Source organism: Rhodococcus sp. AH-ZY2 (genome assembly GCF_030916465.1).
GTDB lineage: Bacteria > Actinomycetota > Actinomycetes > Mycobacteriales > Mycobacteriaceae > Rhodococcus > Rhodococcus ruber.
Genome location: NZ_CP126458.1, coordinates 5134122 through 5364807 on the forward strand (window position 1 = coordinate 5134122; position 230686 = coordinate 5364807).

General features: G+C 69.8%; 205 protein-coding genes and 6 pseudogenes (1 of these 211 running past the window's edge). 105 read left to right on the forward strand and 106 right to left on the reverse strand.

Annotated features, from left to right (window positions below; translation table 11 throughout):
- Positions 1-73: 73 nt before the first annotated feature.
- From QNA09_RS24590 to QNA09_RS24610, 5 genes are all read right to left on the reverse strand, one after another.
- Entirely contained in the window at positions 74-1435 is a 1362-nt protein-coding gene (locus QNA09_RS24590) for an NAD(P)/FAD-dependent oxidoreductase (protein ID WP_006554628.1), read from the reverse strand.
- A gap of 78 nt (positions 1436-1513) precedes the next feature.
- Positions 1514-2506, reverse strand: coding sequence for a cytochrome c biogenesis CcdA family protein (locus QNA09_RS24595; RefSeq protein WP_006554629.1), 993 nt, complete (start codon positions 2504-2506; stop codon positions 1514-1516).
- Complete coding sequence (locus QNA09_RS24600; protein ID WP_006554630.1) at positions 2503-3048, reverse strand: TlpA disulfide reductase family protein; 546 nt, start codon at positions 3046-3048, stop codon at positions 2503-2505. The genes QNA09_RS24595 and QNA09_RS24600 overlap by 4 nt, the downstream gene beginning before the upstream one ends.
- Complete coding sequence (locus QNA09_RS24605; RefSeq protein ID WP_006554631.1) at positions 3045-3371, reverse strand: hypothetical protein; 327 nt, start codon at positions 3369-3371, stop codon at positions 3045-3047. Before QNA09_RS24605 ends, QNA09_RS24600 begins: the two co-directional genes overlap by 4 nt.
- 22 nt (positions 3372-3393) lie before the next feature.
- On the reverse strand, positions 3394-3777 hold the full coding sequence (locus tag QNA09_RS24610; protein WP_039958748.1) for a helix-turn-helix transcriptional regulator: 384 nt from the start codon (positions 3775-3777) through the stop codon (positions 3394-3396).
- A gap of 121 nt (positions 3778-3898) precedes the next feature.
- Here QNA09_RS24610 and merA point away from each other — a divergent pair, with 121 nt between their 5' ends.
- The 4 genes from merA to QNA09_RS24630 all read left to right on the forward strand — a co-directional run bounded on the left by merA (position 3899) and on the right by QNA09_RS24630 (position 7071).
- Positions 3899-5335, forward strand: coding sequence for a mercury(II) reductase (gene merA, locus QNA09_RS24615; RefSeq protein WP_006554633.1), 1437 nt, complete (start codon positions 3899-3901; stop codon positions 5333-5335).
- 21 nt (positions 5336-5356) lie between these two features.
- Positions 5357-5779 (forward strand): MerR family transcriptional regulator, encoded by a 423-nt coding sequence (locus QNA09_RS24620; RefSeq protein WP_006934806.1) that lies wholly within the window; start codon positions 5357-5359, stop codon positions 5777-5779.
- A gap of 70 nt (positions 5780-5849) precedes the next feature.
- On the forward strand, positions 5850-6491 hold the full coding sequence (merB, locus tag QNA09_RS24625; RefSeq protein WP_006554635.1) for an organomercurial lyase MerB: 642 nt from the start codon (positions 5850-5852) through the stop codon (positions 6489-6491).
- A 64-nt stretch (positions 6492-6555) separates the two neighbouring features.
- Positions 6556-7071, forward strand: a complete 516-nt coding sequence (locus tag QNA09_RS24630) for a hypothetical protein (RefSeq protein WP_006554636.1) — start codon at positions 6556-6558, stop codon at positions 7069-7071.
- Positions 7072-7098: 27 nt separating this feature from the next.
- On the opposite strand, the gene QNA09_RS24635 is transcribed toward QNA09_RS24630, so the two are convergent.
- Positions 7099-10239 (reverse strand): Tn3 family transposase, encoded by a 3141-nt coding sequence (locus tag QNA09_RS24635; RefSeq protein ID WP_040273213.1) that lies wholly within the window; start codon positions 10237-10239, stop codon positions 7099-7101.
- Positions 10240-10385: 146 nt separating this feature from the next.
- On the opposite strand from QNA09_RS24635, the gene QNA09_RS24640 reads away from it, so the two are divergent.
- Positions 10386-11324, forward strand: coding sequence for a cation-translocating P-type ATPase (locus QNA09_RS24640; protein WP_228287239.1), 939 nt, complete (start codon positions 10386-10388; stop codon positions 11322-11324).
- Between the two features lie 869 nt (positions 11325-12193).
- Here QNA09_RS24640 and ccsB read toward each other — a convergent pair.
- From ccsB to QNA09_RS24665, 5 genes are read right to left on the reverse strand one after another with little or no spacing between them, the layout of a single operon-like run.
- Positions 12194-13153, reverse strand: coding sequence for a c-type cytochrome biogenesis protein CcsB (gene ccsB, locus QNA09_RS24645; protein WP_119699266.1), 960 nt, complete (start codon positions 13151-13153; stop codon positions 12194-12196).
- 4 nt (positions 13154-13157) lie between these two features.
- The gene (locus QNA09_RS24650; RefSeq protein WP_162919271.1) at positions 13158-14789 is read right to left on the reverse strand and encodes a cytochrome c biogenesis protein ResB; all 1632 of its coding nucleotides are present in this window, start codon (positions 14787-14789) and stop codon (positions 13158-13160) included.
- Positions 14786-15592, reverse strand: a complete 807-nt coding sequence (locus tag QNA09_RS24655; protein WP_006942282.1) for a cytochrome c biogenesis CcdA family protein — start codon at positions 15590-15592, stop codon at positions 14786-14788. The genes QNA09_RS24650 and QNA09_RS24655 overlap by 4 nt, the downstream gene beginning before the upstream one ends.
- Positions 15589-16206 (reverse strand): TlpA disulfide reductase family protein, encoded by a 618-nt coding sequence (locus QNA09_RS24660; RefSeq protein ID WP_237211187.1) that lies wholly within the window; start codon positions 16204-16206, stop codon positions 15589-15591. The genes QNA09_RS24655 and QNA09_RS24660 overlap by 4 nt, the downstream gene beginning before the upstream one ends.
- Complete coding sequence (locus QNA09_RS24665) at positions 16203-16793, reverse strand: TlpA disulfide reductase family protein (RefSeq protein WP_230831871.1); 591 nt, start codon at positions 16791-16793, stop codon at positions 16203-16205. The genes QNA09_RS24660 and QNA09_RS24665 overlap by 4 nt, the downstream gene beginning before the upstream one ends.
- 224 nt (positions 16794-17017) lie before the next feature.
- Here QNA09_RS24665 and QNA09_RS24670 point away from each other — a divergent pair, with 224 nt between their 5' ends.
- The 4 genes from QNA09_RS24670 to QNA09_RS24680 all read left to right on the forward strand — a co-directional run bounded on the left by QNA09_RS24670 (position 17018) and on the right by QNA09_RS24680 (position 21958).
- Entirely contained in the window at positions 17018-17722 is a 705-nt protein-coding gene (locus tag QNA09_RS24670) for a TVP38/TMEM64 family protein (protein ID WP_006942101.1), read from the forward strand.
- A gap of 440 nt (positions 17723-18162) precedes the next feature.
- Positions 18163-19035: a class I SAM-dependent methyltransferase gene (locus QNA09_RS29230; RefSeq protein WP_374121875.1), complete on the forward strand. Its 873-nt coding sequence runs from the start codon at positions 18163-18165 to the stop codon at positions 19033-19035.
- Entirely contained in the window at positions 18927-20528 is a 1602-nt protein-coding gene (locus QNA09_RS24675; protein ID WP_374121876.1) for a cytochrome bc complex cytochrome b subunit, read from the forward strand. Before QNA09_RS29230 ends, QNA09_RS24675 begins: the two co-directional genes overlap by 109 nt.
- 1022 nt (positions 20529-21550) lie before the next feature.
- Entirely contained in the window at positions 21551-21958 is a 408-nt protein-coding gene (locus tag QNA09_RS24680) for a four-helix bundle copper-binding protein (protein WP_040270107.1), read from the forward strand.
- Positions 21959-22158: 200 nt separating this feature from the next.
- Here the strand turns inward: QNA09_RS24680 and QNA09_RS29235 are convergent, their stop codons facing one another.
- Positions 22159-22515: a transposase gene (locus QNA09_RS29235; protein WP_161800552.1), complete on the reverse strand. Its 357-nt coding sequence runs from the start codon at positions 22513-22515 to the stop codon at positions 22159-22161.
- Between the two features lie 1033 nt (positions 22516-23548).
- Here QNA09_RS29235 and lgt point away from each other — a divergent pair.
- A complete protein-coding gene (gene lgt, locus QNA09_RS24685) occupies positions 23549-24454 on the forward strand; it encodes a prolipoprotein diacylglyceryl transferase (protein WP_119699269.1) in 906 nt (301 codons plus the stop codon).
- Positions 24455-25092: 638 nt separating this feature from the next.
- Here lgt and QNA09_RS24690 read toward each other — a convergent pair.
- The 3 genes from QNA09_RS24690 to QNA09_RS24700 all read right to left on the reverse strand — a co-directional run bounded on the left by QNA09_RS24690 (position 25093) and on the right by QNA09_RS24700 (position 31171).
- On the reverse strand, positions 25093-26172 hold the full coding sequence (locus QNA09_RS24690) for a type II glyceraldehyde-3-phosphate dehydrogenase (protein ID WP_006946861.1): 1080 nt from the start codon (positions 26170-26172) through the stop codon (positions 25093-25095).
- A 91-nt stretch (positions 26173-26263) separates the two neighbouring features.
- On the reverse strand, positions 26264-27913 hold the full coding sequence (locus QNA09_RS24695) for an AarF/ABC1/UbiB kinase family protein (RefSeq protein ID WP_006946858.1): 1650 nt from the start codon (positions 27911-27913) through the stop codon (positions 26264-26266).
- 3 nt (positions 27914-27916) lie between these two features.
- A complete protein-coding gene (locus QNA09_RS24700) occupies positions 27917-31171 on the reverse strand; it encodes a beta-phosphoglucomutase family hydrolase (protein WP_006946857.1) in 3255 nt (1084 codons plus the stop codon).
- 714 nt (positions 31172-31885) lie between these two features.
- Between QNA09_RS24700 and QNA09_RS24705 the strand changes: the two genes are divergently transcribed.
- Positions 31886-32746: a DMT family transporter gene (locus QNA09_RS24705; protein WP_044476553.1), complete on the forward strand. Its 861-nt coding sequence runs from the start codon at positions 31886-31888 to the stop codon at positions 32744-32746.
- A gap of 400 nt (positions 32747-33146) precedes the next feature.
- Here the strand turns inward: QNA09_RS24705 and gnd are convergent, their stop codons facing one another.
- The 10 genes from gnd to QNA09_RS24755 all read right to left on the reverse strand — a co-directional run bounded on the left by gnd (position 33147) and on the right by QNA09_RS24755 (position 41213).
- Positions 33147-34154 carry a phosphogluconate dehydrogenase (NAD(+)-dependent, decarboxylating) gene (gene gnd / locus QNA09_RS24710; protein ID WP_006946854.1) on the reverse strand — a complete coding sequence of 336 codons (1008 nt, stop codon included), beginning with the start codon at positions 34152-34154 and terminating at the stop codon, positions 33147-33149.
- 89 nt (positions 34155-34243) lie between these two features.
- A complete protein-coding gene (locus QNA09_RS24715; RefSeq protein WP_102031820.1) occupies positions 34244-34696 on the reverse strand; it encodes a universal stress protein in 453 nt (150 codons plus the stop codon).
- 182 nt (positions 34697-34878) lie between these two features.
- The gene (locus tag QNA09_RS24720) at positions 34879-35142 is read right to left on the reverse strand and encodes an SHOCT domain-containing protein (protein WP_006946852.1); all 264 of its coding nucleotides are present in this window, start codon (positions 35140-35142) and stop codon (positions 34879-34881) included.
- A 147-nt stretch (positions 35143-35289) separates the two neighbouring features.
- A complete protein-coding gene (locus QNA09_RS24725; protein ID WP_006946851.1) occupies positions 35290-35886 on the reverse strand; it encodes a hypothetical protein in 597 nt (198 codons plus the stop codon).
- Positions 35887-35888: 2 nt separating this feature from the next.
- Positions 35889-36800, reverse strand: a complete 912-nt coding sequence (gene htpX / locus QNA09_RS24730) for a zinc metalloprotease HtpX (protein ID WP_006946850.1) — start codon at positions 36798-36800, stop codon at positions 35889-35891.
- A 5-nt stretch (positions 36801-36805) separates the two neighbouring features.
- Positions 36806-37084: a hypothetical protein gene (locus tag QNA09_RS24735; RefSeq protein WP_006946849.1), complete on the reverse strand. Its 279-nt coding sequence runs from the start codon at positions 37082-37084 to the stop codon at positions 36806-36808.
- A gap of 40 nt (positions 37085-37124) precedes the next feature.
- On the reverse strand, positions 37125-37889 hold the full coding sequence (locus QNA09_RS24740) for a PspA/IM30 family protein (RefSeq protein WP_006946844.1): 765 nt from the start codon (positions 37887-37889) through the stop codon (positions 37125-37127).
- 433 nt (positions 37890-38322) lie between these two features.
- Positions 38323-39591, reverse strand: coding sequence for an MFS transporter (locus tag QNA09_RS24745; protein ID WP_119699270.1), 1269 nt, complete (start codon positions 39589-39591; stop codon positions 38323-38325).
- Positions 39588-40703: a PLP-dependent cysteine synthase family protein gene (locus tag QNA09_RS24750; RefSeq protein ID WP_119699271.1), complete on the reverse strand. Its 1116-nt coding sequence runs from the start codon at positions 40701-40703 to the stop codon at positions 39588-39590. Before QNA09_RS24750 ends, QNA09_RS24745 begins: the two co-directional genes overlap by 4 nt.
- 96 nt (positions 40704-40799) lie before the next feature.
- Positions 40800-41213, reverse strand: a complete 414-nt coding sequence (locus tag QNA09_RS24755) for a hypothetical protein (protein ID WP_244213209.1) — start codon at positions 41211-41213, stop codon at positions 40800-40802.
- A gap of 242 nt (positions 41214-41455) precedes the next feature.
- On the opposite strand from QNA09_RS24755, the gene QNA09_RS24760 reads away from it, so the two are divergent.
- The 5 genes from QNA09_RS24760 (at position 41456) to QNA09_RS24780 (ending at position 48421) form a co-directional block, all read left to right on the forward strand.
- A complete protein-coding gene (locus QNA09_RS24760; RefSeq protein ID WP_119699272.1) occupies positions 41456-42514 on the forward strand; it encodes a M23 family metallopeptidase in 1059 nt (352 codons plus the stop codon).
- 1300 nt (positions 42515-43814) lie between these two features.
- Positions 43815-45725 (forward strand): 2-oxoacid:acceptor oxidoreductase subunit alpha, encoded by a 1911-nt coding sequence (locus QNA09_RS24765; RefSeq protein WP_162919273.1) that lies wholly within the window; start codon positions 43815-43817, stop codon positions 45723-45725.
- A gap of 28 nt (positions 45726-45753) precedes the next feature.
- Positions 45754-46587, forward strand: a complete 834-nt coding sequence (locus QNA09_RS24770) for a 2-oxoacid:ferredoxin oxidoreductase subunit beta (RefSeq protein WP_208643862.1) — start codon at positions 45754-45756, stop codon at positions 46585-46587.
- A 14-nt stretch (positions 46588-46601) separates the two neighbouring features.
- Positions 46602-47060 (forward strand): DUF2267 domain-containing protein, encoded by a 459-nt coding sequence (locus QNA09_RS24775; protein ID WP_119699275.1) that lies wholly within the window; start codon positions 46602-46604, stop codon positions 47058-47060.
- On the forward strand, positions 47057-48421 hold the full coding sequence (locus QNA09_RS24780; protein ID WP_119699276.1) for an NADH-ubiquinone oxidoreductase-F iron-sulfur binding region domain-containing protein: 1365 nt from the start codon (positions 47057-47059) through the stop codon (positions 48419-48421). The genes QNA09_RS24775 and QNA09_RS24780 overlap by 4 nt, the downstream gene beginning before the upstream one ends.
- 151 nt (positions 48422-48572) lie before the next feature.
- Here QNA09_RS24780 and QNA09_RS24785 read toward each other — a convergent pair whose 3' ends face one another.
- The 8 genes from QNA09_RS24785 to QNA09_RS24820 form a co-directional block, all read right to left on the reverse strand.
- On the reverse strand, positions 48573-49556 hold the full coding sequence (locus tag QNA09_RS24785) for a prolipoprotein diacylglyceryl transferase family protein (RefSeq protein WP_244213210.1): 984 nt from the start codon (positions 49554-49556) through the stop codon (positions 48573-48575).
- Positions 49557-50254: 698 nt separating this feature from the next.
- On the reverse strand, positions 50255-50467 hold the full coding sequence (locus QNA09_RS24790) for a hypothetical protein (RefSeq protein WP_244213211.1): 213 nt from the start codon (positions 50465-50467) through the stop codon (positions 50255-50257).
- 288 nt (positions 50468-50755) lie between these two features.
- Complete coding sequence (locus tag QNA09_RS24795; RefSeq protein WP_010595921.1) at positions 50756-51244, reverse strand: nuclear transport factor 2 family protein; 489 nt, start codon at positions 51242-51244, stop codon at positions 50756-50758.
- 1 nt (position 51245) lies between these two features.
- Positions 51246-52025 carry an SDR family NAD(P)-dependent oxidoreductase gene (locus QNA09_RS24800; protein WP_010595922.1) on the reverse strand — a complete coding sequence of 260 codons (780 nt, stop codon included), beginning with the start codon at positions 52023-52025 and terminating at the stop codon, positions 51246-51248.
- Positions 52026-52044: 19 nt separating this feature from the next.
- Positions 52045-53379: an MFS transporter gene (locus QNA09_RS24805; protein ID WP_059174684.1), complete on the reverse strand. Its 1335-nt coding sequence runs from the start codon at positions 53377-53379 to the stop codon at positions 52045-52047.
- Positions 53380-53424: 45 nt separating this feature from the next.
- Positions 53425-54885, reverse strand: coding sequence for an FAD-dependent oxidoreductase (locus QNA09_RS24810; protein ID WP_010595924.1), 1461 nt, complete (start codon positions 54883-54885; stop codon positions 53425-53427).
- Between the two features lie 129 nt (positions 54886-55014).
- The gene (locus QNA09_RS24815; RefSeq protein ID WP_040272801.1) at positions 55015-55854 is read right to left on the reverse strand and encodes an SDR family NAD(P)-dependent oxidoreductase; all 840 of its coding nucleotides are present in this window, start codon (positions 55852-55854) and stop codon (positions 55015-55017) included.
- Positions 55855-55911: 57 nt separating this feature from the next.
- Positions 55912-56343, reverse strand: coding sequence for a nuclear transport factor 2 family protein (locus tag QNA09_RS24820; protein ID WP_040272803.1), 432 nt, complete (start codon positions 56341-56343; stop codon positions 55912-55914).
- Between the two features lie 95 nt (positions 56344-56438).
- Between QNA09_RS24820 and QNA09_RS24825 the strand changes: the two genes are divergently transcribed.
- Positions 56439-57182: an IclR family transcriptional regulator gene (locus QNA09_RS24825; RefSeq protein WP_010595927.1), complete on the forward strand. Its 744-nt coding sequence runs from the start codon at positions 56439-56441 to the stop codon at positions 57180-57182.
- 232 nt (positions 57183-57414) lie between these two features.
- Positions 57415-57798, forward strand: coding sequence for a hypothetical protein (locus tag QNA09_RS24830; RefSeq protein WP_225222946.1), 384 nt, complete (start codon positions 57415-57417; stop codon positions 57796-57798).
- On the opposite strand, the gene QNA09_RS24835 is transcribed toward QNA09_RS24830, so the two are convergent.
- On the reverse strand, positions 57752-58042 hold the full coding sequence (locus QNA09_RS24835; protein WP_119699277.1) for a transposase: 291 nt from the start codon (positions 58040-58042) through the stop codon (positions 57752-57754). The genes QNA09_RS24830 and QNA09_RS24835 overlap by 47 nt on opposite strands.
- A gap of 7 nt (positions 58043-58049) precedes the next feature.
- Here QNA09_RS24835 and QNA09_RS24840 point away from each other — a divergent pair, with 7 nt between their 5' ends.
- A complete protein-coding gene (locus QNA09_RS24840; protein WP_225222975.1) occupies positions 58050-58514 on the forward strand; it encodes a transposase in 465 nt (154 codons plus the stop codon).
- Between the two features lie 112 nt (positions 58515-58626).
- Here the strand turns inward: QNA09_RS24840 and QNA09_RS24845 are convergent.
- From QNA09_RS24845 to QNA09_RS24860, 4 genes and pseudogenes are all read right to left on the reverse strand, one after another.
- A pseudogene (locus QNA09_RS24845) lies at positions 58627-58805 on the reverse strand (transposase); the annotation flags it as partial.
- A 69-nt stretch (positions 58806-58874) separates the two neighbouring features.
- Positions 58875-59122: pseudogene (locus tag QNA09_RS24850) on the reverse strand (ISL3 family transposase); the annotation flags it as partial.
- 260 nt (positions 59123-59382) lie between these two features.
- A complete protein-coding gene (locus tag QNA09_RS24855; protein ID WP_119699278.1) occupies positions 59383-60747 on the reverse strand; it encodes an Hsp70 family protein in 1365 nt (454 codons plus the stop codon).
- A 516-nt stretch (positions 60748-61263) separates the two neighbouring features.
- On the reverse strand, positions 61264-61785 hold the full coding sequence (locus tag QNA09_RS24860; RefSeq protein ID WP_059174689.1) for a hypothetical protein: 522 nt from the start codon (positions 61783-61785) through the stop codon (positions 61264-61266).
- Here QNA09_RS24860 and QNA09_RS24865 point away from each other — a divergent pair.
- Positions 61778-62058: pseudogene (locus QNA09_RS24865) on the forward strand (type II toxin-antitoxin system RelE/ParE family toxin). The gene QNA09_RS24860 and the pseudogene QNA09_RS24865 sit on opposite strands and share 8 nt — an antisense overlap.
- 252 nt (positions 62059-62310) lie before the next feature.
- Here QNA09_RS24865 and QNA09_RS24870 read toward each other — a convergent pair.
- Positions 62311-63027 carry an endonuclease/exonuclease/phosphatase family protein gene (locus QNA09_RS24870; protein WP_051009399.1) on the reverse strand — a complete coding sequence of 239 codons (717 nt, stop codon included), beginning with the start codon at positions 63025-63027 and terminating at the stop codon, positions 62311-62313.
- 175 nt (positions 63028-63202) lie between these two features.
- Here QNA09_RS24870 and QNA09_RS24875 point away from each other — a divergent pair, with 175 nt between their 5' ends.
- Positions 63203-63847: a helix-turn-helix domain-containing protein gene (locus QNA09_RS24875; protein WP_228287143.1), complete on the forward strand. Its 645-nt coding sequence runs from the start codon at positions 63203-63205 to the stop codon at positions 63845-63847.
- A gap of 379 nt (positions 63848-64226) precedes the next feature.
- Here the strand turns inward: QNA09_RS24875 and QNA09_RS24880 are convergent, their stop codons facing one another.
- Both QNA09_RS24880 and QNA09_RS24885 read right to left on the reverse strand, forming a co-directional pair.
- Positions 64227-64637, reverse strand: a complete 411-nt coding sequence (locus QNA09_RS24880; RefSeq protein WP_234420151.1) for a hypothetical protein — start codon at positions 64635-64637, stop codon at positions 64227-64229.
- Between the two features lie 50 nt (positions 64638-64687).
- Complete coding sequence (locus tag QNA09_RS24885) at positions 64688-65410, reverse strand: GAF and ANTAR domain-containing protein (RefSeq protein ID WP_119699279.1); 723 nt, start codon at positions 65408-65410, stop codon at positions 64688-64690.
- Between the two features lie 283 nt (positions 65411-65693).
- Between QNA09_RS24885 and QNA09_RS24890 the strand changes: the two genes are divergently transcribed.
- The 4 genes from QNA09_RS24890 (at position 65694) to QNA09_RS24905 (ending at position 70979) form a co-directional block, all read left to right on the forward strand.
- Positions 65694-66143, forward strand: a complete 450-nt coding sequence (locus QNA09_RS24890) for an ATP-binding protein (protein ID WP_119699280.1) — start codon at positions 65694-65696, stop codon at positions 66141-66143.
- 739 nt (positions 66144-66882) lie between these two features.
- The gene (locus tag QNA09_RS24895; protein ID WP_010595939.1) at positions 66883-68436 is read left to right on the forward strand and encodes a succinic semialdehyde dehydrogenase; all 1554 of its coding nucleotides are present in this window, start codon (positions 66883-66885) and stop codon (positions 68434-68436) included.
- Positions 68437-68493: 57 nt separating this feature from the next.
- The gene (locus tag QNA09_RS24900) at positions 68494-69825 is read left to right on the forward strand and encodes a GGDEF domain-containing protein (RefSeq protein WP_010595940.1); all 1332 of its coding nucleotides are present in this window, start codon (positions 68494-68496) and stop codon (positions 69823-69825) included.
- Positions 69826-69875: 50 nt separating this feature from the next.
- Entirely contained in the window at positions 69876-70979 is a 1104-nt protein-coding gene (locus QNA09_RS24905) for a CapA family protein (protein WP_119699281.1), read from the forward strand.
- 10 nt (positions 70980-70989) lie between these two features.
- Here QNA09_RS24905 and QNA09_RS24910 read toward each other — a convergent pair whose 3' ends face one another.
- Both QNA09_RS24910 and QNA09_RS24915 read right to left on the reverse strand, forming a co-directional pair.
- A complete protein-coding gene (locus QNA09_RS24910) occupies positions 70990-71316 on the reverse strand; it encodes a DUF427 domain-containing protein (RefSeq protein ID WP_119699282.1) in 327 nt (108 codons plus the stop codon).
- A 130-nt stretch (positions 71317-71446) separates the two neighbouring features.
- Entirely contained in the window at positions 71447-72922 is a 1476-nt protein-coding gene (locus QNA09_RS24915) for an NAD(P)/FAD-dependent oxidoreductase (protein WP_119699283.1), read from the reverse strand.
- Between the two features lie 92 nt (positions 72923-73014).
- On the opposite strand from QNA09_RS24915, the gene QNA09_RS24920 reads away from it, so the two are divergent.
- A complete protein-coding gene (locus QNA09_RS24920; protein WP_040272819.1) occupies positions 73015-73608 on the forward strand; it encodes a TetR/AcrR family transcriptional regulator in 594 nt (197 codons plus the stop codon).
- A gap of 13 nt (positions 73609-73621) precedes the next feature.
- Here the strand turns inward: QNA09_RS24920 and QNA09_RS24925 are convergent, their stop codons facing one another.
- Positions 73622-73924: a DUF1540 domain-containing protein gene (locus QNA09_RS24925; RefSeq protein ID WP_010595945.1), complete on the reverse strand. Its 303-nt coding sequence runs from the start codon at positions 73922-73924 to the stop codon at positions 73622-73624.
- Between the two features lie 228 nt (positions 73925-74152).
- On the opposite strand from QNA09_RS24925, the gene QNA09_RS24930 reads away from it, so the two are divergent.
- From QNA09_RS24930 to QNA09_RS24940, 3 genes are read left to right on the forward strand one after another with little or no spacing between them, the layout of a single operon-like run.
- Positions 74153-74779, forward strand: coding sequence for a TetR/AcrR family transcriptional regulator (locus QNA09_RS24930; protein ID WP_119699284.1), 627 nt, complete (start codon positions 74153-74155; stop codon positions 74777-74779).
- 31 nt (positions 74780-74810) lie between these two features.
- On the forward strand, positions 74811-77999 hold the full coding sequence (locus QNA09_RS24935; RefSeq protein WP_119699285.1) for a carboxyl transferase domain-containing protein: 3189 nt from the start codon (positions 74811-74813) through the stop codon (positions 77997-77999).
- Between the two features lie 44 nt (positions 78000-78043).
- A complete protein-coding gene (locus QNA09_RS24940) occupies positions 78044-78682 on the forward strand; it encodes a UdgX family uracil-DNA binding protein (protein WP_119700258.1) in 639 nt (212 codons plus the stop codon).
- A gap of 58 nt (positions 78683-78740) precedes the next feature.
- Here the strand turns inward: QNA09_RS24940 and QNA09_RS24945 are convergent, their stop codons facing one another.
- From QNA09_RS24945 to QNA09_RS24955, 3 genes are all read right to left on the reverse strand, one after another.
- Positions 78741-80312, reverse strand: coding sequence for an alpha/beta-hydrolase family protein (locus QNA09_RS24945; protein ID WP_064066473.1), 1572 nt, complete (start codon positions 80310-80312; stop codon positions 78741-78743).
- A 119-nt stretch (positions 80313-80431) separates the two neighbouring features.
- On the reverse strand, positions 80432-80812 hold the full coding sequence (locus QNA09_RS24950) for a PLDc N-terminal domain-containing protein (protein WP_017682033.1): 381 nt from the start codon (positions 80810-80812) through the stop codon (positions 80432-80434).
- Positions 80813-81045: 233 nt separating this feature from the next.
- The gene (locus QNA09_RS24955) at positions 81046-81963 is read right to left on the reverse strand and encodes a helix-turn-helix domain-containing protein (protein ID WP_119699286.1); all 918 of its coding nucleotides are present in this window, start codon (positions 81961-81963) and stop codon (positions 81046-81048) included.
- 206 nt (positions 81964-82169) lie between these two features.
- On the opposite strand from QNA09_RS24955, the gene QNA09_RS24960 reads away from it, so the two are divergent.
- Positions 82170-82907, forward strand: coding sequence for a DUF998 domain-containing protein (locus QNA09_RS24960; RefSeq protein ID WP_244213213.1), 738 nt, complete (start codon positions 82170-82172; stop codon positions 82905-82907).
- Here the strand turns inward: QNA09_RS24960 and QNA09_RS24965 are convergent.
- From QNA09_RS24965 to QNA09_RS24985, 5 genes and pseudogenes are all read right to left on the reverse strand, one after another.
- Positions 82860-83414: pseudogene (locus QNA09_RS24965) on the reverse strand (ABC transporter substrate-binding protein); the annotation flags it as partial. The gene QNA09_RS24960 and the pseudogene QNA09_RS24965 overlap by 48 nt on opposite strands.
- An 11-nt stretch (positions 83415-83425) precedes the next feature.
- The gene (locus tag QNA09_RS24970; protein WP_040272827.1) at positions 83426-84373 is read right to left on the reverse strand and encodes a CopD family protein; all 948 of its coding nucleotides are present in this window, start codon (positions 84371-84373) and stop codon (positions 83426-83428) included.
- Between the two features lie 16 nt (positions 84374-84389).
- A complete protein-coding gene (locus QNA09_RS24975; protein ID WP_048773848.1) occupies positions 84390-84965 on the reverse strand; it encodes a copper resistance CopC family protein in 576 nt (191 codons plus the stop codon).
- Positions 84966-84996: 31 nt separating this feature from the next.
- Entirely contained in the window at positions 84997-85482 is a 486-nt protein-coding gene (locus QNA09_RS24980) for a hypothetical protein (protein WP_119699288.1), read from the reverse strand.
- Positions 85483-85493: 11 nt separating this feature from the next.
- On the reverse strand, positions 85494-86168 hold the full coding sequence (locus QNA09_RS24985; protein WP_010595957.1) for a DUF6474 family protein: 675 nt from the start codon (positions 86166-86168) through the stop codon (positions 85494-85496).
- 106 nt (positions 86169-86274) lie between these two features.
- Between QNA09_RS24985 and QNA09_RS24990 the strand changes: the two genes are divergently transcribed.
- A complete protein-coding gene (locus QNA09_RS24990) occupies positions 86275-87867 on the forward strand; it encodes a TM0106 family RecB-like putative nuclease (RefSeq protein ID WP_010595958.1) in 1593 nt (530 codons plus the stop codon).
- Between the two features lie 73 nt (positions 87868-87940).
- On the opposite strand, the gene QNA09_RS24995 is transcribed toward QNA09_RS24990, so the two are convergent.
- Both QNA09_RS24995 and QNA09_RS25000 read right to left on the reverse strand, forming a co-directional pair.
- Positions 87941-88756, reverse strand: a complete 816-nt coding sequence (locus QNA09_RS24995) for an alpha/beta hydrolase (protein WP_119699289.1) — start codon at positions 88754-88756, stop codon at positions 87941-87943.
- A gap of 65 nt (positions 88757-88821) precedes the next feature.
- Entirely contained in the window at positions 88822-89589 is a 768-nt protein-coding gene (locus QNA09_RS25000) for an SDR family NAD(P)-dependent oxidoreductase (protein ID WP_119699290.1), read from the reverse strand.
- A gap of 113 nt (positions 89590-89702) precedes the next feature.
- On the opposite strand from QNA09_RS25000, the gene QNA09_RS25005 reads away from it, so the two are divergent.
- On the forward strand, positions 89703-90938 hold the full coding sequence (locus tag QNA09_RS25005; RefSeq protein WP_010595962.1) for a UPF0158 family protein: 1236 nt from the start codon (positions 89703-89705) through the stop codon (positions 90936-90938).
- 205 nt (positions 90939-91143) lie between these two features.
- On the opposite strand, the gene QNA09_RS25010 is transcribed toward QNA09_RS25005, so the two are convergent.
- The 5 genes from QNA09_RS25010 to QNA09_RS25030 form a co-directional block, all read right to left on the reverse strand.
- Positions 91144-92364: an MFS transporter gene (locus QNA09_RS25010; protein WP_203011332.1), complete on the reverse strand. Its 1221-nt coding sequence runs from the start codon at positions 92362-92364 to the stop codon at positions 91144-91146.
- The gene (locus QNA09_RS25015) at positions 92361-92780 is read right to left on the reverse strand and encodes a MarR family winged helix-turn-helix transcriptional regulator (protein ID WP_017682045.1); all 420 of its coding nucleotides are present in this window, start codon (positions 92778-92780) and stop codon (positions 92361-92363) included. Before QNA09_RS25015 ends, QNA09_RS25010 begins: the two co-directional genes overlap by 4 nt.
- 126 nt (positions 92781-92906) lie before the next feature.
- Positions 92907-93611, reverse strand: a complete 705-nt coding sequence (locus QNA09_RS25020) for a TMEM165/GDT1 family protein (RefSeq protein ID WP_017682046.1) — start codon at positions 93609-93611, stop codon at positions 92907-92909.
- Between the two features lie 254 nt (positions 93612-93865).
- The gene (locus tag QNA09_RS25025; protein ID WP_010595966.1) at positions 93866-94393 is read right to left on the reverse strand and encodes a hypothetical protein; all 528 of its coding nucleotides are present in this window, start codon (positions 94391-94393) and stop codon (positions 93866-93868) included.
- Positions 94394-94572: 179 nt separating this feature from the next.
- A complete protein-coding gene (locus QNA09_RS25030) occupies positions 94573-95196 on the reverse strand; it encodes a superoxide dismutase (protein WP_003939397.1) in 624 nt (207 codons plus the stop codon).
- A gap of 275 nt (positions 95197-95471) precedes the next feature.
- Between QNA09_RS25030 and QNA09_RS25035 the strand changes: the two genes are divergently transcribed.
- The 3 genes from QNA09_RS25035 (at position 95472) to QNA09_RS25045 (ending at position 97989) form a co-directional block, all read left to right on the forward strand.
- Positions 95472-96575: an acyltransferase gene (locus QNA09_RS25035; RefSeq protein WP_308072487.1), complete on the forward strand. Its 1104-nt coding sequence runs from the start codon at positions 95472-95474 to the stop codon at positions 96573-96575.
- A gap of 9 nt (positions 96576-96584) precedes the next feature.
- Complete coding sequence (gene msrA, locus QNA09_RS25040; protein ID WP_010595968.1) at positions 96585-97253, forward strand: peptide-methionine (S)-S-oxide reductase MsrA; 669 nt, start codon at positions 96585-96587, stop codon at positions 97251-97253.
- A 139-nt stretch (positions 97254-97392) separates the two neighbouring features.
- The gene (locus tag QNA09_RS25045; RefSeq protein ID WP_017682048.1) at positions 97393-97989 is read left to right on the forward strand and encodes a hypothetical protein; all 597 of its coding nucleotides are present in this window, start codon (positions 97393-97395) and stop codon (positions 97987-97989) included.
- A 13-nt stretch (positions 97990-98002) separates the two neighbouring features.
- On the opposite strand, the gene QNA09_RS25050 is transcribed toward QNA09_RS25045, so the two are convergent.
- Complete coding sequence (locus QNA09_RS25050; RefSeq protein WP_040271482.1) at positions 98003-98929, reverse strand: LLM class F420-dependent oxidoreductase; 927 nt, start codon at positions 98927-98929, stop codon at positions 98003-98005.
- Between the two features lie 509 nt (positions 98930-99438).
- Between QNA09_RS25050 and QNA09_RS25055 the strand changes: the two genes are divergently transcribed.
- From QNA09_RS25055 to QNA09_RS25070, 4 genes are read left to right on the forward strand one after another with little or no spacing between them, the layout of a single operon-like run.
- Positions 99439-99780 carry a rhodanese-like domain-containing protein gene (locus QNA09_RS25055; protein WP_017682051.1) on the forward strand — a complete coding sequence of 114 codons (342 nt, stop codon included), beginning with the start codon at positions 99439-99441 and terminating at the stop codon, positions 99778-99780.
- Positions 99780-100766 (forward strand): DUF4328 domain-containing protein, encoded by a 987-nt coding sequence (locus QNA09_RS25060; protein ID WP_308072138.1) that lies wholly within the window; start codon positions 99780-99782, stop codon positions 100764-100766. Before QNA09_RS25055 ends, QNA09_RS25060 begins: the two co-directional genes overlap by 1 nt.
- A complete protein-coding gene (locus QNA09_RS25065) occupies positions 100763-101536 on the forward strand; it encodes a glycerophosphodiester phosphodiesterase (protein WP_040271399.1) in 774 nt (257 codons plus the stop codon). The genes QNA09_RS25060 and QNA09_RS25065 overlap by 4 nt, the downstream gene beginning before the upstream one ends.
- A 9-nt stretch (positions 101537-101545) precedes the next feature.
- On the forward strand, positions 101546-102460 hold the full coding sequence (locus tag QNA09_RS25070; RefSeq protein WP_048773841.1) for a DUF5926 family protein: 915 nt from the start codon (positions 101546-101548) through the stop codon (positions 102458-102460).
- Positions 102461-102499: 39 nt separating this feature from the next.
- Here QNA09_RS25070 and QNA09_RS25075 read toward each other — a convergent pair whose 3' ends face one another.
- Both QNA09_RS25075 and QNA09_RS25080 read right to left on the reverse strand, forming a co-directional pair.
- Complete coding sequence (locus QNA09_RS25075; RefSeq protein ID WP_302070232.1) at positions 102500-103801, reverse strand: LCP family protein; 1302 nt, start codon at positions 103799-103801, stop codon at positions 102500-102502.
- A 79-nt stretch (positions 103802-103880) separates the two neighbouring features.
- The gene (locus QNA09_RS25080; protein WP_026137967.1) at positions 103881-104684 is read right to left on the reverse strand and encodes a CPBP family intramembrane glutamic endopeptidase; all 804 of its coding nucleotides are present in this window, start codon (positions 104682-104684) and stop codon (positions 103881-103883) included.
- 269 nt (positions 104685-104953) lie between these two features.
- Between QNA09_RS25080 and QNA09_RS25085 the strand changes: the two genes are divergently transcribed.
- Positions 104954-105223: a hypothetical protein gene (locus QNA09_RS25085; RefSeq protein ID WP_006944638.1), complete on the forward strand. Its 270-nt coding sequence runs from the start codon at positions 104954-104956 to the stop codon at positions 105221-105223.
- A gap of 91 nt (positions 105224-105314) precedes the next feature.
- On the opposite strand, the gene QNA09_RS25090 is transcribed toward QNA09_RS25085, so the two are convergent.
- Together QNA09_RS25090 and QNA09_RS25095 are read right to left on the reverse strand one after the other, a co-directional pair.
- Complete coding sequence (locus QNA09_RS25090; protein ID WP_203011337.1) at positions 105315-108350, reverse strand: kelch repeat-containing protein; 3036 nt, start codon at positions 108348-108350, stop codon at positions 105315-105317.
- Positions 108351-108415: 65 nt separating this feature from the next.
- Positions 108416-109201, reverse strand: coding sequence for a DUF2470 domain-containing protein (locus tag QNA09_RS25095; RefSeq protein WP_203011338.1), 786 nt, complete (start codon positions 109199-109201; stop codon positions 108416-108418).
- Between the two features lie 106 nt (positions 109202-109307).
- Between QNA09_RS25095 and QNA09_RS25100 the strand changes: the two genes are divergently transcribed.
- The 4 genes from QNA09_RS25100 (at position 109308) to QNA09_RS25115 (ending at position 112406) form a co-directional block, all read left to right on the forward strand.
- The gene (locus QNA09_RS25100; protein ID WP_374121877.1) at positions 109308-109982 is read left to right on the forward strand and encodes a hypothetical protein; all 675 of its coding nucleotides are present in this window, start codon (positions 109308-109310) and stop codon (positions 109980-109982) included.
- 85 nt (positions 109983-110067) lie between these two features.
- A complete protein-coding gene (pheA, locus tag QNA09_RS25105) occupies positions 110068-110982 on the forward strand; it encodes a prephenate dehydratase (RefSeq protein WP_119699296.1) in 915 nt (304 codons plus the stop codon).
- Positions 110979-111641: a histidine phosphatase family protein gene (locus QNA09_RS25110; protein WP_059174809.1), complete on the forward strand. Its 663-nt coding sequence runs from the start codon at positions 110979-110981 to the stop codon at positions 111639-111641. Before pheA ends, QNA09_RS25110 begins: the two co-directional genes overlap by 4 nt.
- Positions 111642-111758: 117 nt before the next feature.
- A complete protein-coding gene (locus tag QNA09_RS25115) occupies positions 111759-112406 on the forward strand; it encodes a TetR/AcrR family transcriptional regulator (protein WP_017681565.1) in 648 nt (215 codons plus the stop codon).
- Positions 112407-112415: 9 nt separating this feature from the next.
- On the opposite strand, the gene QNA09_RS25120 is transcribed toward QNA09_RS25115, so the two are convergent.
- Positions 112416-113198: an enoyl-CoA hydratase gene (locus tag QNA09_RS25120; RefSeq protein ID WP_017681564.1), complete on the reverse strand. Its 783-nt coding sequence runs from the start codon at positions 113196-113198 to the stop codon at positions 112416-112418.
- A 31-nt stretch (positions 113199-113229) separates the two neighbouring features.
- Entirely contained in the window at positions 113230-114198 is a 969-nt protein-coding gene (locus QNA09_RS25125; RefSeq protein ID WP_119699297.1) for an NADPH:quinone oxidoreductase family protein, read from the reverse strand.
- A 188-nt stretch (positions 114199-114386) separates the two neighbouring features.
- Between QNA09_RS25125 and QNA09_RS25130 the strand changes: the two genes are divergently transcribed.
- From QNA09_RS25130 to QNA09_RS25180, 11 genes are all read left to right on the forward strand, one after another.
- A complete protein-coding gene (locus tag QNA09_RS25130) occupies positions 114387-115187 on the forward strand; it encodes a crotonase/enoyl-CoA hydratase family protein (RefSeq protein WP_010595986.1) in 801 nt (266 codons plus the stop codon).
- Positions 115188-115265: 78 nt separating this feature from the next.
- Complete coding sequence (locus tag QNA09_RS25135) at positions 115266-116459, forward strand: thiolase family protein (protein WP_010595987.1); 1194 nt, start codon at positions 115266-115268, stop codon at positions 116457-116459.
- A 26-nt stretch (positions 116460-116485) separates the two neighbouring features.
- A complete protein-coding gene (locus QNA09_RS25140) occupies positions 116486-117247 on the forward strand; it encodes a 3-hydroxyacyl-CoA dehydrogenase (protein ID WP_010595988.1) in 762 nt (253 codons plus the stop codon).
- A 37-nt stretch (positions 117248-117284) separates the two neighbouring features.
- Positions 117285-117923: a TetR/AcrR family transcriptional regulator gene (locus QNA09_RS25145; RefSeq protein WP_124258904.1), complete on the forward strand. Its 639-nt coding sequence runs from the start codon at positions 117285-117287 to the stop codon at positions 117921-117923.
- Between the two features lie 61 nt (positions 117924-117984).
- A complete protein-coding gene (locus QNA09_RS25150) occupies positions 117985-119142 on the forward strand; it encodes an acyl-CoA dehydrogenase family protein (RefSeq protein ID WP_203011340.1) in 1158 nt (385 codons plus the stop codon).
- A 28-nt stretch (positions 119143-119170) separates the two neighbouring features.
- Complete coding sequence (locus QNA09_RS25155; protein ID WP_119699298.1) at positions 119171-119929, forward strand: SDR family NAD(P)-dependent oxidoreductase; 759 nt, start codon at positions 119171-119173, stop codon at positions 119927-119929.
- A 46-nt stretch (positions 119930-119975) separates the two neighbouring features.
- Positions 119976-120263 carry a putative quinol monooxygenase gene (locus QNA09_RS25160; RefSeq protein WP_010595992.1) on the forward strand — a complete coding sequence of 96 codons (288 nt, stop codon included), beginning with the start codon at positions 119976-119978 and terminating at the stop codon, positions 120261-120263.
- A gap of 134 nt (positions 120264-120397) precedes the next feature.
- Positions 120398-120556 (forward strand): hypothetical protein, encoded by a 159-nt coding sequence (locus tag QNA09_RS25165; protein WP_010595993.1) that lies wholly within the window; start codon positions 120398-120400, stop codon positions 120554-120556.
- A 77-nt stretch (positions 120557-120633) separates the two neighbouring features.
- A complete protein-coding gene (locus QNA09_RS25170; RefSeq protein ID WP_010595994.1) occupies positions 120634-121692 on the forward strand; it encodes a RimK family alpha-L-glutamate ligase in 1059 nt (352 codons plus the stop codon).
- Entirely contained in the window at positions 121689-122762 is a 1074-nt protein-coding gene (locus QNA09_RS25175; RefSeq protein WP_040271429.1) for a SagB/ThcOx family dehydrogenase, read from the forward strand. The genes QNA09_RS25170 and QNA09_RS25175 overlap by 4 nt, the downstream gene beginning before the upstream one ends.
- Positions 122763-122768: 6 nt before the next feature.
- Positions 122769-124061 carry an MFS transporter gene (locus QNA09_RS25180; protein WP_203011341.1) on the forward strand — a complete coding sequence of 431 codons (1293 nt, stop codon included), beginning with the start codon at positions 122769-122771 and terminating at the stop codon, positions 124059-124061.
- On the opposite strand, the gene QNA09_RS25185 is transcribed toward QNA09_RS25180, so the two are convergent.
- The 4 genes from QNA09_RS25185 to QNA09_RS25200 all read right to left on the reverse strand — a co-directional run bounded on the left by QNA09_RS25185 (position 123954) and on the right by QNA09_RS25200 (position 126718).
- Positions 123954-124931 carry a nitronate monooxygenase family protein gene (locus QNA09_RS25185; RefSeq protein WP_203011342.1) on the reverse strand — a complete coding sequence of 326 codons (978 nt, stop codon included), beginning with the start codon at positions 124929-124931 and terminating at the stop codon, positions 123954-123956. The genes QNA09_RS25180 and QNA09_RS25185 overlap by 108 nt on opposite strands.
- 100 nt (positions 124932-125031) lie before the next feature.
- On the reverse strand, positions 125032-125430 hold the full coding sequence (locus tag QNA09_RS25190; protein WP_203011343.1) for a nuclear transport factor 2 family protein: 399 nt from the start codon (positions 125428-125430) through the stop codon (positions 125032-125034).
- Positions 125431-125499: 69 nt separating this feature from the next.
- Positions 125500-126357, reverse strand: a complete 858-nt coding sequence (locus tag QNA09_RS25195; RefSeq protein WP_193788770.1) for a crotonase/enoyl-CoA hydratase family protein — start codon at positions 126355-126357, stop codon at positions 125500-125502.
- 112 nt (positions 126358-126469) lie between these two features.
- Entirely contained in the window at positions 126470-126718 is a 249-nt protein-coding gene (locus QNA09_RS25200; RefSeq protein ID WP_017681556.1) for a WhiB family transcriptional regulator, read from the reverse strand.
- Between the two features lie 521 nt (positions 126719-127239).
- On the opposite strand from QNA09_RS25200, the gene QNA09_RS25205 reads away from it, so the two are divergent.
- Positions 127240-128001, forward strand: coding sequence for a crotonase/enoyl-CoA hydratase family protein (locus QNA09_RS25205; protein WP_010596001.1), 762 nt, complete (start codon positions 127240-127242; stop codon positions 127999-128001).
- Between the two features lie 73 nt (positions 128002-128074).
- On the opposite strand, the pseudogene QNA09_RS25210 reads toward QNA09_RS25205, so the two are convergent.
- Positions 128075-128469 (reverse strand): annotated as a pseudogene (locus QNA09_RS25210) (DUF1269 domain-containing protein).
- A gap of 275 nt (positions 128470-128744) precedes the next feature.
- On the opposite strand from QNA09_RS25210, the gene QNA09_RS25215 reads away from it, so the two are divergent.
- Genes QNA09_RS25215 through QNA09_RS25225 form a run of 3 tightly spaced genes read left to right on the forward strand, consistent with a single transcriptional unit; the run spans position 128745 to position 131151 of the window.
- Entirely contained in the window at positions 128745-129149 is a 405-nt protein-coding gene (locus QNA09_RS25215; protein ID WP_003939434.1) for a hypothetical protein, read from the forward strand.
- A 30-nt stretch (positions 129150-129179) separates the two neighbouring features.
- Positions 129180-129719 carry a potassium channel family protein gene (locus tag QNA09_RS25220; protein ID WP_308072140.1) on the forward strand — a complete coding sequence of 180 codons (540 nt, stop codon included), beginning with the start codon at positions 129180-129182 and terminating at the stop codon, positions 129717-129719.
- A 13-nt stretch (positions 129720-129732) separates the two neighbouring features.
- Positions 129733-131151, forward strand: a complete 1419-nt coding sequence (locus QNA09_RS25225; RefSeq protein ID WP_010596002.1) for a DUF2252 domain-containing protein — start codon at positions 129733-129735, stop codon at positions 131149-131151.
- Between the two features lie 75 nt (positions 131152-131226).
- Here QNA09_RS25225 and QNA09_RS25230 read toward each other — a convergent pair whose 3' ends face one another.
- From QNA09_RS25230 to QNA09_RS25240, 3 genes and pseudogenes are all read right to left on the reverse strand, one after another.
- Positions 131227-131499, reverse strand: coding sequence for a hypothetical protein (locus QNA09_RS25230; RefSeq protein WP_308072141.1), 273 nt, complete (start codon positions 131497-131499; stop codon positions 131227-131229).
- Between the two features lie 223 nt (positions 131500-131722).
- Positions 131723-132193 (reverse strand): DUF6325 family protein, encoded by a 471-nt coding sequence (locus QNA09_RS25235; protein WP_003939438.1) that lies wholly within the window; start codon positions 132191-132193, stop codon positions 131723-131725.
- 306 nt (positions 132194-132499) lie between these two features.
- A pseudogene (locus tag QNA09_RS25240) lies at positions 132500-133734 on the reverse strand (cation:proton antiporter).
- A gap of 259 nt (positions 133735-133993) precedes the next feature.
- On the opposite strand from QNA09_RS25240, the gene QNA09_RS25245 reads away from it, so the two are divergent.
- Positions 133994-136348, forward strand: coding sequence for an arylsulfatase (locus QNA09_RS25245; protein ID WP_308072142.1), 2355 nt, complete (start codon positions 133994-133996; stop codon positions 136346-136348).
- A 363-nt stretch (positions 136349-136711) separates the two neighbouring features.
- Here the strand turns inward: QNA09_RS25245 and QNA09_RS25250 are convergent, their stop codons facing one another.
- A complete protein-coding gene (locus QNA09_RS25250) occupies positions 136712-137125 on the reverse strand; it encodes an SHOCT domain-containing protein (protein WP_010596007.1) in 414 nt (137 codons plus the stop codon).
- Positions 137126-137367: 242 nt separating this feature from the next.
- Here QNA09_RS25250 and QNA09_RS25255 point away from each other — a divergent pair, with 242 nt between their 5' ends.
- The 5 genes from QNA09_RS25255 to QNA09_RS25275 all read left to right on the forward strand — a co-directional run bounded on the left by QNA09_RS25255 (position 137368) and on the right by QNA09_RS25275 (position 141745).
- Positions 137368-137985, forward strand: a complete 618-nt coding sequence (locus QNA09_RS25255; protein ID WP_010596008.1) for a hypothetical protein — start codon at positions 137368-137370, stop codon at positions 137983-137985.
- Positions 137986-138061: 76 nt separating this feature from the next.
- Complete coding sequence (locus QNA09_RS25260; RefSeq protein ID WP_010596009.1) at positions 138062-138289, forward strand: hypothetical protein; 228 nt, start codon at positions 138062-138064, stop codon at positions 138287-138289.
- 71 nt (positions 138290-138360) lie between these two features.
- Positions 138361-138822 carry a hypothetical protein gene (locus QNA09_RS25265; protein WP_010596010.1) on the forward strand — a complete coding sequence of 154 codons (462 nt, stop codon included), beginning with the start codon at positions 138361-138363 and terminating at the stop codon, positions 138820-138822.
- Positions 138823-138953: 131 nt separating this feature from the next.
- A complete protein-coding gene (locus QNA09_RS25270) occupies positions 138954-140390 on the forward strand; it encodes a hypothetical protein (RefSeq protein WP_374121865.1) in 1437 nt (478 codons plus the stop codon).
- Positions 140387-141745, forward strand: a complete 1359-nt coding sequence (locus tag QNA09_RS25275) for a diacylglycerol kinase family protein (RefSeq protein WP_248957404.1) — start codon at positions 140387-140389, stop codon at positions 141743-141745. The genes QNA09_RS25270 and QNA09_RS25275 overlap by 4 nt, the downstream gene beginning before the upstream one ends.
- On the opposite strand, the gene QNA09_RS25280 is transcribed toward QNA09_RS25275, so the two are convergent.
- The 4 genes from QNA09_RS25280 to QNA09_RS25295 form a co-directional block, all read right to left on the reverse strand.
- Positions 141709-143367: an MFS transporter gene (locus QNA09_RS25280; RefSeq protein WP_124258907.1), complete on the reverse strand. Its 1659-nt coding sequence runs from the start codon at positions 143365-143367 to the stop codon at positions 141709-141711. The two genes, QNA09_RS25275 and QNA09_RS25280, sit on opposite strands and share 37 nt — an antisense overlap.
- 103 nt (positions 143368-143470) lie before the next feature.
- Positions 143471-144292 (reverse strand): class II glutamine amidotransferase, encoded by an 822-nt coding sequence (locus QNA09_RS25285; RefSeq protein WP_248957405.1) that lies wholly within the window; start codon positions 144290-144292, stop codon positions 143471-143473.
- Positions 144293-144351: 59 nt separating this feature from the next.
- Complete coding sequence (locus tag QNA09_RS25290) at positions 144352-145110, reverse strand: SDR family NAD(P)-dependent oxidoreductase (RefSeq protein WP_248957406.1); 759 nt, start codon at positions 145108-145110, stop codon at positions 144352-144354.
- Positions 145107-145994: a slipin family protein gene (locus QNA09_RS25295; RefSeq protein ID WP_003939451.1), complete on the reverse strand. Its 888-nt coding sequence runs from the start codon at positions 145992-145994 to the stop codon at positions 145107-145109. Before QNA09_RS25295 ends, QNA09_RS25290 begins: the two co-directional genes overlap by 4 nt.
- Positions 145995-146176: 182 nt before the next feature.
- On the opposite strand from QNA09_RS25295, the gene QNA09_RS25300 reads away from it, so the two are divergent.
- A complete protein-coding gene (locus tag QNA09_RS25300) occupies positions 146177-146551 on the forward strand; it encodes a glutaredoxin domain-containing protein (RefSeq protein ID WP_248957408.1) in 375 nt (124 codons plus the stop codon).
- On the forward strand, positions 146551-147183 hold the full coding sequence (locus tag QNA09_RS25305; RefSeq protein ID WP_248957410.1) for a bifunctional 2-polyprenyl-6-hydroxyphenol methylase/3-demethylubiquinol 3-O-methyltransferase UbiG: 633 nt from the start codon (positions 146551-146553) through the stop codon (positions 147181-147183). The genes QNA09_RS25300 and QNA09_RS25305 overlap by 1 nt, the downstream gene beginning before the upstream one ends.
- Positions 147184-147357: 174 nt before the next feature.
- Here the strand turns inward: QNA09_RS25305 and QNA09_RS25310 are convergent, their stop codons facing one another.
- Positions 147358-147660 carry a metal-sensitive transcriptional regulator gene (locus tag QNA09_RS25310; RefSeq protein WP_003939454.1) on the reverse strand — a complete coding sequence of 101 codons (303 nt, stop codon included), beginning with the start codon at positions 147658-147660 and terminating at the stop codon, positions 147358-147360.
- Between the two features lie 129 nt (positions 147661-147789).
- Between QNA09_RS25310 and QNA09_RS25315 the strand changes: the two genes are divergently transcribed.
- Positions 147790-149169, forward strand: coding sequence for a rhodanese-like domain-containing protein (locus QNA09_RS25315; protein WP_248957411.1), 1380 nt, complete (start codon positions 147790-147792; stop codon positions 149167-149169).
- A 178-nt stretch (positions 149170-149347) separates the two neighbouring features.
- A complete protein-coding gene (locus tag QNA09_RS25320) occupies positions 149348-150118 on the forward strand; it encodes a thioesterase family protein (protein ID WP_059174670.1) in 771 nt (256 codons plus the stop codon).
- A gap of 37 nt (positions 150119-150155) precedes the next feature.
- Here the strand turns inward: QNA09_RS25320 and QNA09_RS25325 are convergent, their stop codons facing one another.
- Positions 150156-152549 (reverse strand): ATP-binding cassette domain-containing protein, encoded by a 2394-nt coding sequence (locus QNA09_RS25325; RefSeq protein WP_374121866.1) that lies wholly within the window; start codon positions 152547-152549, stop codon positions 150156-150158.
- A gap of 56 nt (positions 152550-152605) precedes the next feature.
- Positions 152606-153055 carry a helix-turn-helix transcriptional regulator gene (locus tag QNA09_RS25330; protein ID WP_017681142.1) on the reverse strand — a complete coding sequence of 150 codons (450 nt, stop codon included), beginning with the start codon at positions 153053-153055 and terminating at the stop codon, positions 152606-152608.
- A gap of 180 nt (positions 153056-153235) precedes the next feature.
- On the opposite strand from QNA09_RS25330, the gene QNA09_RS25335 reads away from it, so the two are divergent.
- Complete coding sequence (locus tag QNA09_RS25335; protein ID WP_017681143.1) at positions 153236-153646, forward strand: VOC family protein; 411 nt, start codon at positions 153236-153238, stop codon at positions 153644-153646.
- Positions 153647-153905: 259 nt separating this feature from the next.
- On the opposite strand, the gene QNA09_RS25340 is transcribed toward QNA09_RS25335, so the two are convergent.
- Together QNA09_RS25340 and mihF are read right to left on the reverse strand one after the other, a co-directional pair.
- On the reverse strand, positions 153906-154820 hold the full coding sequence (locus tag QNA09_RS25340) for a cation diffusion facilitator family transporter (RefSeq protein WP_119699311.1): 915 nt from the start codon (positions 154818-154820) through the stop codon (positions 153906-153908).
- Between the two features lie 113 nt (positions 154821-154933).
- Positions 154934-155251 (reverse strand): integration host factor, actinobacterial type, encoded by a 318-nt coding sequence (mihF, locus tag QNA09_RS25345; RefSeq protein ID WP_003937196.1) that lies wholly within the window; start codon positions 155249-155251, stop codon positions 154934-154936.
- A gap of 198 nt (positions 155252-155449) precedes the next feature.
- Here mihF and QNA09_RS25350 point away from each other — a divergent pair, with 198 nt between their 5' ends.
- The 3 genes from QNA09_RS25350 to QNA09_RS25360 all read left to right on the forward strand — a co-directional run bounded on the left by QNA09_RS25350 (position 155450) and on the right by QNA09_RS25360 (position 158568).
- Entirely contained in the window at positions 155450-156079 is a 630-nt protein-coding gene (locus tag QNA09_RS25350) for a TetR/AcrR family transcriptional regulator (protein ID WP_248957412.1), read from the forward strand.
- Positions 156080-156252: 173 nt separating this feature from the next.
- Positions 156253-157314 (forward strand): phosphotransferase family protein, encoded by a 1062-nt coding sequence (locus QNA09_RS25355; protein ID WP_010596228.1) that lies wholly within the window; start codon positions 156253-156255, stop codon positions 157312-157314.
- Positions 157315-157338: 24 nt separating this feature from the next.
- Positions 157339-158568: an acyl-CoA dehydrogenase family protein gene (locus tag QNA09_RS25360; RefSeq protein WP_248957413.1), complete on the forward strand. Its 1230-nt coding sequence runs from the start codon at positions 157339-157341 to the stop codon at positions 158566-158568.
- A 386-nt stretch (positions 158569-158954) separates the two neighbouring features.
- Here the strand turns inward: QNA09_RS25360 and QNA09_RS25365 are convergent, their stop codons facing one another.
- From QNA09_RS25365 to QNA09_RS25375, 3 genes are all read right to left on the reverse strand, one after another.
- Entirely contained in the window at positions 158955-160496 is a 1542-nt protein-coding gene (locus QNA09_RS25365; RefSeq protein WP_248957415.1) for an acyl-CoA synthetase, read from the reverse strand.
- A 70-nt stretch (positions 160497-160566) separates the two neighbouring features.
- Complete coding sequence (locus QNA09_RS25370) at positions 160567-161913, reverse strand: MFS transporter (RefSeq protein ID WP_099528119.1); 1347 nt, start codon at positions 161911-161913, stop codon at positions 160567-160569.
- A gap of 455 nt (positions 161914-162368) precedes the next feature.
- A complete protein-coding gene (locus QNA09_RS25375) occupies positions 162369-163292 on the reverse strand; it encodes an AEC family transporter (RefSeq protein ID WP_010596223.1) in 924 nt (307 codons plus the stop codon).
- A 46-nt stretch (positions 163293-163338) separates the two neighbouring features.
- On the opposite strand from QNA09_RS25375, the gene QNA09_RS25380 reads away from it, so the two are divergent.
- Positions 163339-163845 (forward strand): CGNR zinc finger domain-containing protein, encoded by a 507-nt coding sequence (locus tag QNA09_RS25380; protein ID WP_237713785.1) that lies wholly within the window; start codon positions 163339-163341, stop codon positions 163843-163845.
- A gap of 172 nt (positions 163846-164017) precedes the next feature.
- Here the strand turns inward: QNA09_RS25380 and QNA09_RS25385 are convergent, their stop codons facing one another.
- Positions 164018-164143, reverse strand: coding sequence for a hypothetical protein (locus QNA09_RS25385; protein ID WP_272942274.1), 126 nt, complete (start codon positions 164141-164143; stop codon positions 164018-164020).
- 31 nt (positions 164144-164174) lie between these two features.
- Positions 164175-164954 carry an acetoin reductase gene (locus QNA09_RS25390; RefSeq protein WP_248957416.1) on the reverse strand — a complete coding sequence of 260 codons (780 nt, stop codon included), beginning with the start codon at positions 164952-164954 and terminating at the stop codon, positions 164175-164177.
- 135 nt (positions 164955-165089) lie between these two features.
- Between QNA09_RS25390 and QNA09_RS25395 the strand changes: the two genes are divergently transcribed.
- The 4 genes from QNA09_RS25395 to QNA09_RS25410 all read left to right on the forward strand — a co-directional run bounded on the left by QNA09_RS25395 (position 165090) and on the right by QNA09_RS25410 (position 171443).
- Complete coding sequence (locus tag QNA09_RS25395) at positions 165090-165761, forward strand: IclR family transcriptional regulator (protein WP_040271453.1); 672 nt, start codon at positions 165090-165092, stop codon at positions 165759-165761.
- Between the two features lie 327 nt (positions 165762-166088).
- A complete protein-coding gene (gene rox / locus QNA09_RS25400) occupies positions 166089-167516 on the forward strand; it encodes a rifampin monooxygenase (RefSeq protein WP_308072143.1) in 1428 nt (475 codons plus the stop codon).
- A 250-nt stretch (positions 167517-167766) separates the two neighbouring features.
- Positions 167767-170088: a cytochrome P450/oxidoreductase gene (locus tag QNA09_RS25405; protein ID WP_308072144.1), complete on the forward strand. Its 2322-nt coding sequence runs from the start codon at positions 167767-167769 to the stop codon at positions 170086-170088.
- Between the two features lie 26 nt (positions 170089-170114).
- On the forward strand, positions 170115-171443 hold the full coding sequence (locus tag QNA09_RS25410; protein ID WP_308072145.1) for an MFS transporter: 1329 nt from the start codon (positions 170115-170117) through the stop codon (positions 171441-171443).
- A gap of 262 nt (positions 171444-171705) precedes the next feature.
- On the opposite strand, the gene QNA09_RS25415 is transcribed toward QNA09_RS25410, so the two are convergent.
- Entirely contained in the window at positions 171706-172044 is a 339-nt protein-coding gene (locus tag QNA09_RS25415; RefSeq protein ID WP_017681155.1) for a metallopeptidase family protein, read from the reverse strand.
- Positions 172045-172057: 13 nt separating this feature from the next.
- Entirely contained in the window at positions 172058-173134 is a 1077-nt protein-coding gene (locus tag QNA09_RS25420) for a septum formation family protein (protein WP_017681156.1), read from the reverse strand.
- Positions 173135-173182: 48 nt separating this feature from the next.
- Between QNA09_RS25420 and QNA09_RS25425 the strand changes: the two genes are divergently transcribed.
- Both QNA09_RS25425 and serS read left to right on the forward strand, forming a co-directional pair.
- Complete coding sequence (locus QNA09_RS25425) at positions 173183-173572, forward strand: ankyrin repeat domain-containing protein (protein ID WP_017681157.1); 390 nt, start codon at positions 173183-173185, stop codon at positions 173570-173572.
- A gap of 42 nt (positions 173573-173614) precedes the next feature.
- The gene (gene serS / locus QNA09_RS25430; protein ID WP_010596214.1) at positions 173615-174877 is read left to right on the forward strand and encodes a serine--tRNA ligase; all 1263 of its coding nucleotides are present in this window, start codon (positions 173615-173617) and stop codon (positions 174875-174877) included.
- Positions 174878-174980: 103 nt separating this feature from the next.
- Here the strand turns inward: serS and QNA09_RS25435 are convergent, their stop codons facing one another.
- Together QNA09_RS25435 and QNA09_RS25440 are read right to left on the reverse strand one after the other, a co-directional pair.
- Complete coding sequence (locus QNA09_RS25435) at positions 174981-175373, reverse strand: hypothetical protein (RefSeq protein WP_010596213.1); 393 nt, start codon at positions 175371-175373, stop codon at positions 174981-174983.
- A gap of 31 nt (positions 175374-175404) precedes the next feature.
- The gene (locus tag QNA09_RS25440) at positions 175405-175824 is read right to left on the reverse strand and encodes a PaaI family thioesterase (RefSeq protein ID WP_371851047.1); all 420 of its coding nucleotides are present in this window, start codon (positions 175822-175824) and stop codon (positions 175405-175407) included.
- A gap of 162 nt (positions 175825-175986) precedes the next feature.
- On the opposite strand from QNA09_RS25440, the gene QNA09_RS25445 reads away from it, so the two are divergent.
- Together QNA09_RS25445 and QNA09_RS25450 are read left to right on the forward strand one after the other, a co-directional pair.
- Positions 175987-177165, forward strand: coding sequence for an MFS transporter (locus QNA09_RS25445; protein ID WP_048774114.1), 1179 nt, complete (start codon positions 175987-175989; stop codon positions 177163-177165).
- An 11-nt stretch (positions 177166-177176) separates the two neighbouring features.
- Entirely contained in the window at positions 177177-178151 is a 975-nt protein-coding gene (locus QNA09_RS25450) for a membrane protein (protein WP_010596209.1), read from the forward strand.
- A 29-nt stretch (positions 178152-178180) separates the two neighbouring features.
- On the opposite strand, the gene QNA09_RS25455 is transcribed toward QNA09_RS25450, so the two are convergent.
- Positions 178181-179731 carry an MBL fold metallo-hydrolase gene (locus QNA09_RS25455; protein WP_010596208.1) on the reverse strand — a complete coding sequence of 517 codons (1551 nt, stop codon included), beginning with the start codon at positions 179729-179731 and terminating at the stop codon, positions 178181-178183.
- A gap of 174 nt (positions 179732-179905) precedes the next feature.
- Between QNA09_RS25455 and QNA09_RS25460 the strand changes: the two genes are divergently transcribed.
- Positions 179906-180667 carry a 1-acyl-sn-glycerol-3-phosphate acyltransferase gene (locus tag QNA09_RS25460; protein ID WP_010596207.1) on the forward strand — a complete coding sequence of 254 codons (762 nt, stop codon included), beginning with the start codon at positions 179906-179908 and terminating at the stop codon, positions 180665-180667.
- Positions 180668-180729: 62 nt separating this feature from the next.
- Positions 180730-181551, forward strand: a complete 822-nt coding sequence (locus QNA09_RS25465) for a Cof-type HAD-IIB family hydrolase (protein WP_010596206.1) — start codon at positions 180730-180732, stop codon at positions 181549-181551.
- Between the two features lie 12 nt (positions 181552-181563).
- Here QNA09_RS25465 and QNA09_RS25470 read toward each other — a convergent pair whose 3' ends face one another.
- Entirely contained in the window at positions 181564-183657 is a 2094-nt protein-coding gene (locus QNA09_RS25470) for an N-acetylmuramoyl-L-alanine amidase (protein ID WP_308072146.1), read from the reverse strand.
- 326 nt (positions 183658-183983) lie between these two features.
- Between QNA09_RS25470 and QNA09_RS25475 the strand changes: the two genes are divergently transcribed.
- Positions 183984-185531 carry a SpoIID/LytB domain-containing protein gene (locus QNA09_RS25475; protein WP_082170430.1) on the forward strand — a complete coding sequence of 516 codons (1548 nt, stop codon included), beginning with the start codon at positions 183984-183986 and terminating at the stop codon, positions 185529-185531.
- Between the two features lie 87 nt (positions 185532-185618).
- On the opposite strand, the gene QNA09_RS25480 is transcribed toward QNA09_RS25475, so the two are convergent.
- Both QNA09_RS25480 and QNA09_RS25485 read right to left on the reverse strand, forming a co-directional pair.
- Positions 185619-186728 carry a glycosyltransferase gene (locus QNA09_RS25480; RefSeq protein WP_010596202.1) on the reverse strand — a complete coding sequence of 370 codons (1110 nt, stop codon included), beginning with the start codon at positions 186726-186728 and terminating at the stop codon, positions 185619-185621.
- A 142-nt stretch (positions 186729-186870) separates the two neighbouring features.
- On the reverse strand, positions 186871-187461 hold the full coding sequence (locus QNA09_RS25485; RefSeq protein ID WP_010596201.1) for a PadR family transcriptional regulator: 591 nt from the start codon (positions 187459-187461) through the stop codon (positions 186871-186873).
- A 125-nt stretch (positions 187462-187586) separates the two neighbouring features.
- On the opposite strand from QNA09_RS25485, the gene QNA09_RS25490 reads away from it, so the two are divergent.
- Genes QNA09_RS25490 through QNA09_RS25500 form a run of 3 tightly spaced genes read left to right on the forward strand, consistent with a single transcriptional unit; the run spans position 187587 to position 191124 of the window.
- The gene (locus tag QNA09_RS25490; protein ID WP_248957422.1) at positions 187587-188702 is read left to right on the forward strand and encodes an aromatic ring-hydroxylating dioxygenase subunit alpha; all 1116 of its coding nucleotides are present in this window, start codon (positions 187587-187589) and stop codon (positions 188700-188702) included.
- A gap of 1 nt (position 188703) precedes the next feature.
- Entirely contained in the window at positions 188704-189714 is a 1011-nt protein-coding gene (locus QNA09_RS25495) for a PDR/VanB family oxidoreductase (protein WP_248957423.1), read from the forward strand.
- Between the two features lie 42 nt (positions 189715-189756).
- Complete coding sequence (locus tag QNA09_RS25500; protein WP_119699314.1) at positions 189757-191124, forward strand: MFS transporter; 1368 nt, start codon at positions 189757-189759, stop codon at positions 191122-191124.
- A 10-nt stretch (positions 191125-191134) separates the two neighbouring features.
- Here QNA09_RS25500 and QNA09_RS25505 read toward each other — a convergent pair whose 3' ends face one another.
- Complete coding sequence (locus QNA09_RS25505) at positions 191135-191599, reverse strand: DUF2231 domain-containing protein (protein ID WP_010596197.1); 465 nt, start codon at positions 191597-191599, stop codon at positions 191135-191137.
- Between the two features lie 132 nt (positions 191600-191731).
- Between QNA09_RS25505 and QNA09_RS25510 the strand changes: the two genes are divergently transcribed.
- The 14 genes from QNA09_RS25510 (at position 191732) to QNA09_RS25575 (ending at position 214004) form a co-directional block, all read left to right on the forward strand.
- Entirely contained in the window at positions 191732-192484 is a 753-nt protein-coding gene (locus QNA09_RS25510) for a MerR family transcriptional regulator (RefSeq protein WP_064066436.1), read from the forward strand.
- 73 nt (positions 192485-192557) lie between these two features.
- Positions 192558-193778 carry a UDP-galactopyranose mutase gene (gene glf / locus QNA09_RS25515; RefSeq protein ID WP_010596195.1) on the forward strand — a complete coding sequence of 407 codons (1221 nt, stop codon included), beginning with the start codon at positions 192558-192560 and terminating at the stop codon, positions 193776-193778.
- Complete coding sequence (locus QNA09_RS25520) at positions 193775-195691, forward strand: glycosyltransferase (RefSeq protein WP_064066435.1); 1917 nt, start codon at positions 193775-193777, stop codon at positions 195689-195691. Before glf ends, QNA09_RS25520 begins: the two co-directional genes overlap by 4 nt.
- On the forward strand, positions 195675-196211 hold the full coding sequence (locus QNA09_RS25525; RefSeq protein ID WP_017681171.1) for a phosphatase PAP2 family protein: 537 nt from the start codon (positions 195675-195677) through the stop codon (positions 196209-196211). Before QNA09_RS25520 ends, QNA09_RS25525 begins: the two co-directional genes overlap by 17 nt.
- Positions 196208-197113 (forward strand): decaprenyl-phosphate phosphoribosyltransferase, encoded by a 906-nt coding sequence (locus QNA09_RS25530; RefSeq protein ID WP_010596191.1) that lies wholly within the window; start codon positions 196208-196210, stop codon positions 197111-197113. The genes QNA09_RS25525 and QNA09_RS25530 overlap by 4 nt, the downstream gene beginning before the upstream one ends.
- A 58-nt stretch (positions 197114-197171) precedes the next feature.
- Positions 197172-199046 (forward strand): flagellar motor control protein ZomB, encoded by a 1875-nt coding sequence (gene zomB / locus QNA09_RS25535; RefSeq protein ID WP_010596190.1) that lies wholly within the window; start codon positions 197172-197174, stop codon positions 199044-199046.
- 307 nt (positions 199047-199353) lie between these two features.
- On the forward strand, positions 199354-200364 hold the full coding sequence (locus QNA09_RS25540; RefSeq protein ID WP_308072147.1) for an alpha/beta hydrolase family protein: 1011 nt from the start codon (positions 199354-199356) through the stop codon (positions 200362-200364).
- Positions 200365-200657: 293 nt separating this feature from the next.
- On the forward strand, positions 200658-202523 hold the full coding sequence (locus QNA09_RS25545) for an alpha/beta hydrolase-fold protein (RefSeq protein ID WP_043822787.1): 1866 nt from the start codon (positions 200658-200660) through the stop codon (positions 202521-202523).
- 152 nt (positions 202524-202675) lie between these two features.
- Positions 202676-203227 (forward strand): DUF732 domain-containing protein, encoded by a 552-nt coding sequence (locus QNA09_RS25550; protein WP_010596188.1) that lies wholly within the window; start codon positions 202676-202678, stop codon positions 203225-203227.
- An 11-nt stretch (positions 203228-203238) separates the two neighbouring features.
- The gene (locus QNA09_RS25555) at positions 203239-204201 is read left to right on the forward strand and encodes a cutinase family protein (RefSeq protein WP_040270425.1); all 963 of its coding nucleotides are present in this window, start codon (positions 203239-203241) and stop codon (positions 204199-204201) included.
- Between the two features lie 151 nt (positions 204202-204352).
- Complete coding sequence (locus QNA09_RS25560) at positions 204353-205348, forward strand: LLM class F420-dependent oxidoreductase (protein ID WP_017681177.1); 996 nt, start codon at positions 204353-204355, stop codon at positions 205346-205348.
- Between the two features lie 169 nt (positions 205349-205517).
- On the forward strand, positions 205518-207407 hold the full coding sequence (fadD32, locus tag QNA09_RS25565; RefSeq protein WP_040270427.1) for a long-chain-fatty-acid--AMP ligase FadD32: 1890 nt from the start codon (positions 205518-205520) through the stop codon (positions 207405-207407).
- A 50-nt stretch (positions 207408-207457) separates the two neighbouring features.
- A complete protein-coding gene (gene pks13, locus QNA09_RS25570; protein ID WP_119699317.1) occupies positions 207458-212452 on the forward strand; it encodes a polyketide synthase Pks13 in 4995 nt (1664 codons plus the stop codon).
- A gap of 7 nt (positions 212453-212459) precedes the next feature.
- Positions 212460-214004 carry an acyl-CoA carboxylase subunit beta gene (locus tag QNA09_RS25575; RefSeq protein ID WP_010596185.1) on the forward strand — a complete coding sequence of 515 codons (1545 nt, stop codon included), beginning with the start codon at positions 212460-212462 and terminating at the stop codon, positions 214002-214004.
- A 74-nt stretch (positions 214005-214078) separates the two neighbouring features.
- Here QNA09_RS25575 and QNA09_RS25580 read toward each other — a convergent pair whose 3' ends face one another.
- The 5 genes from QNA09_RS25580 to QNA09_RS25600 form a co-directional block, all read right to left on the reverse strand.
- Entirely contained in the window at positions 214079-215029 is a 951-nt protein-coding gene (locus QNA09_RS25580) for a hypothetical protein (RefSeq protein WP_040270441.1), read from the reverse strand.
- 182 nt (positions 215030-215211) lie between these two features.
- Positions 215212-215646 (reverse strand): hypothetical protein, encoded by a 435-nt coding sequence (locus QNA09_RS25585; RefSeq protein ID WP_010596183.1) that lies wholly within the window; start codon positions 215644-215646, stop codon positions 215212-215214.
- 209 nt (positions 215647-215855) lie between these two features.
- Positions 215856-219167 (reverse strand): arabinosyltransferase domain-containing protein, encoded by a 3312-nt coding sequence (locus QNA09_RS25590; protein WP_040270432.1) that lies wholly within the window; start codon positions 219165-219167, stop codon positions 215856-215858.
- Between the two features lie 61 nt (positions 219168-219228).
- Entirely contained in the window at positions 219229-222480 is a 3252-nt protein-coding gene (locus tag QNA09_RS25595) for an arabinosyltransferase domain-containing protein (RefSeq protein WP_119699318.1), read from the reverse strand.
- 108 nt (positions 222481-222588) lie between these two features.
- Complete coding sequence (locus tag QNA09_RS25600) at positions 222589-222858, reverse strand: helix-turn-helix domain-containing protein (protein WP_026137866.1); 270 nt, start codon at positions 222856-222858, stop codon at positions 222589-222591.
- 38 nt (positions 222859-222896) lie between these two features.
- Here QNA09_RS25600 and map point away from each other — a divergent pair, with 38 nt between their 5' ends.
- From map to QNA09_RS25615, 3 genes are all read left to right on the forward strand, one after another.
- Positions 222897-223664 carry a type I methionyl aminopeptidase gene (map, locus tag QNA09_RS25605; RefSeq protein ID WP_059175048.1) on the forward strand — a complete coding sequence of 256 codons (768 nt, stop codon included), beginning with the start codon at positions 222897-222899 and terminating at the stop codon, positions 223662-223664.
- 71 nt (positions 223665-223735) lie between these two features.
- Positions 223736-226510 (forward strand): FAD-binding and (Fe-S)-binding domain-containing protein, encoded by a 2775-nt coding sequence (locus tag QNA09_RS25610; RefSeq protein ID WP_119699319.1) that lies wholly within the window; start codon positions 223736-223738, stop codon positions 226508-226510.
- A 159-nt stretch (positions 226511-226669) separates the two neighbouring features.
- Positions 226670-227089, forward strand: a complete 420-nt coding sequence (locus QNA09_RS25615; RefSeq protein ID WP_059175047.1) for a DoxX family protein — start codon at positions 226670-226672, stop codon at positions 227087-227089.
- A gap of 54 nt (positions 227090-227143) precedes the next feature.
- Here QNA09_RS25615 and QNA09_RS25620 read toward each other — a convergent pair whose 3' ends face one another.
- The 3 genes in view from QNA09_RS25620 to QNA09_RS25630 are tightly spaced (at most 39 nt apart) and all read right to left on the reverse strand, a layout consistent with a single transcriptional unit that may run on beyond the window.
- The gene (locus QNA09_RS25620) at positions 227144-229057 is read right to left on the reverse strand and encodes a galactan 5-O-arabinofuranosyltransferase (protein ID WP_119699320.1); all 1914 of its coding nucleotides are present in this window, start codon (positions 229055-229057) and stop codon (positions 227144-227146) included.
- Between the two features lie 39 nt (positions 229058-229096).
- Positions 229097-229894 carry a decaprenylphospho-beta-D-erythro-pentofuranosid-2-ulose 2-reductase gene (locus QNA09_RS25625; protein WP_010596173.1) on the reverse strand — a complete coding sequence of 266 codons (798 nt, stop codon included), beginning with the start codon at positions 229892-229894 and terminating at the stop codon, positions 229097-229099.
- Positions 229894-230686 carry the 3' portion of an FAD-binding oxidoreductase gene (locus QNA09_RS25630; protein WP_010596172.1) on the reverse strand. The gene runs 632 nt beyond the window's last position, so the window shows 793 of its 1425 coding nt (coding positions 633-1425); its start codon lies beyond the right edge, outside the window; its stop codon occupies positions 229894-229896. The genes QNA09_RS25625 and QNA09_RS25630 overlap by 1 nt, the downstream gene beginning before the upstream one ends.

The following is a 230686-nucleotide window of genomic DNA, read 5'->3' on the forward strand; positions in this document are numbered from 1 at the left end:
GCAACTGTTCATTTATGAGAGACCCCCAGGGTGATCCTGCGCCGGCTGCCCAAGCCGAGCGCGGGCCGTCTCGCTATCGGGTGAGGTCACGGGTGAGGCGTTCGGCGGCTTGGGCGTACGCCTCGTTGTAGGTGGGGAACTGCGCGATGGACTCGGTGAGGGCCTCCAGGGGCAGGCGGTGGCGGATGGCCAGGGCTGCGGTGTGGATCCATTCGCCGGCCTGGGGTGCGATGGCCCAGGCGCCGATGAGGGTGCGGCGGTTGCGGTCGGCGATCAGCCCGAGGGTGCCGGAGGGGTCTTTCTGGTAGGTCCAGGGGCGGGCGATGGCGTCGGCGAGGGCGAGTTCGGTGGTGGCGGTGTCGATTTCTTGGTGGCGGGCCTGTTCGGTGGTGAGGCCGACGGCGGCGATCTCGGGTTCGGTGAAGATGACGCGGGGGACTGCGGTGTAGTCGGCGGGGCGAGGGGTGCCGAGGATGGCGTCGGTGACGATGCGGGCCTGGTACTTGGCGACGTGGGTGAACATCGCTACGCCGGTGACGTCGCCGAGCGCCCACAGTCCATCGGTCAGGCGGCCGTGTGCATCGACGGCGAGTTCACCGCGGGAGCCGGTCTGAACACCGGCATTTTCCAGGCCGAGTCCGCGGGTTCGGGGGGTGCGGCCGGCGCCGAGGACGATGACGTCGGTGCGCACGGTGGTGTTGTCGTCGAGTTCGACGACCGTGTCCGTGCCGTCGCGGCGGGCGGCGCGGGCCTGGGTGTTCAGGCGGATGTCGATGCCGTCCGCAGCCAGGTGCTCGGCGGCGATCTCGCCCAGGCGGGGCTCTTCGCGGCCCAGCAGCAGCGGGCCGCGCTGGACGACGGTGACCTGGGTACCCATGCGGGCGAGGAACTGGCCGAGTTCGGCGGCCACCGCGCTGCCGCCGATGATCAGGGCGCGCTGGGGTATGTCGGTAAGGGTGGTGGCCTCCCGGTTGGTCCACACCGGTACCGTCTCCAGGCCCTCGATGGGGGGCCGGGTGGCTTCGGAGCCGGTGGCAAGGATGATGTGTTCGGCAGTGAGCTGCCGGCCGTCGACGTCGACGTGGCCGGGGCCGGTCAGGCGGGCGGTGCCCTTGATGACCGTGGCGCCCTGCTTGCGGTAGCCGTCGGCCTGGGCGGAATCGTCCAGGTGGCGGATCATGTAGTCGCGGTAGTCGCGTACCTGCGGCCAGTTGAGGGCGGGCCGCTCGAGACCGGCGGTGTGGGTGGCTTCCGCGCGTGCCTCGGTGGGGCGGAGCAGGGTCTTGGAGGGGATGCAGGCCCAGTAGGCGCACTCTCCGCCGATCAGTTCCTGTTCGATGACGGCGACGCGCCGGTCTGCGGCCAGTAGCCGTGAGGCGGCTACCTCCCCGCCCGGCCCCATGCCGATCACAATGGCGTCGAAGTGCTCGCTCATGATCCTCCTCCGATCCGAGCGCCCGGCCCGGGTCTGGGCTGTGGTCCGTACGGTGGCGGCTTCCCGCCGGCGGGTGGGTCAGTGCCGGGTCCGGTGTTCAGCCTGGCCTGCTGTTTGCCGGGCCGCAGCCGGGAGGGTGCAGCAGGGTTCTTCGCCCGGGCGGCCGGCGGGCGCAGCGGCGGGGGCGGTGTCGTCGTTCGCCGTGCAGCAGCCGGAGGCGGGTTGTCGGGGTGCGGGGACGCGCCGGTGGTGGCGCCAGTAGGCGGTGATCACGGCCAGCACCGCGAGGGCGGCCAGGGTGGCCAGGATGGTGGTGTGGGCCTGGATGAAGACGGAGGCGGTGGCGGAGAAACCGGCCAGAGCGCCCGAGGTGGTGCTCATGGAGGTGCTGCCGGCGGTGGCGGGGGTCCACCAGTACCAGGTCAGATACGCGCCGGTCAGGACCAGGACGGCGGCGGTGACGCGAGGGCCGTAGCGGGCCAGCGCGGTGACCTTCCGGGTGAGGGCGGACCCCGCGGCCGCGGTGGTCAGGGAGATGAGCAGCAGGACGGTGGCGGATCCGGCGGCGTACACGGCGAAGAGCAGCAGGAGACCGGCGTAGCTGGCGGTGGCCTGGGCCTGGGCGATGACGGCGAGGAGCACGCCGAAGGTGCAGGACAGGGACGCGGCGGCGTAGCCGATTCCGAAGACGGCCATGCGGCGGGCGGTGGGCGGGCCTTCGGCCGCCCGGCCACCGGAGGCGGGCAGCCGGAGGGTCAGGGTCCGGCCGGTCAGCCCGGCCAGGCCGAGCAGCAGCAGGATGACGCCGGTGGCCAGCCCGAGCCAGGGGGCGGCGGAGATGAGGGCGCGGGCTCCGGCGCTGACGACGAGCCCGGCGGCGGCGAGCGTTCCGGCGAAGCCGAGGGTCAGCGCGACACCGGAGCGCAGCGCGCGGCCGAGGCGCACGGGCAGCGGTGAGGTGTCGGTGTCGCCGAGGGCAGAGGTGATCCAGGCGGGCAGCAGGGCGAACCCGCAGGGGTTGACCGGTGCGATCATCCCGGCGGCGAACGCGAGGGTGAGCAGGCCGTTCACTTGGCGCCCGCCTTCTCCAGGGCGGCCTGGATCGCCTCGGGGCCGGGGTCGGTGGCCCGGTAGGTGACCTTGCCGGCCGGGTCGACGACGATCAGCGTGGACAGCGCGGCGACCTGGTACCGCTGGGAGAGCGTGGCGTTCTTGTCGATGACCGCGGGCAGTTGGGGTGCCTTGATGTAGTCGAGGAACTGCCGGATGAGCTGGGGTGATTCGCCCGGGTCCATGTCCACCGCGAGGACGTTCGCCTTGCCGTTCAGCTCCTTGCCGGCCTTGGCCAGGGACTTGGCTCCTTCGGAGCATTCGCCGCAGCCGACGGAGAAGAAGAACACCGCGGTCGGCTTCTCGCCCGGCACCTGGATCTTCTCGTCGCTGATCGTGGTCACCTCGGTGCCGTCCTTGGACACCGACCCCTTGGCGGTGCCGCCTGCGGCGGTGGTCTTGGCCGGGGTGGTCCCGGTGCCGCAGGCGGTGGCGCCGGCCGCGAGGGCGGCAGTGGTGGCCAGGGCGAGGAGGGTGCGGCGGCGGGGCGGGAACATGGTCATCGGGAGCGGGGGCCTTTCTGGTCGGCCGGGGTGGGCGAGCGGTCCCGGTCGGCGGAGCGCGTGGTGGGCGGGCAGCAGGCACTGCGCCGTGCGCGGTGGCGGATGACGGCGGTCACGGCGGCGGCCAGGGCGAGGACCGCGGCGGCGATCACCCAGGGGTTGCCGAGGATGCCGCCGACCGCGCCGAGGGCGCCGGCGGCGATGAGGGCGGGCCCGGCGCAGCAGGCGATCATCAGCAGGGCGGCGCCGATCCCGGCGCCGGCCAGGCCGGCGCCGGAGGGCTCGGAGTTGTTCCGGCGTGGGGGCCGGTGGGTGGCGGGCATGGCGGTGGTGCTCCTTGCTGGGTCAGTCCTGGCTGTCGGGGATGCGGGTGCAGCAGGACAGGGCGGCGGCGTTGTCCGCGGCCAGCGAGCGGGCCAGGATGATCAGGTCGGCCACGCGCGGGTCGCCGACGGAGTAGCGCAGCTTCTTGCCGTCGCGGCGAGCGGTGACGTAGCCGCAGTCGGTGAGGCAGGACAGGTGCACCGAGACGCGGGGCTGGGAGATGCCGGCGTAGGCGACGCAGTCGGCGGAGGTCCGCTCGCCGCGAAGGATGTACTCCAGCAGCTTCAGCCGGGTGGGGTCCGACAGGGCGCGGAAGAACTTCGCCACCGTGTCCAGATGGGTACACGGCATCTCCTGCGGGCCCTCCTGAGTGGAAGGGGCGGGGGCAGTGACGCGGTCGGACATGCGGGCCTCCACAACTGGAATTATTCGCCTGGCCGCATAGTATGGTCGTGGTGAGCTATTCGGCAAGGCGCATAGAAGCGGTCCCGGTCACACGGGACCCGGGACGCGAGGAGGTGCTGCGGTGAACGCAGCGGACAACGGCTACGACCTGGCGGTCATCGGCTCCGGCGGCGGGGCGTTCGCCGCCGCGATCGCCGCCCGTCGCAAGGGCCGCTCGGTGGTGATGGTCGAGCGCGGCACGACCGGCGGGACGTGCGTGAACACCGGCTGTGTGCCGTCCAAAGCGCTGCTGGCCGCCGCCGAGGCCCGCCGCAGCGCGCTGGAGGGGCAGCGTTTCCCCGGCATCCGGACCGAGGCAGGGCCGGTGGCCTTCGACGCGCTGATCGACGGCAAGGACAAGCTGGTCCAGGAGATGCGGGCGGAGAAGTACACGGACCTGGCCGCCGAGTACGGCTGGGACATCCTTGAGGGCACCGCTCGCTTCACCGGCAGCCCGGACAGCCCCGCCCTGGACGTGGCGCTTGTCGGCGGCGGCAGCCGCCGGATCGAGGCCGCGCACTACTTGATCGCGACCGGATCCGCTCCGTGGGCGCCGCCCGTGGACGGCCTGGAGGAGGCCGGTTACCTGACCTCCACCACCGCCATGGACCTGGACGTACTGCCTAAGAGCCTGTTGGTCCTGGGTGCCGGGTATGTCGGGCTGGAGCAGGCTCAGCTGTTCGCCCGCCTGGGCGCCAAGGTCACCGTGGTGGCCCGCAGTCGTCTGACCTCCGGTGAGGAACCCGAGATCTCCGCCGCCCTGCAGGACGTCTTCGCGGACGAGGGCATCACCGTCCACACCCACACCCGCCTGACCGCGGTGCGCCGTGACTCGGGCGAGGTCGTGGCGACCGCCCGCACCGGCGACGGCCGCGAGGTTCAGCTGCGCGCCGACGAGCTGCTGGTGGCCACCGGCCGCCGTCCGGTCACCGACGGACTCGGCCTGGAGGCGGTTGGAGTGGGGACCGGCGAGCGGGGCGAAGTCGTCGTCGACGGGCATCTGCGTACGGCCAATCCGCGGATCTGGGCGGCCGGGGATGTCACCGGGCACCCCCAGTTCGTCTACGTCGCCTCCGCCCACGGCGCGCTGATCGCCGACAACGCGTTCGACGGTGCCGGGCGCACGGTGGACTACCGCCACCTGCCCAGGGTCACCTTCACCAGCCCGGCCATCGCCTCCGCCGGCCTGACCGACGCCGAGGCCGTCGCCCAGGGCTACACCTGCGACTGCCGCGTCCTGCCGCTCGAGTACGTGCCGCGCGCGCTGGTCAACCGCGACACCCGCGGCCTGATCAAGCTCGTCGCCGACGCCTCCACCGGCCGCCTGCTGGGCGCGCACGTCTTGGCCGACGGCGCCGGTGACGTCGTCGCCACCGCCGTCTACGCGCTGGCCAACCAGATGACGGTGCAGCAGATGGCCGACCTGTGGTGCCCCTACCTGACCATGGCCGAGGGCCTGAAGCTCGCCGCCCAGACCTACACCCGCGACGTCACCAAGCTGTCCTGCTGCGCCAGCTGAAACCGCCGGGAAGGATCGATCATGAGTGGGAGCCGGACGCGGCCGATGACGGTCGGCGAGCTGTCCCGCCGGACGGGGGTGCCGGTCAAGACGCTGCGCGAGTACACCGACCTCGGGCTGATCTACACCCTGGGCCGCAGCCCGGCCAACTACCGGCTCTACACCGCCGACGCGCTGTGGTGCGTGCGGTTCATCGGCGAGCTGCGTGGCCTGGGCCTGACCGTCGCCGAGATCCGGGAACTGACCACGGCGTATCTCGACGGCCCCCCCGGGCCGGTGGGTTCGCACCTGGCCGAGCTGCTGCACCGCTCCCGCGAACGGCTGCGCCAGCGTATCGCCGCCCAGCAGCAGATCCTGGACCGGATCGAGAAGTTCCAGGTCGAACACCGGGCGGACCTGGCGGAGGGCGACCTGTGCTGGGCCGGCGACCCGCAGCGCACTTGACCCTCACCCCGGGGGCAGACCCTACGGTCGGCACGCATCGGACCCATCCACCCAAGGAAGGAACGCGGTCGTGGACACCGACACCCAGGACTTCGCCCCCCGCTTCACCGACTCGCTCACCAGCGCTCCCGGCCTGGAACTGGCTCTGCTGCGGCCCCTGCTGACGCTGCTGGCGGCCGGTGAGCCGGTCACCGTCGACCAGCTCGCCGCCGAAACCGGCCGCACCCGTGAGGAGATCCGCCAGGCGCTCGCGGCCATGCCCGACACCGAGTACGACACTCAGGGCCGCGTCACCGGCTACGGCCTGACGCTCAACCCCACCCCGCACCGCTACGAGACCGACGGCCGCACCCTGTACACCTGGTGCGCGCTCGACACCCTGGTCTTCCCCGCCGTCCTGGGCCACACCGCCCAGGTGACCTCCCCCTGCCGCGCCACCGGGGAGCCGGTGCGGCTGACCGTGCCCCCGGACGGGCCCACCAGCGTGGAGCCAGCCGGTGCGGTCGTCTCCCTCGTCGCCTGCGAGACTCCGGCCTCCATCCGCACCAGCTTCTGCAACGAGATCCACTTCTTCACCAGCGCCGCGGCCGCCGAGGACTGGCTGGCCGGCCACCCCGGCTCCCGAGTGCTGCCCGTCGCCGACGCCTACGCCATCGAACAGCCGCTCATCCACCAGATCCTCACCGGCACCTCCTCGTCCGGCTGCTGCTGAGCACCCCCAGGGGTGGTCGCGGCCCGCGGCCACCCCGAAGGGGGCCGACAGGAAGGAGAGCACCATGAAGACCACTGCTGATCTGCTCACCGACGCCGTCATCGCCCCGGTCGCCGGGTACGCGGCGACGAAGGTGATGGAGCCGGTGAGCATGAAGCTCTACCAGCTCGAATCCGACGAGACCCGCCGGCGTGAGGACGCCGCCCGGCCCGGCTCCCCCTCTCAGATCGCCGCCGACAAGACCCTCGGCCTGCTCGGCATCCACCTCGACGACAAGGCGCGGGAGCGGGCCGGGACGGCGTTCCATTACGGGCTCGCCATCAGCTGGGCTCCGGTGTACGCGCTGCTGCGCCGCACCACCGGCCTCACACCGGTCGCGGCCGGACTCGCCTCCGGAGCCGCGATGTCGCTGATCGTGGACGAGGGCATCACCCCACTGGCCGGCTTCTCCGCCCCCAACCGGGACTACCCGGCCGTAACCCACCTGCGCGGCTTCGCCGCCCACCTTGCCTTCGGCATCGCCGTCGCCGCCGTCACCGAAACCGCCTGGACCATCCTCGGCCGCCGCCCCGTGCACTGACAGCCACCGGCGGCCCGGCCGGCAGGCTCACTGTTCCCCGTCCTCGTCCACCCCGGCTGCGTCCGGGTCACGCAGCGGCCGCAGGCCCCCGCCCACGGGGGTGGAGGCGCGGAAGCTGTAGCGGCCCAGGCAGTTGAGGTTCGCGTGACGCAGCGGGGACAGGCGGGCGACATCCTCGTCCAGGACGTCGTACTCCCGCTCCTCGGCGGGCAGCGCCCGCAGCTCCTCTACGGCGGCGTCCAGGTAGCGGGTCGTCCACAGCACCGCGGCGTTCAGGACCAGGCCGAGCGCACCGAGCTGGTCTTCCTGGCCCTCCCGGTACGCCTGCATGATCTGCCCGCGCTTGCCGTGGCAGATGTCCCGGGCCAGCTTGTGGCGGGACTCCTGCACGGTGAGCTGCCGGTTCATCTGCCTGCGGTAGGTGTCGTCCACCGGGTCGACCACGCGCAGCAGGTGCAGCGTCTTGGCGATCCGCCCGTACTCGGCGAACGCCTGCCCCATCGGGGTCGGGCGGCCCTCGCGGCCGAACATCCGCAGCAGGTCGTACGCGCGGACCTGCCCGGTCACCAGGGAGCCGGCCACCCGCAGCATGTCCGGCCAGTGCGTGACCACCTTGCCCAGGTTGGCCTTGTTGCGGGCCAGCGGCTCCAGCGGGCCGTAGCCGCCGGTTTCGACACCGGGCATCTCCGCCCGCCAGAACCGCTGGTCGGCCAGGTCCCGGAACCGGGGCGAGAAGTTGTAGCCGAGCATCGAGAACAGGCCGAACACCATGTCGGAGTACGAGGCGTTGTCGGTGGCGACCATCTCCGGCTTCACCCCGGCGTCCAGGTTCAGCAGGGTGTCCAGGATGTGCAGGGAGTCGCGCGGGGTGCCCGGCACGACCATCTGCCCGATCCCGGCGACCTGGTCATTGACCGCGTTCAGCCACGTGATCCCGCGTTTGAAGTGGTAGTACTTCGGCGAGGGACCGGCGTTGATGGTCCGCTTGGGCACTACGAACCGCAGCCCGTCCACCGAGGCCAGCAGGCCCTCACCCCAGTGGGAGACGATCGGCACCCGCGCCTGGGCCTCGATCAGCTTCGCGTTCGCCGCGGCGATGGTGTCGGCGCGCAGGTAGTACTGGTCGACGTGCACCAGCCGGCCCCGGGTCAGTGCTTCGTCCTCGGGGTCGATGACGGGGGTCAGGCCGATGTTGCACGCCTCGGCGACCGGCAGCGCCACCAGGGAGGTCTTCAGGTTCTCCATGCGGGTGCGGCCGTCCCCGAGGTGCACGAACGCGTCCAGGAACCCAGTCCAGGAGTCGACCTCGAACAGCAGGTCCGGCAGGTCGATCTTCGGGAGCATCGCCGCGGTGGTCTTGCGCAGCCACCGCAAGGACTTCGGCTCGCCGACCGCGCCGAGCCGGTCCACGTTCAGCTTCAGCCGGCCGCCTGGCTGCACCTCGAAGCTCAGCTTCGCGTCCTGCCCGGCCTCCTCCAGCCGCTCGGCCATCAGCTGCCAGGCCGCGTCCAGCGCCCGCACCCGCCCGGCGAGGTGTTCCTCGACCGGCTCGTCCAGGCTCAGGCCGTGCAGGACGTCGTCGGCGACGGCCTCCCACTGCTTGCCGGCCAGCAGCCGCGCCCGCGGGTCGGCCCACCGGTTCGACGGCGAGGCGAACACATTCCGGGAGTTCAGCGCCCTGTACAGCTGCTCCAGCACGCACACCACGTACGCGTCGCGGTCCACCGCACCCTCGGGCAGCTCCGGGTTGGAGTACACCGCCGACCGCCACGCCGGTGGCACCAGCTTGGCGTCGATCTCACGCGGCAGCAGCGGCTTGACCTTGACCTTCCGCCGTGCGAGCGCGGGCAGCCGCCGTACCGCCTCCAGGATGCGCTTGCCGGCGGAGGCTGCGCCCAGCGCGGGCGACTCCCCGAGCAGCGACAGGAACGGGCGGACGGTGTTGTAGCGGGTGGCCAGCAGGCGCCGCATCTCCGCCTCGGCCTCGTCGTCTCCCGGCCCGATCATCTCCGCCGCCAGCTTGGACGCGGCCTCGATCTCCGCGCGGGGGCCGATCTCCGTCTCCAGTGCCCGCCACATCGCGCCCGGATCGAAGTCCGTGGCGCTCTCGGCGATCAGATCCAGTTGCTCGCTCCACAGCCGGAACACCCCGTCGACCATGCGGAACGCCTTCACCACCCGGGCCCGGCCCGCCACCCACTCCCGGTCTGTCGCCCGCCGCGCGGCGCTGATGAGCTTCACCTGCATCAGCAGCGCGAACAGATCCAGCGCGTCATCGATTGCGGATGCTTCCAGGTGACGGACCACCGAGGTCAGCAGCGCGGTGCGCTTCGGCTCCGGGGTGCGCTCCAGGTTCGGCGCCTTCGACCCCAGCCCCGTACGGGCCAGGGACGCCAGCCGGTTCGGCGGGACCTTGTCGATCCGCACCCGGCCCAGACGGAACGCGGCGATCTCATCGACCCGCTCCAGCGCCTTCGCCATGCTCGTGCCTGTCGTCCGCGTCGGCGGCCGGCGCAGCCGCTCCAGCTCCGACACCCGACGGCCCTCCGGAACATCCAGCAGCGCCACCAGGTCCGCCGGCAGTGCGCCGTCCGCGCGGCGCGCGGCCCCCGCCACCGTGGCGTACAGCCGCTGCTCGGCCGTGCCCCGCACCTCGGCCACCTGCCGGGCCAGCACGCTCACCCCGGGCAGCAGCACACGGTTGCGCCGCAGCCAGCCCACCGCCTGGTTGAACAGCGCCACCGGCCCCTCGGCGGCCGTCCACGCCCGCCCGTGCAGAAACGTACGGAACTTCCGCCCCCACTCGCGATCCTCGAACTGGTGGTAGCCGTAGGCGTCCCGGATCTCCCACGCGTGCTCGTACGCCGTCTTCAACCGCTCGGTGTACCGCTTCACGCACGAGGCGTCCTCCACGCCCAGGTGCTCGGCCAGGTACTCCACCACCGGCCACGGCACATCCAGCGGGTCCTCCAGGAACAGCCCCAGGTAGCGGACCGTGCACATCTGGAGTGCGAACCCCAGACGGTTGTGGTCACCCCGCCGTTTCCCGATCAGCTCGCGATCGACGTCGTCGAGGTAGAAGAACCGCTCCAGCTCCGGACGGGTCGGCTCCTCCACGAACCGTCCGTACGCTGCGGCCTGCTCATCAGTCAGAAATTCCACCGGCACCCGGCGGACGGTAGCCCCACGCCACACCGCTCATACGATCTTTCTCCGAACCCCAGCAGCCAAGTGGATCATTGTGCTAGGCGGACAAGATCATCCCTTAGCGCCAACGGCTGTTCCATTGTTCCCCGAGGCCGAAAACCAAGACACTGACCATGGGTGTGCCCGTGGTCGGGGAGGTGATCGCCCTGCATGGCGCCACTGACTCCGACGTGCTCGCCGACGCGGCTGGTTTGGAGAAGTTCTCCTCTCATCCTCTGGGCACGGCGATTAGGAACGCCGCGGCCGCCAAGGGCGTCGCCGCGCACCGTATGGACAGGTTCGTGAATGTCGCCGGACGCGGTGCCAGCGCCAAGTGCCTGGTGTGCGCCACCAGGGACCACGCCATCGGCAACCTGGAGCACATCGGCGCCAGCGCCGAGACATGCGATGAGGTGCTGGGTGAAGTGCGGCGGCTCGAGATCGCCGGGCAGACCGCGGTGCTGGTCAGCGAAGGACGCGTCGTCATCGGCGTGATCGGTATCAGCGACCGGTTGCGTCCCGAGGCTCCGGACGTGGTCGCCGCGCTGCACCGGTTGGGCGTGACGTCGGTGATGCTCAGCGGTGACAACGAGGCCGCGGCGCGTGCGGTAGCCGAGCAGATCGGCATTGCCGAAGTTCACGGTGGGTTACTGCCCGAGCGGAAAGCCGAACTGATCGACCGGCTGCGCACAATGTATGGGGGAGTGGCGATGATCGGCGATGGTGTCAACGACGCGCCGAGCCTGGCCCGCGCCGATGTCGGTATCGCTATGGGCGGCGGATCCGATGTGGCGATCGAGGCCGCCGATGTCACGCTGATGAACGATGCGATCGTCACGCTCCCCTACCTGCTGGGCTTGAGTCGGAAAACGTTCGGGGTGGTCAGGCAGAACGTGTACGGGTCACTGATCGTCAAGGGATTAATCCTACTCGCCGGCATCACCGGGCTGGCCGGCCTGGGCGTCGCGGTGGCCGTCGACGCGGGCACGGCGATTCTGGTGGTCCTCAACGGACTACGCCTGTTCGGCTACCGCGGCGCGGCGGTGACAGCGGTATCGACTCGATGACGCTTGCCGGTCGTTGCTGCCGCTCACTTCGTCGTCTTCAGAGCGTGCCGGCGTGCCACTGGGCACGCCGTACCCTGAGCGCATTGCTGGCGGACAGAACCCAGCAGAAACTCGCGAACCCCGCCGATTGTTCGGTGGCCGGCCGGGGGTTGTCGAGGACGGTGCGGCATCGGACGTCAGGTGTTGGGTGTTGAGTGTTGGGTGTTGAAGTCTCACCCGTGCACGGCACGGGTGCCCTGTACCGTGGCCAAGGTCGGTGCCGTCGATGCTGGCACATGTGCTTTGGCATCCGGCGGAGCGAGCGCCGCCGCGAGGGCGGCGGTCCCGGTCAGGGGCATAGCGAAGCTCACCCCGGCTCACCGAGAGCGAAACCCACGACAGCAACGGGCCGTTACCTGTCAAGGCGAACCGGCCGCCGAATGGCACTCGGGCCCGCACCGCTTCGGTGACCACCCAGGCCCCCGCAATCGACAGCGGCGCGGCGGAGGTGCGGCTGAGCATCGCAGGTCAGCGCTCCGAAGACACCGACCGCCATCGCCTCGACGGCGCCGAGCGCCAGCCCGGCATCGACGCTCACCGAGGGCAGCAACGGCAGGAAGAACCCGGGCCCCGGGAGATGGCCGAACCCGATCCGCCGGGACCGGTGCGTGACCGCAGCGGTGAGCATCGCGATTGCGATCGGCGCAGGCCCCAGGCCATACGCGGTGGGCAGCGGCATACAATGTCAGCCCGGCCCCGATCGAAGCCGTGCGGAGCCCACACCACCGGCCCCGGTCTTCGGCGCCAATGTGCCGGCGCGGCCGGTGCCCCCAGGTCCACCGGGGACCTCTTCGAGAGTCATTGCCGGCGTACCGCGGGGGTGGGCGGGGTCAGTTCAGCCCGGCGTAGGAGTGCAGGCCGGAGACGACCATGTTGATGACGAACAGGTTGAACAGCATCGCTACGAAACCGGCGATGTTGATCCATGCGGCGCGGGTTTCGCGCCAGCCGGCGGTGGCGCGGGCGTGCAGGTACGCGGCGTAGATCACCCAGGCGATGAACGAGACGGTTTCTTTCGGGTCCCAGCCCCAGAATCGGCCCCAGGCGGCCTCGGCCCAGATCGCCCCGAGGATGACCCCGGCGCCGAACAGTGGGAAGGCGAAGATCGTGGTGCGGTAGGCCAGGCGGTCGAGGGCGCGGGCGTCGGGCAGGCGCGCCGTCATCGTCGCCAGCCGGCTCCCGGGGCGGTGTTCGGCGCGCAGCGCCAGCAGAAACAACATGCTGGCCACCCCCGAGACGAGGAACACCCCGCTCGAGACGGACACCACCGACACGTGGATCGGCAGCCAGAACGACTGCAACGCCGGCACCACCGGGGCGGCGTCGGCGTAGAGCACGGTGCCGGCGACGAACAGCAGCACCAGCACCGGGAGCAACGCGAACATCCACACCACCCGCAGCGCCGGGCGGCGCAGCACGATCAGACCGGCGAGCACCCCGATCGCGGCGGTGACGGTGACGAACTCGTACATGTTGCCCCAGGGGAAACGGGCGGTGGCCAGCCCGCGCAGCACCATCGACCCCACGTGCAGGATCCAGGCGACCACGAGCACGCTGATGCCCATCCGGCCGAGCCGGTCCGACAGCTCGCGCCCGGTCGGCGTGATCACCCGGCCGGGCCCGGGGGCTGCCGGGGGGACAGCTGCGGCGGGGACGAGGGTGGGGTCGGTGCGGCGGGTGCGGACCGCGGCGAATTCGGCGACGAACAGCACAAACGCCAGCAGGTAGACGGCGAAGGCGGCCTCGAAGCTCAGGTCGGAGTAACGGGCGAGGGTGTCGTCGATCGGCATGGCTCTAGCGGTCCTCTTTCGCAGCAGGTGATGCCCCGGTCCCGGGGGCCAGGCGTCGGCAGATATCGGTGAATTCCGGTCCCCAGCCGGCGTGGTCGGTGCGGGCCAGCCCGCCGAGTTCGACGGCGGTGCCGCGGCCGGCGGGGCGCAGCCGCACCCAGATCCGGCGGCGTTTGATCACCAGTGAGGCCACCAGCCCGCCCATCATGGTGATCGCGAAGACCAGCACCCAGTTCTGGGCAGGGTCGTGGGAGACCTGCAGGTAGGCGAATTCCTCGGCGCCGTCGAACCGGACGGTGGTGCCGTCGGTGAGGGTGGTGTGTTCTCCGGGTCGCAGGTTGACCCGGGCCTGTTTGACCAGTCGGCCTTGGTTGATCATCTCGGCGTTGAGCGAGAAGATCGACTGGGGAATGCCGGTGTCGAGGCCGGTGTCGCCCTTGTAGATGTCGACGGCCACTGCGGGATCGCGCATGTCGGGGAACACCGAGGTGAGCAGGGTGCCGTTGAACGCGGCGGTGGGAGCGAACAATCCTTCGATCGCGATCTGGTTGCGGCGACGCTCGTCCGGATCCGGATAGGTGCCGCCGGGCGGGTCGAAGCGCAGCGCTCCGCTGCTGAGGAACGTGGTGGCGTCTTCGGGGGCGAACTGCAGTGTCTCGGTGCGTTGTTGCCCGTCGGGGAAGGTCACGGTGAACCGGGGGGCGTAACCGTGACCGGTGAGATACACCCGTTCGTCGCCCAGCCGCAGCGGCTCGTTGACCCGCACTTGGTACCGCTGCCAGCGGTCGGTGCCGATGTCCGTGCCGGTCTGGTAGGACAGCGTGGAGGTGAACATTTCGGCTTGCCCGTTGTCGAGGTAGTCGGCGGAAAAATCTTCGACCTTGAGGCAGAACGGATCGAGTCCGGTGCCGTCGGTGGCGGCTCCGGCGCGGAACGAGTCGTACACCGCCGGGGAGGTGTTGCACAATCCCGGCCCGCCGTCGGCGATGACGATCACCGACCCCTCGTACCCGAACAGCCGACCGGTGGCCACCGCCACCAGCAGCCCGACCAGCGAGAAGTGGAAGACCAGGTTGCCGGCTTCGCGCAGATACCCTTTTTCCGCGGATACCGCCTGTACCGCGCCGGGCTCGGTGCGGGTGGTCAGACGCCAGCCTCGCAGCAGGTCGTGGACCCGGTCGAGGGACTCCTCGACCGGCGCGTCGAGCAGCCCCTGGTGGTGATGCGGCAATCGCGACAGGTTGCGCGGTGCAGGTACCGGGGCGCTGCGCACAGCGCGCAGATGCTCGCGCAGCCGGGGGATCAGGCAGCCGATGAGCGAAACCATCAGCAGGGCGTAGACGGCGGTGAACCAGAAGCTGGCGAACACGTCGAACGCTTCGAGCCGGTCCAGGACGGGGCCGAGGACCGGACGCGCGGCGATGTACTCGTCGACCTTGCCGGCGTTGAGGCTTCGCTGGGGCAGCAACGCCCCGGGGACGGCAGCGAGGGCGAGCAGGAACAGCAACACTAAAGCGGTGCGCATGGAGGTGAGCTGACGCCATAGGTTGCGTGCCGTGGCGACGGCTCGGCGCAGCGGTGAGGGTTCCGGCGGCGGTGACGGCTTCGAGGCCGGAGCACGGTCGGTGACGGTCATATCGGCAGCACCACGTCAGTGACGAACTCGTCGCGGATCCAGGCGATGAACATCTCCCAGACTCCGGTCATCAAGGCGAATCCGACCACCACGAGCAGCATGCCCCCGGCGATCTGGATATTGCGGGAGTTGCGGCGCAGCCATCCCACCCCACGCAGGGCGGAAGAGGAGCCGAAGGCCAGCGCGACGAACGGCAATCCCAACCCCAGGCAGTAGGCGATGATCAGCACCACGCCACGGGCGGCGGTGGTGCCTTCGGTGCCGGCGGCCACCGAGAGCACCCCGGCCAGCGTCGGGCCCAGGCACGGTGTCCAGCCGAGGGCGAACACTCCACCCAGCAAGGGAGCTCCTGCCAGCGAGGAGATCTGCCGCGGGGCGAAACGCAGATTCTTCTGCAAGGCGGGGACCCACCCGAGGAAGGTCAACCCCATGACCACGGTGACGGCGCCACCGATGCGTTGAAGCAGTTCCTGGTTGACGCGCAACGCCCCGATCACCCCGAAGACCGACGCCGTGGCCAGGACGAACACCACGGTGAACCCGGCGACGAACAACAACGCGGCACCGGTGACCCGCCACCGTCCGGCGGCGCGGACACGCGTATCGCCCGCCGTGACCGTCGGTGCTTCCGCCCCCGAGACCGCGGCCAGGTACGACAAGTACCCGGGCACGAGCGGAATACAGCACGGCGAAGCGAAGGAGACCAGACCGGCCAGCGCCGCCGCCGCCAGGGCGAACACGAGCGGCCCGGTGGCGGCGACCGTCTGGAAGCTGGTGCCCAGTTCTTGCGCCAGGACGATCATGACTCCGCCGCCACTCGCTCGATGACCGGCTGCAGATCCTCGGTCAGCAGCGCCCGCAGGAACACCGCGGCGACCCGATGCTGCCGGTCGAGAACGAGGGTGGAGGGGATGACGCTCGTGGGGAAGTTCCCTCCCAGGGCGATCAGGGTGCGCATCGGCGGATCGTAGATGGACGGGTAGGAGACGTTGTTGTCGATCACGAAGTCCTGTGCCTTGTCACGTTGAGGATCGCGGACGTTGATGCCGAGAAACTGCACCCCCAGAGCCCGGGTGGCGGCGTAGGCGCGTTCGAGATCGTCGGCTTCGCTGCGGCACGGGGCGCACCACTGGCCCCACAGATTGAGCACCACCACCTGGCCGGCATAGTCGGCCAAATCCACGGTGACACCGTCGGCCATCAGATCCGGGCCGGAGAGCGGCCCGAGGGTGCCGCGGGCGGACGGCGGGTCGTAGAAGATATCGGTCTGGCCGCCGGGGGCGACGAAATCGAAGGTGCCGCCCTGGGCGACGGCGTCGGTTCCGGTGCCACAGGCACCGGCCCCCAGCAACGCAACCAGGATCAGTGTCAGCACAGGCCAGGGCCGTCGACGGTGCCTCCGGCTCGTCCCCGTCATCGCAGCATCTCCTCCACCGCGGAGCGAACCTCGGCCGGCGCGGTGAACACCGGGGGGTTCACCACGCGCTCGACGGACCCGTCCCGGTGTACGAGAAAGCTCAACGGCAGCACCGGTGGGACTTGCAGTGCCTCCTGCGCGGCCGCGTCGATGTCGACGAACGAGGGATAACGCAACTCGAGTTCGGCCATCAAGGCCTGCGCGGAAGCTGCGGTGTCCTGCACGTTGAGCCCCACCACCCGGATCGAGCCCGGCTCGGCGGCATAGGTGTCGAGCACCGGCATCTCCTCCCGGCACGGGCCGCACCAGGATGCCCAGAGATTGACCAACGTGGGCTCGCCCTGCAGTGCACTTCCGAGATCAACCGTTTCGGTGGAGCCTAGGCATCGCACCGAGACCCCCCTCAACTGTCCCGAGGCGGAACCGACCGGCGCCGGACAGATTCGTCCTGCCGGTCCGTCGGCGCGGAACAGCCCTTCGGAGGTGTCGACGGTGGAAGGAGCGGTTGAGGTGGCGTGGTCGGTACGCGGCCCGGTCGCGGGTTCATCCCCGCGGGGCCACAGTCCCACAATGAGCAGGGCGATCACCGCTAGGAACCCGATCGTCGACATGGTTCTGACGGACATTGCGACCCTCCTCGGCGTACCCACACCGCAACTACTATTCCAGATAGTATTTGTGGTGTGGTCGGGGGCTCCGTTGTCCCCGTGCAGTCCCTTCCGAGATCGTTGACTGGACATGCGGCGGAATCGGTGTCGGTGTGCGGCACGAAGACATCACGCCATGGGAGACGCTGCTATCCTGGGCGGCTGTGACGAGAATCCAGCTCGGCCGTAAATTTCTCGTCGCACTACCGGTGGCCGCGACGGTGGTTGCGATGGCCACTCTGGTTCCGTATCCGCCGATCGTGCAGATTCGGGAATGGGCGACGGCGGTAGGCCCGACGTTTGTGGTGGTGTTCTTCCTCGCTCAGACCGTGCTGACCGTCACCCCGATTCCCCGCACCGTGTTCACGGTGAGTGCCGGGGTATTGTTCTCCCCTCTGGTCGGCATCGGCGTCGCCATCGCCGCCACGACTGTGAGCGCAGTGGTGGCATTCATGGTGGTTCGAACGCTCGGCAAAGACGCAGTTCAAGCGCGGCTGTCGCACTCGGCGGTACGGGCTGTCGATGCCCGTCTGGCGCACCGGGGATGGCTGGCTGTCGGATCACTGCGCCTCATCGCGGTGGTGCCGTTCGCGGTGGTCAACTACTGCTGCGCCTTGTCGTCCGTGCGGCTGCTTCCGTACACCGTCGCTACGATCATCGGCATCCTGCCCGGCACGATCGGAGCGGTACTTCTCGGTGACACGATTGCCGGCCGAACTGAGCCCGCCCTGACTGCGGTAACGGCTGTGTGCCTACTTTCGGGCATTGCCGGGTTGGTGCTCGAATCCCGTCTCCCTCTGCCGTCGGGTGCCGCCGACACCGCTATCTCCGCTCACCACAGGGACGAATGCACCTGTCCGACGCAGTAACGTCCCCGCCGGGTGCGAGCGAATGCGTGATGCGCATCACCGGCGAGAACAGACAGGGCAGCAGAGTGCGGCTCATCCTCAGGACATGAAGATTCGATGAAGTGTCTCGGGCCTGGAAGGGAACCGCCCTACCATTGGGGGAACGACACTTTCGGCAATCGGCCATCGACCGCCGCTGCAGGTCAGAACTTGCGCCGACTGGGCACACTGCCCAGTGAAGCGCGATCGATGTGCGCTGCCGAGTAGCACTGCTGCCGAAGGCGCTCGCTCGCGGAAGCTCGCGAAAGAAGACCAGGCCTATGATTCAACCGACGATGGAGGCTCAGCTCCAGTTCTGGACCGAGTGGGTGAAAAGGTCCACTGCCGGAGGAGTCCATCGAGGCAATGAACATTGCGGGACGTATGTTCTCGAGGTCGTCCGCGCGACGGCACGACCGGATATGAAGATCCCGGGGAGGGGCTGCGGAACCGTTTGGCTTTCAGCTCAACTCGCCGGATTGGGCGCGGTAACCGCAGTCGATCTTCCAGCTCGGACAATCGAAAACTTGAAGCTCCGTCGTCCGGACATCCCCTGGCTCAGTGGCGACTTCCTGGAACCGGAGCTGAAGCCGAACGAGCGTTTCGATGTGAGCGCATCTGTAGAGGTGATTGTGGACGTTCCTATCCAGCATCGGTTCGTACGCAAGATCGCCGACTTGATCATCCCCCGGGTCACAGCCATGACAGCGACGACCCAGAACCCGCCGATCTGGAATCGAACCCAGGCGTTCACCCCTCCCAAGCCGGGACGAACCCGCAACTGGCTGTCACGTCTGCGCCTGCGCCAACTCTGTGAACCCTGCTTCGCCCTACGCCGACTCCGCACCTGTGCTCCCAACGGCGCCCGCGGGTCATTGCGATTGAGGCACAACAGAATTATTGAATCGGTCGCACCTCGACTGTTCCGGCGGAACTGTGGGATTCCACGCAGGAACGGATCGGATTGGATGCAGCCTAGTCCTTCTCGCTGCTCGAATCCAATGTGCCAAGTCTCTGATGTGCCGAGTCAGGAGTCGTGTCCAGGCCTGCAGAAGTGGCAGATAAAGCGTACTCGGCCGGACGAAGGCCGGGCTAACACCGTCCGACGACGAATATTCGCCGCATTTTGGGAGCGTCGCCCGTGCGTACTGCAACACCGTCCCGCGCCGCCCACGCGGCGGAGAACATCGACTCGCGCTACCATCCGGCGGCCGGGCTGCGGCGTCAGATCAACAAGGTGTTCCCCACCCACTGGTCCTTCCTGCTGGGTGAGATCGCCCTGTACAGCTTCGTGATCCTGCTGATCTCGGGCGTGTACCTGACGCTGTTCTTCGATCCGTCCCTCGCCGAGGTCACCTACGACGGCGCCTACACCCCGCTGCGCGGTGTCACGATGTCGCGCGCGTACGAGACGACCCTGGACATCTCGTTCGAGGTGCGCGGCGGTCTGTTCGTCCGGCAGATCCACCACTGGGCTGCGCTGATGTTTGCCGCGTCGATCATCGTGCACCTGCTGCGCGTGTTCTTCACCGGTGCGTTCCGCCGTCCGCGTGAAGCGAACTGGGTGATCGGCTCGCTGCTGCTGATCCTGGCGATGTTCGAGGGCTTCTTCGGCTACTCGCTGCCCGACGACCTGCTTTCCGGCACCGGCCTGCGCGCCGCGCTGTCCGGCATCACCATCAGCATCCCGGTGATCGGCACCTGGATGCACTGGCTGATCTTCGGCGGCGACTTCCCCGGCATGCTCATCATCCCGCGCCTGTACGTCGCGCACGTGCTGCTGATTCCGGGCATCATCCTCGCCCTGATCGCAGCCCACCTGGCCCTGGTCTGGTACCAGAAGCACACCCAGTTCCCCGGCCCCGGCCGTACCGAGCAGAACGTCGTCGGTGTCCGGATTCTGCCGGTGTTCGCGGTCAAGTCCGGTGCGTTCTTCGCCATCACCTTCGCCGTGCTGGCGCTGATGAGCGGTCTGCTCCAGATCAACCCGATCTGGAACATCGGCCCGTACAACCCGTCGCAGGTGTCGGCCGGCTCGCAGCCCGACATCTACATGCTGTGGACGGACGGCCTGGCCCGCACCTGGCCGGCGTGGGATATCTACCTGTTCGGCCGCTACACCATCCCGGCGGTGTTCTGGGTCGCGGTGATCATGGGCCTGGTGTTCACGCTTCTGATCGCCTACCCGTGGATCGAGAAGAAGTTCACCAAGGACGATGCGCACCACAACCTGCTGCAGCGTCCGCGGGACGTGCCGGTGCGTACCGCGATCGGCGCGATGGCCCTGGCGTTCTACACCGTTCTCACGCTGATGGGGATGAACGACATCGTGGCGATCACCTTCCACATTTCGCTCAATGCCACCACGTGGATGGGCCGCATCGGCATGGTGCTCGGCCCTCCGCTCGCCTACTACCTGACCTACCGGTTCTGCCTGGGCCTGCAGCGCAGCGACCGTCAGGTGCTCGAGCACGGCATCGAGACGGGCATTGTCCGTCGCCTGCCGCACGGCGAGTACATCGAGATCCACCAGCCGCTCGGCCCGGTGGACGAGCACGGCCATCCGGTCCCGCTCGAGTACCAGGGTGCTCCGGTGCCCAAGCGCATGAACAAGCTCGGCACCGCCGGCAAGCCCGGCGCGGGCAGCTGGTGGAGCGCGGACCCGGCCGAGGAGGCGACCGCCCTCGAGACGGCGCACCACGAGGCGGAGGTCGAGCAGCGCACGGTCCTGAGCGAGTACCAGGAGCGAATTCACAGTCCCGGAGGCGGTAACGGGCAAGGACACTGACGTCCATGTCCTGGCGCGAATACGATCCGTCGACCCGGTTCCATCCCGAACGCCTTGGCGGCGCTGGAGTGGACGCACCGCGGCGAAACCACACGGTCTGCGGCCTCTGGCACCGGCAAACCCACCTCGTCGAAGCACCTGCGCATCGCGCATACGATGATCGATGCCGGCATGCGGGTGTCGTGGTCCACCTCGAACCGGTGACCGCGGCGACCGGACGGGCCGCGGTGTGTCGACGGTCGATCGACAAGACCATCATCAGAATTCCTCCCGGGATGGAGTTGATCGTTCGTCGACGGCATCGGTACGTTGCCCGTCCGGGCGGGCTGCCGCGAAGGCGTTCTTCCGCCTTGCCGAGGCCGTCCAGGAACGACGAAGTATGGTGGTGACCAGCAAATTGCCCCCATCCTGGTTCGACACCATCATGATCGAGCCCCTAGGCACCGCCGCGGTCGACGGCCGCTGCACCATGTCCATGTCGTAATCACCGAAGGGCCCCTCGCTGCGGTTGGGCGAGGCGGCTACTGGGCGCGGGGTAGTGCCGTGGGCCTGATCTTCGAGGGAGACGATCTGTCCGCCCCCAGGGATCCTCTGTCCTAGGCGGGTCGAGTGCCTCCGCGACCCCGAAGTGGTACGGATCCGCATGACCGTGCTCAGCGCCTCGATGTCGAGGCAGGAATATCTTCACCAAATCTTCATGTGTCTGGGATTCGGGCTGGGGAAGCAATCTGTGGTCGCCGGCGGGACGCCGTCCATGCCACCTCCGCGGCCATGAATATCCTCTGTACAGGGTTGAGAAGCAGCGGATTTGGTAGCTTTTCGCGTTGCAGATGGTGTGGTCGACCTCGCTGTTGCACTGCAGTGGAGTTCCCTGCGCGGGATGGCAGCCGATCGTTGCGCCGGCACCGAGGAGGGCGCACCTGTTGTTACAAGCCCGCGTTGGTGGGTACGCGGCGATTGATCAGGCCTGTCCTCGCAGAGGACGGCCTCTTCCCCATCCTCGACGACGGGAGAGAACAACGATGAGTACTGCTGCCACCATGCTGGAGAACTACCCGAAGGGTTTGGCCGGGATCGACACGGCGAAGCTGGCTGGCTGCATCGAGGCGTGTATGGACTGTGCCCAGGTATGTACCGCATGCGCCGATGCCTGCCTTAGCGAAGAGTCGGTGGAGGAGCTGACCAAATGCATCCGCACGGACCTCGACTGCGCTGACCTCTGCGAAATCACAAGCAGGGTGCTCTCGCGACATACCGGCTACGACGCGAATCTGACCCGCTCGGTCTTGGAGGCCTGCGCGGCTTCGTGCAAGAAATGCGGCGACCAGTGCGCGCAGCACGCCTCCCATCACGAGCACTGCAGAACCTGCGCCGAGGTCTGCCGCCGCTGTGAGCAGGCCTGCCGAGAGCTGATCGGCTCGCTCGGATAACAGCACGTTCCCCGGCGCGGTCACCCGCACCGGACCGCCATACCGGCCTGTTGCTTCCTGCATGAAGCAACACCTGCACGGTCGACGCACCAGAAAGGGGTAGGCGCAGGCATCGGTGCCGATCCGCCTGCAGAACCGATCCGCACACCACGACAACCAGACGACACCCGGTACGCGAGCGACTCGCAAGGAAAGAACACTCAATGCCCTGTCGAGCCGCAGCCGCGATGACCGGCGCATCCGATTGCCAGGTTACGCGTTTCGCGGGTAAGGACATAGAGGACCGTAGTGCGGCCGCGGCCCAGCCAGATGAGGCCCTTGCTTTCGGAGTCGCAGCGGGCCGCGGGCAGTACCGACATGTACATCACCCGGCCCAGGAATCTGCTGTAGCGCCGGGGTGTGCATTCGCCCGGGGCGTCTGCCGGGAACTTTCGGCATCGGTGCCGGCCCGCCCACGCGGTGAGCCGGTCGTCCGGGCCGACCAGAGTGGGCTCGCCGTGGGCAGCGACGAATATTGCTTCCAGCCGGAATCCAATGCCCGGAAGGCTGGTGATCACTTCTGCCCGAGGATGTCGGCGAAGTCGGACCTCGATCGCAGCGTCGGTGGCGTTGATGCGCTCGTCGGGAATAGCTCAGCCCGTGCGCCGGCTCGGCCACCAGCGCGGCGGTGACGTCCTTACCGGGCAACCGCATCGTCAGGGCTTTCGTCGCGGCGTGGGCGACCAAGTCCGTGTTGCGCACGCCGACGCCGACGCCGGGGAGCGCGGGGACCAGCAGCGCGGTCCCGGTACGGCGGACCGCTTTCGACCGCTGGCAGCAGGCCCGCAGCACTGTCCAGCCGGTGGTCCGAGAAGATCCGCGCGATGCATTCGAGTGCGCGACGGATCGCTATGCGCTGCTGGCGCAGCCGGAGGGAAGACGCGTGTGCGGCCGGCCCCGAGATCGACGCGGCAGCGGGGTATCTACAGTTTCCCAATCAGATCATCGTCGGGATACAGAACGCGCAGGCCGGTGCACATGCGGGATTGAACGGCGATCCCCGGGCGTCCTAGGCATTGGCTTTGGTTTCACCGCCGCGGTAGACCGTGCCGGCCTGTCCCACCGAGCGGCCGACCAGACAGCGGACCGGCCCGCCCCATGAACCAGGCCAGTTCTTTCCAGACACACCCGCGCGCTGGCGAAGCATTTTCCATACCCGGTCAATCCGGTACCCAGCCAACGTAATTCTCACGAAATGGCTGGATCTACGGGCTCAAGGAGCGAAGCATGTACGCCGGTGCGGGGCCGCCCCGCAACTGGTCGATGCGGACCTGGTACCGATCGGAGCTCGATCCCCTTCTTCCTTCTATGGCCCTTCTTCAACGAACCTTCATCAAAGGAACATCTGACAGAAGGCGACACAAGGCAAGATGGCACAGCGTGGCAGTCAACCGTACCGACCCCCGATGTCCGATGTCCTGAGCACCAACGACCCGGCCGCACCATGGCGTTGCCCCACGACGCACCGCCATGAAATTTCCTTTCCTTCTGAAGAACCCACCGCTGCGTCCGCGTACCAGTCGCAGCCGCGACGTGACATAGAAAGAAATCGTGGTTCCCACTGTCGTACCCGCCGCCGCCACCGTCCTGGCGTATCTGCCCAGTCCACCACAGGGGGTGTGGTACCTCGGGCCGATCGCGCTGCGGGCCTATGCCCTGTGCATCATCGTCGGGATCGTCGTCGCGATCTTCTGGGGTGACCGCCGCTGGGTCGCCCGCGGTGGCGAGCCCGGCACCGTGCTCGACGTCGCGGTGTGGGCCGTGCCGTTCGGCCTGATCGGGGGCCGTCTGTACCACGTCGCCACCGACTGGCAGAAGTACTTCGGTGCGGGCGCCGACCCGGTCGACGCGTTGAAGATCTGGCAGGGCGGACTGGGGATCTGGGGGGCGGTCGCCCTCGGTGGGGTCGGCGCCTGGATCGGGTGCCGTCGCCGCGGCATTCCCCTGCCCGCCTTCGGTGACGCGCTGGCCCCGGCGATCCTGCTGGCCCAGGCCATCGGCCGGCTCGGCAACTGGTTCAACCAGGAACTCTACGGCCGAGAGACGACCGTGCCGTGGGGCCTCGAGATCTACGAGCGCCGCAACGACGCGGGACTCACGAGCCCGGACCTCATCGACGGAATCTCCACCGGGCAGGTCGCGGCGGTGGTGCACCCGACGTTCCTGTACGAGCTGGTGTGGAATCTGCTCGTCGTGCTGCTGCTCGTGCTCGTCGACCGGCGATTCCGCATCGGACACGGCCGGCTGTTCGCGCTCTACGTGGCCGGATACAGCGCGGGCCGGTTCTTCGTCGAACTCATGCGGTCCGATCCGGCCACCGAGATCGCCGGGATCCGGATCAACTCGTTCACCTCCGCCATCGTGTTCGTCCTCGCCGTCGTCTACGTCGTCGTCGCCCGCAAGGGCCGCGAGGACCCCGAGGCGCTGAAACCCACACGCGTGCTCACGAAGCGTTGAGACGAAGCCCGACAAACGACGGAAACATCGACACCTTGGAGGGCGGCCCGGCGCCGGGCGAAGACGGACATCGGAACCCGATCCGGCATTCGGGACATCAAGAGATATTCACCGGTCGGGACCCTCCGGCATCGCTCGCACACACCGTACCGGTCGACCCGTGCGCGGGTGTGGACTCGCAAGAACTCGCGGCCAGGGCCACTCGGCTCCGAGCCGAATCTCGGCCTGTCCACTGTGCCGGATCACGCCACACACACCTCTCACCGCTCGAATCTGCCACACCAGGTGGGCGCAATACCAGGACCCTCCGGTTTGAAGCGCAAGTACCGCCGGCAAGACCAGTGCGGGTGCAGCGTGGACCGGCCGAGGAAACCGCGGCAATCGAGAACCCTCACATGAGACCGAATAGCCTACCGCCTTGAAGACGTACCAGGGCCGTATCCACGTCCCCGCGACCGACAGTAACGATCCCACCGATGTCGGCGGCTCTCGTGATCGGTGCCGCTACCGCGACCTAGATCTTCCTGACCTGCCCACGCCCCCAGCGTGGGCTCTTCCCGCGCAACGGCATCTTTGCCGTGCAGTCGATCATGTGTCCGACCCGAGTGCGTTCTCTCGTCGACCGGGGCGGGCGGATGTCACCGGGTGGCGGTGCTGGACTCGGACGGTACCTCTCGGGCCTCCGGGAGGAAGTTGCGCCGAATACCAAGTGTGGCGTCGGTCAGCCGGATCGATTCGGCAGCATCGACGATCGTTCCGGTCACGGCGCGGATGGCATCAATGTTCTCGGGAATGACGATGGCCTGGTTGTCGACGGTGTAGCTGTAGTACAGCTCGGTACCGTCGACGGTGAGGATGTCTTCCCACAGGGCGACCTCGTACATGTCACCGCGAGGTCGCCCGAGATCGCGCATCAATTCGATCGTGCTGTTGGGGGCGACCACGCCGTCCGACTCGCGGACGAAGGCGATTCGCGAACAAGCCCTCAGTGCCTCGAGCACGTCGTCGCGGGCGACCGAACGGGTCAGCTCTACCACCCAATAGTGCAGATGGTTCTGGGTGTGCGCGCCTTTGGCGGCCATGGTGACGACATCGAGGTCCGGATCGACACTTTGTGCGTCGGGCCCTTGGTGGCTGGGAATCTTGCGTTCGGGAACGATCGTATTCATGATCCCGGAGTGATCGGACTCCCACGGGTCGGTAGCCCGACGAATCAGGACGCCCCGCGCCTTGGCGAGCAGTCCCGTATTCTTCAGGGCCGTCAAGGTCCGCACCGTGGACGTGGTGTTGCACGAGACCACCCGGGTGGTGTCCCGGCCCACAGCAGCAGCGAAATTTGCGTGTGCGACGAAGGAGTGGCCGGTGAGGGTATGTTTTTCGCCGCCCTGGAAGATGGCTTTGACACCCCGGCTCCGGTAGTGCTCGAGGTTTTCGGCACCAATTCCGGCCGGGGTACAGTCTACGACGACGTCGATCGCATTCAGCAGGTCGGGCAGTCCGCCCGCCACCGAAATCCCCGCCGCAGACATCTGCGCTGAGGATTCCGGCGTGGATGCGTAGAGGGGTATTCCATTGCCTGCCGCTGTCGCGACCCGGTAGTCGGAGAGCACGTCGCTGACGCCGATCAGGTCCATGTCCGGCTGGAGCCGTACTGCATCGGCGACGCGTTTGCCGATGACTCCGTATCCGTTGATGCCCACGCGCATCTTCTTCGCCATGTCCTGCCCCTTCGCATTTGGAGGTGTTCGGGATGATGTCTTGGACGTTCCGGGCGACGGTGAGGATGACCGATGTTGCCGGATCGTTGCCCTACCGGTGCCGTCGTCGACGGGTACGCCCAGTCCGGAGACCGTCGGCGCCGCGAGAACCGCGCGGATCGGAACCGGGGCTCGGGCCGGAGAACCTATTGCGGATGGCCTCGGCACTCATTACTGCGCCGAGGGTGCGGACCAGCGCGGCTGCCACGAGGGCGACTACGAGCCGACGTCCCGTCGTCTCGAGGCGGGCGACGAAGGGTTCGAGTTCGGCAGCGCGCAGGTGCACTTCAGGTCCGCCGGCATCGAGCGTCTCCCGCAGCCGCCGGAGCTGATCGGGAAGTTCCGCCACGACATCGAGAACGTCGAATCCTGCCTGCCGAAACCTGCTCGCCAGGACCTCAGGCGAATAACGAGCGGATGCCAGGCGCCGTGCGTACGGGTCGAGGAGCTCGGCAAGCTGGAACTGTGGATCGAGTTCGACACCCAGGCCTTCGACCATGATCAGCATCTTCGACAACAGCGCCAGGTCCGACGGAATCTGGACGTGGTGCCGGCGGACCACCGTCAGCACATCTTGGATCAGCGCCCCGAGGGAAATCTGTCCCAGTTCGCGCCCAGCGTAGCGGTCGAGCAATGGAGCCAGATCCGTGGCGAGAGCGGGCACATCTACCCGGCCCCGGCCGGACGAGAGCCCGGTCAGGGCCGCAGCCACCCGGCGGGGTTGCTGACCGGCCAACGCGATGAGCAGCGCGCCGAGCTTCTCACGCAGCTGCGCATCGACTTCCCCCACCATGCCGAAGTCGATCAACCCGATGCGGCCGCCGGGCTCGATGAAAAAGTTGCCCGGATGGGGGTCGGCGTGGAAGAACCCGTCCTCGAAAACCATCTTCGCGGCCACCCAGGCCGCGTGGTGCGCCAGCGTCGACCGATCGATGCCGGCCGCGTCGAGGGCCTGCACGTCATCGATCTTGATTCCCCTGATCCGCTCGATTGTCAGGACACGAGAAGTGGTGGTGTCCCAGTAGATGCGCGGGATGCGGATCGTGGCAGAGGAGGCGAAGTTGGCGGCAAAGCGTTCGGCGTTGCGGCCTTCGTGGAGGTAGTCCAGTTCCGCGCGCAATGTCCGGGCGAACTCTTCGGCGATGCCCACCAGGTCGTAGTCTGCGGCTGCCTCCCAACGCCGTTGGGCCCGGGCGGCGAGGTTGTGGAGGATCTCCAGGTCCTGCTCGATCTGTTCGACCACATTCGGCCGGCGGACCTTGACCACCACCTCGGTGCCGTCGGCCAGGGTCGCAGCATGAGCCTGACCCAGGGAAGCGCTGGCCAAGGGTTGCAGATCGAACGAGGCAAAGACCTCCGACGGAGCGGCTCCGAGGTCGTGGGTGACGAGGCTGGTGATGAGGGGACCGGGAACCGGAGGGGCGGCGTCCTGCAGGACGGCCAACTCTCTCCGGTACGGTTCCGGCAGCAGATCCGGACGGGTGGACAGGACCTGCCCCAGTTTGACGAACGTCGGACCGAGTTGTTCGAGAGCCAACCGTAGGTGCTCGGGATTCGAATAGGGCTGGTCACGGCGCGCATGCCCGAGCAGTCCACGGTGCAGGGGCAGCCACCTCTGCAGACCGGCGACACCGATCAAGAATCCGAATCCGTGACGGGCGAAGGTCTCGGCGATCTGTCGGTACCGCTCGGCATGGGACACGGTCTACCCCTTCGCCTGCGGCGGTGCAGAAGACGGCGCACCCTCCGACGGTGCCGACTGCAGAGGGACATCCCAGAGCTCGCCGGCGGCAAGGGTCTTCTCGATGCCCTCGACGCACAGACGGACCGGCGCCGCCGAGCACGGGTACAGGACAATCCGTGCCCGGTGTTGGGTCAGTTCGATACTCATCGGCTGGCCGCGATAACTGAGCCGGAACGACGCCGCCGTCAATTCGGCAGGAAGCACCGGGTGCAGCCACAGCGCGTCCTGCCGGGTTTCCACACCGCCGTAACAGCGCATCACCATGTCGGCGGTGCCGGCCATGGCCCCGATATGGACACCTTCCCGTGTGGTTCCCCCCTGGGTATCGGCCAGGTCCGCCTCCAATGCCTGGATGAACAGCGTCCACGACGGGGCCCGGTCGGTGCGGGCGAGCACCCAGCCGTGGGCCAGTCGACTCAAGGTCGAACCGTGGCTGGTGCGGGCAAGGTAGTACGCGACCGTACGGGGAATCATCTCCGCGGGAAGCTCATAGCCGAGACGGGCGAACAGGGCGCGCAGTTCTTCGGCGGAGAACAGGTAGAACAACATCAGCACGTCGGCCTGCTTGGACAGCCTGTACCGGTTGGTGCTGTCCCCTTCGGCCTGCAGGATCAAATCCAACCGACCGATGTTGCCGTACCGGCCGCGGTAGGCGTCCCAGTCGAATTCCAGCAGCGCGTCGTAGCCCTCGAACTGGCTGATCACCCCGTCGTGGAACGGGATCCGCAGTCGGCGGCTGAGCCGCTCCCAGCGGGCGGGTTCCTGCGCGCCGAGTCGTAGGCGGCGCCACAGGGGATCGCAGTCGTGACAGGCCAAGCGGGTCACCGCCTCCTCCGCCCGCGCCAGGACCCAGGCGGCGAGTACGTTCGTGTAGGCGTTGTTGCGCAGTCCTGTCCCCGGCGCATCGGGGTAGCCGTCGTGATATTCGTCCGGTCCCATCACCCCGCAGATGTCGAATCGATCGTCCGCCGGGTCGTACACGGCCATGCTGCTGAACAACCGAGCGACCTCGACGAGAATCTCGGCTCCGTAGTCGATGAGGAAACCCAGGTCCGCGGTGGCCTGATAGTACTGCCATACGCTGTAGGCGACGGCCAGACCGACGTGCCGTTGCCGACGAGAATTGTCGGGCATCCACCTTCCGTTGCGGACATTGAACAACTGGGTCGGCGTCTCCTCCCGGCCGTCACTGCCGGATTGCCAAGGGAACATCGCCCCGTCCAGTCCCTCCGCCCGGGCGGCAGCGCGGGCGGAGTCCAGGCGTCGATACCGATACAGCAGGAACGACCGGGTCAATTCGGGGCGGCGCAAACTCAGCATGGGGTAGACGAACATCTCGTCCCAGAAGATGTGGCCACGGTAGCCCTCCCCGTGCAGTCCTCGCGCCGGCAAGCCGGCATCGAGATCCGGCCCCGCTGCGGCGACGGTCTGCAGCACGTGGAAGATGTGCAGATTCAACGCCAGCGACTGCTGCGGCGCGGCCCGCAGTTCGATGCCGAACCGATCCCACAACTGTTGCCATGCCAGAGTGTGGGCATCGAGCAGGTCGGCGAAGAGCGGCGCCCGGGCGATCCTGTCCTCTGCGGCGAGGGCGGCGGTCGAGATCGCCGCATCCCGCGAGGTTGCCACCGCGGCGATTTTTTCCACCGTCACCGGTGTGCCCGGCGCGAGGTGCACGGTGAGAATGTGCCCGGCATAGGCCGAATCCAGCACCGGCCGACGGTGGCTCACCGCCTCGGTAGCACGGACACGGGTCCGTACCGCGGTGGCGATACGGACCAGGGACTGGCTGGTCGATACTTCCGCCAGCACCGTGTCCGAGGCAATCTGCGTTGTTGCGACAGGGACCAGATGGTGGTGATCGAGTGCGTGGTCTGCTGTCACGTTGCGGTTGGCCACCGCCGCGTTCACCGCGGACTCGACGACGAGTGCCCCCGACCAATTGTCGGAGTCGACGGTGACCTCCAGTGCGGCCAGGTGCGGTTCGGTCAGAGACTGGAACTGACGTGAGGTGATCTGCAGAACACGACCGACGCTGTCACGATACCGAGTGATACGGGTCAGAACCCCCGTACGGATGTCGAGTTCCTGACGATGGGAGACCATTTCCCGGCCTCCCGGATGGAGTACGGCACCGTCCGCGCACCGAACGGTCAGGTAGGTCCAGTCGGGCGCGTTGACCAGATGTTCGGTCTCCACGGTGCGTCCCTCGAGTACGGTGCCGAGCCGATTGTAGATTCCGGCCAGGTACGTCCCGGGGTAGTGGACGCCATCGGCGGTGCTGCCGAGAACAGCTCCGCGGGTAGCCCAGTACCCGTTCCCGAGGGTGCACAGTGCTTCCCGGGTCGCCTCCTGAGCAGGATCGAATCGATCGTAGACAAGAGCCCACCCGTCCTGCGGCGCGGGCATCGCTCCGCCGCACCAGCGCTCTACTCGCCCCCGCTCCGACGCCGCGGTGGAATCCGTCAACGGTACCTGGCGGAGATCGGCGACCACCGCGTCCGCCCCGGCCGCGGTCAACTGGGGACCGATTCCGGTTCGGTCGACGCCTACTACCCACCCGAATCCACCCTTGACGGCGGCGCTGACCCCGGCCGGAGCATCTTCGAAGACCACAGCGTCGGCCGGCGAAACTGCGAGTCGGCGAGCAGCCTCGACGAACATGGCCGGATCCGGTTTGCTGGCCAAGGACAGACGCACCGCGTCGATCCCGTCGACACGTACGTCGAACAGATACGCCACCCCGGCCGCATCGAGTACAGTCTGGCTGTTGCGGCTCGAAGTCACCAGGGCGGTAGGCACACCCATCGCCCTAAGCTCAATGAGCAGCTCTCTCGCATCGGGGAAGACCGACACACCCGTGTCGGTGAGCGTGTCGGCGAAGATCTGCTGTTTTCGTGCAGCCAATCCTCGAATGGTCATCCGGCCCGGTGTGTCGTCGAGGGTGCCGGTGGGCACCTCGAGTCCGCGGGCGTCGAGGAACGTCCGGATTCCGTCCTCTCGGGCACGGCCGTCCACGTATGCGCGATAATCGCGGTCCGTATCGAAGGGTTCCTGTCCAGGATCGAGCTCAGTGAGGACTTGGTCGAACAGGGCCTTCCAGGCGGCGGCATGCACCGTGGCGGTGTCGGTGATCACCCCGTCCATGTCGAAGATCACCGCGCCGTAACCGTTGCGCGTACGCCCGGTAGAGACCGGGAGGTGTTCGAGGTGCATCAGTTGCCCCTCCGTGCGCTGCCTAAGGTCCCGACTCGCGGCCGCAAGCCGCTGGCAGCGGCATCGATCCGGTGGTCGGAAAGGCCTTGGTGGCGATGCTCGTGCGGACCACTGCTCCTACAAGCACTCTGCGGGTAGGCCCGATGCGCGCACCGCGACCGGTCGGCGCCGCTTCGCAAGGTCGTCGTCGTGGCGGCACGTACGGCGAATGCCGTCGGATTCATACCGGTCGAGTGTAGCCGTGCAAGGAGTATCGGTGTCCTGAGGAGAAGGGCATGCGGCGGTGTCCGGGACTGCGTCCTTTCGACCGCCGCGACTGTGGCGCCCGGGGCGGTGTCATAGCCGGACCGGCGTAGCATCGTAATGTGGTCCTCTTCTACGAGGTTCTGCTTGTCCTGACTGCCGGGTTGATCATGTGGTTCTCGGTATATGTTCTTTACCGGCTGATCACCGATGAGTCGAACCGCAGGCACCGATAAGTTGCGAGCCCATACGCCGTCGACACCCTTTTGATTCCGACGTCGTTGTCCCGCTTCGGGCGTCCGAGCTGCTGTCCCGGCCAGCCGGTTCGGACGCCCAGGTCGTGTTCTCCGTGGGCGAATGAGAGACTCTGCGGGACGACCCCCTGCCGGGGTATTCAGTCGGGCTGGCACAGGTGCAACGACGGAGGTGAGAGCATCGACGGAAGAGCTCCGCTCACCCAAGCCCCTGCGGATGCTGTGGATCACGACCGCCTGGGGCGCGTGTTTCCTGGGCATCCGGTGGGGGCTCGAGTACGCGCCGATCCTCTGGTTCGCCGCCTTGCGCGCGGTACTGGCCGGGGTCGCACTGCTCGTGTTGTGTGTCCTCCAGCATCGACCGATGCCGCGAGGGAGGCATGCGTGGTTGCTGATCGTTGTGCTGGGCGGGGTGAACGTCACGGTCGCGTTCGCGGCGATGTTCGGGGGAGTGGCCGGCCTGTCCACCGGTACGGCAGCGGTATTGGCCAATGCCCAACCGCTGCTGATCGTGTTGCCGGCTTGGTGGTGGTACGGGGAAGCGGTCTCATGGCGTACGGTCATCGCCTTGATCGTGGGATTCGTCGGTCTGGTTCTGTTGGCAGCTCCCGGCGGCCAAGGCGCGTTGCTCGCCTTGTTCTCGGCGGTAGCGATCACCGCCGGGACGTTGCTGTCCCGCCGCCTGGTCGGGCTCGACGTCGTTGCCGCCAGTGGATGGCATTTCGTCCTCGGCGGCGTGGGGCTGATCGGGTGGGCGGCGGCAGTCGAAGGTGCTCCCACGATCGCGTGGTCCCCCGGTTTCCTTGGGGTACTGATCGCGCTTTCGCTCGTCGGCACTGCAGCGGCCTTTGTGGGATGGTTCGTCGAGAGCCAGCACTGTCGCCTCGACGCCCTCACCGCCTGGACGTTCTTGGTGCCGGTGATCGGAGTTGTGCTGGCGGCCGTCGTCTTGGGCGAGCGACCGACCAGATGGACCGCTTTCGGATTGGCCGTGGTGTTGGTCTCCTTGTGGACCATCCTGCAACCTCGCCGTGGTGTCCAGAAAGTGGGCACAGTGGAAGCGGACGAAAAATCCTGAGGCCCATGCCTCTCAGTCGTTGCATCGTAAGGAATTCCGCCCAGGAGGCATGGGAGGTCGTGGGTCGTCCCAGACAGGTGGAAGACGGCTGCACCCTTGTCGGGTTCGGATCGCAGTGGTGCTGCGGAGTGCCGCCTCTCTCTGTCGTCGACAGTACGCAAACCGTCCACCACCGCTGGAAACGGTCCGACGGATAGTAGATGTTCGACGGGCACGCGTGGTATTGCATGCAGATCGGTGTCGGCAGTATGGCGAGGAGCCTCCCCCGTCGCGGTTACCGGCGCTGGTAGCGCAGGTGCTGCGGTACGAGCACGATTACGGAATACGGTACGACGCCGACTCGCTCGGTATCGGTACTGGTCACGACTCGACGGTTCGCACAGCGCCACACATGACGGGATCATTTCTCGCCGTGGCCCCCGAATGCACGGCGCAGGGCCGACAGTGCTCGGTGGCTGTAGTGGTCGCCGCGCTGCGAACTGAACCGTTCGTACAGCGCAACGGTGATCACGGAGGCGGGAACTCCTTCGTCGACCGCCGTCTGCACAACCCACCGTCCCTCCCCGGAGTCGCCGACCTTTCCGGTGTAGTCCGACAGTGTCGGATCTGCATGCAGTACACCGGCCAAGAGGTCGAGCAACCACGAGGTGAGCACACTCCCACGCCGCCACACCTCGGTGATCTCGGCGATGTCGAACTCGTATCGGTAGCCCGCGGAATCGGCCAGTGGTGCTGTCCCGGCATCACCGTCTCGGAGGCGAGCTCCGACAGCGGCGTGGTGCAAGATGGACAGCCCTTCCGCCAAGGCAGCCATTTGACCGTATTCGATGCCGTTGTGGACCATCTTCACGAAGTGCCCGGCCCCGGCAGAACCGCAATGCAGGTATCCCTGTTCGGCCGGAGAGGCAGTGCCGTTGCGGCCCGCGGTACGCGGGGCGGTGTCGACTCCGGGTGCCAACGCTTGGAATACCGGTTCGAGCCGTTCGACTGCGAAAGTGTCGCCGCCGATCATCAAGCAGTAGCCCCGGTCGAGTCCGTGCACGCCCCCGCTGGTGCCGACGTCGAGATAGTGGATGCCACGTTCGGCGAGTCGGGAGGCTCGGGCGGCGTCGTCACGATGATGGGAGTTTCCTCCGTCGACGAGGGTGTCGTCGAAATCCATGCTGGCGGCAAGCTGCTCGACGACGTCGCCGGTCACCGCGGCGGGGACCATGACCCAGACCGTTCGTGGCGGCTCCAGCCGGGCGATCAGGTCGGCCGGTGAGGTCGCTGCTACTGCGCCCTCCCGCTCGAGAGCCACCGTCGCGGTGGGTTCGCGGTCGTACACCACGCAGTGGTGTCCGGCTCGCAGCAGTCGGCGCACCATGTCCCCACCCATTCGGCCGACACCGACCATCCCGATCTGCATCGTCTCCGTCCTTTCTGTTCGAACACGGGTCGGCCGCCGGGCAGCAGCTCCCGTCACAGTGCACGGTGTGGTCACCCCCGTGACGTTGTCTACGGGGCGGCCGACGGGCCCGGTCGTGGTCGCACAATCAAGACCGGACAGGGGGCATGATGAGCGATCTGATTGGACACGGATCCGAGTAGCAGTGCGCTCACTCCTTCGTACCCGTGGGAGCCCACCACCAGCAGGTCTGCGTCTCGGGAGGCGTTGATCAGTACCGAGGCGGGCGGCCCCTCGTGTACCTCCGTCGTGACGGTCACACCTTCGAGATGTACACCTATCAGCGTTCTGCGCTGGATCTGGTGTGCGGTTCGCTCGACGGATTCGAGTTCCTGGGCCATTCCTTTCAGACCGAGTGCTGTGGCCGGAAACTGCCATGCGGTCACCACCTTGACGTGGCCGTGTCGTAGACGAGCCTCCGTGATGGCCCATTCGAGTGCACGATGGGACTGTGGTGAACCATCTACGCCTACCACGACCTGAAAAGCAGCATTGTTGTTCATGTCGGTTTCTCTCTTGTCGATTCGGTCGATCAAGAAGACATGCAGCGTTTGGATCCCGCGTCGGCGAGCGATTTCCGCGCTCTACCGGGCTGCCACCTCACGTAGCGAGCACGAGGAACGGAGCCACACAAGTCACTGTCGCGCTCGCTACACCGGGGAGGAGGCAACACCGAAGGACTGGATCAAGGCTTCGGCGGTAACGTGCGGTGCAGGGCCTCGAGACGTTGCCGGTACTCGTCCGCATCGATCTCGCCTCGAGCCAGCCGCAGGCCGAGGACCTGTTCCGCCGTGGGCTCTGCGGTGGGTGGGATCGGCCCGGAATTGGAGCCAAGAGATCGCACCAGGGCGACCACGGCGAAGATCACCAATGCCCAGAACCCGACCATGCCGATGATCATGAGGACATATCCCCAACCGCTCACGTTGTGGTCGTACCAGAACATCATGGTCTGCCTCCTCGAATCGTGTGCCCTGCAGCTTCGCTGCGGTACCCAGGGGTGATGCGCCAACGGGATACAGTTGCCGATGCCGGCGTCTGCTCGACGATCCGGATCGGCGGCGAGTGCGCTCGCCCGCCTCGCGTGGCAGTCGAGTCACGGAGCGGGGCCGTTCCAGACGGGAAACCAGCGCTGCAGATCCCGTTCGATCGGGAGGTCACCGGCGAGGACGGCCCGGGTCTGCAGCTCGAGTGCTGTATCGCGCCGTCGGTTCCCGACCGGGGCGAAGGGGTAGACGGTGCCGCGCTTGAACAGGTATACCAGTCCCAATCGCCTTGGGCCGGAGGAACTCTCGGTATCCGCGTCGGCCGCTGCGGTGAAGGCGACGACAGTGCACAGCAGGGAGGGCCCGAATCCGGCGTCGGCGAGGGTGGCGTTGATCGCGTGCAGGGCCGTCACCAGGGTAGGCAGATCGACGACCGACTGGCGGGCGGTGATCCAGGTATAGCCGAATTCGTCAGCGGTGACCGACACGTTCAGACCCGGATCGAGATGCAGTAAGTCCAGAATCTCGTCCTGCGAGTGCTGCGCTGCGGCGCCCTCGGCCGGTTTGAACGCCACCGCCCCGACTCCAGTAGGAGCAAACCCCAGCGACGCCTCGAGAGTGTAGGCGGCACCGGGAAGGGCGAAGAGCACGTCGAGATTCGGCTGCACCGGCTCACTGCGACCGAACAATGCCCGCAGAAACCCCATCGTCAGGCCCCTTCCCCCAACTGCGTGCTCAGCGTCGCCAGTTGATCGAGCCGACGTTCCAGGGACGGGTGGGTGGACAGCACATGCGCCACACTGGTCTGCACCCCCAAGGCCGGGGCGAAGAAGAAGGCACTGAAGGCCTGGGCAGCGCGCAGATCGCGAGTGGGAATCCGAGCGATCTCGCCACTGACCTTGGTCAGGGCCGAGGCCAGCGCAGACGGACGCCCGGTGAGGATCGCCCCGGCGCGGTCGGCGGCGAGTTCGCGGTACCGCGACAACGCCCGGATCAGTAGGTAGCTCAAGGCGTAGACCACGGCGGAGACCGCCATGACGGCCAGGACGATCACGACGAAGTTGGCCCCGTCCCGTCGATCCCGGCCACCACCGAACATGCTGGAATACAACATCGTCCGTGCCAGCAGCCCGGACAACACACCCAGGAACGACGCAACGGTCATGACCACCACGTCGCGGTGCGCCACGTGGGACAGCTCGTGCGAGAGCACGCCTTCGAGTTCGTCGGTATCGAGCCGGCGCGTCAAACCGGTGGTGACGCAGAGCACCGCCCGTTTGCTGCTGCGCCCGGCGGCGAAGGCGTTGGGCAATTCCATGTCCGACACCGCGATCTGGGGTTTGGGCATGTCCGCCAGCGAACACAGGCGATCGACGATCCCGTGCAGTTGTGGTTCCTCCTCGGCAGTGACGATATGCGCGTGCATGCCGTACAGGGCGATGCGATCGGAGAACCAGAACTGGGCCAGCAGCAAGCCTCCCACGATCACCACGATGAGGACCATCGACTTGATCAGTACGACGAGCGCGGCCACGAAAGCCACGTACACCAATCCGAGCAGAAACATGGTCAGCGCCATCCGCGCGGTGAGCTGACGGTCCGGCCGGAACCGCGTGCGCATGACACTCACCCAGGAATCAGACCGTCGTCACCGAGCAGGGCACGGACCTCGGCGGGATCGGAGTCGGCCCTCGGCACGATCAGTTCGGAGACAGTCAAGACGTCGTCGGCGACCGGGCTCCCGGACCGACGCACCGCTGCGAGCAGATCCAGCAGAGCCGAGGAGAAATCGGCGGTGTCGTCGGACTCCAACGCAGCCATCAACCGGTCGTCGAGTGCATTGAGGTCATCGAGATGCGCGTCGGCAACCTCGTACTGTCCTTCCCCGAGAATGCGGATGATCATGAGAAGCTGTCCTTCCTCTGGGCGCGGGGTCTTCAGGCCTCTACGCGCGGGGGTCTTCCGCTGAAGACGTTCGTGAACCTTGCTCCAAGGAGGCCGGGGCGTTCAGATCGGCCTTGAGTTGGGCAAGCTGATTACCGATGTCGCCAGGGGAGCCGGTGCCCGCGTCGAGTGCCGCCTGGATGTCGTCGCGCCGACCCAGCGGGATCGAGGCATCCTCGAGGGCCCCCGACGCCATCAGTTCGTCCAGCGCCTGGGACCGAGCGGCCATCTGTGCGGTTTTGTCCTCGGCGCGTTGGACGGCCAACCCGACATCGCCCATCTCCTCGGAGATCCCGGTGACCGCTTCACCGATGCGACTTTGCGCCTCGGCGGCGGTGTAGCTGGCCTTGATCGTCTCCTTACGGGTGCGGAAGGCCTCGATCTTGGCCTGCAGCCGCTGGGCGGCGGCAGTGAGCTTGTTTTCCTCACCTTCGAGTGCGTCCCGCTGAGGTTGCAGTTGCTGGATCTGTTCCACTGCCGCAGCGCGACGGGTCAGGGCCTCGCGGGCCAAGTCGTCGCGTCCCGCGGTGACAGCCTGAACCGCCTGAGATTGGAGCCGATCGGCGGACTGCTGCAGTTGGTCGATCTGCAGTTCCAGCCGTTTACGGCTGGTCGCCACGTCCGCCAGGCCGCGACGAACTTGAGCGAGCAGTTCGGTCTGGCGCTGGTAGGAGTAGTCGAGAACCTCCCGGGGGTCTTCGGCACGATCGAGAGCTTTGTTCGCCTTGACCCGGAACAGCAAGGCCAAACGCTGCGCGAGGCTCATGAGGCACGCTTCCTTTCTCCGATGCTCAGGTCCGTTGGCTTGCGTAGCTCTGGACGTGGCGACTGTTTCTCCAGCGCCGCCCTGCGAAGAGAGTCAGCGGATGGCTTGGTCACCAGGGTGCGCTGTGGTGGTAAGGATTGGAATGTGTTCTTGTGAAGATCGGCTCAAGAATGGCGAACGGTGGTGGACAGAACCGCACGAGGTGCCCCGGGGCGGCCACCGCGCCCGCTGCACGTGCCCGTTCCGCGGGTACACGCGGTGAGTGATGCGAACGCGGGCCGGCCGGGCCCTGCTCCGTGAACGGCAGGTACGCCGAGAGCAGCCGACCGTCCTGGCCCCTCACCGCCAGGACGAATATGGCATCGACCTACTGGATCGACATGGGATCGATTCCCCTGCAGACGGTGCCATCGGCCCAGTCCGCCGCGGCCGGTTATCCGGAAACCGAGACCGGTTCCCCAACCGGGGCGGTGAGCCGTCCGGTGCGGTCGAGCAAGTGCAACGCGGCCGCGCAGGCGGCGCCGATCGCGGTGAGCAGCACCCAGATCAACCAACTCACGCCGGAATCGGAGAGCAACCCGAACACCGCCCCGGTGCCGAGGTTGCCCAGCAGGATCCCGACCCCGACCACGGTGTTGTAGAAGCCGTAGTGGGTGGCGACGAGCCGGTCCCCCGAAAGTGCGACCACGGTGTCCATCTCGAAGGGAAACACCGCCGCTGTGCCGATGGCCAGGACCGCCGCCGCCACCAACAGCGCCGCGGCACCGGCCCACCGGGCTCCGCTCGGCGGATCGGAGACCGCGACCAGCGGGACGAACGCCGCCGCCATGATCGTCATGCCGACGACGAGGCTGCGCCCGGATCCCCATCGGTTGGAGAACCAGGAGGTGATGCGCAGCTGGCCGGCAATGGCGACCATGCCGGAGACCACGAACAACGCCGACACCAGCACCGTGCTGGACGAGCCGTTCGGGACCAGGTCACCGGCTTGCAGCGGCAGCGCCAGATACACCTGGAAGGACAACACGTACGAGCCGATCATCGCCAGCGCGAACAGGACGAACGGCCGGTTGGCGAGGACGACCTTCCAGTCGTCGAACACCGTAGTGCGCGGCCCGGACTTCGCGGCGGCGTGGGCCGGCAGCGCCCGGATCTGCGCGAGGGTGAGCAGACCGAAGACTGCAGCCGCCACCAGGGCGGTGATGCGGAAATCCACCGCCGTCAGTGCCAATCCCACCAGCGGGCCGAGCAGGATACCGGCTTGGTAGAAGACGTTGAACACCGCGAAGGCCTCCACCCGGCGGGGCCCGGCGTCGGCAGCGAGGTAGGCCCGCACGGCAGGGTTGAACAACGCACCGGCGAATCCGGTGGCCGCCGAGGCGACCAGGACGGCCGGCAGCGAGTCGACGGCGGCCAGCAGGGCGAACCCGGCGGTGCGCAACAGACAGCCGGCGACGATGAGCGGCTTGTAGCCGAGCCGGTCGGCCAGGGTGCCGCCGAGCAGGAACATCCCTTGCTGGGAAAAGTTGCGCACGCCGAGCACCAGCCCGATCGCCCACGCCGCCAGTCCCAGCGGGCCGGCCAGGTAGGTCGCCAGGTACGGCATCAGCATGTAGAAGCCGATGTTGATGGAGAACTGGTTGACCATCAACACCTGGCTGGGCCGATCGAAGCTGCGGAAGCGGGCTACGAGGTTGTTCATGCCTGCTCCTGCGTGGGGGCGACGACGGTGGTGCAGCGGGTCCACGAGCGGACGACGCGGTCGGTGGGGTGCTCGACGGTGGTCGGGTCGGTGGGTGGTGTCGCCTCGAGCAGTCCGTGGTTGTCGCAGAATTCGTCGTTGTAGACGGTGTCGAAATAGCGCTGCGGTCCGTCGGGGAAGATCGCCGCGATTCGGGTGTCGGGTGTGTGGGTGCGGGCGATCCACCCCGCCGCCAGGGCCACTGCGCCGACGCTCCAGCCGCCGCTGGCGTGGTGGGTCGCCGCCAGGGTCCGACACGACCAGACCGCTTCGTGGGGGGCGACCCAGTGCACCTCGTCGAAGGCGCCGTAGTCGATGTTCGCCGGATGGATGCTCGAGCCCAGCCCGCGCATCAGCCGCGGGGCGGCGGGCTGGCCGAAGATGACGGACCCGACGGTGTCGACGCCGACCAGTTTCAGCTCGGGGCAGAACCGGCGCAGTACCCGGGCGATGCCGGCCGAGTGGCCACCGGTGCCGACGGAGCACACGAGGACGTCGATGTGGCCCAGCTGGGCGAGCAGCTCGAGAGCGAGCGACTGGTAGGCATCGACGTTGTCCGGGTTGCTGTACTGGTCCGGGCACCAGGAGCCGGGGTGGGTCCCGAGCAGTTCCCGGACTCGGTCTCGGCGGGCTTGTTGCCAGCCGCCGGTCGGGTGCGGCTCGGTGACCAGCTCGACGTCGGCGCCGTAGGCGGCGAGCATGCGGTGAATGATCGGTTCCAGGCCGGGATCGGTGACCACGGTGACCGGGTGATGATGGACGATGCCGGCCAATGCGAGCCCGAGGCCGAGGGTGCCGCTGCTCGATTCGATGATGCGGGCGCCGGGGGTCAGCTCGCCGCGGGCACGGGCGCGTTCGACCATGTGCAGGGCGGGGCGGTCCTTCATGCCCCCGGGATTGGTTCCTTCGAGCTTGGCCCAGAATCCGGTGTTTCCGTCGGCGAAAGGCTGGCCGATCCACAGCACCGGGGTGTTGCCGACCATGGTGTTCGGTTGGGGGCAGCGCGGGGCGGGGGTCAGCAGGGGGGCGGAAGAGAGCGGACGGGGCGGGGTGATGGAAAGGGCACTGTTCATCAATGGTGCATTTCTGTGGGCCTGAATGTGTACAGGTGTGAATAGGGCAGCAGGGGTCCGGCCATCGAGGGGTCTCGATGGCCGTTGTGCTGCCGATCAGCACCTGTCGATACAGAGCTCGCGCAGGATCGCCCGGCCCCGGTGAGGGGGTGAGGGTGCCGCCGGTGGGGCCCGCAACCCGACGGGGGCCTGTCGTAATGCCACCAGTACCAGCATCATCACGGCGATGCCGGTGACCACTGCTATCGGCCGGAGTGGGCTGTCGGGCCGCGGTACGACGAACAGTTGGTCCTGGTGGTGTCCGAGGGGGGATGCACCGTTGTCGATATGGGCATGACCGGCCGCCGATTCGTCCCCGGATTGCCCGGTGACGGCCACGACATGGGAGAGGTCGAGATGATGGCTTTCGGCTACGGCGATACCGCACGGCACCAGGGTGAAGCCGAGCACGTAGAGGACGACGACGGCGGCGGCTGCCCGCAGACGCGGGAATGTCGCTCGGGCCTTCACAATTTCCCCACTGTAGCAGCGCGCCCGCCTCGGTCTTTCCGGCTGCACGGCCTGCTGTCCTCGATGCCCGATTCGGCAAGTGCGCAGCCGAGACCCGGGACCGCTCCGGAAGGAGCGAGCACCGCGCCATGATGATTACAGAGACTGAAGTGACAAAAGTGAACTAGAGTTCCGGTGTGTCGACTTGACAAAATTTCTCAAATTACATCAAACGGACATTTCCACCGGGTGAGAGGAGTGGAATGCACCACACATGCAGGCGCCGAGTGGCTGCCCTGGTTCTGGGGGTGTCGGCCTCGGGAGCGGTGGCAAGCGCACTGACGGGACCGGCGGGCGCCGCTCCTGCACAGCCCGATCCGATCCGGCCCGGGCCGGTGGTCGAGGCGCTCGCGGATGCGCTGACCGTGACCGATACCGCCGAGCCCGCGGTGCAGGTGGTCGACCCGGCCCGGTGGCAGACGGTAGTCAACATCGCCGCCGACAGCGTGCGTGCCGCCCGAGACCAGGACGCGCTTGCCGGCACGGTGGCGGCACTGCAGTCGCTGGCCGGATGCGCGGGGCAGTGGAGAGCCGCTGCGGCCCCGGGCGCGAGCCTGCTGGCGGCGTGCGGCCCCGAGTTGTCCGGCCTGGGCCGTATCCTCGGCCCACGGCTGCTGGCCGCGTTGGTCGACGACCACGACGTCCCGCCGCCCCCTCGTGCTCCCGCCCCTCGGACCCCGGCTCCCGACAACGAGACGGTGCCGGACCGGGGAAACAACCCCACGGGTACGCCGACGCGGCCGCCCGAGGTGGCGACTGTGGAGCCAGGTGTCCCCGAAGTTCCGGAACAGGACGACGGCACGCACTCCGAGCCGACCGGGGTGCCGGCCCGGCCCGAGGGCGCGGGTGCCGCGGCCACCACCGGACCCGGCCGGTTCGTCGCTCCGACGGCCGGGGTGATCACCTCCACCTTCGGTGATGCGCGCGGTCACGGCGGCATAGACATTGCCAACACCATGGGTGCCCCCATCGTCGCCGTCGCCGACGGGGAAGTCATCAGCGCCGGACCCGCGCAAGGCTACGGACTGTGGGTACGTATCCGCCACGACGACGGCACCGTGACCACCTACGGTCACAACAACACCAATCTGGTGGCCCTGGGGCAACGGGTCAAGGCCGGGCAGAAGATCGCCACCGTCGGCGACCGGGGCAATTCGACCGGTCCCCATCTGCATTTCGAGGTCGAAGACCCGACCGGTGCCAAGGCCGATCCGGTGCAGTGGCTCGCCCAGCGCGGCGCCTCGGTCGTCGGTGCGGATTGACCGCCGGGAAAGAACACCGACCCGGTCGGCGTTCAGGCAACCGATCCGGCGTTTACCCGGGGCAGCAGCGCTCACCGACACCGACGGTGAAGTCGGGTCGTGCTCGACCGTCCGGGTCCGCAAGACGGACGGCGCAGAGCACCGCACAGCGCACAAGGAACCGGGCAGCGGGGTGGAAAACGATACGTGACCACTCGGATCTCGCCACGGTCTTCTCCTTTACCTCCACGCCCCCGCCAGACCGGGATCGTGCCGTCACCGACAGTCGCGTGGGCGGTGGAATCGAGTCGTGCCGACTCGACGTCACCGTTGCCGACACAGGTGCACGGTGCCGGGGTGGTCTCGCCTTTGCCGCCGCCCGCATATGCGGGCACCGCTCCGTCCGGGATGAATCCTGCGCCGCAGTACGAGCACTACACCGAACATGCCGGCTGCTGCAGCAACCGCCATCCAGCCGGCCAGTAGCGACGCGATCACGTTCATGACACTGATACCGATGCTCGGGCCAGGACGGTTACACGCTCACCGATCGGCGATACAGAGGCACCACCACAGTCACTCACCGGGCAACCGGCCGCATCGGCGACGGCAACGGCGATAGCCTGACGGCAAATCGGGGTGAGGCCCCTGCCCGCCGAGGACCATCGCGACGGCGGCCTTCGCCTCGGCGGCGCAGACATGCAGGGTCCGCAGTTCGAATAGCCCGTGGCCGAGTTCGTCATGGTGGTCTCTTTGGCGCGAGCGAAGAAAAATAGGGGCACCGCTGCGGAAGCACATGTCAACAATACCCCGGCAGGTATGGGGGAAGGTCTGGCCTCGCCTGCGGTCGGTGGGCATGTCACCGGGTGGCACCCGTTGCGACAGTACCCACTTCAGGTAGACCGGCCGCCGACGGCCGAGTGATCAGCGGGCATCTACCACGCCGATCGCCGACGCGCAGACCGACGAGGTCAATATGGAGTTCGTCAAGTTGTCGGACACGTGGTCCCTGCTGCAGGCGGGAACGGTCCTCCTCCGACAACCCCGCGGCTGCATTGCGTCAGAATGCGATCCTGGACGGGTCGTCGCGTCCCTGGCTACCATGGCTCGTGTTGGCGAACGCTGGGCAGAATCGTCAACGCGAACGCAGCTCGTGGATTTGTGCGGATCAAACCGTTTTGCATCCTCGAAAGGTGCGATGCCACGTGGGCACGGGGAAGAACGATGCTTGAGCAGCTTCCGACAACACACGGGAGCGCAGGTTCTGACGGCTCGGATTTCCGACGCCTGTCAGGTCTGCGCCGCACCGAGGACGAGCACTGTGAGTGAGGAGATCGCCCTCCTCGTCGGTGGGGATGCCGGACAGGGCGTCGAGTCCATCGCCTTCGGTTTCTGCAAAGCGCTCGCCCGCGCCGGCCATCACGTCTTCACGGCACCGGACTACCGTTCCCGCATCCGGGGTGGCCACAACTTCCACCGCATCCGTGTTGCCAGGCGGCCTGTCTTCGCGCAGCGCGCCCCCTTCGACCTACTGGTGGCGATGACCCCCGAAACGATCGATGTCCACCTGGGTCAGCTGGCGCCGGGTGCAGGAATACTCTACGACGAGTCCTTGCGGCTAGACGATCGGATCCGGTACCGGGCGGACTCCGAGGAGGTCCGCGCACGAGACCTGCGCTTGATGCCTCTGCCGCTGGTGAAGATCGCCGCAGACCACGGCAGTCGCGTGATGATGAGCACCGCCATGCTGGGCGCGCTCGCCGGGATCACGGGACTCAGGCCGGCGTCGATCTCCGAAGTGATTCGTGACATCTTCGCAGGGAAGAGCGCGGCCACCGTGGATGCAAACCTTGCCGTGGTCGCCGCCGCATACCGCCTCGCCCAAGACCGTTATGGTGACTTCCCTGCGACGGTCGTCCATGAGGACGGCCACCGCCGCATGTTGCTCCACGGCAACCACGCCTTCGCCCTCGGTGCCCTTGCCGGGGGGTGCCGCTTCATCGCTGCGTATCCGATGACGCCGGCCACTTCAATCCTCGAGTACCTGATGGACGTCGCCGCTGAGCAGGGCGTAGTCGCCAAGCATGCCGAGGACGAGATCGCGGCGGTCTGCATGGCGATCGGCGCCGCGCACGCCGGTGCTCGGTCGATGACCGCCACCTCGGGCGGTGGTTTCTCGTTGATGACCGAGGCGCTAGGGCTCGCCGGCATCACGGAGACCCCGCTGGTAGTCGTAAACGTGCAACGGGGAGGCCCGTCCACAGGGTTGCCCACACGCACCGAACAAGCCGACCTGCTGTTCGCGCTGCACGCGTCCCAGGGGGAGTTTCCCCGCATCGTCCTCGCGCCGGGCAGCGTCGCCGAGTGTTTCGAGGCCGGCTGGCGCGCGTTCAACCTCGCCGAGCGTTACCAGTGTCCGGTGATCGTGCTGAGCGACCTCTTCCTCGGCAGCTCGCTGCAAACGCTCAAGCCGGAGGCATTTGATTTCGATGCCGTGCCGATCGAGCGAGGGGCGCTGCTGACGTCGGGGCCAGGGCACGGCGACGTGGGTGGGTCTTCACGCGAGGTCACCACGGACCGGGCGCCAAGCGATGCGGTGAACGTCCATGCCTGGGAGGCGGGCACATTTCCGCGGTTTGCCATGACCGACAGCGGCATTTCCCCGCGACCATTACCAGGTGACCCGACGGCGGTCTTCAGCGCGACCAGTGAGGAACATACCGAGGACGGACACATCACCGAAGAGATCCACGGCCGGGCGGCAATGATGCGCAAGCGGATGCGCAAGGAACAGACGGCGCTGCGCGACGACATCCGGCCGCCACGCCGCTTCGGCCCGGAGCGGCCAGACCTGACGCTCGTCTGCTGGGGATCGACCACCGGCGCGGCCCGTGAGGTGGCCGAGGAGCTTACGGCCGTCGGGCGTCCGGCGGCCGTACTCCAGTTCCACGATCTGTGGCCATTTCCGGCGAAGGCGGCTGCTGCCGCTCTCTATACCGCTGGACTGACAATCGGCGTCGAGCAGAACTACACCGGTCAACTCGCCCAGTTGATTCGCATGACGACGGGGCGGGACCTGGACCGCCGCATTCTTGCCTACGATGGTCGGCCCTTCTCCCCGCAGGAGATCCTGGCAGCGGTAGAGCGAGCGGTTGCGGGCGAGCGGGAGGTCCACATCGTCCCCGGCGAGCCGCCATTGCCGCGCGAGACGGACGTGGGTGTCAATGTCTAGGGCCACGGTCAGCGACTTCGATACATGGGTGAAGCCGACCTGGTGCCCGGGCTGCGGCGACTACGGCATCCTCAACGCCATCAGGCACGCACTGGCGGACCTCTCCATCGCGCCCCACGAGATGCTGGTCGTCTCCGGCATCGGATGCGGCAGCAAACTGCCCGACTACATGCACGTGAACGGGATCACGACCATCCACGGCCGGCCTTTGGCCGTGGCCACCGGGGCAAAGCTGGCAAACCATGACCTCAACGTCATTGTCGTAGACGGCGACGGCGATGCCTACGGTATCGGCGGCAACCACTTCATCCACACGGCACGGCGCAACCTCGACCTCACCCATCTCGTCGAAAACAACCAGATATACGCACTTACCAAGGGCCAGTATTCTCCGACGACGCCACAGGGCCGGGTCACCGTCACCTCACCCGACGGAGTGATAGAGCGAGCGGTCAACCCCGTTGCTTTGGCGCTCACCATGGGCGCAACATTCGTGGCGCGAGCTTTCGCAGGGGAACCGACACATCTCGCCGACGTGATCAAGCAAGGAATCCGACACCGCGGCTACGCGCTGATCGATGTGCTGCAACCGTGCGTCATCTTCAACCGGATCAACACCTATCAGTGGTACAGCGAGCGCATCTACAAACTCGACGAGGAAGGCCACGACCCGCAGGATCGCGCCGGGGCGGAACGAGCCGCTGCCGAGTGGGACGATCGCATCCCGATCGGCGTCATCTACCGCGACGAGGGCGTGCCCACCTACGAGGAGCAACTCCCGGCGCTGCTCGACGGACCACTGGTTGGCCGGTCGTTGACGGATCGAACTGTACTCAATCGCCTCAAGCAGGGATTCATGTAGGTGGATGAGCGGCGATGAACGACCAAGATCTGGTGACCGCGATCCAACGCCGGGCAGGGCTCCGCACTGCCAGCGAGACCCGACAGCTGGTGGCGGGCGTCCTCCAAGCCCTGGCCCATGTCCTTCCCCGTGAGCATGCCGACACCATCTGCGGCTGCATACCCCAGGATCTGGTGTGGTGCCTGCGATGCGGCCCAACCACGCCCGACCCGCTCATCGACAGCAACGTGTTTCTGGGCTGGGTGATGTCCTCGATCGAAACGACCGGAGGCACGGACCACACCCTCGGCGGCGGCGACCCGCTCGCCGCTATGGTCGGTAAGGAGGCGCATGCACGAATCCGTGCTGTGCTCGAGGAGCTCTGGCCGTTGCTCGACGTGCCCACGCGCGATGCGGTCCGTGCATACCTTCCCAGCGGCGTGGCAGCCCATGCACCCGGTACCGCCGGACCACAGCACAGGGGTGAACAGTGACCACACAGCCCTCCGCGATCCTGATTCCTGGCGACGCCCCTGTGGAATCCCTCCCTGCCTATCTTGCGCTCCGCGGTGGTGAAGGGCTCCTGCGCGCGCGTGCGAGTGACCCCGGCGAAATCGTTGAGGAGTTGCGCCGCGCCGGCCTACGCGGCCGTGGCGGCGCCGGTTTTCCCACGGCGATCAAGTGGAGTACTGCACGCGCCGATGCGGCACCGACCAAGTTCGTCTGCGCCAACGGCGCCGAGGGCGAGCCCGGCACCTTCAAAGATCGCTATCTGCTGCGGATGAACCCGTATCAGATCATCGAGGGCCTGGCCATCGCCCTACATGTGATCGGCGCCCAGCATGCCTACTTGTGTGTCAAGCGACGCTTCGCGGCGGAGATGGCCGGGCTGCGCCGCGCACTGGACGAATTCCAGGCCCGGTTCGACATGGCGGACGCGATCGAACTCGTGCTCGGGCCCGACGAATACCTCTTCGGCGAGGAGAAAGCCCTGCTGGCCGTGGTGGAAGGCGGCTTACCGCTGCCGCGCGTATTTCCCCCACATATTCACGGGCTGTTCGGGCCGCCGTTCGGCGGACCTGGCGAAGAGCGCCACAACCCGACGGTCGTCAACAACCTGGAGACGCTGGCCCACGTCACCCAGATTGTGAGTCGCGGGGCCGAATGGTTCCGTGCCTTCGGTACGCCAGACACGCCAGGGACCATGCTCTTCACCGTTTCCGGTGACGTACAGCGTCCCATTGTGACGGAGTTGCCGCTGGGGCTGACCCTCCGCGAGCTCGTCGACGACGCGGCCGGCGGTCCAGCACCAGGTCGGCGCGTGAAAGCCGTGTTCCCCGGACTCGCCAACGCAGTGATGACCGAAGACCGTCTTGACACGCCGCTGGGGTTCGATGCGATGCGCCGAGCCGGGTCGGCGCTAGGCTCGGGCGGCTTCATCGTCTATGACGACACTGCCTGCATGGTGCAGGTCGCCTGGCTGTTCTCGCACTTCCTGCACGTCGAGTCGTGCGGCCAGTGCCCCCCATGCAAAGTCGGCTCGCAGCGGATCACCGAACGTCTGGCCCGGGTGCTCGACGGTTCCGCCGGACGTGCCGACGTGGATGAGATCCTTGCGACCGTGCCCTGGGTGCCAAACGGACAGCGGTGCTCACTGGCGACCTCGGAGTCGGACGTGGTCGGCAGCGTACTTGCCGCCTTCCCGGAAGACTTCGAAGATCACCTTCGCGGCAGCTGCGACCGTGTTCATAACCGGGTACTGCCGAAGATGACCGATTACGTGCCAGGAGAGGGCTTCAGCTACGACCACACGTACCTCCGCAAGCAGCCGGACTGGACGTACCAGGACGCATGAAGGTTCATGCCTCACCTGGTGCGGCCCACGATCGGTGGTGCAGCACTGGCCAACGGCGGCCATGATCAGAACGGGTCCGGTTGTGTTCCAGCTGAGGAGTGCTGTGCCGGGAATGTGCACAACAAGGACAACCACGCAATGTCACTGTGCGCTACCGAAACCAGACCGAGCCCACGGTTATCACCAGCAACGTCGCGGCCAGCACCACGGTGACTAGTCGGCCACGACGGGTGTGGGGATCGGATCGATACGGGAACAACAACTGGCGCACCAGGACGTATGCCGCGATCGATCCCATGAACACGGTGCCGTCGAGTGAGGCTGTCCGGGTCCAGACGATCCAGGTTGCGGCGCTGCCGATTGCGAGCGCTGCACCGGCCTCGATCAGCTGTACCGGGACACGTCGTACGGCAACCGTGCGATCGGAGGACCACATTCCCCACCGCGAGCGGGTCGGGCGCCCGGCGCAGCAGCCTGTCAGGAAGCAGCCAGGTCGGCCCAGCGCCATGCCCAAGAACAACCCCGGCGTCGTTGCGTCCAACACGACACCGACCGGCATTCGCAGGACGAGTGCGCCGACGGCTAGGACAGCGAACGCCGTCAACAAGAACCCTTGGATGCATGCACCGGCCTTGAGGAAGAAGCGCGGATGCCTCCGATGTAGCACCAGATACCATACCTTCGCGCCGACAAATCCGAGTACGCAGGCGACAACCGAAACAGCAGTAACGGCAGGATAGTTCATTCCTGCTCTGCGTAGCATGATCGCCTGCAGGAGCAGTGCGAGCACAGCGCCGACGCCGACGAGGACAGGCCAACTCCACACCCGTACGGCGGGCCCATACGCCAACGCGGCCGGACGAGTCGAGATGGCACTCCGTTGCACCGCCCCGTGCGGACGGTCGGTCCTCGGGTCCAGGCGCACCGCGGCGACGTCCCAGCGGCCACCGGCCAGTCCGACGAGACGTCCTGTGACCGTGAACCGATCGATTCCCGGCGGAAGAGCATGGACCGTCACAATCTTCTCCGCACGCTGGGTTCGGCCACCGCCGTCCGAATCCTGGCGTGTGCCCCCGAACGCGATCACCGCATGTTCCTCGGCCCGAGCCTCGGAGAGATCACCTTCGTACGTCACCGCAACCGCCTGAGGCTCGATCCCGGAGAACGCCTCGGCGCACCCGCGGGGTACGGCGGAACCCGATACCTGCTCCGTCGGTGCCGCCTCGACCCTCGCGGGAGGCGACAGCGCTGCAGGGGGAGGCGCGTGGCCCGAGTCGGGTCTGGCCGGCGCAGACTTTACTGTGGAACGGAACGAGTGAGGAAGGTCGGTTCCCGCCACCGTCGCCGCGGTGGGTGTCGTGGCTGTGGGGACCCCGCCCAATGGGTGAGCGGACGCCGAGGTTGCTGTCGTTGCTCGCTGTGCGGGCAGCTTGGCGACCCGCGCGGCCGATCTCGGCAGAGGCGGAGTGGTTGTCTGCGGCGGGGGAGTGCGCCGCCGCTCGGCGGCGCGCCTGCGCGCCCGTGCAGAGTCCGATTTCTTCTTCGCCAAGGCGTGCGCCTTTCGCCTGGCCGGTGTGGTGGTCGAGTCACCCCGGTCTTGATCTGTGGGTTTCGCTGTCGAAGTTCAGCATAGATCCAATTACTATGTTTCATAGTAATTGGATCTATGCGGTCGCCGCGGCCCCTATCGCAGATGCGCGGGCGCGTCACCGGGAGTGATTCCCAGGTGGATGTGATCCTGATGGACATCGTCCGAAAAGAAGCCTTTGCGGGGCCCGTTGAGGTCAACCGGTCCGCCGACCTCCGTTGCCCCCAGTTCGGCGGCTCGTCGCATCAGCTCAAGTCGCCGATCGTTGCCGGGCCGGGCACCGGTCGGCCGGCGATTTCTCGAATGTCCACCGCACGTCCGACAGCGTGATTGGACAGCCGCTCGGTCGGATACACCGTTTGAATGTGCGGCGCCGGCGTTATGACATCGCGCAGCCCGCCGTTCAGTTCAAAAATGCTGCACCGCAACATCTGTGATGGATAATCGTGCTTATCCACTTCTTCTGGATTCGGCCGGGTCTCCACACGTTGTGCACGAGTGTGTCACTGTCCCGCGCTTCATCACGGGCGTGGTGGGCTGGGGCTCCTCGTGCGGTTATTGGATGGTCCATCCGCCGTCGGCTATGTACACCGCGCCGTGGCGGTCGCCGCCGCCCCGCGGGCATCGCGTATCGGGTAGCGAGAAGGAGTATGCGCGCAGTTCAGGGAGCATTTCTCTGCGAACTGAGGGGGAGGTGAGCGTGGCGATTTCTGCCGCCGCGGTCACCTCCCTCGCGCGCGTTCCGGTTACGGCTTCCCGGTGTAGAGGGAATCGTCGGCCGTCCTGCGGGCGCTCACCCAGGTCGGATCGAGGATGTTCTCGATCCGCTCGTGTCGTGATTCGTCGAATACGACGATTCGTTCGGCGATGCGCCACTGGCTGTTTCGTTTCTCGAACCGGTCGATGTATCGGCACTTGATGGTGTTCAGCATCTGAGTCGACTCGCCGTCGGCCGGTGCCTGGCGCAGGTAGCACAGGCAGTAGGATTCGACGTTCGCGGTGTCGCCGTCCAGGTCGATCAGGATGTTGCTGATGTAGTGCATCGAGGAGTCGATCGTGCGGTGCCGGGTTTTCATGTCCTCGATCAGTCCGTCGACCGTCCCGATGTAGCCGCCGTGGGTGTCGATGGCATCCGGGAAGTAGCATTCGGCGACGCGGTCGAAGTCTGCGCGGTCGACGTAGCGGGCGTACCGGTGCAGTACGTCGGTGATGACGGCTTTGTCCTCGAGTGACATGTCAGCCGAGCTCCCGGGTGATGCGGTGGTAGAGGCCGCCGGAGGTCAGGCCGCCGTCGATGACGATCTCGGTGCCTGTGATGTACGTCGATCTGTCCGACAACAGGAATGCGACGGTTTCGGCCACTTCGTCGGGGTCGGCCGACCGGCCGGCGGGAACGGATTTCAGGCTCTCGTCGACGAATTCCGTCGTACCCGAGGTCAGCAGCGGCGTCTCGACGAGCCCGGGGTGGACCGAGTTGACCCGCACGTGGTGTTCGGCGAACTCGAGTGCGCCGACCTTCGACAGGCCGCGGACGCCCCATTTGCTGGCGCCGTAGGCGGCGGCGAAGTAGCCGAGCATACCGGCGATCGAGGAGATGTTGACGATCGAGCCACCACCGTTGCACTTGAGCAACGGCGCGCACGCCCGCATGCCGTAGAACACGCTGTCGAGGTTGATCGCCATGACCCGCCGCCAGTCCTCGACGGAGGTGTCCTCGATCCCGTATCGAAAACTCACCCCAGCGTTGTTCACCAGTCCGTCGAGGTTCCCGTCGGCGGCGTCGATCACCTCGGCGAATCGACTCCACGCGTCGGGGTCGGTGACGTCGAGCCGGTGGAAGTCGGCGGCACCGCCCTTGTCCCGGATCTGGTCGATGACGGCTTCGCCGGCGGTGGAGTCGATGTCGGCGACCCACACATGCGCCCCGAGGGAGGCGAGCAGCTGTGCTTCGGCACGGCCCATCCCGCTGCCGGCACCGGTGACGGCGACGGTCTTGCCGGAGAACTCGGTGTTCATAGCGCTGTCCTTGTCTGGGTCAGTCGGTCTTCAGTTCGCAGCCCTTGGTCTCCGTGACGAAGAAGACCGTGACGAAGGTGAGGACCGCCGTGAGCACGAAATACCCGGCGGGGGCGAGGGGATTACCCGTGAGGGCGATCAGGTAGGTCGCGATGAACGGGGCGGTGCCACCGAGGACCATGTTGGTGACGTTGTTGCCGAACGCGAGTCCGGTGTAGCGCACCGAGGTCTTGAGCATCTCGACGTACGTGACGTACGACGCCCCGTTGACCACGGAGACGCAGATGAACAGGACCGACTGGCCCACCACGGCCTGCCAGATGCTGCCGCCCGCCATCATCATGAACATCGGGACGCCGAGGACGATGGCGGCGAAGCTGCCGGTGAACAGCACCGGCTTGCGGCCCCACCTGTCGGACGCCCAGCCGGCGAGGGGAAGGGTGATGACACCGAGCACCAGGGCCAGGGAGGTGGACAGGAACGCGACCTGCGAGGTGTGGCCGCCGGTGGTCTTGAGGTACGTGGCGGCGTAGACGGAGGCGATGTAGTAGCCGCCGGTGATCAGGGCGCCGAGGAAGATGATCTTCACGACGCTGCTGCGGGAAGTGGCCAGCAGTTCCCGGATCGGGAGCTTCTTCGTCTCGCCGCTTTCTGCGAGTTCTTCGAATTCCGGGGTGTCCTCGAGCTGGGTTCGGATCCACACCCCGATGACACCGATGACGATGCTGAGCAGGAACGGGATCCGCCATGCCCACGCGAGCACGGTCTCGTCGTCGAAGACGGAGGTCAGGGCGAGCGCGACCAGCGAGGCCGCCAACGAGCCGAGGTAGGTGCCGGTGTTCACCATCGAGGTCTGCATCCCGCGCCAGCGGGCGGGTGCGGACTCCGAGACGAAGGCGTTGGCACCGCCCAGCTCCCCACCCGCGGCGAAGCCCTGCAGGCAGCGGGCCAGGACGAGGATCGCCGTGGCCCACAGACCGAGGGTGAAGTACGACGGCAGCAGGCCGATGCCGGCGGTGGCCACCACCATCAGGAGGATCGTCCACGACAGGGCGTTCTTGCGGCCGTACTTGTCTCCGATGTGGCCGAAGAAGATTCCACCGGGCACCCGGAGGAAGAACGCGACGGCGAACGTGGCGAAGGTGCCGAGCAGCCCGGCCGTGGGGTTGTCCGAGACGAAGAACAGTGCGGCGATGGTGGTGGCCATGTAGCCGTAGATGCCGAAGTCGTAGTACTCGACGACGGTGCCGACGACGGCGGCGCGGATGACCGTGGCGGTCGACTGCTTCTTCGGAGGGGACTGGGTGTGCGCAGGTTCGTCCGCGACGGGAATCACGGGGGAATCACCAATCATGGCGCGTCCTTTGGGGTGTGCGGGACCGGGGTGAAGACCCCGAGGTCAGGGGCGGGCAGAGGTGAGGACGGAGGGGTGCGTGGACGAGGGGCGGGAGGCGCGTGCCGCGTTGCGACCGGCGATCCGGCCCATGGTCAGGGCGTTGGCGACGGCGTTGCCGCCGCCGACGTACCGGAGTCCGAGGATTCCGGCGCCGGCCTCCCCGGCTGCGAACAGACCGGGGATCGGGCATCCGGTCCGGTCGACGACGGCGGCGTCGCTGTCGATCTCGAGGCCGGCGTGCGTGCAGACCAGCTCGGCGGGCAGCACTCTCACGGCGTAGAACGGACCGTGCGCGATCGGATCCGGGGCGGCGGTCGAGCCCTTGTTGGCCAGGGTGCGGTGGCGCAGGAAGTCGTCGTCGGTACCGGCCGGGAGCTGCGCGTTCCACCGCTCGACGGTGACGGCCAGCACGTCGGCGGGTACCTCGAGCAGCGCGGCCAGCTCGGCAAGGGTGCCCGCTCGCAGCGTCCGACCGGCGTCGGCCTCCTCGGCGATGCGCTCGGGGATCCAGTCGGTGTACCCGCTGGGCAGGCCGAGCCGGGCCCGCTCGTCGAAGATCGCCCACACGGGGCCGTCCTGGGCCTCGATGATGCCGGTGGAGACCGCGTAGGAGGCGTCCTCGTCCATGAACCGGCGGCCGTGCCGGTTGACGTGGATCCGCGACTTCGGCGGGAAGCCGGACTGCCAGTGGTGGTATCGCTGGAAGTAGGCGGTCGGGAGCATCAGTCCCCAACCGTCGCCGGTGACGGCGGCGTCGACGTCACGACCGAACGCGAGGTGATCGCCTCGGCTGCCCGGGGCGGCGACCACGAACAGCGACTCGCCGGCGTTGTTCGCGACAGGATAGTAGCGGTCGACCAGCTCGGGATCCTGAGCGAAGCCCCCGGAGGCGACGACCACGGCGTGAGCCGGGACGTCGAGGTCGTCCGCGACCACACCGACGACGCGGCCGTCCTCGACGAGCAGTTTCTGGACCCGGGTGCCCAGGACCACCTCGACACCGTGCCTGCGTCGGGCCTTGTCGAGGACCTGGACCAAGCCGTATCCCTGGTCCTTGGGCACGTGCCCGCGCCAGACGTCCTCGACGCCGGCCTGGCACAGTCCGGGCATGTGTGCGTTCGCGGACTCGCGGGCCGGGATCTGCACACCGAGCTCGATCAGCCATTCGAGGGTGGGTCCGGCGTTCTCGCAGAAAGTGCGGATCAGTCCCGGCTGAAGCATCCACTGGTTGAGATCCATGTAGTGCTGGAAGAATTTCTCGGCCGAGTCCTCGATGCCCAGGCCCCGCTGAACGCTGGTGCCGGCGGCGGTGAACAGACCGGCCGAGAGCTGCGTGGAGCCGCCGAGTTCGGTCTCGGACTCGAACAACAGCACCGATGCGCCCTGTTCGGCCGCGGTGACCGCCGCGGCCAGGCCGGCTCCGCCGCCGCCGATGACGATGACGTCCCAGGTGTCGTCGGTCATGACAATGCGTTCCCTGTCTCCGCGCCGGGGCGGTCGTTCGAGCAATGGGAAGGGAGGCCGCCGTCGACGGCGGTCTGCCCGGCGGTCCGGGAGGTGAATCGGTCGGCCGACGGGACGAGGACGGTGGACTCAGACATGACGGGAGCCGCCGTCCACAGCGATGGAGTGACCGGTCACGTAGCGGGCGCTGTCGGAGAGCAGGAACAACAGCGGGCCGAGGACCTCTTCCGGGGAACCGAGGCGGTGCAGCGGCACGACGTCGAGGGCGTGCGCCAGCGCAGCCGGATCGTCCTGCACCCACCGCGTCATCTCGGTGTCGATATAGCCGGGAGCGATCGAGTTGACCCGGATGCCCTTGTCGCCGAACTCGACGGCGAGGGCTTCGGTCAGATGTGCGACCGCGGCCTTCGACGTGCAGTAGGCGCCGCGGCCCTTGCGGACCCGGAGCGCCGACACCGACGACATGTTGACGATCGCCCCACCGGGCTGCAGGTGGCGGGCAGCGGCCTGCGCGCCGAAGAGGACACCTTCGACATTGACGTCGAGTGTCGCGGCGATCTGCTCGGGCGAGATCTCCTCGGCCAGGGCGAAGGGGAAGATGCCCGCGTTGTTGACCCAGAAGTCGATGCGTCCGAACGTCTGCAGCGCCACCTGCGCGAGGCTCTCGTGGTCCTCGGCGTTCGTGACATCGACGCGTGTCCCGAGCACAGTACCGGGCTGGTCCGCCAGGGAATTCGCGGCGAGCGCGGCGTTGATCTCGTCGGCGGTTTCCTTCATCTGCACGTCGTCGATGTCGGCGGCGACGACGTGTACGCCGCGGGTGGCCAGGCCCTGGGTGAATCGAGCGCCCATGCCCCGGGCGGCGCCAGTGACGACGGCGACCTTGCCGACCATTTCCGGGTACACGGTGGTCAGCGCGGTGGTGACGGTGCGGCCCGGGTTCTGGGCGTCGGTGGTGTCGGTATTCATGGTCGAGGTCCTCCAGGAGAGCGGTATCGAAAGGAGTACGAAAGGTCTTGTGGATTTTCAGAAGTCGTCGCGACGGACGGTGCGTCGCGCGATCCGCCAGGCGCCGTCGTGGCGGACCACCCGGTCGGTGAGGGTGGTGAAACGCACCACGCGCGATTGCCCACCGCGGACCGTGGCCACGATCTGCAGATAGGCCCGCACCGCGAGGGTGTCCCTGTCGCCGGGCTCGACGTCGACGTTGGTGATCACATGCCGGTGCACTTCGCCGGCCGCGGTCGCGGCCGCGAGGAACCGCTCGGCGAACGCCGTGAGCTCCTCGGCACCGACGACGGGCGCCGGGTAACTGGGCGAACAGAACTCCCCGTCCGGGGTGAACGTCCGCGCCCACTCCTCGGCCGCGCCACCGTCGATGAGGTGGCTCTGCCGAGCGTAGAGCTGGTGAAGCTGCGCGAGCACCGTCGCGTCGACATCCGTATCGCTGGGCGTCATGACACTTGAACCATTCTCACTGTGTGCTATTATCGCACTATGTGTGCGACTAAAGAATACGCTAGGTGGTACGGTTCACACCTGTCAAGGGAGGCATGGTGATGACACAGGTGGGGTCACGGCCGGAGCGAACGGCCGACTCGGACATCGTCCGCGTACAGCCGGACTCGGGAATGTCGAAGACACTGCACCACGGGCTGGAAATCCTCGAACTGCTTGCTGCCCATCCGCGCGGACTGACGGTCAGCGAGATCGCGGACGGGATCGGCGTACACCGCACGGTCGCGCACCGGCTGATCCGCACGCTCGAGGCGCACCGATTGTGCCGGCGCGACGACCGCAAGCGGATCTCGCTCGGCACCGGGCTCGTGACGCTTGCCGACTCCGTCGAGCAGGACCTGCGTACCCTCGCGCGGCCGATCCTCGAGGAACTCGCGGACACGGTGGAGGCAACCGCCCACCTGGTGGTGCGTGAATCGGAGTCCGACGTGCGCGCGATGATGGTGGTCGAGCCGCGACGATCCAGAATGCACATCGCATTCCGGCCCGGCCAGGTGGATCCGATCGACCGTGGCTCCGCGGGCCTGGCGATCCTGGCCTCGATGCCGCCGACGGACGGTGAACGCCCCGAAGTCGGCGCGGCACGCCACCTCGGTTATGCGCTATCGCAAGGCGAAATCATCCCCGCGGCCATCGGCATCTCCGCCGCCGTCCCGAGTCGTCCCGGCGGCACACAAGCTGCCGTGGGCATCTCCGTGTTCGAGCTCACGGCAGGAGAAGAACAGCTCGCCGCGGCCGTCATGGCCGCCGCGGGTGCCCTGGGAAATCTCTTGCACTGAGGCCAAGATTCCGCTCTCCCTCGAGAAGTATGCGCGAAGTCATCTGCGCAGTGTCTGAGCCCGGCCGACGGCGTGCCTCCAGGTTGGCGGGCAGAACCGTTCCCACCCCGGGGGTCGCCCGAGGAGCGAGTCGACGGGGATGTCGAGGGCTTCCGAGGCGAGGGAGGTAACACTTCGGGGATTTGTCCGATCAATCCGACCGGTAGGTTTATTTCACTGAATCGAGGTCTTCGTGAAGCGTCTTGTTGCCGCTGTGTTCGGCTGCACCGCTCTTACCCTTGCCGTACCGGCCACGGCGAACGCTGCTCCCGGCAGTGTCGACGACATTCCCAGCCTTCTCGGTGCCGCCCTCAACTGCAATTTCCTCGACGGTGGCTCCAGCAAGTGTGGAGTCATCCCCACTCCGCCGCCCGGCGCGTTTCCGGCGGCGAGCGCCACGGACGTCCCGCTCGCCGCCGTCAGCGATCCGGAGCCGGCGGTGGACTGGGAGCACGTGTGGTTCCACGAGCAGTGCCGGTTCGCGCCGCTCACCCCGAAGTGCGTCGTCCACAACGTCGTCGAGACCGTCACTACGGGATCGGCCGGTAATCGGGACACCCCGTTCGCTTCCTCGTAGCCTGACCGAGTCCTTCGGAATGGGAGTCCGCGTGATCGGCTGCTGAGCCTTGACCCGACGCGTTGTCCGTGCGGACCCAGGTCCGCAGGGTCTCGCTGCTGATCCCCAGGTCCGAGGACACTGCCGCGTAGGTACGGGTGCCGTCGGCTGTGCGAGGCAACGCGACCGCGTCCCGGTGGAACTCCTCCGTGTACCGAGACCGACGTCCCATGTGAACATCCCTCCTGGTTCCTCCACGAACCATTGTCAGGGTGTCCACTCCCGAGGGGGCAGGCTCAGTGCGTCGGGCGACGGTGTTCGGCCGGTGCGAGTCCTCCACCGGTATCGAGCCGTTCACCGCTAGGGTCGATCAAGTCATGACACGCGAGCCGCACGCGTCGGCCCGGTGCGTGTTCTGGATTGTCGACAACGGTTCCTCGCACCGCGGTCGATCGGTTGGCGCAGCGGTATCCGAATGCGGTGACGGTCCATACCCGGTGCATGCGTCGTGGCTCGATCAGGTCGAAATCTACTTCTCCATGGTGCAGCGGAAGGTTCTTACTCCCAATGACTTCCCCGATCTCGGGGCAGCCGAAGACCGCTTGTCGCGGTTCGCGGAGTGTTACAACGCCACTGCCACGCCGTTCCGGTGGCTCTATACCCGCACCGACCTGCACGGCATCTGCAGCGGCTCGACGACCACGACCGACTCCTCGATGCCGCATGACCCCCGATGAACTTCCGGCAACAACCACATAGTCGCCACCGCCGCCCGGATGTTGCGCATGAAGGGCACCCGGCACCGCTGCCACGACGAACCCGCAAATTGCTGTGCCACGGCGGCTTTGAGTTGCGGTGCGTGGTGCGGGTGGCGGTGCGCTCGTCGCGGCCGGCGCCGAGCTTCTCGGTGGCCTCGGCTTCGATCAACGCCTGCAGACCGATGCGGATCAGTTCGGCGAACACGTCCGCACTGTCGGCGCCTTGAGCGCGTCGAGTTGGGCGAGCAGGGCAGAATCGTCGTGGGTCATCGCGTAGTCGACGCCCACGTCACGGGCCCGGTCGATGTCTCGTCGGGCATGAACCGGTTGACCCTCGAGGTCGGGGCCGACCTGCGCGTCGCGGGGAGGGGTGGTGACCCGGCCCTTCGACCGCGCCGACTTCTCCCCGCACTGCGGGCACACGCCGACCCACCGAGGATCGGTACCGAGCCGGACGATCCGGCTGCCGTCGTCGACGCACCGCACCGATTCGACGACGACGCCGCCGAGATCGAGCAGCAGTGAACCACCGTGGAGTATGCCCGCGTTCCTTGCTGGTCTGGTTGCCTGAACAACACCCAGCTCACAAGGGCGCGGGCCCTTTTTCGATCACCGACACGGCACGGGTCGGGCAACATCACGCCCCTACCGACTGCGAAGAGCCGCGTTTCCGCCAAGGACTACGTGGTCGGACGAGGAGCCATAGCCAGCTCGGAATCTGTAACTCGTTGCGGTACATCATGAATGAGGATAATCGTGCTTGTCCACCACAGCTGATGGGGGCTCGCAGGCCTGCCGCCGAGCAAGGGCCAAGCGTCAGAACATGTCGATGGTGTGGACTGGGGGTTCAGAGTCTCGGTATTCGGGGCAATTCCGGTAGAGGGAGCGGCGGGGGCGGGGGAAGTGTCGGCAGCTGGTACTGCGGCAGACCGGGAATGAGGGGGGCTGGTTCCGGGGGGGGCGGCGGAGCCGATGTGTCGGCCGGCGCGCTGTTCTGCGTCTGAGGGGTGGTAGGGGTCTGTGTCGGATTCTGTGTCTGCGGCTGGTACGTGGTGGGCGCCTCGGTCGGTGCGGGGATCCTCGACTTGTCGAGCACCGGCGGGGCGGCTTCCGGAGGCGGGGTCAGGTCGGCGGTCGTAGCGGGCTCTGGCGGGGCGGTGGGCTGTGCGTCCCGTTCGGAATCCGGCAGCAGGACGGTGCCGAGGCCGATCGCCGCGACGACGGTGAGGACACTGCCGGCGAGAAGGAGGCGCCGACGTGTGCGCGGTGGTGCGGTCTTCTCGACGGTGTGCCGGGTTTCGACGGTGTTGCTCGTCTCGTGTGGCGCGGATGCCTGCGTCGGGGACATCACCACGCCGGCGGCCGGGCGGGCCAGCAGTGCCGCACCCTCGGCCGCGACGAGTTCGGGCTGTGCGGGCACGATCACCGGGACGTCCAGCCAGGACTCCATCACGGAGGTGACCAGCGGAATATGCGCACCGCCGCCGATGAGCACCGCGGCGTCGGGGGTGCGCCCCGAGCGGCGGATGACGTCACGGGTGAGGCGGGCCGACGTCTTCACGGGGCCGTCGATGAGCGACTCGAAGCTGTCCTGGGAGAGCAGCAGCAGACCGCCCTCACCGGGCATGCACACCGCGCCGGTGGTGGACAGCTGCTCCTTCGCGTCGCGGCACCGGGCGGTGAGGGCGAGCCGTGCTGCCGTGTCGGCCGGCGGGGTGAAGCGGTGCAGTTCCAGGTGGTGGTCGTAGATCAGCCGGTCGACGAGGTCGCCGCTGATCCGCTCCGAGCGTGCGGTGCTCAGCACGATCCCGGTGGTGCGGTCGACGACGGTGACGGTGAGGCCGGAACTGCCGAGGTCGTAGAACACGAGCGTCTCGTAGTCGCCGAGATCTCCGGACGTCTCCAGCATCTCGAGCGCGGCCGTCACTTCGGGGACCAAGTGGAAGTGGCCGATCTCGAGTCGGGTCATCGCGGCCTGGACGGCACCGGCCTGCGCCTGGTTCCGGTACGCGACGCCGATGGCCTGGACCTCGTCGATCTCATCGGTTTCGGTGAGCACCGTGTCGAGAGATGCGGCGGTCAGGTCCCCCGGGCGTTCGAGGGTCGCGGTCACCGACCGTGATCGGAAGATCGGACCATGGGGGCTCTCGGTGTCGCGGCACGCGAAGCGCACAGCGCTGGCCCCGACCGACACACCGAGAACTGACGTCATGGCGCCGACTATAACGGTTCGGTCACGGGTCGCGCGCACGGAGCAGGCCGAGCTCGGCGCTGCGGACGATCGAGGCAGTCGGTGCGCTCGCCGATCGGTGCCGTGCCCCTTCGGCGTGGCCTTCCGCATCTCGTCGCAGCTCAGGGTGTCGCGGGGAGATCTGGCGAACGCCGACACGGGCACGGTTCGGAGGTCGACGGTGGGCTCGACAGTGAACTCGACGTCCCCTCGCGACCGAAAGTCCGGGACCGGGTGTGCGCATCCTCCGAGACTGTCGACCGCGCCTTCGATCGGTGCCCGGGACCGGGATCGGCCTGGTGTGAGGGCACGTCCCGGGCCGAGGCGGCGGGGCGCCCGCGACGTCGGTGCGACGTGCGGTCGCGACGGTGGTTCGGGCCCCGCGGGCGGGCGCACCACCCGGTTCGGTGCCGGTCCAGTACGGTTTTGGGAATTATGTTGTTTTGCAGTGAGTTTCGTGAGCATCACTACCCGGGACGCGTACGCGGCTCAGTCGGATCAGCCCGCGACGTCGTGCAGATGGTGCTCGACGTCGTGCAGCAGATACTGGCTCAACTGCACAATGGTGAACCTCCGGCCGTCACTGCGCAGGCCGTCGCGCCGCCAGTCCTCGACGCCCTCGATGATCTCGACGGTCTCGTCGGTACGTAGAGCGATCTGCCGGGCCACGTCGGCGGGATCTGCCGCCCAGAACCGCCGACGGATCGCCTCGGCCTCGCCGTCGTAATCGGCGAACGTCGGAGTGTTGTCGGTGATCATCGCCTGCACTCGTTGTCCGAGGACGACGATGAGGTCACGCGCGTGGGAGGCGTACTCGAGCGCCGACCACACCTTCGGAGCGGGCCGCTCGGCGACGTTCGGCCGCCGCAGCACGGCCTGCCAGCGTGGCACGCAGGATCGCAAGCGTTCACCGGTCGTGGTCGGATCGTGCAGCGTGTACCCGCACTCGGGGCACCCTCCGTCGAGCACGAAGGTCCAGTCACGAGTGTCGGGATCGGCGGGTTCGGGCGCGATGTCCATAGCCCCATGGTGCCGCTGTACGGGCTCTTCCGGATCTGGAGCGCTGTCCCGGCTACCCGGACGGATCGTGCGTGTGGTCGTCGAGTTCCTCTCCGGCCCGCGGGCAGAGAATCCTCACCGGATGAGCAAGCCGCTGCGTTACGAGCTGGAGGGCCTGCGCAGCGCCCGCCGCGGCGACTACCGCATCCTGCTCCGTGTCGACGACGAGCACCGTGTCCTCCTGATCGTCGGCGTCGACCCCGCGCCCACATCTACCGACCCGGAGACCGCTGAGCTGGTCCTGCGGCTGGGCTACGCACGGCTGCAGCGGTCCGTGCAGATCACCCCGGACGTAGCCGTAGCGGTTGCCCGTGTTCGCCGGCGGCGAGGACATGACGCGGGGTTCGCCGAATCGTCGATCGTCCGAGGCTGCAATTCGGTACGAGGATTCCTCTCCGCGCCGGCTGACGTTCACGGATTGCGGTGATCGGTCACGCGTACGGCGGCGCAAGGAACCGGGAAGCACGGTATCCGCGTCGGGCGGCTCTATATGGTGGCGCGCAGGGTGCAGACCACCCCGGCGTGATCACTCAGCTTTCCGGCCTCGTCACTGCCGGCCCAGGTCCGCAGACCGGTGCAGGGCAGGTCGGAGGCAAGGTGATCGATCAACGGTCCGTGCTCGACCTCGCCGCCGGTGTGCAAGGTCCATCGGTCCGTTACTTCGAGCAGCCGCTCGAACACCCGGATGGGTTGGCGTCGCCGGGGGATCCGCTGGTTGAAGTCGCCGGCGACGATCGTGGGGATCCGCGGGTCGAACTGGGCCGCCAGCTTCTCGATCTGGCCGCAGCATTCGAGGTGCTCGGACCAGTTCGTCGCATCCCGGCGCCCGGTGGTCACATGCGCGCTCGCCCACGGGATGCACACCGCCAGCACCCGGATCGGGCCGAGTGGGGCGTCGGCGATCGCGGTCAACACGCGACCGGCCCCGGCCCCGGTGGGCAAGGTAGTGAGGTCGGTGAGCGGCCACCGGGACCACAGCAGCGTCTTGCGGCGCAGCGGATGCGCGGTGGTGTCGTAGCCCCAGTCGGTACCGGCGTCGGCGACATGACCGCCGTCGGGGAGCAGGTCGCGTTGGCCTTCGGTGACGATCAGCAGGTCCGCATCCGCCTCGCGCAGCAGGTGCCGGATGCGCTGTCCGCGGGGGCTGGAGGCGGTGGCCCACATGGTGTTCCAGGTCGCGACGGTCAGTTCGGTGTTCTCCACACCGGCACTGTACGAACAGGCGGCGACACGACCGACAACCCACACGGGTGACGTGTCCCCACCTTCGGAGTCCGAATAGCGTTCGGTCTCGCAGTTACCTTCCGAAGATCGACAGCACTATGGATCAGGGTGACTCGGTAGAGATCGAGCCGGGCAAGGCCTGGGTGCGGGGAGGGTGCGCGATGGTGGCAGTCGGTGCTGTGATGAGGAGGTGATCGATTCTTCTTGCGGGCCGAGCCTGCCCTCCGCTGTCGGTACCGGCACGCGGGAGGGAGAGGGGTGGGAGCAGGCGCTCGCGTCCCGGGTGGTGGTCGAGCGAGCTACGGGTGTGTTGATGGAACGTCATCGCCTGACCGCCGAGGATGCCGGTGGTGTGTTGGTGTCGGCGTCGCGGGAGGCGGGGATGCCGCTGCTGGAGTTGGCGCAGTCGGTGCTCGGTTCGGGCCGGACCGACGAGCCGCCGGTGATCCGGAAGATGTTGGCACGTCCTGGCGAACCCGCCGCGTTGCAGCGCGCGATCGCCTTCATCGACGCTCACGCCGAGTCCCGGATCCGGCTGGCGGACATCGTCGCGGCTGCCGGGATCGGTGCGCGGGCGCTTCAGTACGATTTTCTGCGCCACCATCAGATCACGCCGCTCGGCTACCTGCGCCGGGTGCGGCTGGAACGAGCCCACCGCGATCTGCTGGCTGCGGATCCGGCCGGCGGTGACACCGTGTCCGCGATCGCGGCCCGTTGGGGCTTCGCCAAGACGGGACGTTTCGCCGAGCAGTACCGTGCCGCCTACGGCCGGCTCCCCAGCCAGACCCTGTCCGCGTGACCGACCGCCCTTCGGCGCCGGGGCGGAGCGGCCCCGGATCGGATCGTTCGGGTGCTGGAACGGACCCCGGTATTCGTCGTCGCCGCCGTCGAAAACGAATACACTGACCCCCGGAACGAACAGATGTGGTGGGTGTGTTCCGCCTGGGTGCACCGCAGGTGCGCTCCGGGCGCCGAGTGTGCCGGTGGGCTCCGAGGGCGGTCCGCCGCCTTCCTGCTCCCTGCGGTGGCCGCGCCCGGTCACAACCGCCGACGGGGCGGGTCGCGCCCTGGCGCAGGGGGCTGGGGACGCCCATGCCCGCCTCCGTCGGCGGTCGGGTCGTTCTCGACCGAACCCGGGTCGCCTCGCCGGAACTGCGAAGTTCGCCGTCCGTTTTCCCCTATCCGGAGGATCCGTCTCGATCGCTCCCGGCGCCGTCGTTGCGGTCGCCGTCGTCGTGATCGGTGGCGTGGCCGGGGTCGGTTCGTGGGGTGGGGCGGTGCCGGTCCGGGTGGGTGCCGTCCGGGCGGGCCGCCGACGGCGCACAGCCGTCGGTGGCGGCCGACGGTGGCAGGTCGGTGGAATACGGAGCGCGCGGTGGGGCGAGTTCGTCGAGCCGTTCGTTGATCGCGTGGGCGAGGAGGTCGTGCTGCAACGGCGGCAGTGGCAGCAATCCGCTGAGATACGCCTCGATCTCCACCTTGCCGGCCTCACCACCGAGACCGAAATACCGCAACCACAACTGCTCGACACTCAACCCACTGGCCCGTAGCGCCGCCAGGAACCGGTGGCGATCGCTGCCGTCGGGCATACTCCGCATCGGGCGGGGGCGGTGCTCGGGATAGTGTTCCATCGCGCGACTCACGACTGCTCGAAGACAGTAGCGAGGATCGCCGCGGCCACCTCCCGCATCGGGGTGTGCTCACGCTCGGCGGACGCGAGCATCCATCGCAGCGCCTCGTCCGCGCCGAGGTGCTCGCGCAGCATCACGATCCCTTTGGCGATGGCGATCAGGTCCCGGGTGCGTAGCGCCTCCTTGAGCTGATCGCCGAGTCGCTCGGAGCCGGCGAGGGTGGACGCGTTTGCCAACAGCAGAGCGACCTGGGCGGCGAACCGCCGCAGTAGATCCTCGCTGGCGCCGGTGTAGGCATGCGGACGCGCCGAATACACCTTGATCGCACCGAGCGTGCGGTCGGCCGAGACCAACGGGGCGCTGAGCACGGCACCCATTCCGGCTCGCGCGGCCAGTGCCGACCACCGCGGCCATCGCGATTCGGTCGCCAGATCGTCGACCCGCACCATGACCCGGTCCCGCAGCGCAGTCAGGCACGGTCCTTCCCCGAGTTCGTACTGCAGCGCATCGAGCCGCTCGACCACCGGATCGGTCGCCGCCGTCGTGGTCTCGGCGCCGTCTCCGGCGAGCAGCGTGATGCCGGCCCCGACCGAACCGGGCAGGGTGTCCTTGGTCAGCGAGGTGGTCAACTCCACCACACTCGAGAGGGTCTGTTCCGACAGCGCCAGCCCCGACATTCCCGCATAGACCGCGGCCAGGGCGTCCGACTCCGGCTTTCGTGGAGGCGTCATCGCGTGCCTCCTTCGGCCGGTTCCCGCGGCCGCCGCTGCGACCCGCTCACCTCGAACCTACCCGTCTCGGTGCGTCGATGCGATGCTTGCCCGCCTCGGTCACCGCCGGCTCGGATCCGGTGCCGACTCGCGCGCCTGTCCGCCTGCGCGCGGACATCCACTCCCAGGGTGTGCCGAAAAACGAATATGCTTACCCGAAAGCGAAGTCGTGCGGTGGTCGACCTGTTCGCCGACGGTTTCACTCAGCCGGGGATCTACTGTGCCAGAGACCGCGAGGACCGCTATGCACCGGCATCCGCTCGATCCGTCGATCACTTCCACCGTCTGCTGGTATCGGCAAGCTCCGGCCACCGCCGCAGAGATCACCTCGCTGCGCCGCGCCCTGGCCGGCTGGCTCGCCCGCATCGGTGTCGACGACCGATGCCGCCAGGACGTCGTCGCCGCGGTGTACGAGGCGTTGGCCAATGTCGTCGAACACGCCTACCCCGGCCGGGACGCCGGCGTCCACGGTGGGGTGGTGGAGGTGGATGCGACCTTCGTCGCCCACGAGCAGGACCTGGAGATCACCGTCGCCGACCACGGCCGGTGGCGAGCCGGGATGCGCGCGTCTCACACCGGGTCTCGGGGCCGGAGGCTGGAGCTGATCGCGGCGCTCACCACCCACACCCGGGTGAGTACCGCCGGAACCGGCACCACGGTCACCATGTCCTGGCAGGCGGACCTGCCGGTCTGACTGCGGCGCAGGCTCGGTACGGACTGCCTCCGAGCGACGGGTCGTCGAAAATACCGCCCAACCGGTTGTTCACGCGCGTATGGTCCCCTTGTGGGGGAGACATTGTGGCCGGTCGACACGGATTCCGTGTCCGTGCCCGGGTATCGGTGCCCGGCGTGTGGGGCCGACGCTGTCGCCGTGGCCGAGGTGATGTCGTTTGCGGACGGCTCCCGCCGCGACATCGGCGTCGTGGGGTTCTGCGCCCGCGGGTGCGGCTGGGGAGGGCGACTCGGATAACGACATCCCCGCGACGCACGAGCCGGGCACGGGAAGGGCGGTCTGCAGGTCCGGGGCGGCGACAGGATCGAGCCTGCGCGCAGCTCGCGCCGTCGAGTCGTGTCAGGCGAATCCCTCACAGTGCTGTCATGCACTCGGTATGATCTCTCACAGCCACCGTCACCCCCCTGCACGGTGGCCCAGACCCCGCCGGAGTTGCCCCAAGCTCTCTCCGGCGGGGTTTGTCGTCCCACGAACTCCGTCCTCTTCACGGCTCTGCTGCCGCATCCGACACGCCGGCCGGTCCGGGGGCCGCGCGTGCACGACTCGACCCCCGCCTCCGCGACGTCGCCGACGGTTCGACACCTCGGTGCGCCGACCGCGCGGCACAGGTGTGCAGAGGACCAGCCCGCCCTGTGACAAGGGCCACGCTGCACGGTAGGTTGGTGTAACCGCCAGAACTACTCACCAGTAGGGGTTCGACATGCCAGCTCCCAGCGCTGCCACCTTCGCCCGGTTGGCCGAGCTCATCGCCATCCCGGACGCGGCGAGCCGTCCCACCCGCTCGGTCGTGGAAGCTTTCACCGGTCGTGAACTCGCGACGGTCCCGGTCGGCACCGCCGACGACGCCAGAGCCGCCCTCGAGCGTGCCCGCGTCGCGCAGGCCGACTGGGCGCGCCGCTCCGTCGAGCAACGCGCCGAGATCTTCCACCGCTACCACGACCTCGTGCTGGCGCACCGCGAAGAGCTGATGGACATGGCCCAGGCCGAGACCGGCAAGGCTCGCGCCTCGGCGCAGGAAGAGGTCCTCGACATCGCCCTGACCGCGCGCTACTACGCGCGGACCGCTCCCAAGCTGCTGCGTCCGCGCCGCGCCACGGGCATGCTGCCCGGCCTGACGAGGACCACCGTGCACTACCACCCGAAGGGGGTCGTGGGGGTCATCGCGCCGTGGAACTACCCGATGACCCTCGCGGTCTCCGACGCGATCGCCGCACTGCTCGCCGGCAACGCCGTCGTCCTCAAGCCCGACAGCCAGACCCCCTACTGCGCGCTGGCCGTCGTCGAACTGCTCTACCGGGCCGGCCTGCCGCGCGACCTGTTCGCCGTCGTGCCCGGACCCGGCTCCGTCGTGGGCACCGCCCTCGTCGAGAACGCCGACTACCTGATGTTCACCGGCTCCTCGCAGACCGGCAGCCTCCTCGCCGAGCAGGCGGGCCGTCGCCTGATCGGGTTCTCCGCCGAGCTCGGTGGCAAGAACCCGATGATCGTCACCGCCGGGGCGAATCTGCGTGAGGTCACCGACGCCGCCGTGCGGGCGTGCTTCTCCAACTCCGGGCAGCTGTGCATCTCCATCGAACGGATCTACGTCGAGAAGTCCGTCGCCCCCGAATTCATCCGCATGCTCGGCGAGCGGGTGCGGAACATGACGCTCGGCCCGGGCTACGAGTACGGCGTCGAAATGGGCAGCATGGTCAACGAGACCCAGGTCAAGGCCGTCTCCGGACATGTCGACGACGCGGTCGCCAAGGGCGCCACCGTCGTGGCCGGCGGCAAGGCCCGGCCCGACCTCGGCCCGCTGTTCTACGAGCCGACGGTGCTCACCGACGTTCCCGAGGACGCCGAGTGCTACCGGGAGGAGACGTTCGGTCCGCTCGTGTCGGTGTACCCGGTGGACAACGTCGAGGAGGCGATCCGCCGCGCCAACGACACCGAGTACGGACTCAACGCCAGCGTGTGGGCGGGCACCAAGGCGCAGGGCGAGGCGATCGCGGCGCGGGTGCGGGCCGGCACCGTCAACGTCGACGAGGGCTACGCGCCCGCATGGGGCAGCACCGACGCACCGATGGGCGGCATGGGCATCTCGGGCATGGGCCGGCGCCACGGCGCGGAGGGCCTGATCAAGTACACCGAGCCGCAGACGATCGCGACGACCCGGGTGATGAATCTCGGTGGACCCCGCGGGGTTCCGCCGAAGCTGTGGTCGAAGGTGATGCCGCCGTTCGTCAAGGCGATGCAGTGGCTGCCGGGTCGGTGACCCGCGGCATTTCGCCGAGCCGGACACGAACGGTGCGACGAACGGGATAATCCTGGTGTGGGCGATCGCCAGGTGCTGCACGGTGCGACGGCGAATCTCCGCGTCCAGCGGCGCCGTCTGCTCGCGTGGTACCTGGCGATCAGCACCGGGCTCGTCGCAGTAGGAATCGTTGCGGCCCTGCTCGATCCAGCGGTCGCGCGATCCGGCAGCTTCGCCGGCATGGCCTCGGCGCTGGCGTTGGGCATCGCCGGGCTGGTGATCCTGCGGTGGACGCCACGGCGTCTGGGGCGCACCCCCATCGTCGCCGCCACCGCGTGCGCGGTCGCCGCGATGCCGGCGGTGATCGCGTTCCACGTCGACCCCTCCCGCATCCTCATCAGCGTCATGGGCTCGATGTTCCTGTCGATGTATCTCGCGGCGTTCTGGCCGCCGCGGCAGGCCGTCCTGTGGATCGGGACGCTCACCGCCGCCACCCTCGGCGCCGCGGCCCTGGCCCCGACGCGCCTGCTGTGGGTCGGTTACGTGGTCGTCGCCGCGGCGCTGCTCGGCTCCGGTGCGATCTTCGGGGCCGTCGGGCGCCTGCTGGTGAACGCGGCGACCCGAGATCCGCTCACCGGGCTGCGCAACCGCGCCGGCCTCGACCTCGAACTGCGATCGCGGCCGCGCGACCGCGGCGCCTGGGTCTGCCTCGGTCTGCTCGACGTCGACGGGTTCAAGGCGTTCAACGACGAGCACGGGCATCCCGCGGGAGACGCCCTGCTCCGCGACGCCGCCGAGGCGTGGGCGCAGCAGGTGCCGCGCGGCGGGATCCTGGCCCGCCTCGGCGGCGACGAATTCCTCGTCGTCCTCCCGGACACGGACGAGGAGGAAGGGCGCGCGGTGCTCGAGGGCCTGGCCCGCGCGAATCCCGTGCCGGTCAGCTTCGGGGTCGCAGCCGGCGTCGTCAGCGACCCCATGGACCTGTACCACGACGCCGACATGGACCTGTATCGGGCGAAGGCCGCGGCTTGGGCTCAACTGCCGGACCGGCTGGCCCCGTTGCCCCTGCCGGATGTCCTCGATCTGCTGCCCGTCCCCATCCTCGCCGTGCGCGACGGCGGGACCGTCGCCTACGTCAATCCGTGCTTCGCCACGCTGTTCGGCGTCGACGCCCGGAACGTGGAGAACCGGCCGCTGCACGAGGTCCTCACCGGCGGCACCTGGCCCGACAGGTCTGTCACCGTCCGCTCGCTGCACGACCGGACCGGGCAGCTGTGCGAGTTCGGCCGGCCGGACGGGACCGTGGTGCAGGCGACGGTCGGCGCCGCCCGGATCCGGTGGGAGAACACCCTCGCGACGCTGGTGGTGCTCGGCGACGTCACCGAACAGCCCAGTTACGTGTCCCGGTGACCGCCGCTCGGTGACCGCGCGGATCCGGTTCGGCGACTACCCTTTCAGGTGTGCCGCGCACGGTGACGCTGTTCCTCGCCGGGGACGTGATGACCGGCCGGGGCGTGGACCAGATCCTCCCGCATCCCGGAGGGCCGAGGTTGCGGGAGTCCTACGCGCAGGACGCCCGGGACTACGTCGAGCTCGCCGAGACCCGCAGCGGGGTGATCCCGCGGCCGGCGGGCTTCGACTGGCCGTGGGGCGTCGCGCTGCCGGTGCTCGACGAATGCGCCCCGGACGTGCGGGTCGTCAACCTGGAGACGTCCGTGACCACGTCGCGGGACTACGCCCCGGACAAGGGCATCCACTACCGGATGAACCCGGCGAACGTCGGGGTGATCACCGTCGCGCGGGTCGACGTGTGCACGCTCGCCAACAATCACGTGCTCGACTTCGGTGTCCGTGGTCTGCGCGAGACCGTCGAGGTCCTCACGGCGGCGGGACTGCGGCTCGCCGGTGCGGGCGACGACGACCGGGCGGCGTGGCGGCCGGCGACGGTCGCCGCCGGATCGCCCCGGGTGCGGGTGTGGTCGGTCGGTGCGGTGTCGAGCGGGATCACCCCGTCGTGGGCCGCCACGCCGACGCGGCCGGGAGTGGCCCTGCTGCCGGTGTCGGAGGCGGGCGCCGACGAGCTGCTCGCCCGGATCGACGCCGACCGCGGGGCCGGCGACGTGGTGGTGGTGTCGGTGCACTGGGGTTCCAACTGGGGCTACGCCGTGCCGGACGCGCACGTGCGGTTCGCGCACCGGCTGATCGACGGCGGCGTCGGCGTGGTGCACGGGCACTCGTCCCATCACCCGCGCCCGCTGGAGATCTACCGCGGCAAGCCCGTGCTGTACGGGTGCGGCGACCTGATCAACGACTACGAGGGCATCGGCGGTTACGAGCGCTTCCACGACGAGCTGCGGCTGCTGTACCTCGTCACCCTCGACGCGGGCACGGGGGAGCTGCAGGAGGTGCGGATGCTGCCGGTGCAGGCGCGGCGGATGCGGCTCGAGCACGTCACGCAGTCGCAGCAGCGGTGGTTGCGCGCGACACTCGCGGAGGCGTCGGCCGGCTTCGGCACCCGCCTGCAGGCCGGGGACGACGATCCGTGGATCCGGATCGCCCGCTGAGGCCGCGTGGTCAGCCGCCGGGACGCGGCACGGGCACACCGTCGACGACCAGGTCCACCTTCTCGTCGTAGAACGCGATGTGGCCGGCGATCGGTGCGACGGCGGGAAGGGGATCCGGGTACGACCACGCGAGGTTCTCGGCCCCCGGTGGTCCGGTGAAACTCCAGTACCGGGCCGTGCCCTTGTAGGGGCACTCGGTGTGCAGGTCCGTCTCTTCGAGCACCGAGAAGTCGACGTCCGCGGACGGGAGGTAGTACCGCACGGGCAGCCGGGTTTCGAACAGCAGCACGGGCTTGCGGGTCTCGGCGACGACCGCGCCGGCGATCGACACCTGCACGTGCCGGCTGCTGGGCAGCGCCTCGACGCGGTGGTACGGGTTGCGGAGACGAACGAAGATTTCCGGGTCCTCCTCGTGTCGGGTGCCTCGACCCGACGGTACCCCGACAGTCCCTGCGCCGGGGCCCGGATCACCCGGCGGACACGCGCTCGTCGTCGCGCGTGACGGCGTAGACGTCCGGGTCGAACGCCGACACCCGGCGCCGGAGCGCGGCCGACGACCACGGCCAGTTGAAGCTGTTGCGGCCGTTGACGTCGAAGAAGTAGCTGCGGCATCCGCCGGAGTTGTAGACGGTGCCCGGAAGGGCGGCCTGAACCTCGTCGTCGAAGGCGTCCTGGGCCTCCCGGCGCACCTCGAAGGTGCGCCAGCCGCGGCGCAGGGCCGTGTCGATGGCCGTCACGACGTGGTCGAGCTGGGCTTCGAGAATGAGGAAGGCCGAGGTGTGGCCGGTGCCCAGGCTCGGTCCGAGCAGGACGAACGCGTTGGGGAAGCCCGCGACGGACGAGCCGAGGTACGCCCGGGGGCTGCCCTGCCAGTGCTCGTCGAGACTGCGGCCCCGCCCGTCGAACACCCGGCCCGCGATGGGCATGTCGAGGATGTGGAAGCCGGTGCCGAAGACGATCGCGTCGACCTCGGCTTCGCTGCCGTCCCCGGCGATCACGGTGGAGCCGCGGACCTCCTGCACCGCCGCGGGGTGGACCTCGACGTTGGGCCGGGTCAGGGCGGGGTAGTAGGTGTTCGACATGAGCAGCCGCTTGCAGCCGAGGGTGTAGTCGGGGGTCAGGGCCCGGCGCAGCCGCGGGTCGCGCACCTGCGCGCGGAGCTGCGCCCGGCCGATCCACTGCAGCCGACGCATGAGCCACGGGTGCCGGAAGCCGAGGCCGAGGGCCTCCATCAGGCCGTATTCGATCGCCTCGACCAGCCGTCGCGCACCCGGGAGACGGGTGAGCAGCCGGCGCTCGGCCGCGGACAGGTGCCGGTCGGGTTTGGGCAGCACCCACTGCGCCGTCCGCTGGTACAGGTGCAGGCGTGCGACGTCGGGAGCGATCTCGGGGACGAACTGGACCGCCGAGGCGCCGGTGCCGACGACGGCGACCCGTTTGCCGCGCAGGTCGTAGTCGTGGTTCCAGCGCGCGGAGTGGAACACCTCGCCGGGGAAGCGGTCGAGACCGGGGATCTCGGGCACGAGCGGTTCGTTCCACGGCCCCGCGGCGGCGACGAGGAAACGCGCCCGGACGGTGCCGGCGGTGGTGGCGAGCGTCCAGCGGGCGTCGACGTCGTCCCAGTCCGCCCTCAGCACCTCGACTCCGAACCGGACGTGGGACGTCACGCCCTGTGCGGCGGCGGTGTGCTCGATGTAGTCGCGGATCTCCGGCTGCCCGGCGAACAGGCGGCTCCAGTCGCGGTTCCGCGCGAACGAGTACGAGTACAGCAGCGACGGCACGTCGCACGCGCAGCCCGGGTAGGTGTTGGCGCGCCACGTCCCGCCGAGGCTGTCGGCCTTCTCGAGGACGACGACGTCGGTGATGCCGCGCCGTCGCAGGGCGATCGCCGCGCCGATGCCGGAGATCCCGGCACCGATCACCACCACCCGGTGTTCGTCCATCGTGTCGCCTCTCGTCTGCGTCCATTCCGAATACCGTCGGTATTCGGATAACCACAGTATCCGAATTCGGGTCGCTCCGGTACCGTCGAGTCGTGGCACGACAGACCCGGCAGCAGACCCAGGCACGCACGCGCGAGGAGCTGCTCGCCACGGCCACCGAGCACTTCCTCGACCGTGGTTACAGCGCGGCGTCGCTCGAGCAGATCGCCGAGGACGCCGGCTATTCCAAGGGCGCGGTGTACTCGAACTTCCGCAACAAGGACGAGTTGTGTTTCGCGGTGCTCGACCGGATCCGGGCCGAGCGCATGGGGGAGATCGCCGCGACGCTCGAGGCCGGTGCGTCGCTCGACGACGTGGTGGCCGCCTTCGGCGCCTGGGCCGAGCGCACCATCGGCGACCGGCGCTGGACCCTGCTCGAGATCGAATTCTCGGTGCGCTCGCGGCACGACGAGGAGATCCGCTCCCGGATCGCGGCCGGGGCCGCCGGGGTGCGGACCCTGATCGCCGAACTGATCCGGTCGCTCGCCGCACGGTTCGGCCTCGAACCGGCGATCGAGCCCGAGCAGGCGGCGACGATGCTGCTCGGGCTCGGCATCGGCCTCGGCCTGCAGCGCGCGATCACCCCCGACCTGCCGGCCGCGGCCCTCACCGGCGCCGTGCGGGCAGTGCTGGGAGTGGGGCGGTGAACGGTTCGATCCGTTACCGGGCCTGGTAGGTCAGGCAGTTGGCGGCGTGCTCGCCGCTGCCGCTGCCGCCGACCCGGATCTCGCTCGCGGTGCACTCGAGATCCTGGTTGTGCATGCAGTCGGCGCGCTGGCAGGCGCCGACCATGCTGGTGACGGTGTCCAGGCCGCCCTTCGTCGACAGCGGGATGAACGTCTCGCAGTCGGCGCTGCCGTTGTGGCCGGCGACGTTGATGGCGTAGGCGTGGCAGCCGTCGTGGTTGTAGGAGCAGGTGCTGACGCTGCACTCGGTGACGTGCGGCATTTCCATCGTGGTCATGATCGAACCTTCCCGAAAGGGGGGTGTCCACTGAGGGCTGCCCACCATGCTAGTGCCGCACCGTGCCTCCGAACAGGGTGCTCGGACAACGGATGTCGTTGATACGCCGCCTATTTCGGGCACGCCGATGTTGCGCAATACCTGCCGGGTCGCGTCGTGCCCCGGCTCGGGTCCCGGTCGCCGGGCGCCCCACGTCCGTTGACATTGACGTCAACGTCGACGCATGCTGTGCGGGTGACCACGAGCGCAGCCCAGGAACGGGCCCGATCCGCGCGACGCGACAGCGACGGACCCCGCCGGCGGGAACTGCTCGACGCCGCCCGCGACTGCTTCGGCGAACTCGGCTACGAGCGCACCACCGTCGCGGTGATCACCGAACGCGCTGCCGTCTCCCGCGCCACCTTCTACGCGTACTTCTCGTCCAAGGAGGAGGTGTTCCGCGCCCTCGCCACCCTCGTGTGCCGGCAGTTCCTCGACGCCCAGCACGTGGAGGGGCCGACGGTGGACGATCTGCGGGAGGTGCTGCGCACGACGACCCGGGCCTCCATCGAGTCCATGTACGTCAACGGCCGCATCCTCGAGCTGATCGAGCACCGTGCCCGCCTCGACGACGAGGTGGGCACGGAATGGGAGAGCGTGCGCGAGCGGCTCGTCGGGCGCTACGTCCGCTTCGTCGAGCGTATCGACGCCACCGGCGACGTCACGCTCAGCGCGCATCCCGAACGGATCGCGCGCACCCTCGTCGACGCCCAGCGCGTCGGCGCGGTGCGCCTGCTCGACGCCCCGAGACAGGAACAGCTCTCCTACATCGACGACATGATCGCGATGTCCGAACGGCTCATCGGCTTCCGCTGACCGGCCCCGACCGACAGGACCCCCGACACCCATGCTGCTCGTAGCCAACCGCGGCGAGATCGCGCTGCGCGTCGTCCGTTCCGCCACCGAACTCGGCATCGACACCGTCGCCGTGTATGCCGAGGACGACGCCGACAGTCCCCACGTCGCCGCCGCCACCCGCGCCGTCGCGCTGACCGGCGCCGGGCCCGCCGCCTACCTCGACGGCGCGGCCCTGCTGCGCGCCGCCACCGAGACCGGCTGCACCCTCGTCCACCCCGGATACGGATTCCTCAGCGAGAACGCCGAATTCGCCGAGTCCTGCGCCGCGGCCGGGGTGACGTTCGTCGGACCCGATCCGCAGGTGCTGCGGGTCTTCGGCGACAAGGCCGCCGCCCGCCGCGCCGCCGTCGCCGCCCGGGTGCCCGTGCTGCCCGCCACCGACGGGGGCGTCACCGTCGGCGCGGCCCGCGACTTCCTCGCCGCCCACCCCGGCGGCATCGTCCTCAAGGCCCTCGCCGGCGGCGGCGGCCGCGGCATGCGGGTGGTGCGCGACGTAGCGACCCTCGACGACGCCTTCCGCGCGTGTACCACGGAGGCGGAACACGGTTTCGGCCACGGCGCGTTGTTCGCCGAGGCCCTGTGCGACCGGGCCCGGCACATCGAGGTGCAGATCGTCGCCGCGGCCGACGACGCGGGCGGGGTGCGGGCCCTCGCGCTCGGCGACCGGGACTGCAGCGTGCAGCGGCGCCACCAGAAACTGGTGGAAGTCGCTCCCGCGCAACGGCTCGACGCGACCGTGCGACGCGCGCTGCACGAGGCCGCGGCCCGGCTCTGCGCGTCGGTAGGGTACCGCGGTCTCGCCACCGTCGAGTTCCTCGTCGCCGGCGATCAGGCGGTGTTCCTCGAGGTGAACCCGCGAATTCAGGTGGAGCACACGGTGACCGAGGAGGTCACCGGAATCGACCTCGTCGCGACGCAGGTGGCGATCGCCCGCGGTGCCCGGTTCGGCGAACTCGGCCTGCCCGGCGGCGTCACCGCCGACGGCGCCGGGGTGCGCGGCGAGCCCGCCGCCGCACAGGGCATTGCCGTCCAGGCCCGCGTCAACACCGAGGCCATGCGCCCGGACGGGCGGGCCGTACCCGCGTCCGGCACGCTCACCGCGTTCACCCCGCCCACCGGCCCGGGCATCCGCGTCGACACCTACGGCCGTCCCGGGCTGACGACCAGCCCGCGCTACGACTCGTTGCTGGCCAAGGTGATCACCCACACCCGCATCGACGACTTCGCCGCGGCGCTGCGCAAGACGGACGCCGCACTCGGGGACCTGCTCGTCGCCGGGGTCGCCACCAACACCGATTTCCTGCAGAACATTCTGCGCGACAAGGACTTCGCCGCCTGCGACGTGCACACGTCGTGGCTGGACGAGCGGATCGCCGACCTCGCCGTCGCCGGCCCCGACGACGCACCCGTCGTCGCACCGGAACTGCACGCCGGGGAGGAGGCGGTGCGTGCCGACATGGTCGGCACCGTCGTCGAGACCGCCGCCGACGGCGACGCGCTCACCGCGGGCGCCCCCGTCGTCGTGCTCGAGGCGATGAAGATGCAGCACGTGGTGTCCGCGTCCGGACCCGCCACCGTGGTGCGGCTGCTGGTGCGGCCCGGACAGACCGTGCAACCGGGGGAGGTGCTCGCTGTGGTGCGCGCCGGGTCCGGCGACGCGGCCACCGGCGACGGGGACGCGCGGGACCTCGACGCCGTACGCGACGACCTCGCCGAGATCCGGGACCGGCACGAGCGCACCCTCGACGCCGCCCGCCCCGACGCCGTGGCCAAACGGCACCGGGTCGGCCGCCGCACCGCGCGGGAGAACATCGCCGACCTCGTCGACGACGGCACCTTCGTCGAGTACGGGCCGCTCGTGCTCGCCGCGCAGCGCAGCCGGCGCAGCGAAGAGGACCTGATCGCCAACACCCCCGCCGACGGCCTCGTCGGCGGTCTCGCCCGCATCGACGGCGCCGAATCGGTGGTGCTCTCCTACGACTACACCGTCCTCGCCGGCACGCAGGGCATGCGCAACCACGCCAAGACCGACCGGCTGCTCGAGCTCGCCGCACGACGCGAGGTGCCGCTCGTGCTGTTCGCCGAGGGCGGCGGCGGGCGCCCCGGCGACGTCGACGCCGGACCCGGCCAGGGCCTGGAACTGTCGACGTTCCGGGCGATGGCCGCCCTGCGCGGGCGCGTGCCGACGATCGCGGTGGTCTCCGGTCGGTGCTTCGCCGGCAACGCCGCCCTCGCCGGCGTGTGCGACGTGCTGATCGCCACCCCCGAGGCCAACATCGGCATGGGCGGGCCCGCGATGATCGAAGGGGGCGGCCTCGGCGTCTTCCGGCCCGAGGACATCGGCCCGGTCGACGTGCAGCGCCGCAACGGCGTCGTACACCTCGCCGCGCGCGACGAGGCGCACGCCGTCGAACTGGCCCGGCACTACCTCGGCTACTTCACCACCGCGGCGGACGACTGGCAGGCCCCCGATCCGCGGCTCGCGCGGCACGCGGTTCCGGAGAACCGGTTGCGCGCCTACGACGTGCGCGCCGCGATCGACGCGATCGCCGACGTCGGCTCCGTGCTCGAACTGCGCGGCGACTACGGCGTCGGCATCGTCACCGCCCTGATCCGCGTCGAGGGCGCGGCGTACGGGGTGCTCGCCAACAGCAGCCACCACCTCGGCGGCGCGATCGACGCCGAGGCCGCCGACAAGGCCGCCGACTTCCTCGAACTGTGCCAGGCGCACCGCCTGCCCGTCGTGAGCCTCTGCGACACACCGGGATTCATGGTCGGGCCCGAGTCGGAGAAGGAGGCCACGGTCCGCCGGTTCGGCCGGCTGTTCGTCGCCGGTGCGCGCCTGACCGTCCCGTTCGGCACGATCATCCTGCGCAAGGGCTACGGTCTCGGCGCCATGGCGATGGCCGGCGGCTCCTTCCACGCCCCCGAGTTCACGGTGGCATGGCCCACCGGCGAGATCGGCGGCATGGGACTCGAGGGCGCGGTGCGGCTCGGCTTCCGCAAGGAACTCGAGGCCGCACCCGATCAGGCCGCGCGCGACGAACTGTTCGCGCAGCTCGTCGCCGCCGCCTACCAGCACGGCAAGGCGTTGCAGGCCGCGACGATCTTCGAGCTCGACGACGTCATCGATCCCGGCGACACTCGGGCCTGGGTGTCGCGGCTGCGCATGTCCTGAGCCGGGCTGGGTACCCGTCCGGCACCGACGTGAGGGAGGTGCCGGTGAGCAGGCAACCGGGAGCCGAGGAGTTCGTGCCGGACAGCACCGACCTGGCCGAGCTCGCCGCCGCGGCGGGCGACTGCCGCGGGTGCGAGCTGTACCGGAACGCCGAACGCACCGTGTTCGGCGCCGGACCGGCGAGCGCCCGGCTCGTGCTCGTCGGCGAGCAGCCCGGCGATCAGGAGGACCGCGCGGGGGAGCCGTTCGTCGGCCCCGCCGGGCGGCTGCTCGACCGGGCGCTCGAGGAGGCGGGCATCGACCGCGGCGAGGTGTACGTGACCAACGCGGTCAAGCACTTCAAGTTCGAGCGGGCCGCGGCCGGCGGGCGCCGCATCCACAAGAAACCGGCGCGCGGCGAGATCGTCGCGTGCCGGCCCTGGCTGGTCGCCGAGCTGCAGGCCGTGCGACCCGACGTGCTCGTGTGCCTCGGCGCCACCGCGGCCCAGTCGCTGCTCGGGCCGTCGTTCCGGGTGACCGCCCACCGCGGGGAGATCCTGCACCCGGACGTGCGGGTCCCGTCGGATCCGGCCGTCGTCGCCACGATCCACCCGTCGGCGATCCTGCGCGGACCGAGCGCGCAGCGGGAGGAGGCGCTCGCCGGGCTGGTCGCCGACCTGAGGGTGGCCGCCGGCGTGCTGTAGGCATCCTGCCGCAGCGCCGGTCCGTGGTTCAGTCGTCCGTGGTTCAGTCGTCCATGGTTCAGTCGTCGGGGTCCGTCCCGGCGAGGGCGTCCTGCACCCGCCGGGTCGCGGCCCCGTCCCAGCCCGCGGGGGCCAGGATGTCCGCCCACAGCTCGGCAGCCTCGGGACCGTAGGCGTGCCCGAACCCGGACGGCACGTCCGCGGAGAACACCATGTCCAGCGTGACCTGCCAGAACGTGACGAACGGCAGCCAGCGCATCCCGGGGTCCACATCCGGGCCGAGCGGTTCGCGCAGCCAGTCCGGCCGCTGCAGCAGCAACCGGAACGACCACCAGGTGATCGGATCGCTCGCGTGCTGCCAGAACACCACGCGGGGGAACTCCCACGGCCCCGGCAGGTCCGCGTCGTCGGGCCGGGACGCGAACCGGATGTTCCGGCCGTCGTCCACCACGGGCAGCCGCTCGAGGGAACCGGGGTCGCGGTCCGCGGTGATCCGGCCCCACGGTTGCGCGAAGTTGGGGGTGCCCACCAGCAGCGCCCCGTCGGTGCGCGCCACGATGTCCTGTCCCGACGCGAACGCCGCCTGCCCGCCGTACGAGCCGAGGCTCTCGCCGAACACCACCAGCTTCGGGCGCTGCCCCTCGGGCCGGGCCGACCACTGCCGGTACACCGCCTCGAACAGCGCCCGCCCGGCCTGCTGCGGGGTGTCGCGGTCGGCGACGAACGACAGCGCGCTGGGCAGGAACGAGTACTGCATGGCGGCGATCGCCGAGTCCCCGCCGTTGACGTACTCGAAGGCCCCCGCGACGTTCGCGTTCACCCAGCCGCGGCCGGTGGTGGTCACCACCGCCAGCACCCGGCGGTCGAACGCGTTCGTGCGTTCGAGTTCGGCGACGACCCGCTCGGCGATCCCCTCGACGGAGTCCGCGGATTCGCGGCCGGCGTACACCCGGATCGGGGTGCGCGCGGGCGCGCCGGTGACGGCTTCGATCTGCTCGGCGGCCGGGCCGCCCGCGACGAAGGTGCGGCCCTCCCGGCCGAGGCTGTCCCACGGCTCGTTCGACGCCGGCGACCCGGACCGTTCCGTCAGCTGGGGCTGGGTGACGCCCTCGGCGGTGCCCGTGTCGGCGACGGCCGCCGACCGCTCCGCGACGCCGAGCAGGACCCGGTCGACGGCGCCGTCGAGCACGAACACCGCCAGCACCACGACGACGAGCACCGCGGCCACGCGGGCGACGGGCCCGGGCACGAACCGGCCGGCGAAGCGGGTCAACCGGTCGGTGCCCCGGCGCACGGCGCGGGCCGCCGCGAGCAGCAGCAACGCGACGGCCAGCGCGATCAGCAGCACCAGCAGGTAGAAGGCGCGCTGCGCTCGCGGCACGCCCACCAGATCGCGGACGATCTGCTGCCACCACGACCCGAGCACCAGGAAGGTCGGCGCCAGGACCAGCGCCGCGCCGGCGAGCACCCACCAGCCGATCCGCCGGGTCCGCTCGGACCAGTGCGGCTCGACGCCGCAGCGCCGGACCACCCAGGCGATCAGGCAGCCCACCCCGTAGCCGATGGCGACGCTGATTCCCGTCGCGACCGCCTGCAGGTACCACACGCGCGGCAGCAGCGACGGCGTCATCGACCCCACGAAGAACAGCAGCGCCAGCCCCAGGCCGACCGGGTGGAACCGGCGCCCGTAGCTGCGCAGCCGAGCGCGCGGCGCGCCCGCCCGCTCGTGCTCGAGTTCGGCCGCGGCGGTCAGCGCAGGGCCTTGGCCTTGAGCCGGTCGAACTCGTCGCCGGTGATCGTCCCGGCCTCGAGCAGGGCCTGGGCCTCGGCGATCTCGGCGGCGGGGGATCGTCCGGCCACCTTGCGGATGTAGTCGTCGGCGGCGTGCTGGGCCGCGTCGTGGGCGGCGGCGGACCGCTCGGCCATGCCGCGGCCCCGCACCAGCAGGTAGACGAAGGCGGTCAGGTACGGCAGGACGATCAGGAAGATGATCCACACGACCTTGACCACGGCGGACGTGGAGCGATCACGGAACAGGTCCGTCAGCACCTGGAACAGGATCAGCAGGTACGCGACGAACGCGAAGACGACCAGCGTGTACCACAACAGGTCCCACAACGAATCCAGCATCACACACGCCCTTCAGGTTCGGAGGTGCCCGGGAAACGGACGGAAAGGACACCCGGACGTAAACAGGTACACCGTCTTCGCCGCACATTGGAACACGGCGACGCGGAATGTGCGGCGGTGGCGCGAAATGCACCACGCCCATTCCGTGGGCGATCGCGCTCAGCGTGGTCGAGCCAGCGTGGTCGAGCTCAGCGTGGTCGAGCTCAGCGTGGTCGAGCTCAGCGTGGTCGAGCTCAGCGTGGTCGCAGCTCCGCCGGACTCACCCCGCGCACCGTGCGCAGGGCGCGACGCAGCTCGGCGCTGGACGCGAAACCGGTGATCGCGGCGATCTCGGCGACCGTTGTGCGGGTATAGCCGGGTTCCTGCAGAAGCGCCGCCGCGCGGTGCGCGCGCAGCCGCCGGATCTGGAACGCCACCGTGGTGTCGTGGGCTGCGAACGCGCGCTGCAGGCTTCGCAACGACAGCTGCAGGCGTTCCGCGATCACGGTGGGGGTCAGCGTCGGGTCGTGGTGATGGGCTCGGATCAGGGTGAGGGCGCGGGCGTAGACGCTGCCACGCAGCTCACCCGAATCGGCGCCGTACCCGAGCGACTCGTGGTGCAGACCCACGACGAGCTCGATCAGGGCGTTCTCCACGCTGCGGGGGGCCGCGGTCGTGTTGTGGCGACCGCGTTCACGAAGCATGGTCATCCCCACCGCATTGAGCGCGTGCACCGACATGGTGGGCTTTGCCGGCCCGAACGTCACGGACGTCTCCTCGAGATCGAGTCCGCGTTCTTCGAGCCGGTGCCGGGGGATGCGCACGAGGAGAAGGTCCGACCCGTCCGCATCCACGGCCTCGTATCGGTTCCACCCGACCTGCAGGACGATCCGGCCGACCTCGATGTGCACGCGGGTCGTCCCGTCGTCGACCACCTGCTTGCCGGACAGCATCAGACACAGGTTGGCGACCTCGCCGTCCTCGACGAGGCCGGGCAGAGCACGATGCGGTGACATCTGCACCCGGCCGACGGTGAGCGCCCCGACGTCGCAGATCTCCATCCGGAACCGGAACTGCGTCACGTCGGGGACGGACAGCTCGGTGCGGTTCCCGGCATCGGGGGCCATCGCCTCGAAGCCCTGCCGGCCCCGCAGTTCGATCTTCCGATACACCGTCGCTCCTTCCGCCTCGGCGCGTCCGTGGCCCGGTGCGTCAGCGTGGCACGCGGCACCGGCCGTGGCATGGCATACGGGCAGACGGACAGCTCACACTCGGCGGACGATCGGGGACGAAGGTCTCTGGCGTCGCCTCCCCGGCCGGATCATGCTGGACCCAGCGGGCGCCCGCACCGCCGAGCCGGCGTCCCGGGAGGCCGACGGTGTCCACTCCTGATCCGTACACACCCCAGCTCCGGCGCGACGGTCCGCGACGTCCGGACACGGCATCGACGGTGCTGCTCGCCTGCGGGATCGTGTCGTCGCTGCTGTACGTGGGGGCGCACGAGGTACTCGCGGCCGCCCTCTACGACGGCTACAACCGCTTCGATCAGGCGATCAGCGAGCTGACGTCGATCGGCGCGCCGACCCGGGCGCCCCTGACCGTCGCGGGATTCGTGTACGACGCGCTGATCGTCGCCTTCGGGATCGGTGTGTGGCGCACGGGCCGCGGCGTCCGCCCCCTGCGCATCGCGGGAGTTCTCCTGGTGGCCTATGCATTCGTGGGACCGCTGTGGTTGCCGTTCCCGATGACGGGACGCGAGGACATCGAGGCCGGGGCAGCGATGCCGCTCGCCGACACCATGCACCTGGCGCTCAGCGTGGTGACGGTGTCGCTGTGGTGCGCGCTCATCGGATTCGCGGCCGCGGCCTTCGGCACCTGGTTCCGGGTGTACTCGGCCGGCACGGTCGCGGTGATCCTCGTGTTCGGCGCGTGGACGGGCCGGTACGTCCCGGCCGTCGCCGCCGCCGAACCCACCCCCGGCATGGGCGCGGTCGAACGGGTGATGTTCGGTGCGTTCGTGCTGTGGATCGCGGTGCTGGCGGTCGTCCTGCTCGCCGGCCACCCGGCGTCATCGCGTGCCGAGAGACGTGCCGTCGCCCGGGGCGAGCCGGCGTGAGACCAGCGCACCGAGCGTGCCGTCCTGCGCGAGCGCACGCTGCGCATCCTCGAGTTCACCGCGCAGCACGTCGTCGCCGAGGCGCACCGCGAGCGCGATCTCCTCGCGGGTGATGTCGTACTCGACGACGTCGACGTGGGGGCGGACGCGCGTGAGCCACCTCAGCACGGGACCGAGTTTCATGAAGGCGTCGCAGCCGCCGGTCGACAGCTCGTCCCGGGCACGGTCGATCTCGTGGTACGCATACACCCGGATCCCGCCGATACGGCCTTCGGCGAGAAGGCGTTTCACCACCGGCTCGCTGGTGTTGCCCTGCTGCACCACGACGGTCAGGCCTGCCAGGTCCGCCACCCCTCTCGCCGCGGGATGACGGGCGGTGTCCACCGCCACGGACTGCCCGGACCCGAAATACGGCGCGCAGAACGCAGCCCGCTCCCGGCGCGATTCGGTGACGGTGGTGCCGGAGGCGATGACGTCGAAGCGCCCGGAGGCCAGCTCGTCGAAGATTCGCGGGCGGTTCAGGCGCTGGTGGCCAGCGCCGCCGCGAGCCCGAACGCGACCGACGTCGCGGCGACCTCGAGCACCGCGTTGCGCAGCGACACCTCCGCGGTGACCCGGTGCGCGGTCGCGGCCGGCACCCACGTCCGTCGCCACCACCACGCCAGCGCCAGCAGCGCCAGCAGGGTCAGGGCCTTGGCCAGCACGATGCGCCCGTAACCGGTGTCGATCAGGGCCGCGACCGAGCCGAGCCGAACGGCCGCGTCGACGACGCCCGTCGCGGCGAGCACGGCGACGCATCGCACCGCGAGCACCGAGTAGCGGGGGAGCAGCCGGGCCCACGCGCCGCGGGACCGGACCGTCAGGGCCAGCGCGACGAGCGTGCCGAACCACAGCGCCGCAGCGAGCGCGTGCGCGGCGTCGAGCAGCGATCCGAGGGTCTGCTGCGACATGTGCCCGGTGACCGGCCGGGCGATGACCGCCAGCGCCGCGGCGACGAGGACCGGCACCGTCGACCACGTCGCCGACCGGCGATACGCGAGCGCCGCGACGACCGTGCACGCCAGCGCGCACACCAGTGCGGCCACCCCGATCCGGCCGGCGCCCGCGCTGCCGAGATACTCCGCGAAGCGCGACAGCCCGAGCCGCGACACGGGGACGTTCGTCGTGTCCGCGGCCTGCAGCACGAGCTGCACGGCCTCCGTCAGGACCCAGAATCCACCGAGCCCGGCGATCGTGCGCCAGAGGTCGGCCGGGGCGACGCCGGGCCGCCGCTCGTCGCGCACCATGACCCCGAGCGCGGCCAGGCCGAGAACCGTCGCACCGAGACACAGCGACAACGCCCGGACCCAGCTCGACGCGGCCGGGTTCGCCAACAACCAGCCGGCGGCGACGCCCGCGGTGGCGCCGGCGCCGGCGGTGAGCAACCACGCGCGGTGCGCGGCGGTGCCGGTACCGCTCGTCGTCAACGCCCGGCCACCGGCGTCAGGCCTTCTTCGGCTTGCGCAGCACGAACCACAGCACGCCGGCGAGGACGACGACGCCCACGACGACGAAGATCCACACGGCCGGGCCGCTGTCCTCGTCGCTGTCGGACGCGGGCGCCGCGGCACCGGCGGCGGCCGCCGCACCGGGAGCGCCCGGACCGTCCTGCGTGAGGGTGAAGACCTGGGTGCCGGTGACGGGATGCCCGTCCGCGGACGTCACCCGGTAGGCGATGGTGTACTCGCCGGCCGGTCCGAGATCACCGACCGCCACGGACACCGTGGCGTCCTCGACGAGGGGATCGCCCTTGGACCACAGGTTGCCGTCCGGGCCCACGACGGTCAGGGCGGCGAAGGATTCCTGCAGGGCCTCGTTGAAGGTCAGGCTCACGCGCTCGGGACCCTGGGCGATCTGCTCGCCCGGCGCGGGTGTGCTGGCGATGACGACCGAGTGCGCGGCCGCCGGCCCGGCAGCGAACAGCAACGCTGCCGCGACCGCGCCGAGGAGCCCAGCGAGCTGGGCGAGGACGAGGGGGGTCTGTCGCCGGCGCGCGGCGACGGTGTTCGGGATGTTCATGGATTTCTCTCTTCGAGGGGGTCGGTCGCGGTCATGCCGCGACGGGCGGCCCCCGCCGGGAGATGCCCGGTGCCGCCCGCGCCGCCGCGACCGGCCGCACCGTCGCGGGCGGCAGCAGCGTCCGAACCGCCTCGACGCGAGGGGGCGCGGTGAGCCACGCGGCCCGCACCGCCCGGGTCAGCGGCCCGCACAGGCGTTGCGCCGCCTCGAGCAGGGCCGCGCACGCGACGACCGCGACGGTGTGCGCGGCGAGCATCGGCACCGACGTGTGCAGGTGACCCGTCGTCACCGCGGCGAGCACCAGGTGCGTCGCGGCCTGCCCGCCCGCGAGCACCACGATGGTGGGCACCGCGCGCAGGTGGGCCGCGATGAGCCCGACCCCGGCCGCGACGGCGACGAGCAGCGTCACCTCGGCGTTGCCGGGCACGCCGCCGCCCGCACTGCCGTGGGCGGCGACCGCCAGGGCGGCGGTCAGCGCTCCCGCGGCGGTGCCGCGCAGGGTCGAGCCGGGTGCCACGGTGGTCGTCGCTAGCGCACGCCGAGCCGGGCCAGCAGGTCGGCCTCGATGCCGTCCAGTTCCCGCGAGATGCCGGCATGTGCGGCCTTGCGGCGCGGCGCCGGCATCTGCTCGGCCGCGTGCACCGCCGCCGTCAGGTCGCTGAGGCGGCCCCGGATGGCGTCGGCGAACTTCTGGGTTTCGGCGTCCTTGGGATGGCGCTCGAGGATCTCGGCGAGCGACTTCTCGGCCCCGGCGATGCGGGCGCTCAGGTGCGCGCCGTGACCGGTGTACTCGCCGAGCTGGTCGACGGCGACGCCCATGCGCTGGGCGCGCGCGGCGTCGAGCTGGCCGCGCAGCGCGGTCACCCCCTGGTACACCAGCGGCACGAGTACCGGTGCGAGCAGTCGCACGACGGCCAGGTAGCGCCGGACCTTCGCCGCGGTGAAGCCCTTCTGCGCGGCCGCCTTCTCCTGGGCCTTGAGCGTGGCGATCTGCTGCTTCTCGACCCGGGACTGCGCGGCGATCAGTGCCTTGTCCGCCTTGACCTGCGCCTTGGCCGCCTTGATCTCGGCCTTCGCCAGGCGGCGGTCGCGCCGGCGCTGGTTCTTCGCGTTGAGTTTGGCCTCGAGCTTCGCCTTGTGCTTGAGAGCCTTCGCCTCCGCCTTGCGGGTGGCGCGGCGCTTCCGCCTGCTGAACAACGCCATCGAACAGGACCCTCCATTCGGTGTACGGCACCCACGGCGCCACGATCAGCCTATCCGTGACGGTCGTTTCCGGTTGACCCTAGGTGGACGAATACTGTTCTTCAGTGTGAACGTATCCAGCGAGAGGCGGACCTCGCCGGCCCTGATCGAGGCGAGCGCGCTGACCCGGTGCCGGCACCGTGTCCATCTGGACGCGGCCTTTCCGGACGAGTTGAGCGCGGCCCCGGAGCATCCGGGAGCCAAGCAGCGGCAGGAGGCGGCGGCCACTCACCGCGAGGCCGTGCGGCAGCGGCTGTTCGACGCCCACCCCGGTGGATGGGTGCGGATCGACCCCGAGGGCCCGGCGTCGCGGCGCGCCGACGCCACCCTCGACGCGTGCCGTCGCGGCGCGGACCGGATCTGGGGGGCGGTCCTGCCGGCGGAGCCCGACACCGGTCGGCGGGGCCGGGCCGAGATCCTGCTGCGCGACGTCGAGCGCGGCGGCTACATCCCGGTGATCGTGGTCAATCACAAGGTCACCGACCCGGGCCGCGGGGCGACGACCTCGGGGCTGTTCGTGTGGGAACCGGCGGTCGACGAGACCCGCAAGGTGCGCGGTCAGGTGCGCGACCAGATGCGGGTGGCCCACCTGTACCGGATGCTCGAGCGTCACGGCCTGGCCAGCCCGGCACAGGTCGGCGGCGCCATCGGGTACGGCGGGGACTGCATCCTCGTGCACGACCTCGGCGCGCTCCTCGAGGACTACGACGCCCGGCTCGCCGACCGGCTCGCGATCGCGCGGGGCGAGACCCCGACGGAGCCGTCGCAGATCGGGGAGTGCAAGACCTGCCCGTGGTGGCCGCGGTGCCGCGAGCAGCTGAGTGCGACGCACGACGTGTCGCTGGTTGCCCCGGGGCAACGCGCGACGGTGCTGCGCGAGCTGGGTGTGCACACGATCGACGAGCTGGCGCGCTGGGAGGGGGACCCGCCCGAGGTCTGGCCGCAGGGTTCGTTCGAGGACACCGTCGTGGTGGCCAAGGCGTGGCTGGCGGGTGCGCCGCTGGTGCGACGGCACGACCACGTGCACGTGCGCCGGGCGGACATCGAGATCGACATCGACATGGAGAGCTACCACGAGCACGGTGCGTACCTGTGGGGCACGCTGCTCAACGTCGACGGGATCTCCGCGTACCGGGCGTTCGTCAGCTGGGATCCGGTACCGACCGACGACGAGGCGCGCTCGTTCGCCGAGTTCTGGACGTGGCTGTCCGCGGAGCGGGCCGCCGCTGCGGCGAGCGGGAAAACCTTTGCAGCCTATTGCTATTCACGTACCGCGGAGGACAAGTGGCTACTCGGTTCGGCCCGGCGGTTCGCCGGGTTCCCGGGGGTGCCGAGCGAGGCCGAGGTGCGCGAGTTCATCGACTCGCCGCAGTGGGTGGACATCTACCAGGTCGTCACCGACCAGTTCGTGTGCCCGAACGGCAAGGGCCTCAAGAAGATCGCACCGATTGCGGGTCACCGCTGGCGCGACGAGGAGGCCGGCGGCGAGGCGTCGATGAGCTGGTACCGCGAGGCCGTCGGCTACGACGGGGACCCGGACCCGCAGCAGCGACGCCGGCTGCTCGAGTACAACGAGGACGACGTGATCGCCACGAAGGTGCTCCGTGAGTGGATGAGCGAGCGTGCGGTGCACGAGATCCCGCACATCTCGGACCTGTAGGTCACTGCTGCGGGGCGGCACCGGGTCACTGCTGCGGGGCGGCACCGGGTCACTGCTGCGGGGCGGCACCGGGTCACTGCTGCGGGGGTGGCACCGCCTCGGCGAGCCGGATCAGGGCGTCGACCACCGGCGGGCCGAACATCACGGGATCGTTGTGCTCGGCGCCCGGCAGGGCCACCTTCTCGACGAGCCGGCGGGCGGCGGCGGCCACGGCCTCGCTCTGGCCGGGCGGGACGATCGTGTCCGCCGTCGCGTAGACGACGGTGATCGGCACGTCGAGCCGCGCGACGGTCTCGGCGATCGGGAAGCGGTCCCACATCAGCCCGGTGGGCAGCAGCGGGTAGTGGTGCCGGCCGACTGTGGGCAGATCGACGAACGGTGAGCGCAGCAGCATGCCGGCGGGCGGATGCTCGGCGGCGAGGCCGGTCACCACGCCGGTGCCCAGGCTCTCCCCGAGGTAGAGCAGCCGGTCCGGAGCGACGTTCTCGCGGTCGAGGAGGTACTGCCGGGCGGCGCGCACGTCGCGGGCGAGGCCGTCCTCGCTCGGGCGGCCGGGGTTGCCGCCGTAGCCGCGGTAGTCGAAGAGCAGGGTGGCGAAACCGGCCTCCGCGAGTGCCGTCGCCAGCGGGGCGCGGTCGACGCGGCTGCCGCCGTTGCCCGAGGCGAGCAGCACCGTGAAGCCGCGTGCGGCGTCGCGGGCCGGGACGAACCAGGCGCCGAGTTCGAGCCCGTCGGAGGTCGTCAGCCGCACGTCGCGGGCACCGGGGAGCAGCGACTGCGCCGGCGGGGGCGGGGCCCGGTCGGGCAGGTAGATCAGCCGGCGCTGCCCGAACCACAGCGCCGACGCGAGCACCGCGACGACCGCGACCACGACCCATAGCAGGCGCATGAGTTGGATGGTGTGCCCTTTGGGCGGCCCTGGCAACCCAAAGGACACACCGGCCGCGGAGCGGCCTATCGCGGCGCCATGCGCAGCGCGCCGTCCATGCGGATGGTCTCGCCGTTGAGGTAGTCGTGCTCGGCGATCATCTGCACGAGCTGGGCGTACTCGGCCGGCTGGGCGAGGCGGGACGGGAAGGGCACGCCCGCCTCGAGGCCCTTGCGGTACTCCTCGGTGACGCCGGCGAGCATCGGGGTGTCGACGATGCCGGGGGCGATGGTGTTGACCCGGATGCCGTACTGGGCCAGGTCGCGGGCCGCGGGGACGGTCATGCCGTGGACGCCGCCCTTGGAGGCGGAGTAGGCGATCTGGCCGATCTGGCCCTCGAACGCGGCGACGGAGGCGGTGTTGACGATGACGCCGCGCTGGCCGTACTCGTCGACGGGCTCGGTCTTGGTCATCGCGTCGGCGGCCAGGCGCAGCACGTTGAACGTGCCGAGCAGGTTGACGGTGATGACGGTGCGGAACAGCTCGAGGTCGTGCGGGCCGTTCTTCGACAGGACCCGGCCGGCCCAGCCGACGCCGGCGCAGTTGACGACGATGCGCAACGGCACGCCCGAGGCGACGATCTGGTCGACGGCGGCCTGCACGTCGTCGGCGCTGGTCACGTCGGTGGCGATGAGGGTGACGCCGGCGGGCGCCTTGTCGCCGACGCGTTCGATGGACTGGGCGAGGTCGAGACCGAAGACGGTCGCGCCGGCGTCGGCGAGACGCTGGGCGGTGGCTGCGCCGAGACCGGACGCCGCGCCGGTGACCAGTGCGGCGGTTCCCTGAATTTCCACTGCCGTGCTCCTTTCGTGGCGCCACCGTTCGGCGTGCGCCTTGTCGACGGTGGCACCTTAGCGCGCGCTAGCTCCGTCCGGTGCGGCGGCGGACCGCATGCCATCCTCGGGGGATGGCACGGACGTGGTTGTCGGTGACGGTGGAGCTGCTCGGTGGGCGCGGCGAGCAGCTGTGGCCGTGGCCCGGCCGCGTCTTCGCGGTCGGACCGTCGCACACCTTCGAGGACCTGGCCAGTGCCATCAACGATGCCTTCGCTCGATGGGACCGCTCCCACCTGTCGATGTTCATCCTGCCCGGCGGACGAGTGGTCACCGACGCGCAGACCGGCGCCGAGATCGCCGGGTCGATCGGTGGGCCCATCACGGAGCCGGTGGACATCGAGTCGTCCGAGGTCGCTCGGCTGCTGGGGCCTGGAGCGGAATTCCAGTTCACCTTCGACCTGGGCGACGACTGGACGCACCGGTGCGTGATCGGGAAGGAGAAAGTCGACCCCGTGGAAGTGCTGGGAACCGCGCCGACAAAGCCCCTGCCGTACTGGGGGTGGGGCGACATCCCGGACCAGTACGGGCGCCGGTGGGCCGACGACGACGGGCAGAGCCGAGCGCCGCGCAGACCGAGTCGTCCGCATCCCATGCTGGTGCACGCCTGGCCCGCACGAGAGCAGGTGGTCGACCCGTCCGAGCTGCGCGCGGCTGTGGCGACTGCAGATGCACCCCGCTTCCTCGCTGCGGTGCGGGGACACGAGGTCGACGATTTGCTGCAGCAGGTGGGGGCCGGCATACCGACGGCCCTGCAGCAGCGGCGTCGGGAAGCCGAGCCGGTGGCACTGTCGGTGATCGACCGGCTGACTCGGCGCGGCGGCCCCGGTGACGAGGTGCTGGCCGAGGACCTGCTCGCGTGTCTGCACGGCGAGTCGCTGACCGGCCGGGTGCTACCTGTCGACCTCGAGATGCTCAGTGCCGCGCTGGAAGGCGATCCGGGCGTATCGACCGGTGGGTACATCGATCTGCGCACCGGGGAGGTGTACGACGAGAGCAGTACCGACCCGATGATGGTCGGGGAAGACGTCGCCGTCGACGTCGAGACCGAGCCCGACCGGTGGCTTCGGTTCGACCGCACCGGCGCGCGGGACGGTTGGCGCGACATGGCGGCCTTCGCCGAGCGGCAGCAGGATGTCGCGCTGCGGGAGCGGCTGCAGCGGGCGATCGAGGGCAAGGGCGCCTTCCGTCGCTTCCGCGACCTCGTCCACCACGAGGGTCTTGCCGACCCTTGGGACGCCTTCGTCGCCGACCGCCGACTGGGTCGTGCCCGCGAGTTCCTCGCCGACGCGGGTATTCGCGTGGGGTGACGGTCCGGGCGGGTGTGCCAGGAGCGTCTGTGCCCCTCGGGGGTCAGCCGACGGAACACGGTGGCCGACGGTGTGCGAGGAGTCCGGTCGTCGCCGCAACCCGTCGCCGCATCCCGGCCGGCTCCGTCCTGAAAGGGGACGTTCACGGTGTCGGTCCGCGCCGGTGGATCCCCGTTCCGCTCTCGCCGGCGCGGAGAGCGGGAACCTACCGCGGGTCGCCGCGTCCGAGTCGCGTCGCGCCGATACCGGCCGCGACGAGGCACGCCGCGGCACCGAGCAGTAGCCCGGCCCGGCCACCCCACTGCTCGCTGACCCACCCCGCGACCGGGCCGCCGACGGCGGTGGAGCCGAGGAAGGCCACGGCGAACAGCGCCATCACCCGCCCGCGCATGCCGGGGGCCGCGGCGAGCTGCAGGGAGCTGTTGGTGGTGGCGGTGAACGCGACGCTCAGGACGCCGACCAGCACCATCGCGGCGAGCATGAGTTCGAGCGTGGGCGCCGCCGCGGCCGCGAGCAGCACCACACCGAACACCGCGGAGGTGGCCACCACGGCGGTGGTGCCGGTGCGGCCCCAGGTCGCCACGGCGAGACCGCCGACGACGGCACCCGCGCCCATCGCGGCGGTGAGGAAGCCGTAGGTCTCGGCGCCGGCGCCGAAGGTCTGTCGGGCGACCACGGGCAGCACCACCTGGAACTCGTAGGCCAGGCAGCCGACCAGTGCCATCGTCAGCAACGGCACCGCGAGGGCCGGGGTCTGCCGCACGTGTGCGAACCCCTCGCGGAGCTGCCCGCGGGCGCGGGCGGCGGGGGGCGACGGGCGCAGCAGGGACAGGTCCAGGCTCGCGAGGGAGGCGACGACGGCGACGAAGCTGAGTGCGTTGAGCAGGAAGCACACCCCGAGACCGCCGACGGCGATGATCAGTCCCGCGACGGCCGGGCCGATCAGGCGCGCGACGGATGCCAGCACCGATTGCAGGCTCACGGCGTTGCGCAGGTCCTCCGGTCCGACGAGCTCGAGCATGAACGACTGGCGGGCGGGATTCTCGAAGCACTGGTTGAGGCCGAGGACGACGGCGAGGACGTAGACGTGCCACAGCTGGACGGCGCCGGTGACGGTGAGCAGGCCCAGGACGAGGGCCTGTACGCCCATCGCGGACTGCAGGCCGATCATGAGCCGGCGCTTGTCGACGCGGTCGGCGACCACGCCGCCGTAGGGGCCGAGCAGCAGCATCGGCACGGTCTGCAGGGCCAGGACGAGGCCGATGGCCGTGCCGGAACCGGTGAGTTCGAGCACCAGCCAGGACTGGGCGACCGTCTGCATCCACGTGCCGATCAGGGAGATCGCCTGTCCGCTGAGGTAGCGCCGGAAGTTGGCGCCGCGGAAGGCGGCGAAGGTCTGTCCGCGCAGGTCGGTGAGGACGGTCATCGGCCCTCCTCCGCGGAGCGACGGCACATCTGCTCGGCGAGCGCTTCGAGCGCCGGGAGGGCGTCGTGCAGGGCGTGCAGCCGATCGGGGGACAGTTCCGCGAGGTGCTCGGTGAACACCGCGGTACGCATGCGACGCAGGTCGGCGAAGGTGCGGGCACCGGCCTCGGTGATGTGGGCGCGGACGACGCGCTTGTCGTCGGGGTCGGGCGAGCGGGTGAGCAGCCCGGCGTCCTCGAGCTTGCCGAGCATCCGCGAGAGCATGGTGGGGTTGAGGCCCTCGATCTCGGCGAGTTCGCGCACGCCGACGGTCTCGCGGCGGGCGACGGTGGCGAGGATCGAGAACTGGGAGCGGGTGAGCCCGCCCGCGCCGGTGGTGCGGCGGTCGACGCGGCGCGCGATGCGGCCGAGAGCCACGCGCAGGCGGTTGACGTCCTCGTCGTCGAAGCGATCGTGTGCGGGCGTGATGCCACCTCCATTTAGTTGCCTATCGGCAAGCATACTCCTGGGCGGGCGGTCGCGCAGGCGTCCGGAGGGCACTCTCTATCGTTCGACGGAGTCCGAGGCGGCGGGGACCGGGCGGGTCTCGGCGCGGCGGCGCAGCAGGGCGCGACCGGTCACGGCGGCGAGCGCGACGGCGAGGGTCGCACCGCCCGCGACGGGGCCGACGGGCGTGCCGGGGGCCAGGCCCTCGCCGAGCATCCAGGCGCCGAACCCGAAGAACAGCGCCGACGCCGCCAGCCGGATCGCGTTCTCCGGCAGGTGCCGGCCGAGGACGGCGCCGAGGACGATGGCCAGGGCGTCGGCGGCCACCATGCCGACCGTCGAGCCGACCCACACGCCGGCCCAGTCGTTGTCCGCGGCCAGGGTGATGGTGGCGAGCATGGTCTTGTCGCCGAGTTCGGCGAGGAAGAAGGCCGACAGGACGGCGAGGAAGGCCGAGCGGGTGACGCGGGCCGCCTTGCCCTGCTCGTCCTCGTCGAGGGAGTCGCCGCGCAGCGTCCACAGGCCGAAGAACAGGAAGGCCAGGCCACCGACGATCGCCATCGCCGAGGTGGGGATCGCCAAACCCAGGTAGTGGCCCACGGCGACGGAGACGAGGTGCACGGCGGTCGTGGCCGCGAGAATGCCGGACAGCACCACCCACCAGCGGTAGCGAAGGGCGAACGTCATCGCCATGAGCTGCGACTTGTCGCCGAGCTCGGCCACGAACACCACGACGAAACTCAGAACCAGGGCGGACCACATGCCGGGGTTGCTCCTCCTCGTGTCGTGTGGAGGAGGCGGGGACCTTCCTCCGGCCGGACGACGCGGATGCGTCGCGGCCGAAGGTCTCGCCCACCGGTACGGATTCCGGTTCGCCGGGCCGGGCTGAACGCCAGTATGTCGACCGGGCGATTGCGGGCTACTCCCCTTCGCTTAGGCAACCATAATCGGAGCGGCGCGAAATCGCAAAGGCGCCAACAAGTTTGGGAACCCGAACTTTTCGGTGCGGGTCCCGGTCAGGCGGCGAGCAGCATGGCCAGAACCGCGGTGTCGGGATCGCTGTTGGGGTCCACCCCGACCCGGCTGACCAGCGACGTCACCGTTCCGTCGGCCTCCGCCTCCACCCACGCGGCCCGGTGCTCGAGACCCAGGTGCGGCAGCCCCGGCAGCAGCACGCAACCCGAGGCCGCCCCCGTGCACTCCGGCAGCGACGGCCGGGTCTCGGACGGCGGGTGCAGCACGATCAGGGCGGGCGGCTGATGCGCCGCGAACCGGCCCGGCTCCACCGCCTCGTCGCCGATCACCGGTCCCTCCGCGAGCACCAGGCCCACCGTGCCCGGCTCGGGGTCGTCCGGCAGTTCCTCACGCACCCCGAACACCGTCGACGTGGTCAGCAGGCCGGGCAGCGACGCCACCCGCACCGTCACCGCGAGCAACTGCGCCCACTCGCGGGTGCTCTCCGGCCACCGCCCCGACACCACGAATCCCCGCAGGGATCCGGCGGTGTGGAAGGCGGCGAGGCCGATCTGTTCGTTCCCGTTCATCCCGCTACCTCCTCGGTGTGACGACAGTCGATGACCGATACACGCCGTTGGGTAGGTGAAGAATGACCGTTTCGTCCGCTGGCACACAAGAGCCCCCGAGTGCCAGCTCCGTCCGAAGCCCCGGGAACGCGCGAAGGGGACGCCGGAATCCGGCGTCCCCTTCACGACGTGCGACGCGACTAGACCAGCAGACCGGAGGTCTGGGTGCGGGCGCGCTCGAAGCGGGCCTGCACGTCGGCCCAGTTGACGATGTTCCAGAAGGCCTTGACGTAGTCGGCCTTGACGTTCTGGTACTGCAGGTAGAAGGCGTGCTCCCACATGTCGAGCATGAGCAGCGGGGTCAGGCCGATCGGGATGTTGCCCTGCTGGTCGTACAGCTGGACGATGATCAGGCGCTGGCCGATGGAGTCCCAGGCCAGGATGGACCAGCCGGAGCCCTGGATCGAGTTGGCGTTCGCCGAGAAGTGGTCCCGGAAGGCGTCGAAGGAACCGAACGCGTCGTCGATCGCGGCACCGAGTTCACCGTCCGGCTTGTCGCCACCCTCCGGCGACAGGTTCTTCCAGAAGACGGAGTGGTTGGTGTGGCCGCCGAGGTGGAAGGCCAGGTCCTTCTCCAGCTTGGTGGCCTGCGCCGCCATCGTGCCGTTCTCCCGTGCCTCCGCCATCTTCTCGAGGGCGGTGTTGGCGCCGGCAACGTAGGTCGCGTGATGCTTGCTGTGGTGCAGCTCCATGATCTTCGCCGAGATGTGCGGCTCGAGCGCGGCGTAGTCGTAGGGCAGGTCCGGAAGTGTGTACTCAGCCACGAAGGGTCCCTTCTGTTCGGGCCCGGTGGGGCCCGTGCGTGATTTTCAAGTACTCCTGGGTTTCCACCCAAACCCATAAGTACACCCTCTGCAAGATCGCCTGCGCAGCCGGTCGGCGCCGGGACATCGGGGGTCACGGCGCCGGCCGGCCACGGGCGGAGCGTCTACCTGCGGAAACGCCGCGCAATTCGGCCGGCACATGAACGGCCGCTTAACATCGGCGGGTGTTTCGGCCCTTCGCGAGCGACGGGACGCGCGATGCCCCGGCGCCGCGCGTGGACCTGCCGGGTGTGAACCTGCTCCGCACCGTCGCCGTCCTGGCGGTGCTGTACTCGCACATCTCCTTCTATCTGATCGACGACCTCGGCACCGGCTGGTGGGTCATCGACGTCGTGTACCGGGTGCTCGTCGAGGGGGCCGGTCTCAACCAGCACCTGTCCTTCCTCGGCGTCACGATGTTCATGACCCTGACCGGGCTGCTCATCACCCGCTCCGCCATCCGCGACGAACCGCGCCGCTTCCTCGTCGCCCGCAGCGCGCGGCTGATCCCGGCGTTCTGGGTGGCGATCCTGGCCGCGATCCTGCTGGTGCGGCTCGGTGTCAACGGCATGTTCAGCGGCCAGACCGGCGTCTCCGACGCCGAGGCCGTACTCAGCTTCTTCCTGGGCGGGTTCTTCCTGAAGCCCGAGGTGGCGGTGCTCGGGGTCACCTGGACCCTCGCCGTCCAGATCACCTTCTATCTGTACTGCGTGGCCGCCCGGCCGCTCCTGCGCACCCGGCCCATCGTCGTCCCCGTCCTCGGGGCGGTGGCGTGCATGCTGGTGCTGCTGTACAACCTGTACCTGCCGGAGCCGTACACCGTGCCGTTCCTGTCCAAGATCGCGGCCACGATGCCGACCGTGTTCCTCGGTCAGATCGTGTACCTCGGCTGGGCGCGGCTGACGTCCCGTCGCTGGCTGATCGTCGCGCTGCTCGCCCAGGTCCAGGTGATCCACCTGGCCACCGACTACCAGGTGTACTGGGCCGGCAGCCGCTACCTGTGGACCATCGTCGTGGTCACCGCGTGCGTGGTGCTGATCTCCCGCATCGACGGCCGGTTCGCCCGCTCGCGGGTGCTGCACTGGACCGCGACCCGCAGCTATGCGATCTACCTGGTGCACACGCTGGTGCTGTACCGGGTGTACGAGAACACGGTCGCCCATCTGGGCCGCACCGGGGCCGTGCTCGCGTTCCTGGTGGTGTGTGCGGCCGTCTCCGAACTGCTCTACCGCGGCGTCGAGGTGCCGGCCGCCCGCTGGATCAGCGCCCGGTGGCTCCCGCCCCGCCCGTCGCCCCAGGTCACGGCCGAGGTGGAACCCGTGGAGAAGCCGCGCGCGTAGCATCGAGGCATGTCCTGGTTCGACGACATCCTTGCCCGTGCGGGTTCGAAATCGGTGATGGTCGCGCAGGAGCAGGCGCTGCCCGGCCGGGCCGAGCCGCTGCCCGTCCCCGACACCCACTACGTCAACGGACACCGCATCGCCCCGCCGTTCCCCGAGGGACTGCAGACCGCCGTCCTCGGGATGGGCTGCTTCTGGGGAGCCGAGAAGGAGTTCTGGCAGCTCGAGGGCGTGTACTCCACGGCCGCGGGATATGCCGGTGGATACACCCCGAACCCCACCTACGAGGAAGTCTGCTCGGGCCGGACCGGGCACACCGAGGTGGTGCTGGTGGTGTTCGATCCGAAGGTGATCTCCTACGGGGGCATCCTCAAGCAGTTCTGGGAGAACCACGATCCCACCCAGGGCATGCGTCAGGGCAACGACCACGGCACCCAGTACCGCTCGGCGATCTACACGTTCGACGAGGGGCAGATCGAGATCGCCGAGGCCACCGCCGAGAGTTACGGCGCCCGCCTCGCCGCCGCCGGCTACGGCGCCGTGACGACCGAGATCGCGCCGCTCACGCAGTTCTACTACGCGGAGGACTACCACCAGCAGTACCTGGCGAAGAATCCGAACGGGTACTGCCCCGTCCACGCCACCGGGGTGAGCTGCCCGGTCGGGCTCGGCGCCTGACGCAGCGCCCCCGCCGAGCGGATCGGCCTCGGCGACGTCCGGCGCTTCTGTGACGTTGGCCGGGACACCTTGCAGTCCTTAGCTGTGCGTATCACCCTGGAGTGAGGGAGTTGTCACGGGGGAGAGGATCGAGGCCGAGATGATGGGGAACACGAGCGGATATCTGCGGGTCCTGCGGCGCGGGCTGCGGGGTCGCCACCCGCTGATCCGGCGCACCGATCGCGTCGAGGCGCGCCTGGTGGTCGCGGTGCTGGTCCTTCTCCTGGCGGCGATCCCCCTCGCCGGCTGGGTCGGCGCCCGTACCTGGGACACCCAGTCCGCTCTGGCCGTGCAGCAGACCGCCGAGCGCACCCTCGTGACGGCGACGACGCAGGCGCCGGCCGAGACCACGGACGTCACCGTCGGCGAACTCGCGATGACGGCCTCCGCGGCCGCCCCCGCCACCTGGATGTGGGGCGACGAGAAGCGCCGCGGCGACGTCACCGTGGACTACGGCACACCCGCCGGCGCCGACGTGCAGATCTGGGTCGATCCGAACGGCGAACAGGCTCTCGCACCGCTGAGCGCGACGAGCGCGAAGATCTCCTCGGTCCTGGTCGCGGTCGCCCTCTGGTGCGCCGCGGCCCTGCTCGCCGCCGCGATGTTCGGCTACGGCCGGTGGCGGCTGGATCGCACCCGCCGCCGGGAGTGGAGCCGCGAGATCGCGGCCTTCCTCGGTTCCACCAGCAGCCACTGACCGCGCCGGCTCGTCACACCTGCGGCATGACCTCCCGCGCCACCAGTTCGAGGTGGTCGAGGTCGGCCAGATCCAGCACCTGCAGGTAGATGCGCTGCGACCCGGCCTCGGCGTAGCGGCCGATCTTGTCGATCACCTCGGCGGGGGTGCCGGCGAGGCCGTTCTCCCGCAGCTCGTCCACCTCGCGTCCGATCCGACCGGCGCGGCGGGCGATCTCCGCCTCGTCGCGACCGCAGCACAGCACGAGCGCGGTGGAGTACGTCAGCTCGGTGGGGTCGCGGTCGGCCGCGCGGCACGCCTCCTGCACCCGCGCGAACTGGGCCGCGGTCGCCTCCACCGACTGGAACGGGATGTTGAATTCGTCCGCGTACCGGGCGGCGAGGGCCGGGGTGCGGCGCTTGCCCCCGCCGCCGATCACGATCGGCGGACCGGAACGCTGGTGCGGCTTGGGCAGCGCCGGCGAATCGACGATGCGGTGGTGCGCCCCCTCGTAGGAGAAGGTCTCGCCCACGGGCGTCTGCCACAGGCCGGTGATCACGGCGAGGGACTCCTCCAGCTTGTCGAAGCGCTCCTTCAGCGACGGGAACGGGATCCCGTAGGCGAGGTGCTCCTCCTCGTACCAGCCGGCGCCCAGACCGAAGTCGACCCGCCCGCCGCTCATCGCGTCGACCTGTGCGACGGAGATCGCGAGGGGGCCGGGGTGGCGGAACGTCGCGGAGGTCACCAGCGTGCCCAACCGGATCGTGGAGGTCTCCCGCGCCAGGCCGGCCAGCGTGATCCACGCGTCGGTCGGACCGGGCAGGCCGGCGGAGTTCATCGCGAGATAGTGGTCGGAACGGAAGAACGCCCCGTAGCCGAGCCGCTCGGCCGTCTGCGCGACGGCGAGCAGGTCCTCGTAGGTGGCACCCTGCTGAGGTTCGGTGAAGATCCGTAGTTCCATGCCGTCGATCATTTCAGCTCGACGAAGACGACGTGGGTCTGCGCCGCACCGACGTTCTCGCCGGAACGGACCTGTGCGGGAGGACGCCCTCCTCGGACGCAACCGATCCTCCTTATCGGGCCGTCGCCGAGGCCCTCTCGCGCAAGCACGGGCGTGCGGGGGAGGTGGACGACGCGGCGCGATCTTCGCGGTGCCGTCGCCGGAGACCTACGAGCTGTGCGTGGTGGTGCAGAAGATGTCTGTGGTGCAGAAGATGTCTGTGGGGCAATGGATGACGTGGGTGCGTCGTCATCTCACCGCCGAAATGTTCCCGGAGTGAGGCGATGTGCGGCTGTGGAAACTGTGCCTTCTGTGGATGAAGCTGTGGAAACTGTGGATAACTCCCGCGCGGAGGCATTTTCACGCGGCGCCGGTGGAGCCGGGAATCGGACGGGTTCCAGTTCTGCGGGGTCGCGGCGGGATGCCGGTGCTCGCTGCATACGCCCCGGCGGCGTGCCAGTATTGACGATGTGAGCTTCTCCGACGTGCCCACCGTCACCGTCTCGGACGTGCCGCCGATCGGCCCCGACGTCGTACTGCTCGACGTACGCGAATCCGACGAATGGGACCTCGGGCACGCTCCCGGGGCTCTGCACATCCCCATGAGCGACGTTCCCGCCCGCCTGGACGAGATCGACATCGACGCCGAGGTGTACGTCGTGTGCCGCCAGGGAGGACGCTCACTCGCCGTCGTCGAATACCTGTCCCACGTCGGCTACGAGGCGATCCAGGTCCACGGCGGAATGGTGTCCTGGCAGCAGAACGGACTGCCCCTCACCGCCGACGGCGACACCCCGGCGAAGATCTATTGATGGCTGCCTACCAGATCTGCGTCCGCTGCGGGCACCGCTGGCCCGTGTCCTGGCAGCCCCGGCAGTGGTGCCCGGGCTGCCGGGGCCTGCTGCTGTCCCCCGACGACACCGCCGCCCCCGTGCCGCCGGGGCGCCGCAACTTCCGCTGGGTCGCACGGCCGCCGCAGACCCGGTCCGCCGCGGACGGCCGCCGGCCCCGGCGCCGGTCCGCGGGACCTACCCCGCACTACCGCGAGGTGCCGCGCTGGGGCCTCGCCGACCCGCGTCCGGTCGACGAACCGACGGAACCGTCGCGGGAGGACACCCTCGCCGACCTCGCCCCGACGCTCCTCGCGGGCGCGGCCGTCGTCTTCGGCCTCGCCGCGGTCGCCGAGGCGATCCGGTACGGGCTGCTGCTGTACAACCGCACGCGCCTCGTGGATCCCCTCGCTCTCGCCGCCTCCGACGCCCTGGTGTGGGCCACCCAGCTGTGCGGACCCGCCGTCGCCCTCGCCGCGGGTGTCGCGGCGACGCTGCGCCTGATCCGGGTGCGGCGACAACTGTTCGCCGCCCGCGGACTCGCCGACCCCCGCGGCCGGCTGTCGCTGCTGCTCGGCTGCCTCGTGCCCGGAGTGAACCTCGCGCTGCCCGGGGTCTTTCTCACCGAGGTCACCGGTCCCGGCGACCCGCGGCTACGACGAGCCGTGCGGACGTGGTGGGTGCTGTGGGTGCTCGGCGGCGTGCTGTTCGTCGTCAACGTGCTGTGGCGGCAGCGGGACGCCCTGCAGGCGCAGGCCGACGGCGTGCTGCTCGCCGCCGTGACCGCGGCCCTCGCCGCGGCCGTCGCCGTCGCGGCCCTGCACGTCGTGCGGCTGTTCGACGACCACGATCTGCGCGGCCGTCCCCGTCGCCTGCCCCGCCGCACCGTGGCGACCGGCCCGAAGCACGAACCCATCGCTCCGATCGAACCGGTCGGCGCCCGCACCGACGAGGTGGTGGCCCCGTGACCGCGGGCTGGGAACCGCGCGTCGTCGCCCACCGGGGGGCCTCCGCCGCCAAGGCCGAGCACACCCTCGCGGCCTACGAACTGGCGCTGCAGGAAGGCGCCGACGGCCTCGAATGCGACGTACGGCTGACCCGCGACGGGCATCTGGTGTGCGTCCACGACCGCACCGTCGACCGCACCTCCAACGGGAGCGGCATGGTGAGCGAGATGACCCTCGCCCAGCTCGAGGAACTCGACTACGGCACCCCCGGCGAGCCGGCGCGGCTGCTGACGCTGCGGCAGCTGATCGAGCTGACGCTCGATTGGACCAGCCGGCCCGTCAAGCTGTTCGTCGAGACGAAGCATCCCGTGCGCTACGGCGGTCTCGTGGAGGCGAAACTCCTCGCCGAACTGGCGCGCTTCCGGCTTGCCACCCCCGCCTCCGCGGACTTCTCCCGCGTCGTCGTGATGTCGTTCTCCGCGGCCGCGGTGTGGCGGGTGCGCAGGTCCGCGCCGCTGCTGCCGACGGTGCTCCTCGGCGACACGTCGCGTTATCTCGGGGGCAGTGCCGCCACCACCGTCGGTGCCACGGCGATCGGCCCGTCGATCTTCACGCTGCGCCAGCATCCCGAACTCGTCGACAAGGCGGCCGCCGCGGGCCGCGCCACCTACTGCTGGACCGTCGACGATCCCGCCGACGTCGACCTGTGTCGCGACCTGGGCGTCGGCTGGGTGGCCACCAACCATCCGGGGCGCACCAAGCTTCGGCTCGGCGCTTCCCGCGGCGTGTAGTTTTGCGCCGTGGCCAAGAAGAGTAAGAGAAACAGCGGACCCAAGCCCGGCGGCAACCGCGCCGCGAAGCTCGAGCAGCGGCGGCTCGCCCGGGAGGCCGAGGCCGCCACGGTCACCCGGCCGTTCGAGGGTCTCGCCCTCGAATGCGACCTGGTGGCCCTGCGCGAATTCGTGCCGTCGGCGGTGTTCCCGTTGCCGACGAGAACCCCCGGCCGGGTCGTCCAGGCGGCCACGGTGCTGCCCGGCGCCGTCGCCGCCCTCGTCCGCGAGGAAGGGGACGAGACCGCCGCGTACATCGGGTTGCAGCTCGCCGCCGCCGGCCCCGACCCGGCCGCCGAACTCGGCGCCGCGCTCGCGTGGGCGCGGGACGCGGAGGCCGGCTCGTCCCTCGCCGTCGCCGAACCCGGGCCGGACCGGCCGCGCCTGCACGACCTGCTCGACGTCGACGTCGTCCCGGCGATCACCGTGCACCGGGACTTCGACTGGTGGATCCCCGAGGGCGTCGAGGTCTCGCCCGACGTCGCGAACACCGTCCGGCACGCCAACGACGCGATCATGCCGTCCGCGCGGCTCGAGGGCGAAGGACTCGTCGCCGCGTGGTGGGTCGACGCCGGGGAGAAGGCGCACCTGCGCTGGGTGCGGCCGGAGGACGAGGACGCGCTGATGGCCGCGCTCTCGCGGGTACACGCCGCGGGCGGGCTGCACCTGGGGGACGGTTCCCGGTTCGCCGGGTCGTTCCGCACCCACGGGCTGCTCGTGCCGGTGTTCGATCTCGATCCGGAGCGGCACCCGGACGAGTGGGTCGCACCCACCGCCGAGTTCGGTGCCCGGCTCGACGAGGCGCTGGCCGTGGACGGGCCGCTCACCGCCGCCGAACGGCGCTCGCGCGACGGCCTGCGCAGCCGTCAGGTCACCCTGCGCTGAACCTGCCCCCGGGGCGAGCGGCACGACAGCCGGAACTGCTTACGACGGCGGCGTGAGCAGTTCCGGCGGGATCTGCTCGTCCCGGGCCAGGGCGTCGAAGAACGGGACGGCCCGCGACCGATCCCACACGAGCACGTTGCCGATCCCGGAGACGTCCTGGAAGCCGCCGACCGGGACGGTGGCGGTCACCGTTTCGCCCCGCATCGCCCATCCGAGCCGGGCCAGGTGCCACATGTGGTCGCCCTCGTCGACCCGCAGCGAACCGGCGACCCCGGAGGCCAGCGACCACATCCGCACCGGATTCAGCAGCGTACTCAGGCCGGTGGCCTTGCTCAGCAGGGCGGACATGAACAACCGCTGGTTGTTCATCCGGTCGAGGTCGGCCAGTGCCGTCGCGCGGGTACGCACGAAGCCGAGGGCCTGCGGACCGGTGAGTTCCTGGCATCCCGCCGGCAGGGAGATTCCCGCCAGCGGATCGTCGATGGCCTGCGGCAGGCACACGTCCACACCGCCGAGGTCGTCGACGATCGAGGCGAAGCCCCCGAACCCGATCTCGGCGTAGTGGTCGATGTGCACCCCGGTGGCGCCCTCGACGGTCTGCACCAGCAGCGACGGGCCGCCCAGCGCGAACGACGCGTTCAGCTTGTCCTGGCCGTGACCGGGGACCGGGACGTACGAATCCCGGGGGAGGGACACCATCGTGGTGGGCCCGCCACCGCTGGGCACGTGGATCAGGATGACGGTGTCGGTGCGGTCCGGACCGGTCTCCCCGCCCGTCGCGAGCTCCTGCTCCTGCTCCGCGCTGAGGCCGGTGCGACTGTCGGAGCCCACCAGCAGCCAGTTGGTCCCCGGGGTGTCGGCGATGCGGTCGGGATAGTCGGCGAGCGCGTCGACGCGGGTGAGCTTGCCGTCGAGGTAGACGGCACCCGCACCGACGAGGGCGATCAGCACGAGCACGACGATCGCGGCGCGGCGCACGACGCGACGGGCGACGCCGGGCCGGCGGCGGGGGGCCGGTTCGGGCGCGGGCGGAGCGGGCCGGCGCCGCGGCGGGGGCGGCGACGGTGGGGGCGGTGACGGCGGGGGAGAGGCCGCGCGGCGCGGCTCGTCGTACCGCTCGGGAGTCTGGGTGGGCGCCCAGTCGCGCGGCTGCCTCGGCGGCTGCCTTGGCGGCTGCTGCCGAGGCGGGGGCGCCGGCGACCGGTACTGCGGGGTGGGCGCCTGCGACCAGGCCTGCTGCGGAGCGGGGGGACGTCCGTCGCGGCGGATGACCTGCGGTCCCTCCGGCGACGGCGGCGGTGCCGGCCGGCCCATCGGTGCCGGTCGGCGCGGCGGCGGCATCTGCGGAGGCTGCCGCGGCGGCCGGGGTCGAGGGTCGGGATGGTCGCCGTTCACGACCTCCCAATGTACGCAGGCCGGGTCAGGGCAGCCAGGACACGTGCCCGCGAAGTGCCTGGTAACCGACAAATGCGACGCTGTCGATCAATGCGTGCGCCACCACCAGCGGCCACAGCTGCGACGTGCGCTGCCAGTACCGGCCGAACACCAGGCCCATCACGACGTTGCCGATCCCGCCTCCGACCCCCTGGTACAGGTGGTAGCTGCCGCGCAGCAGCGCCGACGCGAGCAGCGACGAGTTCTCCGACCAGCCGAGCTGCCGCAGCCGGGTGATCAGATACGCGACGACGAGGACCTCCTCGGCGGCGGAGTTGGCGATCGCCCACAGCACCAGCGCCGGCAGCCGCCACCAGTAGTCCTCGAGGGTGCTCGGGGCGACGGTGAGGTTGAGGCCTGCCGCGCGTGCCACCAGGTACAGGCCGAGACCCGGGATCCCGATGAGGGCCGCCAGCCCCACACCGGGCAGCAGGCCGCGCCGCACCTGGTCCCGGGCGAAACCGATCGCCCTCGGGCCGATGCCGCTGCGCCACAGCAGGTACACCCCGAGCGCCGCCCACGCCAGCAGCCGCACGATGCCGAGCAGCTGCCGGGCCAGGTCGATGAACTGCTGCGACGAGCGGGGAACGTTCAGTGCGACGGTCTGGTCGGACAGCGGCGCCGGCGCCAGCGCCGACTCGAGCAGCGACAGCATCGACGACAGCCCGCTCAGGCCGAACGTGACGAGCAGGACGATGGTGATCTCGATCCACAGCGCGCGCCGGTCCGACGGATCGAGCGGTGCGGCCGGGCGGCGCGGGGGCGGGGTCAGCCAGGTGCGGATCGTCACGGTCGCGATTGTGCCGCGTCGCCGCGGACCGCTCACATCCTGATCCTGATCGCGTGATCGGGCGTGCGAAGGAACTGCTCGGCACAGGCACTATTTCCGAGACCGGGTTCGCGGCTCTCGAGGAGCGCACCCGACGGGCCGCGCGGCCCGACGTGCGCTGTGCGGGGTCCCTCCGGTCGGCCACGGTGGGCACCCATAGCAGCGGGAGTGTCGAAAAACGTTCGCCCCGATAATCATTCGCTGGCGAACTCGGAGTCTATGCTGTCGCCATGCTGCTCATCGGAATCCTTGTATTCGGGATGGTCGTCGGCGCCGCGGCCCAGTTGCTGCTGGGCAGGTCGGCGGGACGGATCGATTGGACCCTCGCCTTCGCTGCCGGGCTCGCCGGGTCGTTCGTAGGCGGGCTGCTCGTCAGTCTCCTGGCCGGCGACGGATTGTCGCTACGACCGAGCGGGATCATCGGCTCGCTCGTGGGGGCGTTGCTCGTCACCGGGGCGGTGGGCTGGTGGCGGGCGCGTTCCGCCACGCCGAAGCCGTGACCCGCGGAGTGCGGGCACGGAGCGGTACAGGCGGTGTGTCTTTCGGGCGGCTGGGGCAGCCCAAAAGGCACACGGGCCGCGGAGCGGCCTGTCACCAGAAGTCGAGTGCCTCCGCGAGCGCGGTGGACTGGGCGTGGGTGGGCCGCTGCGCACCGTCGACGGCGTAGACGGTGGTGCCGACGGTCGCGACGACGAGACCGTGCCGGGCGACGCCCAACGGTGGCAGCTCGGACCAGGTGCCGGTGATCAGGTCGAACGCTTCGACGTCGGCGAGGACGCGGGTGGGTTCCTCGCCCCCGGCGGCGACGATGCGGCCGTCGAGATGGGTGACGCCGAGCCCGCCGCGCGGGGTGGGCATGTCGGGTAGCGCGGTCCAGGTGTCGGTGCCGGGGTCGTACCGTTCGACGGTGGCGACGTTCTTGTCGGCGGCCAGGTCCCGGCCGCCCACCGCGTAGGCGTAGGTGCCGTCGGTGGTGGCCGCGAGGTGCTCGCGTGGGGTGGGCAGGTCGGCGACGGTGCTCCAGCTGCTGCCGTCGTACACGTCGGTGGTGGTGAGGAGGGTGTCGTCGGCCTGGCCGCCGAACACGTAGATCCGGTCCCCGATGGTGACGGCGGCCCCGGCGGCACGGGCCTGCGGCATGGCGGGCAGTTCGGCCCACTCGCCGCCGCGCAGCGCGAACACCCGATCGGACGGCCGCGCGGTGAGATCGGCGCCCTCCGGCACCCATCCACCGAGCACCACCAGTTCGTCCGCATACTCGACGGCCATCGCGTGGTTGAGCGGAAGAGGGAGATCGGGTCCCACCTTCCACGTGTCGATCGCCGGGTCGTAGCCCTCGACCCGGGCCGTGGACCCGTTGTTGTCGAGACCGCCGAGAACCCACACGGTGCCGTCGGCGACGGCGGCCGCGGTCTGCTGGCGGGCGGTCGGGGCGTCACGCAGCTGCCGCCACGCCGGGCCGGGCTGGACGCGGCGCGGCGGGATCTGCAGCGCCTCGGTGACGGAGGTCGACTCGGCGTGGGTGGGTTCGGTGGCGCCGTCGATGGCGTAGACGGTGTCGCCGACCGCGCCGAGGGCCAGCCCGTGCCGCGGCGTCCGCAGGTCCGGTAGCTCGGACCAGGTGCCGGTGGTCAGGTCGAACGCTTCGACGTCGGCGAGGACGCGGGTGGGTTCCTCGCCGCCGGCGGCGACGATGCGGCCGTCGATGTAGGTGGCGCCGAGCCCGCCGCGCGGGGTGGGCATGTCGGGCAGGGCGGTCCACGATCCAGTGGTGGGGTCGAAGCGTTCGACGGTGGCGACGTTCTTGTCGGCGGCCAGGTCCCGGCCGCCGAGCGCGTAGGCGTAGGTGCCGTCGGTCGCGGCCGCGAGGTGCTCGCGTGGCGTGGGGATGTCGGCGACTGTGCTCCAGGCGGTGCCGTCGAACACGTCGGTGGGACGGATCAGGGTGTCGTCGGCCTGGCCGCCGAACACGTAGATCCGGTCCCCGATGGTGACGGCGGCCCCGGCGGCACGGGCGCGGGGCATCGGCGGCATCTCCACCCATTCGCCGTTGCGGACGGCGAAGACCCGGTTCGACGCGGTGGCGGTGAGGTCGGGTCCGTCCGGGATCCAGCCGCCGAGGACGACGGGCACGCCGTCCCACGTGACGGCCATCGCGTGGTTGAGCGGGATCGGCAGGTCCGGTCCGGCCTTCCAGGTGTCGATGGCCGGGTCGTAGCCCTCGTGAGCGGGGGAGGAGCCGGAGTCGTCCAGGCCGCCGAACACCCACACGGTGCCGTCGGCGACGGTGGCGGCGGTCTGCTGGCGGGCGGTGGGCGCGTCCCGCAGCGGTCGCCAACCGGCGGTCGGGGCGACCTCGGTGGTCTCGCCCGCCGCGGCGGTCCCGGCGTCGCCGGCCTGCCGGGTCGCCACGAAGACGGCCGTGGCCGCGACGGCGAGCAGCGCGACGGCGAGCACGGCGAGCAGCACCGGCAGCCGCGCGGTTCGTCGCGCGGGTGACTCGCCCGGACGCGGCGGACCGGACGACGGGGGCCCGGACCGCGGTGGGGGGCCGGACGACGGTGGTGGGCCGTTCGGTCGGGGTGGGGCGGACCCCGGGGAGACCGCGGTGACCGTGGCAGGCGCGGCTGTGCCGGGCCCGGTACCGCCGGGGCCGGTGCTGCCGGGCCCGGCTGTGACAGGTCCGACGAGAGGGTGCCGGCCCGTCGGCTGGTCGTGGAACCGCGACTCGCCCGGCAGGGCCATGTCGTCGACGTGACGGCCGTGCCGGGCCTGGACCTGCTGCAACTCGCGGCCGAAGTCGGCGGCCGTGGCGGGCCGGCGGGCCGGATCCACCGACATGGCGTGCTCGATGGCGGTGCACACGTCGTCGGGGATGCCGTGGGGGCGCAGATCCGGGATGGGCTGGCTGGTGATGCGCAGGAACTGGGCGATGATCTCCTCGCCCGTGCGTCGCTCGAACGCGGCGCGGCCGGTGATGAGGGCGAACATGGCGGCGCCGAGGCCGTAGATGTCCGAGGCGGGGGTGGGGGGTTTGCCCTCGAGCACCTCGGGGGCGGTGAACGCGAGCGATCCGGTGAAGGCGCCGGTGGCGGTTTCGAAACCGCCGGCGATGCGGGCGATACCGAAGTCGGTGAGCTGTGGCTCGCCGTACTCGGTGACGAGGATGTTGGCGGGCTTGACGTCGCGGTGCAGGGTGCCGGCGCGGTGGGCGGTCTCGAGGGCGCCGGCGAGCTTGACCCCGACGCGCACGACGTCCCACCACGGCATCGGACCGTCGCGGCGGACCCGCACCGCGAGCGAGTCGTTGGGGTGGTACGGCATCACGATGTAGGGCCTGCCGGTGGAGGTGACGCCCACCTGGAGGATGTTGACGATGTTCGGGTGGCCGGACAGTCCGCCCATCGCGAAGCCCTCGCGCAGGAACCGTTCGCGGTTCTCGGCGTCGAGGTCGGAGGAGAGCACCTTGATCGCGACGGTGCGTCCGAGGGAGCGTTGCCGGCACCGATAGACCACACCGAAGCCGCCTCGGCCGACGACGAGGGCATCGTCGAATCCCGCCGCGGCGAGTTCGGCCGCGATCCCCTGCCCGGCGGGACGGGTGGCTTCCGGATCGAAATCGGCCATGATTCGCGGCTTTCGACATGCGACGCACTGCTGACTCGAGGATACCGCCGAAGCGGGCGGGAAGATCAGTGCCTGGCGCGCAGCCCGTTGGCGAAGGGGCAGCCGACGAGGCGGCGCAGGGCGCGGCCGAGGGACTCGGCGTCGTCGGCGGGTTCGGGGAACGGAATCCGCACGTCGTGGTCGCCGTGACCGGACTCGAGCCGCAGGCGCAGGCCGTAGCGGTCCAGGCCGAGGGGCCGGATGCGGCCACGCCGCTCGGCGGCGGGAATGTGCCGGGCGATGCGGTGGACGAGGTCGCCGTGGTCCTGCTCGAGGTGCTCGAGCCAGGCGGACTCGACGGCGGCGAACGGGTCCGGGGCGGCGGCGAGGACGTCGGCGACCTCGACGGCCTCGGCGCCGGTGGTGTCGGCGGCGACGACGGATGTGAGCCGCAGACGCAGCAGTTCGGCGCGGTGCCCGACGTCGAGCAGCGCGGGGTGCGGGAGGGTCGCGGCGATGTCGGCGGCGAGCCGCCGGGGCTCGGCGACGGTGTGTGCGGTGCCGCGGAGCCAGATGAGCGAGCGGACGGGGTTGCGCAGGCGCAGCGGCGAATGGTCGGTCAGCTCGAGCACGGCGTGCAGACCCGCGGCGCCCCGTTGCCAGGTCAGCGCGACGGCGGCACAGTCGTCGGGGACGACGACGAGCAGGTCGCCGTCGCTGTGCAGGTGGTGCAGCACCGTGGTCACGGGCGCGGCTCCGTCGGTAGCGAGTACGGCAGAGCCGGTGGCGAGCACGGCGGAGCCGGCACGGACGATGGCGGTGCGGACGGTCTCGGCGGTCGAGGGTGCGGGAAGGGCGGTGGTGGCCGGCATCGGATCCTCCTCGATTAGTAGGTGAGGCAAACCTAAGTCATGGTGACCGGGGTCGCAACCTCCCGGCGACTAACCTGAGGAGGTGCCCATCCCGCTCACGCTCGGAATGCCGCCGTCCCGCGAGGAGCCCCGCGGCCTGCTCACCGCCCTGCTCACCCGCCGGCACCCGACCCTCGCCGACGCACTCGCCGCCCCCGCCCACACCGCGATCGGCGACCCCGTCGTGCCGGTGTCCGCGCTGACCGAGGCCTTCGCCGGGAGCGCCGCCACGCTGCGGATCGTCGGTGAACTCGACGTCGCACCCGAACGCCTGTCCGGCCTGCACCCGGTCCCGGTCCGCTACCAGCTCGACTGCCCCGCGGAAGAGCTCGACGTGGCGCTCGCGATCGCCGTCCCCGCCCCCCTGACCGTCTACGTCGACGCCGGTGACCTGCCCGAGACGGCCCGCGCGCTCGTCGGTGCCGGGCACAGCCCCGGCCTGCCCCCCGGGCGCGAGGCGGGGGAGGTCGCCGACTTCCTGTCCGTCCTCGCCCACGCCGGCACCGGCTTCGCCGCGCGCGCCCGCGACGCCGGCGAGGTGCTCGCCCTGCTCGCCGCCACCGTCGCCGCCCTGCGCGGCGACGATGTGCGCGCCGCGCTCGCCGCACCCGACCCCGCCCGGCTGACCCGGCTGATCCCCGAGGCCGCGGCCGCGGTGCGCGAGATCCTGCTCGCCGTCGAGGTCGACGACCCGCCGGCCGTCGCGCGGGACCTCGCCGGCCTCGGCCTGCCGCCGCGATGATTCCGTTTGCCGGGACGACGTTTGCCGGGACGACGTTTGCCGTGACGACAGGGTCCGGACGAATTCGGTGCGTACCCTTCTAGGCGTGCCACGCATCGCCTACTTCGGTCCCACCGGAACCTTCACGGAGATGGCCCTCGCCCGGTTCGAGGATGCCGGAACCTTCGACGGTCCGGTCGAGCGGGTGTCGGCCGCCAGCCCGCCCGCGGCGCTGCAACTCGTGCGCGACGGCGCGGTCGACGCTGCCGTGGTGCCGATCGAGAGCTCGGTGGAGGGTTCCGTGCCCCCCACGATGGATGCCCTCGCGGTGGGCCCGCGCCTGCAGATCGTGGCCGAGACCGAGCTGGACGTGGCCTTCACCGTCGTGGCCCGGCCCGGCGTCACGCTCGGCGAGGCCCGCACCGTGCACGCCTATCCGGTGGCCGCCGCACAGGTGCGCCAGTGGATCGCCGACCACATGCCGCAGGCCGAGGTGGTGACCGCCTCGTCCAACGCCGGGGCCGCCGAGGACGTCGCGGCCGGCAAGGCCGACGCGGGCGTGTCCACCGCGCTGGCCGGGCAGCGACTCGGCCTGCAGGTCCTCGCCGACAGCGTCGCCGATCACTCCGGCGCCCGCACCCGCTTCGTGCTGGCCACCCGGCCCGCCGCCACCCCGGCCCGCACCGGCGTCGACCGCACCTCGGTGATCCTGCAGCTGCCCAACGAGCCGGGCTCCCTCGTGCGGGCCATGACCGAGTTCGCCACCCGCGGCATCGACCTCACCCGGATCGAGTCCCGTCCCACCCGTCAGGAATACGGGACCTACTTCTTTCACTTGGACTGTGTCGGCCACATCGACGACGCGCTCGTCGCCGAGGCGCTCAAGGCGCTGCACCGCTTCGCGCAGGTGCGGTTCCTCGGCTCCTGGGCGGCGGTGTCCCAGCACGGTGTGGCCCCGGTGTCGGACGAAGAGGATGCGCGGTGGCTGCAACGGCTGCGGCGCGGGGAGGAAGAGCGTTGAGCGGCCGATTGATCCTGGTGCGGCACGGACAGACGGTGGCGAACGTCGCGCGTCGCCTCGACACCAAACTGCCGGGCGCCGAACTGACCGAGCTCGGCGTCGCGCAGGCCCGCACCCTCGGGCGGGGGTTCGCGCAGCAGCCGCCGACGGCATTGTTCGCCTCGCAGGCCCTGCGCGCCCGGCAGACCGCCGAGCACGTCGAACTCGCCGCGCGGGTGCCCACCGTCGTCCGCGAAGGCCTGCACGAGGTGCAGGTCGGGGAGCTCGAGGACCGCAGCGACGAGGAATCCCACACGCTGTTCATGAAGGTGTACGAGTCCTGGCACACCGGCGACCTGCGCGACCGGGTGCCGGGCGGTGAATCGGGCATGGACGTCCTGGACCGCTACCTGCCGGTGGTCGAGTCGGTGCGGGCCGACTATCTCGACAGCGGATCGGGGGACGTCGTGGTGGTCAGCCACGGTGCCGCGATCCGCCTCGTCGCCGCCCACCTCGGCCGGGTGCCGGGCAGCTTCGCGACCAGCAACCACCTCGCCAACACCGAGAGCGTCGAGCTGGTCCCGCTGCCGGGTGGCGGCTGGGAGTGCGTCCGCTGGGGCACCTTCCAGGGGCCGTTCCACGACACCGGGCGCGCCGGCGCCGACGATCCGATGGGCTGAGTTCGCCCCCACCGTCCGCCCTGGAAGCGCCCGGACGCGGAGGCGTCCCGGGTGCTGCCGGCGCACGGGTATCCTCGAGCCGTCCGAACGTAGCGATCGATAGGTTGGGTACGGCACATGGGAACTTCCACCGACGGCACCGTCGCGGACGGTGTCGCTGGGCCGGACTGGCGACGTCTCGAGCCGATGGAGCTGACTCCCATCCTCTCCGCGGCGCTCGATGCGTTCTACGAGACCGGGTTCCACGGCACCTCCGTGCGGGAGATCGCCCGCCGGGTGGGCGTCACCGTGCCCGCCCTGTACTACCACCACGAGAACAAGGAAGGCCTGCTCATCGCGCTGCTCGAGCTCTCGACGAGTGACGTGATGGCGCGCGCCTACGCCGCGGACGCCGACGGCGGCGACGACCCGGTGCAGCGGCTCGCCAATGCCGTCGAGGCGATCGTGCTGCGCATGACGAACCGTCCCCGACTCGCCGCGCTCGAGGGCGAGGTGCGCTACCTCAGTCCCGAGAACCGGCAGCGTTACCGCGCGGTGCGCAAGGAGATCGAGAAGCTCGTCCTCGAGATCGTCGAGGACGGGACCCGGCGCGGGGTGTTCGACGTCGAGGACCCGGCCGAGACCACCCGCGCGCTGCTGGGCATGTGCCAGTCCATCCCGCGGTGGTATCACCGCGAGGGCTCCCTGACTCCGGAAGAGGTGGCGCGCAAGTACGTCGCGATCGCCCTCAAGACGGTCGGCGCCACCCCCGCCTCGACGGCCTGACGGGCCGGCTCAGCTCCGCCCGAACACCGCCGTCCGCTTCTCCTGGAAGGCGCTCACGCCCTCGTGGAAGTCCGCGGACGCCAGCAGCTCGAGCTGGCCGGCTCGTTCGCGGCCGAACGCGTTGTCGAGCTCGCCGAGGGTCGCGTCGTTGATCGCGTCCTTGGTGGAGCGGAAGGCCTCGACGGGGCCGGCGGCGAGCCGGGCGGCGAGCGCGTCGACGGCGGCGGCGAAACCGTCGTCGGGGTACACCTCGGCGATCAGGCCGGCCGCGAGGGCCTCGCTCGCGGGCAGCCGTTCGGCGAGCAGCGCCATCTTCAGCGCTCGGGCCCGACCGATCGACGCGGCGACGAGTGCCGTCGCGCCGCCGTCGGGCATGAGGCCGATGCGGGTGAAGGCGAGCAACAGGTAGGCCGACTCCGCCGCGACGGTGAGATCGCAGCCCAGTGCGAGGGACACACCGACACCGGCAGCGGGACCGTTGACGGCGCCGACGACCGGCCGCGGGAAAGCGCGGATCGCGGCGACGGTGCGGTTGGCAGCGTCGATGGTCTCGGCCGACGGCGGCGCGGACAGGTCCTTGCCGGCGAGGTCGGCACCGGTGCAGAACGCGCGGCCGGTACCGGTGAGGACCGCGACGCGCACGGCGTCGTCGCCGGCGTGCTTCTCGAAGGCGTCGGCGACGGCCTCGAGGGTGGCGGCGGTGACGGCGTTCATCCGGGCGGGCCGGTCGAGGGTGATACGCAGGATGCCGTCGTCGACGGTCACGTCGAGACCGATCGGGTCGATGGTCATGGGTCCTCCGGGGGTCGGGTGCTCGGGACGATCAGGGGCGCAGGTTCAGGGCGACCTTGCCGGTCGCGGTCCGGTCGGCGAGCGACCGCAGCGCCTCGGCGGCATGCGTCATGGGGTGGACGGTGGGCTCGGGGACCTGCAGGGCCCCGGAGCGCAGCAGCGGTTCGAGCTGCGCCCATTGGCGGGCGGTGTAGCCGGGGAAGGTGCGCACGTACTCGCCCCATCCGGCGCCGAGGACCGAGATGTTGTTGAGCAGCAGGCGGTTGACCTTGACGGTGGGGATCTCGCCGCCCGTGAAGCCGAGGACCACCAGGCGTCCGTTCGGTGCCAGGCTACGCAGGCTGTCGGTGAACCGGTCTCCGCCGACGGGGTCGAGGACGATGTCGACCCCGCGGCCGCCGGTGAGCTCGAGGACCCGGTCCTTGAAGCCGTCCGCGAGGACGGTGTGGGTGGCGCGGTTGGCCTTCGCGACCGCCGCCTTCTCCGCGGTGCTCACCACCGCGACGGTCTCGAGGCCGAGGGCGGCCGCGACGTGCAGGGCGGCGACGCCGACACCGCCCGCGGCGCCGTGCACGAGCACCGTGTCGCCGGCGCGGTACCGGGCGCGTTCGTCGAGCGCGAAGTGGACGGTGAGGTAGTTCATGAGGAACCCGGCGCCGGCGGTCAGGGACACCGAATCGGGAAGCGGGAACACCGATTCCGGGGACACCGCGACGGTCTGCTGCCACGCGCCGGCGGCGGCGAGCACGGCGACCCGCTGTCCCGGTGTCAGGCCGCTGTCCGCCGGTGCGGAGCGCACGACGCCGGCCCCTTCGACGCCGAGCACGCATGGCAGGGGGCGCACGACCTGGTAGCCGGCGGTGGTCTGCAACAGGTCCGGGAACGAGACTCCGGCGGCGTGGAGATCGACGAGGACGCTGCCGTGCGGGTCGGGTTCGGGCACGTCCACGAGCCGCACGCCCTCGGGTCCGGTTCTGTCGATCAACTGCACGGCCTGCATGGGCTCTCCTGCCGTCCTTGTGGCCGAGCGGGTTTCGGTGCTCCGCGGCCCGGTGATCGCGTACCGCTCATCCATACCAGAACGTCCTGATCGGACGCTAGCTAGACGAGACCATTGACCGATCGATCGGTCCGTGATAGTGATTTAGCGATCGATAAGTAGACCTGACCGTTTCCGACAGGAGCCCCATGGCCGAGGAGTCCACCGTCACCGAAGCTGCCGCGCTGTACGAGCGCCGCGGCAACGTCGCCGTCATCACGCTCAACCGCCCACGGGCGCTCAACGCCGTGAACGCGGCGCTCTCTACGGCGGTCGGCACGCTGCTCGAGCAGGCCGAGGCCGACGAGGAGGTGCGCGTGGTGGTCCTCACCGGCGCCGGCCGCGCGTTCTGCGCGGGCGCCGACCTCAAGGCCCTCGCCACCGGCGAGAGTCTCGCCGCCGAGGGACATCCCGAATGGGGCTTCGCCGGGTACGCCCAGCACTGGATCAGCAAGCCGACCATCGCCGCGGTCAACGGGTTCGCCCTCGGCGGCGGCACCGAGCTGGTGCTCGCGTCCGACCTCGCGGTCGTCGACGAGGACGCCGAACTCGGCCTGCCCGAGGTCAAGCGGGGCCTGTTCGCCGCCGCGGGCGGGGTCATCCGCCTGCAGCAGCAGATCCCGCGCAAGATCGCCCTCGAGATCGCGCTGACCGGCGAGCCGATCTCCGCCGCCCAGGGCAGGGAACTGGGCCTGGTCAACCGGGTCGCCCCCGCGGGAACCGCGCTCGAGGTGGCGCTGGGCCTCGCCGAGACGATCGCCGCGAACGCGCCGCTGTCGGTGCGCGAATCGAAGGCGATGATCCACCGCACCGCGCACGGCGACGACTGGGAGCCGGGGGTGTGGGAGGCCAACGACGCCGCGCTGCGGACGGTCTTCACCAGCGAGGACGCCAAGGAAGGCCCGACCGCGTTCGCGCAGAAGCGGCAGCCGGTCTGGACGGGTCGCTGACCCTCTGATCTCGGCCCGGGGTCTCGTCGATCCCTCCGGGACACCCGGGCCGCTCCAACCCCTCGAAAGGAATTCCTCATGACCAACGCTGTCATCGTCGACGTGGTCCGCACCGCGGTCGGCAAGGGCAAGCCCGGCGGCGCCCTGTCCGGCACCCACCCCGTCGAACTGCTCGCCCACGTCCTGCGGGAGATCACCGCGCGCAACGACCTCGACCCGGCGCTGGTCGACGACGTCATCGGCGGCTGCGTCAATCAGGCCGGCGAGCAGGCCCTCAACATCTCCCGCACCGCCCTGCTGTCGGCCGGCTTCCCCGAGTCGGTGCCGGCCACCACCATCGACCGCCAGTGCGGCTCGAGCCAGCAGGCCGCGCACTTCGCCGCGCAGGGCGTCATCGCCGGCGCCTACGACATCGTCATCGCGTGCGGTGTCGAGTCGATGAGCCGCGTGCCGATGGGCACCTCGTCGATGGGCCAGGACGCCTCCGGCCCGGGCATCGCCGCCCGCTACCCCGAGGGCCTGGTCAATCAGGGCATCTCCGCCGAACTGATCGCCGCGAAATGGAAGTTCGACCGCGAGGCGCTCGACACGTTCTCGGCGCAGTCGCACCAGCGGGCCGCCGAGGCGATCGCCGCCGGCTTCTTCGACAAGGAGATCGTCCCGATCACGGTCACCGATGCCGCCGGTGCGCAGGTCCGGCACACCGTCGACGAGACGGTGCGCGCCGCGACCACCGTCGAAGGCCTGGCCGGGCTGAAGCCGTCGTTCTACACCGAGGCGTACGCCCAGCGCTTCCCCGAGGCGCAGTGGCACATCACGCCGGGCAACTCGTCGCCGCTGTCCGACGGTGCCTCCGCGGCGCTGATCATGAGCGAGGAGGCCGCGGCCAAGCTGGGCCTGACGCCGCGGGCCCGGTTCCACTCGTTCGCCGTCGCCGGCGACGACCCGCTGTTCATGCTTACCGCGCCCATCCCGGCCACCCGCAAGATCCTCGCCAAGTCCGGGCTCAGCATCGACGACATCGACGCCTACGAGGTCAACGAGGCGTTCGCCCCGGTGCCGCTGATGTGGGCACACGAGTTCGGCGCCGACCCGGCCAAGCTCAACCCGCGCGGCGGCGCCATCGCCCTCGGCCACGCCCTCGGCTCGTCCGGCACCCGCCTGCTGACCACACTGGTGAACCATCTCGAGGCCACCGGCGGCCGCTACGGCCTGCAGACCATGTGCGAGGGTGCCGGCATGGCCAACGCCACCGTCATCGAACGCCTCTGAGACACAACAGAACCGAAGGGAAGAACATGATCGTCAACGACAGCGTCGCCGTCGTCACCGGGGGCGCCTCCGGCCTCGGCCTCGCGACCGTCGAGGCCCTGCTCGCCGACGGCGCCCAGGTCGTCATCATCGACCTGCCGTCCTCCAACGGCGAGACCATCGCCAAGGAACTCGGCGACCGCGTCCGCTTCGCCGCCGCCGACGTCACCGACGAGGCCGCCGTCACCGAGGCCCTCGACCTGGCCGAATCGCTCGGCCCGCTGCGGGTCGCGGTCAACTGCGCCGGCATCGGCAACGCCGTCAAGACCGTGAGCAAGAAGGGCGCTTTCCCGCTCGACGCGTTCAAGAAGGTCGTCGACGTCAACCTCTTCGGCACGTTCAACGTCATCCGCTTGGCCGCCGAGCGCATCGCGAAGACCGAGCCCGTCGACGGCGAGCGCGGCGTCATCATCAACACCGCCTCCGTCGCCGCGTTCGACGGTCAGATCGGGCAGGCCGCCTACTCCGCGTCCAAGGGCGGTGTCGTCGGCATGACCCTGCCGATCGCCCGCGACCTCGCGTCGCTGCTCATCCGCGTCGTCACCATCGCGCCGGGCCTGTTCAAGACCCCGCTGCTCGGGTCGCTGCCGGAGGAGGCACAGAAGTCCCTCGGTCAGCAGGTCCCGCATCCGGCCCGCCTCGGCGACCCGTCCGAGTACGGCGCCCTGGCCGCGCACATCGTCTCCAACCCCATGCTCAACGGCGAGGTCATCCGCCTCGACGGTGCCATCCGCATGGCCCCGCGCTGATCGTCGCACACGAGCAACATGTGAGAGGACGGGGTCGATGACTGCCCAGCCCGAACTCCGCCGGTTGGCGAACTGGCGGGAGTTCGAGGCGCTGCAGCTCGACCCCATCCTCGAGCATGCCCTGGACGCCTTCGGCGAGAACGGTTTCCACGGCACCAGCGTCCGGGATCTGGCCCGCCGGGTCGGGGTGACGGTACCCGCGCTGTACTACCACCACGAGAACAAGGAAGCCGTCCTCGTCGCGCTCCTCCACACCGCCGTACGTGATCTCACCGAGCGCGCCCTCGCGGCCGTCGCCGCGGGCGGCGACGACCCCGTGCGGCGCTTCACCCACTTCGTCGAGGCGATCGTGCTGAACTCGACCTACCGATCCCGGCAGTCCGCCCTCGACTCCGAATTGCGCCACGTGTCGCCGCAGAATCGCCGCCACTACGCCGCAACCCGCAAGCGTGTCGAGTTGATCGCCCTCGATCTCGTCGGCGAGGGCGTCGAACGCGGCGTGTTCGTCGTCGACGACATCGCCGAGGCGGTGCGGGCCCTGCTCGGCATGTGCCAGTCCATCGCCCGCTGGTATCGGATCGGCGGGCCCCTGACCCCTGACCAGGTCGCCGCACGCTACACCGTCATCGCGCTGCGCATCGTGGGGTGCCCGTCCGCGGCGGCGCGCACAGGGTGACTGCCGGGCCGCACCGCCCGCCCTGCACACCGAGACCGTGCACACCGAGACAGGGACATTCATGAAGCGCCACTTCTTCGACGCCGACCACGACGCGTACCGGGAGACGGTACGCGAGTTCCTCGCCCGCGAGGTCGAACCGAACTACGAACGCTGGGAGGACGAGCGGCTGATCGACCGCTCCGCCTGGATCGCCGCGGGCAAGGCGGGCGTCGTCGGCCTCGGCGTCCCCGAGGAGTACGGCGGGTCCGGCGTGACCGACTACCGGTTCCGCTGCGTCGTCGCCGAGGAGATCGCCCGCACCGGCACCACCTCCTTCGGCTCCGGCATGAGCCTGCAGGACGACATCGCCGTCCCCTACATCGCCGACCTCGGCACCGAGGAGCAGAAGCGCCGCTGGCTCCCCGGCATGGCCGCCGGCGAACTCATCGGGGCCATCGCCATGACCGAGCCCGGCACCGGGTCCGACCTGCAGGGGATCAAGACCACCGCGGTGCGCGACGGCGACGACTGGATCCTGACCGGGCAGAAGACGTTCATCACCAACGGAATCCATTCCGACCTGGTGATCGCCGTCGCCCGCACCGACCCGAAGGCCGGCGCCCGCGGCTTCTCCCTGCTCGTCGTCGAACGCGACATGCCGGGCTTTACCCGCGGCCGCAAACTGCACAAGGTGGGCCTGGCCGGCCAGGACACCGCCGAGCTGTCCTTCGACGCCGTACGGGTGCCGGCGGGCAACGTGCTCGGGACCGAGGGTCAGGGATTCGTCCACCTCATGGAACACCTTCCCCTCGAACGTATCTCCATCGCCGTCGGTGCCGTCGCCGCGGCCCGGGCGGCGTACGGGTGGACCAAGGACTACGTGTTCGAACGCACGGCATTCGGCAAGCCGATCGGCGACCTGCAGAACACCCGCTTCGCCCTCGCCGAGATGCTCACCGAGATCGAGGTGACCGGTTCGCACGTCGACCGGTGCGTGCTCGCACTGAACGCCGGGGAGCTGACCGCCGTCGACGCCGCCAAAGCCAAGTGGTGGGCCACCGAGCTGCAGAAGCGCGTCGTGGACCGGTGCGTGCAGTTGCACGGCGGCTACGGGTACATGATGGAGTACCCCATCGGGCGCGCCTACGTCGACACCCGCATCCAGACCATCTACGGTGGCACCACCGAGATCATGAAGGAGATCATCGGCCGGGACATCGCCGCCGAATACGCCTGATCCACGCCACCTTCGAAGGAGCGACACGATGTTCGATCTGTCCGGGAAGCGGGCACTGGTCACCGGCGGCTCGGCCGGCATCGGCCTGGGCATGGCGCGGGGACTCGCCGCCGCGGGCGCCGACGTCGCGCTGTGGGGCCGCGGCACCGACCGGCTCGCGAAGGCGGCGGCCGACCTCGAGGCGACCGGGGTCCGCGTGCTCACCCGATCGGTGGACGTGTCCGACGAAGCGGCCGTCCGCGACGGTGTCGCCGCGACGGTCGAGGAACTCGGCGGGCTGGACGTCGTCGTGGTCAACGCCGGAATCGGGGTGCCGCTCGCGCGGTTCGTCGACTCGAGCACCGAGGACTACCGGAAGGTGATGGCGGCCAACCTCGACGGCGCGTACTTCACCCTGCGGGAGACGGCCGGGGTGCTCGTCGGCCGGGGCACCGGCGGATCGATGATCGTCACGTCGAGCCTGGGTGCGATCCAGGGCGCCGGACGCAATCAGGCGTACGCCGCCACCAAGGCCGGGGTCCTGGCGCTGGCCAACGGCTGCGCGGTGGAACTCGCCCGGCACCGCATCCGCGTCAACAGCGTGCTGCCCGGCTGGATCGCCACCGACATGACCGGGCCGCTGCAGGACTCGGAGACGTTCGAGTCCCACGTGATCTCGCGAGTACCGTTGGGCCGGTGGGGAACTCCCGAGGACTTCGCCGGCATCGCCGTGTACCTTGCGAGTGACGCTTCCGCGTTCCAGACCGGATCGTCCACCCTGATCGACGGCGGATACTCGATCTTCTGAGCCGCCGGAAATGTTGTCCAGCAAGAATCGTCCACGAGGAGGAACTATGGCACTGACCGCATTCCTGGAGCTCGAGTTCAAGCCCGAGACGCTCGGGGAGGGCCGCGCACTGATGGACCGGGTTCTGAAGGAGACCCGCGCGTTCGACGGGTGCCTCGGCATCGAGGTGCTCGCCGACCGGTCGAACGAGGCGCACTGGGTCGTCGTGGAGAAGTGGGAGTCCGAACAGCACGACGCCGCCTACCGCGAGTTCCGGGCCGGGCCCGGCGCCATCACCGAGCTCGGCCCGCTGCTCGCCGGCGCGCCGAAGCTGACCTACTTCGACGAGGTCTGACCGGCAGGGGGTGGGCAGATTCCGCCCTGGGGTGCCTGGGCACGGGTGACGCCGTGGTCGACGATCGGTATGTCGGATCGACGCCCGCCCACCCGGTCCCGGGGACGGCGGAACCCCCAGGAAAGGCGGACGCCATGAACGTCGAAGAGATGGCCCGGACCCTGCTCACCCTCGATGACGAAGCGGCGCTGCGCAGCGTCGCGGCGATCGAGGACGCCACCTTCGCCGCGTATGCGAGCGACTACGTCGAAGCCATGACCCGGCCCGGCTGCAAGGGGTGTCACGGCGGCTGATCGACGGACGTGCAACGGCCGGAGTACCACGGTGCTCCGGCCGTCCCGTCCCCTCGACCGCCACCGGAGGAACCCCCATGACCGCTGCGCTGCCGCTGCTGCTGCGCCCGCACCCCCACGTCACGACGGCCTCGGCCGAATCCCTGGACTTCCAGGCCCGCGTCGGACATCCCACGGCGCCGGATCCCGCGCCGTGCGTCCTCGTCCTCACCCGGGCCGCCGACCGCGAGGTCGACGCTCTGTCACTGTGGCTCGCCGCGCGCGGCACCGCGCTGGTGCGTCTGGACAGCGACCGCTGCGCCGGCACCGACGTGCAGTGGGACCCGCTCGACGGCCTGCTCGTCCGTGACGGCCGGACGTTCCGGCCCCGGGTGTGCTGGTCGCGGTACTTCGACGTGGACGCCCTGCACAGCGGGCACACCGCACCCGACGTGACACTGCACGTGCGGGACCAGTGGCAGGCGTTCGTCACCGCCCTGGCAGCGCACGAAGGGGTGCGCACGCTCAATCCCGCCGCGCGGCCCGGAACCCCCGATCGGCTCACCCAGCTCGCTGCCGCGCGCGCGGCCGGGCTGCGCGTCCCCGCGACCCTCGTGACGACACGGCTCGACGTCGCGGCCCGGGCCCTCCCGGGCGACGGCGACCTGCTGGTCAAGAGCCTCGGCCGGCACTGCGTCGAACCACGGCCCGGCCGTCTGCGCGGCATCTACCCACAGCGCGTCCCCCGCACGGCACTCGACGGTCGACAGGACACGGGTGCACCCGTGCTCGTGCAGGAGTACGTGGCGGCCGACCGGGAGCTGCGCATCCACGCCGTCGGCGGAACCCTGATCGGGTACGCCGTCACGCGGCCCACCCCGGAGTCGTTGTGGACCCGGCCGGAGTCGATCACCGTGCGGCGCTGTGCCATTCCGTCCGGCATCGACGAAGCGGTGCGGGGGCTCCTCGACCGGTTCCGGCTCGACCTCGCCGCCGTCGACCTGCTCGACACGCCCACCGGCCCGGTGTTCCTCGAGGTCAATCCCGAATTCGACTGGCGCTGGGCCGAACACGGCGCCGGTGACTCCGACACCACGAACGCGGTGCGCGCTCTGATCGCCGCCGCCGTCCCCGCACACCGAGGAGAGAACCGATGACCCGTGTCGCCGTCGCCGAGTACGCGGTGCTGTTCTGGCGCAACGGCACGTTGGTGTGGGACGACTACCTGCACCACCGGCAGTTCGCCCTCACCCCCGACAGCGAGCGGGTCCTGCGCTGGTTCGCGTCGTGGCGCGAACTCGACAGCATCTCCGAGCTGGGGGAGTTACCCCTCGGAATCGCTCACCGGCTGCTCGAGGCGCAGGTGCTCGTCGCCGAGGGTTCGGCCGAGCACGCCGAGCAGGAGCAGATGCTCGTCGAATGGGGCACGTGGGGCCCGTCGGCCCGTTACCTGCATTTCGCGGCCCGCACCGGCTCGGACGTCCGGTTCGCGGACGTAGTCGACGACGAACTGCGGTCGGCTGCCAAAGCGAGCGAGCAGCCGGCGCCCGCAGCCGCCAAGTCCTATCCGCAGCACCCGATGATTCCCGTACCCGGCGATCGGCCGGACTCGTCGGGATGGCAGCGTCCGGGCCTCGTCGAGGCCCTGTTCGAGCGCCGTTCGGTCCGGCAGTTCACCGCAGATCCCGTGTCTCTCGACGCCGTGGGCACCGTCGCGCGCGTCGCGGCGGGGCCCGTCACGGTGATCGACCATCCGCAGGTCGGGCAGGTGCTGCTGAAGACCAGCCCGTCCGCCGGTGCCCGCACCCCCCTCGAGCTGTATCTCTACGCGAACCGCGTCGACGGACTCGAGCCGGGGTTCTTCCACTACGCGCCGATGCGCGGTGGGCTGGAACGGATCGGGCAGAGCGTGCCCCGGTCCGTGCTGGACGCGGCGCTCGGCGAGCAGCCGTGGCTGTCGGACTGCCCGGCGCTGCTCATCTACACGGCGGTACCGGCCCGGACCCGGTGGCGGTACGAACATTCGCGCGCCTACCGCGACATCCTCGTCGAGCTCGGCCACGTCAGTCAGACCGTCCTGCTCACCGCCACCGCGCTCGGACTCGGTGCGGTGACGGCGACGGCGATGCGCGACCGCGAGCTCGAAGACCTGCTCGGCTGCGACCCCACCGCCGAACCGGTCCTGGCGGTCACGGCGCTCGGGCACCCTGCCGCCGGACTCGGGTGAAGTCCGGTGTCCGGTGCGCTCCGCAATCCCGACTTCGCGCGGCTGTGCGCCGGGCAGGCGGTCGCGCAGCTCGGCAGCCGCGGCTACGGCGTCGCGATCATGCTGTGGGTGCTCGCGGTCAGCGGGTCGGCCGCGACGGTCGGTCTGGTCTCCACCGTGACGATGGGTGCCTTCACGGCCGCCACGGTGCCCGCCGGCTGGATCGTCGACCGCTTCGATCGCCGCCGCGTCATGCTCACCGTCGACGCCTGCTCGGCCACCGCCGCCGCGGTGCTGGCGTTCTGCGCGTGGCGCGGCGCGTTCGACCCGGTGCCCGTCCTCGCCGCCGTGTCGGTGCTCGGGGCGGGGTGGGCGGTGCGCGGCCTCGCCGAGGACGCGGCGGTGCCGCAGGTGGTCGAACGCGAGCAGATCGGCACGGCGTACGGGCTTTTCGAGGCACGGGGGTATGCGACGGGCGTGGCCGGACCGCCGCTCGCGGCCACCCTCTACGGCCTCGGCGCCGCGCTGCCCTTCGCGGGACATGCCGTGTCGTTCGTGGTGGCGGGGGCCGCCGCGGCCCGGGTCCGCACCCCGCTGCAGGCGCCTCGCGGCCCCGGCCCGGTCGCGGAGCGGCCGTGGGCGTCGATCCGGGAAGGGTTGCGGTGGTTCGCATCCCACCGGTTCGTCCGTACCACCGCGGCGCTGACGGCCGTCGCCGAGTTCGTGGTCAACGGCTGTGGGCTGGTGGTGGTCGTGCTCCTGGCCGGCAGCGGTGCGCCGTCCTCGACGGTGGGGATCGTGCTCGCCGGCGCGTACGGCGGGGGCATGCTCGGAGCCCTGGCGGTGCCGCGGCTCCGGCGCCGGATCCCGGCGCACCGTCTGCTCGTGCTCTCGGCGGCCCTCGGGGTTCTGGCGGTCCTCGCGGCGGCCACGGGGTCGCCGTTCGTCGCCGCCGCCGGTTACGCGGCCCTGCTGGCGGTGACCCCGTCGTGGTCGGTGGTGGTGACCGCTCGCTGTGCCGAACTGGTACCCGACGCGGTGCGGGGCCGGGTCGGCGCGGCCACCGGCCTGGTCACGTCGCTGCCGGCGATGTTCGCGCCGCTGACGGTGGGCGTGCTGACGACGGCCCTCGGCGCGGCGAGCACCGCGTGGATGCTCGCCGCCCTCCTCGGTGGGGTGGCCGTGGCGGCCGCCGTCAGCCGGACGGTGCGCCTACAGGCCGGCGAGCCGCTCGCGCGCCGCGCGGTACTCGGTGGCGAGCCGGTCGACGAGTTCGGCAGCGGGTACGACGGCGTCGACCGCGCCGATGCCCTGTCCTGAACCCCAGATGTCGCGCCAGGCCTTCGCCTTCGCTCCGGTTCCGGAGGTCTCCCCGGTGCCGAAGTCCATGGCCGACGGATCCGACACGGCGAGGTTGTTCGGGTCGAGACCCGCGGCTTCGATGCTGCCCCGCAGGTAGTTGCCGTGCACGCCGGTGAACAGGTTCGAGTAGACGATGTCCGCGGCGGTCGAGTCGACGATCATGTCCTTGTAGCGGTCGTCGGCGTTGGCCTCTTCGGTGGCAATGAACGCCGACCCGACGTAGGCGAGATCGGCGCCGGCGGCCTGCGCGGCGAGGATCGAGCGGCCGTGCGCGATCGAGCCCGACAGCAGCAGCGGGCCGTCGAACCACTCGCGGATCTCCTGGACCAGCGCGAACGGGGACTGGGCGCCGGCGTGCCCGCCGGCGCCGGCGGCGACGGCGATGAGCCCGTCGGCGCCCTTGTCGATCGCCTTGCGCGCGAAGGTGTTGTTGATGACGTCGTGCAGGACGATGCCGCCGTAGGAGTGGATGGCGTCGTTGACGTCGGTGCGGGCGCCGAGGGAGGTGATGACGACCGGGACCTCGAATTCGACGATGGTGGCGAGGTCTTCCTCGAGGCGGTCGTTGGAGCGGTGCACGATGAGGTTGACCGCATAGGGCGCGGACGGCGCCTCGGGGTGGTTGGCGTCGTGCTTGGCCAGGGCCTCGGTGATGCGGGTGAGCCACTCGCGCAGCATCGCCTGGGGACGGGCGTTGAGAGAGGGGAACGAGCCGACGACGCCGGAGGTGCACTGGGCGATCACCAGGTCCGGGCCGGAGACGATGAACATCGGCGACGCCACCACGGGCAGGCGCAGCCGGTCTTGCAGGATCGGGGGCAGGGCCATGCGGAACTCCTTGTGCTGTGCGGTCTTACGGTGCTTTTTCGGAGGCGGTGCTTTTTGAGACGGTGCGGTCTTGCAGGCGGTGCGGTCGTACGGTGCGGCCTTACGATTGCCCGAGCTGGGCGGCCATGAGCGGCATCAGGGCGTGCAGGCCCTTGACCGGCCGGATCATCACCTTGAACGAGGTGATCTGCCCGGCGTCGTTCCAGTGCATCATGTCGATGCCGTCGACGTGGATGCCGTCGAGGTCGGCGGTGAACTCGAGCACCGCCGACCCGGCGGAGTACCACTCGCCGACGTACCGGAAGTCCCGCCCGGTGAACACGGCGAGCGCGGCCCGCAGGTAGGCGAGAGTCAGGGCTTTGCCCTCCTGTTGCGTGAACACCGCGGGGGAGTAGAAGACGGCGTCGTCGGCGATCAGATCGTCCAGGGCTGCCTCGTCACCGTGCTCGACGATGTGGTGCCAGCGTTCGACGACGTCGGGTCGGACGTGGGTCGGCATGCGGATCCCCTCTCGGTTCGTCGCCCCCGAGCGTAGGGGCCTCCGACCTAAACAGTCAATGGTGACCGTTCAGGGATGGAACGGCGGCGTCGGCAGGTCGTCGCCGAACAGGTCGGGCAGATCGCTCGACACCCGGTCCGGGAACGACGCGGGGCGCTTCTCGAGGAAGGACGAGATGCCTTCCCGGGCGTCGGGGCCCGTGCCGCGGATGTTGATGCCGCGAGTCTCGATGCGGTGCGCGATCATCGGGTGCTCCGCGCCGAGCGTGCGCCACATCATCTGCCGTGACAACGCCACCGAGACCGGCGCCGAGTGTTCGGTGAGGCTGCGGGCCAGCGCACGGGCCCGATCGAGCAGATCGGCTGCGGGATGGAGCGCGTAGACGAGCCCGGCCGCGTGGGCCTCGGTCGCGTCGAAGATCCGTCCCGAGTACACCCAGTCCAGGGCGGTCTGCAATGGAACCAGGCGGGGCAGGAACCAGGTGGAGCACGACTCGGGGACGAGGCCGCGGCGGTTGAAGACGAAGCCGATGCGGGCGTCGTCGGCAGCGAGGCGGAAGTCCGCCGCGAGCGTCATGGTGATGCCGACGCCGACGGCCGGGCCGTTGATCGCCGCGATGATCGGCTTGCGGCACTCGAACATGCGCAGGACGACGCGACCACCGCCGTCGCGCCGGACGTCGTCGGCACCCGGTTCGTCGAGCCGCTGCGCGAATGTGTCGGCGCCCGCGGAGAGATCTGCACCGGCGCAGAAGGCGCGTCCGGCGCCGGTGATCACGACGGCGCGTACGGAATCGTCGGCGTCGCAGCGGTCGTAGGCCTCGATCAGCTCGTGCTCCATCGTGGTGGTGAAGGCGTTGAGCTGGTCGGGGCGGTCGAGGGTGATGGTGGCGATGCCGTCGGCGACGGACAGGGCGATGTGTTCCACGTCGGTCAGCATGACAGGTTTACTGAGCGATCGGTAGGTGTCCCGGTCGCGCGCAAAGCGCGGCGCCCCCGTCGCGAGTCGGTGACGGGGGCGCAGGCGTGACGTGCAGGGGCTATCCGCGGGTCACGCGGCCGCGGCGGAACTCCTTGCCGCCCCAGATGCCGGACTGCCGGGTCTCGCCGGCGTAGGCGGCGCATGCGGCGACGAGCGGGCAGCGGGCGCACACCCGGCGGGCGTAGTCGAACGACTCCGACGGGTCCGGGAACCAGGCGTCCGGCGTCGCGTCGCCGCGGCACGCGGCCAGGTCCCAGTCCGGCGTGGTGTCCGACGGGGCGAGCAGGTCGGTGAGCATCGTAGTCACGGGCAGGTCCTCCTTCCGAGGATGGAATGCGGGTTCGGTCGGGGCGGCGCAGTGCCCCGGCATGAAGTCGTGGCAGAACGAAACGCGTTGTGGCGCAGAACGGTGTCGAGGAACGGATGGATGCGGAGGCGGCGGTCAGCAGGTGCCGGGTCGCGTCGTCGGCGAACCCGCCTGCCGGGGTCCCGCTGGGGGAAGGACGCACGCGACGGGATGTCGCATCGGCTGCGGCGCCGGTCGTTCCGGCGGGGCAGCCGGTGGCGCTGTGCGCATCGCGTGTCTCCTTCCATGTCGTGGTCGTCGTCGATCGGTCGAGTCCAACGCCCCCCGCCGCCCGGGTTCTTCCCCTCGGTGCGAGAACAGTGACGGGTACCTCACGGCCCGGGTTCCGCTACATAGGTTTCGGCTATGGGTCGATCTCCCGTTCGGACTTTGTCCCGGGCGCCGGTCCGGTGATCGACTCGACGGGACGCTCCGGCGGCGCCGCGGGTGCGGCCGGAACCCCCGCGACGAGGAGACGCCACGTGAGCGCTGTACTGACCGAGTTCGGCGACGGCATCGCCGTCATGACCATCAACCGGCCCGAGGCGCGCAATGCCGTCGATCTCGAGGTCGCCAAGGCGCTCGCTGCCGCCGTCGACGAGTTCGAGGCGCGGCCGGACCTGGTCGTCGGGATCGTCACCGGCGCCGGCGGCACCTTCTGCGCCGGCATGGACCTCAAGGCGTTCACCCGGGGCGAGCGGCCGTCGCTGCCCGGCCGGGGATTCGCCGGGCTCACCGAGCGTCCGCCGACGAAGCCGCTGATCGCCGCGGTCGAGGGCTGGGCTCTCGCCGGCGGATGCGAACTCGCGCTCTCGGCGGACCTCGTCGTCGCTGCCCGGGGCGCTAAATTCGGGCTGCCCGAGGTCAAGCGCGGACTCGTCGCGGCAGCCGGCGGCCTGCTGCGCCTGCCCAAGGTGCTGCCGTACCAGCTCGCCATGGAGATCGTGCTGACCGGCGACCCGCTCACCGCCGAGGTGGCGCACGCGCACGGTCTGGTCAACACCCTCACCGAGCCGGGTGCGGCGCTGGACGGGGCGCGGGCGCTCGCCGCCCGCATCAGCGGCAACGGGCCGCTCGCCGTCCGGGCGTCCAAGCAGATCATGTCCTCGGCGGTGCAGTACACCGATGCGGAGGCGTTCGCGTCGCAGCGGGCGCTCGTCGAGCCCGTGTTCGCCTCCGCGGACGCGCAGGAAGGCGCCCGCGCGTTCGCCGAGAAGCGCGCGCCGGTATGGCGCGCGGAGTAGAGAACTCCTGGAAACCGCTACGAGCCGAGGACCGAGTTCTCGGCCTCGAGCTCGGTCAGTGCTCCCTGGCACTTCAGGTCTGGTCTTCGAGCACCTCGAGTGAGGCGACGAGTCGGGTGCCGTTGGGGCGCACGGTGGCCGCGAAGGGTGCGGCCCTGGTGTTCTCGTAGACGACGATCGCCGCCGAGCACCCGAGGGCCGCACCGGTCTCACCGAGGTCGGTGTCGTCGAGCATGCAGGTGGCCGCCCCGGCGAAGAGGATCACGTCGATGTCGTCCTCGAGCCGATCTCGGAGACGTCGATCCCGCCCAGGGAGGCGTCGGTGTCCTTGCGGACGAAGGCGAGGTCCGGCACCGCGATGATCCCGCGCGCGACGAGGCCGTCCGGCAGCGGCAGGGCCGAGCCGTCGGTCTGCGGTAACTCGACGACGAGATCGTCGACAGGACCCAGGATGTCGGCATCGCTGATGGGATTCCTCTTTCCGCTGTGCCGGGAACGGGTGGCCGGGCCGTGTCCGGCTGTGTCGAGGCGGTGACTGGAGCGCACGACCGGCAGTGGCGTTGTTCTCCGCTCGGCCGCGGACGACTCGCCCTTCGGTCGATGTGGTGACCGAAGACCTTTCGGATCCCTCCCGCGCAGCCATGCGGTCGGGATCGCACGAAGATCGTCAACTCAATGCGGGGTGGCCGGTGACGCGCGCACAATACCGTACGTCGGGCCGGAGCGAAGGGAAGGCGATTGGCATGTCCCAGGACACGAGTGTCAAACAGGGTGTGGCGGCCGGTACGTCCATCGGCGCCGCGATCATCCTCACCACGATCGGTATCCTCCAGATCTTCCAGGGGATCGCCGCCGTAGCCGAGGACGAGTTGTTCGTCGTCGGGATCGAGTACACGTACAAGTTCGACTTCACCACCTGGGGATGGATCCACATCGTGCTCGGTGCGGTGATCACGCTCGTCGGTCTTGTCCTCTTCACCGGCGCGACCTGGGCGAGGGTTGCGGCCATCGTGCTTGCGGCACTGTCGATTCTTGCGAACTTCATGTGGCTGCCCTACTACCCGTGGTGGTCGATACTGATCATCGCGCTCGATGTGGTCGTCATCTGGGCGGTGTCGACGTGGAACCCGCGTCGGGACTCCTACTGACGGCTTCGCCGGCAGGCCGGGACGTCGCCGATGACCGACGGTGACGCCCCGTCCGGCCTGCCCGACGTAGGAGGCCGACGGCTGCTCTGGCTGGCGGTGCTGCGGCCGCTGCTCACCACGGTGTTGCTGGTGATCGCGTACTTCGTGCTGCCGCTCGAGGACATCGACGATGTCTCCACCCTGGCGTTGCTGATCGGCGGGACCCTCCTGGTGTGCGCAGTGTGCGCCTGGCAGATCCGGCAGGTGCTGCGGTCCCCGTACCCGGCCGTGCAGGCGATCGAGGCGCTGCTGCTGTCGGTCGCCGTCTACCTCGTCGGGTACTCGACGGTGTATCACGTCCTGTCCTACAACTATCCGGAAGCGTTCGACGAGCCGCTCTCGCGGATCGACGCGCTGTACTTCTGCATGACCGTCTTCGCGACGGTGGGCTTCGGCGACATCGTCGCGACCACCGAGGCCGCGCGGGCGCTCGTCACGGCGCAGATGGTCGGCAACCTCGTCCTCCTCGCGCTCGGCATCCGGTTCCTGACCGCGGCCGTGAAGTGGCGCCAGCAGCAGAAGAAGACGTGAGAGGAAGAATCCGATGGCCGAGACCTCGAGAAGCGCAACAGCAGTCGAACACCTCACCAGGGAGGAGCGGGCGGAACGCGGCCGGGCGGCACGCGCCCGGATCCCGCTCTCCGCGCTCGCCGAGTTCGATACGAGCGGTCGTCCCGATCCGCTCGACCTGTTGGAGCAGCAGGCGACGTCCCGGGTGCCGGACCTGGTTCCGGTGCGCTACGGCCGCATGGCAGAAACTCCGTTCTCCTTCTATCGCGGTGCGGCCCTGGTGATGGCCGACGATCTGTCCCGCGGGCCGACCACGACCGTCCTCACTCAGCTGTGCGGGGACGCGCACCTGAGCAACTTCGGTATCTTCGCCACCCCGGAACGCAAGCTGACCTTCGACATCAACGACTTCGACGAGACGTATCCCGGGCCGTTCGAGTGGGACGTCAAGCGGCTCGTCGCCAGTCTCGTGATCGCCGCGCAGGACAACGGATTCACGAGCAAGCAGCAGGCGCGCATCGCCCGCGCCTGTGCCGCCGAATACCGCGAGACGATCGCCCGGCAGGCGGAGCGTGGGAATCTGGCGGTCTGGTATTCGCACATCGAAGCCGGCGCGGAACTCGCGGAGCTGCGCGACGAACTCGACTCGTCCATGAAGAAGCGCCTGCGCAAGACTCTCGAGAAGTCCCGGCACCGGGACAGCGTCCAGGCGCTGGCCAAGTTGACCGAGGTGGTCGACGGCCGGCGCCGGATCATCAGCAACCCGCCGCTCATCGTCCCCATCGAGGAGGTGCTGCCCGACGCGGACGCGGACGAACTCTACGCCGACCTGCACCAGCGCCTGCGCCAGTACCGCTCGACCCTCCAGTGGGATCGGCGGGTATTGCTCGAGCAGTTCGAGTTCGTGCAGGCGGCGCGCAAGGTGGTCGGTGTCGGTAGCGTCGGGACCCGGGCGTGGATCTTCCTGTTGCGCGGCACGGGTGACGACGACCCGCTCTTCCTGCAGGCCAAGGAGGCGCAACGGTCCGTGCTCTCGTACTACGTGGACGGACCGACGTTCGCCAACGAGGGCGAACGGGTGGTCAACGGCCAGCGGCTGATGCAGGCGGCCAGCGACATCTTCCTCGGCTGGCAGCAGGGCCCCGGCCCGGACGGGATCCGGCGCGACTTCTACCTGCGGCAGCTGCGGGACGGCAAGGGCTCTGCGGTCGTCGAGGCGATGACCCCCACCGGCATGACGCTGTACGGGCGGCTGTGCGGACGGGTGCTGGCGTACGGGCACGCCCGATCCGGCGACCGCATCGCGATCGCCGCATACCTCGGATCCGGAACCGAATTCGACGACGCCATAGCGGCTTTCGCGGTCGCCTACGCCGAGCAGAACGTCCGGGACCACGCTGCGCTCGTCGATGCGATCGCCGCGGGGCGGATCACCGCTCAGCGCGGTCTCTGATCCGAGGGAGCGCCGCCCGCCCCGTCCCGGCGTTGCTGTCCGGACGCCTGCCGGACCGCCTCGCCGAGCTGGGGCTCAGGCTTCTTCCAACGCCTCGCCGATTCCCTGGAGCAGGCGGTGGTGATGCGCCTCGGCCAGAAGGTGGCCCGCGGTGATGGCAACCGCCACCGGCCACTCGAGGAGCTCGAGGGCCACCAGGGTGCCGACGCCTGCGAGGTATGCGAGCTGCTCGGGCGGCGGGAGGCTGATGTGGCCCATGACAGGCAGTTCCAGGGCGAGGTGTTCGGCCTCACGCAATCGTTCGAGGGCGGGCCGGCGCGGCGACACCGCTGACGTCGTGGCAGCCATGGCAGTCCCTTCCACTGTCGGGCTTACGGACGAGCCGGCCGTGTTCCGGCCGTCGGGTCAGCGCCGGTCTCTGCGGTCTTCTCGCCGATCTTCCCGGCGGTCGGAACGCCGGCGGACGCCGTGAGCGACCACCGCTGCGGTTGCGACAGTCGTGGCCGTACGAGCCACGGGCGCGGGCCCGATCACTGCGGCGCGGCGCATGCGCCTGGCTGCGAGAGGCATGTCAGTCTCCTTCCGATTCGTCGGCCTCGATTGCGGCCAGCAGGGCCTGTACGGGAATGCGGCCGCTGGCCACCAGCTGTCCCCCGGCGCGGCGGATCGCCGACGCGAACGGCGCGGCCCACAGGTTCTCCCACACCAGCAAGGCCGCGGTGCTGCCGGGCTCTACGGCCGCGGCGACCGCCTCGACGTCCTCCTCGCTGAGCAGCATCGCCAGCTCGGCTTCGTAGGAGCGCAGCGCGCCGATCTCGGCTTCGTCCAGGTCGGCGAGCTCGAACGCTTCGAGCGATCCGTCGGTGTCCTTCTTCAGCAACAGCAGATCCAGGACGCGTACTGTTCCGCGTTCGACGAGTTCTTCGAGGGCGGGTGCGATCTCGCCCCTGAACCTGCTGCCCGGGAACTCCACTACGATCCAGTCCACCGGACCGAGTTCGTCGATGTCACTGTCGATTTGTCGTTCGACCTGTTCGGTCATCGCGTCGTCTCCTTTGCCGAGTTGCCGTCGATGGAGTGGCAAGGCCACATACCCGTGGCGGGTTCCACGTCTGATTCGGCGGCGTCCACGTGCCGCCTCGTCCCGGACGGCCGGCTTGTCGGAGAGTCCGATGACGACCTGGCAAGTCGGTCTGCCGGTGGGTTCTACGCAATCGACGGTAGACCTGATGGCCGCGCCCGGAAAGGAGCTCGGTGAAGACCGCTCGATCCGGTGACCTACGGCGCCTGATATGGACCCGAGCAGGACAGACCGGATATTCCGGACGCATATCCGGTGCCGCGGCGTCTACGCCTCGTGTGCCGGCTTCCGTTCGGGTCGGGGGTGGCGGCGGAACCATGCGGCGTACCGGTCGGCGAGGGGGGCGGCGGTGACTCCGTGGGCGAGCACCGACAGGCCCACGGTGACAACAGCGGTGAGCAGTAGCAGGTCTTCGTGAGGCAGGGTACCGGGTTCTTCGAGAATCAGGATGACGAAGACGATGGTGGCCAGTCCGCGGGGGCCGAACCAGCCGAGGAAGGCGAGGGTGGGGGCGCGGGCATGGGTGCCGAGCAGCGACAGTGTGACGGGGACCATGCGCACGACGGTCAGGCTCAGCGTGGCGTAGGCGAGTATCGGCCACGACAGGTGTTCGAGGGCCGGCCCGAGCAACACCGCCCCGAAGACGATGAACGTCACGGCGTTGAACACATCCCCGCCTCGTCGATCAGTTGGGAGACCTCCCCGTCGGCGCGGCGCCGGATCGTCCCGAAGGTCAGCCCACCCACGAAGGCGGCGATGAATCCCGAGCCGCCGAGGGGCACGGCGACGGTGTAGGCCAGCGTGGCGGCGGCCACCGGCACGATCTGAACCCACAGGGGGTCGATCGTGCGATGCCGGACGGCGAGGATCAGTACCGCCGCCGCGACCGCTCCGGCACCTACCCCGGCGAGGATGCCGTAGCCGATCTGCTCGGTGACCAACCGTACGGCTGCACCGCCGCCGATCGCCCCGGACTCGGCGCGTGCGATCGCCAGCACGATCAGGAACAGCGGTACGCAGATGCCGTCATTGAGGCCGCTTTCGACGTTGAGTCCCTGGCGCACCCGCGTCGGCAGGATCGGCAGGGTGACCACCGCCTGCCCGAGAGCGGCGTCGGTGGGCGCGAGGAGAACGGCGAGCAGCAGCGCCTCGGGCCAGGAGAGGTCGCCCAGCACGAGCACCGCGGCGGCGAAGCCGGCCGCGATGGTCAGCGGCAGTCCTATACCGAGAAGACGTGCAGGAAGCGAGATCTCGGACCGTAGAGCGGTCGGGTCCACACCAGCGGCGTCGGAGAACAGCACGAGGGCAAGGGTGACCTCGGCGAGGAGTTTCACCGTTTCGCTGGTCGCCTCGATGTCGATCAGCCCGGCAGCCTGTGCGCCCAGCACGAGGCCGCCGACGGTGAAGACCATCGGAGCCGTGACGGAGGTGCCCGCGACCCGTCCGGAGATCGCCGCGAAGACGAGCAAGATGCCGGCGATCGCCGGGAGTGCCCAGGTCACGATGCCTCCTCTGGGAGCGGCGGAACTTCCAGGAACGACAATATGATCCACATCATGAGTCGGGTCCTTCTCGCCTCGCCGCACCGGATTTCCGGGACCGGCTCAACCGGAGGGGCGGCGTCGTCATATCTGCCGAATCCGAGACATCATGCGATGAGACATCGCCGGATCGTGCCGTTTGCATGTCTGGTGATTCGGCTGGTCGGTACGCTCGAGATGCCGGAGGACGACAGGTCTGCTCGAGATCGGGAGCGTTGCCATGGCAAGAACCCACCACGGAAAGATCGCGGTCGACATTCGTGATTCCGTCCCTGATTGGGCGCCGTATCTGCCCGCCCAGGCACCCGAGAACGCCCCGAACGTCCTGATCATCGCCTGGGACGACGTCGGGTACGGCAGTATGGACATCTTCGGCGGTCCGATCGAGACCCCGACGATGCGGCGGATCGCGGACCGCGGCGTGAAGTACTCGAACTTCCACACCACCGCGCTGTGTTCCCCGACCCGCGCGTCGCTGCTGACCGGACGCAACGCGACGACCAACGGAATGGCGACCATCGCCGAATTGAGCTCCGGATTCCCCGGCATCAGCACCCACATCCCGTTCGAGAACGGGTTCGTCTCGGAGGTCCTGGCCGAGCGGGGATGGAACACCTACTGCGTCGGCAAGTGGCATCTGACGCCGGGGGAAGAAATGAACATGTCGGCGGTCAAGTCCCGGTGGCCGCTGGGCCGCGGATTCGAGCGCTTCTACGGATTCCTCGGCGGCGAATCCAGCAGTTGGTACCCCGATCTGGTCTACGACAATCACCCGATCGAAGCGCCCGGAACGCCCGAGGACGGCTACCACCTGTCCAAGGACCTTGCGGACAAGGCGATCGGGTTCATCCGCGACGCCAAGACCATCGACCCCGACAAGCCGTTCTTCATGTACCTGGCCCCGCAGGCCGGGCACGCCCCGCACCACGTGTTCACCGAATGGGCCGACCGGTACAAGGGCAGGTTCGACCAGGGCTACGAGGCCATCCGCGTCGAGATCCTGCAGCGGCAGAAGGACCTCGGGTTGTTGCCTGAGAACACCGAGCTGTCACCGATCAATCCGCACGGGGAGCCGGCCACCACCGGGCCCGACGGTCAGCCGTGGCCGCTGCTCGACACCGTCCGGCCCTGGGACTCGCTCACCGCCGACGAGCAACGCCTGTTCGTCCGGATGGCCGAGGTCTTCGCCGGTTACATCTCCTACACGGACGACCAGCTCGGCCGGGTGATCGACATGCTCGACGCGAGCGGCGAGCTCGACAACACCCTCGTCGTCGTGGTTTCCGACAACGGTGCCAGCGGGGAAGGCGGACCCAACGGATCGTTCAACGAATGGCGGTTCTTCAACGGGATCCCCGACACGACCGAGGGGAACCTTCCCCACATCGACGAACTCGGCGGCCCGACGTCGTACAACCACTACAACACCGGCTGGGCATGGGCCTTCGACACGCCGTTTCCGTACTGGAAACGCTGGGCCGGTTACGAGGGCGGCGTCGCCGACATGTGTGTGGTCTCGTGGCCGGCGAAGATCCCGCCGGCGCCCGAGCCGCGGGACCAATACGTCCACGCCGTCGACGTCGTGCCGACGATCTACGAGCTGCTCGGCATCACCCCACCCGAGGTTCTGAAGGGGTACCCCCAGAGTCCGCTCGAGGGAGAAAGTTTCGCGGTCTCACTGACCGATCCCACGGCACCGGGCAAGGCCGTGCAGTTCTATACGATGCTGGGGCAGCGCTCGCTGTATCACGAAGGGTGGCTCGTCTGTTCCGTGCATCCGCCCCTGTCCGGGTGGGGGCACTTCGACAAGGACGTGTGGGAGCTGTACAACCTCGCGGAGGACCGGGCGCAACTGCACAACCTCGCCGACGCCGAACCCGAGCGGCTGGAAGCTCTGAAGAACCTGTGGTTCTACTACGCGGGTCGTCACCACGGCCTGCCGCTGGACGATCGCAGCGCCCTCGAACAGGTGCTCGCCGAACGTCCCCACCCGGGCAAGAAGCGCGACCGCTATGTCTACTATCCGGACTGCGCGGACGTCCCGGAGGCGGCCGGCGTCGCCATCACCGGACGGTCCTACACGATCGTCGCCGGTGTGCACGTGGACTCGGCTGCTGCCGAGGGAGTCCTGTACGCCCACGGCGGCCTGGCCGGCGGCCACAGCCTGTATGTCAAGGACGGACGGCTGCGCTATGCCTTCAACTGGGTCGGCACGCACCTGCAGACCGTGGTCGCCGACCGGGACATCACCCCCGGCGCCCACGTGTGCACCGCCGAATTCGCCGTATCGGGGAAGAACACCGATCCGGCGATGCCGGGTTTCGCCGGCACCCTGACTCTCTATGTCGACGATCAGCAGGTGGCCTCCGGTGAGATCGTCACCCAGCCGGGGGCGTTCTGCCTCGTCGGCGACGGCATCTGCGTCGGGCGCGACAGTGCTTCGCCGGTCACCCCGGACTACGTGTCCCCGTTCCGCTTCACCGGGGGCACGATCGACAAGGTCGTCGTCGACGTCTCCGGCGAACGCTACGTCGACCACGAGGCGCAGGTGCGGGCCTGGTTCTCGATCGATTGACCCCCCGTTTCTCAGCGACCGCGCGCGATGCAGAAAAACGCGATGAGACAGGGGAACCGACGAGGCAGGTGGACCTTTCCGCGCTTTCCCCTTGCCTGGCTGCGGGCCGGTAGCGCCGACAGTCGTCGGTGCGCAGAGGTGTGATCCGCCCTCGAGGATCCACCGGCGGGTGGGTGTCGGTACCGTCGTCCGTACCCGCATCTTGCCGGTGGTGTCCTCGGGGCGGAACTCCTCCGACCCCACCCAACCGGAAGGCCCCACCCGGAACCACCTCGTGTTCTTCGGTGCGTGGCCTGCTGGTTGCCTGCTTCCAGCATCTCGGAACCGGATCGCCCGTTCTCCGGATGCCGTGCAGGACCTCTCCTACCGGACCTGCATGCCCGCCTGTCCAGCGGATGTCCGTCCCAGCGCCGTGGCCTTGAGTTGCTCGAACTCGGCTTCGGTGATCACTCCCGAGTCGTACAGAGCCTTCGCATCGGCGATGTGCTCGGCCGGGGACTTGCCGGCCACCTGCCGGATGTACTCGTCGGTGGCCTGCTTGGTCTCCTGCTGGGCGCGCATCGACCGCTCCGCCATGCCGCGGCCCCGGGCGATCAGATAGACGAAGGCTGTCAGGTACGGCAAGAGGACCAGCCCGATCACCCAGAGGGTCTTGGCGAAGCCGGACACGGTGTGATCGCGGAACAGGTCGACCAAGATCTGGAACAGCACGATCAGGTAGGCCACGAAGGCGAAGACGATGATCGTGTACCACACGTAATCCCAGAACGAATCCATGATGTGCACCTCTCTGTGTGCGGACCCCGGGTGGGGCGGAGCTCCCGACGACCCGGGCGACTCACATCGAGAATGACACCGCGACCGGCCTCTCCCCAGGGGACAAAGACCCTCGATCTCACCGCCGGGCGGAGGCCCCGGCTCCTTCTCGCGACCACCCGAATCGAGCGGTGACCTTGTGCTCTACACCACCGGCCGTCGGCGGCGGAACACTGTAGTCGAGCAACTGCAGGAGTATCGAGATGAACGCAGAGCAGCCCCTGGCCCTCCGGTTGTGGCGCCGCGCTCCGTGGAGCGGCAATCCCCTGATGCGACGATCCGAGCGAGTGGAATCCGCCCTCGTCCTGGCCGTGGCACTGTTCGTGCTCGTCCTGATTCCGTTCGCCGCCGCCTACGGGACGGCGACCTACGCCCGGATCGGCCAACTGGCGATGCAGGAGCATCAGCAACGGCACCAGGTGGCGGCGGTCCTTCTCGAGGAACCGGCACCTGCGCGAGCCGACGCCCTGACAGACACCGCGACACGGGGTCCGGGCGACCCGGACCGAGCGACGGCGCGGTGGACGACCGAGACCGGTGAAACACGCACGGGCAGGGTGGAGGTGCCCTTCGGTGCGAAACCCGGCGAGACGATCGACATCTGGATCGACTCGAACGGTGATCCCGTCGCCGCGCCCAGAACAGGCTCGGACGGCGTCGTAGCCGGTGTCGTTGCCGCGCTCACGGTGTGGGGGATGGGCTCCGGTGTCGCGCTGCTGCTCCTCTACGGAGTGCACCGGGCCGGTGCGAAGCGGAGGATCTCGGCCCTGGATCGGGAGTGGAACGACGTCGGAAGGAGCCCGGGATGGTCGATGGGTTGACCGTCGGGATGCCGGTCGGCGCGAAGCGGCATTCTCGATCTTCTTGCCGGGTAAGATCTTGCGTCGGGAGGCCCGGATGAGCGACTGGGTGTGCCGGCTGATGATGCCGAAGGATTTCGGCGACAGTCCGGCTCAACTGCATCTGGTGCTCCGTGACGATCTCACGGACGCGGAGGTGCTCGCCCGCGTCCTCGGCCTGGTTCACGAGTTCTACGGTCCCCGTGTGCAGGTCGACGATCTGAGGCCCGAGTCCTGGGCGCAGACCCGAGTCGGGTCCCGGCTCCGAAGCTCACCCGCCGGCTGAGGAACGGAGGCGATACGACGGGTCGTTTCACCGCAGATCACCGAGCCGGATCTCAGGAAAGGGGACGGGTCGTGTCCGAGGATGTGCGTGTCGGGCAGGGCAGTGCGAGCCACGGCAGCGTGAGCCGGGGCAGTACCGCCGAAAGGAGCGTCGGACAGAAGATCGCGACGGGCACTTCGGTCGGTGCCGCCGTCGTTCTCGCCACCGTGGGAATTCTGCAACTGCTGCAGGGCGTCGCGGCGGTCGCGGAGGGCGAACTGTTCGTGGTGGGACAGAAATACACCTTCGAGTTCGATCTCACCACATGGGGTTGGATCCACATCGTCACCGGTGCCGTCCTCATCGTGGTAGGTGCTGCCCTCCTCACCGGGGCCACCTGGGGCCGGGTCGCGGCGATCGTCGTCGCGGCCCTGTCGATCCTGCTCAACTTCATGTGGTTGCCGTACTACCCGTGGTGGTCGATTCTGATCATCGCTCTCGACGTGGTGGTCATCTGGGCGGTATCGACCTGGAATCCACGGCTGGACTACTAGGTTCGCGTGAAGGCCGGACCGAGGTGATCGACCCCGGGCCGTCCACCGATCGGCGGAATATCAAAGGGTGCAGAGGTTTCGATCCCCCTGGAGCGCTTCGTCCGCCGCCGTGTCACACCGAGTGGAATGAGATGACGATGGACAGCGAGCCTACGCGCAGCGGCACGGGCACCGCTCCGCTCGACACCGCCGAACGGGCCGAGCTCGAGCGGTTGCGGGCCGAGGTGGCCGCGCTGCGGGCGCGGACGGAGGCCGCGCCCGAGGCGCCCCCGCCGTCGCCCCCGCCCGTGTCGCGTCCGCCGCGGCACGCGTTGCGCTGGACTGCGGTGGCGATCCTGACCGTGCTGGTCGCTCTGCTGGCGATCACGTCGGTGACGGCGCGGTTCGTCCGCAGCGAAATCCTCGACACGGATCGGTACGTCACCACGGTGGCCCCGCTCGGTTCCGATCCCGCGGTGCAGACCGAGATCGCGGGCACGGTCACCGACGAGATCTTCGCGCGGGTCGATGTCGAAGGCCTCACGTCCGACGCGCTGACCGCCCTGACCGATGCCGTTCCGGCGACCGCGGACGCGCCGCGCGTGGACCGGGCGGTGGAGGGCCTCGCGCCGGTGATCGCCGGGCAGGCACGCAACTTCGTGTACGAGACGGTGCTGTCGCTGGTGCAGACCGACCAGTTCGAGGATCTGTGGATCCAGGCCAACCGAGCCGCGCACACCGGTCTGGTGGCAGTCGTCACCGGTGAGGGCGGGCCGTCCTCGGTGACGGTGGACGAGAGCGGCACGGTCAGCATCTCCCTCGGCACGATCATCGACAACGTCAAGGCTCGTCTGTTGGACCGGGGATTCTCCTTCGCCGAGAAGATCCCGGACATCGACAAGCAGTTCGTGCTGTTCCAGTCGCCGGAACTGATCAAGGCGCAACGGGCGGTCAGCGCCCTGAACACGGCGTCGGATGTGCTGCCGTGGCTCACGATCGCCGCCGCGGTGGCCGCGGTGGCCGTTGCTCCGCCCGGCCGTCGCCGTCGTGCCCTGGCGTTCGTCGGGACGGCACTGCTCGTGGGGATGCTGATCCTCGCGATCGCGCTGATCGTCGCCCGGTCCCTCTACCTCGGCGACATTCCCCCGGACGTGCTGTCCCCGGACGCCGCCTCGGCGATCGCCGACACGGTGCTGGTGCCGCTGCGGACCGCGCTGCGGGCGGTGGCGGTCCTCGGCCTGGTGATCGCGGTCGGGGCGTACCTGACCGGGGGATCGGCCTCCGCGGCAGCCGTCCGTCGCGGATTCGGGCGAGGCATGGACGCGGTGCAGCGGTCCCGTAAGCCGCGGCCACCGAACCAGGTGGAAGCCGGGGCCTACCGGGCGCGGACCGCGTTGCGGCTGGCGATCATCGGCGTCGCCGCGCTGATGCTGATGTTCTGGCGGTACCCGACCGGTCTCGTGGTCGTGTGGATCGTTCTCGGTGCCCTGCTGGCGTTGCTCGCGCTCGAGGTGCTGATCCGGCCGGCACGAACCTGGGAGCAACCGACGGAGATCGTGCCCGACGCGGACTCGAAGAGCGGGACGTGAACCCGGTGGACGCCGCTCCCGGCGACCAGGTACCGGCTTCGCGCCGCTGGTGGGCGCGGGCGGCATTCGTCGCCGTCCTCTGCGCTGCCGTCGTGCCGGTGGTCGTCGCGGGCCTGCGCGGCGCTGTTGCACTCCTGGTGGTGAGCGTGGCGGTGGCAGCGGTGACGGTCGCGGCCCTGTACTGGTTCCTCGCGACCCGGGGGCTGGCGCGTGCGCTGTCACTGGGCCTGGCTGTGATCGCACCTCTCGTCCTGCCCGTGCTGTTCGTGCGGGAGGGCGTGCTGTGGGTCGCGCTGGTGTCGGTTGCCCTGGTGCTGCTCGCGCTGCTGTGCGCGCGGGCGGCCCTGCGACGGGGCTCGGAACAGGGGATGCCCGAGTACCCCGCTCCGCCGGTCCACCGCCCGTTCCTGGTGATGAACCCCCGCTCGGGGGGCGGCAAGGTCGTGAAGTTCGATCTGCAACGCAAGGCCGAGGAACTCGGTGCCGAGGTGGCACTGCTCGCCGGGCCGGGTCCCGTCGACGTCGAGGCCCTGGCCCGGCAGGCGGTGGAGCGGGGCGCCGACCTGCTCGGTGTCGCCGGAGGCGACGGCACCCAGGCCCTGGTGGCGGCGATCGCGGCCGAGCACGGACTGCCGTTCCTGGTGATCAGCGCCGGCACGCGGAACCACTTCGCGCTGGATCTGGGCCTGGACCGGGAGGACCCGGCCGCGGGCCTGGACGCGCTGCGGGACGGGGTGGAACTGCGCGTCGATCTCGGCAGGATCGGCGGACGGGTGTTCGTCAACAACGCCTCGTTCGGCGTCTACGCCGACGTGGTGCAGAGCCCGGAATACCGGGACGACAAGACCGGGACGGCGCTGCGGATGATGCCCGACCTGCTCGCCCGGGACAGCGCGACCCGGCTGCGGGCCCGCATCGACGGTGACACGACGGTGGAGGGCGCGCAGGCCGTCCTGGTGAGCAACGACCCGTACGCGACCGACGACCTCGCGGGGCTGGGACGCCGGCCCCGGCTGGATCGCGGGGTGCTCGGGGTGGTGACGATCTCGGTAGCCGGCGCGGGGCAGGCGGTCGACCTGCTGCGCCGCACCCACAGCCGGGGGTTGGTTCAGCGCGTGGCCACCGAGGTGATCGTCGACGCGGAAGCCCCGGAGATACCGGTCGGGGTGGACGGGGAAGCGTTGACGCTGCCCACACCGGTGCGCTGCACCGTCGAACCACAGGCGCTGCGGGTGCGGGTGCCCCGACGGCGTCCGGGAACCCTGGTCTCGGCACCGACCTGGGACTGGGCGCGGCTCCGGGACCTGGCCTTCCGGCCTCAGCGTTCGTCGTCGGTCTCGTCGGGCCTGCGCTGACCTTCCCCGGGCCGCGAGCCTACCGGCACGCGCGGCAGCGATCCGGTGCCGAACAGGGCGGCGACGGCGAGCAGCGCCGTGACGGCGAAGGCCACCTGGAGCGCCTCGAGCCGCGCGTCCGAGTTGACCTCGACGATCGCGTCCGCAGTGGACTCGTCCACCCCGGCATCGGCCAACGCCCCCTCGAGCTGGGTGTCGGACAGGAACGGCACCCCGGCAGCCATGTCCGTGGCGGCCTGCTGCTGCACCGAGTCCGGTACCGCCGGGTTGTTCTCGATACCGGCGATGACGGAGGTGGTCAGGGTGGCGATGAGGATGGACCCGATCAGGGCGGTTCCCAGTGACGCCCCGAGATTGGTCGCCGTGTTCTGCAGACCGCCGACCTCGGCGCTCTGCGAGTCCGGCACCGCGGACACAGTGACCGCACCGAGCTGGGAGGCCAACGCCCCCAGGCCGAGACCCATCAGCAGCATCGGGATCGACACGACCGCCGCGCTGGCGCCGGGATCCATTCCGCCCACAAGGATGAGGATGCCGACGGCCATGGTCCCGAGACCGAGCCGGACGACGAGCCGGGGATTCGCGTGAGGTCGCAGCTTCGGGATTCCGATGGCCGCCAGGACCAGAGCGATCGACAGCGGAAGGATCCGCACGCCCGTCTCGAGCGCACTGAGTTCGAGAACCACCGACAGGAACAGAGGGACGGAGAAGAACACTCCGGCCTGGATGAGGAACTGGGCGAAGAACATACTCAGCCCCCCGGTGAGCTGGCTGTTCTTCAACAGCGCGGGATCGACCAGCGGTTCGCCGCCCGTCTTCGCCAGGTACGTCTCCCGGCGCAGGAACAGGTAGAGCACGAACAGGCCGCCGAGCAGCAGCCAGATGACGGGGGACAGACCCAGAATCTGCGGTCCGCCGGGTTTGGTCTGGATCCAGCCCCACTCGCTCGAGCGCAGCACGCCGTAGACGAACATTCCCAGGCCGACCACCGACAGGAGCGAGCCGACGAGGTCGAGCCGGATCCGCTGGGGTGGAATGTCTTCCACGCGGCGCAGCGTGAGCAGGATCAAGAAGACGACGACGACCTCACCGAAGAAGACGTAGCGCCAGGACGCGAACGTAGTCACCGCCCCGCCGAGCAGCGGCCCCACCGCGACTGCCGCAGCGCCCGCGGCGGCCACCAGTCCGTAGGCGGCGGGACGGCGTTCGGCGGGGAAGTTCGCCGCGACCAGGGAGACGATCGCGGGCATGATCAGGGCCGCACCGATGCCCTCGAGCAGGGACCAGCCGATGAGCAGGACGGTGAGATTCGGTGCGATGCCGGTGACGAACGAGCCGGCACCGTAGATGATCAGGCCGAGCCCGAACGCCCGGCGCCGGCCGAGAATGGTGCCGACCTTGCCGCCGGTGATCATCAGGGTGGCCATCACCAGCGTGTAGAGGGTGATAGCGGTCTGGATGCCGGTGATGGTGGTGTTCACGTCCGCGGCCACGGTCGCCATCGACACGTTCATCACGGAGCTGTCGAGCGTCATCAGGAACTGGCCCGCAGCCAGCACCGCGAGCACCAGGGCGGAACCCGAGGCCGTCGCCGGCCCCTTCTGTGAACTCTCGAGACTCATGGCATCGACCTCTCGGGGGCCCTCGACACTGCTGCGTTCACGCAGGTTAGACCATCGCATGCTGCCGACGCACAGCTACAGGGCACAACGTCCCGGATCTCGGCTACACCGGCTCGAGCGGCCGGAACCGCCGGATGTCGTTGCCCGCGGGGCCGACCACGGCGGCCGAGGACTCGGGCATCTCGTTCCATGCGCCCGGCAGATCGCGGAGCGGTTCGGACACGACGAACCGGGTGTCGATGCCCAGACGATGGAACATCTCCACCTCGGGGTGCAGCTCGCGGAGTTTGGCGACCTCGGTGGAGTAGAACAGCGACCGGGTCCGGCCTTCAGTGGAGTAGCGGAACACCCAGATCGTGTCGCCGGCCGTGGTGGCCACGGTCATCTGTACGGGGTCGTCGATTCCGTGGTCGCGGGCGACCTTCTCGACCATCCCGACCGCACGGCCGACCGCGGTGAACGGATCGTCCCGGAGACCGAACGTGAGAGCGAGGAAGAACAGCACCTCGGAGTCCGTGGTACCCGCGACGTCCGGGTACAGCGACGGATCCACGGCCATCATCAGTTCTCGTTTGATCTCCCGGAAGCCGAGGATCTCGCCGTTGTGCATCCACAGCCATTCCCCGTGCCGGAACGGGTGGCAGTTGCTGCGCTGCACCTGCGTGCCGGTCGAGGCGCGCACATGCGCGAACAGTAGCGGGGCGCGGATCTGCCCGGCGATCTCCCGCAGGTTGTGGTTGTTCCATGCCGGGTCGATGCTCTCGAACAGGGCTGGTTCGGAACCTATTCTGTACCAGCCGATTCCGAATCCGTCACCATTGGTGGTGGTGGCTCCGAGATGGGAGTGCAGGCTCTGGTCGATGAGCGAATGCTCGGGCTTGAACAGCAGGTCCTCCACGAGGATCGGCTCGCCCGAGTAGGCCATCCATCTGCACACCCGGTCATCGAATCACCCCACCGGCGCCGGTGCTCTGGTTTCCCGAGCTATTGTGTCGCTGGGGAATCCGTTGTCTCCAGGTTCAGCACCGAGCCGGTGGTGGCGCCCCCGTCGACGAGGAATTCGGAGCCGGTCGAGTAGGTGGCCTCGGTGACGACGAACCGCACCATCCGGGCCACCTCCTCGGGACTGCCGAAGCGGGGGATCGGCTGCGTGGCGGCGATGCCGCGGTCCATTCCCGCCGTCATCGGTGTGTCGATGGGGCCGGGGTGCACCGAGCACACCCGGACCCCGTCGGGGGCGAACTCGAGCGCGGCGGTCTTCGTGAGGCCGCGCAGCGCCCATTTGCTCGCCACGTAGGCGCCGAGGCCGGCGTAGCCGATGAGGCCGGCCGTCGAGGAGACGTTGACGACGACCCCGCGCCCGCGACGCAGCGCCGGGCCGGCGACGTGCATTCCCAGCCACTGGCCGACGAGATTGACCTGCAGCACGCGTTCGAACTCGACTCGGGTCTGCTCCTCGATGGTGCCGACGGCCAGGATGCCGGCGTTGTTGATCAACGCCCGCAACGGACCGATGGATTCGGCCACGGCGACCGCCTCCGACCATTGCGCTTCGTCGGTCACGTCGAGGTGCACGAACTTCGAGCCGTTGCCGAGCGTCGCGGCGTGGCGGGTGCCTTCATCGTCGAGCACGTCGGCGACGACGACACCGGCGCCTTCACCGGCGAGGATCGTGGCGACGGCGGCGCCGATGCCGCTGCTGCCCCCGGTGACGAGGACCGAACCCCCGTCGAGTTCCGTCATGACCCCAACCCCTCGTGTGCCGATACCGTTGGTGCCGGGGTGCCGTTTCGGGCGATCTCGGATTCCGGTGGTCGTGCGCTGTCCGCGGCGCTACGCGGCGGACCCGCCGTGGCGGCGGTGATCTCGCGGTCGAGGAACGTCTTCAGTTCGGAGATGGCGCTCATCATGGGGGCCGGGAACACCACGGTCGTGTTCTTCTCGACGCCCAGTTCCACCAGTGTCTGCAGGTTGCGCAACTGAAGGGCGAGCGGGTGGGCCAGCATCGTGTCGGATGCCTGCCCGAGGGCGGTCGCGGCGATCGACTCGCCCTCGGCGGCAATGATCTTGGCCCGCTTCTCCCGCTCCGCCTCGGCCTGCCGCGCCATGGCCCGCTTCATGCTGTCGGGCAGCTGGATGTCCTTCAGTTCCACCAGCGTCACCTCGACGCCCCATTCCAGAGTGGACACGTCCAGAAACTCGCGGATGTTCGCGTTGATCACGTTCGTCTCGGACAGTGCCTCGTCGAGCGTGTGCCGGCCGACGACCCTGCGCAGCGTGGTCTGGGCGATCTGATCGATCGCCGCTGCCACATTCTCGATCGCGACGACCGACTTCACGGCATCGATGACCCGGAAGTACGCCACGGCAGAGATGTCGACACTGACGTTGTCGCGGGTGATGATGCCCTGGGACTGGATCGGCATCGTCACGATCCGCAGGGACACCTTCGTCAACCGGTCGACGAGAGGGATGATCAGATGCAGTCCGGGCTCCTTGACACCGATGAGCCGGCCGAACCGGAACAGCACGCCCTTCTCGTACTGGGTCACCACATGCACGGCCTGCGACAGGACGAACAGCGCGACCACCAGGAGCACGCCGGCCAGGACGATCCACGCGGCCACGGCTTCTCCTTCCGCATCGCTTCGCGGCTGTGGTTCCACGGTCCACCCCTGGGGCATCGCCGGAAAGGGTCGAAGGTCACCGTGCCGGGAACGGTGTCGGACGCGCAGCGCGGACCGGGCCGGTACAGTGAAGCCTGTATACCCCCTTGGGTATGCCGAGCCTACGTGGAGGGAGTGTCGGGATGACATCGGCCGACTTCGTCGACGGAGTCGAGGTGCTGTGGCGACCGGGCTGCCCGTTCTGCTCGAGGCTGCGCCGGGGCCTGCGCAGGCGCGGTATCGAGACCGCCGAGACCGACATCTGGCAGGACCGGACCGCCGCCGAACGGATCCGCGCGGTGACCGGCGGTGACGAGATCGTGCCGACCGTCTTCATCGGACCGGTCGCACTCGTCAATCCCTCTGTGCGAGAAGTCGAATCGGCGATCGAGCGGTATCTCCCCGGCCGGGTCGGCGAGCTGGTCGGGCCCCGGCCGACGACGCTGTGGTCCCGACTGTCCGAGACGTTCCGCAATCGGCCGCTCGAATCCCCGTCCCGACGATCGAAGGAGTCGTGATGTCCGAACATCCTCAGGACGAAGAACTCTGGGACGAGCGCTACCGCTCCCGCCCCACGCTGTGGAGCGGTGAGCCCAACCGTCACCTCGTGGGGGAGGCGGCCGATCTCGCACCCGGACTCGCCCTCGACGTAGGCTGCGGCGAGGGCGCGGACGCCATCTGGCTCGCGCAGCGCGGCTGGCGCGTCGACGGTGTGGACGTCTCCGGCGTCGCCCTGCAACGCGCCGCCGAGCACGCGGACCGGGCCGGCGCCGAGGTCGCCGGCCGCATCTCGTGGCTGCACGAGAACCTGACCGCCTGGGACCCGGGCCGAGGGCGATACGACCTGGTCTCCGCGCAGTACATGCACCTGCCCTCGCCGGAACGTGACGTCCTCTTCCGTCGGCTGGGGGAGGCGGTCGCCCCCGGCGGCACCCTCCTGATCGTCGGGCATCACCCCTCCGACCTGCAGACCACCGTGCCGCGTCCGCCGCGACCCGAGTTGTTCTTCACGGGGGCGGACGTCGTGGCGCTGCTCGATCCCGACGGCTGGGACGTCGTCACCGATGCCGCCGTCGCGCGGGAGGTCACCGACCCGGACGGACGCGTCGTCACCGTGCACGACACCGTGGTCGGGGCCCGACGGCGCTGATCGCGGCGCGAACGTCGTCACCCGGGGGGAGCTCCCAGAGTCGCTGGGCGGGTAGCCCTCAGAGTCGCTGGGCGGTAGCCCTCAGGGTCACTGGGCGGTAGCCCTCAGGGTCACTGGGCGGTAGCCCTCAGGGTCGCCGGGCGGGTAGCCCTCAGGGTCGCCGGGCGGTAGCCCTCAGGCCAGTGCGAGGAAGAGGCGCTCGAGCTGTTCCTCGGTGAGCCGGTCGGGGCACGTGTCGTCCTCCTCGTCGAGCATGCACCGACGAAGCTGTGCGGCAACGATCTTGAAGCCGGCGCGGTCGAGCGCCCGGGAGACGGCGGCGAGCTGGGTCACCACGTCCCGGCACTCGCGGCCGGACTCGAGCATGGCGATGACGCCCGCGAGCTGCCCCTGGGCGCGGCGCAGCCGATGCAGCACCTGGGTATCGGCTTCGGGGGTGACGGCGGTCCGGGCGACGGGGGCGGCAGGAGTGTTCATGGTTGTGCTTCCGGTCGGGGGGGAGCGGGGTTCGCTTGGATACCCCATGGGGTACTTGACATACCCTAGGGGGTATGTGGCAGGGTTGTCCACATCGAGGACGAAATCGACTCATACGGAGGAACCACGATGATTCTCGAGCAGTACTACATCGAGTGCCTGTCGCACGCGTCGTACCTGATCGGTGACGAGAGCACCGGCCGGGCGATCGTGGTCGATCCGCGCCGGGACGTCACCGAGTACCTCGACGACGCGCGCAGGCACGGGCTGAGCATCGAGGGTGTGATCAACACCCATTTCCACGCCGACTTCGTCTCCGGGCACCTCGAGCTGCTCGAGGCGACCGGGGCGTGGATCGGGTTCGGCGAGGCCGCCGAGGCGGACTACCCGATCCGCCGGCTGCGCGACGGCGAGCACCTCTCGCTCGGGGAGGTGGACCTCGAGATCCTGTCCACCCCGGGGCACACCTGGGAGTCGATCTCGGTGCTGGTGCGCGAGCATCCGGGGGCGACGCCGACGGCGGTGCTGACCGGGGATTCGCTGTTCATCGGGGACGTGGGCCGGCCGGACCTGGTGAACCTGGGGGATTCGTCGACCGAGGACCTGGCCCGGGCGATGTACCACACGGTGCACGAGAAGCTGCTGACCCTGCCCGATCAGGTCACCGTGATGCCCGCGCACGGCGCCGGCTCGTCGTGCGGGAAGAACCTGTCGGCGGAGCTGACCTCGACGATCGGGGAGCAGCGGGTGAGCAACCCGTCGGTGCAGCCGATGAGCGAGGAGGCGTTCGTCGCGCTGGTCACCGAGGGCCAGCCCGCGGCGCCGTCGTACTTCTCGGTCGATGCCGGGTTGAACAAGAGCCTGCATCCGCTGCTCGATCAGGGCCGGGCCATCCCGGCGCTGAGCCCGGAGCGGGTGCGCGCGGAGCTGGCCGCCGGGACCCGGGTGCTCGATGCGCGCAGCGTGGACGAGTTCGCGGCGGGGCATCTGCGCGGGTCGGTCAACGTCGGGTTCGACGGGCGGTTCGCCGAGACCGGCGGCATGGTCGCCGAGGTGGGGGAGCCGATCGTGTTGATCACCTATCCGGGCGAGGAGCAGGACGCGGCGGTGCGGCTGGCCCGGATCGGGTCGGACAACGCGCTGGGGTATCTGACGGTCGATCACGACGGGGTGTTCCCGGCGGAGCTGGCGGAGCTGGTGCAGAGCGCGCCGCGCACCACCGTCGCCGAGCTCGACGAGATGCTCGCCGCGGAGGCGGTGGCGTTGGTCGACATCCGCAATCCGGGGGAGCGGGAGTTCGGGACGATTCCGGGGGCGGTGCCGATTCCGTTGGCGCAGCTGCGGGCGCGGCTCGAGCAGGTGCCCACCGGCAAGCCGATCGTGGTGCACTGTGCCGGCGGGTGGCGGTCGAGTGTGGCCGCGTCGCTGCTGCGGGCGCAGGGCTTCGAGAACGTGTCGGACCTGCTCGGCGGGTACAACGCCTGGGCCGAGGCCCACGTCCCCGCCTGACCGCGGTACCTCCGCAATTCACGGCAGCCCGCCCCCTGGTCGACCAGGGGGCGGGCTGCCGTCGTCCTATCAGGCACCGTCCTATCAGGCACCGTCCTGCTCGGCACCGTCCGGTCCGCGGAGGAGCGTGCCCGCCTGGGATCATGCCTGGACGAGTCCCCGACCTCTGGAGCAGCAGATGGCCTACTTCGAACGGATCGGTCCGGCCGCGTTCCGGCCGACCCACCACGTCGGCGGCGCCTGGAACCCGCAGGAGCAGCACATCGCGCCCGCGCTGGGGCTGCTGGTCCACGCCGTCGAATGCGACCGGGATGCCCGCCGCGACGACGGACTGGTCGTCGCCCGCCTGTCCTACGACATCCTCGGCACCGTCCCGGTCGACACGGTCGAGACCACCGTGACGGTCCTGCGTCCCGGGCGCACCATCGAGCTCGTCGAGGCCGTCCTCACGCACGACGGTCGCGCCGCGGTCCGGCTGCGGGCCTGGCTGATGCAACCTCGTCCCACCCCCGCGCTGGAGGCGACGTCGCTGCCGCGGATCGACCCGCCCGAGGCCATGGAGCCGTGGGACGCCTCGACGGTGTGGCCGGGCGGGTTCATCGCCTCCACCGAGGTCCGCCGCGCCCAGCTCGAGCCGGGCCGGGCGGCGTACTGGGTGCGCACGCCGCTCCCCCTGGTGCTCGACGAGAAGGTCAGCGCGCCGGCCGGTGCCGCCGGTCTGTTCGACATCGCCAACGGCATGACCGCGCGGGTGTCCCCGAAAGACGTCGCCTTCCCCAACGTCGACCTCACCGCCCACCTGTTCACCGAACCCCGCGGTGACTGGCTCGGCTTCGACACCACCGTCTCGTTCGGTCCCGACGGTCTCGGCCTGACGAGCAGCGTCCTCCACGACACCCGCGGTCCCGTCGGCACCGTGTCCCAGATCCTCACCGTCCGTCCCAACTGACCGTCGTGCCGGCGGGGCGCACGCGCGACGGACACGGTCAGGCGCCGACGTAGGCCGCGAGGTGCTCGCCGGTGAGGGTGGACCGCGCGGCGACGAGGTCGGCGGGGGTGCCCTCGAAGACGATCCGGCCACCGTCGTGGCCGGCGCCGGGACCGAGGTCGATGATCCAGTCGGCGTGCGCCATGACCGCCTGGTGGTGCTCGATGACGATGACGGACTTGCCGGCGTCGACCAATCCGTCGAGCAGCCCGAGCAGCTGCTCGACGTCGGCGAGGTGCAGACCGGTCGTCGGTTCGTCGAGGACGTAGACGCCGCCCTTCTCGGCCATCCGGGTCGCCAGCTTGAGCCGCTGGCGTTCACCGCCGGACAGCGTGCTCAGCGGTTGACCGAGGCTGAGGTAGCCGAGCCCCACGTCGGCGAGCCGCTGCAGGATCTTGTGCGCCGCCGGGATCCGTGTCTCGCCCGCGCCGAAGAACCCCTCGGCCTCGGCCACCGGCATCGCAAGCACGTCCGCGATGCTGCGCCCGCCGAACGTGAACTCCAGCACCGCCGCCTGGAACCGCTTCCCCTCGCATTCCTCGCAGGTGGATTCGACGGTGGCCATCACTCCCAGGTCGGTGTAGATGACCCCGGCGCCGTTGCACGCCGGGCACGCGCCCTCGGAGTTGGCGCTGAACAACGCCGGTTTCACGCCGTTGGCCTTCGCGAACGCCTTCCGGATCGGATCGAGCAGCCCGGTGTACGTCGCCGGATTGCTCCGCCGCGAACCCCTGATCGCCCCTTGGTCGACCGTGACCACGCCCTCGCGCCCGGCCACCGAACCGTCGATCAGCGAGCTCTTCCCGGAGCCCGCCACGCCGGTGAGGACGACCAGCACGCCGAGTGGGATGTCCACGTCGACGTTCTGCAGGTTGTGCGTGTCGGCGCCGCGCACCTCGAGCACACCCGACGGGGTCCGCACCGCGGGCTTCACCGATGCGCGGTCGTCCAGGTGCCGCCCGGTGAGCGTGCCACTGGTGCGCAGTCCCTCGACGGTGCCCTCGAACACCACCTCGCCACCGTCGGTGCCGGCGCCCGGTCCGAGGTCGACGACGTGGTCGGCGATCGCGATCGCCTCCGGCTTGTGCTCGACGACGAGCACGGTGTTGCCCTTGTCGCGCAGCTGCAGCAACAGGTCGTTCATCCGGGCGATGTCGTGCGGGTGCAGTCCGATGGTGGGCTCGTCGAAGACGTACGTGACGTCGGTGAGGGAGGAACCGAGATGTCGGATCATCTTGGTGCGCTGGGCTTCTCCGCCGGACAACGTGCCCGCCGGCCGGTCGAGGGAGAGGTAGCCCAACCCGATCTCCGCGAACGCGTCGAGAAGGTGCTGCAGCCCGGTCAGCAGCGGAGCCACCGACGGTTCGTCCAGGCTGCGGACCCAGTCGGCCAGGTCACTGATCTGCATGGCGCAGACGTCGGCGATGTTCCTGCCGCCGATCTTCGAGGACAGGGCCTCCTCGGCGAGCCGGGTGCCGCCGCAGGCGGGGCAGGTGGAGAAGGTCACGGCCCGTTCCACGAACGCCCGGATGTGCGGCTGGAGGGCATCGACGTCCTTGGACAGCATCGATTTCTGGATCTTCGGGATCAGCCCCTCGTACGTCAGGTTGATCCCGTCGACCTTGATCTTGGTCGGTTCCCTGTGGAGCAGGTCGTGCAGTTCCCGCTTGGTGTACTTGCGGATCGGCTTGCCCGGGTCGAAGAATCCGCAGCCCCGGTAGATCCGGCCGTACCAGCCGTCCATGCTGTACCCGGGAATCGTGAGTGCACCCTCGTCGAGCGAGAGGTTCTCGTCGTACAACGCGGACAGGTCGAAGTCGGTGACCGAGCCCATCCCCTCGCAGCGCGGGCACATGCCGCCGAGCCGGTGGAAGGTCGCCTTCTCGGTCTTCGTCCTGCCGGCGCCGCGCTCGACCGTGATCGCACCGCTGGCTTTCACCGAGGGGACGTTGAACGAGTACGCGTTGGGGGAACCGATGTGCGGTTGCCCCAGCCGGCTGAAGAGGATGCGCAGCATCGCGTGCGCGTCGGTGGCGGTGCCGACGGTGGAGCGGGGATTGGAACCCATCCGCTCCTGGTCGACGATGATCGCCGTCGTCAGTCCTTCGAGCAGGTCGACGTCGGGACGCGCCAGGGTCGGCATGAAGCCCTGCACGAAGGCGCTGTAGGTCTCGTTGATCAGCCGTTGCGACTCCGCGGCGATCGTGCCGAACACCAGCGAGCTCTTGCCCGAGCCGGAGACGCCGGTGAACACCGTCAACCGGCGCTTCGGGATCTCGACGCTGACGTCGTGGAGGTTGTTCACCCGCGCACCGTGGACGCGAATCAGGTCGTGGCTGTCGGCAACGTGCGGCGCGTGCGACCGCGTGTCCGTCTTCGTGGCCATGCTCATCGGGTCTCCATCTGCCGGGAGGGGAAAAGCTCGGGTCAACGGTGACGTCATGGCGGTCAGGCTAGTTGCGGCTCCGCGGCTCCCGCTTCTCGATTCCTGATCGGTCTGGTCACCGTCTTCGCGACACACGACGGCATCCCCGCCGCCGCGTGCGCCGCCTGACGCCGGTAGATGCTCGGCGGCACACCGACCAGCTCGGTGAAGCGAGTGCTGAAGGTGCCCAGCGACGAGCAGCCCACCGCGAAGCACACCTCGGTGACACTCAGATCGCCGCGACGCAGCAGTGCCATCGCGCGTTCGATGCGCCGCGTCATCAGGTACGCGTACGGCGACTCCCCGTACGCCGCCCGGAATTGCCGGCTGAGATGCCCCGCCGACATGTGCACCCCGCGGGCGAGCGCCTCGACGTCCAGCGGCTGGGCGTACTCCCGGTCGATGCGGTCGCGGACGCGGCGCAGCCGCGCGAGATCGCGCAGGCGCTGCGCGTCAGCAGGTCCCCCGGTCACGTACGCGATCGTGCCACGTGGCAACGGAGTTGCCCAGCGCTTCCGGCGTGCCACGCGTGGACGGCGAGTTCGTCGACGAAGCGGTATCGGCCGCGCGACGGCGAGGAACGGACTCGCGCTCGGCGGATCGATCAGGAATCGAGAAGCGCGGGACACGGAGACGCTCCTAACCTGCTCGTCATGGACATCACCATTCACACGAGCTTCCTGCCGCACGACGACCCGGACGCCTCCCTCGCCTTCTATCGCGACGTCCTCGGCTTCGAGGTCCGCAATGACGTCGGGCAGGGCAAGATGCGCTGGATCACGGTGGGCCCCGCCGGTCAGCCCGACACGTCCATCCTCCTGGCGCCGCCGGCCGTCGACCCGGGCATCACCGACGACGAGCGCCGCACCATCGCCGAGATGATGGCCAAGGGCACCTACGGCTGGATCCTGCTGGCCACCCGGGATCTCGACGCCACGTTCGAGAAGGTGCAGGCCGGCGACACCGAGGTCGTCCAGGAGCCGACCGAGCAGCCGTACGGCATCCGCGACTGTGCCTTCCGCGACCCGGCGGGCAATCTGGTGCGGATCCAGGAGCTTCGCTGAGCCCTACGTCGGACACTGCCGCCGGCGGACGGCACACCGTCGACCGTTCCTCGCTGCCACCGGTGCCGCGGTGCACTCCCGGTGTCGCCGCGGCGCCGGCACGGTACTGACCTGCGTCACTTCTGGGTTGTGACGAGACATTCCGGACGGCAGTGGAATTCGGAACTCCGGCTCGGATGGGCTCGCGGGGTGTCCCGCGAGCACGGAGAATGCGGGAGCGTAAGACGACGGCAGCGGTCGCTGCACCTCCTACCCTGGGTCAGGCACTGCCCGGGCCGGCGGTTGCCGGTTCCACGTGGATGAAGGTCTCGGTGTGCGGCAGCACCGCGTCGATCGCCGCCTCGATGCGGTCGGCCATGTCGTGAGCGGTCCGCACGGTCCAGTCCCCGGGCACGGTCACGACGACGAACACCTGACGTTGCCGCCCGGATTCGACGGTACGCAGCGGCGCGAACTCGACGGGGCACTCGGCACGGAACCCGTCCAGTACGGCGTTGACCTGGTCCTGTTCGTGCTGGGGGAGGGCGGCGCTGAGCAGGCCGCTGACCGAGCCGCGAAGCAACCGGTACCCGGTCCACAGGATGTTGACGCCCACGGCGAGCGCCACGATCGGGTCCAGAGGCTCCCAGCCGGTGACGGCGACCAGCGCGATGCCGACGATCACTCCGGCGGAGGTCCATACGTCGGTCAGCAGGTGCTTGCCGTCCGCGACGAGCGTGATCGAGCGGTGCGTGCGTCCCACACGCAGCAGGGTGAGGCCGACGCCGAGGTTGATCACCGAGGCGACGGTCGACAGGGCCAGTCCGAGCCCGGGCTGGACGAGCGGAACCGGGCTGATCAGGCGTTCGATCGCGGTCCAGATGATGGCGGTGGCGGCGACGAAGATCATCGCGCCCTCGACCAGGGCGGAGACGTACTCGGCCTTGCCGTGGCCGAAGTGGTGGCTCGCGTCCGGGGGGCGGGCCGCCACCCGCAGCGCGATCAGCGCCACCACCGCGGCGACGAGGTTGACGCCGGATTCGAGGGCATCGGAGAGGAACCCGACCGAGCCGGTCGCCCATGCGGCGCTCGCCTTGAGGACGATGGTGACCACCGCGGCGGCCAAGGAGAGCAGCATGAATCGGAACAACAGCCGGTCCTGCTGTTGCCGCGATTCGGGCACGGACGTCGTCATCCGACTCCTCCCGCTCGGTCGGTTTCCGTGGTCGCGGAGCGCGTGGTCGACGCGCCCGCGCAGGTGTTCCCCTTTCGGGACGCGGGAACACCTGCGCCGGGCCGAACGACGGGTCAGGCGGCCGTCGTGGCGTCGAGCAGCGCCTGACGCTGGTTGGCGCCGAGGCCCCCGATGCGGCGGGTGTCCGGGATCGACAGCTGCTCGAGGAGCTTGGCGGCCTTGACCGCGCCGACTCCCGGCAGCGCCTTGATCAGGGCGGAGACCTTCGTCTTCTTCACGACCTCGTCGGTCTCCGCCTTCTCGAGCACGGCCGGGACGTCGAGCTCGCCGGCCTTGACGGCGGCGAGCAGCTCGCTGCGGGCCTTGCGCACTTCGGCGGCCTTGGCGAGTGCGGCGGTGCGCTGTTCGTCGGTGAGAACGGGTGCTGGCATGACGCCCCCTGTGTTGTCCGATGGTGAGCGGCCCCGGGCGAGGCTGCCGCGGCTGATGCTGCCAGGTCGGACCGACATCCGTCGGTTCGGCACGCGGAGACGGCCGTCTCGGGATTCGCGGGGCGGATCCGGCCGATTCGGGCACCCGCCCTGCGACTACGCTGTCAGCGGTTCACGACCGGCGGGACGGAGTAGACGATGAGCGCGGCGAAGGCGGCTACGGTCGGGACCGGTAACGGCCGGCAGGCGATCCTCGACTCGGCGTTGCGGAACATGAACGAGCGCGGGTACCACGGCACCTCGATGCGGGACATCGCCCGCGACGCCGACATCACCGTCGCCTCGATCTACCACCACTTCAAGTCCAAGCAGGAGATTCTGCAGGACATCATGACCCGGGCGCTGCACGATGCGATCGCCATGACCCGGGGGGCGTTGCTGCGGGCGGGTGGTTCGCCGGACGCGCAGTTGCAGGCGCTGGTGCGGGCGTGGGTCATGTTCCATACCACCCGGCAGCTCGATGCGTTGGTGGGTGCGACGGAACTGCGCAGCCTGAACGAGGCCGGTCGCCGGCTCGTCGTCGCGCTGCGCGACGAACAGGAGGGCCTGTTCCGCGACGTCGTCGAGCGGGGCGTCGAAGAGGGGGCCTTCGAGGTGGAGTTCCCGCGCGATGCGGTGCGCGGGATCATCAACATGGGCCAGTCGGTGTGCACCTGGTGGCGGTCCGACGGGCCGCTGCGGGCGGAGGAACTCGCGGACCGCTACGCGGATCTCGCCTTGGCGATGGTGCAGCACCGCCCCCGCCGCGTCGGCGCCCCTGCTTCCTAGCGGTCGATCGGCTGCCCGTCTCGAGCGTGGTAGTCTTCCTTTCTCCCGTCAGCGTTTCTCCAGTTCGGATCCCTTCATCGGCACCGAGGTTGACACCGAACGCTCGTTCGGTGACTCTGTAGGTCACCCGAACGATCGTTTGGCCGACAGGCCGACGCAGGAAGGAATCCGCGATGACTGCATCGCCTGCGGGCGCCGTCGCCGGCCTCGATCTCGACGCCCTGACCGCCCACCTGCAGCGCGTACTCGACGGTGGAGTCTCCGGGGCACTGACCGCCTCCCTCATCGGCGGTGGCCGTTCCAACCCCACCTACCGCCTCGCCGACGACGAGCACGTATGGGTGCTGCGCCGACCGCCGTACGGGCACGTGCTGCCGAGCGCGCACGACATGCGGCGCGAGTTCACCGTCATCGACGCCCTCGGCGGCACGTCCGTGCCGGTGCCCCGCGCGGTGCACCTGTGCGAGGACGAGAGCATCCTCGGCGCGACCTTCTACCTGATGGAACTCGTCGACGGTGTGGCCGTCGGCACCGTCGACCAGGCCTCGGCCCTCACCCCGGACGAACGCCGCCGCCTCGGGTTCTCGCTCGCCGACACGCTCGCGGCGCTGCACGACATCGACCCCGGCACCGTCGGGCTCGGCAGCTTCGGACGCCCGGACGGCTACCTCGAGCGCCAGCTCGGCCGGTGGGCGAAGCAGTGGGAGGCGTCCCGCAGGGTCGACCGGCCCGAGGTCGCGGTGCTGCTCGACAAGCTCCGGCGCGCGCTGCCGCAGACCCGCCACCCGGGGATTGTCCACGGCGACGTCAAACTCGACAACGTCCTTGCCGCGCCGCAGGACCGCGGACGTATCGCCGCCGTACTCGACTGGGAGATGGCCACTCTCGGCGACACCCTCGCCGACATCGGAATCATGCTGAGCTTCTGGGACGTTCCCGGTGCGACACCCAACCCCATCACCCGCGGCCTCGCCACCCTCGACGGCTTCCCCACCCGCGCGGAGCTGCTCGAACGCTACGCCGGCGCGCGTGGCATCGACCTCGCCGACGTCGACTGGTACATCGTCTTCGCCGACTTCAAGATCGCCGTGATCCTCGAGGGTATCGGTGCTCGCCACGACCGGGGCGAGACGGTGGGAGAGGGCTTCGACGGCATCGCCGACATGGTCGGACCGTTGCTCCGGCGCGCCCTCGATCTCGCCGCCACCTCGGCCCTTCCCGCATTGCGCCGCTAGGCGACCACTCGAACCGGAGGAACAATGGATTTCGAATACAGCCCCAAGGTCCGCGAACTGCAGGACCGGCTCACCGGCTTCCTGCAGGAACGCATCCTGCCGGCCGAGCCGATCGCAGCGCAGCAACTGGCGAGCAAGCCCGACTACTGGGGTGCCCCGCCGATCATGGCCGACCTCAAGGCTTCCGCCAAGCGGCAGGGGCTGTGGAACCTCTTCCTCCCCGAGGCAGGCGGGGCCGGCCTGACCAATCGCGAATACGCTCCGCTGGCCGAATTGACCGGATGGAGCCCGCATCTCGCCCCGGAGGCGCTCAACTGCGCGGCGCCGGACACCGGGAACATGGAGCTGCTCGCCCGCTACGGCACCGACGCTCAGAAGCAGCAGTGGCTCGGCCCCCTGCTGGAAGGTGAGATCCGGTCCTGTTTCTCGATGACCGAACCCGACGTCGCCAGCTCGGACGCGAGCAACGTCCGCCTCGAGATCGCCGACGACGGCGACGAGTGGGTGTTCACCGGCCGCAAATGGTGGTCCACCGCCGCACTGCGGGAGGACTGCCGCGTCGCGATGGTCATGGGCGTCACCGACCCCGACGCACCCGCCGGCTCGAAGCACTCGATCGTGCTGGTCCCGATGGAGACCCCGGGCCTGGACATCGTCCGCTCCACGACCGTGCTCGGATTCGACGACCGGCACGAGGGCGGGCACGGCGAGATCGTCTTCGACCGGGTGCGGGTGCCCAAGGAGAACCTGCTCGGCCCGCGCGGCCAGGGTTTCGCCGTCGCGCAGGCCCGCCTGGGTCCGGGCCGGATCCACCATTGCATGCGCCTGATCGGCATGGCCGAACGCGCCGTCGCGCTGATGACGGAGCGGGCGCGCACCCGCGTCGCATTCGGCAGGCCGCTGGCCGACGAAGGGGTCGTGCAGGCCACCGTCGCCGACGCACGCATCCGGGTGGATGCGGCTCGGCTGATGGTGCTGCGGGCTGCCTGGCGGATGGACGTCGAGGGCGCCAAGGCCGCCCGGCACGATATCGCCGCCGCCAAGGTGCTGGTGCCGCAGACGGTGAAGGAGATCGTCGACGGCGCCGTCCAGATCTTCGGCGGTGCGGGCCTGTCCCAGGACACTCCGCTCGCGATGCTGTACTCGCAGGCACGGTTCCTGCAGATCGCCGACGGCCCCGACCAGGTGCATCGCCGGTCCCTCGCCCGCGCCGAGTTCGCCGCCACCCCGGTGCTGCACGAGGTGCGCGGATAGGGCCACCTGGGAGCGCCCAGTCGACAAATCCCCGGACGCTCCGGAGCAACTCGTGCAGGTGCCTCGGCCGCTCGGATGGACGCGCCCCGTGCACGCAGGGGCGGTGAAACAGCGCCCCGTGCACGTAGGTGCGGTGACCAGCGCCCCGGGCAGGTAGTGCCCGTCAGAGGGGTCGCGCGATCACACCCCCATCGCGGCGACGATGCCGGCCGGATCCACCACGCGCACCGGACTGCTGGTGCGCAGCTCGCCGAGAACGCGTCCGGCGATCTGCAAGGGGTGCCGAACCGGCTGGGACGCGACCTCGAACCGACGATTCGGCCTGCCGCTCGCAACGAGAGGCAGGCCGAATCATATTCGTAGTCGATAGGATTCGCGGTCCTGTGTCACACCGGAGTGTCGACGAAGCGCTCCTTCAACTTGCGCTTGACCAGTTTGCCTGTCGGTGTGCGGGGCATGTCGTCGCTGAACACGATCCGGCGCGGAAGCTTGTACTTGGCGAGGCGGCCGCGGAGGTGGTCGGCCAGTTCGGCGGCGAGCGTGTCGTCGCCGTCGACGCCTGGTGCGGGTTGGATCACCGCGGTCACGATCTCACCCATCTCGGCATCGGGCACCCCGATCACGCCGGCGTCGAGGACCTTGGGGTGCTCGACGAGCGCGTTCTCGATCTCCTGCGGGTAGATGTTGACCCCGCCGGAGATGATCATGAACGAATCGCGGTCGGTGAGGAACAGGTACCCGTCCTCGTCCAGGTAACCGACGTCGCCGGTCGTTGTCCACGCCGGGTGGCGCGGGTGCTGGGCATCGCGGGTCTTCTCCGGCGCGTTGTGGTATTCGAACGGCAGCACGTCGCGCTCGAAGTAGATCGTGCCGATCTGCCCCGCGGGCAGGTCGTCGCCGTTCTCGCCGCAGATGTGGACGATCCCGAGCGCGGCCCGGCCCACCGTTCCGGGCTTACGCAGCCATTCGTCCGTGCCGACCAGGGCGAGGCCGTTGAGTTCGGTGGAGGAGTAGTACTCCGACAGAATCGGACCCCACCACGCGATCATCTGTCGCTTGACCTCGATCGGGCAGGGGGCTGCGGCGTGCACGGCGACCTGCAGGCTGGACACGTCGTAGCGGGAGCGCACGTCCTCCGGCAGTTTGAGCATGCGCACGAACATGGTGGGCACCCACTGGCTGTAGGTGACCCGGTACCGCTCGATGTACTCGAGGGCCTTCTCGGCATCGAAGCGGTCCATCACGACCACCGTGCCGCCGAGGGCCTGCACCGCGGCGCACGTGCGCAGCGGCGCCGCGTGGTACAGCGGTGCGGGGGACAGGTACACGGTCTCCGAATTCACGCCCCACACCGAGGCATTCATTGCGGTCATCGTGTCGCCGGGTTCGTGGACCTGGCGGTCGGGCAGGGCGGGCTTGATGCCCTTGGGGCGGCCCGTGGTGCCCGACGAGTAGAGCATGTCCGTCCCCCGCGGCTGATCCGCAAGTGCCACGTCGGACTCGGCAGCTGCGGCCGCATCCAGGTCGGCATACCCGGGAAGCGTGCCGCCGAAGCCGAGGCGGTGCTCGGTGTTCGGCAGCAGGGCAGGGAGCTCACCGGCGATCTCCGTGAGCGCGGCGTCCACGATCACGGCCTTCGCGCCGCAGTCGTCGACGATGTACGCGGCCTCGCCGGGGGTGAGATGCCAGTTCACCATCGTGACGTAGAGACCCGACCGCATCGCCGCCCAGTAGATGTCGAACACCCGGGGTGTGTTGGTGGCGAGCACCGCGACATGATCGCCGCGGCACAGTCCCAGCGCGCGGAGGTGGCGGGCGATGCGGATCGAATTGGCTTCGAGTTCGGCGAAGGTGACCGTCCGGCCGGTGTCGGCCATGATCACGGCGGGCTTGTGTGCAGCGGTGTCGAGATAGGCACCGGGATACATGGGTTCTCCAGGGTTCGTTCGGTGGGCGACGAGCTCAGTGGCGACGACGAGCTCAGTGGCGACGACGAGCTCAGTGCCGACGACGGGCGAGGGCCACCAGGCAGGCGAGGGCGAGGACCGAGAGCGCCGCGATGAGCAGACCCACGCGCCAGAGGTTGGCGACCTCCCCGTTGATCAGCGCGACCATCGCCATGGGCGCCATGCCACCGAGGATCGCCGCGGCCTGGTATCCCAGAGATGCTCCGGAGTAACGGATCTCCGGCGGAAAGAGCTCGGCGAACAGGGCGGCCTGCGGTCCGGTCTGGAACGACATGACCACACAGGAGACGATGAGCGCGACGGCCAACGGCAGGATGTCGCCCGACGAGGACGCCCCGATGAGCAGCCACATCGGCACGGCCCACAGGCCCATGCCGACGATGCCGATGCCGTAGATCAGCTTGCGGCCGTAGCGGTCCGACAGGTAGGCGGTCAGCGGCACCATCGGTACGAGGACGCCCGCGGCGATCAGGATGATCGCCAGCACGTCCGAGCGCGCGATGCCGAGGTTCGTCGTAGCCACCTGCACCGAGCCGGTGATGGTGATGTAGAACATCACGATGCCGACCAGATAGGTGCCGCCCGCCATGAGCACGGTGCCACTGTTGTGCCGGAGGACCTCGAGGACCGGGGAACGTCGCTGGGCCGGCGCGGCCGCGAGCTTGGCCTCGACCTGCTGGAACTCGGGGGTCTCCTCGAGGTAGCGGTGGATGGCGAACGCGACGAAGAGCATGAACAGGCTGATCCAGAACGGCACGCGCCAGCCCCACGACGTGAACGCCTCGGGCGAGACCGCCCACGCCACCGCCAGGAAGACCGCGTTACCCATCACCACGCCGATCGGGATGCCGAGCTGGGCGAAGCTTCCGTAGAAGCCGCGGCGATCGGCCGGAGCGTACTCGGTGGCCAGCAGGACCGCGCCACCCCACTGCGCCCCGACGGCCAGGCCCTGGCAGATGCGGAGCAGGACCAGCATCGCGGGAGCGAGCCAGGTGATCGACGTGTTCGGCACGAAGCCGATCAGGGTGGTCGCGACACCCATGAGCAGGATGGCGGTCACGAGCACCGGCTTGCGCCCGTACTTGTCGCCGAAGTGGCCCGAGACGATCCCGCCGATCGGGCGGGCGACGAAACCGACGGCGACCGTGGCGAACGAATTGAGCGCGGCCACGACCTCGCTGCCGGTGGCGAAGAACGTCTTGTTGAACACGAGCGCCGCGGCAGTGGCATAGATGAAGAAGTCGTACCACTCGAGGGACGTCGACACCGCTGCGGCGAACGCGGCCTTACGGGCCGCCCGCCGCGTGTTCTGCGGGGCGGCGTGCTGTGGAGCGCCGGGCGTCGTCTCCTGCGCCTGTGAAACCGAGGGGGTGGCCATGGCTGCCCTTCCTGCGAACGTATGTAGCCAATCGATCGTTCGGTTAGCAGTCGACAAGTTATGTGACGCGCCGCACAAAGTCAAACTCGTGTCGGGGCGCGGGGACGCACTGGTGGGAGCTTTCCGGCGAGGGGGTTCGCGGGGCCGGCGTCCCCTGGCGCGGGTGGCGCACCGCCTGGAACTGGTCGGATGGCATTGGGAGCTGCCGAAGGGGCGGTGACCGGGGCAACTCCCCGTCCTCGTGGGCGCGAACAGTGCGAGGGCGCGTGGATGGGGTCGGATTCTCTAATGAAAGCTTCGTGTTCTCAGCCGACCGACTGTTTACTCGGCCAGACTGGAAGCGCGGGCGGGGACGTTGCCGCGAGGTGTCTCGCCGTCGGCGATCATTGGGCGGGCATGTCGCTTCCGGCGGTCGCGGTGCTGCGCTCACGCGTCACGTCGTTGCAGGCCCTGGGTCACGTCGCTGTGGTCAGGTGCAGGACCAGGGGCAGAGTCGCCGTGGAAAGGACTGTCTGTGCTCCGGTGATGGATGCCATCAGTTGCGCGTCGCCCCCCATGCGGCCGGCGAGGATGTACGCCGAGGGCGCGGTGGGGACGGCGCAGATGAGCACGACGGCGGTCAGGGCCGCGGCGGTCAAGCCCAGCGCACTCGCGAGGGCTGCGGCAGCCAGAGGAAGGGCGATCAGTTTGATCGTCGACGCGATGGTGATGTCGAGGCCGTCGCGCAGCCGCACCCGAAGAGTGATCGCCGCCCCTGCCACGAGCGTGCCGGTGAGGAGTGCGGGTTCTGCCAGCATCTCGACCGGCACCGCGATCGCCGAGGGCAACCCGATTCCGGTGAGGTTGAGCGTCAAGCCCGCGAGACATCCGAGGATCAAGGGATTGGTGGCCAGGTGGCGCCACGTACTCGTCGTCGCAGCCTCGTGATCGCGGGCACCGAAGAACGACAGCGCGGTGACCGAGACGACGTTGACCAACGGAACCATCACCGAGGCCGCGAGTGCGAATGCGGCCACCCCGGCGGTGCCTTCGAGCGCCGAGGCGAACACCAGTCCGATGTAGGTGTTGATGCGGATGCTTCCCTGCACCAGCGAGGTGAGCTGCGGCCCCTCGGCCCGAAGCGGTCGACGCAGGGCGACGAGCAGCATCGACACGGCCAGGACCGGGATCGACAGGCTGAGAAGCAACGGAACCGGCGAGACCTCCCGCAGCGAGGTCCGTGCGATCGATTCGACGAACAACGCAGGCGTGAACACGTGGTAGCTCAGCCACTCCATTCCACGCCAGAAGCCGGCGTCGGTGACGACACGGCGACGGAGGACAGCGCCCAGGGCGAGGACGAGAACGACAGGAAGGACGGCGGTGGTGACCAGGTGCACGCGACCACCGTGATGCAATCGGTCAGTGCAGTTCAACCATGACAACATGACCGGCGCGCTGCTGGCCGCGGACCTCGTGAACCTTCAGGCGCGGGGCGTGTGGACCGTCCCGGAGGTCGAGGCGGTGCTTCGCGGGCACGCGATCCGGTGGTCGGATGTCGGCGAGAGCGACTTGCCGACGCTGCGCCGGTGGTCGACCCGGCTCCGGACGGTGTTCGTGGCACCCGACGAGGAGCAACGCTGCCGATCGATCAACGCCCTGCTGCTCGACGGGGTAGCCAGCGTGTACCTCACCACTCACGACAACCGCCGTCCCCATCTGCATTTCACGCCGGACGAGAACGACGTCGTCGGGCGCGTGACGGCGGTCACCGCGGGCGGGCTCGCGATCTTCACCGTCGAGGCCGAGGGGGGACGGCTGGGCGCATGCGCGAACACGGGATGCAGTCTTGTGTTCGTCGATACCAGCCGTAACGGCCGCCGGGCGTACTGCAGTGCCCGTTGCGGTAATGCGGACGCGGTGCGCCGCCACCGAGCCAGGAAGTCCCACTGAACACTCGTTCCGACGGCGCGACTCGTGCGCGGCCACATCGTCACGCAATCGGTCGACGCAGTACGAGCATTACGCGCCGGTCTTCCCGGACCGGCGGAAACGCCGGACCTCGCCGGCCTGTGGCGGTAAGGCGCGGCGAGGTCCGGCGGCGAACCGGCACCGGTCGCGCCGATCAGTCGGGTCGGTCCGCGAGCTGCTCGGAGAGCTCGAACAGCTCGGGGCAGTGCTTCGGCGCCAGCATGTGGTCGAGGAACACGAGCAGGGGAACCGCCAGTGCCCGTACCGTTCTGGTCAACACGGGAATGTCCTTCCGGTGCAGCGGGTTCGGGTCACCGATAGACCAGGCCACCGTCGATCAGCCCGGACTGCCCGGTCATGTAGTCGGAGTCCGGGCCCGCGAGGTAGGAGACGTAGGCCGCGACGTCCTCCGGTGTCTGCGCCCGGCCGAGCGCGATGCCGCCGACGAACTTCTCGAACGTCGCTCCCTTCGGTGCCCCGGTCAATGCCGCGAAGCGTTCGTCGATGGTGACCCACATGTCGGTGCCGACGACGCCGGGGCAGTAGGCGTTGACGGTGATCCCGTCGGAGGCGTACTCCTTGGCCGCCGCCTGCGTGAGCGCCCGGACGGCGAACTTGGTCGCGGAGTACACCCCGAGCATCGCGAAGCCCTCGTGACCGGCGATCGAGGACGCGTTGACGATCTTGCCGCCGTGCCCGCGCTCGCGGAACTTGGCGGCGGCGACCTGGATGCCCCACAGCACGCCTTCGACGTTGACCGCCATGATCCGCGACACCTCCTCGGGCGTCACGTCGGCGATCGGGTTGACCTGGGCGATGCCGGCGTTGTTGACGATGATGTCGAACCCGCCCAGTTCGGCCTCCGTCCGGTCGACGGCGGCCCGGATCTGCTCGCGGTCGGTCACATCGGCAACAACGGAGACCGCCTTCGAGCCGGCCGCCCGCACCTCGTCCTCGACCGCGGCGAGCTTGCCGCCGTCGACATCGAGCAGTGCGACGGCCGCACCGTCGGATGCCAGTCGCAGCGCGATCGCCCGTCCGATGCCCTGTCCAGCCCCGGTGACCAGCGCGACCTTGCCTTCGATGCTCATGCCGACTCCCGTTCGTAGTGATCTGTGTCACTCGAAGGCAATCAGTGCGGCACGCGGCGCTCAAGCGTTGCAATGCGCTGCATCGGGCGCGATGCCCGCGCCGGTAGGGTCGGATCCGGACGGACGGAGGAAGCCATGAGTACGCTGCAGACGCTCGATCGTGGTCTGCGCGCGCTCGACCTCATCTCCCGGTCACCCGCCGGAATCACGGTCGCGGACCTCGCCAAGGAGCTCGAGATCGCGCGGGCGATCTGCTACCGGATCGTCGCCACGCTCGAAACCCACTCGCTCGTCGTGCGGGCCGACGACGGCCGGATCCGGCTCGGCGCCGGTGCCGCCGTCCTTTCGTCGCGGTTCGTGCCGCAGTTCCAGCACGCGGCCGGCCCGGTGCTGCACGACCTGGCCGAGCGCACGCAGGCGACGGCCTTCGTCTCCGCCGCGCACGGGAACGAGTGCATCGTCATCCTCGTCGCGGAGCCGGAGGGAGCGCTCCTGCACGTGGGCTACCGGGTGGGCAACCGGCACCCGCTCGACCGCGGTGCGGCCGGGATCGCGATCCTCGCGCTGCGGCCCGAGGACGCCCGCGACCCCGACGCGGTGAAGCAGGCCCGGGAGCTCGGCTACAGCGTCACCCGTGGGCAGCTCGAACGCGGCGCCGTGGGTGTCGCTGCCGGGGTGCGCGCGCCCCGGGGGGCCGGTCTCGAATGCAGCGTCGGGGTGGTGGCCATCGCCGGTCTCGACGTCGACGCCGCGGCGCTCGCCGTCCAGGACGCGGCAGCGCGCCTGAGCGTTCTGCTCACCGACTGATACCCCCGCTGCCGGGCACGAGTCCGGGAATCGACGGTACTCCGGTGCACATCGAACGCGGGGCGGGAGAAAGAACGGCCGGGATGCCTTCGACTCCCTGCCCCTTTCAACGTATATCGCGCACGGGGCCTTGCCGCAAGGCCCCCGTCGTGCTGCAGAATCGTCAGTCGAAGCCGGGACCTGCGGAAAGTGGGGATTCGCAGGTGTGACCGGACGTGATCCCGGGGGAGTCGCGCCGCCGGTGGGGATCTGCGGGCGCGGGACGCCGGGCGGGCCGCCGGCCCGCGTGGAGGGGTGGCCGAAATTCAACCAGTGAACGGGGTTTTCATGATCGATGTGATCGTCGTCGGCGGTGGACCGACCGGCTTGATGTTGGCCTCCGAGTTGCGGCTGCACGGCGTGCGCACGCTCGTGCTCGAGAAGGCGACCGCACCGAGCGGGCAGTCGCGCGGGCAGGGTCTGCACGCGCGCAGCGTCGAGATGATGGACCAGCGCGGCCTGCTGGACCGGTTCCTCGCCGTCAGCGAGAAGTTCCGGGTCGGCGGTCTTTTCGGTGGAATCGTCAAGCCCTGGCCGGACCGGCTGGACACGGCGCACCCGTACGGCCTCGCCACTCCGCAGCCGGTCACCGAACGGTTGCTCGACGAGCGTGCCCTCGAACTCGGTGCCGAGATCCGGCGCGCCTGCGAGGTGGTCGGGCTGAGCCAGGACGATCACGGGGTGACGGTCGAATCGGCCGACGGCGCTCGGCTGCGCTCGCGGTACCTCGTCGGCTGCGACGGCGGCCGCAGCACGGTGCGCAAGCTGCTCGGCGTGGGCTTTCCCGGTGAGCCCAGCAGGGTCGAGACGCTGCTGGGGGAGATGAGGATGACCGAGGACCCGGCGACGGTGGCCGCCGTCGTCGCGGAAGTCCGTAAGACCCAGCTGCGGTTCGGCGCCGCACCGCTCGGGGACGGGATGTACCGCGTCGTCGTGCCCGCCGACGGGGTGAGCGAGGACCGGGCGGCCGCACCGACCCTCGGGGAGTTCACGCAGCAGCTGCGGGCGATCGCCGGCACCGACTTCGGTGCGCACTCGCCGCGCTGGCTCTCCCGCTTCGGTGACGCCACCCGGCAGGCCGAGCGTTACCGGGTCGGCCGGGTGCTGCTGGCCGGCGACGCCGCGCACATCCATCCGCCGACCGGCGGGCAAGGACTCAACCTCGGCATCCAGGACGCGTTCAACCTCGGCTGGAAACTGGCTGCGGCAGTGGACGGCTGGGCGCCGGCGGGGCTGCTGGACAGCTACCACGCCGAGCGGCACCCGGTGGGGGCGCGCGTGCTGGCGAACACCCGCGCGCAGATCGCGCTGATGGGAACCGATCCGGGCGCGACCGCGCTGCGGGAACTGTTCTCCGAGCTGATGGATTTGGCGGAGGTGAACCGGCACATCACCGAGATGATCACCGCCGTCGGGGTCCGCTACGACTTCGGCGACGGGCACGAGCTGCTCGGCCGGCGGATGCGGGACGTGGCGCTGAAGCGAGGCCGTCTCTACGAACTGATGCACGGCGGCCGTGGGTTGCTGCTCGATCGGACCGGCCGGTTGTCGGTGGCGGGCTGGGCGGATCGGGTCGACCACGTCGTCGACGTCAGCGAGGAACCGAACGTGCCCGCGGCGCTGCTGCGGCCGGACGGCCACGTGGCATGGGTCGGTGACGACCAGCAGGATCTGCTCGGGCGGCTGTCCGAGTGGTTCGGTGCCGCCGCCGGCTGAGGGCGCGATCGTGGCTGTTTCCGGCCGAGCGGGTATTTTTCGGGACGTCCGGTTTGCCGGGTTCCGGTGTCGGGCACAGGTTGCCGGGCGCGGGGGAGAGACGTGTTCCCTCTAGTGGAGTCCGCCGGATGTGACCGCCGCTGCGGCTTGACCTCCTCTGTGACGCCCCTTACTCTGCTCCTTGTCCTCATAGAGGACGAAACTGTTCGATAAAAGTAACAGTGCAGGTGGAGAGGTTTTCGGTGTCAGTATGAGTGCATCAGTTCCGGCGTCGGCGTCCGCGTGCCCCGTCGATCACACGGCCCTGACCGGCGGCTGCCCGGTGTCGGCGAACGCCGCGGCGTTCGATCCGTTCGGGCCCGCGTACCAGGCCGATCCGGCCGAGTCGCTGCGCTGGTCCCGCGACGAGGAGCCGGTGTTCTACAGCCCCGAACTCGGCTACTGGGTGGTCACCCGCTACGAGGATGTGAAGGCGGTGTTCCGCGACAACCTCGTGTTCTCACCGGCCATCGCCCTCGAGAAGATCACCCCGGTCTCCGAGGAGGCCACCGCCACCCTCGCCCGCTACGACTACGCCATGGCCCGGACCCTCGTGAACGAGGACGAGCCCGCCCACATGCCGCGCCGCCGCGCACTCATGGACCCGTTCACCCCGAAGGAACTGGCGCACCACGAGGCGATGGTGCGACGGCTCACGCGCGAATACGTCGACCGCTTCGTCGAATCCGGCAAGGCCGACCTGGTGGACGAGATGCTGTGGGAGGTACCGCTCACCGTCGCCCTGCACTTCCTCGGCGTGCCGGAGGAGGACATGGCGACGATGCGCAAGTACTCGATCGCCCACACCGTGAACACCTGGGGCCGCCCCGCGCCCGAGGAGCAGGTCGCCGTCGCCGAGGCGGTCGGCAGGTTCTGGCAGTACGCGGGCACGGTGCTCGAGAAGATGCGCCAGGACCCCTCGGGGCACGGCTGGATGCCCTACGGGATCCGCATGCAGCAGCAGATGCCGGACGTCGTCACCGACTCCTACCTGCACTCGATGATGATGGCCGGCATCGTCGCCGCGCACGAGACCACGGCCAACGCGTCCGCGAACGCGTTCAAGCTGCTGCTCGAGAACCGCCCGGTGTGGGAGGAGATCTGCGCGGATCCGTCGCTGATCCCCAACGCCGTCGAGGAGTGCCTGCGCCACTCGGGATCGGTCGCGGCGTGGCGACGGGTGGCCACCACCGACACCCGCATCGGCGACGTCGACATCCCCGCCGGCGCAAAGCTGCTCGTCGTCAACGCCTCCGCCAACCATGACGAGCGGCACTTCGACCGTCCCGACGAGTTCGACATCCGGCGCCCGAACTCGAGCGACCACCTCACCTTCGGGTACGGCAGCCATCAGTGCATGGGCAAGAACCTGGCCCGCATGGAGATGCAGATCTTCCTCGAGGAACTGACCACGCGGCTTCCCCACATGGAACTCGTACCCGATCAGGAGTTCACCTACCTGCCGAACACCTCGTTCCGCGGTCCCGATCACGTGTGGGTGCAGTGGGATCCGCAGGCGAACCCCGAGCGCACCGACCCGGCGGTGCTGCAACGGCAGCATCCCGTCACCATCGGCGAGCCCTCCACCCGGTCGGTGTCACGCACCGTCACCGTCGAGCGCCTGGACCGGATCGCCGACGACGTGCTGCGCGTCGTCCTACGGGCTCCTGCAGGAAATGCGTTGCCCGCGTGGACTCCTGGCGCCCACATCGATGTCGACCTCGGTGCGCTGTCGCGGCAGTACTCCCTGTGCGGTGCGCCCGACGCGCCCACCTACGAGATCGCCGTTCTGCTGGACCCCGAGAGCCGCGGTGGCTCGCGCTACGTCCACGAACAGCTCCGGGTGGGGGGATCGCTCCGGATTCGCGGGCCCCGGAACCACTTCGCGCTCGACCCCGACGCCGAGCACTACGTGTTCGTGGCCGGCGGCATCGGCATCACCCCCGTCCTGGCGATGGCCGACCACGCCCGCGCCCGGGGGTGGAGCTACGAACTGCACTACTGCGGCCGGAACCGTTCCGGGATGGCCTATCTCGAGCGGGTCGCCGGGCACGGGGACCGCGCCGCCCTGCACGTCTCGGCGGAAGGCACCCGGGTCGACCTCGCCGCCCTCCTCGCGACGCCGGTGTCCGGCACCCAGATCTACGCGTGCGGGCCCGGACGGCTGCTCGCCGGACTCGAGGACGCGAGCCGGCACTGGCCCGACGGTGCGCTGCACGTCGAGTACTTCACCTCGACCCTCACGGCACTCGACCCGGACGTCGAGCACGCCTTCGACCTCGACCTGCGCGACTCGGGACTCACCGTGCGGGTCGAGTCCACCCAGACCGTCCTCGACGCGTTGCGCGCCAACAACATCGACGTGCCCAGCGACTGCGAGGAAGGCCTCTGTGGCTCCTGCGAGGTCACCGTCCTCGACGGCGAGGTCGACCACCGCGACACCGTGCTCACCAAGGCCGAGCGGGCGGCGAACCGGCAGATGATGACCTGCTGCTCGCGTGCCTGCGGCGACCGACTGACCCTCCGACTCTGACTCACCCGATCCGAAAGGGACCCGCCATGGGATCCACGCTCGACCCGATCGCCGTGCGCACCGCGCCGGACGCGCCACGCAGCAGCTTCAAGCGGGTCCTCACCGGCAGCATGGCCGGGGCCGTGCTCGAGTGGTACGACTTCGCCATCTACGGCATCCTCGCCGCCACCGTCCTCGGACCTCTGTTCTTCCCCGGATCCGACGGCATCACCAAATTGCTGCTCGCCCTCGCCACCCAGGGGCTCGGCTTCATCGCCCGGCCGCTCGGCGGCATCGTCTTCGGTCATCTCGGTGACCGGTTCGGCCGCAAACCGATGCTCGTCATCACGTTCGTGATGCTCGGTACGGCCACCGCGTCGATCGGGCTGCTGCCGACCTACGAACAGATCGGCATCTGGGCGACGGTCCTGCTCGTCGCGCTGCGCATGATCCAGGGTTTCGCGCTCGGCGGTGAATTCGGTGCGGCGGTGCTGCTGGTGAGTGAGTACGGCGAGCCCAAGCGTCGCGGCTTCTGGGCGTCGTGGCCGCAGGCGGGCGCGCCGTCGGGGACCGTGCTCGCCGCAGTGGTCGTCTCGGCTCTGGTGCTGCTGCTTCCGGCCGACGCGTTCGACGCATGGGGCTGGCGGATCGCATTCCTGTTCGCCGTTCCCCTCCTCGTCATCGGCTTCTGGATCCGGCACGGCGTCGAGGAGTCCCCGGTCTTCCGGGCGGCGCAGGCCGCCGCGGCGGACCGCCCCGAGCCCCGGTCGAGCATCGTCGAAGCGCTGTCCCGTCCGCGCCCGGTGCTGATCGGCATCGGCATGCGGCTCGGCGAGAACATCGCGTTCTACGTGTACACGATCTTCGTCATCGCGTACGCCACCACCTATCACGGCTTCGCCCGGGGCGACGTGATGCTGGCCGTGACCTTCGCGTCGGTGTTCCAGTTCGTCGGCATGATCGGTGGCGGCCGCTGGTCCGACCGGGTCGGCCGCCGCGTCGCGATGCTCGTCCCCGCCGTGGTGCTCGTGGTGTGGGCGCCCGTGTTCTTCTGGCTCGTGCAGATGCAGAGCGTGCCGATGCTGTGGGTGGGGGTCTGCGTCGGCGCCTTCTTCCACGGCGCTCTCGCCGGTCCCGAGGCCGCCTGGATCACCGAGCTGTTCCCGACCCGGTACCGGTATGCCGGATCCTCGCTGGTGTTCCAGGGCTCGTCCATCATCGCCGGTGCGCCCGCGCCTTTCATCGCCGTCTGGCTCGTCGACCGGTTCGGGGTCGGGACCGTCGTCGCGTATCTGGTGGTGACCATGATGATCACCGTCGTCGCGGTGCTGAGCAGCCGCGAGACCAAGGGCGTCGATCTCGACCGCATCGAGTGACCGGCCGCCGCTGCCGGGCCGCGGAGGCCCGGCAACGGCACTGCCGGTTACCCCGTCCGGACGGCCGTCCCGCGGTACGGTCGGACCGGAGGTGATCGACACATGGAAGAGATCGCGAAGATCGTCGGTATTGCTTTCGTCTACATCGTCGTCGCAGAGGTGATCATCGGAACGCTCGCCCTGCTGATCATTTCGACGATCAGTCCGCACTTTCTGCAACGCAAGCCGAAGTACGGCGCGACGGGACCGCGGTACGGGGCCACTAGCCCCACCCCAGCTCGTGCAGACGAGCATCCTCGATTCCGAAGTAGTGAGCGATCTCGTGAATGACCGTCACCGCGACCTCGTGCACCACGTCGTCGTCGGAGTCGCAGATGTCGAGAATCGCGTCGCGGTAGATGGTCACGGTGTCCGGTAGCGCCCCCGCATAGTGGCTGTCGCGCTCGGTGAGCGCGATCCCGTGGTAGAGCCCGAGCAGGTCGGGCTCTTCCTCGTTTCTGGGCTCGACCAGCACCACGACGTTGTCGATGGCCCGCGCGAGTTCCGGGGGGATCAGATCCAGGGCCTCGCCGACGAGTTCCTCGAACCGCTCGTCGCCCATTCGTGCCCTCACCTCAGGAGCCCGGCACGGGACCTGCGCCCGGCAGCGGGGTCGGCAGTGAGCGGCCCTCGGGCGCGGCGGGCGGCGGCACCGGCGGCTGGCCGTCGATGAGGATGTCGCCCTTGGCGGTGCCGGTGACCGACGCGAATCCGCCGCCCTCGACCTGCTTGCCCACCGAGCAGTTGACCTTGCGGCTGCCCGCGAGCCAGCTGTCGAAGTCGAGGTTGTCCCAGAACAGCGTGAGGGTCTTGTTGCGCAGCGCGTCGGGACTGCCCAGGTAGGCGTTGGCGTTCTCGGTGCACGTCCCCTCGAGGTACCGGTCCTGGTCCTCGACGCTGGGCAGACCGCCGGGGAACTGCCCGGACAGGTCCACCACGGAGATCACCTCGAAGGCGTGCGGCTGGGCGCACTCCACCGGATCCGCCGGCACGCCGTTGTTGATGCCGATGCACGTGCCCACGTCCCAGACCTTGGACTGGTCCTGGTCGGCGACCTTGCCCTGGATCGGCAGCAGGTTGCCGGTGGTGGAGGAGAACTGCAGGCCGCAGCGCAGCGTCCGCTCGCCGGCCGCCCAGCCCGCCTCCCCGGGGTTGATCAGGCCCACGCTGAACTTGCCGTGCGGATCGAACCGGCCGTCGAGATAATCCATCGCGGCCGGTGCGCACAGCTCGTCGCGCAGCTCGGTGAAACGCAGCACCGACGGGAAACGCGACCCGGGACCCCACTCGGCGCCCGGATACACGCTCAGATCGATGTCCTCGACCACCTCGAACAGGTGCGACTCGGCGCAGTCCACCTTCGCGAGGTCGCTCGCATCGAGTTCGGTCCAGGTCAGGCAGTCCCCGGCGACCGCAGTGCCGAAGGCCTCGCCGGCCACCGCGCCGGTGGTCACGACGGCACTGGTCGAATCGCCGGGTTCGTCGTCGGACCCGCCGAATCCCGCCACCACCGCCGTGACGACGGCCGCGAGCACCGCGCCCGCGGCGACCAGCATCAGGGCGCGACGGGTCAGCTTCGCGGACGGGGCACGCCGGACCCGCGAGGCGGACGGTGTCGTCCGGTCGGACTGCTGCTCACTCTCCTCGGCCATCACCGTCCATCATGCCTGTGCGCGCCGCCCCGGGTAACTTCGGTGGGCATGACGGAGCCCATCGATCCCGAAGTCCAGGAGATCGCGCAGCGACTGTTCGATGCCGCCCGCGCCGGGCACGTCGAGACCCTCGCCGCCTACATCGACGCCGGAGTGCCGGTGAACCTGTGCAACGAGAAGGGCGACACCCTGCTCATGCTGGCGTCCTACCACGGACACGCCGACGCGGTGCGGGCCCTGATCGAACGGGGCGCCGACGTCGACCGGCTCAACGACCGCGGGCAGTCGCCCATCGCGGGCGCGGTGTTCAAGGGGGCGATCGACGTCGTGCGGGTGCTCACCGAGGCCGGAGCCGACCCGCACGCCGGGCATCCGAGCGCCGTGGACTCGGCGAAGATGTTCGAACGCGAGGACTGCCTGCAGCTGTGGGCGCAGTAGGCCGGCCTCGGCCCGGGGCGTCGCCGAGTAGGCTGTGACCTCGTGATCGACCTCAAGTTCCTCCGCGAGAATCCCGACGTCGTCCGTGCCTCGCAGCGCACCCGAGGCGAGGACCCCGGTCTCGTCGACGCGCTGCTCGAGGCCGACGCCGCCCGCCGCGCTGCGGTGCTGGCCGGCGACAACATCCGTGCCGAGCAGAAGGCACTGGGCAAGAAGGTCGGGCAGGCCTCCCCGGAGGAACGGCCCGCGCTGCTCGAGGGCGCGAAGGAACTCGCCGCGAACGTCAAGAAGCTCGAGGCCGAGCAGCACGCCGCCGAGGAGGCCCTGGGGCGCGCGCACATGGCGATCTCCAACATCGTGCAGGAGGGCGCTCCCGCGGGCGGGGAGGACGACTTCGTCACTCTCGAGACCGTCGGCGAGCTGCCCACCTTCGACTTCGAACCGAAGGACCATCTGGCCCTCGGGGAGTCCCTCGGGCTGATCGACATGGAACGGGGTGCGAAGGTCTCCGGCGCCCGGTTCTACTTCCTCACCGGTTACGGCGCGCTGCTGCAGCTCGGCATGCTGCAGCTCGCGGCCCAGCGGGCCGTCGCCAACGGCTTCCAGATGATGATCCCCCCGGTGCTCGTGCGCCCGGAGATCATGCAGGGCACCGGCTTTCTCGGTGCCCACGCCGACGAGATCTACCACCTCGCCGACGACGACCTGTACCTCGTCGGCACATCGGAGGTGCCGCTCGCCGGTTACCACTCCGGCGAGATCCTCGACCTGTCGGGCGGCCCGAAGCGGTACGCGGGCTGGTCGTCGTGCTTCCGCCGCGAGGCCGGCAGCTACGGCAAGGACACCCGCGGCATCATCCGGGTCCACCAGTTCGACAAGGTCGAGATGTTCGTCTACTGCAAGCCCGAGGACGCCGTCGCCGAGCACCAGCGGCTGCTCGCGTGGGAGCGCGACATGCTCGCCGCGATCGAGGTGCCGTACCGGGTCATCGACGTCGCCGGCGGCGACCTCGGCTCGTCGGCGGCCCGCAAGTTCGACTGCGAGGCATGGGTGCCCACCCAGGAGCGTTACCGGGAGCTGACCTCCACCTCGAACTGCACCACCTTCCAGGCCCGCCGCCTCGGCGTCCGGTACCGCGACGAGAACGGCAAGCCGCAGATCGCCGCCACCCTCAACGGCACCCTCGCCACCACCCGCTGGCTCGTCGCGATCCTCGAGAACCACCAGCAGGCCGACGGGTCCGTGCGCGTCCCGTCGGCGCTCGTGCCGTTCGTCGGGCGTGAGGTGCTCGAACCGCCCGCGTGAGCCGTCCCCCTGCGTGTGGGTGGTGGTGGTGGCCGAATGTCACATAGCGTCGATCTGACCGAACCGATGTGACATTCGGCCACGGAGGGCGGGGCGGGTGGGCTCAGCTGCCCGGGTCGCAGCCGACGGCCACGTACGCGTGCAGGCCCTCCGGATCGTCGCGCAGCAGGTACTCGTAGTCGCTCGTGCCCATCACACTGTCGTTCGCATCCCGGAAGGACCAGCGCACCCGGGCCCGCACGATCTTCTCGGTGACCGGGGAGAGGTCGAGCAACTCGTGCCCCACATCGGCGAGACCGTGCTCCCGGTAGGTCTGGTTGCTCTGCGCGAGGGCCTCGGTGATCTCCTTCCGGGTCGGCAGCGATCCGGCGAACGAATCGGTGAGGATCGTGCCCGGCTCCCCCCACAGCGCGGCCGAGGCCTCGGCGTCGAACCCGGCGAGTGCCTCCCCGTAGAGGGTGAAGAAGCGGTCCAGTGCGGTGCGTTCCACGCTCATGTTCTTCAGTGTGCAGGTCCGGCGACGGTTGTCAGCGCAGAATCAGGCACGTGGTCGACGCGGTCGCGAGCAACCGGTCGTTCTCGTCGCGGGCCTCCCCGCGGGCGGTCGCGGTGCGACGGCCGCTGTACTCGCAGATGCCGTGCACGCGCACGACGCCGCTGCCCGCCTGGATGCCGCGCAGATACCGCACCTGCAGGTCCAGCGTCGTGTATCCGACACCGGCCTCGAGCGTGCTCGACACGCTGAAGCCCATGGCGGTGTCGAACATCGTCGCGATCACCCCGCCGTGCATGCTGCCCACCGCGTTGGCGTGGAACTCCTGCGGCTCCATGCTCACCTCCACCCAGCCCTCCCGGGCCTCGGTCACCCGGAAGCCGAGGGTGCGCGACGTCGGATGGTGCGGGATGGAGCCGTCGATCAGTCCGCGCAGGAAGTCGAGGCCGTGCATGTCGCGGTTCGCGGCGGACGTCGGGGCGGGGTCGTCCCACGTGTAGGTGCGCTGGCGTTCGGTCACCTGCCGACCGTATCGCGCGGTGACAAACCCGTCCGCGCGTGCCACGCTGGAGCCATGCGACATCGATGTTGATCCGGCTCCGCTCCGACCTTCCGGGTGGTGGCGTATGCGGCCACCCGTGAACTCGTGCCGCTCTACGGCGTGTACGCCCTGCTCTTCGAGGACCACGGCCTCGGCACGGGTGAGATCTCGTCGCTGTTCGTGCTGTGGTCCGTCGTCGCGTTCGTCGCGGAGGTGCCGTCGGGCGCGTGGGCCGACACGGTGTCCCGCCGCGGTCTGCTGCTGCTCAGCTCGGCCCTGTTCACCGCGGGCTTCGCCCTCTGGCTGCTGTTCCCCGGCTACTGGGGGTTCGCGGCCGGCTTCGTGGCGTGGGGGATCAGCGAATCGCTGAAGTCCGGGACCTTCGAGGCCCTGGTGTACGACGAACTGTCCGCCCGCGGTGCGGCACACCGGTTCCCGGCGGTGCTGGGCTATGCGAACGCCGGTGAGACGATGTGCGTTCTCGTCGCGACGCTGTCGGCCGCACCGCTGTTCGCGCTCGGCGGCTATCCGCTCGTCGGATGGCTGTCGGTGGGGATCACCGTCGCCAACGGGTTGCTCGTGCTCGCCCTGCCGTCCGCACCCCGCGACACCTCGGCGGACGAGACCGGTTTCGTTCCGGGCAGTTTCGCAACTCGCTACCGCGCGGTGCTGCATGCCGGGACGGCCGAGGCGCGCCGCAGCGCCGGCGTCCGCCGCGCGGTGCTGCTCGCGGCGCTGCTGTCGGCGTGCCTCGCCTTCGAGGAGTACTTCGCGCTGCTCGCGCGCGAGGGCGGGGCGAGCACGTCCGCGGCGCCGGCGCTGGTGGCGATCACCGTGGCGGGACAGGTGCTCGGCGCCGCGACCGCCGGTCGCACGGCGGCGACGACCGGCCGCGCGATGGGTGCGGTGATCGCCGTCGGTGGCCTGCTGCTGGCAACGGGGGCCGCGCTCGGCGGAGTGGCGGGCTTCGTGGCGATCGGGATCGGCTACGGCGCCCTGAACAACGCGATGATCGTCGCCGAGGCGCGGATGCAGGACACCATGAGCGGAACCGCCCGCGCGACCGTGACGTCGGTGTCGGGCGTCGTCGGCGAGGTCGTGTCCGTGGCGGTCTACGCCGGATTCGCGCTGGGAACGGTATGGCTGCCGCTGTCGGCGGTGCTCGCGGCATGGGCGGTGCCGCTGCTCGGCCTGGCCGCCGCCGCGGTGCGGTGGCTGCCGCCGTCTCAGAGCTCTCTCAGATCGCCGGACTAGGGTCCTCCGCCGTGCGTGCCAGTCTCCTTCCCGTCCTGTTCGTCGCCGCCGGTCTCGGCCTGATCGGCACCGGCAGTGCCCTCGCCTACGCCCATGCGCCCACCGTCGCGACGACGACCGAGGCGCCGCCCCCGTCGACCGGCGACCCGCTCACCGACACCCGCGACAACCTGCAGCAGGCCGGACTGCCGCTCGCTCTGCTCGGCGGCGGAATCGGGCAGCTCACCGACGGCAGCCGGCAGCTCGACGACGGTGCTCACCAGCTCGCCGACGGACTCGCGCAGGCCAGTGCCGGCGGGCAGCAACTCGCCGACGGGCTCGGGCAGCTGCAGGGCGGGGTGGACCTGCTCGGCGACGGTGCGACCCAGGTCAGCGGCGGCGTCGACGAGGTCGTCGACCGGCTCGCCGGTTTCGGGGAGATGCAGGCGGGCGTCACCGAGCAGCTGACGGCCGTCGCCGGCACCCTGCGGCGCTCGCCCGACGCGGTGTCCCAGGAGGCCGCCGCCCGGCTCGACGGGCTCGTCGGCCGGCTGGACAGCGAGGGGCTCGGGCCGGAGACGCTCGCGCAGCTCGAGCAGTTGCGCGGCGGTGCGCGGCAGCTCGCCTACGAATTGAGTGACCCGAACGCGCAGTTCGTCGCCGGCATGATGCAGGCTGCCGACGGCTCGCGGCAGCTGCGCGACGGACTGATGCTCCTCGACGACGGCGGCCGGCAACTCGTCGACGGCACCGGGCAGCTCGTGGCCGGCGTGGGTCCGGTCACCGGGGTGATCGAGGGAGTCTCCGACAACGTGCGGGAGGCGACGGCCGCGCTGCCGAAGTCGCCGGCCGCCTCGTCGCCCGACGTCGTGACGACGGGGGCGACGACCGGGGAGCGGCAGTGGTGGCCGTTCGCGCTCGTCGCGTCGGGGGCGCTGGTGCTCGCCGTCCCCGCCCTGGGTCGTGGCCGAATGTCACATCGCTTCGATCGCATCGACCCGATGTGACATTCGGTCACCACACGCGGCGCGAGGGGTCAGAGCTTGCGGGAGCGCAGCTCGTGACCGCGGGAGGTCTTGCAGCGACCGGTGACGAGGTCCCACTGCCAGCCGTGCAGGTTGCAGGTGAGGCTGGTGCCCTCGACGACGCCGAACTTCGACAGATCCGCCTTCAGGTGCGGGCAGCGGCGCTGGATCTCGAAGCCGCCCAGCTCGATCGACGCGGAATCGTCGTGGGCTTCGGCGAACCAGCCGTCCGCGTAGGCGATCCGCTCGTCGGTGAGGCACTTGAAGAACGTGTACAGGAATTCGTTGTAGCCGCCCACCCGCCACGCCTCGAATCGGGTGGACAGGAAGATGGTGTTCACCCAGTCCGGCTCGTCGTCGCGCAGGACCGTGCGCACCAGCTCCGGAGGAATGCGGAAACCGTAGCGGTACTTGCCTTCTCCCTCGATGGGTTCGCGGACGACCCGCTTGGGGAAGTCCAGCACGACCGTCTCGTCGCCCATCACCAGGCCGACGGGGTAGCCGATGCCGTCGCAGATCAGATCGGACTGCGCCATGATCGGCTCGAACTTCGCCTTGAGCGGACCGAGCAGCGGCTCACCCTCGGCCGGGGCCCACGTCGCCTTCTCGGCCTCGAGCACCGGGGCCAGGCGCTGGGCCATCTCCTCGATGTACGCGGCCTTGTCGGTGAAGATCTTCTCGACGTCGGCGTCGGGGATCGGATGGGTCAGCGTCATCGACTCGCTGCCGTGCACGTCGAGGACCGAGCCGGGGATCATCAGCACGCCACCGTCGTTGCCGTGCAGGCGCATCTGCTCGAGGAAGACCATCTGGTCGGGGAAGATGTTGCCCTCGTCGCCGTGGTCGTCGTTGAGGTGGCGCAGCGCCGGGTCGAGGAACACCGGCGGACCGGCCGACGGGACCACCCACGTCGCCCCGACCTGGTCGATGTAGCTGCGGCAGCGGTCCATGCCGCGCTGGCGCTTCTGCTTGCCGAAGTTCGCCTTGGTGCGCTTGGGGATGTCGTAGACCATCGGGTACCAGATCGCGCCCGAGTACTGCAGCAGGTGGACGTCGATCTTCCCGAAGGACTCGAGCATCGTGTCCATCTCGACCGGGCGGGCGTCGTTCATGTTGAACACCGTGGTCTCGCCGTCCGAGACGACGAGACCGGAGTCGCCGATCGGTCCGTCCGCGGGTGCGCGCAGGGCGATGATCATCACGTCCAGGTCGCCCTCGGGCCCGCTGACGGTGTGCTTGACGGAATCGGTCGTCTCGAGGAACTTCGTGAACCCGAGCTTCTCGAGCTCGCGACGCAGGTCCGGGACCGGGAAGTCGGGCAGCAGCACCGTCGCGTCCTTGCGGACGTGCTTGCTCAGGTTCTCCGGGTCGAAGTGATCCTTGTGCAGGTGCGAGACGTACAGGTAGTCGACGTCGCCGAGCGCACCCCAGTCCAGCTGCGTGTTGTCCGGGAAGGGGAACCACGACGCGAAGTACGCGGGGTTGACCCACGGGTCGCACAGGATCGATCCCGCTTCGGTCTGAATGTGGAACCCGGCGTGTCCGACGCTGGTGATCTGCACTTCGTTGCCTCCTGACGTGCTGACCGACGTACCCCCAAGGGTAGGGGGACGCCGGTGGGGCGCCTCGCCCAGGCGGTGAACCCGGGCCGGATACGGGCCGTTGATCCCGAATCGGGCGGGCCCGCGGACATCGGGCGAAGCCCGCGGGCGCCGATCCGGCTACTCTGACCGACTGTGGAACCCTTCTACCGGACCGTCATCGGCCTCGCCCGGACCGTCTTCGCCGCGCAGGGACTGAAGTTCACCGTCACCGGCGCCGAGAACATCCCCGCCGTCGGTGGCGCGGTGATCGCCATGAACCACGTCGGCTACATGGACTTCACCTACGCGGGCCTGCCCGCCCGCACCTCCAAGCGCTACATCCGGTTCATGGCGAAGAAGGAGGTCTTCGACCACAAGATCTCCGGTCCCCTGATGCGGGCGATGAAGCACATCCCCGTCGACCGGGCCGACGGCGCCGACTCCTACCGCGCCGCCGTCGACGCGTTGCGGGCCGGTGAGCTGGTCGGCGTGTTCCCCGAGGCCACGATCAGCCGCAGCTTCGAGATCAAGGGCTTCAAGACCGGTGCCGCGCGGATGGCGATCGAGGCGAACGTCCCGATCATCCCGGTCGTCCTGTGGGGGTCGCAGCGGGTGTGGACCAAGGGCCACCCGAAGCGGCTCGGCCGCACGAAGACGCCCATCTCCATCGCGGTGGGCGAGCCCATCCGGCCGTACGAGTCGGCGTCGGAGCTGACTGCGGAGTTGCACAGCAGGATGGAAAGCATGCTGCGGGAGTTGCAGAGCAGCTACGTGCACGAGCCCGGTGCCTACTGGGTGCCCGTGCGGCTCGGCGGCACCGCTCCGACGCTCGCGGAGGCCACCGCGCTCGACGACGCCGACACCGCCGCACGCAAGGCCCGCCGCGCGCAGAAGGATGCCGGCACCGACGGGTGACGGCCCTACGGCGCGGTGACTCCCGGATGCGCCGCGCTGTGGCGGACCGGCACAATGGCGAAGTGAGACGAGATCTGCCGAGCCTGGTTGCCACCGACGTCGACGGCACCCTCATCGACGACGAGGAGCGCGTCTCGGACCGGACCCGCGCGGCAGTACAGGCCGTGGTGTCCTCCGGGACGCCGTTCGTCCTGGCCACCGGTCGTCCCCCGCGATGGATCCCGCCGGTGGTCGAGCAACTCGGCTTCGCGCCCCTGGCGGTGTGTGCCAACGGTGCGGTGCTCTACGACAGTGCCGCCGACCGCGTTCTCAGCGCCGCCGTGCTGTCCGCGGACGAACTGGCCTGGGTCGCCGACGTCGCCAACAGTGTGCTGCCCGGCTGCGGTCTGGCCGCCGAGCGGATCGGGGCGAGCGCCCACGACGCCGCGACACCGCAGTTCGTCAGCGCCCCCGGCTACGAGCATGCGTGGCTGAATCCGGACAACACCGAGCTCGCCGACCACGAGGTGATCGCCGAGCCGGCGGTGAAGCTGCTGATCCGGTTGGCGTCGGCGACGAGCCACGAGATGGCCGAGGCGCTGGCTCCGCGGCTGTGCGGCATGGTGGACGTCACCTATTCCACGGACAACGGCCTGATCGAGATCTCCGCCTCCGGGGTGACCAAGGCGTCGGGCCTGCATCTGATGGCCGAACACCTCGGGGTGGCCGCCGACGGGATCGTCGCGTTCGGGGACATGCCCAACGACATTCCGATGTTGTCGATGGCGCGGCACGGGGTCGCGGTGGAGAACGCGCATCCGGACGCGAAGGCGGCCGCGGACGAGGTCACCGCCACCAACACCGAGGACGGGGTGGCCCGCATCCTCGAGCGCTGGTGGCGGTGACGGATCGATCGGTCAGGGCGCCGGAGCGGGGGCCGGCGCTTCCGGTGCCAGGGCCTCGGGAGCCGGGGCCTGGGGGGCCGGGGCCTGGGGGGCCGGGGCCTGGGGGGCCGGAGCCTGGGGGGCCGGAGCCGGGGCCTCGGGGGCCGGCGCGGCGGCCGGGGTCTGTGCCTGTTCGTACGCGTCGTTGTAGGCGCGCAGCACCTTCGTCACCGCGCCGGTGAGCTCGTTGAAGATCAGCGAGCCGAACTCGAAGTCCGAGCGCCAGCCGTCCGGGACGCGGTACTCGTCGCTGGTCGGCAGGCCGAGTTCACCCGCGTCGAGGCCGCTGCGCTGCCACGTCTTGTAGATCTCGCCGAGCACCGTCCACACACCACCGTTCGGCGAGGTGTAGATGGCGCCGTTGACGAACTCGGCGCGTTCGTACCCTGCCTTGGCGGGCAGGATGCCGGACACAGCGGCCCCCAGACGGCCGGTCTCGCCGCCCTCGGCGATCCACTTCTGGGCCAGCGGCGAGTTGTCGGTGAGCCGGATCAGCTCGCCGACGAGGTCCGCGACCTTCTCGGCCGAGCCGGTGTCTGGCAGGCGGTCCGCCGAGCCGGTGGCCGGAGCCCCCGCGTCGACGTCGGGCACCTGTGCGCGCGGGTTGTCGGTGACGAGGTCGGACGAGTCGTCGCTGGGCTCGGACGGCGTGGTGCTCTGTCCGGCGGCGGTGGCCGCGGCGATGTCTCGGATCTCGTCCATCTTCGCGTAGCCGGAGTCGCCGGGGCAGCTGGTGTTGCCGACGTCGCGGTGCGCGAAGATGATCGGCAGGTCGACGGCCGCGCCCTGCGGGTACGGGGTGAAGGACGTGCCCTCCGAGTACATGGTGGTCTCGCCCTCGGGGTCGAGCCCCGCCTTCGCGAGCCGCCAGCCGAGGAAGCGGCCCACCGCGTCGACCGCGGCCTTCGGAGGCTCGACGTTGGAGAAGTCGCCCATCATCGCGATGCCGACGGTGTTCTCGTTGAAGCCGCCGGCGTGCGCGCCCTGCACGGGCTTGTCCAGGCCGCCGGCGCGGCCCTCGAAGATCTGCCCGTATCGGTCGACGAGCACGTTGTAGCCGACGTCGCACCAACCCAGGGTCTGCGCGTGGTAGGCGTAGATGGCGCGCACGATCTCCGCCGATTCGGCCTTGGAGTAGTCGTTGCTGCCGGCGGTGTGGTGCACGGTGGCTCCGCCGAGCGAGTCGTCGTAGGTGGCGTCCTGACAGCGGATGGACTCGTCGGCACCCCACTGCGCTCGGGTGATCACCTTCGGCCCGGACCCTCCGACCGGACCGGCGATGTCGTCGAGCGCGGCGTCGGCGCTGCTCGACCCCGGGTCGATGAGCACGGCGCTGACGTCCTCGGTGGCGGCGGGTTCCTGGGCGTGCAGGGGCCGTGACGACGACGCGGGCGCATAGCCCAGCTCCGGCTGGGCGGGAGCGGGGGCCGGTGCGGGTGCCGGGGCCGGCGCGGGGATCTCGGCGCCGGCGAGTGTCGGTTCAGGTTTCGGGCGCGGGGTGAGCAGGACCTGCACGACCTTCGTGGCGCCGACGTAGATCGGTTCGGTGCCAGCCCGCTCGTCGGGCGTCTGGTCGTCGCGGCTCGTGTCGATCGGTTCGGTGGCCGTCCACGGCCCCCAGCTGCCGTCCTCCCGCTGGGCCCGGATGCGCGCGTCGGTGTCGGCGACGTCCTTGGCGGCCAGCGCGATCATGCTGAACGGGGCGTCCCTGGTGAGCTGCTTGACGGTCGCTCCGATGCGGTCGACGACGTCCGCGGCCGCGGGGGCCGGCGCCGGGGTGGTCGACGGGGCGGGCGCGGCGATCTCCGGCAGCCCCGCGGCGAGTTCCCTCAGGCTCAGATCGGGCAGGTTCAGGCCGGTGAGTTCGTGGATCGGGATCACGATGTCCGGCACGGATGCGAGCACGACCTCCGCGATCTCGGGCGGTACGACGGTGGGGACGGACTCGTTGGTGGTGCGGACGTCCGATGTGGTGCTCGTGACGCCGTAGACGGCGAATGGGCTGGCGACGGCCAGGGCGGCGACGGCACCCAGGACGATCGACGGCTTCGGTCGGCGATGCGGCACGGTGCTTCTCCCTGTCGGTGTTCGCGGCGGTCCTCGGCGGCCGGGCGGCGCTCGGCCGAGGCCGAGGAGCCGGCTCGAATCGAACCGAATCCTCCGTCATCCGGACGACCCGACGTGCGGAACGGCCGAGAATCGTGTGCAACTTGTGATTCTGGTGTTACTGCTGTGGCTGTTGTTGCTTCATTCAGTCACTCTTGCCACACTAGTCGCAGACAACCTTAAGCCTCAACCTGAGCTTGAGGATCCGTCTCGAATGTCCGATACGCGCGGACCTGCGTCCGGGCGGCACACGGTGCGAGAACGAGGGAGTGCAGCGCATGCCACGAATGTCCATCCGCCGGACCCATCGCCGGCGGCGTCTCGTCGTCGGACACCCCCTCCGCAACGGCTGGCGGCCCGCCACGGCCCGCGCCGCGGCGATCGGCCTCGCCCCCGCGCTGCTCATCGGCGCCGCGATCGGCGGGGTGATGCACGTGCGCACCGCCGAACCCGACGTGGCGCAGGCCGTCGCCGCCGACACCCCGTTCACCTTCGTGGGCTTCGGTCACGGTCACGGTCGCGGCATGGGCCAGTGGGGTGCCTACGGCTACGCCTCGCAGCACGGCTGGTCCGCCGATCGCATCCTCGGCCACTACTACGGCGGCACCACCCTCGGCGCTCTGCCCGAGAACACCATGATCGCGGTCCGGCTCGTCGGGCAGGACGACGCGCCCCTCGACGTCTACTCCGACACCGGGATGACCGTCGCCGGCCGGCAGACCGGGCCCGGGGAGGCCGCCCACCTGACGCCCACCGCGGACGGGGGAGCGGACGTCGTCGTCACCGCCGGCTGTTCCGGCGAGGTGCTGTGGCAGGGCCGCGCCGACCTGCCGTGGGTCGACCCCGTCGACATGGGTGAGGGCCGGCCCGTCGCCGAACACCTCAAGCTCTGCGGCAACAGCGCCCCCTACCGCGGCTCGCTCGGTGTCGTCCTCGACGGCGCGGCGCCGCGCACCGTCAACCGGCTGTCGATGGAGGACTACCTGCTCAGCGTCGTCCCGGCCGAGTCGCTGCCCAGCTGGGCCGACACCGGCGGGGCCGAGGCGCTGCGCGCGCAGGCCATCGCCGCCCGCTCCTACGCCGCGGCGGAGAACCGCTCGCCGCTGTGGCAGACGTGCGACAGCCAGAACTGCCAGGTGTATGCGGGGTCGAGCAAGGAGGACCCCCGCACGAACGAGGCGGTGAACTCGACCCGCGGCACCGTCCTGATGACGGACGGCAAGGTCGTCGCCAGCGAGTTCTCGGCCTCGACGGGCGGCTACTCGGCCGGTGGCACCTTCCCCTCCGTGGAGGACCTCGGGGACGCCGTCGCTCCCAACCGGCAGTGGGCCGAGACGATGACCGCGGGGGAGATCGGCACGGCCTTCGGGGTCGGCGAACTGCAGGCGTTCGAGATCGTCGGCCGCAACAACCTCGGGGCCGACGGCGGCCGCGTCACCCACGTCCGCATCGTCGGTGCCGACCGCACGGTCGAGACCACGGGTGCCGAGGCGCGCGCCAAACTGGGGCTGCGCTCCGACTGGTTCACCGTCCAGGAGGGTGCGGAGGCCGCGGTTCCGCCGTCCACTCCCGCGCCCGAGCCCGGTCCCGAGGTCGGCGACGAACCCTTCGAGACCGGTCATGGCTCGCCCATCGAGGAGAAGTACCTCGAGCTCGGCGGGCACGACGGGGCCCTGGGCACCCCGGTCGGACCGGAGCTGATGCTGCCCGACGAACGCGGCAAGTTCCGCGTCTTCACCGGCGGCATCATCGTCTGGACCCCCGACCTCGGCGCGCAGGTGATCGACTCGAGCATCATGCGTGAGTGGCTGCCCGGGACGGGAAGCGCCGAGTAGCACCTGGTTTCGTGGCCGAATGTCACATCGCGTCGATCCGATCGACGCGATGTGACATTCGGCCGGGAGCCCCGCGTCGGTGAACGGCTATCCGGAAGCGCCGAGTACCGCGAGCATCCCGTCGACCGATGCCGCCCAGCCGAACTGCTCGGCGCGACGACGGGCGGAGCGGCGCAGGACGTCGTCGGGGCCGCGGAGTATCTCGTCGACCGCCTCGGCGAACGCCGTTCCGCGGTCGGCCGACAGGGCGCCGCACTCGGGTGTGAGGATCTCCGTCAACGCCGACGAGCGCGACGCCACCACCGGCGTGCCGGCCGCGAGCGATTCGAGCGCCGACAGGCAGAACGTCTCGTGCGGGCCCGGGGCCAGCGACACGTCGGCGGTGGCGAACAGCGCGGCGAGCCGGCGGGCGTCCCCGATGTACCCGGTGAACGTCACCGGGAGCCCTCTGGCTCTGTGTTCCAAGGCATGTCGTCTCGGCCCGTCGCCGGCGACGACGAGGTGCACGTCGTGCCCGCGACGACGCAGCAACCGGGTCGCGTCGATGCTGCGCTCGACCTTCTTCTCGACGGACAGCCGGCCGCAGTGCAGCAGCAGCCGCACCGAGCCCGGTACGAACCGCTCGCGCAGGCCCCGATCGCGACGGGCGGGATGGAAGCGGTCGAGGTCGACGCCGAGCGGCACCCGCACGAGGTTCGGCGTCCCGATGCGGGTGAACTCCGCACCCGCGAACTCCGTCGTGCACACCACCGTGTCGTAGTCCGCAGCCATCCGGCGGTTGGCCAGGTCGGCGGCCCGGCGTGCGGCCGGTGCCGGCAGCGCCTGGCCGAGCAGGCGATCGAGCCGCTCGTGGGAGACGACGACGCTGCGGACGTCGCGCCGTCGCGCCCATCGCCCGAACCCGCGCAGGGTCAGCCGGTCCGACACCTCCACCGCGTCGGGCCGCAGGCCGCGCAGCACGTCCGCGACGCGTCGCGGGTCGGCCACCCGGTATCCGCCGGTCCACGGCACGACCGGCGCCGGAACGGTGATCCGCAGGACCCCGTTCCCGAGCAGTTCCTCGCCGCGCCGGGCGCCGGGCACCACCAGTGCGACGTCGTGCCCGCGCGCGACGTACCCGCCGCCCCACTGGTGCAGGGCGGTGCGCAGGCCGCCGGACCGGGGCCCGTAGAAGTTGGCGAGCTGAACGATGCGCACCGGTCTCAGTGAGCCGGACCGCGGCGACGGGCGCGCCAACGACGCCGGGCGCCGCGGTGAACGCCCGCGGAACCTCCCGATCGCCGCAGGCGTCGCATCCGCGGCGGTGCCTGCACCCCGCGACGTTCCGCCGTGGCCGGGATCAGGGCGACGGAGGGGACAGCTTGTCCACGAGATCCAGGCCGTCGCGCGCCCATTCGATCTCGGCGGTCGCACGGTCGACGAGTCCCTGGTAGGCGAATGCCTTGTAGGCGATGATCCGTTCGTGTTCCTGCGCGGGGTATTTCTCGATGCGGGTGGCGATGGTGGGGTGGGAGGCGTCGAGGATCGAGGCGCGCATCGCGGCCCATCGGGCCCGCTGTTCGGTGTAGTAGTCGATGTGCCGCTGTAGGTTCTCGCGGACGCGGTCGGGGTCGGCCCACTCGAAGTAGGCCGCTCGCATGTGCGGGGCGTCGCGGATCGGCCCGTAGTCCACCGGGGCGTTCATCCAGTCCCGGAAGGCGCGGATGCCGTCGTCGGTGATCGAGTAGCGGGTCTTGGTGCTGTTCGGCCCCCAGCGGACCTGCTCGCCTTCGATCAGGCCTTCCTTCTCCATCCGGCGGAGTTCGGGATAGATCTGCGAGTCGGGGGCGTGCCAGACGAAACCGACGGAGCCGCCGAAGCGTTTGGCGGCGTCGTACCCGGTGAGGGGTTCGGCCGTGAGCAGCGCCAGCAGGGCATAGCGGAGGCTCATCTCGTCCTCACCTCTCGTTTCGGGGACCGGTCTTGCCAACCACTATATCGATAGTTAGTGTGTGGTTCACGTCACCGACTATCTATGTCGATAGGTAGTCTCGCCGATCTTCCCGAAGGAACGACATGACCGATCTGGGGCCCGCCGGGGCGACCGCGAAGAACATGGCCTACCCGCTCGACGCCTGGTACGTCGCGGCCTGGGACCACGAGGTCGGCAGACGCGAGATCCTGGCCCGCACCATCGCGGGCAAGCCGCTCGCGCTCTACCGCACCGAGGACGGCCGGCCGGTGGCCCTCGCCGACGCGTGCTGGCACCGCCTCGCCCCGCTCTCGATGGGCACCCTCGTCGGCGCCGACGGAATCCGGTGCCCCTACCACGGCCTGCAGTTCAACTCCGCCGGCCGGTGCACCCACATGCCCGCCCAGCAGACGATCAACCCGTCCGCGATGGTGGCCTCGTACCCGGTCGTCGAGCGGCACCGCTTCGTGTGGGTGTGGCCCGGGGATCCGATGCTCGCCGACCCCGACACCATCCCCGACATGTTCCAGATGGATTCACCCGACTGGGCCGGCGACGGACGCACCATCGACGTGCAGGCCAACTACCAGCTCGTGCTCGACAACCTCATGGACCTCACCCACGAGGAGTTCGTGCACTCGTCGTCGATCGGGCAGGACGAACTCAGCGAGTCCGATTTCACCGTCACCCACGACGACCGCACCGTCACCGTCACCCGGTGGATGCTCGACATCGACGCGCCCCCGTTCTGGCAGAAGAACATGCGCGACAAGTTCCCCGGCTTCAGCGGCAAGGTCGACCGCTGGCAGATCATCGAGTTCCAGGCGCCGTCGACCATCCGCATCGACGTCGGTGTCGCCAAGGCCGGCACCGGCGCCCCCGAGGGGGACCGCAGCCAGGGCGTCAACGGATTCGTGATGAACACCATCTCCCCGGTCGACGAGAAGACCGCGCTCTACTTCTGGGCGTTCATGCGCAACTACTGCCTCGACAGCCAGCTGATCACCACCCAGACCCGCGACGGCGTCCACGGCGTCTTCGGGGAGGACGAGGCGATGCTCACCGCCCAGCAGAAGGCGATCGAGGCGAACCCCGGCCACGAGTTATACAACCTCAACATCGACGCCGGCGGCATGTGGGTGCGCAGGATCATCCAGCGCATGATCGAGGCCGAACGGATCGTCGCCACCGGCACCTCGATCCCCGAGGCGGTGCGCTGAGATGAGTGCCTTCAACCAGCCCTCCTGGCAGCGCGGCCGTGTCGTCTCGACCGACCCTGCGGCCGACGCGATCGCCCGGATCGTCCTCGCCCTCGACACACCGGTCCGAGCGGAACCGGGATCCCACGTCGACGTGCGCCTCGACACCGGCGAGGTGCGGTCCTACTCCGTCGTCTCCACCGGCACCGCCGGCACCGTCGTCTCCGCCGGCGCCGACGGCCGGACCGTCACCCTCGGTGTGCACCTGTCCCCGACCTCGCGGGGCGGATCGCGATTCATGCACGCGCTGCGCCCCGGCGACGAACTCGACGTCACCGCACCGCTGCAGAACTTCCCCTTGCGGATCGGCGCGCGGCGCTACGTCCTGCTCGCCGGTGGTATCGGCATCACGGCGATCTCCGCGATGGGCACGGCGCTGAAGCGGGTCGGCGCCGACTACCGTCTCGTCTACGTCGCCCGCACCCGCTCGGCGGCGGCCTTCCTCTCCGAACTGGCCGCGCTCCACGGAGACCGGCTCGAACTGCACCTCGACGACGAAGGCACCGGCCTCGACGTCGGCACCCTGGTCGACGGCGTCGATGCGCACACCGAGTTGTACATGTGCGGGCCGATCCGGCTGATGGACGCGGTCCGTCGCGCCTGGGTGGACCGCGAGCTGCCCCTGCCGAACCTCAGGTACGAAACCTTCGGCAACAGCGGCTGGTTCGACGCCGAGGAGTTCGTCGTCAAGGTTCCCGACCTCGGCGTCGAAACCACCGTCGGAACCGACGAGTCCCTGCTCGGCGCACTCGAACGCGCCGGCGTCGACATGATGTTCGACTGCCGCAAGGGCGAATGCGGTCTGTGCCAGGTCGGCATCGCCGCGGTCGACGGCGCCGTCGACCACCGTGACGTCTTCTACAGCGAAGAGCAGAAGGCGGCCGCGACGAAGTTGTGTGCCTGCGTGTCGCGAGTGGTGCGCCGTCCCGGCGCCCCCGCCGTGCCCGGCACCGTCACCCTCGCCGTCCGCTGACGGCCTGGTCATCGGATACACCCTCCCTCAAAGGAATTCGGCATGGACCTTCGTGCTCGCATCGACACGTCGCCGATGCGCCCCTACCAGTGGCTGATCGTCGCCCTGTGTGTGGTGCTCAACATCCTCGACGGCTACGACGTCATGGCCCTGGCCTTCACGGCCAAGAGCATCGGCGCCGACTTCGCGCTCGGCGGCTCGGCGATCGGTGTGCTCCTCAGCGCCGGGTTGATCGGCATGGCCGTAGGCGCGATCACCCTCGCCCCGGTCGCCGACCGGATCGGCCGCCGGCCGCTCATCCTCCTGTCGGTCGCACTCGCCACCGCCGGAATGGCGCTGTCCGCCACCGCAGGATCGGCATGGCAGCTCGGTACCTGGCGTGTGCTCACCGGTCTCGGCATCGGCGGAGTGCTCGCCTGCACCACCGTCATCGCCAGCGAATACTCCTCGGCGCGGTGGCGCGGCCTGGCCATCAGCATCTACACCGCCGGGTACGGCGTCGGTGCCACTCTCGGCGGATTGGCCGCGGTGGGCCTGCAGACCGAATACGGTTGGCGGGCAGTGTTCGTCGTCGGTGCGGTGCTGACCGGAACGGTGCTGGTGCTGCTGGCCGCGCTGCTGCCGGAATCGATCGAGTTCCTCGGGGCCCGCGGCCGAGACGGCGACCTCGCGTCGATCAACCGGATCGCCCGTCGTATCGGCCAGGACCCGATCCACTCGCTCGACGGCTCCAGCCGCGACGCCGGGGCGGGGGCCGGTCGCATCGCGGACCTCTTCACCGGAAGCCGCGCCCGTCCGACCCTCCTGCTGTGGGCGGCGTTCTTCACCACCATGTTCGGCTTCTACTTCGTCAATTCCTGGACCCCGTCGCTGCTCGAGACGGCCGGTCTGACCAAGGATCAGAGCGCGACCGCCGGCATGATGCTCACCCTCGGCGGCACGGCCGGCTCCGTGCTGTTCGGCGTCCTGGCCAGCCGGTGGTCGACTCGGTCCGTCCTGATCACCTTCACCGGCCTGTCGGCTGCGGCCATGGCCGTGTTCATCGCCTCGATCTCGGTGCTCGCCGTCGCGTTCGCGCTGGGAATCGTGATCGGCGGTCTGATCAACGGCTGCATCGCCGGTCTGTACACCCTCGCCCCGTCCCTCTACGGCCCGCGGGTGCGCAGCACCGGCGTCGGCTGGGCCATCGGCGTCGGCCGCGCCGGCGCGATCCTCGCCCCCACCGCCGCGGGCATGCTGCTCGACGCGGGCTGGTCACCGGCGCAGCTGTACTTCGCCGTCGCCGGCGTGGTCGTCCTGGCCGCGGTGGCGCTGTTGCTGCTGCGACCGGCACGCACCCCGGTCGCGGCCCCGGACGCAGCGGCGCCGGACGCAGCGGCGCCGGACGCAGGGGCACCGGCAGCGGTCTGACGCACTGTCGCTACGGCAGCCGTCCGGTCCACACGGCCTCGGCGCCGGACTCGCCGACCCGGACGGTCTGCACCGTCGCACCCACCGCGGCGACGACGGCCAGCACGGCCGCGACGACGATCAGGGCTCGTCGCCCGCCGCCGTCGTCGCGGCCGCGCAGCACGTGCGCACCCGCGAGCAGCATCGTCGCGGCGAACAACAGCGCGACGACGAGGGTCATCGTCTCGCCGAGTTCCTCGTGCGTCTCGATCAGCGGGGACGGGCCCAGGACACCGGCGAGCTGCTCGCCGGTCTCGGCGGTGATCGGGGTCAGGACCAGCGCCGCGGCCGCGAGCACCACGACCGGCCACAGCAGGCGTCGCCGCGCGGCCGGCCACAGCGCGCACAGGACCAGTCCCAGCGACACCAGGGGCACCAGAACGACGACCCCGTGCACGAGCAGGGGGTGGGCGGGCAGTCCGCTGATCAGCGTCATACCGTCTTTCCTTCCGGCCGGAGCATCAGGGAAACCGTAGGCGGGGATCCGGACGAACGGGACCCGAACGCGCTTGACGTTGACGCAGCGTCAAGACGCATCCTGGGGATACCCGACGAGAGAGGCCCGCGAATGAAGGGCGAATGGTCCATCCAGGAACTGGCCCGCGCGGCCGGAGTCACCAGCCGCACGCTGCGTCACTACGGCGACGTCGGCGTGCTCGAGCCCAGCCGCACCGGCCCGGGCGGCATGCGGTTCTACGACGCCGACGCCCTGGTCCGGCTGCAGCGCATCCTGCTGCTGCGTGACCTGGGCCTGAGCCTGCCCGCCATCGCGGAGGTGCTCGAGGGACACCGCGACGCCACCGCGGCGCTGCGCGTGCACCTGGAACTGCTCGAGCACGAGCAGCGGCGGCTGGCCCGGCAGATCGAGTCGGTGCGCACCACCATCCGCAGAACAGAGAGAGGTGAGGAACTGATGGCGGACGAAGTGTTCGACGGGTTCGACCACACGCAGTACCGCGACGAGGTGATCGAACGCTGGGGCGAGGACGCCTACGAGAGCAGCGACCGCTGGTGGCGGGGCATGAGCGACGACGAGCGGGCGGACTGGAAGACCGTCGCCGCCCGCCTGGGCGCGGACTGGACGGCCGCCGCGGCCGCCGGCCTCGACCCCGCCGGCCCGGAAGGACAGGACCTGGCCCGTCGCCACATCGCGTGGCTCGGCAGCATCCCCGGCACCCCCGGGTACGGGGCGCAGCCGAACCGGGACTACGTCCTGGGCCTGGCCGACATGTACGTCGCCGACGAGCGGTTCGCCGCGAACTACGGCGGCCCGGACGGTGCGACGTTCGTCCGGTCTGCCCTGCGGGCCCACCTCGCCTGACCCGTGTGTGTTTCCGGTCGCTCCCGCTACCGGAAACGCGCACGGGCGCGCGGGTCGCCTACCCTGGTCTTCCGTGACCGCTGCACCCTCGCCCCAGCCTGCCACCGGTGAGTACGACCTGATCGTCGTCGGCTCCGGGTTCTTCGGACTGACGATCGCCGAGCGTGCCGCCACGCAACTCGGCAAACGCGTGCTCGTCGTCGAGCGCCGCCACCACCTCGGCGGCAACGCCTACTCCGAGCCCGAACCCGAGACGGGCATCGAGATCCACAAGTACGGTGCCCACCTGTTCCACACCTCCAACAAGCGGGTGTGGGACTACGTGAACCGGTTCACCGACTTCACGAACTACCAGCACCGCGTGTTCGCGATGCACAAGGGACAGGCCTACCAGTTCCCCATGGGGCTGGGGCTGGTGTCCCAGTTCTTCGGCCGGTACTTCAGCCCGGAGGAAGCCCGGGCCCTGATCAGGGAGCAGGCCGCCGAGATCGACACCGCACAGGCGCAGAACCTCGAGGAGAAGGCCATCTCCCTGATCGGCCGGCCGCTCTACGAGGCGTTCGTGCGCGACTACACCGCCAAGCAGTGGCAGACCGACCCGAAGGAACTGCCCGCCGGCAACATCACCCGGTTGCCGGTCCGCTACACCTTCGACAACCGGTACTTCAACGACACCTACGAGGGCCTGCCCGCCGACGGCTACACCGCGTGGCTCGAGAACATGGCGAAGGACGAGAAGATCGAGGTGCGGCTCGACACCGACTGGTTCGAGGTGCGCGACGAGATCCGCGCCGCGAGCCCCGAGGCCCCGGTGGTCTACACCGGCCCGCTCGACCGCTACTTCGACTACTCCGAGGGCCGGCTCGGCTGGCGCACCCTCGACTTCGAGACCGAGGTGCTGCCCACCGCGGACTTCCAGGGCACCCCGGTGATGAACTACAACGACGCCGACGTGCCCTACACCCGCATCCACGAGTTCCGGCACTTCCACCCCGAGCGGGACAGCTACCCCGCCGACAAGACCGTGATCATGCGCGAGTACTCGCGCTTCGCCGGTAACGACGACGAGCCGTACTACCCGATCAACACCCCGGAGGACCGCGCCAAGCTGACGGCCTACCGGGAGCGGGCCAAGCGGGAGGCCACGGAGAACAAGGTGCTGTTCGGCGGCCGGCTCGGCACCTACCAGTACCTCGACATGCACATGGCCATCGCGAGCGCCCTGAGCATGTTCGACAACGCCCTCGCGCCGTACTTCGATTCGGGCACCCCGCTGGCGGGGGACGCCTCGTGAGCGCCCGGCACCTGCTCGTCGAGCCCGACGCACCCGTGGACGAGCGGCTCGGCAAGGCGCTGCTGCAGCGGGTGATCCTGCCGCGTCCGGGTGAACCGCTCGACGTGCGCACCCTCTACCTGGAGGAATCGCCCACCAACGCGCGGCGCGCCCACGCCGTCGGCCGGACGTCGCTGAACATCGGCGCCGAGTCCGAGGTGTCGATGTGCACCTACTTCAACGCCTTCCCGGCGAGCTACTGGCGACGCTGGAGCACCCTCACCTCCGTGGTGCTGCGGCTCGAACTCACCGGGCACGGCCGGGCCGACGTGTACCGCTCGAAGGCCGACTCGAGCCGCATCCACGTCGAGGGCCGCGAGTTCTCCGCCGCGCACGACGCCGCGACGGTCGAGTTCGAGATCGACCTCGGCCCCTTCGAGGACGGCGGCTGGATCTGGTTCGACATCACCACCGACTCCGACGTCACATTGCGCTCGGCGGGGTGGTACGCGCCGGTCGAGGCGCCCGGCGAGGCCTCCGTGGCCGTGGGCATCCCCACCTTCAACCGCCCGACGGACTGCGTGAAGGCCCTCGTCGCCCTCGCCTCCGATCCGCTGGTCCTCGACGTCGTCGACGCCGTGATCATTCCGGACCAGGGCACCCGCAAGGTTCGGGACGAGCCCGGCTTCACCGAGGCGGCGGCCGCGCTCGGCAACCGGCTCGCCATCCACGACCAGGGCAACCTCGGCGGCTCGGGCGGTTACAGCCGCATCATGTACGAGGCGCTGAAGACGACCGACTGCCCGTACATCCTGTTCATGGACGACGACATCGAGCTCGAGCCCGACTCGATCCTGCGCGCTCTCGCGTTGTCCCGGTTCGCCAAGAGCCCGATGCTCGTCGGCGGTCAGATGCTCAACCTCCAGGAACGCAGCCACCTGCACACGATGGGCGAGGTGATCGACCGGGCGAACTTCATGTGGACGGCGGCGCCGAACGTCGAGTACGACCACGACTTCTCCACCAAGCCGCTGCGCGACCGCGAGCAGTCGAAGCTGCTGCACCGGCGCATCGACGTCGACTACAACGGCTGGTGGATGTGCATGATCCCGCGGCAGGTGGCCGAGGAGATCGGTCAGCCGCTGCCGCTGTTCATCAAGTGGGACGACGCCGAGTACGGGCTGCGGGCGCGTGCCGCCGGTTACCCGACCGTCACCATGCCGGGCGTCGCGATCTGGCACATGGCGTGGAGCGACAAGGACGACGCCATCGACTGGCAGGCGTACTTCCACCTGCGCAACCGTCTCGTCGTGGCGGCGCTGCACATGCCGGGCGACGGACGTGGCCTGGTCCTCGACACCGTCAAGGCCACGCTCAAGCACCTGCTGTGCCTCGAGTACTCGACGGTGGCGATCCAGAACAAGGCGATCGAGGACTTCCTGGCCGGCCCGGACCGTCTGTTCGAACTGCTGCCCACCGCGCTCGGGGAGGTGCACGCGCTGCGCAGGCGGTTCTCCGACGCCGTGGTGCTGCCGTCGTCGACCGAGCTGCCGCTGCCGTCGGGTGCCGAGGTCGGGGCGGTCGGCGAGCCGCGCGGCGCCGTCGGCAAGATGGTGCGGCTCGCCAAGGGCCTGGTGCACAACGTGCGGCCGGCGCATCCGGAACACCACGAGCGCCCGCAGCTGAACGTGCCCACCCTCGACGCCCGCTGGTTCCTGCTCTCGCAGGTCGACGGTGTGACCGTGACCACCGCGGACGGGCGCGGCGTCGTCTACCGTAAGCGCGACCCGCGGCAGGCGCAGGCGTTGTTGTCCGAGGCTGTGCGGCTGCGCCGGGAGCTTGCCCGCAGGTTCCCCGAGTTGAAGGACGAGTACCAGGCCGCGGTTCCCGCCCTGACGAGCAAGGAGGAGTGGGAGCGTGTCTTCGAATCGTGAATGGCCGACCACCGAGGCCGAGATCCAGGTGCTGCAGGCCGTGCAGTCCACGGTCGGTTCGCGTCCCGGGGCGCTCGCGGCGGCCCGGGGGTTGTCGCACTTCGGTGAGCACGCCTTCGGCTGGGCGGTGATCGGCGGTGTCGGGGCACTGGTCGACCGCCCGCGCCGGCGCCGCTGGGCCGGTGTCGCGGTCGGCGCCGTCGGTGCGCACGCCGCGTCCATCGTGGTCAAGCGGGTGGTGCGGCGGCCGCGGCCCGTGGACCCCACCGTCCAGGTCAACGTGTCCACGCCGAGCCGGCTCAGCTTCCCGTCCTCGCACGCCACCTCGACGACGGCCGCTGCCGTGCTGCTCGGCCGGCTGACCGGGCTACCCTTACCGGCGGTGTTGGTCCCGCCGATGTTGCTGTCCCGCCTCGTGCTCGGAGTCCACTATCCGACGGACGTGCTGGCGGGGGCTGCGCTCGGCGCCGCGTCCGCCGCGGCCGTCGTGCGGGCCGAGAAGAAGTTTGGAGAGAGATGAGCGAGGAACCGGTAGCCGTCGCGGCACCTCCGAAAAATCTGGCCGAGGGCATCGTCAAGGCGGTCCGCCCCCGGCAGTGGGTGAAGAACGTGCTGGTGCTGGCGGCGCCGCTCGCGGCCGGCTCGGCGACCGAGGTGGACGTCCTGATCCCGGTCGCCCTGGCCTTCGTGGTGTTCTGCATGGCCGCCTCGGGCATCTACCTGGTCAACGACGCGATGGACGTCGAGGCCGACCGCGCCCACCCGACCAAGCGGTTCCGGCCGATCGCCGCCGGCGTGCTGCCGGTGAACCTGGCCTACGGCATGGCGGTGGTGCTGCTGGTCGGCTCGATCGGCCTGTCGTTCCTGGCGAACTGGCAGCTCGCGGTGGTGATGGCCGTCTACATCACCGTCCAGCTGGCCTACTGCTTCGGGCTCAAGCACCAGCCGGTGCTGGACATCGCCATCGTCTCGTCCGGGTTCCTCCTCCGCGCGATCGCCGGTGGTGTGGCCGCGGAGATCCTCCTGTCGCAGTGGTTCCTGCTGATCATGGCGTTCGGTTCGCTGTTCATGGCGGCGGGCAAGCGGTACGCGGAGCTGCGTCTCGCGGAGCGGACGGGCGCGAAGATCCGCAAGTCGCTCGAGTACTACACGGGCACCTACCTGCGGTTCGTGTGGACGTTGTCGGCGACGGCGGTCGTCATCTGCTACGGCCTGTGGGCGTTCGAACGCGACCAGGCCAACGACACCAACTGGTTCGCGATCTCGATGGTTCCGTTCGTGATCGCGATCCTGCGGTACGCGGTCGACGTGGACGGCGGGGAGGCCGGCGAACCGGAGGAGATCGCCCTGAAGGACCGGGTGCTGCAACTCCTCGCGGTGGCCTGGATCGGGGCGGTCGGCGGTGCTGTCTACCTCTTCTGACCTCGACGAGGATCTCGGCACCCCGGCCCGCCGGGCCCGGCCGGCCCGTCGGGACGGCATGCGGCCGTGGGTGCCGACCGCGGTGTTCTCCGGTGGAGTCGCGCTGGCGGCCCTGCTGATGTTCTGGGGCGCGTGGGAGCGCCGCTGGATCGCCGACGACGGCCTCATCGTGCTGCGCACCGTGCGCAATCTGCTGGCCGGCAACGGCCCGGTGTTCAACGCCGGCGACCGCGTGGAGGCGAACACGTCCACCCTGTGGACGTATCTCGTGTACGCGATGGGCTGGCTCACCGGGGTGCGGCTCGAGTACGTGGTCCTGGCCACGGCGCTCGTGCTGTCGACCGCGGCGGTGGTGCTGGCGATGCTCGGCACGGGCCGGCTGTACCGGTGGCGGCTGCGGGGCGGCGGCGGCGCCACCTTCCTGCTGGTTCCCGCCGGCATGTTCGTCTACATCGCGGTGCCCCCGGCGCGGGACTTCGCCACCTCCGGCCTCGAGAGCGGGCTGGTGATCTGCTGGATCGCCCTGTTGTGGCTGCTGCTCGTGCGGTGGGCGACGGCGCCGGGGACCCCGTCGGCGCCGTCGGTGCTGGCGACGGCGTTCGTGGCCGGCCTCGGCCCGCTCGTGCGTCCCGAACTGGCACTTCTCGCGCTTCCGGCCCTGCTCATGCTCTTCCTCGCCGCGGGCCTCACGTGGCGGGTGCGGATCGCGATGGTGGCGGTGGCCGGTGCCGTGCCGGTGGCCTATCAGATCTGGCGGATGGGCTACTACGGGCTGCCCTACCCGAACACTGCGGTGGCCAAGGATGCGGGCGGCGCGAAGTGGTCGCAGGGCTTCGAGTATCTCGGGAACCTGGTGAGCCCGTACCTGTTGTGGCTGCCGTTGCTGTTGCTGCTGCTCGGTGCCGCGCTCGCGTGGCGCGACCGGACACCGCTCGCACCGGGTGCGTCGAAACGTGAAATCCGTCACACGGAAGCCTCGTTCGCGGTCCGCGCGCAGCGGGCGTTGCGCACTCCGTCCGCCGTGGTCGTCTTCATGCTCGGCGCCGGGGTGTTGCTCACGCTCTACGCCCTTCGTGTCGGCGGTGATTTCATGCACGGCCGGGTGCTGCTACCGCCGCTGTTCTGTCTGCTCGTTCCCGTCGCCGTGATTCCGTTGCGTGTTCCCACCGAGATCGGCCGCACTCGCACGACGGCCGTCGCGGGTGCGGCAGGCGCGTTGTGGCTCGGTGTGGTGGTGTGGTCGGCGATCGCGGCGAACACCACCGGAATGCCCGAGGGGGCGGTGGTGGGCCGTTCCGGGATCGTCGACGAGCGGGCGTTCTACGCCCTCAACACCGGCCATCTGCATCCCGTCCGGGCCGAGGACTACCTCGACTATCCGCGCATGCGGGCGATGGTCGAGGCGATCTCGAACACCCCCGACGGCGGCCTGCTGCTGCCGACACCGTCGTTCGACGCCTGGGACGTCGTCCCGCCGCCGGAACCGGTACCGCCGGGCGGTGCCGGCCACACCGTGTACTTCCTCAACCTCGGCATGACCAGCATGAACGTCGGGCTCGACGTGCAGGTGCTCGATCAGATGGGGCTCGCATACCCGTTGGCGGCGCACACCGAGCGGCTCGAGGACGGGCGCATCGGGCACGACAAGCTGCTCTACTCCGACTGGGTCGTCGCCGACACGGGGATGGTGGATGTGCACCCGTGGCTGCCCGCCTACCTGGACGAGGACTGGGTGGCGCAGGCGCAGGTGGCGCTGACGTGTCCGCAGACGCAGGAACTGCTCGCGTCCTCCCGCGCGGAATTGACCTGGCCGCTGTTCAAGCGAAATCTTCGCAATTCGTTCGAATATGCGGACTATCGACTCGACCGGGTGCCGAAATACGAGATCCAGCGCTGCGGCCTCGAGCTTCCGCCCCCACGTGACGGGGGCTGAACGCGGGCGTCCGGGCTGCGAATCACACCGGCGTCGTTTCGTTCCGGGCGGCCCGGAGTAGACCGCCGGAATTATCTCGGTATGATCACAGCCGATAACGGACGAGTAACGCATCGGCAGTGTGGGCCGATATCGAAGCCGACACACGGTTCGTCGACCTGGGTTACCAAGGGTTTGTCAGAGCCCACGGTGTCCTTTACAGTCTTGACCGCAGTGTGACTTGTGACGGCCCGCTCGGTCGTCGCCGCCGGTATCCGACGGGGGACGCGCACGCGGACGCCGCAGATCGAGAAAGAGAGCATTGTTCATGCGTTTTGTCCCGAGGTTGTCGCAGCGCCTCCGCAGGCGCGTGCTCGGCGTGGGCGCCGCAGCCCTCGTTCTGCCGGTTGCCGCCGGCGTCGCCGGAAGCACCGCCGCGCTCGCCGCTCCCGCAGCCGCCACCCCGATCTCGCACCGGGCACCGGCCGGTGGGTTCGAGGAAGTCTTCGTCGACTCCGACATGGGCCCGATCAAGGTGCAGATCCAGTGGGCCGCCCGCGGCGGTGACGCGGCGCTGTACCTGCTCGACGGCCTGCGCGCCCGGGACGACGCGAACGCGTGGAGCTTCGAGACCAACGCGCGCGACCAGTTCGCCAACGACAACGTCACCCTGGTGATGCCGGTCGGCGGCCAGTCGAGCTTCTACACCGACTGGTACGCGCCCAGCAACCTCAACGGCCAGGACGTCACCTACAAGTGGGAGACGTTCCTGACCGAGAACCTGCCGGACTACCTCGCCACCCGCGGCGTCTCCCGCAGCAACAACGGCATCCTGGGCCTGTCGATGGGCGGTAGCGCCGCGCTGACCCTGGCCGCCTACCACCGCGACCAGTTCAAGTTCGCGTCGTCGCTCTCCGGATACCTGAACCTGTCGGCTCCCGGCATGCGTGAGGCCATCCGCGTCGCGATGCTCGACGCCGGCCGCTTCAACGTCGACTCCATGTGGGGCCCGCCGTGGAGCCCGGCCTGGCTGCGCAACGATCCGTTCGTGTTCGCGCCGAAGCTCGCCGGCCTGTCGATGTACATCTCGGCGGCCAGCGGCCTGCCCGGTCAGCACGACAACCCGCAGGGCCTGGTGGGTGTCTACAACACCGCCAACGCCATGGGCCTCGAGGCGCTCGCCCTCGCCCAGACCCGTGCCTTCCAGATCAAGCTGGCCACCCTCGGCGTCCAGGCCCGCTTCGACTTCCCGGCGCGCGGCACGCACTCCTGGAAGTACTGGGAAGAGGAGCTGTGGAAGGCTCGCCCCCAGATCCTCGAGGCTCTGAACGCCTACTGATCGCGCCGCACCACCCGGCGCACACTGACGGTCCGCATGCCGCCCCACGATCCCGAGAGGGTCGAGGGGCGGCATGCGCCGTTTCCCGGATAGTTGACGAAAACCCCGGACAGTTGACAAAAACCCCGGATAGTTGACAAAAACCACAGCCGTCACAGCGCGGCACCCCCACCCGGCGCCCGTTCACGTGTAGAAACAGTCTTCGAGACGCGGGGCCCGGTCGCCCGCCGACGCCCCAGCAACGCAGAAAGTGAGCGATGCCGATGCGAACTGTGCTTGGCGGACGTCGAACCGTGCGCGCCCGGCCTCCGGTGCCGCCCACGCGACGGGGCCGGCGGATCCTCGGGGTGGTCGCCGCGGCCCTCGTCGCGCCCCTCGTCGCCGGAACCCTCGCCGTCGGCGCCGCGTACGCGGAGCCGGTGGACCGCAGCGAACCCACCGCCGCGCAGGCCCCGTCCGGGGTGACGGTGCAGCGGGTGGACTGGCTGACCGACCGGCGCGTGGCCCTGTGGGTGAACTCGCCGGCCATGGGCAGCCCCATCCAGGTGCAGTTGCTGCTGGCCCGGGACTGGAACATCGCACCGGATGCCCGGTTCCCCGCCGTCTACATGCTCGACGGCCTGCGCGCCCGCGACGACGAGAACGGCTGGACGATCGAGACGGACGCCGAGGCCTTCTTCGCGGACAAGAACGTCAACGTCGTCCTGCCGGTGGGCGGACAGTCCAGCTTCTATGCCGACTGGGTGGACCAGAACAACGGGCGCAACTACCAGTGGGAGACGTTCCTCACCAAGGAACTTCCCCCGATCCTCGAGGGCAACTGGCGCACCACGAAGGACCGCGGCGTCGTCGGCCTGTCGATGGGCGGCACCGCCGCGATGTTCCTGCCCGCGCGCAACCCCGGCTTCTTCAAGTTCGCGGGGTCGCTCTCCGGCATCCTGACCACCACCACCCTGGGCATGCCGCAGGCCATCCAGTACGCGATGCAGGATGCCGGCGGGTTCGACTCGTCGGCCATGTGGGGCACCCCCGGCGGCGAGCAGTGGGCCGCCCACGATCCGTACCTGCTTGCGGACAAGCTCGAGGGCGTGAGCCTGTACGTCTCGAGCGGCAGCGGTAGCACCGGGCCGTACGACCAGCCGTCGGGTATCCCGGGCGTGAGCACGAACTACGCCGGCATGGGCCTCGAGATCCTGTCGCGGCTCACCTCGCAGGCGTTCGCCACCAAGCTGAACAAGGTCGGCATCCCCGCCCAGGTCGTCTACCGGCCGTCGGGCACCCATTCGTGGCCGTACTGGGAATTCGAGTTGCACCAGCTGTGGCCGCAGCTCGCCAACGCCCTCGGCGTGGAGGTCACGAAGCCGAACTGCAGTGCATCCGGTGCGATCGGCGACGCGGCCGCCCCGTGGATCGGCGACTGCCTCACCCCGGAGTACGCCGTCGCGGGCGGGCGCGTCCAGGACTTCCGCTTCGGCCGGATCTTCTCCTCCACCGAGGGCGGTGCCCGCCCGGTGGCGGGCGCCATCGGCGGGGCCTACCAGGCCGCCGGCGGGCCGGCCGGTCCGCTCGGCTACCCGACCACGGAGGAACGCGGCACCCCCGACGGCCGCGGCCGGTTCAACCACTTCCAGCACGGCTCGATCTACTGGACCCCGCAGACCGGGGCGCACGCCGTGCGCGGCGCCATCCGAGACGAGTGGGCACGCCAGGGCTGGGAGGGCGGTCCGCTCGGCTACCCGGTGGCCGACGAGGTGGCCACCCCGAACAAGCCCGGCGTGGTGCAGGGCTTCGAGATCGGCGCCCTCTACTGGACCGAACCGCTCGGCGCCCACGCCGTGCAGGGGATGATCATGGGCAAGTACGCCGAACTCGGCTACGAGAACGGCTGGCTCGGATTCCCGAAGACCAGCGAGATCCCCGTCAAGGACGGCGGCCGGTTCAACGAGTTCGAGGGCGGCAACATCTACTGGAGTCCGCTCAGCGGCGCCTGGTCCGTTCGGACCGGGCCCGTGTTCGACGCATGGAAGAGCGCCGGATACGAGAACGGTCGCCTCGGTTTCCCCGTCGGCGACGAGTTCCCCATCCCCGGCGGTGTCCAGCAGAACTTCCAGGGTGGATTCGTCACGGTGGTCGACAACGTGGCCACCGTCCGCCCCTAGGATCGTCACCCGCGGTTCCGGTGCCGCCGCGGCGGCCCGCAACCGCCGGATCGGGCGGTGACCGCGACGCACGGGTCGCGGTCACCGCCCGGTTCGCATCTGTAGCCTGGGCACTGCCCATTTCCGACGATTGGATGCGAGGACACCACCACATGCCTGCACGGACCCGTTCGAGCCTGACCCGCGTCCTGGGCGCCGGCGCCGCGGCGCTCGCCGCCACCGCCCTCCTGGGTGCCTGTGGAAGCGACGATTCCACGGCGACGAACACCCCGTCGACGTCCGTGTCGGCGACCACCTCGACATCCGCCGCCGAGACCACCGCCGCCAAGGCGACGACGACCGCTCCCGAGGGCGCGGCCACCACCAGTCCGGGCGAGGCCGCCACCGCACCCCCGGCGCAGCCGGAGACCGAACCCGGATTCCCGGGCCCGGCCGAGGTGCCGGTGGACGACCGCGGCCAGGCGTTCCTGGACGGGTTGCGCGAGCGGGGCGTGGAACCCGCCGCCGACGGCAGTATCGCCATCAACACGGCCAACTACATCTGCGCCGCGACCGCACAGGGCAGCTCGCCCGAGGAGATCAAGACGATCGTCACCGCCGCAGTGGGCAGCGAGGCCACGGCCGCCGGCAAGGAGATCTCCGACGCCGACGCCGCGACGACCGCCGACGTCTACATCACCGTCGCCCGCGACACCTTCTGCTAGGAGCAGCAACCATGACGGCCCGAGCGAAGCAACGACGCCGGAGGCGGGGAATCCTCGTACTCGGGATCCTGGTCGTCCTGGCGGCCGTGCTCGCGATGTGGTACATCCTCGCGGGCCGGCTCCCGGTGCCGGGGCCGCCGGGGCCGCTCGGGCCCGAGAAGCCCCAGGCGCAGCCGGCCTCGTGCCCCGACGTCCAGGTGGTGGCGGTGCCGGGCACGTGGGAGTCGGCCGCCTGGGACGATCCGTACAACCCGACGTTCAATCCGCTCTCGCTGATGCTGAACGTCACGCGTCCGCTGCAGGAGCGCTTCGACGCGCAGCGTGCCGACGTGTACACCGTTCCGTACGTGGCCCAGTTCTCGAATCCGGTGGCGCTCCCGCCGGACGGCCAGCAGTCGTACAACAACAGCCGGACGGCCGGCACCGCAGCGACCGAGGACATCCTCGAGCGACGGTTCGCCGAGTGCCCGCTGACCAACTACGTGCTGACCGGCTTCTCGCAGGGCGCGGTCATCGCGGGCGACGTCGCGTCGCGCATCGGTGCCGGTGACGGGCCCGTTCCGGCGGATCGCGTGCTCGGAGTGGCCCTCATCGCCGACGGCCGTCGCGACCCGGGGACGGTCGAGACGATCGGACCGCCCGTCGCGGGCGTCGGCGCCGAGCTGTCGCTGAACGGGTTGCGGTTGCCGGGGATCACCATGACCGGCGCGCGACCGGGTGGGTTCGGCGAGCTCGAGGACAAGGTGGTGGACATCTGTGCACCGACGGACGGGATCTGCGACGCCCCGCCGAATGCGCTGAATCCCGGCAACTGGCTCGCCAGCGCGCCGCGGTTGCTCGAGTACATGAACAACCCCGTGCACGCGTTGTACAACACCTTCGTCGTGGACGATTCGGGTACGACGGCGACGCAGTGGGTGGCGAACTGGGCGATCGAGAAGATCGAGGAGGCGCCGACCCCTCGCGAGGAGTGAACTCTCCTCGTTGTTACCGGTCGGTAGTGTCGGGGATCACCACCCGATACACTCACTGGTCGGTCGGCGCTTAGACTCGACCTTCGGTCATGACCCGGGAAATCCTTCCGGGCCCGTGACGCGCGACCACCGCCACACGAGAAGAGGTTCGATGAGCGCCACCGCCGGCTCGGCTGTCACGCGGAAGTTTCGTTTCGCCGCGGGTGGCGAGGGCAACGCCGAGGAGGGCGGTGCCCGGCGCTTCGTCGAGCTGGCGCGCAAGGCGGAGGAGCTCGGCTACGACAGCTTCATGATCCCGGACCACCTGGGTAACCAGGTCGGGCCCATGGCCGCCCTCGGTGCGCTCGCCGTCGCCACCGACAAGATCCGCCTCGGCACCGCCGTCCTCGCGAACGGCTTCCGGCATCCCGCGATCCTGGCCAAGGACGCCGCGACCGTCGACGTCCTTTCGGGCGGCCGGCTCGAGCTCGGGATCGGCGCAGGGTGGATGAAGGAGGAGTTCGACAAGGCGGGCATCGCCTACGAACGTCCCGGCGTCCGGATCGAGAAGCTCGAGGAGAGCCTGCAGATTCTGGACGTGCTCCTGCGGGGCCGGGAATGCAACTTCGAGGGCAAGCACTACCGCATCGACGGCCTCAAGGGCAGTCCGCGCCCGCGGCAGGGCCCGCGTCCGCCCATCGCGGTCGGCGGCGGGGGACCGAAGATGCTCGCGCTGGCGGCGAAGTACGCCGACATCATCTCGGTGGCCACCCCCACGAATCGGGACGGCCGTTTGTTGCTGTCGGGGATCACGATGGGCAAGACTGTGGAGCGGGTGGACGTGATCCGTCGCGCAGCGGGGGATCGGTTCGATGACATCGAGCTGAACTGGACCATCACGATGATTCTCGTCACGGATGATCGGGAGCAGACTGCCGAGATGGCGCTGGCTGCCCTCGACCAGGGCTTCCCCCCGAACATCGAGGTGGACGTCCGGCTCACCGTGGACGAGATCCTCGAATCGCCGTATCTCGCAATCGGTTCCTACGAGGAGATCGCCGAACAGATCCGTAACGTGCGGGCGAAGACGGGGATGTCCTATGTGGGGGTCTTCCCCACCCAGATGGAGGCGTTCGCACCGGTGATTCCGCTGTTGGCGGGGGAATGACCGATGCGGATCTGTAACATAATCGTGATTTCGGATCGATGGACAGATTCGTGAGATGCACCGCCGGATGCTGTTGAGCTGTACAGGTACGACGATCCGCTAGCGCGAGGACAAGGACGGGGCGCAACCATGTCGAGTGGTTGTGGGATCGCTTCGACAGGGAGAAGGAATGAGCGTCGGGTTCGAAGAGTTCATCGATGAGAACGGACAGATCGTGTTGCCCGAGGGCAACACTCTGCTCGACCACCTCGAGCAGCATTTCGCCGAGAACGGCGACGATCTTGCGTACCGTTACATCGATTACTCGCGGGAACGTGACGGCGAGGTCCACGAGCTGACCTGGCAGCAGTTCGGGGTACGTCTGCGCGCGATCGCGGCCCGGCTGCAGCAGGTCACCGAGCCCGGCGACCGCGTCGCGATCCTTGCCCCGCAGGGCCTGGACTACGTCGTCTCCTTCTTTGCGGCCATCTATGCCGGCACCATCGCCGTCCCGCTGTTCGATCCCGACGAGCCCGGCCACACCGACCGGCTGCATGCCGTCCTCGGCGACTGCACACCCAGCGCCATCCTCACCGCCACCACCTCCGCGGCCGGGGTCCGGCAGTTCTTCCGGCCGCTGCCCGCCGCGCAGCGCCCCCGCATCATCGCGGTCGACGCGATCCCCGACACCGTCGCCGACTCGTGGACGCGACCCCGGATCGGCACCGACGACATCGCCTACCTGCAGTACACCTCCGGATCGACCCGCGTGCCCGCGGGCGTCGAGATCACCCACCGCGGTGTCCTCACCAACTGCATCCAGATGGCCGACTCCATCGAACTCAACGAGGGTTCGCGCGGTGTGACATGGCTGCCGCTGTTCCACGACATGGGCCTGCTCACGATCATCCTGCCCGCGATCGGCGGCAAGTACATCACCATCATGAGCCCGCGCGCCTTCGTGCAGCGGCCGGGCCGGTGGATCAAGGAACTCGCCGCCGTCTCCGACGGCGCCGGCACGTTCGCCGCCGCGCCGAACTTCGCGTTCGAGCACGCGGCCGCGCGAGGACTGCCGAAGCCGGGTGAGACCCTCGACCTGAGCAACGTGATCGGCCTGATCAACGGCAGCGAGCCGGTGACCACGTCCTCGATGCGCAAGTTCAACGAGGCGTTCGCGCCGTACGGCCTGCCCAAGACCGCGATCAAGCCGTCGTACGGCATGGCGGAGGCGACGCTGTTCGTCTCGTCCACCCGGCACACCGACGAGGCCAAGGTCATCTACGTCGACCGCGACCAGCTGGGCGCCGGCCGCATCGTCAAGGTCGACAAGGAGGCGCCGAACGCCATCGCGCAGGTCTCCTGCGGATACGTCGCGCGCAGCCAGTGGGCCGCGATCGTCGACGCCGAGACCGCCACCGAGGTGCCGGACGAGCACGTCGGGGAGATCTGGCTGCACGGCGAGAACATCGGCATCGGGTACTGGGGACGCACTCAGGAGACCGCGGAGACCTTCCGCAACACGATCGCCGACCGCCTGACCGTCGGCAGCCACGCCGAGGGCACGCCGGCCGACGCGCACTGGCTGCGCACCGGCGACTACGGCGTGTACGTCGACGGCGAGCTGTACATCACCGGCCGCGTCAAGGACCTGGTCATCGTGGACGGACGTAACCACTACCCGCAGGACCTGGAGTTCTCGGCGCAGGAGGCCAGCTCCGCGCTGCGCCCCGGCTTCGTGGCCGCCTTCGCCGTGCCGGCCAACCAGCTGCCGCAGGTGGTGTTCGAGAACTCGCACTCGGGCCTGCAGTTCGACCCCGACGACGCCTCGGAGCAGCTGGTCATCGTCGCCGAGCGGGCGCCGGGCGCGGGCAAGGCGGATCCGCAGCCGGTTGCGGACACCGTGCGGGCGGCGATCTCGGCACGGCACGGTGTGACCGCACGCGACGTCCTGCTCGTTCCGGCCGGGTCGATCCCGCGCACGTCGAGTGGCAAGATCGCGCGGCGCGCGTGCAAGGCCGCGTACATCGAGGGAACCCTGCGCGGCGGTTACACGCAGCAGGCCTTCCCCGATAGCGTTTAAACATTGTTCTCTTTCCCGGGTAGCGTGGTGGGTTGATGGCTGACACTGAAATGACCGTCGCGCAGCTGCGCGAATGGCTGCGAAACTGGATCGCCGAGGCCACCGGGCAACCGGTGGCACAGATCTCCGACGATCGCCCGATGGAGGAGTTCGGTCTCTCGTCCCGCGACGCCGTCGCGCTGAGCGGCGAGATCGAGGAACTGCTCGGCGTCACCCTCACCGCGACGATCGCGTACCAGCACCCGACCATCGCGTCGCTGGCCACGCGCATCATCGAGGGCGAGCCCGAGCTCCCGGAGGGGGACGACAGCGCCTTCTACGCCGCCGGTCCGGCCGGCCGGGCACACGACATCGCGATCGTCGGTCTCGCCACGCGGCTGCCCGGGCACGTGAGCACCCCCGCCGAGATGTGGCAGCTGCTCGCACAGGGCCGCGACGGGATCACCGACCTCCCCGAGGGACGGTGGTCCGAATTCGCCGACGACCCGCAGATCTCGTCCGCCATCGCCGCGGCCAACACCCGCGGCGGGTATCTCGACGACGTCAAGGGCTTCGACGCCGAGTTCTTCGCGATGTCGCCGCGCGAGGTCGAGATGGTCGATCCGCAGCAGCGCCTCGCCCTCGAACTGACCTGGGAGGCGCTCGAGCACGCCCACATTCCGGCCAGCGACCTCAAGGGCCGCCCGGTCGGCGTGTTCATCGGCAGCTCCGCCAACGACTACCAGCTCCTCGCGGTGAGCGACCCGTCCGCCGCGCATCCGTACGCGCTGACCGGCACGGCCACGTCCATCGTCGCCAACCGGGTCTCGTACTTCTTCGACTTCCGCGGACCGTCCGTCGCCCTGGACACCGCGTGCTCGTCGTCGCTCGTGGCCGTGCACCAGGCGGTGCGGGCCCTGCGCGACGGCGACGCCGACGTGGCGCTGGCCGGCGGCGTGAACATGCTCGTCGCGCCCGCCGCGACCCTCGGCTTCGACCAGCTCGGCGTGCAGGCCCCCGACGGCCGCATCAAGGCCTTCTCGGCCGACGCCGACGGCATGGTCCGCGCCGAGGGCGGCGGCCTCGTCGTGCTCAAGCGGCTCGAGGACGCCGAGCGTGACGGCGACACCGTGCTCGCCGTCATCGCCGGTTCCGCCGTCAACCAGGACGGCCGCTCCAACGGGCTGGCGGCGCCGAACCCCGAGGCCCAGGTCGACGTGCTGCGCCGCGCCTACCGGGACGCGCGCATCCTGCCGTCCGGCGTCGACTACGTCGAGGCCCACGGCACCGGAACCGTGCTCGGCGACCCGATCGAGGCGGACGCCCTCGGCCGTGTCGTCGGCCGCGGACGCGACGCCGACAAGCCGGTGCTGCTGGGCTCGGCGAAGACCAACTTCGGCCACCTCGAGGCGGCCGCCGGCGCGGCGGGCCTGATCAAGGTGGTCCTCGCGATGCAGGAGAACCACCTGCCGGCGACGCTGAACTACACGGCGCCGAACCCGTACATCCCGTTCGAGCAGGCCCGCCTGAAGGTCATCCCCGAGGGCGCCGAGTGGCCGCGCTACACCGGCAAGGCGATCGCCGGCGTCTCCGGGTTCGGCTTCGGCGGCACCAACGCCCATGTCGTGGTCCGCGAGTACACCGGCCCCGAAGCGGCGCCGGCCGGGCCGGACGAGGCGCCCGTGGCAGAGCCGAGCGAAGGTGTCGTTCCGTCGGCTGAAGGAGCTGAGGGGCACATTCGCTCGGACGAGAACGCCGAGCGCCCGGTGCTGCTCGCGGTGTCCGCGGCGATGCCGTCGCGCCGTCGCCGGGCCGCCGCCGACCTCGCCGACTGGCTCGAGACGGAGGCGGGCAGCACCACGCCGCTCGCCGACGTCGCCCGCACCCTTTCCCGCCGCAACCACGGCCGCTCGCGCGCCGTCGTGATCGCGACGACCCGCGCCGAGGCCATCGCCGGGCTGCGCGCCGTCGCCGCCGGAAAGCCCGCCCAGGGCGTGTTCTCCGCCGACGCCCCCGCCGCCAACGGGCCGGTGTGGGTGCTGTCCGGGTTCGGATCGCAGCACCGCAAGATGGCCAAGCAGCTGTACCTCGAGAACGCGGTGTTCGCGGCGGCCGTCGACGAGATCGACGAGCTGATCGAGGACGAGGCCGGCTACTCCATGAAGGAGAAGTTCCTCGACGACGCCCAGGACTACGACGTCGAGACCTCGCAGGTCGGCATCTTCACCATCCAGGTCGCCCTCGCGAAGCTGCTGCGTCACCACGGCGCCGAGCCGTCCGCCGTCGTCGGCCACTCCATGGGTGAGGCCGCCGCCGCATACATCTCGGGTGGGCTGTCGCTCGAGGACGCCGTCCGCGTCATCTGCGCGCGCTCGCGCCTGATGGGCGAGGCCGAGGCGCTGCTCGAGGGCGACGACATCCGGCTCATGGCGCTCGTCGAGTACAGCGCCGCGGAGATCGAGCAGGTCCTCACCGACTACCCGCACCTCGAGGTCTGCGTCTACGCCGCGCCGACACACACCGTCATCGGCGGCCCGCAGGACGAGGTCAACGCGATCGTCGCGCGGGCGGAGTCGGAGGAGAAGCTCGCCCGCGTGCTGCAGACCAAGGGCGCCAGCCACACCTCGCAGGTGGATCCGCTCCTCGGCGAGCTCGCCGCCGAACTCGCCGGCATCGAGCCGCGCCGGTTGAAGGTCGACGTGTACTCGTCGGTCGACCAGGACACCCACTACCGCGCCGGGCACGAGGGCATCCACCAGGTCGAGTACTGGACCAAGGGTCTGCGGCACAGCGTCTACTTCACCAATGCGGTCAAGCTGGCCGTCACCGACGGGCACACCACCTTCGTCGAGCTGGCCCCCAATCCGGTCGCGCTGATGTCCGTGGCCGCGACGGCGTACGCGGCCGGGGTCATCGACACCCAGCTGATCCAGACCCTCAAGCGCAAGGAGGACGAGCCGCTGGGCGTGCTCACCGCCCTCGCTCAGCTGTACGTGCACGGCCACACCGTGGACCTGCACAGCCTGCTCCCGGCCGGCGCGTACGCCGATCTGCCGCGGACGGTGTTCCTGCGCAAGCCGTTCTGGCTCGAGACCCGCATCGGGACCGGCGGCAGTGCCCGCGTGCCCGGCGCGCACGTCGCGCTGCCCGACGGCCGGCACGTGTGGGAGGTGCGCGCCGACGCGGTCACCGACCTCGGTGAACTCGCCGTCGCCGCCGCGTCGCAGGTGCTCGCCGACGTCACCCTCACCGCGTCCGTGCCGTACGGTGACGTCCCCGCCACCGGCACCCTCACCACCACGCTGACCCGGCACCTCGGCGGCGCGTCGCTGCACGTGCACGGCCGGGACGCGGCGGACGGCGAGTTCCGGTTGCTGTTCGATGCGGTCGTCGCCTCCGGTGACGCGCTGCCGGCTCCCACGCCCGCGCCGGCCGAGCGCTCCACCGGGCCGGTCGAGACGCTGCCCGAGGTGGTGGAGAGCTTCGGCGACAAGTGGAATCCGAACGGGTCGCAGACCCTCGAGGATCGGCTGGCGCTGATCGTCGCCGAATCGATGGGGTACGCGCCCGAGGATCTGCCCGTCGAGATTCCGCTGATCGAGCTGGGGCTGGACTCGCTCATGGCGGTGCGGATCAAGAACCGCGTCGAGTACGAGTTCGACATCCCGCAGCTGCAGCTCGCCGCGGTGAAGGACGCCAGCCTGCGCGACGTCGCGAAGTACCTGCGGTACGCCGTGGAGAACCGCGAGGAGGTCGCCGCGCTCGCCGCCCAGCAGGCCGCCGACCGCGACACCGCCGCTCGGGAGGACGCGTCGCTCGAGCTGCCTGCGGTCTCGCCGGTGGAGGACACCGGGGTGGTGCACGAGGCGGAGGCGATCCTCGAGGCCGCAGAGGCCGCAGAGGCAGGCAAGAGCGGTGAGACCGCTGCGAGCACCGAAGCGGACAAGGCCACCGACGTCACCGACCGGCAGGCGGTCGCGGAGGCATCCGGCACCGACGTGCCGCCGCGCGACGCCGCCGAGCGGCTCACGTTCGCGACGTGGGCCGTGATCACCGGGCAGTCGGCGAAGGGCATCTTCAACACCCTGCCGATCCTCGACGACGAGACGGCCGAGCGCCTCGCCGCCCGGCTGACCGAGCGGGCGAACGGCGAGATCACCGTGGACGACGTGCTCGACGCCGAGACCATCGAGCAGCTCGCCGAGAGCGTGCGCCGGCACCTCGAATCGGCGGATCGCATCGACGGGCTCGTCCGTACGCTGCGCCCGCGGCCCGAGGGCTCGGACGCCGTGCCGGTGTTCGTGTTCCACCCCGCCGGCGGATCCACCGTCGTGTACGAGCCGCTCCTGCGCCGGTTGCCCGAGGGCACCCCGATGTACGGCTTCGAACGCACCGAGGGCCCGATCGAGCAGCGTGCCCAGGAGTACCTCCCGCAGATCAAGGAGATCCAGGGCGACGGTCCGTATGTGCTGTACGGCTGGTCGCTGGGCGGTGTGCTCGCCTACGCGGTCGCCCGGCTGCTGCGCGCGGAGGGCAAGGACGTGCGGCTCGTCGGCCTCATCGACACGGTGATGGCCGGGCAGAAGGTCGAGGACACCCCCGAGGAGATCACCGCCCGCTGGCAGCGGTACGCGCAGTTCGCGAAGAAGACCTACGGGGTCGACGCTCCGCTGCCGTACGACAAGCTCGCCGCGACGGACGACGAGGGCCAGGTGCGCATCCTCATGGACCTGCTCAAGATGAGCGGCACGAGGATCCCCGGCGGCATCATCGAGCACCAGCGCACGTCGTGGCTGGACAACCGGGCCATCCAGACGGCGAAGCTCGAGCCGTACGACGGCGACGTGGTGCTGTACATGGCGGACCGCTACCACGACGACGCCATCGAACTCGAGCCCGCATTCGGGACCAGGCAGCCCGACGGTGGCTGGGGTGAGTCGGTCCGTAATCTGGAGGTCATCCGTGTCGGCGGCGATCACCTCCAGGTGGTCGACGAGCCGTACATCGGGAAGGTGGGGGCCGACCTGACACGCAAGCTGGCCGACATCGAGGCCACGAGGAGCTGATCGAGTAGTGACCACGACGACGGCCGAGAAGCTGGCCGAGCTGCGCAAGAATCTCGAGATCGCCAAGGAGCCGGCCGGGGAGGCCGCGGTGGCCAAACGCGCCGCCAAGGGCATCCCCAGTGCGCGACAGCGCATCGACATGCTGCTCGACCCGGGCAGCTTCGTCGAGATCGGGGCGCTCATGAAGACGCCCGGCCGTGACGACGCGCTCTACGGTGACGGCGTCGTCGTCGGTCACGGCACCGTCGACGGCCGGCCCGTCGCGGTGTTCTCGCACGATCAGACCGTGTTCGGTGGCAGCGTCGGCGAGATGTTCGGCCGCAAGGTCGCCGCGATCCTCGACTTCGCGCTGAAGATCGGCTGCCCGGTGGTCGGCATCAACGACTCCGGCGGTGCCCGGGTGCAGGACGCGGTGACGTCGCTGGCGTGGTACGCGGAACTGGGCAAGCGGCACGAGCCGCTGTCGGGGTTGTGCCCGCAGGTGTCGATCATCCTGGGCAAGTGCGCCGGGGGTGCCGTGTACGCGCCCATCAACACCGACGTGGTCGTCGCCACCGAAGAGGCGTACATGTTCGTCACGGGCCCGGACGTCATCAAGTCCGTCACCGGGGAGGACGTCAGCCTCGACGAACTCGGCAGCGCCCGTAAGCAGGCCGAGTACGGCAACGTGCACCACGTCGCGCCGGACGAGAAGGCCGCGTTCGAGTGGGCCCGCAAGTACCTGAGCTACATGCCGTCGAACGCGCAGGAGAAGCCCCCGGTGATCAATCCGGGCCTCGAACCGGAGATCACGCCGGACGATCTCGAGCTCGACACGTTCATGCCCGACGCCGACAACTCCGGCTACGACATGCACGACGTCCTGCTCAAGATCTTCGACGACGGCGACTTCTTCGAGATCCGCTCGCAGGTCGCCCCGAACATCATCACCGGCTTCGCCCGCGTCGACGGCCGGCCCGTCGGGGTGGTGGCGAACCAGCCGCTGTACCTGTCCGGGGCGCTCGACGCGGCGAGTTCGGACAAGGCCGCGCATTTCGTGCGGGTGTGCGACGCGTACGACATTCCGCTGGTGTTCGTCGTCGACACCCCCGGCTTCCTGCCGGGTGTGGAGCAGGAGAAGATCGGGGTCATCAAGCGCGGCGGCCGGTTCCTGTTCTCGTTCGTCGAGGCGTCGGTGCCGAAGGTGACCGTGGTGGTACGCAAGTCCTACGGCGGTGGCTACGCGGTGATGGGCTCCAAGCAGCTCGGCGCGGATGTGAACTTCGCGTGGCCCACGGCGCGGATCGCGGTGATGGGCGCCGAGAGTGCGGTAGCGGTCATCGGCCGTCGCCAGATCGAGGCGGCCGGCGAGAACGCTCCGGCGGTCCGTCAGCAGCTGATCAACTTCTACAACGAGCACATCGCGACGCCGTACATCGCGGCCGAGCGCGGCTACATCGATGCGGTGATCGAGCCGCACAAGACGCGTCTGGAGATCCGCAAGGCGCTGACGTTGCTGCGCGACAAGAAGGTGTTCAAGAATCCGCGCAAGCATCACTTGCTTCCGCTCTAGCCCTTCTGGTGGGCCGAATGTCACATTGCGTCGATCGTATCGACGCAATGTGACATTCGGTTCACCTCGCGGGGCTACCGAACCCGTACGTCGGGTCGTGGACGTTCGAGACCCTGCCGGTAGGCCGCCGCAAGATCGGCGAGCACGATCGCCGGTTCGTGCCGGATCTGTCTGGGCAGATGGGTGACGACGATGATCCCGTGCCGCTGCATGACCGCCCGGCGCCGCATCGTTGCCTCGTGGTCTCTTGCGCTGAGATGATGTGCGAACGAGTCGATCTCCCACGCCAGTGCCACGGCATCGAGCCAGCCGTCCGGACGGGCGATCCAAGTTCCGTTCGAGTCCTCGACCTCCCGGTTGTGCACCATCGGGGGAAGACCCGAGGTGGAGTACAGCTTCTGGGCCTCGATCTCGGCGACCGAATGCGCGTCGTCGACCAGTTCCTGGATCACCTTGCGCGGCACTGCGGTTCCTCGACTGCTGCCCTCTGCAAGTTCGCGTGCCAGGTGGTCCACGGTGACATCGCCGCGTTGGAGCGCGGCGGCGAACAAGGCGCGGCAGTCGTCCGTTCGTGACGTCCGCCGTCCGGCATCGAGCAGGCTGCGCGCGACGGGTGCGATCCGCAGTGTGCCCTTGCGTACGGGTTCGGGTACACGCCAGCTGCGTTCGACGGTGACGAACGAGAAGTTCCTGCGATGCCGATTCTGCGGGATGAGCAGCAGGATGTCGCTCTTCGTCGCCGAGGGGGCGTATCCGTGCACGCCGAGCGCGGCGTGGCCCGAGATGACGGCCTCGTCGCCTCCGTACATCTGCGCTGCCGTCTGTCTGTGCAGTTGCGTGAGCGGGCCGCTGTGCAGCGCAACGACACCGGGCAGAATCCGCTGCCACGGACCACCCTTCCGGCAACGGCCGGAGATGGTGCTGCTGCTCATCCCGCATCCCAACAGTGTCGAGGTGCGGATGATGCCGTTGACACTCAGCCCGACGAGCTGTTCGACGTCGTCCCCCCACGTTCCGCGTCTCATGCCGCCCATGATCACCGGGAAATGCCGCGCTCGAGGGTGCAACGGGAGGGTGGGCGAAATCTGTGGATGAACGGTGAGGTTGTGGACTACCCGTCGCGGGCGGACCGAGGCGGACCGACGGACGGACCGAATGTCACATGGGTTCGATGCAATCGAAGCGATGTGACATTCGGTCCGGACGGTCAGGGGACGACCCAGGTCCCGACTCCCGGCAGGTACGTGAAGCCGTTCGGGACGGTGACGGTGGCGACGATTCGGCCGGAGCCGGTCTCGGCGCGGGGCGTACCGGTCATTCCTCCGCCGAGCACCGGCCGGGACGGGAGTTCGTTGGTTCCGCTGGCCCCGGTGGTGATGTTGGTCCAGGAGATCTTGCAGTAGCACCACATGCTGCCGCCGAACCAGCTGATGCCGGGCTCGTCGGGGTCGACGCGCACCGTGACCGCCTCGTTCACCAAGGCTCCGCCGTAACCGAACGAGCCGGACTCGCCCGATCCGATGACACGCGTGAGCGTGGTGGCATTTTCGGGAGCGGCGACGGCTACCGGGGCAGTCGCCACTCCGGCGCCGAGAACCGCGGCGGTAACCGCCGCGAGTCCGAATGCACGCTTCTTCGACATACAGTTCCTTCCGTAGCCGGCCCACCCCCGCTGGCCCGATGAACAGTTCGCGATCGAGCAGAATCGAACATTCGTGACATCGCGCCCGAAACGGACGACGTTACCGGCGGCGCGACTGGCCGAATGTCACATTCGGTCGATGGAGCCGAACCGGTGTGACATTCGGTCCGGAAGGCGCGAGAGGACCGCATGCGACGGCAGCGGGTGGCCTACTCGTACACGCGCAGCGTGCCCGGGTTCCACAGCCCGGAGCGGGTGACCGTCTCGGTCTGCGGCTCGGCCGGCACCGCGTCCGGGTAGAACCGCACGTACCGCTCGAGCGAGCCCCAGTCGCGGGCCCAGTCGTCCTTCAGGTACGTGGGGATCTGCTCGGGGCGCGCGAGGGCCTCGGTGAAGCCCAGCGGTCCGCCGTTGTCCGCGGACTGCCACGTGTCGGTGGAGGACACGGCCAGGGGTCGGTCCGGCAGGATGCGGTAGTTCGGCATCTCGGCGATGCCGTAGCGGTGGTCGAACGGACGCTGGCACGGGAACTGCAGGCCCACCGCCCAGTCGAGCAGCACCGGCTGCTCCGAGCCGACCACGGTGTCGAGCGTCTCGAGTTTCGGCACGCGCGGCGGTGTGAACGCCAGCCACTGGTCGCCCGTGAGGTTGGGGTCGTTGGCGACGATGCGGACGGCGTCGGTGTCGGCGGGCAGCTCCGACAGCGGGATGCGCAGGTTCCGCCACGACGGCGCGGGCCCGATGTCGCGCGGCAGGTAGGTGCCCTGCGGTTCGACGGTGCCGTCGGGCAGGCGCCTGCCGTACTCGACAAGCAGCGACTGGCCGTAGGTGGTGGCGCCGGTGTCGTCGACGGACCAGATGCGACCGGCCGCCGAGATGACGACGAGCGGCGCGTCGTCGGTGCGCTCGGGTAACCCGTACCAGCTCGACGTGAGCAACGCCGGTTCCTGCACGCCCTCCTGGTAGCTGCCGAGCACGGGGGTCACGGCCGGGTCGAGGCCGAACGGCAGCTTGGCGTCCGAGCCGTTGACGGTGCGCGCCCCGGTGCCGCCGGTGGTGCCGCCGCCGGCGCCGGTCTCGAACGTCGGCCCGACGCTCTGGTTGTCGGTGTTGCCCTGGCCGGGCTTGACCTCGACGTAGTCGGCCGTGAGGTCCGACGGGATGCCGTTGGGATCGAAGCCCACGGGTTCGGCTCCGGCGAGGGCGTCGCCGCCGCGGGGTGGGTTGTCCGGGTCGACGATGGGCGCGAGCCGACCGGAGTTCGGGTCCGATTCGACGAGGACGTCGTCGGCCAGCCCGCACGTCTGGCCGGCGAGCGCGCCGACGTTGGACCGGGCGAGCGAATACGCCGGATACTGCGATACCGCGCCCTTGAGCAGCGACAGCACCTCGAAGAGCACCATCGCTCCGGCGACGACGGTCAGGGGCGCCGCGGCGAACTTGCGGATCCGGCGGCCCTTGCGGGTCGTGGGTCTGGGTTGCGGCGGCGCGTAGCCCTCCCGCAGGTACTGCCACGCGACGAGCCCGAGGGCGAGCCCGAAGAGGATCAGGAACAGCGAACTGGACTGGTTGCCCTTGAAGGAGACGGTCTTGTCGAACCACGGGATGCCGTAACTCGACACGTACCACCAGCCGTTGATGCCCGCGAACGACACGGCCAGCACGAACAGCAGTCCGGCGAGGAAGATCGTGCGGTTGCGCCGCGACCGCAGCGCGCTCGCGGAGACGACGACCGCGGTGAGGGCCGCGAGGGACCCCGCGATGCCCGCGTACGCCCCGAAGTGGTGGGTCCACTTCGTGGGGTTGAACATCATGAAGAAGATCGTGCCGAAGACGATGCCGATCAGCCGCCACGACGGTCCCGTCGCGACGCCGGGGATCCGGCGCCGGCGCAGCAGCACCAGCAGCGACGTGAACAGGCACAGCAGCATGACGAGGAACGCGAACCGGCGGGCGAGCGAGCCGTCGACGGTCTGCACGAACAGGTAGTAGTAGCGGAGGAAGTCGTTCCACCACTCCTCGTTCGGGCCGATGATCGTGCGCACGCGGGTGGCCTCGAGCACGGCGGCGAGGGTCTGGTCGGAGAACACGACGACGAGCACGAGCGTGCCGGCGGCGGCGATCGGGGCGAGCAGCGGCAGCGTCCCGACCTCGCGGTGGCGGCGCACGACGATCCGGGTCATGGGCCGGATGCCGGCGAGCAGGGCGGCGATACACATCAGGCCGGTCGGGGCGGCGGCGAGGGTGAACGCGCCGATCATCACGGCCGTCGCAGCCGGCAGCAACCGGCCCGTGGCGATCGCCCGTTCGATCGAGCACCAGGTCAGCAGGGCGCCGAGCGCGACGATCGGCTCCGGACGCAGGCCGTTGTTGTAGGGCAGCCAGAAGGCGAGGAACACCAGGCCGCCGGTCCACAGCGCGACGGTGTTGTGCCGGACGGCGCGGCCGAGGCGGGGCACCACCTCGCGGCTGATCACCATCCAGCAGGTGATGCCGGCGAGCAGGGCGGGCAGCCGCATCCAGACGCTGGCGGTGGAGACCTCGGCGAACGCGGCGAGCACGTCGTAGTACCAGCCGAAGGGGGCCTCGGGGACGCCGAACCAGCGGAAGTAGTTGGCCATGTAGCCCGAGTGCTCGGAGACCCGGGCCATGGTCAGCAGGTAGCCGTCGTCGGAGGTGTTCGCCCCGAAGAAGTGCCACCCGAGGAGTGTGCCGACGACGACCGCGTCGACGCCGGTGAACTTCCACCAGTGCGACGGCAGGAAGCGGCGATGCCCCCGGCCGTCGGTGCCGTCGAGTTTGGCGAGCGCACCGATCGCCAGCGCGGTCGACAGGGCCGCCAGGATCATCGCGAGGAGCTTGACCACCGTCGGCGACGACGAGAACCGGGAGTCGACGTCGACGGTCACCGACATGCCGGGCACCGTGGTGTCCAGGTCGCTGAACACGCCGACGACGAGGGGGCGCAGGTCGCCGGTCAGCTCACCGGCGCGCGGGTTGCCGTTCTCGTCGCTCAGGCCGACGAACTCCGCGGTCGTGCGGTCGACGTCGGAGAAGATGCTGATCTCGGTGCACGCGGCGGATTCGACGTCGCTGCGCGGGGCGGTGGCCACGACGACGTTGCGGTCGAGAACGTCCACGTTCTCGGCGCCCACCCGCACGAACATCGCGTTGAGTGCGGCGCCCTCACCGCTCGGTGGTGCGGTCGCGAGGAGCATGCCACCGCCGGGCGGCATGCTCGCGACGGCGGTGCACGGCACGGTCGCGCTCAGCTGCAGCGGCACCTGCGACATGAGCGGCACCTCGACCGGCCCGGTCGAGCCGTTCTGCGGCCAGGTGACGGTGGCTTCGGTGACCTTGACGGGCAGGAACGGGGTCGCGACGGCGAGGAGCACACCGAGCAGGCCCGCCACCGTGGCGACGAGCCGGGCGGTGCGGTACTGCGCCCGCAGATCCCGGGCAACCGGCGGCCGGGGCACGGCTGCGGAGGGGGCGGGAACTGTGGTCACGTCGTCGGGCACGATTGTCGATGGTATCGGGCGCAGATGAGCGGACGCACCGTCCCTACCGACGCGTAGGACCTCATTCACGCATTACGGGCACACCGTCGCGGATCGGGCCGGGTGTCCACCAGCCCCAGCGGACGACGTCCTCGGTGGTGATCTCGGCAGTCCTCGCGCTCGGATCGATGGGTGAGTATCGCTCCAGCGAGCCCCAGTCGCGGTCCCAGTCGTGGTTCAGATAGGTGGGAACGGTCTCGGCGGTGAGCAGCAGCGGTATCCAGCCGAGCGGGCCGCCCCCGATGTCGTCCTGCCAGCCGTTGGTGGAGTCGGCCCCGACCCGGTCGGGCAGGATCCGGAACTCGGGGACCTCGGCGACACCGTAGCGATGGTCGAACGGACGCTGGCAGGGGAACGCCAACCCCACCGACCAGTCGAGCAGGACCGGTGCCGTGGAGCCGACGACGGTGTTCAGGGTCTCGAGGCGCGGCATCCGCGGCGGCGTGACCGCCACCCACTGGTCGGGGGCCAGGTTGCCGTCGGTCACCACCAGGCGGACGGTGTCGGCGTCGGCGGGGATCCGGTCGCCCGGCACCCGCAGGTTGCGCCACGACGGAGACGGTCCGATGTCGATGGGCGCGACGCGGGCCAGCGGCTCGACGCTCGAACCGTCGCCGGTCCGGCCGAACTCGAGCAGCACGTCCGCACCGGGGGTGAGGACGCCGTCGGGGTCGACGTAGTGCACGCGGCCGGCGACGGTGACCACCAGCAGCGGCGTGGCGTCGGTGCGGTCGGGCAGCGCATACCAGCCGGACTCGAGCACGGCTTCCTGCTGCGCGCCGGCGCGGTAGCTGCCGAGCACGGGGGTGCGGGCGGGGTCCAGGCCGAACGGCAGCGCGACGGTGCTGTCGTTGATGCCGGCGGCACCGCGGCCGCCGCCGGTGCCGGCGCCCGTGGAGGTGGTGGTGCCGCCCTCCTCGGTGTCGACCGTGTTGGCGCCGCCCGTGGTGGAGATCTCCTCGTCGGCGGTGAGATCGAGGGCGACGCCGTTCGGGGTGAAGCCGTCGGCGGTGCCGGCGCCGAGGGCTCCGGCGACGTCGCCGTCGACGGGGGCCAGCGCGGTGGCATTCGGGTCGGTCTCGACGAGGACGTCGTCGGCGAGGCCGCAGCTGCCGCCGGTCAGGGCGGCGGTGTTGGACCGGGCGATCGAGTACGCCGGATACTGCGCGACCGCGCCCTTGACGAGCGAGAGCACCTCGAACAGGACCACGCCCGCGGCGACGACGGTCAGCGGTGCCGAGGCGATCGCTTTCACGCGGCCGTTGCGGTCGGGTTTCGGGGTGGCGAACGGTTCACGCAGATGGAACCAGGCGGCGACGCCGAGCGCGACCAGGGCCAGCGCCAGCAGGCCGGTGGAGAAGGCGCGTCCGGAGATCGACGGCGGCTTGTCCCACCAGGGAATCCCGTAGCTGGAGACGTACCACCAGCCGTTGGAGCCGGTGAATGCGAGCGCCAGCACGAACAGCACCCCGGCGGTGAAGAGCGCGCGGTTGCGGGCGGAGCGGATGCCGACGGCGCCGACCCCGACCGCGGCGAGCGCGGCGACGGATCCGGCCAGTCCGGCGTACACGCCGAAGTGGTGGGTCCACTTGGTCGGGGTGAGCATCATCAGCAGCAGGGACGCGAAGACGATGCCGAGGATGCGGCGCGACGGCCCGAGGGCAGTGCCGGGGATGCGGCCCTTGCGCAGGATCAGCATCACGCACACGATCAGGCACAGCAGCATGACGAACACGCCGAACCGGCGGCTGAGGGATCCGTCGGGGGAGACGGTCAGCAGCGCGTCCCAGCGCAGCCGTTCGTCGAACCACGGCACGTTGGGTCCGACCGCCGAGCGCACCCGGGTCGCCTCGAGCACCGACGCGAGGGTCTGGTCGGCGAAGACGACGACGAGGACGACGGTGCCCGCGGCGAGGATGGCGGCGAGGGGCGGGACCACCCCGACGAGCCGGCGGCGGCCGACCAGCCGGACGACGACGGGTCGCGCCCCGGCGACGAGCGCGGCGACCGCGATGAGTCCCGTGGGGCCGGCGGCGAGGGAGAAGGCGGCGAGCAGCACGGCGATCGCGGCGGGCAGCATGCGGCCGGTGGCGACGGCGCGTTCGATCGAGCACCAGGTGAGCAGGGCGCCGAGCGCGATGACGGGCTCGGGTCGCAGGCCGTTGTCGTACGGCAGCCAGAAGGCGAGGAACACCAGTCCCGCGGTCCACAGCGCGATGCGGTTGCGGCGGACGGCGACGCCGAGCCGGGGAATGACCTCGCGGCTGATGACCATCCAGCATGCGATCGCGGCGAGCAGGGCGGGCAGCCGCATCCACACGCTGGCGGTGGAGACCTTCGCGAGCAGGACGAGCACGTCGTAGTACCAGCCGAACGGGGCCTCGGGGACGCCGAACCACCGGTAGTAGTTGGCCATGTAGCCGGCCTCGTCGGAGGCGCGGGCCATGGTGAGGATGTAGCCGTCGTCGGAGGTGTTGGCGCCGATGACGTGCCACAGCAGCAGCGTGCCCACGACGACCGCGTCCACCGCGGTGAACCGCCACCAGTGGGCGGGCAGGATCCGGCGGGCGCGGCGGTTGTCGACGCCGTCGAGGCGGTGCAGCGCCACGAGTGACAGCAGGGTCGCGAGGATGCACACGAGCATCGCGACGAACTTGACCAGCGTCGGGGTGGAGGTGAACCGCGAGTCGAGGGCGGCACGGACGGACAGCCGCTCGGCGTCCGGGCCGGAGGTGAGGGCCTGCGCCGATCCCTGCAGGTCGGAGTAGACGCCGACCATCTGCGGCCGATGATCGCCGTCGAGCGTGGCGATGTGGTGCCCGTCGTCGTGTTGCCCGAGGCCGACGATCTCGGCGGCGGTGCGGTCGGCGTTGGTGGCGACGGTGACGGCTGTGCAGCGGTGCTCGTCGTCGATCGGTGCCGACACGACCACCGAGTTGCGCAGCACCACCTCCATGGCGGCGGGCCCACCGTCGGTGCCGGGGACCGTGCGGATCACGAGGGCGTTCTCGGTGGCGTCGGGGGCGTCCGGCGGCACGGTCGAGATCAGGGTGCCACCCTCGTCGCCGAGCAGCGGGAAGGCCGAGCACGGCACGCTCGCGCGCAGTTCGAGGGGGGCGTAGGAGACGAGGGGCGCCTCGATGTTGGTCAGGTCGCTGCCCTGCGGCCAGCTGACGGTGGCGGCCTCCTGCCGGACCGGCAGGAACGGCACGGCCAGGGCGAGCAGCATGCCGAGCAGTCCGCTGACCGTCGCGACGATCCTGGCCGTGCGCACGCGCGCCTTCGTATCGGCGTAAGCGGGCGTTTCGGGCGAAAGGACATCGACGGGCACAAGGATCGATGCTAGGCGAGGGACGGGGGAGGCGGGGGTGGCCTCCTCCGGTCAGGAGGCGGCCTCGTGCTCGGCGGGATCGTCCGTCGGGTCGCCGGCCAGGTCGTCGAGGGAGAGTCCGAGGACCCGGGCGAGCGCGGTGACGGTGAAGAAGGCGGGCGTGGCGATGCGTCCGGTCTCGATCTTCCGGAGGGTCTCGACGGAGATGCCGGCCTCGGCGGCGACCGTCGCCATCCCGGCGGCGCCGCGCGCCGCGCGGAGGCGTTCGCCCAGGCGTCGTCCTCGCTCGAGTTGGGCCGGAGTAAGCGGTTCGCGCACCATTCCCGTATAGTAATACCGGTATTTCTATTGGAGGTGTGATGGTCGAGTTGAAGACGCCCGGCGAGATCGAGGCGATGCGCGCCGCCGGTGCCGTGGTCGCGGAGGCGCTGGCAACCGTGCGGGCCCACGCGGGAATCGGGGTCTGCCTGAAGGACCTCGACGACGTCGCCGCCGAGGTCCTCCGAGCCGCCGGCGCGACCTCCCCGTTCCTGGGCTACCACCCCGACTGGGCGCCGTCGCCGTTCCCCGGTGTCGTGTGCGCGAGCGTCGGCGACGCCGTCGTCCACGGCATTCCCGGCAGCTACCGGCTCCGTGACGGTGACCTGGTGAGCATCGACTGCGGGGCGGTGCTCGACGGCTGGTGCGGGGACGCCGCCGTGAGCTTCATCGTCGGGACCGCCGACCCCGAGGCCCTCGCCCTGATCGCCGCGGCGGAGGACGCCCTCGCGCGCGGCGTCGCCGCGGCCGTGCCGGGAAACCGTCTCGGTGACATCGGCGCGGCGATCGGCGGATACGTCCGGTCCCGCGGCTACGGCATGCTCGCCGACCACGGCGGTCACGGCATCGGCCGCCGCATGCACGAGGACCCGCACGTGCCCAACGAGGGCCGGGTGGGGCGGGGGATGCGGCTGCGGCCGGGACTGGTGCTGGCCGTCGAGCCGATGCTGCACGCCGGCGGCGGCGACGCCTACCGGCACGACCCGGACGGATGGACGCTGCGCACCGCCGACGGCAGCCGGGCCGCGCACTGTGAGCACACCGTCGCGATCACCGAGGACGGACCGGTCGTCCTCACCTCCCGCTGACGGCGCATCGACCCCGGCCGTGCCGGTCCGACCTGCGACGAAGCGACCCCTGCAGGCACTAGCATCGGCCTATGGCCCGGGCGAGGACGATCGGCGAGGCCCTGCGCGACGCGGGCATCTCCGAGGTGTTCGACGACACCACCACCCGCGCGCTCTACTCGTCCGACGCCTCGCTCTACCGGGTGCCCCCGCAGGCGGTGGTGCGGCCCCGCGAGATCGACGAGGTCGGCACCGTGCTCGAGGTGTGCCGCCGGCACGGCGTTCCGCTCACCTCACGCGGCGGCGGGACCTCCGTCGCCGGCAACGCCGTCGGGCCCGGCGTCGTACTCGACTTCGCCCGCCACCTCGGCCGGGTTCTGCGGATCGACCCCGAGGCGCGCACGGCGACCGTGCAGCCCGGCGTCGTCCAGTCCGAACTGCAGCGCGCCGCCGCCCCGTACGGACTGCGCTTCGGACCCGACCCGTCCACCCACAACCGCTGCACCGTCGGCGGGATGATCGGCAACAACGCCTGCGGTGCCCGCACCCTCGGCTACGGACGCACATCCGACAACGTTCTCGGTCTCGAGGTGCTCACCGGCGCGGGCCGGCACCTGTCGCTGCCCGACGACGCGCCCGTTCTCGAATCACTGCGCCGGATCACCCTCGACCACCTCGCCACCATCCGCACCGAGTTCGGGCGGTTCGGCCGACAGGCTTCCGGCTACGCCCTCGAACACCTGTTGCCCGAGAACGGGTTCGACGTCCTGCGCTTCTTCGTCGGCAGCGAGGGCACGCTCGGTGTCGTCACCGAGGCGACGGTGCGGCTCGTCGCCGACCCCGCGGTCCGCGTCCTGGTGGCCCTCGGCTACCCCGACATCGCGACGGCGGGCGACGCCGCGCACACGTTGCTCGGCTTCGGTCCGACCGCGTGCGAGGGGCTCGACTCGCGGATCGTCGACGTCGTGCGCGCGCGGCGCGGCGCGGCGGCGGTGCCTCCGCTGCCGCGGGGGGCGGCGTGGTTGTTCGTCGAACTGTCCGGCGACGACGCCGGCGAGGTCCTGGCACGGGCGCGATCCGTCGAACACGCTGCGGTGGCGATGGATTCACTGATCGTGACCGACCCCGGCAAGGCCGCGCAGCTGTGGCGCATCCGCGAGGACGGGGCGGGACTGGCCGGGCGCAGCCCCGCCGGGCGGCCCGCCCACTCCGGCTGGGAGGACGCCGCCGTCCCGCCGGAACGGATGGGGGAGTACCTGCGCGAGTTCGAGTCGCTGCTGTCCCGGTACGGCGTGACCGGCTATCCGTACGGTCACTTCGCCGACGGCTGCATCCACATCCGCCTCGACGTGCCGCTCGAGATGCCCGGAATGTTCCGCGAATTCCTTTTCGCAGCAGGGGAACTCGTGGCGTCGTTCGGGGGGTCGATGTCGGGCGAGCACGGCGACGGCCGGGTGCGCAGCGAACTGCTGCCCCTGATGTACTCGCCGACCGCGCTGCGACTGTTCGGCGCCGTCAAGGCGGTGTTCGATCCCGAGGGCCTGCTCAATCCCGGTGTGCTCGTCGACCCGGCTCCCGTGGACCGGGACCTTCGGATCCCGGCCGCGCACCGGGTCCGGGACCTGCTCGCCTTCCGGTACGCGGGCGACGACGGCGACTTCAGGCAGGCCGTGCACCGCTGCACCGGCGTCGGCAAGTGCCGCGCCGACACCGCCGGCCTCGGCGGGGTGATGTGCCCGTCCTACCTGGCGACCCGGGAGGAGAAGGACTCCACCCGCGGCCGGGCCCGGGTCCTGCAGGAGATGCTCAACGGCACGCTCGTCACCGGGTCCTGGCGCTCACCGGAGGTGCACGAGGCCCTCGAACTGTGCCTGGCATGCAAGGGCTGTGCCTCCGACTGTCCGACCGGTGTCGACATGGCGACGTTCAAATCCGAAGTGCTGCACCAGAGTTACCGGGGTCGGCTCCGTCCCGCCACGCACTACACGCTGGGACGGCTCCCGCGCTGGGCGGCGCTGGCCGGTCGCGCACCACGCGTCGTGAACACCCTCGCCAAGCTGCCGGGGGTGGCGTCCGCCGGACTGACCCTCGCCGGCGTCGACCGGCGTCGCCGCGTGCCCGAGTTCGCGCCCCGCACGTTCCGTCGCTGGTTCGCGGACACGGCGGCCGAACGTCGCACGGACGGCGAGCCCGTCCTGCTGTTCGTCGACACCTTCACCGAGTACTTCACGCCGGAGGTGGCGATCGCCGCGGTGCGGGTCCTCGAGGCGGCCGGCCGACGGGTGTGCGTGACCGAAAAGCAACAGTGCTGCGGGCTGACGTGGATCACCACCGGCCAGCTGGATACGGCCCGGAAGATCCTGGGCCGCACCATCTCCGCACTGTTCCCGGCCGGCATGCCGATCGTGGGCCTCGAGCCGTCGTGCACGGCGGTCCTGCGCTCCGACGCCGTGGAGCTGCTCGGGTTCGAACCGGCACGCGCCGTCGCCGACTCGACGGTGACGCTGGCCGAACTGCTCGGCGACTCGGAACCGCCGTCACTGTCCGGGACGTCGGTGGTGGCCCAGCCGCACTGCCACCACCACGCCGTGATGGGCTGGGGCGCCGACGCCGCGCTGCTGCGCCGGGCCGGTGCAACGGTCACCCGGCTCGGCGGATGCTGCGGTCTCGCCGGCAACTTCGGGGTGGTGCCGGCGCACTACGACGTCTCGGTCGCCGTCGCCGGGCACCAGCTGTTGCCCGCGATCGCCGCGGCGGGTCCCGACGACGTCGTGCTCGCCGACGGCTACTCCTGCCGCACCCAGATCGCCGATCTCACCGAGCGTCGCGGCGTCCACCTCGCCGAGTTGCTGGCGTCCCGGTTGTGAGCCGGGGCTCGGTTCCGGGTGTCGGGACCGGGCTGGGGCGGGCTCGGGTCGCCGGATCGGCACGGTGCGGTGCGGTGCGGTGCGGTGCGGTGCGATGAGTTTTCCGGGGCCGGCTGGTCAGTCCGTAGCGAGACCGCCACCCCGACCGAGGAGACTGCCATGATCTCGACCACCACCCGCCCCGCCGAGCGTCCCACCGACCGGAAATTCCGCATCGCCGGCCTGGTGATCACCGGCCTCGTCGTGCTGTTCCTGCTGTTCGACGCCGCGATCCACGTCCTCAACGTCGACCAGGCGCGGCAGGCGATGATCGATCTGGGCTTCGATCCGAACCTCAACTACGTCATCGGCGTCGTCATGCTCGTGTGCATGGCGCTGTACCTGGTCCCGGCCACCTCGATCCTCGGGGCGGTGCTGCTGACCGGGTATCTCGGCGGCGCCGTGGCCACCAACATGCTCAACGAGATGCCGCTCTTCAGCACCATCCTGTTCCCGGTCTACGTCGGTGTGTTCGTCTGGGCCGGGCTGTATCTGCGTGATCCGGTGGTGCGGTCGGTGATGCCGCTGCGCCGCGGGTAGCACGCCCACGTCGCGACGGTCCGCGAACGGTGTTCGCGGACCGTCGCGTGCCCGCTATCCCGTGCGGGTGACGACGACGAACGGTCCGATCTCCGAGACCGTGAACCGCGGATCGTCGAACAGCGACTTCGGATACGTCACCGTGTAGCGACGGACGTTGGGGTCGTTGGGGTACACGTCCTCGGCGAGCCGGAGGGTGTAACCCTCGGCGCCCTGCCGGAACACGACCGCATCGGGTCCCCGCCACGGGGACTCGTCCCACGCGGCGAGCAGCTCGTCGGTCGTCTCGACCGACGCCCAGTCCTCGATCGCGGCGGCGCGTCCCTCGAAGTCCGCCAACGGGTTCGCGTAGTGCGACGTCAGCGCCTGGAACCCGAGATACGGGTAGTAGGTGAGGAAGGTGGTGTCGGCGGTGAGGACGACGATCTCGTCGCGCGGCCGGCCCAGCGCCGCGGTGATCGTCTCGTCCAGCTCGGCGTAGTAGGCGCCCGCGCCGGGCGGACGCTGATCGGCGCGTTCACCGTTGCCGTCGGTGTCGGTGTAGGCGACGGTGATCTCGTTCGCGAGGACCTGGGGGATGTTCTGGGTGAACGCGAGCGCACCCAGCGCGCCGACCGCGATGAGCGACCACCGCACCCGCTGGTTCTCGCTGGTGGCCAGCACGATCCAGCGGGTGAAGTCGACGAACGCGAACGTGCCGGCCGCCGCGAGCAGCACGAGCAGGATCACCTCGAGGCGGAAGGCCAGCAAAGTGTTGCCCATCGCGGTCAGCGCCATCGACGCCAGGTACCACAGGTACACGGACACCACGCCGAGCCCGAGGGCCTGCGCACGCCGCGACGACGTGGCCCGCCCGACCAGCCACACCGTGCCGAGCAGGCACAGCAGCCCGATCAGGGAACCGTGGAACATCGGCAGGGGCAGCCGCGCCCCGGTCTCGGGCAGGTAGTGCGTCGCCGTGCCGGATCCGGCGGTGGACCCGCCCCGCAGCACCTCGAGCACGAACGGCGCCCACACGAGCAGCGCGACGGCGACGGCGATCCCCGCGATCACGCCCAGCCGTACCAGCACGGGGAGAGCGGCCCGCCAGGTGCCCGCCGCGCGTCGCGCGAGCACCGCGGCGACGACGGCCATCACCGTCACCGCGAACGCCGCGATCCCGAGGTAGAGGGAGTAGAACGTCGCGGCCAGGCCCAGGAAGAGCCCGGTCCCGACGACGGCTCCGCCGCCCGGTGTGTCCTTTGGGCTGCCCCAGCCGCCCAAAGGACGCACCGGGCGCGACAGCGCCCCCCACGCCATGACGAGGGCAGGCGCGATCAGCAGCGCGACGAACGCGCCGTACGGCTCCGGAGAGCCGTAGGCGAGGACGACGGCGGTGGTGGCGGTGGCGACCAGCACGGCCAGGTCGACCCGCACCAGCGCGGTCCACAGCACGAGCCCGACGACGGCGGCGACGGCCAGCGACACGATCGACCACGGCTTGAACGCCTCCCAGCCGTCCAGGCCGAGCAGGCTCGCGAAGCGGCCGCCCATCCAGAACCAGCCGGCGGGGTAGAACGGCGGCAGGTCCGCGTACGTCATGTCCCGCAGCGCGGGGGAGTCGGTGAGCCGCGTCAGGTACTCGGTGCGGAACTCCTGGTCGACGGAGATGCCGTGCAGATAGAGCTTCGTCGCCGCCAACGGCATCCCGAGGGTGACGGTGACCAGACCCGACAGACCCGCCCACGACAGCACCCGCGCGAACGCCGTCCACCGTCGCCGGCGCAGCAGCACGACCGAGCCGGCGAGCACGGCGAGCGCCCCCACCTGCAGCACCGTCGTGACGGCCTGCGTGACGTTCGAGGAGTTGAATGCGGGCCACTGCACGCGCGCGAACGCGAACAGCCCCACGGCGGCGACGATCGTCGCGACGACAACCGCAGCGGCCCCCTCGCCGGCGGTGCGGAGGGCTCGCCGGAAGGGGGCCACGTCGGAAGAGGATACGACTGGGTCGGACACCCCCGCAGCCTAGATCGGCAGCTTCCGGAAGATCGCGCGCGGGATGTGCCGCAGCACCATCATCACGTACCGGAAGGCGCCCGGAGCCCAAACGATCTCCTTGCCCTTCGCGGACGCGGCGACGGCCAGCGCGGCGACGTCCTCCTTGTCGACCGTCAGCGGCGCTTCCTCGACGTGGGCGCTGAACTTGGTGCGCACCTGTCCGGGACGCACCACCGTCACCCGCGGACCGAACGGCGCCAGGGCCTCCCCGAGGCCCAGGTAGAAGCCGTCGAGCCCGGCCTTCGCGGAGCCGTACACGAAGTTGGCTCGCTTGACCCGCTCACCGGCGACGGAGGACATCGCGATGATGCGCCCGTAGCCCTGCGCCTTCATCTTCTCGCCGAGGAGCACACCGACCGACACGGCCGCGGTGTAGTTGATCTCCGCGACCCGGATGGCCTTGGTCTGGTTCTGCCACAGCTCCTCGGCGTCGGCGTCCATGCCGAACGCGACGATCGCGACGTCGACGTCCCCGGCAGGAGCGGAGCCTGCGGAGCGACCGTTTCCGGCGAGATCCCAGGCCCGGGCGATCATGTCCGGGTGGTTGCCGGTGTCGAGGGCGTCGAAATCGATCAGGTCGACCTTGGTGGCCCCCGCACCCTTCATCTGCGCGACAGCGTCGTCGCGCAGGGGGTCGTTGGGCAGCGCGGCGAGGATCACCCGGGCCGGCGCCTTGCGCAGGTACTCCTCGACGATGGCGAGTCCGATCTCGGACGTGCCACCGAGGAGCAGCAGGGTCTGGGGGTTGCCGACGGCGTTGATCATCAGTGGAGTTCCAACCTTCTGGACATATCGGAGGCGAACACGTTGGTGGGGTCGACCGAGCGGCGGATCTTGATCCATTCGCCGATGCGCGGGTACATCGCGTGGAACGTCTCGGCGGAGGTGCGCGAGTCCTTCGCGGTGTAGAGACGGCCGCCGAACTCGAGGACGCGGCGGTCGAGTTCGCGGACGAACTCGTTGAGCCCCGCCTTGATGGGGAAGTCGACGCAGATGTTCCAGCCGCGCATCGGGAAGCTCAGCGGCGCCTTGTTGCCCTCCCCGAACAGCTTGAACACGTTGAGGAACGAGTAGTGCCCCGAGCGCTGGATGTCGACGATGATCTTCTTGAACTCGTCGACCGCCTCGGTCGGCACCACGAACTGGTACTGCAGGAACCCGTTCGAGCCGTAGGCGCGGTTCCACTCCCCGAACATGTCGAGCGGGTGGTAGAACTGCGTCAGGTTCTGGACCTTGCCCGTGTAGTTGCCGGACTTGCGGTACCACAGCTCGCCGACGGCGCTGAAGGTGTACTTGTTGGCCAGGCCGTTCGGGAAGATGTCCGGGAACGTCAGCAGCGTCGGCGCGTCGAACTTCAGCGGGTTCTTCTGCAGCTTCTTCGGCAGCTGGTCGAGCTTGGCCAGCGAACCGCGCGAGATCGCGGCCCGGCCGAGCTTCGGCAGCGGCGCGACCGCGTCGAACCAGGCGCTCGAGTAGTCGTAGTTCGCCTCGGAGCCGTCGCTGTGCACGGCGATCGTCTCGTCGAGGGTGCTGGTGACCACGCCGTCGGCGATGAAG

Coding starts and splice junctions, on each gene's coding strand:
- QNA09_RS25305 (WP_248957410.1), top strand. CDS start 146,551: ATGTCCGAACATCCTCAGGACGAAGAACTCTGGGACGAGCGCTACCGC.
- QNA09_RS24885 (WP_119699279.1), bottom strand. CDS start 65,410: ATGACGCCTCCACGAAAGCCGGAGTCGGACGCCCTGGCCGCGGTCTAT.
- QNA09_RS25255 (WP_010596008.1), top strand. CDS start 137,368: ATGAACGCAGAGCAGCCCCTGGCCCTCCGGTTGTGGCGCCGCGCTCCG.
- QNA09_RS25560 (WP_017681177.1), top strand. CDS start 204,353: ATGAGCGCCACCGCCGGCTCGGCTGTCACGCGGAAGTTTCGTTTCGCC.
- QNA09_RS25280 (WP_124258907.1), bottom strand. CDS start 143,367: ATGAGTCTCGAGAGTTCACAGAAGGGGCCGGCGACGGCCTCGGGTTCC.
- QNA09_RS24655 (WP_006942282.1), bottom strand. CDS start 15,592: ATGATCGTCCTGGCGCAAGAACTGGGCACCAGCTTCCAGACGGTCGCC.
- rox (WP_308072143.1), top strand. CDS start 166,089: ATGATCGATGTGATCGTCGTCGGCGGTGGACCGACCGGCTTGATGTTG.
- QNA09_RS25395 (WP_040271453.1), top strand. CDS start 165,090: ATGAGTACGCTGCAGACGCTCGATCGTGGTCTGCGCGCGCTCGACCTC.
- QNA09_RS24880 (WP_234420151.1), bottom strand. CDS start 64,637: ATGCCCGACGGCAGCGATCGCCACCGGTTCCTGGCGGCGCTACGGGCC.
- QNA09_RS25335 (WP_017681143.1), top strand. CDS start 153,236: ATGGACATCACCATTCACACGAGCTTCCTGCCGCACGACGACCCGGAC.
- QNA09_RS25320 (WP_059174670.1), top strand. CDS start 149,348: ATGGCCTACTTCGAACGGATCGGTCCGGCCGCGTTCCGGCCGACCCAC.
- QNA09_RS25550 (WP_010596188.1), top strand. CDS start 202,676: ATGCCTGCACGGACCCGTTCGAGCCTGACCCGCGTCCTGGGCGCCGGC.
- QNA09_RS25025 (WP_010595966.1), bottom strand. CDS start 94,393: ATGAACGGGAACGAACAGATCGGCCTCGCCGCCTTCCACACCGCCGGA.
- QNA09_RS25425 (WP_017681157.1), top strand. CDS start 173,183: ATGACGGAGCCCATCGATCCCGAAGTCCAGGAGATCGCGCAGCGACTG.
- QNA09_RS24890 (WP_119699280.1), top strand. CDS start 65,694: ATGCACCGGCATCCGCTCGATCCGTCGATCACTTCCACCGTCTGCTGG.
- QNA09_RS24600 (WP_006554630.1), bottom strand. CDS start 3,048: ATGACCATGTTCCCGCCCCGCCGCCGCACCCTCCTCGCCCTGGCCACC.
- QNA09_RS25490 (WP_248957422.1), top strand. CDS start 187,587: ATGACCGATCTGGGGCCCGCCGGGGCGACCGCGAAGAACATGGCCTAC.
- QNA09_RS25495 (WP_248957423.1), top strand. CDS start 188,704: ATGAGTGCCTTCAACCAGCCCTCCTGGCAGCGCGGCCGTGTCGTCTCG.
- QNA09_RS24705 (WP_044476553.1), top strand. CDS start 31,886: ATGCTGTGGATCACGACCGCCTGGGGCGCGTGTTTCCTGGGCATCCGG.
- QNA09_RS25610 (WP_119699319.1), top strand. CDS start 223,736: ATGGCCCGGGCGAGGACGATCGGCGAGGCCCTGCGCGACGCGGGCATC.
- mihF (WP_003937196.1), bottom strand. CDS start 155,251: ATGCCAGCACCCGTTCTCACCGACGAACAGCGCACCGCCGCACTCGCC.
- QNA09_RS24810 (WP_010595924.1), bottom strand. CDS start 54,885: ATGACCGACGACACCTGGGACGTCATCGTCATCGGCGGCGGCGGAGCC.
- QNA09_RS24590 (WP_006554628.1), bottom strand. CDS start 1,435: ATGAGCGAGCACTTCGACGCCATTGTGATCGGCATGGGGCCGGGCGGG.
- QNA09_RS25190 (WP_203011343.1), bottom strand. CDS start 125,430: ATGCCGACCCACGTCCGACCCGACGTCGTCGAACGCTGGCACCACATC.
- QNA09_RS25285 (WP_248957405.1), bottom strand. CDS start 144,292: ATGGCCTACTCGGGCGAGCCGATCCTCGTGGAGGACCTGCTGTTCAAG.
- QNA09_RS25160 (WP_010595992.1), top strand. CDS start 119,976: ATGGCACTGACCGCATTCCTGGAGCTCGAGTTCAAGCCCGAGACGCTC.
- QNA09_RS25045 (WP_017682048.1), top strand. CDS start 97,393: ATGATGGGGAACACGAGCGGATATCTGCGGGTCCTGCGGCGCGGGCTG.
- QNA09_RS24825 (WP_010595927.1), top strand. CDS start 56,439: ATGGTGATGACACAGGTGGGGTCACGGCCGGAGCGAACGGCCGACTCG.
- QNA09_RS25130 (WP_010595986.1), top strand. CDS start 114,387: ATGGCCGAGGAGTCCACCGTCACCGAAGCTGCCGCGCTGTACGAGCGC.
- QNA09_RS24815 (WP_040272801.1), bottom strand. CDS start 55,854: ATGAATACCGACACCACCGACGCCCAGAACCCGGGCCGCACCGTCACC.
- QNA09_RS25510 (WP_064066436.1), top strand. CDS start 191,732: ATGAAGGGCGAATGGTCCATCCAGGAACTGGCCCGCGCGGCCGGAGTC.
- fadD32 (WP_040270427.1), top strand. CDS start 205,518: ATGAGCGTCGGGTTCGAAGAGTTCATCGATGAGAACGGACAGATCGTG.
- QNA09_RS25615 (WP_059175047.1), top strand. CDS start 226,670: ATGATCTCGACCACCACCCGCCCCGCCGAGCGTCCCACCGACCGGAAA.
- QNA09_RS24935 (WP_119699285.1), top strand. CDS start 74,811: ATGCTGCTCGTAGCCAACCGCGGCGAGATCGCGCTGCGCGTCGTCCGT.
- QNA09_RS24950 (WP_017682033.1), bottom strand. CDS start 80,812: ATGCTGGATTCGTTGTGGGACCTGTTGTGGTACACGCTGGTCGTCTTC.
- QNA09_RS25370 (WP_099528119.1), bottom strand. CDS start 161,913: ATGGCCACCCCCTCGGTTTCACAGGCGCAGGAGACGACGCCCGGCGCT.
- QNA09_RS25220 (WP_308072140.1), top strand. CDS start 129,180: ATGACCGACGGTGACGCCCCGTCCGGCCTGCCCGACGTAGGAGGCCGA.
- QNA09_RS25360 (WP_248957413.1), top strand. CDS start 157,339: ATGGATTTCGAATACAGCCCCAAGGTCCGCGAACTGCAGGACCGGCTC.
- QNA09_RS25135 (WP_010595987.1), top strand. CDS start 115,266: ATGACCAACGCTGTCATCGTCGACGTGGTCCGCACCGCGGTCGGCAAG.
- QNA09_RS24630 (WP_006554636.1), top strand. CDS start 6,556: ATGAAGACCACTGCTGATCTGCTCACCGACGCCGTCATCGCCCCGGTC.
- QNA09_RS25120 (WP_017681564.1), bottom strand. CDS start 113,198: ATGACCATCGACCCGATCGGTCTCGACGTGACCGTCGACGACGGCATC.
- QNA09_RS25600 (WP_026137866.1), bottom strand. CDS start 222,858: ATGGTGCGCGAACCGCTTACTCCGGCCCAACTCGAGCGAGGACGACGC.
- QNA09_RS24995 (WP_119699289.1), bottom strand. CDS start 88,756: ATGCGCCTGCTATGGGTCGTGGTCGCGGTCGTCGCGGTGCTCGCGTCG.
- ccsB (WP_119699266.1), bottom strand. CDS start 13,153: ATGCCGATCGACGACACCCTCGCCCGTTACTCCGACCTGAGCTTCGAG.
- QNA09_RS25150 (WP_203011340.1), top strand. CDS start 117,985: ATGAAGCGCCACTTCTTCGACGCCGACCACGACGCGTACCGGGAGACG.
- QNA09_RS25185 (WP_203011342.1), bottom strand. CDS start 124,931: ATGGCCCTGCCCCCGATCCTGCAAGACCGGCTGCGCCTGCCCGTGGTG.
- QNA09_RS24860 (WP_059174689.1), bottom strand. CDS start 61,785: ATGGACATCGCGCCCGAACCCGCCGATCCCGACACTCGTGACTGGACC.
- QNA09_RS24820 (WP_040272803.1), bottom strand. CDS start 56,343: ATGACGCCCAGCGATACGGATGTCGACGCGACGGTGCTCGCGCAGCTT.
- QNA09_RS25090 (WP_203011337.1), bottom strand. CDS start 108,350: ATGGCCGATTTCGATCCGGAAGCCACCCGTCCCGCCGGGCAGGGGATC.
- QNA09_RS25250 (WP_010596007.1), bottom strand. CDS start 137,125: ATGGATTCGTTCTGGGATTACGTGTGGTACACGATCATCGTCTTCGCC.
- QNA09_RS24985 (WP_010595957.1), bottom strand. CDS start 86,168: ATGGCGTTGTTCAGCAGGCGGAAGCGCCGCGCCACCCGCAAGGCGGAG.
- QNA09_RS25245 (WP_308072142.1), top strand. CDS start 133,994: ATGGCAAGAACCCACCACGGAAAGATCGCGGTCGACATTCGTGATTCC.
- QNA09_RS25415 (WP_017681155.1), bottom strand. CDS start 172,044: ATGGGCGACGAGCGGTTCGAGGAACTCGTCGGCGAGGCCCTGGATCTG.
- QNA09_RS25580 (WP_040270441.1), bottom strand. CDS start 215,029: ATGAGACGCGGAACGTGGGGGGACGACGTCGAACAGCTCGTCGGGCTG.
- QNA09_RS24700 (WP_006946857.1), bottom strand. CDS start 31,171: ATGCACCTCGAACACCTCCCGGTCTCTACCGGGCGTACGCGCAACGGT.
- QNA09_RS24735 (WP_006946849.1), bottom strand. CDS start 37,084: ATGATCATCCGCATTCTCGGGGAAGGACAGTACGAGGTTGCCGACGCG.
- QNA09_RS24605 (WP_006554631.1), bottom strand. CDS start 3,371: ATGCCCGCCACCCACCGGCCCCCACGCCGGAACAACTCCGAGCCCTCC.
- map (WP_059175048.1), top strand. CDS start 222,897: ATGGTCGAGTTGAAGACGCCCGGCGAGATCGAGGCGATGCGCGCCGCC.
- QNA09_RS24795 (WP_010595921.1), bottom strand. CDS start 51,244: ATGTCACTCGAGGACAAAGCCGTCATCACCGACGTACTGCACCGGTAC.
- QNA09_RS25230 (WP_308072141.1), bottom strand. CDS start 131,499: ATGGCTGCCACGACGTCAGCGGTGTCGCCGCGCCGGCCCGCCCTCGAA.
- QNA09_RS24760 (WP_119699272.1), top strand. CDS start 41,456: ATGCACCACACATGCAGGCGCCGAGTGGCTGCCCTGGTTCTGGGGGTG.
- QNA09_RS25585 (WP_010596183.1), bottom strand. CDS start 215,646: ATGTCGAAGAAGCGTGCATTCGGACTCGCGGCGGTTACCGCCGCGGTT.
- QNA09_RS25175 (WP_040271429.1), top strand. CDS start 121,689: ATGACCCGTGTCGCCGTCGCCGAGTACGCGGTGCTGTTCTGGCGCAAC.
- QNA09_RS25300 (WP_248957408.1), top strand. CDS start 146,177: ATGACATCGGCCGACTTCGTCGACGGAGTCGAGGTGCTGTGGCGACCG.
- QNA09_RS25405 (WP_308072144.1), top strand. CDS start 167,767: ATGAGTGCATCAGTTCCGGCGTCGGCGTCCGCGTGCCCCGTCGATCAC.
- pks13 (WP_119699317.1), top strand. CDS start 207,458: ATGACCGTCGCGCAGCTGCGCGAATGGCTGCGAAACTGGATCGCCGAG.
- QNA09_RS25310 (WP_003939454.1), bottom strand. CDS start 147,660: ATGAACACTCCTGCCGCCCCCGTCGCCCGGACCGCCGTCACCCCCGAA.
- QNA09_RS24745 (WP_119699270.1), bottom strand. CDS start 39,591: ATGAACAACCTCGTAGCCCGCTTCCGCAGCTTCGATCGGCCCAGCCAG.
- QNA09_RS25085 (WP_006944638.1), top strand. CDS start 104,954: ATGCTGCTCATCGGAATCCTTGTATTCGGGATGGTCGTCGGCGCCGCG.
- QNA09_RS25290 (WP_248957406.1), bottom strand. CDS start 145,110: ATGACGGAACTCGACGGGGGTTCGGTCCTCGTCACCGGGGGCAGCAGC.
- QNA09_RS25270 (WP_374121865.1), top strand. CDS start 138,954: ATGACGATGGACAGCGAGCCTACGCGCAGCGGCACGGGCACCGCTCCG.
- QNA09_RS25365 (WP_248957415.1), bottom strand. CDS start 160,496: ATGTATCCCGGTGCCTATCTCGACACCGCTGCACACAAGCCCGCCGTG.
- QNA09_RS24855 (WP_119699278.1), bottom strand. CDS start 60,747: ATGACGTCAGTTCTCGGTGTGTCGGTCGGGGCCAGCGCTGTGCGCTTC.
- htpX (WP_006946850.1), bottom strand. CDS start 36,800: ATGCGCACGCGGTTCCGGCCGGACCGTCAGCTCACCGCGCGGATGGCG.
- QNA09_RS25440 (WP_371851047.1), bottom strand. CDS start 175,824: ATGCACGGCCTCGACTTCCTGCGCGGACTGATCGACGGCTCCATCCCG.
- QNA09_RS25315 (WP_248957411.1), top strand. CDS start 147,790: ATGATTCTCGAGCAGTACTACATCGAGTGCCTGTCGCACGCGTCGTAC.
- QNA09_RS24715 (WP_102031820.1), bottom strand. CDS start 34,696: ATGAACAACAATGCTGCTTTTCAGGTCGTGGTAGGCGTAGATGGTTCA.
- QNA09_RS25505 (WP_010596197.1), bottom strand. CDS start 191,599: ATGACGCTGATCAGCGGACTGCCCGCCCACCCCCTGCTCGTGCACGGG.
- QNA09_RS25500 (WP_119699314.1), top strand. CDS start 189,757: ATGGACCTTCGTGCTCGCATCGACACGTCGCCGATGCGCCCCTACCAG.
- QNA09_RS25125 (WP_119699297.1), bottom strand. CDS start 114,198: ATGCAGGCCGTGCAGTTGATCGACAGAACCGGACCCGAGGGCGTGCGG.
- QNA09_RS24660 (WP_237211187.1), bottom strand. CDS start 16,206: ATGACGGGGACGAGCCGGAGGCACCGTCGACGGCCCTGGCCTGTGCTG.
- QNA09_RS24835 (WP_119699277.1), bottom strand. CDS start 58,042: ATGGTTCGTGGAGGAACCAGGAGGGATGTTCACATGGGACGTCGGTCT.
- QNA09_RS25555 (WP_040270425.1), top strand. CDS start 203,239: ATGACGGCCCGAGCGAAGCAACGACGCCGGAGGCGGGGAATCCTCGTA.
- QNA09_RS24775 (WP_119699275.1), top strand. CDS start 46,602: ATGAACGACCAAGATCTGGTGACCGCGATCCAACGCCGGGCAGGGCTC.
- QNA09_RS25380 (WP_237713785.1), top strand. CDS start 163,339: ATGACCGGCGCGCTGCTGGCCGCGGACCTCGTGAACCTTCAGGCGCGG.
- QNA09_RS25170 (WP_010595994.1), top strand. CDS start 120,634: ATGACCGCTGCGCTGCCGCTGCTGCTGCGCCCGCACCCCCACGTCACG.
- QNA09_RS24925 (WP_010595945.1), bottom strand. CDS start 73,924: ATGACCACGATGGAAATGCCGCACGTCACCGAGTGCAGCGTCAGCACC.
- QNA09_RS24720 (WP_006946852.1), bottom strand. CDS start 35,142: ATGATGTTCTGGTACGACCACAACGTGAGCGGTTGGGGATATGTCCTC.
- QNA09_RS25410 (WP_308072145.1), top strand. CDS start 170,115: ATGGGATCCACGCTCGACCCGATCGCCGTGCGCACCGCGCCGGACGCG.
- gnd (WP_006946854.1), bottom strand. CDS start 34,154: ATGCAGATCGGGATGGTCGGTGTCGGCCGAATGGGTGGGGACATGGTG.
- QNA09_RS25165 (WP_010595993.1), top strand. CDS start 120,398: ATGAACGTCGAAGAGATGGCCCGGACCCTGCTCACCCTCGATGACGAA.
- QNA09_RS25225 (WP_010596002.1), top strand. CDS start 129,733: ATGGCCGAGACCTCGAGAAGCGCAACAGCAGTCGAACACCTCACCAGG.
- QNA09_RS25235 (WP_003939438.1), bottom strand. CDS start 132,193: ATGACCGAACAGGTCGAACGACAAATCGACAGTGACATCGACGAACTC.
- QNA09_RS24895 (WP_010595939.1), top strand. CDS start 66,883: ATGCCAGCTCCCAGCGCTGCCACCTTCGCCCGGTTGGCCGAGCTCATC.
- QNA09_RS25060 (WP_308072138.1), top strand. CDS start 99,780: ATGGCTGCCTACCAGATCTGCGTCCGCTGCGGGCACCGCTGGCCCGTG.
- QNA09_RS24740 (WP_006946844.1), bottom strand. CDS start 37,889: ATGAGCCTCGCGCAGCGTTTGGCCTTGCTGTTCCGGGTCAAGGCGAAC.
- QNA09_RS25390 (WP_248957416.1), bottom strand. CDS start 164,954: ATGAGCATCGAAGGCAAGGTCGCGCTGGTCACCGGGGCTGGACAGGGC.
- QNA09_RS25155 (WP_119699298.1), top strand. CDS start 119,171: ATGTTCGATCTGTCCGGGAAGCGGGCACTGGTCACCGGCGGCTCGGCC.
- QNA09_RS24650 (WP_162919271.1), bottom strand. CDS start 14,789: ATGACCGTCACCGACCGTGCTCCGGCCTCGAAGCCGTCACCGCCGCCG.
- QNA09_RS24620 (WP_006934806.1), top strand. CDS start 5,357: ATGAGTGGGAGCCGGACGCGGCCGATGACGGTCGGCGAGCTGTCCCGC.
- QNA09_RS25020 (WP_017682046.1), bottom strand. CDS start 93,611: ATGTGGTCCGCCCTGGTTCTGAGTTTCGTCGTGGTGTTCGTGGCCGAG.
- QNA09_RS24680 (WP_040270107.1), top strand. CDS start 21,551: ATGAGTACTGCTGCCACCATGCTGGAGAACTACCCGAAGGGTTTGGCC.
- QNA09_RS25350 (WP_248957412.1), top strand. CDS start 155,450: ATGAGCGCGGCGAAGGCGGCTACGGTCGGGACCGGTAACGGCCGGCAG.
- QNA09_RS25435 (WP_010596213.1), bottom strand. CDS start 175,373: ATGAGCGTGGAACGCACCGCACTGGACCGCTTCTTCACCCTCTACGGG.
- QNA09_RS25420 (WP_017681156.1), bottom strand. CDS start 173,134: ATGGCCGAGGAGAGTGAGCAGCAGTCCGACCGGACGACACCGTCCGCC.
- QNA09_RS25075 (WP_302070232.1), bottom strand. CDS start 103,801: ATGCCGCCGCCGCGCCGACCGGCACCGATGGGCCGGCCGGCACCGCCG.
- QNA09_RS25485 (WP_010596201.1), bottom strand. CDS start 187,461: ATGAGCCTCCGCTATGCCCTGCTGGCGCTGCTCACGGCCGAACCCCTC.
- QNA09_RS25475 (WP_082170430.1), top strand. CDS start 183,984: ATGTCCATCCGCCGGACCCATCGCCGGCGGCGTCTCGTCGTCGGACAC.
- QNA09_RS25340 (WP_119699311.1), bottom strand. CDS start 154,820: ATGACGACGTCCGTGCCCGAATCGCGGCAACAGCAGGACCGGCTGTTG.
- QNA09_RS24800 (WP_010595922.1), bottom strand. CDS start 52,025: ATGAACACCGAGTTCTCCGGCAAGACCGTCGCCGTCACCGGTGCCGGC.
- QNA09_RS25145 (WP_124258904.1), top strand. CDS start 117,285: ATGACTGCCCAGCCCGAACTCCGCCGGTTGGCGAACTGGCGGGAGTTC.
- QNA09_RS25625 (WP_010596173.1), bottom strand. CDS start 229,894: ATGATCAACGCCGTCGGCAACCCCCAGACCCTGCTGCTCCTCGGTGGC.
- QNA09_RS24805 (WP_059174684.1), bottom strand. CDS start 53,379: ATGATTGGTGATTCCCCCGTGATTCCCGTCGCGGACGAACCTGCGCAC.
- QNA09_RS24945 (WP_064066473.1), bottom strand. CDS start 80,312: ATGACGCCGTCGCTGCTGCCGCGCGTGTGGTACCTGCAGGCGGTCGCG.
- QNA09_RS24690 (WP_006946861.1), bottom strand. CDS start 26,172: ATGGCGAAGAAGATGCGCGTGGGCATCAACGGATACGGAGTCATCGGC.
- QNA09_RS25050 (WP_040271482.1), bottom strand. CDS start 98,929: ATGGAACTACGGATCTTCACCGAACCTCAGCAGGGTGCCACCTACGAG.
- QNA09_RS24975 (WP_048773848.1), bottom strand. CDS start 84,965: ATGAACATCCCGAACACCGTCGCCGCGCGCCGGCGACAGACCCCCCTC.
- QNA09_RS25005 (WP_010595962.1), top strand. CDS start 89,703: ATGGCACGGACGTGGTTGTCGGTGACGGTGGAGCTGCTCGGTGGGCGC.
- QNA09_RS24750 (WP_119699271.1), bottom strand. CDS start 40,703: ATGAACAGTGCCCTTTCCATCACCCCGCCCCGTCCGCTCTCTTCCGCC.
- QNA09_RS25530 (WP_010596191.1), top strand. CDS start 196,208: ATGAGCGAGGAACCGGTAGCCGTCGCGGCACCTCCGAAAAATCTGGCC.
- QNA09_RS25540 (WP_308072147.1), top strand. CDS start 199,354: ATGCGTTTTGTCCCGAGGTTGTCGCAGCGCCTCCGCAGGCGCGTGCTC.
- QNA09_RS25355 (WP_010596228.1), top strand. CDS start 156,253: ATGACTGCATCGCCTGCGGGCGCCGTCGCCGGCCTCGATCTCGACGCC.
- msrA (WP_010595968.1), top strand. CDS start 96,585: ATGTCCTGGTTCGACGACATCCTTGCCCGTGCGGGTTCGAAATCGGTG.
- QNA09_RS25325 (WP_374121866.1), bottom strand. CDS start 152,549: ATGAGCATGGCCACGAAGACGGACACGCGGTCGCACGCGCCGCACGTT.
- QNA09_RS29230 (WP_374121875.1), top strand. CDS start 18,163: ATGAAGATCCCGGGGAGGGGCTGCGGAACCGTTTGGCTTTCAGCTCAA.
- QNA09_RS25140 (WP_010595988.1), top strand. CDS start 116,486: ATGATCGTCAACGACAGCGTCGCCGTCGTCACCGGGGGCGCCTCCGGC.
- QNA09_RS24725 (WP_006946851.1), bottom strand. CDS start 35,886: ATGGGGTTTCTGCGGGCATTGTTCGGTCGCAGTGAGCCGGTGCAGCCG.
- QNA09_RS25215 (WP_003939434.1), top strand. CDS start 128,745: ATGTCCCAGGACACGAGTGTCAAACAGGGTGTGGCGGCCGGTACGTCC.
- QNA09_RS25115 (WP_017681565.1), top strand. CDS start 111,759: ATGGGAACTTCCACCGACGGCACCGTCGCGGACGGTGTCGCTGGGCCG.
- QNA09_RS25100 (WP_374121877.1), top strand. CDS start 109,308: ATGCCGCCGTCCCGCGAGGAGCCCCGCGGCCTGCTCACCGCCCTGCTC.
- QNA09_RS25095 (WP_203011338.1), bottom strand. CDS start 109,201: ATGCCGGCCACCACCGCCCTTCCCGCACCCTCGACCGCCGAGACCGTC.
- zomB (WP_010596190.1), top strand. CDS start 197,172: ATGCGGCCGTGGGTGCCGACCGCGGTGTTCTCCGGTGGAGTCGCGCTG.
- QNA09_RS24915 (WP_119699283.1), bottom strand. CDS start 72,922: ATGGACGAACACCGGGTGGTGGTGATCGGTGCCGGGATCTCCGGCATC.
- QNA09_RS24610 (WP_039958748.1), bottom strand. CDS start 3,777: ATGTCCGACCGCGTCACTGCCCCCGCCCCTTCCACTCAGGAGGGCCCG.
- QNA09_RS25010 (WP_203011332.1), bottom strand. CDS start 92,364: ATGACCGTCCTCACCGACCTGCGCGGACAGACCTTCGCCGCCTTCCGC.
- QNA09_RS25260 (WP_010596009.1), top strand. CDS start 138,062: ATGAGCGACTGGGTGTGCCGGCTGATGATGCCGAAGGATTTCGGCGAC.